Origin of the sequence: Aquitalea magnusonii, from assembly GCF_002217795.2 — a bacterium.
GTDB lineage: Bacteria > Pseudomonadota > Gammaproteobacteria > Burkholderiales > Chromobacteriaceae > Aquitalea > Aquitalea magnusonii_B.
In genome coordinates this window covers 3,437,927-3,668,612 of record NZ_AP018823.1, presented here as the reverse complement: position 1 = coordinate 3,668,612, position 230,686 = coordinate 3,437,927, and the positions used below count along the sequence as shown (strand labels likewise).

Genomic DNA, 230,686 nt, shown 5'->3' with positions numbered 1-230,686 from the left:
GCCATCGGGGTGCTGCATCCCAAGTGGGATGAACGGCCACTGATGGTGGTGGTGCTTAAACCCGGTGCCACGGCCAGCCGTGAAGAGCTGCTCGGTTTTTACGAAGGCAAGATTGCCAAGTGGTGGACGCCGGACGATGTGGTGTTCCTGGATGAACTGCCGCATACCGCCACCGGCAAATTGCAAAAGATGAAACTGCGTGAAATGTTCAAGGATTACCAGTGGGCATGAGCGTTAAGCCGCTGAATTGAATGGACAGAATAGAGCATTTGCGCTAAATTGTGCATCGCACTGAAGGTCGCAAGACCTTTTGTGGTGTTAGCCCCTCGAAGCATCGAGCTGGTAACCCCGGCCAGATGTTTCTTCCTCGTGTTGGCCCCTGAGAACCCTCAGGGGATTTTTTTTGCCTGTCCGTCCAGCCCTCCTTGCCGAGCTGCCGCGCCTTGTCTGCTGCTGTGTCATTTGTGCGCTCTTGCAACAGGCAGCCTGTGACATTAGCGGCGGTAAACCGTCTTTGCTGTTCTGGATCAAAATGTAAATAAGTATTTCATAATTTAATGCGAAAATAGATGAAGGCCGGTTATTTCGCACAGCAAGCCTGTCCCGGCCATGATGGTCAAAACAAGCCCGGCACCCGTCCGGTAAGGGGGAAACATGAAATCCTTGCGCAGCAAACTGATTGCTTTCAATGCCTTGCTGATGGCCTTGTTCGGCCTGGTGCTGGTGTTGATCGTGTTCATCCAGATGCGGGGCGAGATCCTGAGCGGCCTGAACTACGAGTTTGACTCGGCACTGAAGGGGCAGGGCAGCGTGGTCAAAACCTGGCTGGATGACAAGAAGCAGCAGATCAGCGCCCAGGCCAGCGCGGCGGGCGAGGCCGATGCTCTGCGCTTTCTCAAGGTGGGGGCGCGCGCCGGCTTCAATGTCAATTACGCCGGTTTTGCCGACGGACGTTCGGTGTTTTCCGATGACTGGGTTGCGCCTGCCGACTACAAGGTGAAGGAGCGCGACTGGTATAAGCAAGCCATCGCAGCCGGCAAGGCCGTGGTAACCGAGCCCTATGTGGATGAAGCCAGCAAGAAACTCACCATCACCGTGGCGGCTCCCATCCGCCAGGGGGATCGCATACTGGGAGTAGCCGGTGGCGATGTGTTTGTCGACAGCCTGGTGAAGTCGGTGTTGTCACTGCAGGTGCGCGGCAATGGCTATGCCTTCATCACCGATGGCAAGGGGACCATCCTGGCCCATCCGCAGGCCGGGCTGACGCTCAAGCCGATCAGCCAACTGGCTCCGGAACTGACGGCGGCACGGCTGACGGAACTGGCCAACAGCGATGGCCTGCAAAGAGTGGCACTGGATGGCCAGGACATGCTGTTGTCGGTGCAGCGCATCCCCGACAGTGACTGGCTGATCGGTCTGGCGACCCACCGCGATGCCATCCTGGCACCGCTCAATACCCTGTTGCTCAGCGTGGCGGGCCTGAGCGTGCTGGTGTTCGCCCTGCTCATCCCGCTGGCCAGCGTGCTGCTGGGGCGCATGCTGGGTGGGCTGGTGGCGCTGAAAAATGCCATGCAGGACATTGCCCATGGCGAGGGCGACCTTACCCGGCGTCTGCAATTGAAGGGCCGGGATGAAATTGCCGCCACGGCGGAGGCATTCAACCAGTTTGTCAGCCAACTGGCCAGCCTGTTCCGCGGCCTGCGCGATGATGCCGGCGGGGTTGTGCAGGGGGTCGGCCAGGTTTCCAGCCAGGTACTGGATGTGGCTGAGCGCGCCCGCAGCATCTCCGACATGTCTTCTTCCAATGCCGCCACGCTGGAGCAAATTACCGTCAGCATTGCCCATATTGCCGATAACGCACGCGAGGCCGACCAGTTGGCCACGGCCACCGGTCAGGGGCTGGAGTCCGGTGCCCAGGGCATGCACCAGTTGGCAGAAGGCATGGAAAGCACGGTGCAGTCGGTGCGTTCGCTGGAAACCATGCTGGCGGCACTGGAGCAGCGGTCGCTGCAGATTTCCGGCATTACCGATGTGATCCGTGATATTGCCGACCAGACCAATCTGCTGGCGCTCAATGCCGCCATCGAGGCCGCCCGTGCCGGCGAGCAGGGGCGCGGCTTTGCCGTGGTGGCGGATGAGGTACGCAAGCTGGCCGAGCGTACTGCGCAGGCAACGGTGCAGATTGCCGGCATGGTGACGGCAATCCGCAGCGAAACCGGCAAGGCGGTGGGCGATGTGCAACAAACGGTGACCGTGGTGCATGACGGGGTGGTGTTGACCCAGCAGGCGGTGGCCACCATCCAGTCCATCCGTCATTCCATGCTGGAGGTGGTCGGCAAGATGTCGGAAATTTCCCATTCCACTCAGGAACAGCATAATGCCAGTACGCTGATCGCCCAGAGCTCGGAGCAGATCAACAGCCGGGTGCTGGAAAACGATGCCATGCTGCAGCAGGCCAGTAACACCCTGCAGGGATTGGCAGGCAAGGCCGGGCAGATGAATGGTGAATTTGCCAAGTTCCGCCTGTAGCCGTAGCGCCAGGCCGCAGCCGGCAAAGGCAATGTCCTGACTGGCCAATCAGCTTGATGCGTCGTAATGCTCAGTCAGCAAGGGGAGGAAAGCATGTTGTTGTCACCGCTGGCGCTGCGCGCGGCCACCTTGCTGGCGGAGCAGAAGCTGCCGGCTGCCTTGCAGGCGGCGCAGCGCTGTCTGGAGTCCGAGCCGGGCAATGCGCCGGTCTGGACCCTGCTGGGTGTATGTGCTGCGCAGCTGGGGCAAAAGCCCGTGGCCGAGCAGTGCTGGCTGCATGCATTGCAACTGGACCCGGCGGTGGCCGATGCCCATTACAACCTGGGTTGCCTGTATGGCGAACGGGGAGAGCGGGAACTGGCGGCGCAACACTACCGGGCGGAATTGCGCTTGCAAGCCGCGCATGCCGACAGTCTGGCCAATCTGGGGGTATTGCTGGCGCAGGGTGGACAATGGCCTGAGGCCGAAGCCTGTTATCGCCAGGCGCTGCAGTTTGCGACCGCTGCGCGCAGCCTGCAGGATGTGCGCTACAACCTGGCCCTGCTGCTGGTGCAGACCGACCGGCAGGCGGAGGCGGAAACACTGTTGCACGCCCTGCTGCTGCAGGATCCGGACGATGAGTCGGGCAATGCGCTGCTGGGCAGCCTGTGTCAGCAGCAAGGCCGGGACGTAGAGGCCCGTGTTTGCTGGGAGCGGATCTTGCAGCGCACGCCCCTGCATACCGAGGCACTTAATAACCTGGCCCTGCTATACCAGCAACAGCGACGCTGGGACGAAGCCAGCCGCCTGTTGCAGCGTGCGCTGCTGCAGGCGGCTCCGCCGCCCGACTTGCTGCTTAATCAGGCCAATGGCCTGTTGCAGCAGGGTGATGCCGCCGCCGCGCTGCCGTTGTTGCAGCAAGCCATCGCTCAGCATCCCCGGCATGCGCCGCTGCATGATGCACTGGGCGTGGTCTGCAGTGAGCTGCGTGAAGCGGAGCAAGCGGAAGCCGCCTTGCGCAGGGCGGTGGAGCTGGCACCCGGCCAAGCCCGCTTCCGGCAGAACCTGGCCTATCTGCAACTGGCGCGTGGACACTGGCGTGCTGGCTGGGAGAACCTGGAGGCGCGGCTGCAGCGCCCGCCCGCGGCTGGCGGCCTGCCTGTCTTGTCCTCGCCCCGCTGGCAGGGCGAGTCCCTCAGCGGGCGGCACCTGCTGGTGTGGTTGGAACAGGGCTTGGGCGATGCCCTGCAATTTTGCCGCTATCTGCCCTTGTTGCAGGCGGCGCGCCTGAGTGTGGTATGCCGCCCGGAGCTGCTCCGCCTGCTGCAATGCCTGCCGCTGGATTGCCCGGTCAGCTTCCTGCCTTTGCTGCGGCTGGATATGGCGCTACCGCCACATGACTACCATGTGTTTTCCATGAGCCTGCCGCGCTGGCTGGAGCCGGATCCAGCCGCCACGCCGCCCGCGCATTTCCCGCCGTTTGCCCGGCAGCCGCAGCCGGCACCGGCCGCGCCGCGCCGATTCGGGCTGGTCTGGCGCGGCCATCCGCGTCATCCCTGCGATCATCACCGCTCATTGCCGGACGTGCGTCTGCTGGCCCCCTTGCTGGCCTTGCCCGGTATCCGCTGGCGCAGCCTGCAATTGCCGGTGATTGAAGAAGAGTCGGCCTGGCTGGCGTCCTGGCCTGCGCTGGAAGCGGGGGAGCAGGGGCTGGATGATCTGGCGGCAACCGCCGCTGTTCTGGCCGGGCTGGATGGTCTGGTGACGGTGGACACCGCGCTGGCCCATCTGGCCGGTTGTCTTGGACTACCCTGCAGCGTACTGCTGTCGGCCTGTCATACCGACTGGCGCTGGGGCTGGGATGCCGAGCGCACGCCCTGGTATCCGACGCTGCGCCTGTACCGCCAGCCGCAGGCCGGCGACTGGCCGCGGCTGATCGCCCGGCTGGCTGTCGATCTGACTGTGCCGACTTAATCGCCGCCGCCGGACAACCACTTGCCGGGGTTCATCAGGCCGTGCGGGTCCAGCACCTGCTTGATATTGCGCATCAGTTGCAGCGCCAGCGGGTCCTTGTAACGCTGCAGCCAGTGGCCCTTGAGCTGGCCCACGCCATGCTCCGCCGCCAGCGTGCCCTGATGGCGATACACCAGGTCGTAGACGATGGCGTTGACGCTGTCCTCGTCTTCAAACAAATGGGCATTGTCCGGCCGGGTATAGCTGATGTTGTAGTGCAGATTGCCATCGCCGGCATGGCCGAAGGCAATGATGCGTACCGTGGGAAAGACCCGGCGCAGGGCGCTTTCACACTGTTGCAGAAAGTCGGGAATCGCCGAGCTGGGGACGCCGATATCGTGCTTGATGCTGGCACCGTCGCGCTTCTGGGTTTCCGACATGGCCTCGCGCAGTTGCCATAGCTGCTGTCTGTCGGCCTCACTATGGGCCAGCACGCCGTCGGCAATCTGCTGTGTTGCCAGCCAATCCACTAGCTGTTGTTGCAGCAGATGGCTGTCGCCGCTATCGGACAGCTCGGCCAGCACCGCCCAGGGCTGGATGAAGGGCAACTGGCCCGGATGGTATTTTTCCAATAGATGCTGGCAGGCGTCCGACATGATTTCAAAGGTGGTCAGCCGGTCGCCAAACGCCTGGCGCAAGGCCGACAGCAAGTCGATGGCGGCCTGGCTGCTGTCCACGCCCAGCCAGGCGGTGGCATGGGCGGTGGGCAGCGGGAACAGCTTGAGCGTGGCGGCGGTAATCAGCCCCAATTGGCCTTCCGCGCCGATGAACAGTTGCTTCACATCCAGCCCGCTGGTGTCTTTGCGCAGAGCGGAGAGCTGGTGCAGCACCTGGCCGTCCGGCAACACTACTTCCAGCCCCAGTGTCAGTTCACGCATGGTGCCGTAGCGCAGCACGGCCAGCCCGCCGGCATTGGTGGACAGGTTGCCGCCAATCTGGCAACTGCCCTCGCTGGCCAGCGACAGCGGAAACAGTCGGCCCGCTGCCGTGGCCAGTTGTTGTACCTGGGCCAGGGTCATGCCGGCTTCCACCGTGATGCTGTTGTTGGCGGTGTCGATGGCGCGCAGGCGGTTGAGCCGACGCAGGCCGATCACCAACTGGCGGCCCGAGGTGTCCGGTGTGGCGGCACCGCAGGTGGAGGTATTGCCACCCTGTGGTACCACGGCAACCTGATGTAGCTGGCACAGTTGCAGCAGCGCCGCTACTTCCGCCGTGGTGCCGGGCAGGGCCACCGCCAGTGGCAGGCCCTGATAGCGGCGGCGGTAGTCCAGTGTGTAGGGGGCGGTATCCTGCGGCTGGGTCAGCACATGGGGCGCACCGACAATGGCGGCCACGGCGGCAAGGAAGTGGGACATCTCAGTCATGCTCCTGTTGGGCGCGCAAGGCATCCGGCAGGCCGTCGTGTTCGCCCTGCAAGCGGCCTGGGCAATCTTGCCAATGGCGCGGGCCAAGTGCGCTGTTGCGCGCCGGGTGTAGCGGGTAGTGCAACTGGTTGTCAGCGCGGTCGCGGTCCCCTACACACAGCAGCCGCACATCGTGCGCCGTGTTGTTGAGGAAGCTGTGGGCAATGCCACTGCCGGCGGGAAAGCCCACGGCATCGCCGGGCCGCAGCCGGTGCAGCACGCCATCGAGCCAGACATCCGGTTCGCCTTCCAGCACGTAGACAAATTCGTCTTCCGTCTTTTCCGCATGCGGCCAGGAGGTGCGACGGCCCGGCGGCAGCAGTTCGTGATGAATGCCGATGCGTTGCAGACCAAAAAACCGTCCCAGAGGTGAGCCGATGGACAGCAATTCGCTGCTATCCGGGTAACTGGCGTTGTCCGGCTCTTGCAGTTCTTGCCAGTGTTTGATGCAGGATGGCCGTTCCATCATCTGTCCCCTTGCCGGTATCAGTCCGGAATTTCCGCGGCCATCAGCTCGTCCGGATGTTGCCAGCCGGGCAACTGGCTGATGCGTTGCAGCCAGGCGGCCACATGCGGCCAGTCCTGGATGTCCAGCCCGGCATCGCCCAGCCACCACAGATAGGCGCTGGCCGACAGGTCGGCAATGGTCAGGGTGCTGCCGATCAGATAGCCATGCTGGCTCAGGGTGTCATCCAGTACCGCCAGGTCGGCGCGTACCCGCTGTTCCAGCCAGTTATTGACCTCGGCAGGCTGCGCAAAGAACTTGCGTGCCAGGCGCAGGTTGGGCAGAGAGAAGCCGATGCGGTTGCTCTCCCAGCACAGCCATTCACGCACCAGTTGGCGCTCACCCGGCGCACCGTCCAGCCTGCCATAGCTGTCGGCCAGCCATTGCAGGATGGCATTGGACTGGCACATGGCAGTACCGTCGGCCACCAGTACCGGGACTTCGCCAAAACGGCTGACGGCGCGGAAGTCCTCGGCGCGTTCGGCGCGGGGCAGCGCCAGGTCGACATGCACGTAGTCATGCGATACGTCCGCCAGCATCAGCGCCAGGCGGACCTTGTAGCTATGGCCGGAAAAACAGTTGCCATACAGGGTGAGTGTGGTCATGTCGTTGTATCTTGTTGCGATGTTGATCGGGCGGTCGGGCCAGTGTCTGCGCCGGAGGCCGGCACGTCAATGGAATTGGCCCCCGGCCGGTTTTGCGAGCCCAGCCAGGCAGCGGCAAAGGCCAGAGGAACACAGAACAGTGCCGGGTTAGCATAGGGAAACAGTGGTGCGGGATGGCCCAGCATGCCCACCCAGACCGTGGGCCCGGCAATGATGCACAGCAGGGAGGCCAGCATGCCGCCATAGCCACCGGCCAGCGCACCGCGCGCGCTCAGGCCACGCCAGTGCAGTGCCAGCAGCAATACCGGGAAATTGCTGGAGGCGGCAATGGCAAACGCCAGCCCCACCAGCAAGGCAATGTTCAGGTTCTGGAACAGGGTGGACAGCAGTACCGCCAGCAAGCCCAGCAGCAGTACCGACAGCCGGGACAACTGCCATTCCCGGCGTGGATCGGCCCGACCTTGGCATAGCCAGAGTGCATACAGGTCGTGGCTGACGGCACTGGCCCCGGCCATGGCCAGACCGGCCACCACGGCCAGAATGGTGGCAAAGGCCACGCTGGCAATCAGCGCCTGCAACCATGGCCCACCCAGCAGGCTGGCCAGATGCAGCGCGGCCATATTGCCGCCGCCCAGCAGCTTGCCGGCGGCATCGTGGAAACTGCCGTTCGGTGCCACCAGCAGCAGCGCCCCGTAGCCGATGATGATGTTCAAGATGAAGAACAGCGCGATCACGCCGGTGGCCCAGCCCACCGAGCGGCGGGCGGTGCGGGCATCGGCCACGGTGAAAAAACGCATCAGGATGTGCGGCAGTCCCAGCAGCCCCAGGCTTAGTCCCAGGCCCAGCGAGACGGAATCCACGGGATCGGACAGCACCGCGCTAGGGAGCAAAGCCCTGCCATGCTCCAATCCGCTTACGGCGGCAAATAGCTGTGCCGGGCTGCCATCAAAGCGTTGCAGCACACCGGCTGCCAGCAGCAAGGCGCACAACAGCATCAAGCCCGCCTTGATCATTTGCACCCAACTGGTGGCCAGCATGCCGCCCAGTGCCACTTGCAGCACCATCAGCCCAACCACCAGCAGTACAGCGGCCAGATAGGGCAGGCCAAACAGCAATTGCAGCAGCTTGCCGGCCCCCACCAGTTGCACGATCAGGTAAAACACCGTGACGGTGAGCGAGCTGATGATGCTCATCAGGCGGACGCGTCGGTCATCAAAGCGGCTGGCAAGGACATCGGCCACGCTGTAACGGCCCAGGGTGCGCAGCTTGTCAGCCAGCAACAGCATCAGCAGCGGCCAGCCGGCCAGCGTACCGACAGCGTAAACCAGCGAGTCGTAACCCTGGCCCAGATACATGCCGATGGCACCGAGAAAGGCCGCCGCGGACAGATAGTCGCCAGCCAGTGCCAACCCGTTCTGCCAGGCCGGTAACTGCCCGCCGGCAGTATAGAAATCCGCTGCCGAACGGGTTCTGCGCGCAGCCAGCAGGGTCAGCAACAGGCTGCTGGCGACAAACAGCAGGAAAAAGATGTGGGCTGCCGTCATGGTTGTCTATCTGCCGCACGGATATACAGCAGGGTAATGGCAAAAAACAGGACAAACAGCAGCAGGGCCAACAGGATGGAGCGTGGCCAGCCCGCCACTGTGCCTGCCAGCCAGCCAGGCACAATGGCGATCAGGGCGAAGTAGGCAAGGCAGGCAAAGAGCACCAGCAGGGCCAGCCAGCCCGCGTGTGAGAGCAAGGAGAAAGGCTTCATCGCAAGGGACATCCGGTGCCGTCGGCGAGGGGCGCTGCTGGCCGCCCGTCCTCTTCGGCGTGACAGCTATTTCTGCCAGTAGGTTTTGACATTGACGAATTCATACAGCCCGAACTCGGACAGCTCTCGGCCATAGCCCGAAGCCTTTACCCCGCCAAATGGCAGCCGCAAATCGGAGCTGGTATGCCTGTTGATGAACACGCTGCCCACTTCCAGTTGGCGTGCCAGCTCCCAGCCGTGGGCGGTATCCGCCGTATAGATGGACGCCCCCAGACCAAACGGCGTGTCATTGGCCAGCCGGATGGCATCGGCCTCATCACGGGCACGCAGAATGCTGGCCACCGGCCCGAAGACTTCCTCGTGATAGACACGGCAGCGGGCCGTGACGTGATCCAGTACCGTAGCCGGGTAGAAAAAACCCGGTGCCGGTGGCAACTGGCCGCCCAACAGTAACTGCGCACCCTGATGACAGGCATCCATAACTTGGGCATGCAGTGCCTCGCGCAGATCGGCACGGGTGAGTGGTGACAGGGTGGTGGCCGGGTCGCGCGGATCCCCCGGCTGCAGCTTGCTGGCAGCCGCCACAAAGGCCGCGACAAAGGCATCAGCAATCTCTGGCACCACAATCATGCGTTTGGCGGCATTACAGCTTTGGCCGGCATCCCGGAAACGCGAGTTCACCGCGTCCTGGGCGGCCGCTGCTACATCGGCATCGGCCAGCACGATGAAGGGATTGCTGCCACCCAGTTCCAGCACGGTCTTTTTCAGATGCTTGCCGGCCAGGCTGGCAATGATGCGGCCGGTATGGGTAGAACCGGTGAAGGCCACCGCGTCGCAACGGCGGATGGCCTCTTCCACCAGCTCATGATCGATCCAGGCAATGTCCAGACAATCCAGCCCGGCAGCATGCACCAGCTCAAGCAGCATCTGGGTGCATTGCGGCACCGATGGTGCCGGTTTGACCAGGCAGGTATTACCCGCCATCAAGGCCGGCACGGCAAATCGCAGCAGTTGCCAGATGGGGTAGTTCCACGGCATTACCGCCAGTACACAGCCCAGTGCTTCGAAAGCCACCCCGCTTTGGCTGGCCTGGGTGGCAATGGATTGCGGTGCCAGCAGGCTGGGTGCCAGTTCGGCGTAATAACGGATCAGTTGCGCCGACTTGTCGATCTCGGCCAGGCATTCGGCGGTACGCTTGCCAACTTCCAGGGTGACCAGGGACGCCAGTTCTTCACGCCTGGCTTCCAGTTGTGCAGCCAGTTGCAGCAGGCACTGCGCCCGGTGCGAAACGGATAGCGCGGCCCAGCGGGTCTGTGCGGTTTTCAGCTGTGAGAGGGCAAGCTCCAGACGGTCCTGGCTCCAGCCCGGACGGGTAAAGACCACCTCGGCGGTGGCGGGATTACAACTGGTAAAGGCGTTCATGGCCGGCAGGCAGGGAAATCAGCAAGAGCAGCGACTGTAACAAATCGCCCAGGCTTGTGACAGGGTCTTGTCCGGAGATTTGCGGTTTCGTGGCGGATTACGGACAGGCGGGGCTGGCTGGGCAAAAAAAAACCCCGTATTCACGGGGCCGAATATTTCAGGTGAGTGCATAGGTCAATCAAGAAGAGACTTGCAGATTGAAACCCCGCATGCGCCTATGTCGGTTTGGTACCGCAGCGACGCAATTGGTGAGGCGATTCTAGCGGCAAGCAGTTTCAGTGGTTACTGGCTGTAAGGCTGGCTTTGCCGTCTTGTCAGTGGCTCATGTTACGCCTGCAACTGTTGTCAGCCCCAGTTGCAGGCCAATCACGATGGCGTGCGTACGGTTGTTGGCATTGAGCTTGCGGATAATGTTGGCAACATGGAATTTCACCGTCCGCTCACTGATGCCCAGGATGGTGGCGATTTCCCAGTTGGTCTTGCCATGGCTCATCCAGTGAAAAATGTCGAATTCACGCTGGGACAGGGGCATGGTGGCCGGTGCCGCCGGGGCCAGGTTTGCCACGCGTCCGGCAGCCTGACGCAAGTGCAGCAGCAGGCTGTTGAGCATTTCGGTCAACTGGCTGTCCTTGCCGATTTCACTGCCGGAGACGGACAGCACACAGACCAGGTTCTGCCGTTCTGACAGCGCGCTGAAACTGACACCGGTCCCCATGCCGATGGAACTGAGTTCCTGGATGAATTGTTTCTCCTGCATGCCCTTGGCGCGGGCAAACTTGTCAGCCCAGTGAATGGGGCCTTGTCCCATCACCGAGCGTAGTACCGGATCACAACTGATGTAATTGTGGCTCATGTAGTGTTCCACCCAGTCGGGCGGGAAGCTCACGTTCACCACTTTTTCCACCCGCTGCAATTGCTGGTGTTGATTGATGCGGCCAAGGGTGATGACCATGTGCTTGGTTGGCAACTGGGTTTGCAGATGGTCCAGATAGAGTTTGAATTCGCTCTCGGTTTCTATCTGACCGGCGCTGTGTATCCATTCCAGCAGGGTTTTCTGGCTGGCAGGAGTCAGGTTGCCCGGTAAGGGACGGGCAAAAGGTAGCTTGCTATGCATGATGAGGACCTTGATTGTCGGGTGGCCAGGACGGTGATCCACTTGCAACGTGCCAGCGTGATTCATGAAGCAGCGGCATGATGACCGTGCCTGACTCCATCGCGGTGCTGGTTGGTCTGGAGTTTATTAAGCACTTGGCAAGTGAAACCAGAGGTCAGCACAGCAAGTAGAGCGATCGGCATGATGAATAAGTAATTTCTTCGTGGTCGATAAGATTTGTTGGAAATTTCTGCCAAGTTAGATTGGCTTTTCTGGTGCCATATAAGAATTTATGTGCATCAGCTATTCCGTTTTCCTGCTGCTTGCTCCTGATCAGGGGGGCAGGGATGTGATCAGACCGGCGTGCTCTGTTGTGCATGGCATGTAAGATGCGCAGTCTTGATAAAGGACATGGTCATGGCTGTGTCGGCGATGCAAGATGGCAGGAAATGAGGTGGAATGCCGGGGTGCTGGTCTTGGCAGGAAGGCAGGGGCAGGCGGGATGATTTTAAGTGAAGCTTTCTTTTATGCCGTGTTTGCACAATATTGATCCATGGGCATCAATATGCTGCTGCAGAAGCGGGGGGAAGTGCGTTGGTGTCACGGCATCTGTTGCCGGTTTGCCGGCTGTCCACAAGGCGTGGGGCATGCGCAGGGCGGTGTTGGTGGCTAGCGCGAGATTTGATTTACTTAGTATAAAATGACATTGGCAAACAAGAGCATGCCTTTTAAAGTGATGTGGTTTTTTGTCTTGAACAGCTAGCAGCGACGCCAGTTTGTGAAATTTGAAACAGATTACTGGCATTTACGCCCAGAAACATAAGTCAAACTTCATTATTCGCTGGAACTGGTGTACGCTTTTTAAAGAAGAACTACTTAATAATGAAGCTGGCAATACATGCTGCTGGGGCGGGGGTGTCCTTCATCAAATCAGCTGCATGGCTTTAATGCCGCTCAGGGAACGTTTCAGCTATGGATACTTTAAAAGCTTTGATGGTCTTCATGACCACCGCCGAGAACGGCAGTTTCTCGGATGCTGCAAGAAAACTGGGGGTGTCGCCGGCGGCCATCAGTCAAAGCATTGCCCGACTGGAGCAGGAGCTGGAGGTGCGTCTGTTCAACCGGAAGACCCGTCAGCTGACGCTTACCGAGGATGGGCGGCGCTTTTATGCACAGTGTCGGGGGCCGGTGAACAATCTGGATTCGGCCATCAATCAGCTCAAGGCCAGCCGTGACGAACCGGCAGGGCATTTGCGCGTGAGCATGCCCAATTCCTTTGGACGGCGTTTCATCTTGCCCATCATGGGTGAATTCTGTGAGCGCTATCCCAAGGTAAGGGTGTTTTTTGGCCTGGACGATCATTTCAGCGATTTGATCGAAGATGGTTACGATGTCGGTGTGCGGATCGGCATGATGCCGGATAGCCGTATGGTGGCGCGCAACCTGGCACAGATTCCGCAGTATGTGGTGGCTTCGCCCGAGTATTGGGACAAGCATGGCCGCCCGGAAACCACCGAAGAACTGAGCAATCATGATTGCATCAACTTCCAGTTTCCCACCTCCGGCCGTCTGTACAAATGGGAATTCGACCGTCGTGGTGAGCGTATCCCGCTGGAGGTGACTGGCACTTATACCCTGAACGAGATGGAAGCTGTGTGCGAACTGGCCCGTCTGGGCATGGGTGTGGCGCAGCTGCCGGGGCATGAGGTGGTACACCTGATTCGCAGTGGGGAACTGGAGCCGGTGCTGACCGACGTGGTCTCGCTGGAGCGCTCGATCTACATCTGCTTCCCGCATCGCGACCATATTGCGCCGCGTACCCGTGTATTCGTGGATTTCGTGGTGGAAAAACTGGCTGATCATCCGGATATCATGGCGGATCTGCCGGGGCTGGACTTGTCTGCCAAGCGCAAGGCTGCGGCACAGCTGATGAGCTGATGACGTCTGCCTGCCTGCACAAAAAAGCCCGGCGAATGCCGGGCTTTTGCATGTCTTGCTGCCAAACCGGGTGAGCGGCTTACACGGCCATGAAGCGCTGCAGTGCTGTGGAACTCCAGTCCACGCTATCGAGCAGGTTTTTCACGATCAGGCCCAACTCGGTATCGCCTTCGATGATCAGCTTGCGGTTGAAGAACAGGGTGTCCGGGTCTTCTTCGCGCAGCATCATGCGGGCAAAGTCGGCCAGGTTGGCCGCCAGGCGCAGGTCGGCTTCATCTGCGGCGCTAGCGACGCTGAAGCGTTCATCATCCGCCATGAAGTGCAGGCGCATGTCGGCGTCCAGAATGTGGACTTCAAAGCGGTGTCCGGACAGCAAACTCATGTCCACCGGCAGGATGTCGCGTTTTTTCAGCTGATTGAGCGTAGTGACCAGCGCCCAGCAAGGTGGTGTGCTGGGCAGCTTGCCCAGCACGCTGGCAAGGGAGGCGGGCAGGGTCAGGTCAGGAATGCGCATGGCGGGTTTCTCCTATGGCGGCAATGCCGGCGGTACCGCGCCAGTAGCCGTCAACCAGCAGGCTGTCGGAATACGGGCTCAGGTCTACTTCGGCTGCGTTTCGGGATGCAATGGCATCAATGGCTTGGCGGTAGCCCAGGACAATCTGGGCGGTATGCTGCCATTGCGGGCTGATGCGCAGGGCGTTGATGCCCATGGCGCAGATGTCCGGCAGGTGCGGCAGCAGGGAGTGGCAGCCATCGGACATGGTCTGGATGCCGTTGATGGTGAGGAAGGCCTGTTGTTCGCGTGTGTTCAGGCGCAGGCCGTCCGGATGCTCCATGCAGCGGAACTGGCAGTCGTCCTTGGACAGGTTGTAGTGCCGCGCGGTAAAGCAGCGGGCGGACAGTGCCAGCGGTAGCCGTCCCCAGGCAAACAGTTCGGTTTCGATGTGTACGCCATTGGCGCTGGCCTGTGCCAGTACCGCAGACAGGGTGTCGCGGTCCATTTCCACTGGCGGAATCCAGCGTCGCGCTCCCAGCGACTGTAGCAGGGCCAGGGTGTCGGCGTTGTAGATGTTGAGGTGGTGGCCGGCGACAAAGGCCTGACCTTGCTGGCGGGCCAGCCGGGCGGCACCCAGATCGTTGGCTTCCAGTTGCAGTGTGCCGTTTTCCACCAGTTTGCGCAGGCGGCGCAGATCGGATTCGCTTTCGATCAGCGCCTGGCTGGACAGCACCACCTGGCGTCCGCTCTGGGCCAGTTCCTGGCCCAGGCTGATCCAGTCCTGGCCACGCAGTTGCTGGCGGCGCGAACAGACTGCCTCGCCCAGATAGATGGTTTCCAGCGGCCAGTCGGCCGCTTCGCTGTAAAAGCGCAGGATATCGTCACGGGACCAGTAGAACAGCACCGGGCCCAGCGTCAGTTGCAATGTTTTCATATCAGACCTGCTTGTGGGGCCGGCATGGCAGGTCTGCCTGCCGGCGCACGGTGTGTCATTTCCAGGGCCGGTTATAGGCACCCAGGGTCTGCTGCTGGCCTTCGGCCAGCTTGGACAGGGCCTGGGTCCACGCCGGTTTCACGGCAAAGCGCTGGCTTTCCTGGGCGGCGGCATCCAGTGCCGCGCGCAGGGTGCGGGTGACCTGGGCAACGTAAGCCGGGCTGCGTTGGCGGCCTTCCACCTTGATGGCTGCCACGCCGATGTCGATGATCTGCGGCAGCATGCTCATTACGTTCAGGCTGGTGGGTTCTTCCAGCGCGTAGTAGGTATCGCCTTCCACTTCAAAGCGCCCCTTGCACAGCGTGGGGTAGCCCGCCGGTTCGCCCTGCTGGTATTCGTCGATCAGGATGCCGTTCAGTCGTGCGCCCAAGGCTTGCTGGCCATGTTCCCAGCGCACGAATTTGGCTGGCGAGCACACGCCGTGGCTGTTGGGCGATTCGCCGGTGGCATAGCTGGACAGCAGGCAACGGCCTTCCACCATCACGCACAGGCTGCCAAAGCCGAACACCTCGATTTCCACATCGGTGTGGTCGATTACCTGCTTGACCTGGTCCAGCGTCAGCACGCGCGGCAGCACGGCGCGGCGGATGTCGAACATTTCCTGGGCCAGCTTGATGGCTTCGTAATTGGTGGCGGAGCTTTGCACCGACATGTGCAGGCGCAGGTCCGGGTAGCGGTCGCGTGCGTATTTCATCAGGCCGATATCGGCCAGGATGATGGCATCCACGCCCAGTGCCGCGCCTTCATCGATGGCGCGATGCCAGCGGCTGATGTCACCGCCCTGGGCATAGGTGTTGATGGCCAGCAGCACCTTGCGGCCATGCTGGTGCGCGTAGTGGATGCCTTCGCGGGCGGTGCGGTCGTCAAAATTCAGCCCGGCAAAGTTACGGGCATTGGTATCGTTTTTCAGGCCGAGGTAGACGGTGTCGGCACCGTTATCCACGGCTGCCTTGAGGGCAGGCAGGCTGCCAGCCGGACAAACCAGCTCCGGCAGAGGGCGTGTGGCAGGCATGATGGCATGATGTCAGCAATTGAAACCGCCAGACATTAGCAGAGCGGGGCGGCGCTGGACTTGTTCTGGGTCAAGCGGCTGGATGGGGGGAGTGGGGAGTGGGGAGTGGGGAGTGGGGAGTCGCCGGGACGGTGCAGGCCGTCCCTCATCCGGGAGTCCGGCTCAGAACGGCAGCGCCAGCTTGGTTTTGGCCACCAGCACGATATACGCCACCACCAGCAGCGCGGCCAGCAGGGCGATGCTGCGTATCTGCTTGGTGCGGCCGCGTTTCAGCGCGATGGTGCCCAGTGCCACATAGGCCAGCAGGCCGGCTATCTTGGCCAGCAGCCACGGTGTTTGCAACAGCGGCCAGCCACCCACCACCACCAGGGTGATGCCCAGCGCCAGCAGTGCGGTATCGATCACATGCGGCAGGATGCGCAGCAGCTTGCTGGCCAGTACGTGCTGCTTGTCTGCCAGCATCAGCCCGCCACGCAGGGCAAACAGGGTGATGGTGAGATAGGCCATGCCCATGTGGGCGTGTTTGAGAATCTGATAAGTGCTCATGCAATTTCCTGGCGGTTATGCCTTCGGCATCGGGTGATGGCGGCCAAAGGCTGATGGTACACTGAAGCCTTCGTTTCATCAGCGTTCCTGCCATGCTTTTTCTCTATCAGTCCAATCGTCTGGAGCAATTGGGCCAGCTATATGCCGCCATGCTGCAGGCGCAGCCGCTGTCCGACCCTTTTGCCGCCGAAACGGTCATCGTGCAGAGCCGGGGCATGGGGCGCTGGATGACGCTGGATCTGGCACAGCAATGCGGTATCGCTGCCAATATCGACTATGTGTTGCCCGCTGCCTTTGCCTGGCGGCTGATGCAGAAGGTGATGCCTGGGCTGCCGCGCAAATCGTCATTCAGCCCGGAAGTGCTGAGCTGGCGCCTGATGGAACTGCTGCCCACCCTGCAAGGCGAGGTGTTTGCCCCCTTGCAGCGCTATGCCGCCGGTGGCGAGGCCGCAGCCTTCGAACTGGCCGGCAAGGTGGCGGATATCTTCGACCAGTACCTGGTGTTCCGCCCGGACTGGATTCGCGCCTGGGAGGCGGGAGAACGGCTGGAACTGGGTGAGGACGAAGCCTGGCAGGCCGCGTTGTGGCAGCAACTGGCCGCGCAGGACCCTGGCCGCCACCGTGTGCGCATGCTGGACGAGTTCTTTGCCGAGCTGCGCACAGAGCACCTGCCGGAGCGCATCACCCTGTTCGGCATTGCCAGCCTGGCACCGATGTATCTGGCGCTGATCAAGCGGCTGGCCGAACTCACCGATGTCTGCCTGTTCACCCTCAACCCCTGCGCAGCTTACTGGGGCGATATCGTCGACACCCGGCGCAAGCTCAAGCTGCGGGAAAAGGGCGATCTGTTCGCCACCGAAGGCCACCCGCTGCTGGCCTCGCTAGGCAAGCAGGGGCGCGACTTTTTCGAGCTGATTGCTGCCGATGCCGAGCTGGACGCCCGGCCCCTGTTTGCCGAACCGGCCGGTGACAGCCTGCTGGCGCGCTTGCAGCGCGACATCCTGCAATTGCAGATGCCGGGCGAGGATGGCCAGAGGCTGGCACCAGATGATTGTTCGGTGGAACTGCATGCCACCCACGGCCCGATGCGCGAGCTGGAGGTGCTCAAAGACCGGCTGCTGGCCATGCTGGCCGACGATCCCACGCTTAGCAGCGCCGACATCGCGGTATTGACGCCGGACATCAACAGTTACGCCCCTTATATCGATGCCGTGTTCGGCAAGCGCGACGACGCGCCCAGCCTGCCCTATGCCATCGCCGACCGGCAGGTGGAGCGGGAAGAGCCCTTGCTGGCCGCCATCGGTACGCTGTTGCAATTGCTGGATTCGCGCTTTGCCGCCGACCAGGTGCTGGCCTTGCTGGATAGTCCGGCCCTGTTGCAACGCTTTGGCCTGCAGGCGCAAGACCTGCCCTTCATTCAGGACTGGGTAAGGCAGAGCGGCATCCGCTGGGGACGCGATGCTGCACACAAGGCCGCGCTGGGGCTGCCGGCAGACCCGCTATACACCTGGCGCTGGGGTCTGGACCGGCTGTTGTTGGGCAGCATCCTGCCTCCGGCGATGGCCGGGGACGATAGCGGCCTGTTTGCCGGCTTGCTGCCGCAGGGCGGGGCCGGCGGACAACTGGGCGAGGTGCTGGCGCGCTTTGCCAGTTGCTATGCGGTGCTGGACGCACTGGCCACTGGCTGGGCCATCCCCACCGATGCCGCTGGCTGGGCGGCACGCTTGCTGGAGGGCATCGACCAGCTATTTGCGGTGGATGACGAGGCGGAACTGGCGCTGGATGTGGTGCGCGACGCCCTGCAGGAGCTGGTGGACGATGCCGCCATGGCCGGTTTCACCCAGCCCTTCAGCCTGCAGGTACTGCGCGACTGGCTGCAGCGCAAGCTCACCATGGCCTCGCCGCTGGGCTTTTTGTCCGGTGGCATCACCTTCTGCGCCATGGTGCCGATGCGTTCCATCCCCTTCAAGGTGCTGTGCCTGATCGGCATGAATGACGGTGCCTATCCGCGTGACGAACGCCCGGTCAGCTTCGACCTGGTGGCGCGCCATCCGCGCCGGGGCGACCGCTCGCGCCGCTTTGACGACCGCTACCTGTTCCTGGAAGCCATCCTGTCGGCGCGTCAGCGCTTGTACCTGTCCTATGTCGGCCTGTCCGCCCGCAATAACGAGCCACTGCCGCCATCGGCACTGATTGCCGAATTGCTGGATTGCTTCCAGGCCATGTGCGGCGAAACCGCCGCGGCACAACTGCTGGTACGTCATCCCTTGCAACCGTTCTCGCCACGTTGTTATGACGGCAGGGATGCACGCCTGGCCAGCTTTGATCCGGCATTTGCCGCGGCACTGGCGGCGCCACCGGCCCAGCCGCAGCCATTTGCCACCCTCCTGCCGCCCCCGCAGAGCAGCAGTGTGGTGCATGTGAATGACTTCATCCGCTTCTGGAAGAATCCGCCACGCGCCTGGCTGGCCGAGCGTCTGGCCATCCGCCTGCACGGCCAGGAGGAGGAGTTGCCGGTGCGCGAACCCTTCAGCGTGGAGCGCGACGCCAGCCGCATCATGCGCACCCAACTGGTAACACGCATATTGGCGGGCAAGCCGCTGGCCCCGCTCAAGCAGCGGCTGCTGGCGGCCGGCTTGTTGCCAGCGGCCGAACTGGGACAGGCCTGGCTGGGCAGCGAAACCGCCAGCTCGGCCAGACTGGCACACCGCCTGCCGGCGGTACTCACCACCGCCACGCTGCCGCCCATGCCGGTCAACCTCTGCTTGCACGGCACCACGCTGGCCGGTGAGTTGAGCGGATTGCGCCCGGAGGGGCAGATCCGGCTGGTAATCGGCAAAATGAATGCCGCCGAGCGGCTGGAGTGGTGGCTGAGCCATTTGTTGCTGTGTGCCATGCGACCGGCCGGCATTGCCTGCCAGTCGCTGCTGTACGACGACAGCGGCCACTACCGGCTGGATGACGAGCCAGAGGCCATCGGCTTGCTGGAGGCCTGGGTGGTGCGCTGGCAGCAGGGCCAGCAGCAGCCCTTGCCATTTTTTGGCCGCACCAGTTGGGCTTATGCCGAACAGTTGTACAAGCAGGAGGATGCCCCCGCACTGGCGCTGGAAAAGGCACTGGACAAGTGGGATCCCAGCTTTGTCGGTGAATTTGCCGCACCGCAGTGTGAAGAACCGGTCAACCGGCTGGTGTTCCGACATCTCGACCCGCTGGCCGATCCGCTGTTCGCCCAGTTGGCACAAACCCTGTTGCTGCCGCTGGTGGCCAGGCTGGAGGGGCAGGCATGAGTCTGCAAGCACTGGACGCACTCAACTGCCCGCTGGCCGGCGTCAATCTGATTGAAGCCTCGGCCGGTACCGGCAAAACCTGGACCATTGCCGCGCTTTACCTGCGCCTGCTGCTCGAAGAGGTCAATGGCGAAGCGCCACCCAGCATCGACAGCCTGCTGGTGGTGACCTATACCAAGGCGGCCACCGCCGAGCTGCGCGAACGGCTGCGCCAGCAACTGAGCGAGTTTGTCGAGGTACTGCAAGGCAAGCAGGCGGGCAATGCCTTTCTGCAGGCGCTGGCAGCGCGCTTTGCGCCGGGGCGTGTGCGGGACCTGGCGCTGCAGCGGCTGCAGGGTGCCATCAGCGGCTTTGATGCCGCCGCCATCTATACCATCCACGGCTTTTGCCAGCGGGTGTTGACCGATGCGGCTTTCGAAAGCGGGCAAACCTTTGCCGCCGAACTGGTCAGCGACGACGACCGCCTGCTGGTGGAGGTGGTGGACGATTTCTGGCGGCAACGGGTGGTGAGCAGCCCCTTGCTGTCCCAGGTGCTGGCCGAAGCCGGGGAAACCCCGGACGGCTGGCTGGCGGAAATCCGCCCCTGGCTGGCCAAACCCTATCTGCAGGTGGTACAGCCCGCTGCCCGTGATTTGCAACAAGCCTTGCAGCAGGTGGAACAGCACTGGCAGGCACTGGCCGCCGACCCGGCCACCATCCAGGCCGGGTTTGATCTCTTGCTGGCCACCGAAGGTTTCAAGGCCACCAGCCACAGCCCGGCCCAGTTGCAGCGCAGTCTGGACGAGTTGCAGCAATGGCTGGCCGAGCCGGACAGCCTGCCGGTTCCGGGCAAGGATGCAATCAAGCAATTGGCCCGACTGACGCCAACGGCCATCGCCAAGGGGATGAAAAAGGGTTTTGCTGCGCCAGAACACCTGCTGTTCCAGCGCATCGGTGCCTGGCTGGAAGCCTGGGATGGCTATCTGGCGCAACTGCAACTGTCGCTGGCCGGACTCAAACTGGAACTGATTGCCTGGGTGAATGCAGAACTGGCCCGTCGTCGCAGCCAGCAAAGGGTGCGCAGCTTTGACGACCTGCTCACCGAACTGGGCGACGCGCTGGCCGATGCCCGCAGTGGCCCGCAACTGGCTGCCGCGGTGGCGCGCAGTTTCCGCGTGGCGCTGATTGACGAATTTCAGGATACCGACCCCATCCAGTACAGCATTTTTCGCCACTGCTTTGCCTTGCAGCAGCGGCCATTGTTTCTGGTGGGCGACCCCAAGCAGGCCATTTACAGCTTCCGTGGCGCAGACATTTTTGCCTATCTGGATGCCCGCGACGATGCGCCGGCCACGCAGCATTACTCGCTGGATACCAACCGTCGTTCCGACGCGCCCTTGGTACACACCGTCAACCAGTTGTTCAGTCGCAGCCAGCCTTTCCTGCTGGACGAAATCGACTACCAGCCGGTGCATGCCGCACCCAGCTCCGGCGCGGTACTGGAGGTGGACGATGCCGATGCAGCCTTCACCATACTGTGGCAAGCGCCTGAGAGTGAAAAACCGCTGAACAAGGACAGTGCCGCCCGTGCCAGCGCCCAGGGCTGCGCTCATGAAATTGCCCGCCTGCTGACCCTGGCCGCACAGGACCGTGCCGCCATTATCAAGGGCGGGCAGCGCCGCCCGTTGCGGGGCGGCGATATTGCCGTGCTGGTGTCCACCCACCGTCAGGGCGACCAGATGCGCCAGGCGCTGGCCGAGCGCGGCGTAGCCAGCGTGGCACTTACCCAGGAAAGCGTGTTTGCCAGCCGCGAGGCTGCCGACCTGCTGACCTTGCTGCGCGCCTGGGCCGAACCAGCCAGCGAAAGCCGTTTACGTGCGGCACTGGTGACCGAGCTGTACGGCCTGGATGCCAGCGCGCTGCTGGCCGATGTGGAAGACGAGGCCCGCTGGGAGGCCAGGCTGCTGGCCAATGCCGCCGACCACCAGTCCTGGCTGGAACACGGCTTCATGCGTGCCTGGCGCAACTTCATGGCGCGCGAGCAACTGGCCCTGCGCCTGCTGCCCTTGCCCGATGGCGAACGGCGGCTGACCAATCTGTCCCACCTGGCCGAGCTGCTGCAAAGCGAGAGCGACAGCCGCCACGGCATGGCACCCTTGCTGGCCTGGCTGGAGGCGCGGGTGGCTCATCCACCCGGTGGTGAGGAAGCCATGCTGCGGCTGGAAAGCGATGCCGCGCTGGTGAAAATCGTTACCATCCACACCTCCAAGGGCCTGCAATACCCGGTGGTGTTCTGCCCTTACCTGTGGGATGGCGCACTGGAGCGGCGCAATACCAGCTTCTGGCGTTACCGTGCCCAAGATCGCGCCATGCTGGCCCCGGACGTACTGGCCGATGCCGCCGTGCGTCAGCAAGCTGCCAGCGAGATGCTGGCGGAAAAACTGCGTCTGCTCTACGTGGCACTCACCCGTGCCCAGCATCGGCAGTACCTGGCCTGGGGCTGGGTGAAGGACATGCACACCGCGGCCTTGTCCTGGCTGCTGCATGCGCAGCAATGTCCCGATCTGGCCGCGCTGCGTGAGCTGGAATTGAGCGCCGCCCAGTTGGAAAGCCAATTGGCGGCTTGGCAGCAGTCCTTGCCAACGGCCATGACACTGCGCGCGCTGGAGCAGGGGCTCAACCCCTTGCCTCTGGCGCAAGACAGCCGGCAGGACTATAGTGCGCGCCTGTTCGAGCGGACGGTTTACAGCCCGTGGCGGGTGGCCAGCTTTACCTCCCTCACCCATGGGCAGAGCGGCAAGGCCACGGAACAGCCAGACCATGACCGCAGCCCGATGCCGGTCACGCCAGCGCCTGAAGAAGTGTTGCCGCCCGACAGCCCGTTTGCCTTTCCGCGTGGTGCGCGTGCCGGTACCTGCCTGCATGCCATGTTTGAAAACATCGATTTCGGCATGTCGGACGCCGAACTGCAGGCCCCGGTGGCCGAGCAATTGCGCCGCCATGGCTTTGCCGAGGCATGGCAGCCGGCGGCCATGCAGTTGCTGCGCCAGACGCTGGATGCCGAGCTGGACCCCGGCATCCGCCTGCGCGGGGTAGGGGCGGGGCAGCGGCTGGTGGAAATGGAATTCACCCTGCCGGTACGGCAACTGGATGTAGCGCGCTTGCGCAGCGTGCTGGCCGATCCGGTCCACGGTCTGGCCCAGCCCTTGCGCCAAGCCGCAGCAGAGCTGGATTTCCACACGGTGCGCGGTTATCTCAAAGGCTTTATCGACCTGGTGTTCGAGGCGGATGGCCGCCTTTATCTGGCCGACTACAAGTCCAACCACCTGGGCAACCGGGCCGAGGATTACGCCCCGGCGCAACTGCTGCAGTCGGTGGCGCGTGAACACTATTATTTGCAGTACCTGATTTACTGCGTGGCACTGCAGCGTTATTTCACCGCGCGTGGCCAGGATTTTGCCAACCGCTTTGCCGGTGTGCGCTATTTGTATCTGCGTGGCATGGGGCAGCCAGGCATGGGGGTGTGGCATGATCGCCCGGCCGCCAGCCTGCTGGCCGCGCTGGATGGTTTGCTGCGCTGAGGGCGGCGGGGATTGCCTTGCCATTGGCATGGAGTAGACTGCTAAACATCAGACCTGCCCAAGATGGCAGGCAAGCACAATGGCTGCGCGGCAGCCCAGGAGACAGGAATGTTTGAATCAGCAGAAATCGGCCACGCCATCGACAAGGACAGTTACCGCCAACAGGTACCGGTATTGCGCGAGGCCCTGCTGGATGTGCAGTACGACCTGAAGGAAAAGGCCGATTTCCCGGTACTGATCCTGATTCATGGCTTTGACGGCGCAGGCCGTGGCGAAACCATGAACCTGATCAACGAGTGGCTGGATCCACGGCTGATCGATACCGTGGCCTTCTCCAGCGCCAACGATGAAGAGCGCGCCCGGCCCTGGATGTGGCGCTACTGGCAGAAACTGCCGGCCAAGGGGCGTATCGGCATGTTTTTTGGTTCGTATTATTCCGATGCCCTGTTTGACCGGGTATACGACAAGAGCGACCACGACGCCTTCGATCGCGAAATCTTCGACATCATGCGGCTGGAGCGCATGATCAGCCAGGATGGCGCGCTGATCCTGAAGTTCTGGTTTCATCTGACCAAGGACAAGCAGCGCAAGCGCCTGAAAGAGCTGGAAAAAGACCCGGCCACCCGCTGGCGCGTGACGGCGGACGACAAGGCCAATATGGAGCGCTACGACACCATCCGCAAATACGGCGAGCACATGATCCGCCTGACCAACACCGCCTATGCGCCGTGGATTGTGGTGGATGGCGAGGATGCCAACTTCCGCAGCCTGACCGTGGGGCAGACCATTCTCAAGGCCATCCGCAACCGCATGAGCCAGAACGGCCATGTGACTGATGCCTCAGAAGCGCCGCCGTTGCTGGCCCCGATTGATGACAAGGTGATTCTGGACACCCTGCAGTTGGACCAGAAAATGGACAAGGCCGAGTACAAGAAGCGGCTGGCCGAACTGCAGGGCCGGCTTAACAGCCTTACCCGCGACGAGCGCTTTCATAACCATTCCCTGGTGCTGGCCTTCGAGGGCAATGATGCGGCCGGCAAGGGCGGTACCATCCGCCGCATTACCCAGGCACTGGATGCCCGCAGCTATCGGGTGATTCCGGTGGCCGCCCCCACCGAGGAGGAGCGTGCCAAACCCTGGCTGTGGCGCTTCTGGCGCCAGGTACCGGGCAAGGGCGGGATTACCATTTTCGACCGCACCTGGTATGGCCGGGTGCTGGTGGAGCGGGTGGAGGGTTTTGCCCGTGAGTCGGACTGGATGCGTGCCTACTATGAAATCAACGACTTCGAGCACCAGCTATGTGAAAACGGTGCCATCGTGCTCAAGTTCTGGCTGGCCATCAGCAATGAAGAACAGATGGCGCGCTTCAAACTGCGCGAACAAACCGGTTTCAAGCGTTTCAAGATTACCGAGGAAGACTGGCGTAACCGGGAAAAATGGGATGCCTACAAGCTGGCGGTCAGCGATATGGTTGACCGCACCAGCACCAGCAAGGTGCCATGGACGCTGGTGGAAGCCAATAACAAATACTACGCCCGCATCAAGGTGCTCAGCACCATTTGCGCTGCGCTGGAGGCCAGGCTTGGTGCGTAGCGTCCTGTTGTTGTTGTGCTGCCTGCTGCTGCCTGCGGCGCAAGCGGCTGAAATCAATCTGCGCGCAGGCGTGGTGGTGGATAATGCCGGTCCCTACAACTTCACGCCGGACAGCCCGATGGCGGGCATTTATCGCGAGGCGCTGGAGCAGATCGGCAAGCTCAGCGGGGTACGCTTCGAGATCGAATACTATCCGTCCCAGCGTATCCAGCAGCTATTCGAAGTGGCCCGGCTTGATGTGGAAGTAGGGGTCAATCCCGCCTGGCGCAGCCTGTCGCCGGTAGGGGGCTTTTATACCCAGTCCATCGGAACGCTGGATTACCAGCTATGCACCCGCAGCAGCCGTGGGGCGCGCACGCTGGAGGACTTGCACGGCCAGACGATAGGCTTGCTGCAAGGACAGCCACTGATCGCATTCGAGCCTGATCTGCAGCGTAATGGCGTGCGCTATGAACTGTCGCAGGGCGAAAACGAAGCCCTGGGCAAGCTGCGCCTTGGCCGCCTGCAGGCGGTGGTGCTGGAACGACGCCAAATCGAAAGACTGGGCATGGTGCCTGAAGAATTGCGCTGCGAACCCGGTGGCATGATCAGCGTGCAGCCGGTCATGCTGCGGGTGCATCCGCAATTCCGTCACTGGGTACCGGCCTTGAACCGGGCGATTGGCCAATTGCAGGCCAACGGTAGGCTGCGTGCCATTTTTCAGAAGCCGCGCGGATGAACAGCCTGGCCACCGAATCACTGCTGCCCGCCCAACTGGCGCAGCTATTCCTGCGGCTGGACCCTGCTTTGGACGACAGCACATTGGCGCTGCTAAGCGAGCTGACCGCAGCCAACCAGTCCGGTCATGTCTGTCTGCCCATCGGTCATCGTCCGGAGCGCCGCCGCTTGCAGGCCTCTCCCTTGCTGGGCGAACCGGGCAGTTATGCCCCGCTGATTCTGGATGAAGCTGGCCGCCTGTACTTTGCCCATCTCTGGTTTGACGAACAGAATCTGGCCCGGCAACTGAGCCAACTGGCCTCTGCCAGCTTGCCACAGGATGCGGACAAGGTGGGGCAGGTGCTGGCAGTCTTGTTCCCCGCCAGTCAGGGACAAGCACCAGACCGGCAAAAACAGGCGGCGGCACTGGCGGCGCGGCAACGGCTGCTGGTGGTATCCGGCGGCCCCGGCACCGGCAAGACCACCACCGTGGTGCGCTTGCTGGCCATGCTGGCCATGCTGGCCGAGCGCCCGCTGGTGATGGCCATGGCCGCGCCCACCGGCAAGGCGGCTGCGCGCATGAGCGAGTCGGTGCGCAATGCCCGTGACACCCTGCCGGTGGCCGATGCCATTCGCCAGCAGCTACCGCAACAGGCACAAACCCTGCATCGCCTGCTGGGCCTGCGGCCCGGCATGGAGCAGGCCCGCTACCATGCCGGCCACCCTCTGCCGCTGGATGTGCTGGTGGTGGACGAAGCGTCGATGATAGACCTGGCCATGATGGCACGCCTGGTGGCCGCCCTGCCGTCCCAGGCCAGGCTGATCCTGCTGGGAGATCGCGACCAGCTCGCTTCGGTGGATGCCGGTGCGGTTCTCGGCGATTTGTGCAGCCAGGTGACTTATCTGCCGGCAACGCGGGCCTGGCTTGCGCAGGCCGGGGCCGGTGCGTTGCCACCGGACGAAGGCCAGGTGGCAGCGCTGGCCGACAGCGTGGTGCTGCTGACGCACAGTCATCGCTTCCGTGCCGACTCCGGCATCGGCGCGCTGGCCGCACTGGTCAACCGCGGGGCAGCCCTGCCTGCCCTGCAATTGCTGCAGGACGGCCAGCATGCCGATATTGCGCAGTTGCCTGCGCTGGATGACCAGGCGCTATGGCAGCAGCATCAACCTTATCTGGATGCCGTCGCCGCGGACCGTCCGCTGGAGGAAATCCAGGCTGCGTTTTCCCGCTTCATGTTGCTGGCGGCCGAGCGCAGCCAGGTGGCGCAGGTGAACCTGCGCATGGAAAGCCTGCTGGAGCAGCAAGGGCGCAAGCAGGCCGGGCGCGACTGGTATGCCGGCAGGCCGGTGATGATTACCGCCAATGATTACGGTGTCGGCCTGTTCAACGGCGATATCGGGTTTGCCGTGGAACGCACCCAGGGCCTGCGGGTGGCATTCCCGGCCGCAGACGGTAGCTGGCGCGAGTTTGCTCCCGGTCGTCTGCCCGAGCATGAAACCGTGTTTGCCATGACCGTACACAAGAGTCAGGGCTCGGAATTCGACACCGTCTGGCTGCAGTTGCCAGCCAGCCCCGGCCCGGTGCTCAACCGGGCACTGGTGTATACCGCCATTACCCGTGCCCGTCGCTGCTTTGCCGTGGCCGGCAGCGCCGCCGTCTGGACCCATGCCGTCCAGTTGGCACCGGTACGCCATTCTGGCCTGGCGGATTTGTTGAGCACGATTCAGCGGTGATTTTCTGCAACACTTCCAAATGGAATATCGACTTTCTGCACGCAAGGCGCTGAAAAAGTTGGGCAAAATACGCTTTGCATCCTATGATGGCGCCTTCCCGCAATAGGCAGTCTGTTCGGAGTCATCATGCAAGTGGATGGAGTCCTGGGGTATCTGGCCAAGATCACCCGTTTCGATCGCAGTGCATTCACCCCGCTGTTTATCGCAGGCCAGCACATGGGCTGTGTCAACCAGACATGGCTGGCACGACTGCTGGAAACCGAAGCTGATTTGTTCGGTTTGCAGCCTGCCGGTCTGGTCTGTACGGTGGCTGGCGACTACGCCACCATCAGCCACCAGTTGCAGCAAGCTGCGCGCCGCTGGCAGGACGCTGGCTGGCTCAATGGCTGGCGCAATGAAAACTTCACCGCCTTTCTGCCCGATGCCACCCCCTTGTTTGAACTGGAGCGTGCCGCTTTCCGTCCGTTGGGGCTTACCAGCCGGGCGGTACATCTGAATGGCCTCACCCGCACGGCTGCCGGCGAGGTGAAAATGTGGGTAGGCCGCCGCAGCCCGGACAAGGCGGTCGACCCCAATCGCATGGACAATCTGATGGGGGGAGGCATTGCCGCCGGTGAGTCCATCGAACTGGCCCTGGAGCGCGAAGGCTGGGAAGAGGCGGGCATTCCGGCAGACCGGCTGGAGTTGCTGCCACAAACCGGCCTGTTGCTGGCGGAGCGGCCAGTACAGCGCGGCCTGCATCGTGAATGGTTGCATGTATATGACTTATGGCTTGCCGCCAGCGAACAGCCCTGTAATCAGGATGGCGAAGTGGCCGAACATCTTTGCCTGTCGCTGGCAGAAGTCGAGGACTTGCTGGTGGCCGAGCGTTTCATGATCGATGCGGCCCTGGTGGCCATCGACTGCCTGTTGCGACTGGGATACTGGGCAGCGCGCAGCCAGGATATCGCGGCTGCCATGGCGGCTGTCCGCTACCCGCTGGACCATGCCATTCATGCTAAAGCGTGATGGATATCACCGAGAAGATATGAACAAAAAGCCGGCATTGCCGGCTTTTTGTTTTGCTATTTTCCCGTTTTGAGGTATGTTCTGGCATCAGGCATTCAAATGTACGTTTTAAAGCGTAAAATACCAGTAACGGAGATGAAATGTACCGATTGCGCCTTATTTCACCCGAATTCGGCGTTGATGACAGCGGCCCCTGGCATAGCACGCATGAACAGGCCCGCAAGGCGGCCAAGCTGATGTATCACCTGTACAAGAAAGAAATCCGGGTAGAAATTCATCGGGTTGTGGATATCCAGACCCGCAAAATGGAAAAAGTGGAAGAACTGCAGTAAAGGTGCGGCAGCATGCTGTCCCGTCCCGTCCCGTCCCGTCCCGTCCCGTCCCGTCCCGTCCCGTCCCCGTCGGCTTGTCTCGTTGCTGTTTCCCCGCCTGTACCCCCCTTATCCAGACTAAATACAACTGTCCAAAAGTTGGACTACGCGTGTTTCTGAATTTTCACCAATACTGTCCAGAAGATGTTTGCTAGAAAAATACTAGCGCCCACGTATCTTCTGCAGAGAACTTGGGCAGAGGAAATCTGGCATTTCCGGGTGCGCCTCCCCTGGCTTGCGGGCATGGCATACCGGATGAATAACAACAGACAGGGGAGTCGTCCTCCCCAGGCAGCGGGATATTCATGCACTTATTGTTACGCTGGTTCATCGTATGGTGTTGTCTGCTCTCTATTCCTGCCATGGCTGCCACCCCGGCAGCACCACAGGTGTTGATACTGCGGGCCCAGCCGCTGAATGTGCCGGGTAGTCCGGGGCTGACGCAGGAGGAGATGCAATGGCTCAAGTCGCGCCCCAGCCTGCGGCTGGGGGTGGCCAGGGATTTGCCCCCGCTGGATATCAGTACCCATGGCGGGACTTTTCAGGGCGTCAGTGCCGATGTTTTTGCTTATCTTGCACATGCGCTGGGGATGAAGCCACAGGTCCTGCGTTATGCAAGCCGCCAGCAGGCCATCGAGGCGCTGGGCAGGGGAGAGCTTGATCTGGTCAGTGCCGTTACCCCCTTCGAATTGCAATTGAAGACATTGCGTCTGAGCAAGCCCTTCTTGCGCGACATGCCGGTCATGGTGGGTTATGACGAGCCCAATCCGCACAAGGTCCGTATTGGCATGCGTCCGCTATACCATTCTCCCAGTCTGGTACGCGAAATCTTTCCCGAAGCGGATCTGGCCTACTTCGACTCTGTTGCCAAGGGACTGGCGGCTCTGCAGGCCCGCCAGATTGATCTGTTCATGGGTGATGCCACCGGAATCAACTACGAAGCCAACCAGAATCTGGTGGATGACGTGCGTATCATCCGGCGTGCGCGCTGGGACAGCCATTGGTCTTTTGCCATGCCAGCAGGGGAGGGCAAACTGCAAAGCGCGGTGGACAAGGTACTGGGGCAATTGCGCCAACCACAGCAATTGCAGCTCATGCAGCGCTGGAGCGGCGGGGCCATGTTCCTGCAACCGTATGCCTTTCCCATCGAATTTACCCCCAAAGAGCGGGAGTGGCTGAAACAGCATCCGGTATTGCGTGTGGCGGCCAGCCATACCCTGGCACCGATTTCCTTTTTTGACGATCAGGGCGTCTGGCGGGGCGCAACGGCCGAATTGCTGGAGTTGATTGCCCCGCGCATCGGGGTGCGGCTGGAAGTGAGGAAATCCCACTCGCTGGAAAACACCCTGGAGCTGATGCAGCGCAATCAGGCGGATCTGGCCGTCATTCCGGTGTCGGGCAACGACCATGGCAACACCCTGCTCTTGTCCGAACCGGTCACTCCGCTGTCGTATAACCTAGTGGTGCGGGTGAACGCCGATGCCCCCAGGGATGTATCCGACCTGCGCAACAAGGTGATTGCGGTAAGCCGCGGGCTGGTTTCCAGCATGGGCTGGGAGAAAATGCTGCCCGGTGCCATTTTCAAAGAGGTGAACAACCCGGTTTCGGCATTCGACATGGTGGAAAACGGCAGGGCCGACATGGCGCTGGTGGCCACCATGAACAGCCGCTATTACCTGCCCTTGCTGTTTAACGGCAAATTGCGTGAAGTCAATATCACCGGCCTGCCCAGCAATACCCTGGCGCTGGCCATGCAGTCTGATGATGTCATACTGCATTCCATCATCAACAAGGCGCTGTACAGCATTGGCCCGGAAAGCCTGGACAATCTGTTCAACGAACGCTGGCGTACCAATGTGGGGGCCAGCAACCAGAGCTGGTACGACTACAGCCTGGGGCTGATTTATCTGGTCATTGCCGTGGCCAGCATCCTGCTGCTGGTGTCGCTGGTGTGGAACAGCCGTCTGCGCAAGCAGATTGCCAAGCGGCAAACCGCCGAAAAAGCCCTGAACGACCAGCTGAATTTCATGACTACGCTGATCGATGTCACGCCCTATCCCGTCTATGTGCTGGACCGCAAGGGCCTGCTGCTCAGTTGCAACGAGCACTATCTGCAGGCGCTGGCCATGACGCGCGAGGAAGCCATGAGCCATCGTGATGATATCGGCGGCATGATTGATATCGACGACAAGACCCGCACCACCCTGGCACAGGATTACCAGTTGGCCATCGAATATGGCGTTCCCATTCAGCGCGACCGCGAGGTGATGCTCAACAAGCAGCACGTGTCAGCCTTTCACTGGATACAGCCATTCCGTGATAGCGAAGGGGTGATACGCGGCGTGATTTGCGGCTGGATAGACATCAGCGAACGGCGCCAACTGATCGAGGAACTGCAGGCGGCCAAGGAACAGGCCGACAAGGCCAGCCAGGCCAAGACGACTTTCCTGGCCACGATGAGCCATGAAATCCGCACCCCGATGAGTGCGGTGATCGGCATGCTGGAGCTGGCGCTGCGCCAGGCCGAGCATGGAGTGGTGGATCAGCCGTCGCTGCAGGTGGCCTACGATTCGGCACAGGGCCTGCTGGGGCTGATCGGAGACATTCTGGACATCGTCCGTATCGAATCCGGCCATCTCAGCCTCAACCCCGAACCGTGTAACCTGCTGGAGCAGGCCAATTCGGTGGTACGCATCTTTGACGGACTGGCGCGGCAGAAACAACTGGGCCTGTTTCTGGATGTCGATCCTGCCACTGCGGCGCAGTGGCAGGTAATGCTTGATCCGCTGCGCTTCAAGCAGATTCTGTCCAATCTGCTGAGCAATGCCATCAAGTTCACCTCCCAAGGCAGCGTCACCGTGCGCGTGCGCCAGAGCCTGCTGCCGGATCAGCAAATGCTGGTGCAGATCCGGGTTACCGACACCGGTATCGGCATTTCCGAAGAAGACCAGCAGCGGCTGTTCCTGCCCTTCGGTCAGGCGCGCGGCGTGGCACGCAATGTCCATAGCGGAACCGGATTAGGGCTGGTGATCAGCCGTACCCTCTGCGAAATGATGCAAGGTTCGCTCACACTGAGCAGTCGCCCCAATGATGGCACCCGGCTGGACATCGAATTACGCCTGCCGCTATCGGATCAGCCTTATGTCGAACCGCGCTCCCAGTCAGCCGGAATGACACATGAGCAGTCCGACAAGCTGCGGCTGCGCATCCTGGTGGTGGACGACAATGCGGCCAACCGCCTGTTGCTTTCCCAGCAGCTACGCTATCTGGGCCACCAGACCGCGGTGGCACAGCATGGCAGGGAAGGGCTGATGCTGTGGCAGCAGGGTAATTTCGACGTGGTATTCACCGACTGCAATATGCCGGAAATGAACGGCTACCAGCTCGCCCAGGCCATTCGCCAACAAGAGGAGCTAGAGCAGCGCAGCCCGGTTCTGCTGCTGGGCTTCACTGCCAATGCCCTGCCGGACGAAAAGGGCCGCTGTCGTGCCGCCGGCATGGATGACTGCCTGTTCAAGCCCATTAACCTCTCCGGTCTGCGTGCCTGTTTGCAACAGCATATGCACGGCAGGATAGACCCCCAGGAGACTGCCGATCGCATCAGTTACAACCTGGATGAGCTGTCGTTCATGGAGGAGGAGCAGTTGCAGCAATTACTGGAGCATCTGCTGCAGGGCCTGCGTGATGACATGGAGACATTACAGTCGCTGTTGTTGCTGGGAAATGCTGCCGGTGTGGCGCGCGTAGCCCACCAGATCAAGGGCGCGGCGCGTATCATCAGCGCCAACCAGGTCATCGATTGCTGCCAGGCACTGGAAGACTATTGCCGTCAGCAAGAAGACATCAGCCCGCAGCATCCGCTGATACAGCCCCTTAATGCGGCAGTGGCAGATTTGCAGTCTGTGCTGATCCGTCAGCTTGGCAGCCCGCGCCCTTCTTGAGCCATTGGCCATGGCCTCAGTAAATTCTTGCGGGATCAGCTTACTTTTCCTCCTTTTACGGCTAGTCTGACAGGATCAGATCACCACATACTCACCTCCATGCAATGTAAATAGTGCTGCAACAGATACACCGTAATGTCATCACCGCTACAATGCACGCTGACCATGGCCGCAGGTAAGGCACCTGTCATTCGGCTTGCCAAACCGGGTGTAGCCCTACACCATGTGGCCATACATAACCGTAGGAAGGATTGTCCACATGCAAGGCAAACAAGAAATCATTGATCTGCTCAATACTCTGCTGGCAGGGGAGTTGACTGCTGTCGACCAGTACCTGCTGCATGGCGAAATGTATGCCGACATGGGCTTGCAGAAGCTGGCCGAGAAGGCATTGCACGAATCGGCCCACGAGCGGGAACATGCCCAGGCCATCATCCAGCGCATCCTCTTTCTGGAAGGCAAGCCGGACCTGAGCACGCGCGAAGCACTGCAGATTGGCAGCACCGTTCCCGAAATGCTCAAGTCAGACCTGGCGGTGGAGTACAAGGTCACCCGAGAGCTGAAAAAAGCCATCACCCAGTGCGAGGCGGCCGAAGACTACGTCAGCCGTGAAATGCTGGTGCTGCAACTGGATGATACCGAGATGGATCATGCCTATTTCCTGGAAAAACAGTTGCGCCTGATCGAGCTGACCGGCCTGTCCAACTACCTGCAAAGCCAGATGGCGTAAGGAGTGTTCATGAAAGCAGACAAAACCGTTATCAAGCTGCTCAACCATGTACTGCGTAATGAACTGACCGCCATCAACCAGTATTTCCTGCATGCGCGCATGTTCCGCAACTGGGGCCTGGAGCGGCTCAACGACTATCAGTACAAGCAATCCATCCGGGTGATGAAAGAGGCCGACGCGCTGATCGAACGCATCCTCTTCCTGGAAGGACTGCCCAATCTGCAGGATCTGGGCAAGCTGCACATTGGTGAAACAGTGGAAGAATGCCTGCGCAGCGATTTGCGTTACGAAGTGGAAATACAGCGCCCGCAACTGGTGGACGGTATTGCCCACTGCGAACAGAAGCAGGATTACGTCAGCCGTGAACTGCTGCAGGAATTGCTGGAGCATTGCGAAGAAACCATAGACTGGCTGGAAACCCAGCTAAGCCTGATCAAGGATGTCAGCCTGGCCAACTACCTGCAAAGCCAGATCCAGTCCTGATTCACGGCGTTGGCCCAGCGTAGATACAGCCGGCTTGTCATATGACAGCCCGGCTGTTTTCATGTGCAAGCCCGCTGCATTTGATGCCACAGTTGAATCGTCAGTCCCCAGGAATGGCTTGCGACAACAACCGTTTATTGCATCTTGCCGCCGAGCGATCTTCAGCCCCGTCCGATACCAGCGGCAGTCCTGCCAATCAGTCAGCGCGATCCTGGCGTTGGAGTACGCCAGTAGCAGATCAGCGCAGCAAGACGCATTGCCTTGTGACAGTTGTGCCACGCTTTTCCATATTGGCGATGTCGCGGAACGAGTACTGCGAGCGTGGCGTGCGTTGAAAAAATACGCTTGCCTGTTCAAATAGGCCGATAAATGAAGGTATGCAGGGAGAAGGGCTGGATGCTGAAAAACCGCCGCCAAGTTGTCCCGCAAGAGGGGACGTGGGCGATTTTCAGAAAGTACTTACGCTGAATATACTATAAGTACTTGATATTATTGGCGCACCCGACAGGGATCGAACCTGTGACCTTCAGCTTCGGAAACTGACACTCTATCCAACTGAGCTACGGGTGCGCTGTGATGTTGCTGCAAAGCAGGGCGGATCATAGCGCAAAGGGCATGTCCGAGTCCAGTGTATGGTTTTTGCCTTGCTTCGCGGCTTACCGTATAATCCCATCCCATCTTAATTGTCATTTTTTTCAGGCGAGGCTCGAATGAGTAATGAGAACGGAATGGCTCCCGGTCAGATCATCAAGGTCCTGGTTGGCGTCGTTGTTGGTCTGGTAGTGGCGATCTGGTTGCTGGCCAAGCTGGCCACCGGTGGTTACAACGTTGATGCCGAAGTCATGACCAAGGAGGCTGTTGCCGCTCGTCTGAAACCGGTAGGCGAAGCCAAGGTCAGCGATGCGCCTCCGGGCATGCGCACGGGTGAACAGGTATTCAAGGCCATTTGTATTTCCTGTCACGGTCAGGGCCTGGCCGGTTCGCCCAAGTTTGGCGATGCAGCAGCCTGGGGTGCGCGGATTGCCAAGGGGTGGGATGTGCTGACCCAGCATGCGCTGCAAGGCTTTAATGCCATGCCGGCCAAGGGTGGTGCTGCAGACTTGACCGATGACGAAGTAAAACGCGCGGTGGCCTATATGGGCAATGCCGGTGGCGGTAAGTTCACCGAGCCGCCGGTGGGTGGCGCTGCTGCTGGTGCCGCGGCTGATCCGGCTGTGGTCGGCAAGAAGATTTACGAAAGCGTCTGCGTGGCCTGCCACGGTAGTGGTGCTGCCGGTGCGCCGAAGTTTGGCGACAAGGCTGCCTGGGCCGAGCGTACCAAGGTTGGTCTGGATGAAGTGGTGAAGATTGCCACCAAGGGCCTGAATGCCATGCCGCCCAAGGGTGGTTTCGGTGGTAGCGATGCGGAATTCCGTGCTGCAGTCGAATACATGGTGAATAACGCCAAATAAGCAGAACATGCTGCCAATGAAAAACGCGCTGTTTGCAGCGCGTTTTTTTATGTCTGGATCGCCGGAACCGCTCAGTTATCTGCCGGCTTGGTCTTTTCCGCCAGCATGGCCGTCAGGCTGGCCAGCCGCGATTTGCCCTCGCTCTTGCTGACTACCGGTTCGGCACCGGGCCGACCGAAATGGCGCAGATCGCTGCCGTCGATTTCGGCAATGAAACGTGATGGTTCGACAAATTGCCACTCGCCCGCACGGCGGCGTTTTACACAGTAGGAGAGGGTGAGCATGCGCTGGGCGCGGGTGATGCCCACATACATCAGCCGCCGTTCTTCTTCCACCATGCCGTTATCCACCGATTCGCTGTGCGGCAGAATGCCTTCCTCGGTGCCCACCAGGAAGACATAGGGATATTCCAGCCCCTTGGATGCGTGCAGGGTGGACATTTTCACCGCATCCACTTCGCCTTCGTCGCGGCCTTCCAGCATGGTGATCAGGGCGATGGTCTGTGACAGCTCGATCAGGTTCTTGCCATCGGCCTCGCCCTTTTTGGCCAGCCAGGCTACCAGTTCCAGCACGTTTTTCCATTTGGTTTCGGCAATGCGCGGGCTGTCCTCGCTGTCATACAGCCAGGCTTCATAGCCGATGGCCTTGACCAGTTCCATCGCCAGTTCGCCAGCCGGTTCACGGATGACACGGTATTGCAGGCGGTTGATGAAGTCGCAGAACTGGCTGAGCGGTTCCAGTTGGGTATTTTGCACCTGCACCCGGAAACCCGGTTCGAAGGCGCTGGCAAACAGGCTTTTGCCGCACTGACCGGCCCAGCCGCCCAGTTTTTCCAGTGTCCCGGCTCCTACGCCGCGTTTGGGCGTGGTGACGGCGCGGATGAAGGCCGGGTCGTCATCCGGGTTGGTCAGCAGGCGCAGATAGGCCAGCACGTCCTTGATTTCCGGCTTGTCGAAGAAGCTCTGTCCGCCCGCCATCTGGTAGGGAATGCGCTGGTTGCGCAGTGCCTGTTCGAAAATGCGGGCCTGATAGTTGCCACGGTACAGGATGGCGTAGTCCTTGAACTCGGTACGGTATTCAAACTTGTGTGCCAGCAAGCGTTGCACCACCAGTTCGGCCTCGTGCTCTTCGTCCTTGCATTGCACCACGTGGATGGGCTCGCCCAGGCCCAGCTCACTCCATAGCTGTTTCTCGAACAGCTTGGGGTTATTAGAAATCACCGCGTTGGCGGCGCGCAGGATGCGCGCGGTGGAGCGGTAGTTCTGTTCCAGCTTGATGATGCGCAACTGCGGGTAGTCCTGCTGCAGCAGGCGCAGGTTTTCCATATTGGCACCGCGCCAAGCGTAGATGGACTGGTCGTCATCGCCCACGGCGGTGAACTGGCCGCGCACCCCGGCCAGCAGCTTCACCATCTGGTACTGGCAGGTGTTGGTATCCTGATATTCGTCGATCAGCAGGTAATGCAGCTTGCCCTGCCATTTGAGCAGCACTTCCGGGTGGGTCTTGAACAGTTGTACCGGCAGGCGGATCAGATCATCAAAATCCACCGCCTGGTACGCCGTCAGCGTGTCCTGATAGGCCAGATAGGTGCGCGCGCAGATGCTTTCCCATTCGCCCTGCGCTTCCACCAGCATCTGGTCCGGGCCTTTGAGGTCGTTTTTCCACAGCGAAATCTGGCTTTGTACCTTGCGCACTTCATCCTTGTGCGTGCTTTTCAGGATGTCGGCAATGATCTTGCCGGCATCGAAGGCATCCAGAATGGAAAACTGTGGCTTGTAGCCCAGATGGGTGGCTTCCTGGCGCAGTATCTGCATGCCAAGCGAGTGGAAGGTGGACACGGTAATGCCGCGGATTTCCTGGGCGGTGAGCAGCTTGCCCACCCGTTCCAGCATTTCGCGCGCGGCCTTGTTGGTAAAGGTGATGGCGGCGATATGCCGTGCCGGGATATTGCCGTGGCGGATCAGGTGGGTAATCTTGTAGGTAATGACGCGGGTTTTGCCGGAGCCGGCCCCGGCCAGTACCAGCAAGGGGCCGTCAAGGTGATGGATTGCTTCGCGCTGCGGTGGGTTGAGCTGTGGTGCGGCCATGGGTGAAGTTCCGGCGGTGAGGCTGGTCCGTCGTGGCACTCAGGGCGGTGTCCGGCGGCGTAGCATCGTGGTAACCAAGGCCGTGCATTGTAGCATGCGGTATCATGAGACTATCCGCGGCCGGATGAAACATGGCCTGCCGCATTGTCAGAGGTGAAGATGGCAACATACGCAATCGGCGATATCCAGGGCTGTTTCGGCCCATTTCAGCAACTGTTACGACAGATCGATTTCAATCCGGGTAAAGACACACTGTGGCTGACTGGCGACCTGGTCAACCGCGGACCGGAATCCTTGCAGGTGTTGCGCTGGGTGTTTCAGCAGCAGGACCGGGTGCAGATTGTGCTGGGTAATCACGACCTGCACCTGCTGGCGGTGTCGGAAGGTTTTGGCAAGCTGCATCGCAGTGACACCGTAGATGACATTCTCAATGCGGCGGATGGCAAGGTGTTGCTGGACTGGCTACGCTGCCAGCCCCTGATGATTGCCGAACAGGGCCATGCCATGGTGCATGCCGGCCTGTTGCCGGAGTGGAGCCTAGACAAGGCACTGCGTCTGGCCGAAGAGGTGGAGGATGGCTTGTCCGGGCCTTATTACCGCGATTTCCTGTCACGGCTGTATGGCAACAAGCCCACGCGTTGGTCTGATGAGCTCAAGGGAGCTGAGCGCCTGCGCGTCATCGTCAATGCCATGACCCGCATGCGCTTCATCACCCGTGATGGTGAAATCGACCTGGCCTACAAGGGCGAGCGCGATGGCGCACCGGACAATCTGATTCCCTGGTTTGAAGCCAAGGGCCGGCGCAGCAGCCACACGCCCGTCATCTGTGGCCACTGGTCGGCACTGGGTTTGTATCTGACCGAGGATGTACTCGCGCTCGACAGCGGCTGCCTGTGGGGCGGCAGCCTCACTGCACTTCGACTGGAGGACAGGCAGACGTTTTCGCTGCCGTGTCCGGCGTATCGGGAAGTGGCAGCCTGAGCCCCAGGCAGACTTCCCGGAATGCACGTTCCGACAGGGCGAAGCGCGTGGTCAGCTCGCCTTCGCCCGCCTTCAGCGGCTGACCGTAAGTGAGGGCAACTTCCATGGCCGGTTGCGCCAGAATCAGCTTGATGCTTTGCCAGAACGTGGTGTCGCCGGCATAGGCCGGTGCCGTGGTCAGGCTGCCATCCGGCAACTGATAGCGCATGGACACCGGCTGCACCGTGCTGCGTGAGGGCAGGGCGGCTTCAAACAGCGATGCCTTGAATGGCAGGATGCCGCTACCATCCGAGGTGGTGGCCTCTGGAAACACCGCCATGCAACTGCCCTTGCCCAAGGCATCGGCCAGTAGCTGATTGACCCGGCTGGCATCGCGGCGATTGCTGCGGTCGATGAACAAGGTACCGCCGGCATTCACCACCCAGCCTATCAGCGGCCAGGAGCGAATCTCTCGTTTGGCAACAAAGCGCGACACCGTGCAGCTGCTGAGTACGAAAATGTCCAGCCAGGACACATGATTGGCCACCAGAAGGGTATTGGGCGGGTAAAAACCGGGATTCACGCCTTCCACCCGCACCGTGATGCCGAGAATCTTCAGCAGATGACCAGACCAGCGGCGCGTCACCACCGCACGCTCGGCCTGGGCCAGGCGCGGGTAGCGGGTAGCAACGATGAAAATGCCCAAAGCAATGTGGCACACCAGGCGCAGCAAACGGCTGGCGCGGGTAAGGAAAGACGTAGTGGCGGATGACTTCAAGGTACGCGGTGCTTCATGTGCGGGTTGAATGATCTGCCACTCTAGCATGGCTGGCATAGCGGGCAATAGTAGGAACTTCGCTGTCCCTGCCGTATCTGTCGTATCGGGCTGCTGCAGATACGACAGGCTTGCTCCTGCCGGTCGTAGACATAGTAGTCCTGCTGGAAGTAGCCGGACTTGCCCTCGGTGTTGACGAAGTCGCGCAGTGTGCTGCCGCCAGCCTCGATCGCCAGGCTCAGTACCCGTTTGATTTCGCTGGCCAGCCGTTTGCAGTCAGCCAGGCTCAGATCACGCGCGGCACGGCTGGGGTTGATGCCTGCATGAAACAGCGATTCATTGGCGTAGATGTTGCCAACGCCCACCACAACGTGATTGTCCATGATGGCCAGTTTGATGGCTGTGCCGCGTTTGGCAATGGCCGCATGCAGGACTTCACCGTCAAAGGCGTCCGACAAGGGCTCGGGCCCCAGGTCTTTCAGCAGCGAGTGGAATTCCACTGGCCCCACATGCCATAGCATGGCACCGAAGCGACGCGGGTCGCGGTAGCGCAGCACATGGCTGCCCAGTTTCAGGTCGATGTGATCATGTTTTTGTGGTGGCGTATCGGCAGGGACATAACGCAAGCTGCCGGACATGCCCAGGTGGATTAGCAGGGTTCCGCTATCAAAATGAACCAGCAGGTACTTGGCACGGCGCGTGACTGCGCGTACTGTCAGTCCGGCAAGGGTGGCATCCAGTTGTGGCGGCACCGGCCAGCGCAGGCGGCCTTCGCGCACGATGGCACCTTGCAGGGTGGCACAATCCAGATAAGGCGCAACACCGCGCCGGGTTGTTTCCACTTCGGGCAGTTCGGGCATGCTGCTTTCGCTTTCAGGATAAGATTGACTAGATCAAATAACCGAGCGTGCTATTCTACGCGTTCAACCGGCACAGACTCCATGCGAATGAAACCGCTGAATCGATCCTTTTCCCTGTTGCTGGTGCTGCTGCTGTCAGCCTGCACCAGCATGAAGTCCCCCTTGCTTGCCAAGCAGCCGGCCTCCAGTACCGAGCAAACCGCTGATGATGAAACCGCCGCCGTGGCCGAGAGCAATGCCAATCTGCCCCGGCTGGAGCTGACGCCGCAAATCGTCTACGGCGTGCTGGCCAGCGAAATTGCCGCCCAGCGCGGTGCAGCCGGTTCGTCTGCTGCCACTTATCTGGATCTGGCCAAGCAAACGCGCGACCCGCGTCTGGCACAGCGCGCCGCCGAGTTTGCCCTGTTCTCCGGCCAGCTCAAGGATGCGGCTGATGCGCTGTCGCTGTGGATGGAACTCGACCCTAGCTCGCAGATCCCGCGCGAACAGCTATTCATCACCATGCTGCGCTCTGGCAAGTTGGCAGAAAGCCAGCCGCTGGTGGAGGATTTGCTCAAGCGTGAGCCGCAACGCGCGCCGGATATTTTTGTCCAGTTGGCACGTCTTACCGCGCGCCAGAATGACAAGCAGGCCGCCTATGCGCTGGTGAACCGTCTGGCCAGCCAGTATCCGGATTTGCCAGAAGCCCGCTTTGCCGTGATCGCGGTGGCGGCCGAGGTGAATGACGACGCCACCATCCAGCGCGAATTCGACCGGCTGGCCCAGATCGCACCCAAGTGGGACCTGCCGGTAGCCTGGCAAACCGACCGCTTGCGTCGTATCCGGCTGGGGCAGGCCATCGACTTTTTGCAGCAGGAACTGGCGCGGCGGCCTGATGCCGGACTGGAACTGCGCATGGCCTATCCGCGCTTGCTGGTGGGGGCCAAACGCTTCCCGGAAGCGCGCGTAGCCTTTGAGGCGCTGCTGCGGCAGAATCCGGACAATGCCGAGCTGCTCTACGCCTCCGGCTTGCTGGCCTATCAGCTACGCGATCTGCCCGCTGCCGATCAGCGCCTGACGGCAGCCTTGCAGCAGAAACACCCGGAAACCGACTTCATCCGTTTTACGCTGGGTCAGGTAGCCGAAGACCGGCAGGACAAGGCCATGGCGCGGCAATGGTATGACAGCGTGGGTGCCGGCCAGCAGTTCCTGCCGGCACAAGCACGCCTGGCCGCACTGGATGCCGAGGCAGGCAAGCTGGACGAAGCCCTGCGCCGCCTGGCACCGCTGGGGCAGGGCGAGCAGGAAAAGGTGCAACTGGCAATGCAGCAGGCCGAACTGGCACGTCACGCCAAGCGCTACGATCTTTCCTTCCGCATCCTGACACAGGCGCTGGAAAGCTGGCCGCGCTCGCCCGAACTGTTGTACGACCGCGCGCTGGTATCGGATCAACTGGGCAATTTGGGCGATGCCGAACGCGATCTGAAAACCCTGCTCAAGGAAAAACCGGATGATCCGCAGGCGCTCAATGCCTTGGGCTATACCCTGGCCAATCGCAGCAATCGCCATCAGGAAGCACTCGGCTATATCGAGAAAGCGCTCAAGGCTGATCCGGACAATCCGATGATCCTGGACAGCATGGGCTGGGTACTGTTCAAGCTGGGACGCAGCGAGGCCGCCCTCAAATACCTGGAACGCGCCTATGCCGCCATGCAGGACAGCGAGGTAGCCGCGCATCTGGGCGAAGTGCTGTGGAAGCTGGGGCGCAAGCAGGACGCGCTCACGCTATTGCGCCAGTCCCTGGCCAAAGACCCGGACAATGAAGCATTGCAGGATGCGCTCAAGCGCTTTCATCTGCCATGAGACAGCGTTTGGCCATGGCCTGGCTGGCCGGCAGCCTGTTGCTGACCGGCTGTGCCAGCGAAAGTGTATTCCGGCCCTCCGCCGCCAGCACTGCCAACCGGCAGGACATCCCCTTCAATGTCAGTGGCCGGATTTCGGTCAATATGGACGGCAAGGGCTCGGTCGGGCAGTTCGACTGGGCGCACCGCGCCACGGATGACCTGCTATCGGTCAACAGCCCGCTGGGCAGCACCGTGGCCCGCCTGCAGCGGGATGCCTCCGGCGTCAGTCTGCAGGCCGATGGCAAAACCTGGCAGGCGGCCGATGTCGAGTCCCTCACCCAGGAAGTGCTGGGCTGGACATTGCCGCTGGGCAATCTGGTGTGGTGGATACGCGGCCTGCCAGCCCCCGATGAGCCATATCGCTTTGCCGACGACGGCAGCTTGACCCAACAAGGCTGGACCATCCGCTTCGTCAGTGATGCCGATGTACCCTCTCCTTATCCCAAGCGGGTGGACATGCAACGCGACAGGTTGACCCTGCGCCTGTTGCCGCAAAACTGGCATTAGCCTCCAGGCCCCGCTGTTTTCCAGATACTTATCCGGATTGATTGCTGCATGACCCATTATTTCCATTCCTATCCGGCTCCGGCCAAACTCAATCTCCTGCTGCATATCGTTGGCAAACGTGCTGACGGTTATCACCTGCTGGAGACGGTATTCCGCTTCATCGACTTCAGCGACACGGTGGAGCTGTCGGTGCGCGACGATGGCCAGATCGTACTGCTCAACCCTATAGACGGCGTTGAGCCCGAGCAGGACCTCACCGTTCGCGCTGCGCGCCTGCTGCAACAGCGCAGTGCTTGCCCGCTGGGAGCCAGCATTCGCCTGAGCAAACGCATCCCGATGGGCGGCGGATTAGGCGGCGGCAGCTCCGATGCCGCCACTGTTTTGCTGGCGCTGAATCATTTGTGGCAGACACATTATTCGCGCGAGCAATTGATGGAAATGGGTTTGCAGCTGGGAGCAGACGTTCCGGTGTTTATTTTCGGCAAGAATGCGCTGGCCACCGGAATTGGTGAAAAACTGAATGAAATCAATCTGAAACCGGCGTGGTATGTTGTAATTCACCCCGGGGTTCATGTACCAACGGCAGAAATATTTAAGAAATTTGCAGGAAGGGTGTTGACAGAGGAAGGCGGCATCAGCATAATGCGAATCCTCGAAACAACGCAGCAACGACGAAACGCGCTGCAGCCGGTTGTTTCAGAGCTGTACCCGGCGGTGAATGAAGTACTGAGCGAGTTAAAAAAATATGGTTCGCCGCTGATGACTGGTTCCGGAGCATGTGTGTTCCTTGAGTGCCAGTCAAAGGAAGAAGCCGATAAAGTTTATCAGGCAATGTCCGCAAAATATAAGGGATTTGTTGCAGAAGGGCTGAATAGCCACCCCTTGTTGGACATTGTTTAAAAGTTTATTGGGGAGTCGCCAAGTGGTAAGGCACCGGATTTTGATTCCGGCATTCGTAGGTTCGATCCCTACCTCCCCAGCCAAGACTTTCTCTCAATAAGAGAGAGCATGAAAAAAGCGTGTAAGAATCCCTTACACGCTTTTTCTTTATCCTGCTAAGGCAAATGGAATCATGGCGTCATACGACAGTTTGATGGTATTTACCGGGACCGCTAACCCGGAACTCGCTCAAAACGTAGTCAAGCATCTGGATATCTCCCTGGGCCGTGCCGATGTCGGCAAGTTCAGCGATGGCGAAGTTGCTGTCGAACTGCTGGAGAATGTCCGCGGACGCGACGTGTTCATCCTGCAGTCCACCTGTGCTCCCACCAACGATAACCTGATGGAAATCCTGACCATGGCCGACGCGCTCAAGCGTGCTTCCGCCGGCCGGATTACCGCAGCCATTCCGTACTTTGGCTACGCCCGTCAGGACCGTCGTCCGCGTTCTGCCCGTGTGCCGATTTCCGCCAAGCTGGTGGCCAATATGCTGACCAGCGCCGGTATCGATCGTGTATTGACCGTCGATCTGCACGCCGACCAGATTCAGGGCTTCTTTGATATCCCGGTGGATAACGTTTATGCCACCCCGGTATTGCTCAAGGACATCCGCTCCCAGCGCATTGACGATCTGATCGTGGTGAGCCCGGACGTGGGCGGTGTGGTACGTGCCCGCGCCATGGCCAAGGCGCTGAATACCGATCTGGCCATCATCGACAAGCGTCGCCCCAAGGCCAATGTGGCCGAGGTGATGAACATCATCGGTGATGTATCCGGTCGCACCTGTCTGATCGTGGATGACATGATCGACACCGCCAATACCTTGTGCAAGGCCGCTTCCGCGCTGAAAGAACGCGGTGCCCAGCGGGTACTGGCTTATGCCACCCATGCGATTTTCTCCGGCCAGGCCGTGGATCGCATCAAGAATTCCGACATCGACATGGTCGTTGTCACCGACACCATTCCGTTGACTGCACAGGCCCTGGCCTGCCCGAACATCCGGGTTGCCAGCATTGCCGGCCTGCTGGCCGAGACGCTGCGCCGCATCAACAACGAGGAATCGGTGTCCTACCTCTTCAATGAGGAACTGGTTTCGTCGGGCGCTTGCCTGCCGTAACATCAGGCCCGCTGGTCGCGGCGGGGCTGGTGCCTTTAACTTGAAATACTGGAGCTTTACATGGCTTATGAACTGATCGCCGCCAAGCGCGAAGAGATGGGTACTGGTGCGAGCCGCCGCCTGCGTCACGCTGGCAAACTGCCGGCCGTGGTATACGGCAACGGCGCTGCTGAGTCCATCGTTCTGGACCACAACACCATTTTCTACGCACTGAAGGAAGAAGCTTTCCACTCTGCGATCCTGGACCTGGTTATCGACGGCCAGAAGCAAGCCGTCATCCTGCGTGACTTCCAGAACCACCCGTACAAGCAGCAAGTCCTGCACATTGACTTCCAGCGTGTTGACCTGAACCAGAAGGTAAACGTGAAGATTCAACTGCACTTCGTTAACGCCGACCAATCGGAAGCCGTTAAGCTGCAAGGCGCCAAGATCAGCCACATCATCAATGAAGTGGAAGTTCGCGCTCTGCCGGGCGACCTGCCGAAGTTCATCGAAGTTGACCTGTCTGCCATCAAGGCTGGCGAAGCTGTACACCTGTCCGACCTGAAACTGCCGGCTGGTGTTGAAATCGCTGCCCTGGTACGTGGCGAAGACGCAGCCATTGCTCTGGCCAGCGCCTAAGCATTAGTGCTTGTTTGACAAGGGCTCGTTGTAAGGCATCTGCCTGCAGCGAGCTTTTTTATTGCAAGCCCATTTACTGGAAGTGTCGATCATGTCCTCCATTCGCATGATTGTCGGTCTGGGCAACCCCGGGCCGGAGTATGAAAAAACCCGCCACAATGCCGGTTTCTGGCTGCTGGACGAGCTGTGCTGGAAATACAAGGGCAACTGGCGGACAGAAGGCAAGTTTCACGGTGACATTGCCCGTGTTGCGATAGAAGGTCAGGATATCTGGCTGCTCAAGCCGATGACCTTCATGAACCTGTCCGGGCAGGCGGTACTGGCGCTGGCGCATTTCTACAAGATTCTGCCTGATGAAATCCTGGTGGTGCATGACGAGCTGGACCTGCCGCCGGGTACGGCCCGCCTGAAACAGGGCGGTGGTCATGGCGGACATAACGGCCTGAAAGACATCGCGGCGCGCTTGAGTTCGCCTGCCTTCTGGCGTTTGCGTCTGGGTATCGGCCATCCGGGCGACCGCAACGAAGTGGCGAATTTTGTGCTGAAAAAGCCGCGTGCCGAAGAACAGAGCGCCATCGACGACGCCGTGCTCAAGGCACAGACCTACCTGCCGCTGGCCATTGCCGGCAACATGGCGATGGCGATGAAAGAGCTGCATACTGCAGCCAAGTGATTTCACGGGCCGGACCACATGCCGGCCTGCATCTTAGTGAACCTAATCAAGGAATGCTGACATGAGTCTGAAGTGCGGTATTGTTGGCCTGCCCAATGTTGGCAAGTCCACCCTGTTCAATGCGCTGACCAAGGCCGGTATCGAGGCCGCCAACTATCCTTTCTGCACCATCGAGCCCAATGTGGGCATCGTGGAAGTGCCGGACCCGCGTCTGGCCGAGCTGGCCAAGATCATCAACCCGCAAAAAATCCAGCCGGCCATCGTCGAGTTTGTCGACATTGCCGGTCTGGTAGCCGGTGCTTCCAAGGGTGAAGGCCTGGGTAACCAGTTCCTGGCCAACATTCGCGAAACCGACGCCATCGTCAACGTGGTGCGCTGCTTTGACGACGACAACATCGTGCACGTGGCCGGCAAGGTAGACCCGATTGCCGACATCGAAACCATCGGCACCGAACTGGCGCTGGCCGACCTCTCCTCGGTAGAAAAAGCCATGCAGCGCGAGGGCAAGAAAGCCAAGTCCGGTGACAAGGACGCCCGCGCACTGATCGCCGTACTGGAAAAGCTGGTGCCGCATCTGGACCAGGGCCAGCCGGTGCGCTCGCTGGACCTGTCCGACGAAGAAAAGGCCATCCTCAAGCCGCTGTGCCTGCTCACCATCAAGCCGGCCATGTACGTGGCCAATGTGTCGGAAGACGGCTTCAGCAACAACCCCTACCTGGACAAGCTGCAGGCACTGGGCGAGCGTGAAGGCGCGCCGGTGGTTGCCCTGTGTGCGGCCATCGAAAGCGAAATTGCCGACCTGGACGATGCCGACAAGGCTGAGTTCCTGGCCGAAATGGGCCTGGAAGAGCCGGGTCTGGACCGCCTGATCCGTGCCGGTTACAAGCTGCTGGGCCTGCAAACCTACTTCACCGCCGGGGTGAAGGAAGTACGCGCCTGGACCATCCACGTGGGCGACACCGCTCCGCAGGCTGCCGGTGTGATCCACACCGACTTCGAACGCGGCTTCATCCGTGCGCAAACCATTGCCTACAACGACTTCATCACCCTGGGTGGCGAAGCCAAGGCCAAGGAAGCCGGCAAGATGCGTTCCGAAGGCAAGGAATACGTGGTGCAGGATGGTGACGTGATGAACTTCCTGTTCAACGTCTAGTGGGTGGACGGTCTTTCCAGAAACGCCGGGAAAGGCCATCCAATCCAAGAAACACGACAAAGCCGCGACTTTACGCGGCTTTGTCGTTTCTGGGTGTTGCCTGAAATTACATGAATGGCCCCCGCTGAATTGTGTGCAATGGTGTGTATGCCTTTCTGTCGGCGTCAGCGCGCCATGCTCCAATGACGCTACGTTATTTTGTTGCGGTTCTTATCCGGGCGTGGTCCATAGTGCAGGCGCATATCAACTCAACGCATCTAGTGGGAATGGGGTAATGGCAATTCTATTGGGGTAATAGCTATTGAAAATACCCTTATTTACTGTAGCATTACCCCATTCTTTCCAGCCCGGATGCATGCTGCATGCAATCACTCTCACCAGACTACCTCGCCAAGTTGCGTTTCGACGCGCGGCAGTTGGCGACCTTGCGTGCCCTGGGTGAATACAGAGGCAAGCAGCAGCTCTTCGTGGCGCAGTCGCCCGAGATCCTGAGCGACCTGCGGCAGGTGGCAGTGGTTGAGTCCACCGAGTCGTCGAACCGGTTGGAAGGCGTCGTTGTTGCCGCGCACCGCCTCAAATCGCTGGTGCTCAAGAATGCCACGCCACAAAGTCGGTCTGAGCAGGAAGTAGCGGGCTACCGCGATGCCCTAGGTCTGATTCACGAAAGCGGTGAGCAGATGCCGTTTTCTGACAGCACAGTCCTGCAACTACACAGCATGCTGTACCGCTACATGCCGCAACCAGGCGGGCAATGGAAGGCCACCAACAACGACATCGTCGAGCGTCACCCCGATGGCAGCGCACGTATTCGCTTTCGTCCGGTCGCCGCTCACCTCACCCCCATGGTGATGGCAGACCTGATTGCGCGCTATCGCTTGGCCTTGGATCAGCACTTGGCAGACCCCTTGGTGCTGGTGCCATTGGCCATTCTCGACTTCCTGTGCATCCACCCTTTCCCGGATGGCAACGGCCGCATGGCACGGCTGCTCACCTTGCAGCTGCTCTATCACTTCGACTATGCGGTGGGCCGCTTCATCAGCCTGGAGCGCATCTTCGAAGAATCGAAGGAAAGCTACTACGAAACGTTGGAGGCCAGCTCCCTGGGCTGGCACGATGCCGCACACGACATCGCCCCATGGCTTGACTACTTCTGGGGTGCCCTGCTGCGCGCCTACAAGGAATTCGAAGAGCGCGTGGGCACCATCGAGCGCGGCCGGGGTGCCAAGGGCGACCGCGTTCGCTCTGAAATTCTCAAACGCCAATTGCCCTTCTCCATCTCGGAGATTGAGGAGGCCTGCCCCGGCATCAGCCGCGACATGGTGCGCGTGATCCTGCGCGCCATGAAGGCCGAGGGATTGATTGCCCCCAATGGCAAGGGGCGCGCGGCGAAGTGGATCAAGTTAGAGCCAGGGACCCCAAGCCCCGAGATAACGGGATACCAGCCTGAGGAGCCATGAAAAGTAGGCTGACCAAAACGACTTAGATACCAAGCTGGCTGGACAACAGCAAGCACCAGGGCAATCAGGCTGCCCAAACACGAACAAGCGAACAGCAGAGAAAAGCAATCAAATATGCAGAGCACACAACACCAAAACCTCGTCGACTTCATCTGGAACATCGCCAACAAGCTTCGCGGCCCCTATCGTCCGCCACAGTACCGTCGCGTGATGCTGCCGCTGATTGTGCTGCGCCGTTTCGATCTGGTACTGGCCGAAAACAAGCAGAAGGTGCTGGACGAAAAAAAACGCCTGGAAGACAAAGGCATCACGGGCCCGGCACTGGAAAAGGCACTGTCACGTATCGCCGCTGCCGACAGCAAGCAGGAGTTGTTCAACACCAGCGGCTTCACCTTTGAGAAGCTGCTGGGCGACGCACCCAACATCGCTGGCAATTTGATTGCCTACATTCAGGGTTTCTCGCCGCGCGCCCGAGATATCTTCGACAAGTTCGAGTTTGAAACCGAGATCGCCAAGCTGGACGAGGCCAACCGGCTCTACCTGATCATCAAGGAGTTCTGTGCGTCGTCGATTGACCTCTCGCCCAAGTCCATCAGCAACCTGCAGATGGGCTACCTCTTCGAAGAACTGGTGCGAAAGTTCAACGAACAGGCCAATGAGGAGGCTGGCGATCACTTCACCCCGCGCGAGGTCATCCGCCTGATGGTGCAACTGCTGTTCACCGGCGAAGACGGCATCTACGAGAAGGGTATCTACCGCAGCGTGTACGACCCTACCGCCGGCACCGGCGGCATGCTGTCTGAATCAGAAAAGTTCATCTGTGGTGATGGCGTCACCACCGGGCTGAACCCCGATGCGAACATCGAATTGTTTGGCCAGGAATACAATCCCGAGTCTTACGCCATCTGCTGTTCCGACCTGCTGATCAAGGATGAGCCGATCAATAACCTGATTTATGGTGACACTCTGGGCATTAAGGACGCAAAAAACAAAATAAGCGGCTTTATGCCTTTTGATGGACACCCAGGTAAGCGATTTCATTACATGCTGGCCAATCCGCCCTTTGGTGTGGAATGGAAACCGGAAGAAGATTTTGTGCGAGAGGAGTACAAACAACTGGGCTTCGCTGGTCGTTTTGGTGCAGGGTTACCGCGTATCAACGATGGCTCGCTGCTCTTCCTGCAGCACATGATCTCCAAGATGCACCAGCCGCCCAAGCTGGTCGATGGCAAGAACGTCGGTGGCGACGGCTCCAAGATCGCCATCGTCTTCAATGGATCGCCCCTGTTCACCGGTGACGCCGGATCGGGCGAATCCAATATCCGTCGCTGGATCATCGAGCGCGACATGCTGGATGCCATCGTCGCCCTGCCAGACCAGATGTTCTACAACACCGGCATCTACACCTACGTCTGGATCGTCACCAACAAGAAGCCCGCCCATCGCCAAGGTCTGGTGCAGCTGATCGACGGCACTCGCCACTACAAGAAGATGGAGCCCAAGAGTTTGGGCAACAAGCGCAACGAACTCTCGGATCAGCACATCAAGGAACTGGTGCGCCTGTACGCCGAGCACGAGCACGATGCGGAAAGTGAAGTCCTGGTAGATGGCAAGCCGGAGCGCCGGATTTGCAGCAAGCTCTTCAAGAACCACGAGTTTGGTTTTCTGAAAATTACCGTTGAGCGCCCGCTGCGGCTGAATTTCCAAGCCAGCGCAGAGCGCATTACCAAGCTGGATGAGCAAAGCGCCTTCGTCAATCTGGCAAGCAGCAAGAAACGCAAGGACGATGCCGCCTATCGCGCGGAAGTCGCGGCAGGCCAAGAAACACAGGTAGCCATCAAGGCTGCCCTGCAAGGTATGGATAGTGAAACGCTGTACCGCAATCGTCCCGCTTTCGAGGCAGTGCTTGATGCAGCCCTGAAGAAGGCAGGCATCAAAGTGGGCGCGCCGGTGAAGAAGGCCATCCTGGCGGCGCTGTCGGAGCGCGACCCCAAGGCAGACATCTGTCTGGACTCCAAGGGCAAGCCGGAAGCTGATGCCGACCTGCGCGATACCGAGATCGTGGCGCTACCAGATGACATCGCCTTGCCGCTGCCGCTGGGCTACGACAACGAAACCGGCCACGACAAGCTGCTGGCGCTGGTAAAAGACCACTGCGAGGCCTACCTGAAGGACGAAGTCCTGCCGCACGTGCCCGATGCCTGGATAGACCACAGCAAGACCAAGGTGGGCTACGAAATTCCGCTGACCCGGCACTTCTATGTCTATCAGCCCCCGCGCCCGCTGGATGTGATTGCGGCTGAAATCAGCCAGCTGGAAAAAGACATCATGGCCATGCTGAGTGAGGTGGTGTGATGGCTAGCTATCTCGCATATCCAGAGTATTCACTTGATGGCTTTCCTGCCCTTTGGAAGCAGAAGCGCCTCCGATTCGCACTGAAGATGAATCCCAGTAAGAACGAAATTAATCTCGAGGATTCCGACTTGGTTTCCTTTGTACCGATGGATGCCATCGGTGAATACGGTGGGATTCGTCTGAACGAAGAGAAGGAACTAAGCGAAATCGGCAGTGGCTATACCTATTTTTGCGATGACGATGTAGTGGTGGCAAAAATTACTCCTTGCTTTGAAAACGGGAAGGGAGCACTAGCCAAGGGATTAAAGAATAAAACAGCATTTGGCACCACTGAACTTTACGTAATGCGTGCTGTCCGGGAGCAATTTGAGCCGCAGTTTCTTTTCTACCTGACAATTTCAGATCTATTCCGAAAGATTGGTGAGTCCGAGATGTACGGTGCTGGTGGGCAAAAACGGGTGCCAGAGAACTTTATCAAGGACTTCAGAGCAGCTCTCCCCTCTATGGAGGAGCAAAAAACCATCAGCCGTTTCCTCGATTTCAAAACCGCGCAAATCGATACCCTGATCGCGAAGAAAAAAGTGCTGCTCGACAAGCTCGCCGAAAAGCGCACTGCACTGATCAGTCATGCCGTCACCAAGGGACTTGATCCGTCCGTGGCGATGAAGGATTCAGGGGTGGCGTGGTTGGGCGAGGTGCCAACTCACTGGACCATCATGCGGGCGAGATACGCTTCGACGTTTGTCACAAGCGGTTCACGAGGCTGGGCGGAGTACTACTCTGACTCAGGTAGCATTTTTCTTCGCATTACCAATGTTTCAAGAGACTCGGTTGATTTACTCCTTCATGACATCCAGCGGGTTTTGCCGCCGGAAAGCTCCGAAGGAGAGAGAACTGCGACTCAATCCGGCGATGTGCTTGTTTCTATCACTGCGGATCTTGGTTCAGTAGCTGTCATTCCTGATGGATTTGAAAACGCTTATGTAAGTCAACATCTGGCATTGGTCAGACCGAATGGAGATCGGATATTCGGGCGCTGGATGGCATACCAATTTTTCTCGGCTTCCGGGCAAGCGCAATTGACTGGATCTGGATATGGCGGGACAAAAATTCAGCTTGGACTTGGCGATGTTAAGGACGTCTGGTTGGCACTTCCGCCTACTGATGAGCAAGAGGAAATTTGCACTTGGATTGGTGCTGAGGTTGACAAGTTAAAACGCCAATCCGATGCGATTCACGATGTGATTTTACGCTTGCGCGAATACCGCTCGGCACTCATCACCAACGCCGTGACCGGAAAAATCGACGTGCGTGGTTTTGAGATTCCACCGACTGTCAAAGAGGTGGCCTAATGAATAGAGGCTGCTCTAAATGGCGTTGAACACACAGGGCTATTTCAACTGCCTGAAGTCCTATCTGAATACTAATCACTACGGTGAGCCACAGGCGAGTAGCAGCGAGGTGGTATTGAAGGAAAAGGTATTCGGTCAAAGCGGCAGCAAGCCCATTGAGTACAAGGTGAGCTTGCAGACCACGGGCGAGACCTTGGTAATCAAGCTGGATGCCAAGAAGAACGGCTCATCGCTGCCACTGTTTCACTTTCTGGACGATACCGCCAAGCCTTGGTCAAAACGCTGCGACTTTGTAGTGTTCAACCTGCGCAAGAACAAGCTGCATGTTTACTGTCTCGAGTTCAAGTCAGAGAGCATCCCGCACGACCTACCTGATCAGTTGAAAGCCAGCGTGGATTGGCTCAAGGCGCTGCATGCCACCATTAATGCGTACACAAGCAAGCGCAGCACAATTCACGCCACCAAGTATGTGCTGAGCAATCATCCAGACCCGACGCCATATCTGGATGCGGATGGTAAGTACCTGCAGCGTGATCACACAATAGGCCACTACCGCTATGCCGAGTTCAACGGCCTGGCATTGGCGGATCTGGATAACAGCAATATTGAGGTGATTCGCTAACAGGCCGAATCCGCCGCGTTTAAGGGGTGAGAAAGATGCACAAAGAAGTCGACTTTGAAAACGACATCGAGCACGCGCTGGTCACCCATGGTGGCTATGAAAAGGGCGACCCGAACGCCTATGACGCCGAAACGGCGCTGTTTCCGGCAGATGTCCTTGCCTTTGTGCAGAAGACGCAACCCAAGATCTGGACGCGATTGACGCAGCTTGACGCCACCAAGGCCCCCGGCATGCTGCTGGACAGCCTGGTGAAGGAACTGGCCGCAAAAGGGATGTTGGCCATCCTGCGCGAGGGCTTCAAGTGCGTGGGCAAGACGGTGCGGCTGGCCTACTTTGCGCCCAACACAGGGCTGGACCCGGCGAGTACCGAGCGCTACGACGACAACCGGCTCACCGTCATCCGTCAGGTCAATACCAAGAGCGGGGCCATTCCGGATGTAGTGCTGGCAGTGAACGGCCTGCCTGTGGCGACACTGGAACTTAAAAACCCCATGTCAGCCACGTGCTGGAATGTGGAGCATGCCAAGCACCAGTACCGGTTTGAGCGCGACCCGAAGGAGTTGCTGTTCGCCTTCAAGCAGCGCTGTCTGGTGCACTTTGCGGTGGATACCGAGCTGGTGTTCATGACGACCAAGCTGGAGGGCAAGGACACGTTCTTCCTTCCCTTCAACCTGGGCCACAATCATGCAGCCGGCAACCCGCCCGTGATGGACGGCGACGGTGGCGATGTCCGCACCGCCTACCTGTGGCGCCAGGTGCTGGTGCGGGACAGCCTGATGGACATCCTGGCGCGGTTCATCCATCTCGATGTCGAGGAGAAGACCGTCGTCACTGAGAAGGGCATCAAGCGCCACCGCAAGGAGACGATGATCTTCCCGCGCTACCATCAGTTGGACGCGGTGCGGGCATTGACCAGCCATGCACAGGCGCATGGTTCGGGGCACAACTACCTGATCCAGCATTCGGCGGGGTCGGGCAAGTCGAACTCCATTGCCTGGCTGGCGCACCGCCTTTCCAGCCTGCACGACGCGGCCAACGAGAAGATCTTCCACTCGGTGGTGGTGATTACGGACCGACGTGTGCTGGATCAGCAATTGCAGAACACCATCTTCCAGTTCGAGCACAAGCTGGGCGTGGTGCAGAAGATCGACGAGAACACACAGCAATTGGCCAAGGCCTTGGCCGATGGCGTGCCCATCATCATTTCCACCATCCAGAAGTTCCCGTTCATCACGCAGGCCATCCGAACGTTGGAGGCCAATGGCAAGGGTGTGGCGATCTCCACTGCGGGCAAGCGCTTTGCGGTGATCGTGGATGAGGCGCATAGCTCGCAGAGCGGTGAAACCGCGATGGAGTTGCGCAAGATCCTGAACAAGGATGGCATTGAGGCGGCCATCGCGGAGCAGTTGCTGGACCTGGACGATGAGGCCTTGAGTGAGGATGCGAAAAAGGAGCTGTTGCGTGAGCAGCTCAAACGCGTCAAGCAGCCCAACCTCAGCTTCTTCGCTTTTACCGCTACGCCTAAGTTCAAGACGCTGGCGGTCTTCAATGAGCCAGGTCCCAACGGCAAGGCACCGTTCCACCACTACAGCATGCGGCAAGCCATCGAGGAAGGCTTCATCCATGATGTGCTGAAGTACTACACGCACTACAAGCGGTACTACAAGCTGATCCAGAAGGTTGAGGAAGACCCGGCGGTGCCGCGCCGCAAGGCCGCCAAGGCCTTGGCCCGCTTCGTCCAGTTCCATGACTATGAGATTGCGCAGAAGGTGGAGGTGATCGTAGAACACTTCCGCACCCACTCGCGGCACAAGATCGGTGGCCGGGCCAAGGCGATGGTGGTGACCAACTCGCGTGAGCATGCCGTGCGCTACAAGCTGGGGTTCGACAAGTACATCAAGGACCAGGAGTACACCGATGTGAAGTCGCTGGTGGCCTTCTCAGGTGAAATCATGCTCAAGGAGTTCGCCGACAAGAAGTTTACCGAGGTGGGCATGAACAACGGCCTCAAGGAATCCGAGCTGCCAGAGAAGTTCAACACCGAGGAGTACCAGGTGTTACTGGTGGCCGAGAAGTACCAGACGGGCTTTGACCAACCGCTGCTGCACAGCATGTATGTGGACAAGCGCTTGTCGGGCATCCAGGCGGTGCAGACGCTGTCGCGCTTGAACCGCACGACTCGGGGCAAGACGGACACCTTCGTGCTCGACTTCGTCAACGAGCCGGAGGAGATCTACGCGGCCTTCAAGCCCTACTATGAGGCGACTGAGAAGGGCGAGGACACCGATCCTCAGCAGCTGAACACACTGGCCTACACCCTGGCTGGTTGGAAGGTTTACACCGCGGAGGAAGTGAGCGCTTGGTGTGAGATCTGGTTCCGCAACCGCATGAATCCGACTGGTGGGGAGCACAAGAAGCTGAACGCGCTGCTCGATCTGGCTGTTGAGCGGTTCAAGGACCTTGGCGAGGAAGACCAGAACCTGTTCAAGGGGCAGCTGGTCAGCTTTCGCAACCTGTACGCGTTCGTGTCCCAGGTCATTCCCTACCAGGACTCAGACCACGAGAAGCTGTTCTCCTATGCTCGCTTCCTGCTGACCAAGCTACCGCGTACGGTGGACAGCCGCACGGTGCAGGTGGATGACGAGGTGGAGCTCAAATACTACCGTCTGCAGAAGATTAGCGAAGGTGCAATTGATCTGAAGGCGGGTGAGCCTGACGCACTGTACGGACCAACCGAGGTGGGTACCGGCCAAGCGGATGAAGACGTGCAGCTGTCAACCCTGGTGGGCAAGCTCAACGAGCGATTCGGCACCGAGTTCACGCCGGCCGACCAGCTGTTCTTTGATCAGGTTCGGGAGACCGCCGTTGCCAACGAGCAGCTGCGCCAAGCGGTGATGGCCAACAGCATCGAGAACTTCGAACCTGTGTTCAACAAGCAACTCGAAAACCTGTTCATCGAGCGCATGGACGGTAATGAAGACATCTTCGTTCGCCTGATGAATGACGAGGCGTTCCGCAGTGTGGCTGCCAGCCACCTGATGCGCGCCGTGTACCAACAGGTCAAGGCTTCGGGCAAGTGACATGGCTCTGAATACTGCGATTATCACTCCGGAGCACTTGAAGTGGCTGCCCCGAGACATACTCGGCGACACAGAATGTCGATGGACCAATGATGAGAATCGAAATGATGAATGCAGGATCAAGCCAAACTGCCGCTACAACCTGGTTCGTCGGGGCCAGCTTTGGTCACACCGATGATCAGAGCGCCCGCTTCATTGCTGAAGGTATTTGGGAGGTCAGCGCCCCCAGCCAGAAGGAGCAGGCCCTGGTCCGCTCCATGCGGCCTGGTGAGCGCATTGCCATCAAAGCCGCTTATGTGCGCAAGCACGGCCTGCCCTTCGACAATCGCCGGCAGCCGGTGTCCGTCATGGGTATCAAGGCCATCGGTGTCATCACCGAAAACCCGCAGGACGGTGAGCGCGTCAACGTGCAGTGGCAGTCCGCCGATGGCGTGCGCGAGTGGTACTTCTATACCTACCGTCCCACCATCTGGCGCGTTGTGCCTGGCGAGTGGAATGCGGATGCGCTGATCGCGTTTGCGTTTGAAGGCAAGCCGCAAGACATTGAGCGATTCCGCAACGCGCCGTACTGGAAGGACCGCTTCGGCACCCTGTTCCAGTGGGCAGACTTCTACGAGGCCGTCGCCGAGAAACTGCTGGCCTACGCCAGCAACCGAGCGCCGCTCATTCAGGGCATCCATCAGATGGCCCAGCGCGTGCAGGGCCTGGGTTACTTACAGGACAAATTCCCAGACGGAAGCAGCGGCCCGCTGCAGGACATCTGCCCGTTCACAGTCATGGGCACGTTCAACCGAGGTATGACGGACGCCAACCGCAAGCTGATTGCGGCAGAGCTGGCGAAGCTGCTGGGCGTCAGCGTGCCTGTGCCCGCGACGTTCGAAGGCATCCCGGTGCTCAACAACCAGCGCTCCTGGTTCTTCCGCTATGCGGACAAGCGAGGGGCCGGAGACATTGATGCCCTGTGGTGCGTCTTTGCTGCGGCACAGGCGCTGGTGGAAGACGACGGGCCGGCCAGCCGCGACGAGTTCATCGAGGCCTATGATGCCGCGACCCAGGTTTGGGGTGTGGCGTGGAACCTGTCCACGGGCTTGTACTGGGCTGCTCCATGGGAGTTTCCGACGCTGGACAGCCAGTCGCGGCACTATATCCAGAAGCGCCTTGGTGTTCCGATCACCACGCCAGCACCGCAAGCGCCCTGTGATGCGGCCACCTACTTGCAACTGGCCGATGACTTGCGCACACGGTTCGCTGAGGACGACTACCCGGTGCACAGCTTCCCGGAATTGTCGCTGGCATCGTGGCAGTTCAAGGATGCGACGCCGGTGCCTCAGGTGGATGAGGCCACACCGGACCTGCCCCAGGAAGACGGAGGCGAAGAGCTTGCAGCCGAGGTCGTTCAGTCTCAGGCGCCCATCGTTCCCTACTCGCTCGCTGATATCACGCGCGACGGCTGCTTTCTGCCGGAGCCAGAGCTTGAGTTGATGCTGGACCGACTGCGCACCAAGAAGAACCTGATCCTGCAGGGGCCTCCCGGCACCGGCAAAACCTGGCTGGCCAAGCGATTGGCCTTTGCTTTGATGGGGCAAAAGGACGATAGCAAGCTCAGAGCCGTTCAGTTCCACCCGAATCTTTCGTACGAGGACTTCGTGCGTGGCTGGCGTCCCACTGGTGAAGGCAAGCTGACGCTGGCCGATGGTGTCTTCATGGAAGCCATCAAGGCCGCAAAGAAGGAGCCCGCCGCCAAGTTCGTTGTTGTCATCGAGGAGATCAACCGAGGCAATCCCGCGCAGGTGTTCGGTGAACTACTGACGCTGCTGGAGGCGGGCAAGCGCACCCCCAGCGAGGCGTTGGAGCTGTGCTACCCCGACGCTGACGGCGTACGGCGGCCGGTCCACATCCCCGAGAACCTTCATGTGATCGGCACCATGAACATCGCGGACCGGTCGCTGGCGCTGGTCGATTTGGCGCTGCGGCGCCGCTTTGCGTTTGTGGGGCTTGAGCCTCGGCTTGGGCCCGCATGGCGGAACTGGGTGGTGTCTACCTGCGGAGTCGATGAAGCGCTCGCCTCAGACATCGAGCGACGCATGGCCGAGCTGAATGAGCAGATTGCAGCGGATGCACGCTTGGGCAAGCAGTTCCGAATCGGTCACAGCTATGTCACACCTGTGCATCGGCTGGAGGCGGGTAGCACGCGGCGATGGTTCCAGCAAGTCGTGGAGACAGAAATCGGCCCCCTGTTGGAAGAGGTTTGGTTTGACTCCCCCGAGGAGGCGCATCAGGCCACCGCAAGGTTGCTGCAGGGCTGGTGATGGGTCTGATCGCGCCACCGATTTCCGCCGAATCAGGATTCACGCCCGGATTCGTGGGGCGCATTCCTGTCCGGAACCTCTGGCTCTTGATGCTGTATGCATCGGACCTGTTTCGGTCTGGCGGCACCGCCCATGTGGCGGTCGAAGAAAGCCCCGATGAATTACCCGATCTGGTGGCAGAAATCTTGGCCCATGCCGTTGAGACTCGGTTGCACCGTCAGCTGAGCCTGGGCTACCGATCTCGGGAAGAGTGGCTCAGCCGCGTCCGTGGGCGCATTGATGCGCTGACCACGGAGCGGCGGCGCTTGTTGGATCGCGGCTTGGTGGCCTGCCGCTTTGCCGAACTCACCATCGACACGCCACGGAATCGTTTTGTCCGCGCAGCCTTGGCGTCCGTTGCCAGGCTGGTCAAGAAGGCCTCCGTCGCCCACCGGTGCCGGTCTCTCGCAGCCGCGATGCGGGCCCGAGGCGTCGCAGGGCAGCCGCCGACCCGCGCCCAAATGAGCACTGATCGATTCGGTCGCCATGATGCGGATGATCAGTTGATGGTGGCAGCCGCCCAGCTGGCCTATGACCTGTCGCTGCCCACGGAATCCGCCGGCAGTAACGTGCTGGCCATGCCTGGCCGGGAGGAAGCTTGGGCTCGTCGTCTGTTTGAGCGCGCCGTGGGTGGCCTGTATGCCGTGGCGCTCAGTCCACTCGGGTGGCATGTTCGTTGCGGCACCACCCTGCAGTGGCAAATCTTGTCCAAGACCGACGGTATAGATGACATCTTGCCCGCCATGCGGACCGACGTGGTGCTCGATCATGGTGGCTTGGGGCGACGTATCGTCATCGACACCAAGTTCACCTCCATCGTGACGGCAGGGTGGTATCGGGAGCAAAGCCTGCGCAGCGGCTACCTCTACCAGATGTACACCTATCTGAGGTCGCAGGTGGGCTGCGGTGATGCGCTGGCAGACTCAGCCAGTGGCTTGCTGTTGCACCCCACCGTTGGAGCGATGATCGATGAGACAGTCGTCATCCAGGGCCATCCGCTCCGCTTTGCGACCGTGGACTTGGCAGCAAAGCCAGCCGAGATTCGTGCGCAGTTGCTAAGGTGTATCGAACAGTCATAAGCATGTGCTTGTAGCCGTATCCTGTCTTTAGTAGCAATCTCACTCACGCCCCATGCAAAACGCCCCCGGATGAAGTTTCCGGGGGCGTTTTGTTTGGCTGGCGTCTAACGGCTGTGGTTGGCGCAGCGCATGATGGCCAGGTCGCTGTGCTGGCGCAGGCAGTAGCGCAGGTCAAGCCGGGGGCCGGGCAGTTGCGTGTGGCGTGAGCCTGTTTTGGTTTCCGGAGCGGTTGCGGTTGCCAGCGTGGTGGCTGCGGCGGCAGGGGCCGCTGCCGGGGCGGGGGCTGTGTTGGCCGGAGGCATGCTGGCGGCCGGGCTTGTCGTTTTGCTGGCCGCTGCGGGTGCTGTGCTGCTCTGCCCGGCTGCTGGCGGCATGGCCGGCGCTGCCTCCGGCGCTGGCGCACTTGGCGCGGGCCTGCTGTTCATCCCCGACATGAGGCCCGGCAGGTTCAGTGGCTGACCATTGGCTTTTACCCCAGTGCGATCAAACAGCAGCTTGGTGCTGATAACCTTGCCATCGTTCTTGATCAGGCCCTGTGTTTGCCATTGGGTCAGCATCATCTCGGCTTGTGCCTTGGCCTGTGCTGAGGGAGCCAGGGCGTCAAGCAAGGTGCGTTCGACGGCCAGGCTGGCTTGCAGCGTGCTGCGCTGCTGGCCTTGCGTGGCCAGCCAGGGCAGGGTGATGTCGGCGGGCTTGACGCCGCTGCCATCGAAGCCAATGGAGAAACTGCCCTGGATGCTGCCCTTGGGCATGTGCATGGACAGGCGTTGCAGATTGAAGGAGGGTGATTGTGCCAGCAAGGCCCCCATGTGCTTGGTAAGCAAGGCCATGGATTCCTGTTGCATGGCGGCCGGATTGTTGCGCAGGTCGGCACGGCTGGCCAGTGCCACGCTGTCGGCTTGCCAGGCAATCAGCGCCCGCTTGTTCAGATTGCCGTAGCTGTAGTCCATGTCGATATTGTCCAGCTCCAGCGGCTGCTGACCGGGCAGTGACATTTTCAGTGTGTTCAGATGCGTCAGGTAGCTCAGGTCGAAGTTACCGCCCTTGTCATCCAGCTTGATCGTCATGTGGCTGGGTCCAAACTGGAACAGCGGGGTGCTGCCTGCCAGCACGGTGACTTCGCCCATCTGCTGCTCAAGTTGCGAGGTCCAGGGGACATCGGGCGTATTGAAGGTGCTCAGTTTGCCATTGAGCTTGAGATCGTTCAGGCGCACGGCCAGGCCGTTACTGCCGGTGCTGGCCGCCTGAAAGCTGAACTTGGGCAGGGTCAGATCGAAGCTGACCGGCTCTCCCTTCCGGGTATGGGCGCTACCTTCGATGCTGAAGGTAAAGGTGCCGGCTGCATTGTTGACGATGACGTCGTGGCCGGTCAGATGGCTGTCATTGCTGCCATTGGTATTGCGGATGCTTTGGAGCGTGAGCGGCAGGGGAATACCGGGCTTGCCCTGTTCATCCAGTGGCGTGAAGCTGATGTCGGTACGGGACCAGCGCATGAAGGGGAGCGGCAGTTGCTTGATCTTGTAGTCCAGTTGCAGCACTTGCATCTGGCCGCCGATGGGCAGTTTCAGGTGTACCTTGGCGGTGGAGCTGAACCAGCCGCGGTCAAACTGTTGCAGGCTGAGCATGGAGCCGCCAGCCTTGTCTGACATGGTGGCAAAGTCGCCGCGCATTTTTTCTTCGTAGCGCATGCCGACAATGCCGGGGGCGATACCACACCATCCCACCACCGCCAGGCCCAGTAGTGCCGCGCTTATCTTGATTGCCTTCATTGCTTCTCCCTGTGGCGCTACATGACATACGCCTAGTGCTGACATGCTGCCAGACTAGCAGGGGAAACAGGGCTGCACCAGCCCGCTTTTGCGCTGCTGGCAGGCGCTGGCAGGGGAAAACCCGAGTGTTTTTCTGCGGCATTCCGGGCAAAATGGAGCGCTTGTTTCTACCCGACCCCTAGCCCGATCCATGATGGAGCCGTTCATGTCTTATTTTTCGCAGCCTTTACCGCTGCCCCTGCTGGCACTGATTGCCGCAGCCGGCCTGTACGCCGGCATTCAGAATGCACTGGCGGGCGGCGGCTCCTTCATTACCTTTCCCGCCTTGTTGCTGGCCGGGCTTAATCCCTTGGCCGCCAATATGAGCAGCACTATTGCGCTGTTTCCCAGCCAGATCACCTCGGCGCTGGCCGGGCGCAAGCTGGTGGGCGGGGTGGGGCCGGTGCCGTTTCGTCATCTGTTTGCCGTCAGCCTGATCGGCGGGGTGCTGGGAGCCTTGTTGCTGCTCTCCACCCCGGTCAGCATCTTTACCCGGCTGGTGCCGTGGCTGGTGTTGTTTGCCACCAGCGTGTTTGCCTGGGGCAGTTTCCGCCGCAAGCCGGTGGTGGACCCGGATGCGCCGCCACGGCATTTGCCCACCCCGCTATTGCTGCTGATTCAGGGCGTGATTGCGGTGTATGGCGGTTATTTTGGTGGTGGCATCGGTTTTCTGATGCTGGCGGCGCTCACCATTGCCGGTCAGCAGGTGCGCATGGCCACAGCCACCAAGAACGCACTGGCCATGACCATGAATGCGTCAGCGGTGGCGATTTTTGCCTTTTCCCCCCAGATCAACTGGGCGGCGGTGCTGGCGCTGGGTCTGGGCGGCATTGCCGGTGGCGTGGTGGGCGGCTGGCTGATGCACCGTCTGCCGGAGCGCCATTTGCGTGGCTTTGTGGTGGTGGTGGGAACCGCACTGACGATATGGCTGTTTATCCGCTGAGGCTGGAGTATGCTGGCGCATCGTGCTGCGATGTCAGCCGCTGCTGACACAGCAATGCCTGTATTCCCGTGGTGGAATGTCTTTGTTTTCAAAATAACGATGGATGATCTGCGATGAAAAAAATCCTGCTCGCCTCTCTGATGGCCGCTTTTGCCGGCCATGCCCTTGCCGCTGACCTGCTGGATACCGTCAAGCAGCGCGGTACGCTGAAAATTGCCGTGGAAGGTACTTATCCGCCCTTTACCTTCAAGGATGCCAATCAAAAGCTCACCGGCTTTGATGTGGAAGTGGCCACCGAAGTGGCCAAGCGCCTGAAAGTGAAGCCGGAATTCACCACCGGCGAGTGGAGCGGTCTGCTGGCTGGCCTGCAGGCAGGCAAGTTTGACGTGGTGGTCAATCAGGTGGGCATTACCGACAAGCGCAAGGAAACCTTCGACTTTTCCCAGCCCTATACCTTCTCCAGCGCCCAACTGATTGTGCGCAAGAACGAGACGCGCGTGTTCAAGTCGCTGGACGACCTGAAAGGCAAGAAGGTAGGGGTGGGCCAGGGCAGCAACTATGCCGACATGGTCAAGGCGGTGAATGGTATCGAGGTGAAGGTGTACCCGTCGGCACCGGAGAACCTGCAAGACCTGGCCTCCGGCCGGATTGATGCGGCACTGAACGACAGCCTGCTGATTCCGTTTGCCATCAAGCAAGCCAAGCTGCCCTTGAAGGCTGGTCATCCGGTAGGCGATGTCACCACCATGGGCATTCCGTTTGCCAAGAACAACCCCAAGTTCAAGCAGGCGGTGGACAAGGCACTGAATGACATGAAGGCTGATGGCAGCTTCAAGAAAATTTCGCTGAAGTGGTTCGGTATCGACGTGTCCAAGGCACCGACCGCCGCCAAGTAAGCCGCCCCGGCCCTTTGCGGGCATCGTGTTTTATCTTCAGTGCCATTAGAATGCACTGATTGCTGCGCCCCTGCCGGTCAGGGGCGCAAGTGTTTCTGAATGGGGATGAAAACATGGAGTGGGCAGATCTGATTGCGGCGGCCCTGCCGGTGATGCTGAAAGGGGCGCTGTATACGCTGATGTTTGCCGTGGTGGCCATGGTGCTGGGCTTGTTGCTGGGCTTCGTGGTGGCCTTGCTGCGGGTGGGCAAGGTGCCGGTGTTGTCGCAGTTGGTGGCCTTTTACGTCAGCGCCATGCGCGGTACGCCCTTGCTGGTGCAGATTTTTGTCATCTACTACGGCTTGCCTGGCATCGGCATCGAACTGGACCCGGTGCCGGCCGGCATTATTGCACTGACGCTGAACGTGGCGGCTTATCTGTCGGAAAGCCTGCGTGGCGGCATTGCCGGGGTGGAGCGCGGCCAGTGGGATGCCGGGCTGTCGCTGGGCTTTAGCTGGTGGCAGACCATGCGTCATATCGTGGCACCGCAGGCGCTGCGGCTGTCGGTACCCAGCCTGTCCAATTCGCTGATCAGCCTGATCAAGGACACCTCGCTGGTGTCGGTCATTACCGTCACCGAGTTGATGCTGGCTACCAAGGAAGTGATTGCCCAGACCTTCCAGCCGCTGCCGCTGTACCTAGGTGCTGCGGCCTTGTATTGGATAATGAGTGCCAGCTTCGAGCGCCTGCAAAAGCGGGTGGAGCGCAAGCTGGAGATGGCGCATCAGCGCTGAGCTGGTTTCGCCTGTGAACATCCCCGCGCAAGGCGGGGATGTTCATCTGCAGCCTGTGCTCAGGCGTGGTGGTACATGCTTTCTATCAAGGCCTGGCAGCGCTGACTGATCACCTTGCGCCGCAGCTTGAGCGTGGGGGCCAGTTCACCGGCGTCGACGCACCAGGGCTTGTCCAGCAGGGCGAATTTCTTGATGTGTTCCCAACTGCCAAAGTGGCGGTTGAAGCGTTTGATCTCGCGTTCTATCAGTTCGACAATGCGTGGATGCAGCCGCATCTCGCTATGGCTGGTATAGGCGATGCCCTGCTCCTGGCACCATTCCTGCAGCCGCTCGTAAAGCGGCACAATCAGCGCGGCGGCAAATTTCTGTCCGTCTCCCACCACCATGATCTGGTCGATATAGGCCGATTCCTTCAGCTTGTTTTCCAGCATCTGTGGCGCGATGTATTTGCCGTTGCTGGTTTTGAACATTTCCTTCTTGCGGTCGGTAATGCGCAGATAGCCCTGTTGCAGCACGCCGATGTCACCGGTATGCAGCCAGCCCTGTTGCAGGGTTTCGGCGGTGAGTTCCGGCTCTTTGTAATAGCCCACCATCACATTGGGGCCACGCACCAGGATTTCGCCATCCCCGGCCAGTTTCAGCTCTACACCGGGCAGGGCAATGCCGACACTGCCAATCTGTACTGCATCGGCCTGGAAAGGATTGGCCGTAATCACCGGTGCCGTTTCACTCATGCCATAGCCTTCGGCCACGGCAATACCGCTGGCCCACAGCAAGCGCGCCAGACGCGGTTGCAAGGCGGCAGAGCCCACATTCACCCAGCGCAGTTCGCCGCCCATGGCGGCACGCCATTTGCGATACACCAGGCGGTCGGCAATCGCATGCTGGATAGCGGCCAGGCCGCGTGGTGGCTGTCGCGGCTCATAGGCTTCTGCCCGTGCCATGGCCCACAGGTACAGCCGACGTTGCCAGCCACTCAGGGTTTTGGCCCTGGCCAGCAGCTTTTCGTGGACTTTTTCCAGCACCCGCGGTACGGCACTAAAGGTATGTGGACGGACTTCAGCCATGCTGGCCGACAAGGCATCGACACTGGAGAAATAGATAGCCGTGCCGGTGAACAGGTAGTACAACACCCCGGCACGCTCAAAAATGTGCGACAGCGGCAAAAAGCTGAGCGCCCGGCATGTACCGGCAGGCAGGCGGGTATGTTGGGCGGTGGCAATCACGGTGCTGACCACATTGCGATGCGACAGCATCACCCCCTTGGCACGGCCCGTGGTGCCGGAGGTATAGATGATGGTAAAGACATCGTCCGCCTGTATGCTGTTACGCAGCAAGGCCAACTGGCGCAGGCTGCCGCTTTGGCCGGCATCGCGCAAGCTGGTCCATGATGGCAGGCTGTCCAGCGGATTGAGTGCGTAGCAGGGACAAGGGCGGCCATCCAGTGCCTGCTCCAGTTTGCGTTGCAATGCACTGCTGCCGACAAAAGCCAGCTTGACCTCGGCATGCGCCAGGATATAGCGTGCATCTTCCAGGGTGCAGGTAGGATAGAGCGGCACACTGATGGCACCGATCTGTTGCAAGGCCAGATCGACAATCACCCAGGCGGGACTGTTGTCGGCGGCAATGGCAACCTTGTCGCCACGCAGGATGCCTTGTTGCAGCAAGCCCAGGCTAACCGCATTGACGGCCTCCATCACCTCGGTGCTGCTCAGGGATTGCCATTGGCCACCCGTTTTGACAGACAGGCAGTCCGCCCGCGGCAGGGTTTCCAGTTGGTGAAAGAGGATGTCAAAAGCGCGTTCTAGCTTCATTCGTACAATTGTTTGATTCAGAAACGGCGCAAATTAGCCCCATTCCCTTTTGATGTAAAGAAAATTGCGGCTGAATTTTGGGAATGATCAATAAATTGCCGGCAAAATACCGGTTTTTGTATTGATCATGCGTTTATTCATGCCATCGGAATGGCCGGCAGCGTGAGGGGATACCGCCGCTGCCTTGCTGGACCGTGGCTTAGGGACAATCAGGAAACATCATGAAATTTGCCACCAAGACCATCCATTCCGGCTACGACAGCAGTCAGCACAGCAAGTCGGTGATGCCGCCCATCTATCAAACCTCGGTGTTTGAATTTGCCGAAGTGGGCGAGCAACTGCCGTTTTCCTATGCCCGCACCGGCACCCCCACCCGTGCCGCGCTGGAAAGCTGCCTGGCCAGCCTGGAAAATGCCAAGCACGGCCTGGCTTTTGCCAGCGGCATGGCCGCCATTGATGCGGTGCTGCGCGCCACGCTGAAGCCGGGTGACGAAGTGATTGCCGTGGCCGACCTGTACGGCGGTGCTTACCGCCTGCTCACCAAGGTGATGGCACCGACCGGCATCTCGGTGACCTTTGTCGACCTGACCGACCCGGCCAATCTGAGTGCAGCCATCAGTGCGCGCACCAAGCTGGTGTGGCTGGAATCGCCCACCAATCCATTGCTCAACCTGGTGGACATCACCGCCTTGTCCGCCATTGCCCACCAGCATGGCGCGGTGGTGGCGGTGGACAGCACCTTTGCCACGCCCTATCTGCAGAACCCCATCGATCTGGGCGCGGACATCGTGGTGCATTCCGCCACCAAATACCTGGGCGGCCATTCCGACGTGCTGCTGGGCCTGGTGGCGGTCAGCGACGACAAGCTGTTTGCCGACATCAAGTTCATCCAGAATTCCGCCGGTGGCGTGCCGGGACCGCAGGATTGCTTCCTCACCCTGCGCGGCATCAAGACCCTGCACCTGCGCATGGAACGCCATTGCGACAATGCCGAACAGGTGGCCGCCTTCCTGCGCGACCATCCCAAGGTGGAAAAAGTGTTCTTCCCCGGTTTTGTCGACCATCCCGGCCACGCCATCGCCCGGCAGCAGATGCGTCGCTTTGGCGGCGTCGTCACCATCTGGCTAAAGCAGGACACCCGCGCCGAAGCCAGCCGCGTGGCCAGCAAGCTGCAGCTATTTGCCTTGGCCGAATCGCTGGGCGGGGTGGAATCGCTGGTCAACCACAGCTACACCATGTCGCACGGCGGCATGCCGCCAGAGCAGAAAGCCGCACTCGGCATCCGTGAAGGTGGCTTGCGCCTGTCCATCGGCGTGGAAGATATCGAAGACATTCTGGCGGATCTGGCCCAGGCACTGGCGGATTAAGTCCTCATGGCCTGAAGCGGGCTGCGCAGCAAGCCGGGTCAGGCTTGTTGCCGCGGCCCTGATGCGGTAAATTACCTGAGTAAATTACTAAGGTATTGCACATGGCAGCCCCCGCAGCAGAAAAATACACCGCCCAAACCATTCTTTCCCTGCAGCACTGGAGTGACAAGCTGTTCAGCTTTCGGCTGAGCCGCCCCGAATCCTGGCGCTTTGTTCCCGGCCAGTTTGCCCGGCTGGGCCTGCCGCTGGAAAACGGCGGCATGGTGTGGCGGGCTTATTCCATGACCTCGGCCAGTTGGGACGAGCATCTGGAGTTTTTCTCCATCGTGGTGCCGGACGGGCTGTTTACCTCGCGCCTGGCGCGTTTGCAGGTGGGCGACACCGTCCTGCTGGACAACAAGGCCAATGGCTTTTTTACCGTGGACCGCCTGCCCGATGGCGAGGAGCTGTGGCTGCTGGCCACCGGCACCGGCCTGGCACCGTATCTGTCCATCCTGCAGCAGCCCGAGGTGTGGCAGCGCTTTGCCCATATCGTGCTGGTGCATTGCGTGCGCGAGGTCAGCGAACTGGCCTACCGCAGCGAGATTGACGCGCTGCGCCAGCACCCCCTGTGGGCGGAATGGGGTGATCGGCTGCACTATGTGCCGGTGGTGACACGGCAGGCCGAACCCGGCATGTTGCAACAGCGCATTCCGGCCTTGCTGGCCAGTGGCGCACTGGCCGAGGCCGCCGGACTGCCGCTGACGGTGGAGCGCTCGCGTTTCATGATCTGTGGTAATCCGGCCATGGTGGAAGACACCCACCGTCAACTGATGAAAATGGGCTTCCGTCTGAGCCGGCTGAGCGCACCGGGCCATCTGGTGCTGGAGAACGGCTGGTAAGCCAGGTGCCGGCGCGTGGCCGGCCTTGACTTTAATTAATATATTAATAATATGAGGCAATGCCCGGTGCGGGATACTCCCGCGTCTGGCAAGGCCGAGTGGTGATGACACCACCGGCTGTACGGCCCCGTGCAAGAGGGCCATCTGGAGGAGACAGCATGAACGCGATTCCCCACCGTGCCGGTGTGCCTGTAGGGCTGCCGGCCATCTGCAGCCCTGTTCCATATCCACCGTCTGCCTGGAGCGGCCAATGACGGTCCGCATGCTGGCGGATGTCAGCATTTCCACCGGTGCAGTCAGTCGCAGCGAACGGTTGCGTTTCTGGCGCGAACAAGTAGGCCAGCTATTGATTGATGTGGAGTGTCAGCGCCAGCCAGGACAGGAGCTGGACGCCAGTTTGCGTTACCAGGACTTCGGCCTGTTCCGCATGGCCACCATAGAGGCCAATGCCCATGCGGTGGTACGCAGCGGCCACAGCATCCGTCATGATGGCCGCGACAGCATCTTTGCCTGCCTGATGCTGCAGGGGCGAGGCTTCAGTCACCAGGGGGTGGACTGTGCGCTGCATGTGCCGGGGGATGTGGTGCTGTATGACACGGCCCAGCCTTATGGTCATGGTTTTCCCGAGCAGATGGCGATGGCGGTGCTGGACATCCCGCGCCAATTGTTCAAGCAGCAAGTGGGCGACTGGCAGGAGCAAGGGCTGGTCAAGATCGACCACAGCATGGGCATTGCCGGCTGGGGCGCGCAGGCGGTGCGACAGTTGCTGGCCGACGGAGGGCAGGCTCTGGCGGCGCGCGAGCATCAGGCCAGCCAGTTGCTGGAATGGCTGCATTCCTTGTGGAGTGTGCATAGCGGCCAGATGCAGGCCGGCAAATCCACCCTGTGCAGCCTGTGGCGTGCCAAAGCTTATATCGAGCAACATCTGGCCGAAGATGAGCTGGATGGCGAACACATCAGCCGCGCGCTGAGGCTGTCCGCCCGCCAACTGGCACGCATTTTTGCGCAGGAAGGCCTGTCAGTCAGCCGCTATCTGTGGGGGCGGCGACTGGAGCGTTGCCGCATCGACCTGCAAGACCCGGCATTGCGCCACCTGTCGGTGAGCGAGCTGGGTTTCCGCTGGGGCTTCAATCACAGCGCCCATTTTTGCCGCAGCTATAAACAGCGCTTTGGCGAAACGCCCAGCCAGACCCGCCAGCGTGGCATGTTGTCAACGCAAGGTGACGGGGTGTGACCGGTGTGTCGGTGGCCAGCTCCCGCCGGCAGGGGGCTGGCCCGACTCAATGGCTGTGGCTCAGCTGCGCAAGATGAAGTCGGCGCAGCGCTCGGCAATCATGATGACCGGCGCATTGGTATTGCCGGAAATGATGCTGGGCATGATGGACGCATCGCAGATGCGCACGCCTTCCACGCCATTGAGCTGTAGCTGCGGGTTGACCACCGCCGCCGCATCGCCACCCATGCGGCAGGTGCCAACCGGATGGTAGACCGTCTTGGCATGGCTGCGGATGTGCGCGATCAGCACTTCATCGCTGGCATGCTCCGCTGCCGACGGGAGCAGCTCCTCACTGATCACCCGCTGTAGCGAGGGCGCCCGCAAGATGCGCCGTGCCAGCCTGACTCCGCGCAGCAGGCCGGCCACATCGTCCTCATGGCTCAGTGCGCCACTGACAAAGCGCAGCGGAGCGCGCGCATCGGGGCTACTCAGGCTGACTGAGCCGCGTGATTTGGGACGCAACAGGCAGGGGTTGATGGACATGCCGTGGCCGGGCAGTGGTTCTCGATCCACATCGCCCACCAGCACCGGCAGTACGTGAAACTGAATGTCCGGACGGCTGCCGCCATCGGTGCAGGCAAAGCCGCCGCTTTCCACCACATTGGAAGTGAGCAGCCCACTGCGCAGTAGCTGCCACTGCAAGCCATTGCGCAAGGCATTGAAGCCGCGCTCCTGCCCCAGCAGGCTGATCGGTTCGCGGCAGCGGCCATACACCGATACCTCCAGGTGATCCTGATAATTCTGGCCGACTTCCGCTGCGTCATGCACAACCGGTATGCCTTGTTCGCGTAGTTGCGCTGCGGGGCCAATGCCGGAGAGCAGCAGAATCTTGGGGGTGGACAATGCACCTGCGCACAGGATGACTTCGGCCCTGGCATCGGCCTCGTGTTGCTGACCATCCGCGGTACGCCACTGCACACCGACGGCGCGGCGGCCCTGCCAGCGCAGTCTTTCCACATAGCAACCGGTACGCAACTGCAGATTGTCGCGCTGGCGTACTGCTGCCAGATAGGTGGCTGCCGTGCTGCCGCGTTGGCCATTGAAGGTGGTGGTGTGAAAAAATCCGCTGCCTTGCTGCAGTGGCCCGTTGAAATCGTCGTTATAGGGCAGGCCGCACTCTTGCGCCGCCTTGACGAAGGCCAGGCTCAGCGGATGGCGATAGCGGGTATCGCTTACGCGCAGTGGTCCTTCGGTTCCATGGTAGGGGCCGGAGAGCCGCATATGGTTTTCCGCCTTTTTGAACGCCGGCAGCACCTGCTCCCATCCCCAGCCGCTGCAGCCCTGTGCGGCCCAGTCATCATAATCGGCGGCCGTCCCCCGGATATACACCATGGCATTGATGGAGCTGCCGCCCCCCAGCGTGCGGCCTTGTGGCACATGCATGCGGCGACCGGCGGCACTGGCCTGCGGCTCGCTCTGGTAAATCACGCTGCGTTCACTGCCGATGACCTTGATGAAGGTGGCCGGCATGTGGATGAAGGGGCTGTTGTCGGGCGGACCATCCTCCAGCAACAGAACCCGCTTGCCGGCCTCGGCCAGTCGGCAGGTGATGGTGCAGCCCGCGGAGCCGCCTCCCACCACGATATAGTCAAATTGTGGCATTGCCTTCTCCTTGTTCTCCTGCGCCCGTTGCGGGCGGGACTTCAGCTTAAGGGACGGTGAAAAGCCACATTGACTGCCATGGCCGTCGGCTTTGACTGGGCTGGCCAGTGCTCGGCCAAATGTCGCTGCCCTGAGGGGAGGCATGAGCTGGATGAATAGCGGCCAACAACAGCACACTGCTTCTGGCGCAAGGCGGCGTAACGCAGTCGCAGGCTGTTGCTCAGTGCCAGCAGGTGTTGGTCTGTATGGTGAAAACCAGGTGGGGCGGTCAGTCTGTGCGCGCTTGCCTTGCGCAGCAGGCAGGCGGTGGTGGAGGCGTCGCGGCTGACCATGTGGCGACCGGGCGACGCTCTGCTGCAGGTGTATGCAGCGGCCGCTATTGCGCGGTATCAGGCCAAGGCTGCCGGGCGCAATACCTTGTGCCGTCATTGAGCGTGCTGACGCCAGCGCAAAGAAAAAGCCGCAGGACAGTGCCTGCGGCTTTTGGCATGCTGCGCTGTTTGCGGCTTACTTGACGCAGTCCACGCAGTACACCTTGCGGCCTTCCACATCGGTGGCCACCAGGCCATGCACGTCGGTCTCGAAGCCCGGCAGCTCGCGGTTGAAGGCCTGGGCAAAGCGCAGGTAGTCAACAATGGTCTTGTTGAAACGCTCGCCCGGAATCAGCAGCGGAATGCCCGGCGGGTACGGGGTCAGCAGCACGGCGGTGACGCGGCCTTCCAGTTGGTCTACCGGCACGCGTTCGATCTCGCGGTGGGCCATCTTGGCAAAGGCATCGGCCGGACGCATGGCCGGTTCCATCTCGGACAGATAGATCTCGGTGGTCAGGCGGGCGATGTCATGCTTGGTGTACAGCGCGTGAATGCGCTGGCACAGGTCGCGCAGGCCCACGCGCTCGTACTGCGGGTAGCGCGCGACAAAGTCCGGCATGGCGCGCCACAGCGGCTGGTTCTTGTCGAAGTCGTCCTTGAACTGCTGCAGCAGCGAAATCAGCGTGTTCCAGCGGCCCTTGGTAATGCCGATGGTGAACATGATGAAGAAGCTGTACAGGCCGGTTTTTTCCACCACCACACCGTGTTCGGTCAGGTACTTGGTGACGATGGCGGCCGGAATGCCCATTTCTTCGAAGCTGCCGTCCACGTCCAGGCCCGGGGTCAGCACGGTGGCCTTGATCGGGTCCAGCAGGTTGAAGCCTTCTTCGATACCGGCAAAACCGTGCCAGTGCGCGCCGGGTTTCAGTTCCCAGTCCACCGGGTCGCAGATGCCGTCGTCGGACAGCTCGTCCGGGCCCCATACGCTGAACCACCAGTCGTTGCCGTATTCCTCGTCCACCTTGCGCATGGCGCGGCGGAAGTCCAGAGCTTCCACCAGCGATTCTTCCACCAGCGCCTGGCCACCCGGCTGTTCCATCATGGCGGCAGCCACGTCGCAGCTGGCAATAATGGAATATTGCGGGCTGGTGGAGGTGTGCATCAGATAGGCCTCGTTGAACCAGGCGGTATCCAGCTGACGGTTTTGCGGGTCCTGCACCAGAATCTGCGAAGCCTGGCTGATGCCGGCCAGCAGCTTGTGGGTGGACTGGGTGGAGAAGATCAGGCTGTCCTTGCAACGCGGACGGCCTTCGCCAATGGCGTGGAAGTCGCCATAGAAGTCGTGGAAGCTGGCGTGCGGCAGCCAGGCTTCGTCAAAGTGCAGGGTGTCCACTTCGCCATCCAGCAGGCCCTTGATCTCTTCCACGTTGTACAGGATGCCATCGTAGGTGGACTGGGTGATGGTGAGGATGCGCGGCTTGAGCTTGGGGTTCTTTTCCAGCGCTTCGCGGGCAAAGGGGTTGGCCAGAATCTTCTTCTTGATGCTTTCCAGCTGGAATTCCGACTTGGGAATCGGGCCGATGATGCCGTAGTGATTGCGCGTGGGCATCAGGAATACCGGAATGGCACCGGTCATCATGATGGCGTGCAGATTGGACTTGTGGCAGTTGCGGTCCACCAGCACGATGTCACCGGCTGCCACGCAGCTATGCCATACGATCTTGTTGGAAGTCGAAGTGCCGTTGGTGACGAAGAACAGGTGGTCGGCATTGAAAATGCGCGCCGCATTGCGTTCCGAGGCAGCAATCGGGCCGGTGTGGTCCAGCAACTGGCCCAGTTCGTCCACCGCATTGCACACGTCGGCGCGCAGCATGTTTTCGCCAAAAAACTGGTGGAACATCTGGCCTACCGGGCTCTTCAGGAAGGCCACGCCACCGGAGTGACCGGGGCAGTGCCAGGAGTAGGAGCCATCGTGGGCGTAGTCCACCAGCGCGCGGAAGAACGGCGGGGCCAGGCTGTCCAGATAGCTCTTGGATTCACGGATGATATGGCGTGCCACGAATTCCGGCGTGTCTTCGTGCATGTGGATGAAACCATGCAGCTCGCGCAGGATGTCGTTGGGGATATGGCGCGCGGTACGGGTTTCGCCATACAAGTACACCGGAATGTCCGGGTTACGGCGGCGGATTTCCGCCACAAAGCTGTATAGCTGGCCCAGAGCGTTTTCCGAGGCGTCGTCGGTCTGGAATTCTTCGTCGTCGATGGACAGGATAAAACCGGCTGCCCGGCTTTGCTGCTGGGCAAAGGAGGTGAGGTCACCATAGCTGGTGTAACCAATCACACTCATGCCTTCGGCTTCCATGGCTGCTGCCAGTTCGCGGATGCCGGAGCCGCTGGTGTTTTCCGAGCGGAAGTCCTCGTCGATGATGACGATGGGAAAGTGAAAACGCATACCTGAGTCCTTGTCAGTCAAAACTCGGACACCACAGCCGGGGATGGCCATTCAGGAAGGCAGCCCTTGCCATCGGCAAGGACAATACCGTGCACCTGTAACGCCTGTCGGCCCGCAGCTTGCTGCAGTGTCACTCGGTGCGCGTTGGGGCGCAGTCGCTGGTCCCTGCCGGATGGCAGTGGGCGGGGCTGGCCTTGAGGCGCGTAAATATTACTGGGTGCGCACGAAAACCGGGGTGCGTCCTGCAGGCTGACGTGGAGTGGCCGCAGATCCCCGGCGTTCTTAGGGAGCACGTTTTGCGTGCGTCCTTCACGTCGGCCGGCTTGGAGAACATCCCAAGAAAGCGCGCATTGTAGACCTTTTACCGTGCTTGTGTTGCACGGCAATATCAGTAGCTGAAAATAATCTGGAGGTTTGATCAAATAAACCGGGCAAAGCCTTGTGGCATAAGGCTTTTAGCGAGGAAAACCTGTGTTAACGGTTTGTTTTAAGACAGTTTAGCCTTCAGGCCCGACTGGGGGTTTGAGATTATTTTTTGTCTCGGCCAACTGTTGTTTTTTTTCATTGCGCCGCCGATACAGGCCCAGTGCCTTCAATACGATGGCACCACCGCTGAGGGTGAGCAGGAAAACCAGCGGGCCGGCCACCAGCCAGGGAAACAGGGCGGCCACTACGGCAAAGCCCAGCAGGCTCAGGCCGATGGTGAGAAAAGCCGTGGCTTCGCTGCTGTCTATGCTGCGGGTACCGCGCACCACGGCACCCAGTGCATCGCCAATGCGTGCGGCCTGCCTGGCGGCGGCGCTGGCCCCGCTGCGCGCCGCATGTCCGGCAGCCGGAAACAGGAAGGAGGCTTGCTGGCGCTGGCGCGGGTGAGTCAACACCGGGGTGCGCTTGTGGCCGCTGAGCACCACTTCGGTGGATTGTTCCAGATCCTGCAAGAAGCGGGCGGCCAGTTCGCCGGCCACGCTTTCGTCCTCGATGGCGACATCGATTTCGCGATTGGCCAGCCAACTGGAAATGTTCAGATTGGTCGAACCGATACGCGCCCAGCGGCCATCGGCCACGGCGGTCTTGGCATGAATCATCGGGCCGTTCCACTCGAATACCCGCACGCCGGATTCCAGCAGTGGCCGGTACATGGTGCGCGACACCGTGGCAATCCAGCGGATATCACTGGAGCGGGGCACCAGCAGCCGCACATCCACGCCATCGCGCGCAGCCTGTTTCAGTGCCGACAGATAGGTGCTGGTGCCCATGAAATAGGCATCGGTCAGCCACAGGGTGCGGCGGGCAAAGCTGGCAATCAGCATGTCCAGCCGCATCATGTGGGCGGTGGACGGGGTGGTGGCAATCAGCCGGGCGGCAATGGTGCCGCATTCCGCGATGGGGGTGGAAAAATCCAGCCATTGCGCGTCCAGTGCCGGGCCGCAACTGGCCCAGCTATCGGCAAAGGCGGCCAGCGCTTCACGCACCAGCGGTCCACGCAAGGACAGACCGGTGTCGCGCCACGGCGCGATGCCGGCATCCGGCCTGCCTTCCCAACTGGCGCTGATGCACAAGCCGGAAATGAAGGTTAGCTGTCTGTCCACCACGATCAGCTTGCGATGATTGCGCCCCAACAGGCTCAGGCCGCCGGTCAGCGTGGGCGGATTATAGGCCCTGACCTCGGCACCGGCCGCCAGCAGCGGGCGGAAAAATCCGCTCAGCCAGGGTTTCCAGCAGCCCAGCCAGTCATACAGCAGGCATACCTTGACCCCTGCTGCAGCCTTGTCCGCCAGCAACTGGCGGATGTCGCGGCCAAACGTGTCGTTGGCCACGATATACATCTCGATGAACACCGACTCTTCTGCTGCGGCAATCGCCTGTTTCCAGGCCGGAAAGTTATCCGTACTGTCGTATAGCAGCGTAACCTGATTGCCCGTGATCAGCGGTGCGCCGGCCGAGCGTGAAAACGCCTGGTCGGCCAGTTGCCGAACGAAATCCTGGGTGAGGGCTGTGGTGGTATCGCTACGCATGATGATTGTTTGTATGTTGTCGGACAATATTCCGGAAGCGGTGATTTAAGCCGTTTTGGATTGGCCAGCCGTGCACCACAATGGGTCGTAAATTTGAATGTGGGTGTCACAAAACTGGAAGAAAAATGTACTTTTTTTGCGGGTTTTCCCTGATTTTTTTGGCGAAAAATTAAGTTAAGTTTTTGAAAAATAAAGATTATTGCGTTGCGAGAAAATTGGCAATAACTGGTTGCAAGGTCAAGCAAGTTGCCCTTAGAATCGATTCATTCGATTCACAATTATAAGCAGGACAAAGCAATGGACAGACAGCGCTGGTTGCAGGGTACCCTGTACCACCCGGATTTCGAGCAGGACAGCTGCGGATTCGGCCTCATCACCCAACTGGACGACAAACCCAGCCACTGGCTGGTAGAAACCGCCATCTCCTCGTTGGCCAAACTGACCCACCGTGGAGCGGTGGCGGCAGACGGCAAGTCGGGCGACGGCTGTGGCTTGCTGTTTCGCAAGCCGGACGGTTTCCTGCGTGAAGTGGCCGCCGAGGCCGACATTGCGCTGAAGGCAGTGTACGCCGCCGGTCTGGTATTCCACCACCCCGACAGTGAAATCGGCGCGCGCAGCTTGCGTCGCCTCAAGGAGTTTCTGGAAGCCCAGCAACTGGAAGTCGCCGGTTTCCGCGTGGTGCCTACCGATGTCAGCGCCTGTGGCGAAGCCGCACTGGCCAGCCTGCCTGCCATTTCCCAGGTGTTCGTAAACTGTCCTTTCGGTATGGATGAGCTGACTTTCCAGCGTCGTCTGTACATGGGCCGTCGTCAGGCAGAAAAAGCCAACAAGGTGGACGATCCGTCCTTCTACCTGCCCACGCTGTCGCCGCACACCCTGTCCTACAAAGGTCTGGTGACGCCGGAAAACCTGCCCAAGTTCTTCCTGGACCTGAACGACCCGCGTTTTGAATCCAGCCTGGCGGTATTCCACCAGCGCTTCTCCACCAATACCTGGCCGCAATGGAAGCTGGCACAGCCCTTCCGCTTCCTGGCGCACAACGGTGAAATCAACACCGTGCAGGGCAACCGTTACTGGGCGCGTGCCCGCGAGCGCATCATGGCCTCGCCGCACCTCGATATGGACGCGGTGCGTCCTATCGTGCAGACCGACGGTTCGGACTCGATGAGCCTGGACAATATGCTGGAAGGCCTGCTGATGGGCGGCATTCCGCTGTTCCGTGCGCTGCGCCTGCTGGTGCCGCCGGCCTGGCAGAACGTGGACTCCACCGACAAGGACCTGCGCGCCTTCTACGAGTACAACTCCATGCACATGGAGCCGTGGGACGGCCCGGCCGGCATCGTGCTGACCGATGGCCGCTACGCCGCCTGTATGCTGGACCGCAACGGCCTGCGTCCGGCACGCTGGGTGCTGACCCGCGACAATATCCTTACCATCGCCTCCGAAGTGGGCGTGTGGGACTACAAGCCGGAAGACGTGCTGCGCAAGGGCCGCGTGAAACCCGGCCAACTGTTTGCTGCTGACCTGGCTACCGGCGAGCTGCTGATGCCGGAAGACATCGACGCCATGCTCAAGAGCGCCAAGCCGTATCGCCAGTGGATCAAGGACAGCGCCAAGTATCTGGAACTGTCGATCGAGGACGATGCCGGCATCGAGGCGGTGAGCAAGGAAGAACTGTCCCGTCTGCAAAAACTGTACAACTTCAGCTTTGAAGAGCGCGACCAGATCCTGCGTGTATTGGCCGAAGACGGTCAGGAAGCTGTGGGCTCCATGGGCGATGACACCCCGATGGCGGTGCTCAGCCAGAAAGTGCGCTCGCCGTTTGACTACCTGCGCCAGCAGTTTGCCCAGGTGACCAACCCGCCGATCGACCCCATCCGCGAAGCCGTGGTGATGTCGCTCAACAGCGTGTTTGGCCCGGAACGCAATATGTTTGAAGAGAGCGCCGAACACGCCAAGCGTCTGGAAGTGCGCTCGCCGGTGCTGTCGCACGAAAAATTCGTCCGCGTCACCACCCGTCCGGAACCGTATCTGAAGGCCACCACCTTCGACCTGTGCTACGACCCGAACGAAAGCTCGCTCAAGCAGGCCATCGAAAAGCTGTGCCAGCACGTGATCGAAGCCGTACAGGAAGGCACGGTGATCGTGGTGCTGTCCGACCGCATCATCACCCAGGGCCGTCTGCCTATCCATGCGCTGTTTGCCACCGGTGCGGTACACCATGCGCTGATCGAAAGCGGCCTGCGCTGCAAGACCAACATCCTGCTGGAAACCGGCACCGTGCGCGACGCGCACCAGATGGCCTGTGTCATCGGTTATGGCGCCACCGCGGTTTATCCCTACCTGGCTTACCAGAGCATCATCGACCTGGTGAACAGCGGCGTGGTCAACTGCAAGATCAACGAAGCACTGCAGCACTACCGCAAGGGCATCAACAAGGGCCTGCTCAAAGTGCTGTCCAAGATGGGTATTTCCACCATCGCCTCCTATCGCGGCGCCCAGTTGTTTGAAGCCGTGGGTATCCATAAGGATGTGGTGGACCTGTGCCTGAAGGGCACCGTGTCGCGCGTATCCGGTGCCAGCTTCGAGGACTTTGAAGACGACCAGCAACAACTGCTGCGTTTCGCCTTCAACCCGATGCGCCCGATTTCGCAAGGCGGCCTGCTCAAGTACGTCCACGGCGAGGAATACCACGCCTACAACCCGGATGTGGTGCAACTGCTGCAAAAAGCGGTACAGAACGACGACTACCAGGCCTACCAGCAATACGCCGACACGGTGAACACCCGTCCGGTATCCATGCTGCGTGACCTGATGAAGGTGAAGCTGGCCGAACAGCCGATTTCCGTCGACGAAGTCGAGCCGATCGAAGCCATTCTCAAGCGCTTTGACTCCGCCGGCATGTCGCTGGGCGCGCTGTCGCCGGAAGCCCACGAGGCACTGGCAACCGCCATGAACCGTCTGGGTGGCCGTTCCAACTCCGGTGAAGGCGGTGAAGACGCCGCCCGCTACGGCACCGAGAAGATGTCCAAGATCAAGCAGGTGGCCTCTGGCCGCTTTGGCGTCACCCCGCATTACCTGGTGAATGCCGAAGTGCTGCAGATCAAGGTGGCCCAGGGTGCCAAGCCGGGTGAGGGTGGCCAGCTGCCGGGTGACAAGGTCACCGGCCTGATTGCCCGCCTGCGTCACGCCAAGGAAGGCATCAGCCTGATTTCGCCGCCGCCGCACCACGATATTTACTCCATCGAAGACCTGGCCCAGCTGATCTTCGACCTGAAGCAGGTCAACCCGACCGCGCTGGTGTCGGTAAAACTGGTAGCCGAACCGGGCGTGGGTACCATTGCCGCCGGTGTGGCCAAGGCCTATGCCGACCTGATCACCATCTCCGGTTACGACGGTGGTACCGGTGCCTCGCCGCTGACTTCGGTGAAATACGCCGGCTCTCCATGGGAACTGGGTCTGTCTGAAGCCCAGCAAGTGCTGCGTGCCAACGGCCTGCGTGGCCGGGTACGGGTTCAGACCGACGGTGGTCTGAAAACCGGTCTGGACGTCATCAAGGCAGCCATCCTTGGTGCGGAAAGCTTCGGCTTCGGTACCGGCCCGATGGTGGCGCTGGGCTGTAAATACCTGCGTATCTGCCACCTGAACAACTGCGCCACCGGCGTGGCCACCCAGGAAATCAAGCTGCGCTCCAAGTACTTCCTCGGCCTGCCGGAAATGGTGATGAACTACTTCCTGTTCATCGCCCGCGAAACCCGCGAATGGATGGCCAAGCTGGGCGTACGCAGCATGGAAGAGCTGATCGGCCGCATGGATTTGCTGGAACTGCTGGAAGGCGAAACCGCCAAGCAAGCCAAGCTGGACCTGTCGCCGCTGCTGTCGCAAGGCACGGTGCCGGACGATGTGCCGCGCTTCTGCATCAGCGACAGCAACCCGTCCTTCGACAAGGGCGAGCTGGCCGAGCAGATCCTGGCCGATGCACTGCCTGCCATCCACAACAAGCAGATGCTGGAACTGTCCTACCCGATCGAGAACATCCACCGTTCCATCGGTGCCCGCCTGTCCGGCGAAATCGCCCGTGTACACGGCGCGGCTGGCCTGCCGTTTGGCTGTCTCAAGGTCAAGTTCACCGGCAGCGCCGGTCAGAGCTTTGGCGTATGGAACGCGCCTGGCCTGCACCTGGAACTGGAAGGCGATGCCAACGACTACGTGGGCAAGGGCATGGCCGGTGGCCGCGTCACCATCTACCCGCCGAAGAATGCGGTATATGAAAGCGGCGAAGCCATCATCATCGGTAACACCTGCCTGTACGGTGCCACCGGTGGCCAGTTGTTTGCCGCCGGTGTGGCCGGCGAGCGTTTCGGCGTGCGTAACTCCGGCGCGCTGGCAGTCATCGAAGGCGCAGGCGACCACTGCTGCGAATACATGACCGGCGGTACCGTCATCGTGCTGGGCGAAACCGGCTACAACTTCGGTGCCGGCATGACCGGTGGCTTCGCCTTCGTCTACGATCCGGGCGAACGCTTTGCCTACCGCTACAACAATGAACTGGTCGACATTCACCTGATCAACGGCGAAGCAATGGGCATGTACCGTGCCTTCCTGCTGGAGAAGATTGCCAAGCATGTCGAGCTGACCGGCTCTGAAACCGGCCGCGCCATGCTGCAAAACTTCGACGACTACGTGGATTACTTCTGGCTGGTGAAGCCGAAGGCCGCCACGTTGGACAGCCTGCTCAAGGATTGAGGTGAACCGGGAGTAGTGAATAGGGAGTAGGGAGTGGACAAGCCGCACAAGCAGCTACACGCCTGGCAGGAAAGCATGAATTTGGCACAGTTGATTTATCAATTAACCGCCAGCTTTCCTGCCGAAGAAAAGTTCGGTCTGACAGCCCAGCTTAGGCGCGCAGCAGTGTCCATTCCCTCCAATATTGCTGAAGGGGCCGCACGCAGTACCACCAGAGACTATGTCCATTTTCTGGTTGTGGCGCGTGGCTCACTCAGTGAGATGGATACACAGCTGGAATTGGCAGTCCGCCTTGGCTATCTCCCACCGCATCATTCAGGAATCCCGGCACTCAACAAAACCGGAAAGCTGCTTTCTGCATTGATCAGCAGTTTGCGAAACAAATTGAAAGATTAAGTGGGTTGGTCGGTACGTGGTTACTCTCCACTCCCGACTCCCCACTCCCAAACAGGGAGAAAACGATGTCAGGTGATGTTTTTCAGTTCATGAAGCTCTCCCGCAACCCCGGCGAAAAAGTCGAAGCCGCGGTGCGCAAGATTGAGTTCAAGGAAATCTATCAACCGCTGCACAAGGTGGACGCCGCCGACCAGGCCGGGCGCTGCCTGTCCTGTGGCAACCCCTATTGCGAATGGGAATGCCCGGTACACAACTACATTCCCAACTGGCTGAAGCTGGTGACCGAAGGCAAGCTGTTCGAAGCGGCCGAAATGTCGCACAAGACCAACAGCCTGCCGGAAATCTGTGGCCGCGTCTGCCCGCAAGACCGCCTGTGTGAAGGCTCCTGCACGCTGAACCAGGGTGGTTTCGGTGCCGTTACCATCGGCAGCATCGAAAAATACATCACCGACGAAGCCTACAAAGCTGGCTGGCGTCCGGACATGTCCAAGGTGATCTGGAGCAACAAGAAGGTTGCCGTCATCGGTGCCGGCCCGGCAGGCCTTGCCTGTGCCGACGTGCTGGTGCGTAACGGCGTGAAGCCGGTGGTGTACGACCGCTACGAAGAAATCGGCGGCCTGCTCACCTTCGGCATCCCGGAATTCAAGCTGGAAAAGGCAGTCGTGCAGCGCCGCCGCGAAATCATGCAAGGCATGGGCGTGGAATTCGTGCTGAATACCGAAATCGGCAAGGACATCGAAATCGAAGCCCTGCTGGAACAGTACGACGCCGTATTCATGGGCATGGGTGCTTACAAGTACATGAAGGGTGGCTTTGCCGGTGAAGACCTGCCAGGCGTGCTGGAAGCACTGCCGTATCTGGTCAACAACGTGCGCCAGTGCATGGAAACCCTGCCCGCAGACGAGCCTGCCATCTCCATGGCCGGCAAGCGCGTGGTGGTGCTGGGTGGTGGCGACACCGCCATGGACTGCAACCGCACCGCCATCCGTCAGGGTGCCAAGCGCGTCACCTGCGCCTACCGCCGTGACGAGGCAAACATGCCGGGCTCCAAGCGCGAAGTGGCCAATGCCAGGGAAGAGGGCGTGGAATTCCGCTGGAACAGCCAGCCGGTGGGCATCGAGCAACTGCCCAATGGCGCGCTGGCGGTAATCCTGGCCGAAACCCGCCTGGGTGAGCCGGATGCCAAAGGCCGTCGTAACGCCGAAATCGTACCGGGCAGCGAAGAGCGCATCGAGTGCGATCACGTCATCATCGCCTTCGGCTTCCAGGTGGAAGCAGCCAGCTGGTTCGACCGCGCCGGCATCAGCAGCCAGCCCAATGGCCGCACCATCGCCTCGGAAAAGTCCAAGTTCAAGTACCAGACCAGTCACGCCAAGATCTTCGCCGGTGGCGACCAGGTACGCGGTGCCGATCTGGTGGTGCGTGCCGTGTTCGAAGGCCGCCAGGCAGCAGAAGGCATCCTGAGCTATCTGCAGGTGTGGTAAAAATAAGTAACTGTTTAAAAGGGTGGCAAAATGCCACCCTTTTTGTGCCAGTAGGAGATCAGCGTCCTATCGCCTGATAGTCGAAGCCCAGCTCACGCAGCCAGGCGGGGTCGTACATATTGCGGCCATCAATAATCACCGGCTGCTTGAGGCTGGCCTTGATGGCGTCGAAGTCCGGCGCGCGGAACATCTTCCATTCGGTGACGATCAGCAAAGCATCCGCCCCCTGCAGCGCAGCCATCATGTCATCGGCAAAACCCAGGCCGGGCGTATCGCCCATCACACGTCTGGCTTCCTCTGCGGCAACCGGGTCATAGGCGGCCACGGTTGCGCCACGGCGGGCCAGTTCGGCAACAATCACTCGGCTGGAAGCCTCACGCATATCATCGGTATTCGGCTTGAATGCCAAACCCCAGATGGCAAAATGCCGGCCCTGCAAATCCTCGCCAAAGCGCTTGACCAGCTTGTCCACCAAGCGGCGCTTTTGTGCCTCGTTGGCCTCTTCCACTGCCGTTAGCACGCGCATGGCGTGGCCCTGTTCGCGGCCACTGGCCACCAGTGCCTTGACGTCCTTGGGGAAGCAGGAGCCGCCATAGCCGGCACCGGGGTAGAGGAAGTGGTAGCCAATGCGTGGATCGGAACCGATGCCACGGCGTACCAGTTCGATATCGGCCCCCAGGTCTTCGGCCAGGTTAGCCAGCTCGTTCATGAAGGAAATCCGCGTGGCCAGCATGGCGTTGGCAGCATATTTGGTCAGCTCGGCAGAGCGCACGTCCATGAACAGGATACGGTCGTGATTACGCTGGAACGGCGCATACAAGCGGCGCATCAGCTCGATGGCACGTTCGTCTTCAGCGCCCACCACGATGCGGTCGGGCTTCATGAAGTCCTCGATGGCCGCACCTTCCTTGAGGAATTCGGGATTGGAGACCACGCTGAAAGCAATGTCGGCACCGCGCTCGGCCAGGGTGGCGGCAATCTGCGCCTTGACCTTGTCTGCTGTTCCCACCGGTACGGTGGATTTATCCACCACCACCTTGGGCTCAGTCATATGCAGGCCGATATTGCGGGCAGCGGCCAGCACGTATTGCAGATCGGCGGAACCATCTTCATCCGGCGGCGTGCCGACGGCAATGAACTGGATTTCGCCAAACGCCACGGCGGCGGCAATATCGGTGGAGAAGGACAGACGGCCAGCGGCAACATTGCGCCGTACCATGTCTTCCAGGCCGGGTTCATAAATGGGGATGCCACCTTGTTGCAGCGTGGCGATCTTGGCAGGATCCACATCCAGACACAGCACATGGTTGCCCACTTCGGCAAGGCAGGTACCGGTCACCAGGCCAACGTAGCCGGAACCAATAATTGTTATATTCATAACGTAAAATTTTAAAAAACGATATTAAATGGTAGGTAGAATTTTCTTAAAGTAGGAAATTGTTTCTTTAAGACCATCTTCCAAACTTACTTTAGGTATCCAATCTAGCTTTTGCTGAGCCAGACTAATGTCTGGCTTACGTTGTTTAGGATCATCGGAAGGTAACGGATTGAAAATCAACTTGGACTTGCTTTGAGTGTGTTTTAATACAAGTTCGGCAAGTTGTAGCATCGAAAACTCACATGGATTGCCGATATTAACAGGGCCAGTAAATCCATGCTCAGTTTCCATCATCTTCAAAAATGCTTCAATCAAGTCATCAACATAGCAGAAACTACGTGTTTGGCTTCCATCTCCATAAATTGTAATGTCTCGCCCTTGTAATGCTTGGACAATAAAGTTACTAACTACGCGACCATCATTGGGGTGCATTCTTGGGCCGTAAGTGTTGAATATACGGACAACTTTTATATCCAAATTGTGCTGGCGGTGATAGTCAAAAAACAGTGTTTCTGCACATCTCTTACCTTCATCATAGCAACTGCGAATTCCGATAGGATTGACTTTACCCCAGTAGGACTCTGGTTGCGGATGAACCTCGGGGTCTCCATAGACCTCACTGGTAGATGCTTGCAAGATACGAGCTCCTACGCGTTTGGCCAAACCAAGCATGTTGATGGCACCATGTACACTTGTTTTAGTAGTTTGTACTGGATCGTGTTGATAATGAACTGGACTAGCAGGGCAGGCCAGATTAAAAATCTGATTTACTTCTACATATAACGGGAAAGTAACATCATGGCGCATCAGTTCAAAATTGGGATGGGTAAGCAAATGCTTTACATTCTGTTTACTTCCGGTAAAGAAGTTATCCACACAAAGGACATCATCACCACGAGAAATTAAGCGATCGCAGAGATGAGAGCCAAGGAAGCCAGAGCCTCCAGTAACAAGAATTTTTTTCATATTAATTACCTAAAATAGTGGTTAGTGTATGGCGTGTGATGTAGTGCTTTGTAATTGTATTCGGTGCTGGTTGTAATAAATTTGACCGAGCAGGAATATGAATATAAAGCTGATTGGATAGTATTCAAGTATTCTATTGCTTCCACAGTATGTAATGAATATTAATCCACACGCCTGAGAAAAGTATTTGCTATTATAAAGGATGCCGGTAAAGAATGGAAATATCAAGCTACATAGTATGATGCATGAGAGTAAAATGCCAAAACTATTGGAGAATGTAACAAATTGGCTATCTGCGCTATTGTAAAATGAGGTAACTGATCCTAATAAAAGCATTTTCAATGGATTGTCAGTAAAGTTGACGATTATCTGATGGTAAAGTAAAGATCTATTTCCAATTGATGTAGAAATGGAATTCGTTGGTGTTGTTAGCTCACGCTCCGAGATTGGAGAATATTGCTGAATATTGAGATATCGAATCAGCGATTCTAACTTGTATGCCAAATGTCCTTCTAGATTGTAGAGAATTATTCCTGTTGCAAAAAACGCAATAGCAATAGAGAAGGCTACATCAAATTTGTTTTTTTGATGCAGTATGTTAAGTAAATATAACGAAAGTAAGACAGCTATTGTGGCAAGCGACTTAGTTTGGCAGGCACCATATGTAACGATAAATAGAGGAATTAAGTGGTAGTTTTTATGGCGGCGCGTAATTATGTATGCCGTAGCCAAGTTACATATTATGCCAAATGTTGATGGGTTGCCAAATCCGCCAATGAACGCCTTATTTTCCCAAATAGACTTAGAATGCTGAACTAAAATATAGTCAATTATGATTTGCATGCATAATATCAATATTAGTGTCGGGAAAAAAATATTAACAACTTCAGTATGTAATCTTGGGCGGAAAAATACATACGGAATTGATAGAGCAAAGAAGTTCAAAAATAGGAAGTCATTGACCGAAAAGTAGACAGATTTATATACTAGAATAACTATAGCCAGTGATACCGATATGGACAGCATGTCTATACTACATTTTGCCCTTCTGAAATCAAAGAAAGTTAAGTAAAACAATACAGATGCAAAGATTTTAACAATCTGCATTGCTAAAGGTGTATGAGTGACTCCTTCGTGAAAGGTAATAAAGTACAAGTAGTAATAATGAGAGGAAATGATAAAAACAAGCAAAGATATAAGAATCTTGTGCTCTTTAACATATTTTAGTGATTTGTCAATATGCATGGTTTGCGTCAAAGTGCTTTCATTATTAAACGATAATAAATTGAAAGTAGTATGTACGTAAGTAAAAAATATGGGTAAAGAGGTAGTAGATAACGGCGTTTGGTTGCAAGTGTGTGATAGATAAGCCAGAAAACTTTCTTGACATGAGTTTTTTTATTTCTTGAAATGGAGTTGGTAAGTATTCGATAATAGACAAGCGTTGTACAGCATTTGCCAATTCTATAATTATCAGCAGCTATTTTCAGCCACAAGTCATAGTCTTCAATCGCCCTAAAAATAGGGGACTCTTTAAATCCATTGAATTTTATGGCTACATTTTTTTTGATGATAACAGAGGATGTTGGAATACGATTTTTTGTTAATTGGTCAAAAAATGTGATTTTTTTACAGGAAATATTTTCTTGTTGAATTAATGTTGGAGTTGGAGGCTCACCAGTGAAATCAGTCATTTGACTACAGATCAAGTCGTATTGATTTTTTTTAGCAAAGTCAAGTTGAATGGCAAGTTTTTGTGGATGCCAGATATCATCGGCATCCAGAAATGCAACCCATGGAGTTTTCGCATGCGACAATCCAATATTTCGTGGCCCTGCCGGTCTGCCAAAGTTTTCTTTTAATTGGATCGCTTTTATTCGACTGTCGGTATGGCAAAATTGATTAATAATTTCCCAAGTATCATCTGTTGAGTGATCATCAATAATAATCATCGACCACTCTTTAAAGGTTTGGTCAATTACCGATTGTATTGTGTCTTTAATGTAATGTGCAGCATTGAAAGTAGGAATTATCACAGTAATCATTATCTGATGGTCCAAAAGTTGATTTTTATAGCGGCAGATATTACCGATCACCAAGTGGCATCAGCATTCTGACACGATCAACCCAGCGCATGGATGCACGCCGCTGGATGGGCAGCAACTCTGAGAAAGTATCTTGCTCTGGATGTAGTACCAAAGATTTCCAATCACGTCCCATCAATTTGTCAATGAGACTATTTTCATGTTCATCTGTATTGGAAAATGTAGAATCATCGGCCTCTAATCGACCGGATTTGATAATGTTAAACAACCTGTTGTGATCTAATCCGTCATAGTACTTGTAGTGTGTGGTTGAAATAGCTCGCACATAATTGGTGAATTGTGGGTATCGTGCTGCATGAGTATAGATGTAACGTAAGTTGCTACGATGACGATTTTTAACTGTTAATAGTTTAGAGTTTAATATTGCATTATTGAAATCAGAATAAGATGTCATGGTATGGCAAAAGGTCGCAGCCTCATATGTCATATGGCCTAGGTTAAATACGGTTTTTCCACAGGCTGCGGCTTCAATCGCTGAACTACCTCCATTCAGAACGACGGTATCCGCTTCCTGTATCAGGTCATAAGTATCGACTTTTTGGTCAGAAGCAATGCAATAAATACCACGCTTTTTAGCCCAGTCTTGGTAGTGTTTTGATATCTTTTTCCCGTCAATACGTCCAATATTCTCAGCCCAATTCGGATGGCAACGAAGAACAATTTGATTTGCAGAAACTTGGTATGTATCGAAGAAGGCATCTAATCCATCTAGTGGATCTTGCCATTCAGTTTTCCATTCCGGATGCATCGCAAATTCATTCCAACTACTCGGTAGAAGTAAAATTCTTTCCCCAGAATGCACAACAGGCCAAACCGCTTTTTCAGCAGCACGATTGTAGACTCGCCATTCTAGATCATTAGATTTTAAAAAGCGACGGGCTAGAAGATCCCCTGCAAGATCTGCCTGATGTTTTAACAAAGGCTTATCTTCATAAGAGGAAGTTAGCTGGTTAATTGGTATTAATGAGAGGCAATTACCATTAGGTATTAATTGGATACCATGGCCGAACCAAGTGCGCTCATGCGTAATGTATGGCACCCCAAGCCGCTCACATGCCAATGTTATCATGCGAGTCATATCTATACGGCCATTGAAACATATTACAGCATCAATTTTATTATCTTCAATCCATCTGACGGTCGAATGGAATGTGGAAAAGGCATTTGCTTTCAGCTGTTCACGGATATTTTTCAGTTGAAAATCATTCAAATCCTTCTCACAGGCAATACGTGTCAGTGTTGCCGCACTAGAAGTCAAGTTTTGTTCTAATTCATCCACTGAAAGAATCTGTGATGAAACAGTTTTCTTGATGGAAGAAATATTTTGAAATGGAAAGGAGCGGACACCGCCGACAATACATTTACTGCATTCCGTCAGGGCTCCTTTATCTTTTAATATTTTTGAATAACATGAGTTGATTGAGCCATCGCAAGTGAGAGCAAAAATATTTGCACCACCCTGTTGCATGGTATGAGCCAAGAAGTAGAGATGCTCGACATGCGGTCGATACGAGTAAATGTTAACAAATCCGATATTCATCTCACGCTCCTGAAACTTGGCGTAGGCCAATTACTTTGGCAGGTACACCTGCTACAATTTTTCCTGATTCTACATCTTTAGTTACAACAGCATTGGCACCAATAATACAATGATCTCCGATGGTTACACCAGGCAAGATAACGGCGTTTACTCCAATCCAGACATCGTTGCCTATGGCAATCGGCCTGTCATATTCTTTTTCGGTATGATTATTTTCTGCATACTTCTCCTGTTCACGAATACTTAGTTCTGGCTTTAAATCATATATATGAGTACCAGATGAAATAAATACATTTGGAGCAATAATGCATTCCTCACCAATTTGGACATTTCCGTTAATAGTACTTCTTTTTTGAATTGTAGTCTTATTCCCGATTTTTATTAATTTACTAGGGCAAATTTCTACATCATAATTAATCCAACAATTATCTGCTATGCTGATAACTCCTGAGGTGGCCACTAGTCTGCAAGATTGAATTGAATTACATTTCCCGATGCGTATATTACGTGGATTTTTAATTGTACAGTATGGATGTATTTTATTTCTTGAAGTGATTTCCTTGATAATAAATGCTTTTGACATAATAAGGTAAGCAATAAAATTTATTATCCGTTGCAACATGTTTCCTGTTTCCTGTTTTTAAGCCATATTATTAATGTGCTTATTGTTAAACATATGAATTGCCAAGTTGCAATGAACTTTAAAAAATACATTAAGTCGGTTATTTTTTGGTGATATATATATATCATGCCTAGTATAAAGGTGGTAGTGGCAGTGAGTTGTAATATCAGAGCAAGCTTTTTCATGTGGCGACAAATCAAATAACTCTGAGTTAAATCAGCACCTTTGAAAGTTGCGATGCAAATGATGAGACATAGTGATTCAAGGTCAAGATTCAACCAGTGCGGAGCCATATTTATTGAACTAATTGTGATCAGCACAAATGATGTTGTAAAAACGATTATTCCTGTAAGAGAAATACTTCCCAGTCTGAATTTGCGAAATGCTGAAGTGACTTCTTCTGTGGAAAAACTAACAATTAATTTTGTATTTATAAATTGCTGAAGTGTTATTCCAATGTTGATGATAATGAAAAAATATGAAAATCGAGAAAATTCCATTTTGGAGAGAATGAAACTAGCAGCTAGTCTATCTTGATATTGGGAGAGTGCTCCAAATAATTCAAGTGGTATGTATTTTAATGTTTTTTTAATGTAGTTAAGGTTGGGGAGGGAAGTGTTTTTACAATATGTTATTAAAAGGTTTCCGGTCAGAATTGTATTGATCGCAACCTCTGCTAAGGCAGTTTTAATAGCGTTTTTTGTTACATATGCAGTTGCTGCCGCAACTAAAAAAATTACTAAGTTGCGGATAAGTAATTTTTGAGCATACTTTGTAAAGTATTCTCCGCTTTTAAGTTTTATCAGTTCTAGTGTGAAAGTTAGCAACAAGATAGCCTGCCAAGCTCCGAGTGCTGCTAATAAAACCTCGCCATTGCTGAAAAAGCTAAATAGGGATAGTGCGATACAAGAAATGAGTGAGTTTGCAATTAAAATACTATGTGATTGGCTTGTAAATGCATATAATTTTCCTGAATTATTTTCCTTCAATAATGAAGGGAGTTCGACGTGGTGGCGTAAGATGATCCCAGCACCTATAAATATGCAGCCAAATCCAGAGATGATCTGAAAATAATTGTAACTGGCATATTCTATGTGATTTAAAAGCTTTCCAAGGAGAATGCCTTTGAGTGTAACGAAAGCAGCCGAGGAGCATAGAAATATTATATATTCCCATGCTCTAATTTTAGATAATAAATTTTTGTAGCTCTTTTGCGCATTCACAGGATACTTCCGGGTATTGATTAATTCCAAATTCGAATTGTAACAGTAACCTAGGTTTAGATATCGGTGTGCTGCCTTTATGAATTGTGATCGTATCTTCAATCAGTGTTGATCCCGCAGGCCCAGTTACTGTTATGATATTTTCACTTCCATACCAGTCTAAAATATCTTTGTCTGAGAATCTTATTGATTTTACTATGCTGTTTTTGTAACGTATATTTCTATTAGAGCCTTTTACAAATATATGCGGACCGGATTGTATGTCGACATCTGTTATGTAAATAAAAAATTTAATAAATTTAATGTCATCTAGGTCGTAGTGGTAAACATGAGCATGTCTGTCTCTATCTTCATTGGATGGTGTCGATGGGAACGTCCACCATAAATTAGCCCCCATCAGTTTTGGTTCTGTTTTTAAATATTCAGCAGCAGTAAGTTGCAAGTAGGGGTCTTCTGCAATACTCCGGATGGTGTCATCTTCAAGGATGTTAAAATATTGAGCTAGTAAAATGTCTTTTTTGAGAACTTCTTTTGCTTTTGAAAGTTGATGAATATAAAATCCTTTATCAGCTTCTCGATCTGCAAATACAGGATTTTTTAATGCGTAAGAATAAACGTAGTCTACGATGTGCTTAGGAAGTTGAAGTCCAAGTGTTGCACCGTGTTGATTCACTTCATTAACAGCATTTTCTATAGCGTTTTGATTCGTAGCAAAAAGGCTAGTGCGAATCTCGTTGTTTTTTTTGCTTATAAATTTCCTGTATTGTTTGCTGTTAATTTTTTTGCAAAAAGAAAAAGCTATATCACGTGCAAATTTGCGCTTCAACATTCCGCGCATTATTTTGTATTTGCTGATCATATTTAAGCCTCGGTTAATCAAGTAAGTTCCAAGATAGCGGAGTACCCGCTGGAATGTCCTGCTTAGCCCTCATTCCGATAGCCTTACTATAGTGCTTTGGCGGAAGACCATCGCCGGGCCTAACAGATTTAATATTTTCAGACGTAATGAGTTCGCCTTTTTTAATATTTTCACAAACAAATAATGAGCGAGAAAATTTACGGCTATTTTGAATTTTTTCAGTTAACTCGTAACTGATTTTTCCCATGGCAGCTTCAACAATGCGAATATTTTCTACCATTGTTTTAAATTCATCAGGGGTCATTGAAAAAGATGCATCAGGACCACCAATGCTACGGTCAATGATGAAGTGCTTTTCAATTACTTCTGCACCGAGTGCTACTGCAGCCAGAGCCACCGCATGACCCATGGTGTGGTCCGACAAGCCTACCTTCACTCCAAATGTCTGTGCCAGGTTTGGGATCGTAAGCAGGTTGGCTTCTTCCACTGGTGCAGGGTAGGAAGATGTACATTTCAGTAAGGTAATATCATGGTTACCCATGCGCTTGCAGGCATTTATTGCTTCGTCAATATCTGAGATTGATGCAATGCCCGTTGAAATGATCATCGGCTTACCTTTGCTAGCCGTGTATTCTATGAGAGGAATATCGGTAATTTCAAAGGATGCAATCTTATAAAGTGGAACGTTGAGAGTTTCCAGAAAATCGACGGCAGTGAAGTCGAATGGTGTCGAGAAAAACATCAGCCCCTGCTTCTCTGCTTCCGCCTGGATTGCAGCATGCCATTCCCATGGGGTATAGGCTTCTTGATATAATTTATAAAGCGTGGTGCCATCCCATATGGTGCCTTGTTTTATCTGGAAGTATTTATTATCACAATTCAGTGTGATTGTATCCGCGGTGTAGGTTTGTATTTTTATAGCATCTGCACCGCATTCTTTTGCAGCACGGACTGTCTCCAATGCATTTTCAATATTATGTCCATGGTTTGCTGATAGTTCAGCAATGATAAGTGTTTTCTTCGTGCTATTCCAGTTCATATTTTTTCCATTCTCGGTCAATAATTCCCATTTGTATCATGTCAAGAAATTGATTGCCACGTTTCAGAATTTCTCTACTCAAACCTTCTTCTTGAAAACCTACTTTATGGTAAAGTTTTATTGCTCGGATGTTGCTTGCAATAACTTCCAGCTTTAATGTGTGAAGCTGCGCATGATTAAATGCTATATCGCATAGTCCATCCAGTAGATCCGCTCCTGTTATGTGGGTCAAATTTTCTGGGTTCTTATATATGCCTACCCGTGCTGATTGATTAATAAAGTCTACATCGTGAAGTGAAATAACACCTACTGGAAATTTATTGAATTGTGCAAGAAAGTTAAAGTTTTTTGTTTGATTTTGCTGGTTTTTAATAAAGAGAAGATGCTGTGCAAGAGGAATTGGTTCAGAGTTGACCATCCAGCAAGTAATATCTGGGTGATTGCGCATTCTCCACACAGCTTCAGCCTCTGCATCATTCAGCAAAGAGAATGGCCTGAAGGTGAAGTCTCTGTAATTGATTTCATCATGCATTATATTTATGAGTTCATCCATTCCAACCATCTCTTTGTACCAAGTCCATCTACTATATTTTGCAACTTAGAGCAGTCACTTCTTCGGAGGGAAATATCTTTTAACCGTTCAAGCTTAGTGCTGATGTTTTTAAGAATATCTTTATCACTCCATTTTCCTGCATAGTGAAAACATGAAAATTCATTCCAACCATTGATCTGTATTTTCTGGTTTTCGGCTGTACATATCAATATGGCAGGGGTACCAGTAGCTGCGAGCTCATAAATTGTTTGGCCAGCAGCACTCACCGCTAGGTCGCACTTAGTCATCAATTCAGCAATATTTTCTGCACTCAAAAAACTGTACTGAGTACATTTGTTATCTATCGAGACTTGTGTAATTGTAATAATATGTATATGAGCTAATGGATAGTGTTTCCTGGTCAGCTCTAATATGCAAGAGGTCATATTGTGAATATCTGTCCCTCCAAGCATAACTAAAATGTTTTTTACTTCTTCATTAATAATTGTACGTTTGGAAATGTCCCAGAATGCGGGTCTTAGTGGTTGCCACTTGGGGCCATAAACCCATGTGGCACAACCTTGCATATTTTTTATTACACCAGGGGCTGCATGAATGACTAAACCGGCCGGATATTCGAGACGGTAGGTGTCATCCAGAAAAACAGCTTTGCAATATTTATTTGAAACATGTTGATATAGTTCAAGCGGTGCGCTATAACTGTCAACTAATGCTATTGCGTTTTGCTTTGGGGTTGCTGTAAAACTAGTTTGCCATTTCGCAAAAATGACATGTTGCGTATTTAGCTGTTTCTCCGCTAAATGATCCCCATCTACGTACCATATGACTTTTCCTCCTGCATCTTCCCATGTCTTTGCATAGGCAGAACAGCGCGTCAGGTGTCCCAGGCCGCGCTGTTGATCCCCTTCCGTATAAATATGCAGTGGATGCATTAACGAACCTTGAACAAGGGTTGCAATGGTTCGCAGCGCAATTGCTCAAGAAGGTTATTGTGCCGGACAGCGGTAACGATAAGTGGCAGTACTTGATCATAGGCGCTAAAGAGCTGTGCCAAGGCCGTGTCATCGTGGGCATAGCCCATGTTGTGGGTGCCGAAGGTCAGTACTCCACGTGCCAGCATTTCCTGCATGAATAAGGTTTTGATCTGCCAACTGCTGTATTGGGAAGTGTCCTTGATCAGCAGGAAGCTCCAGCTTGGATGCCCTGCGGTAGCAAAAATATCTTCAGCTCCAAGCTCTGTGATCTTGCTGTTCAGATAATCAAGGATTTTTTTGCCTTGGGCATTGAGTGTTTCAATGACAGGGTGCTCTTCTAGTTTCTGCATGGTAGCCAATGCGGCTGCCAGAGAGAGCGTTTCACCGCCAAAAGTGAAGGAGAAGAAAATTTCCTCCATCAATTGCATGATGTCAGCGCGCCCTGCGACGGCCGATACGGGGTAACCATTGGCCAGCCCTTTGCCAAAAGTGGCCAGATCTGGTGTTACACCAAACAGTTCTTGTGCACCACCTTTGGCATAGCGAAATCCGGTAATGGTTTCATCAAAAATGAGCACCGCACCGTGTTGATGTGTCAGTTCTTTCACTTTTGCCAGAAAATCATTTGCCGGTGCCGTGACATTCATTGGCTCCAGAATAACCGCTGCGATCTGCTCCGGATAATCAGTAAATAGCTTTTTCAGACTGTCCAGATCGTTATACATAAAAGTATGGGTCAGGTCGCGGGTCGCTTGCGGGACGCCTAGGTTACGGGCGGTAGATCCAATGTACCAATCTTGCCAGCCATGATATCCGCATACTGCAACATGGTCTCTGTTGGTAAATGCACGGGAAACACGGATAGCACCTGCAGTTGCATCTGAGCCATTCTTCCCAAAACGGACTTTTTCTGCACAAGGAACCAGCGAAATGATTTTTTCTGCGACCTGAAATTCCAAAGGATGTGGCAGAGAAAAAATAATACCATCTTGTAGTTGGCGACTCACCGCCTTGGTGACATCTGGGTCGTTGTGTCCCAATGTTAAAGCAGCCAGACTGCCAATCATGTCTAGATATTTGTTTCCATCCACATCCCATACATAGCAGCCTTCACCTCTTTCAATAAAATAGGGGGAAACGCCAAGAGGATACTGCGTACGGCTTTTACTAAAAGTTTGTGAGCCAAGCGGTATGCTTTGTAGTGCCCGGCTAAGATACTGTTCAGATAAGTTGTAGCGTTCACTCATGATTGAATTCCTTTTAGGCTATTTGTATCTTGCTTGATGGACTTGAGATAGCCTTCGTTGCGAGTAATTTTTTGATTCAATTCCAGCCATTCTGGATGGCGTGCAAGCAGCTCCAGTATGTCTGGCAGTAAAAAGTCTGGCTCTACTGGCATCAGCGCCTGGTAAATTTTTTCTACCAGTTCAAAATCGCATGCTTCATCAACTGTGAGTCGTAAATCTGACAGATTGGTCGCATGCGTGAGATTAGCGAGATGGAATCGCTCGGGGTTCTTGTAGATATAAGGTGTTACATGTTCACGTTCCGATGAAAGCTTGGCATGGTTCCATGCTGTCTCCAGTGCACTGAACCGGAATACCTCCACATCCATTCCATCGGGGTAACTCGGCGGTAAGCCATTCCCCAGATAATCTACTTTCTCTTTATGGAAACTCTGAATAGCCTGATCGATGATTTCAGGGTCTGCCAGTGGGCAGTCACCGGTCAGTCTGACGATAGTATCCGCTTTGTATGGCAGAGCCGCCATGTAGAAACGATCCAGTACATCATCCAGACTTCCACGATATACGGGAATGCCTGCCGAGCCGACGATGCTTGCCAGCTCATCGTCGCTTGTATCTGTACTGGTGACCAAGCATAGCGTACCGATGTGTTGCGCTTTCTTAATCCGTTCGATTTGCTGCAGGATCATGGGCTTGCCCATGAGTGTTTTGAGCACTTTACCCGGTAGGCGCGTAGAACTGCTGCGTGCTTGCAACAGAGTTAACGTGTTCATTGCGATACTTTCAAAAGCGACCATTTGGCAGGATTGAGCAGGTGTTCTGTGTCAATGGCCAAGTCATCTGCACAATGCAGAGGCAGGCTTGCTGCCTCTGTCCAGGCAACAATGATTTCGGTGAGCTGCTGAGGGTTTACTACGCCGACTAACACGCGATCAATGGCAGTTTGCTGGCGCAGGTAGCCCAAGGCCAGGGCCAGTGTTGAGCAACCCAGTTCCCCTGCCCGTTGCTGAAAACGTGCTAGTGCTGGTTTCAGTTCTTGCAGATGTACAGGTAAGGCTGCTATGTCCTGTAGTAGTAGCAAACCTTGTAGAAATGCTGACCGAACATGAATTTCGATGCAATTGTCTTGTAATGTTTGTAAATGACCAGAAATCCTTAATCGCTGATCCAAAACGTTATGGGGTAATTGGACCAAATCGATTGCATAGCGTTGGCAGATCAGGTCAAGTTCTTGTGCGGAGTAAACTGAAACACCAATTTTACAAATACGCCCCTGCTGTTTTTTTTCTTGCAGCAGTTTCCAGATATCATCCCCTTGTGGACCGAGTAAATCATCGGCATGATGAATCAGCATTCCGTAAAGTGGACGATGAAGGGCGAGTCGGTCGAGGCTCTGATTTAGTGCTTTCTCAACTTGATCCAATTTGCCCTTCATGCTGGATAAAGGCCGGGTTTTACTGACCAATTCAAATTGATTGGTGGCTATCTGCTTGCTCAGTACCACTTCTGACTCGCCATAGGCGGCTGCGGTGTCCAGCATGTCAATACCATGCTGGCTTGCCTCTTGCAGAATTTCCTGCACGCTCACTTCGCTGACTTGGCCTTCGGTGTTGGTTACGCCATAGGAAAGACCAAATTGAACAGTTCCCAATGCCAACCGGTTCATTTTATTATCTCCTGGATGGCGAAAATTACCCGCTGTACATCTTCTTCACTCATAGCCGAATATAGCGGAATTGACAGGCAATGATGGTAGTAGCGCTCTGCTACAGGGTAGTCACCCTCACGATAGCCGTAGCTTGCCTGGTACCACGGTTGTGTATGCACCGGGATGTAGTGAACTTGGCTGCCAATTCCATATGTAGCGAGTTGTGCGATGACTTCGCTACGACTTTTTCCTAACTGTTCAAAGTCAATTTGAATGACATACAAGTGGAAGCATGCGCTGGTACCTGTCTTCTCTTTGGGTATCGTTATGTAGGGGTGATTATTAAACGCTTCATTATATTTTGCGACAATTGCACGCCGCTTAGCTTTGAATTTTTCAATGCGTGCTAATTGACTGATACCCAGGGTGGCTTGAATATCGGTTAGTCGATAATGCCAGCCTAGTGCTTGCATTTCGTAATACCATGGACCAGGATTTTGGCTCAGCAGCGCAGGCTCTTTGGTTATTCCATGGGAGCGAAGCAGTAGCATCTTGCGATACAGTGCTTCATCGTTTGTCATGATCGCGCCGCCTTCTCCCGTTGTCATCGTTTTGACTGGGTGAAACGAGAAGATGGTCAGATCCGAATATCGGCAATTGCCAACTCTGCTACCATCTTCATAGCATGAGCCGATTGCGTGCGCAGCATCTTCAATGACTTTCAGCTTGTTCTGATTGGCAATTCTTGCAATCGCGGGCATGTCCGCAGCTTGCCCAGCAAAATGAACTGCAGTAATCAGCCGGGTGCGAGAGTTGATTTTTTTAGAGATAGCCGCAGGAGAAATATTGTAGCTATCAGCGTCAATGTCAGCAAATACAGGCGTGATACCGCAATAGACCATACTATTGGCAGAAGCGGTAAAAGTGTTGGGGGTTGTTATCCCTTCACTACCTTCAGGCAAATCCAGTGCAGCCACTGCTAAATGTAGTGCTGCAGTTCCACTAGCCACTGCTAGGCAATAACGTGCGCCAGTGTATGAACATAGCGCCTGTTCGAATTCAGCAACCTTTGGCCCTTGTGTTAAAAATGGCGAGCGCAGGACCTCAAGTACAGCCTGTTCATCTTCTGCTTCAATGGTTTGTCGCCCGTACGGAATAAATTCCATTTAAATCTGTCCTACTTTTTGTTTATTGGTTTCAACCCATTGCTGCAGTTCTGAAATGCTCATCCATTCAGGGTTGTTATCACTCGCATATATAAAACCCTCTTCGACTTTTTGGCCATTTTTTATCCGGGAAGGGTCATTTTCCCAACCATTTATGTTCGGCAATATTTTAAAGTGTTCATCATATTCATAGGTATAGTAGGCATCTTCAATGCCAATCATCTGTTCATGTAATTTTTCACCAGGCCGTATGCCTACAATTTTATGTTTGGCAGCTGGAGCAACTGCTTGTGCTATATCAGTAATGCTCATGGATGGAATTTTTTTGACGTATATTTCACCACCAATCATGTCATCGAATGCGTGCCATACGAGTTCAACACCTTGTTCAAGTGTGATCATGAAGCGAGTCATCCGTGGGTCGGTGATCGGTAATTCTCCGCTTTCTCTAATTGACAAGAAAAACGGAATAACTGATCCGCGCGATCCCATTACATTCCCATATCGAACTACAGCGAAACGCGTATCATGACCGCCGGAGTAAGAATTGCCAGCGACAAATAATTTGTCTGATGCCAGCTTGGTAGCTCCGTAAAGATTTGCTGGGCTGCTGGCCTTGTCGGTAGAAAGAGCTACAACGCGTTTTACTCCCTTGTCAATGCATGCATCAATAAGATTCATGGCACCATTGATATTTGTCTTGATGCACTCAAAGGGATTGTATTCAGCAGTAGGTACAATTTTAGTTGCTGCTGCGTGTACTACATAGTCAACACCATCCAGTGCGCGGTATAGGCGATCTTTGTCGCGGACATCGCCAATAAAGAAACGAATTCGTGAGTCTCCCTGAAACTTTTTTGCCATTTCCCATTGCTTCATCTCGTCGCGCGAGAAGATGATTATCTTTTTGGGATTATATTTTTCTAGGGTCATCGGAATGAAGGTGTTTCCGAAAGATCCAGTGCCGCCAGTAATTAGTATGGTAGAATTTTTAAGCATTGTTTTCTCGTTGATTGGCAGTTGAATGTGTTTTTAGTCGAACATTTCGGCATCGCGAAAATTTAGGGAGTTTGAATCCTTTTCCGATAGCTTGGGTAAAATTTTTGGCCAAGGTATTCTTAAATCGGGATCATCCCATTTTATACATCTCTCGGATTTTTTGTGGTATGTGTTGTCTGTTTTGTAAACAAATTCGGCACTGTCGCTGATGGTTATGAATCCGTGTGCAAATCCTCTCGGGATCCATAGCATTAATTTGTTCGTCTCATTTAACTCTATACTGAAGTGTTTTCCAAAGCTGGGGGATGATTTTCTTAAATCAACAGCGACATCTAATACGCGTCCTGTTATGCATCGAACTAGCTTGGCTTGTGCGTATGGTGCAAGTTGATAATGAAGGCCTCTTAAAACTCCAAAGCTTGATTTGCTGTGATTGTCTTGAATGAAGTTAACAGTCTGCCCAATTAATTTTTCGAATTGATATTTGTTGTAGCTTTCATAAAAGAAGCCACGGTCGTCACCAAATACTGTCGGTTCGATGATTTTTACATCCGGGATGGTGCTCTCGATTATTTTCATAATTTTTTCTGTGCTTATTTTAATAGCCGCAACAGATACTGACCATAAGCATTTTTTTTCATAGGTTGTGCTAGGCGTTCCAAGTCTGTAGTACCAATCCACCTCTGAACATAGGCAATTTCTTCTAAGCAGGCTACTTTTAGGCCCTGACGGTTTTCCACGGTGGCAATGAACTGGCTCGCTTCCAGCATCGATTCATGGGTGCCGGTGTCCAGCCAAGCGTAGCCGCGGCCCATCGTTTGCACATCCAGCTGGCCTTGTCGCAGGTAGTGGTTATTGATGTCGGTAATTTCTAGTTCGCCACGGGCTGAGGGGCGGATTGACTTGGCAATGTCGACGACCTGATTGTCGTAGAAGTACAGACCGGTGACGGCATAGTTGGATTTGGGTACGGCCGGTTTTTCTTCGATGGACAAGGCCTTGCCCTGGGAATCGAATGCCACCACGCCATAGCGCTCCGGGTCCTGTACGTGGTAGGCAAACACACTGGCACCGTGCTGCTTGGCGTTGGCCGCTTTCAGCAGTTTGGGGAAGTCATGGCCGTGGAAGATGTTGTCACCCAGCACCAGTGCCGAAGGCGCGCCAGCCAGGAAGTCTTCACCAATGATGAAAGCCTGTGCCAGGCCATCCGGACTGGGTTGTACCGCGTATTGCAGGTTGATGCCCCATTGGCTGCCATCGCCCAGCAACTGCTCAAAGCGCGGAGTGTCTTGCGGGGTGGAGATGATCAGGATGTCGCGAATTCCCGCCAGCATCAGGGTGCTGAGTGGGTAGTAGATCATCGGCTTGTCGTAGATGGGCAGCAATTGTTTGCTGACTGCCAGCGTGGCAGGGTACAGACGGGTGCCGCTGCCACCCGCCAAGACGATGCCTTTGCGTTTCATGATGATGCACCCCGATCAGGAATTGAAGATTTGCTGGAACACTTGTTCCACACCGTCCTGCCATGCCGGCATGGTAAGACTAAAATTGCATTCGATTTTACTGCAATTTAACCTTGAGTTGCCGGGACGTTTTGCAGGGGTCGGGTAGGCGCTGCTGGGAATTGCGTGCAGGTTTTCCGGCTTCAGCTGTAGTGCGACACCGTAACGTTCTGCCAGTGCAAGCAGGTATGCGGTATAGCCATGCCAGCTGGTGCTGCCGCTGCTGGTCAGGTGATAGGTACCGAGCAGCTGCTTGTCCTGGCTGGTTTGCCATTGTTTGATGATGTGGGCGGTCACATCGGCAATCAGCGCAGCGGGTGTGGGTGCGCCAATCTGGTCGGCTACCACATTCAGGCTGTCGCGTTCGCGCGCCAGGCGCATGATGGTCTTGAGGAAGTTGCTGCCATGTGCGCCCACCACCCAGCTGGTGCGCAGGATGATGTGGTTGGCACCGCTGGCGCGGATGGCCTGTTCACCCTGGTATTTGCTTAAGCCATATATAGACTGTGGGTTGGCGGCATCGTCTTCCGTATAAGGTGTGGCTTTGTCACCATCAAACACATAGTCGGTGGAGTAGTGCAGCAGCAGTGCATTTTTTGCTGCGGCCCAGTAGGCCATCGCGGAAGGTGCGGCAGCATTCACGGCATGGGCCAGCGCGGCGTCACTCTCGGCCTTGTCCACGGCGGTGTAGGCTGCCGGGTTGACGATGATGTCCGGCTGGTATTGCTCCAGCACCGCGGCAATGTCAGCCGAACGGGACAGGTCCAGTTGCTGGCGATCCAGGCAGATGCACTCGCCCAGCATGGCCAGCGAGCGGCGCAGCTCGAAGCCCAACTGGCCGTTGATGCCGGTAATCAGGATGCGGCTCATGCCTTGTTCCCGTAGTGTTGTTCCAGCCATTGGCGATAATTGCCGCTGGTGACGTTGCTGACCCAGTCCTGATTGTCCAGATACCACTCTACGGTTTTGCGAATGCCGCTTTCAAAGGTTTCTGCCGGTTTCCAACCCAGCTCGCGTTCCAGCTTGCGTGCATCAATGGCATAGCGGCGGTCATGGCCGGGACGGTCCTGCACGTAGGTGATCTGCTCGGCATAGCCTGTGCCATCGGCTTTGGGGCGCAGGGTGTCCAGAATGTGGCAAATGGTGTGTACTACATCCAGATTGGCTTTTTCGTTCCAGCCGCCAACATTATATGTTTCACCCAGGCGACCTTGCGCCAGCACGGTGCGGATGGCGCTGCAATGGTCTTTCACATACAGCCAGTCGCGGATTTGCTGGCCATCACCGTAAATGGGCAAGGGCTTGCCGGCCAGTGCATTCAGGATGACCAGTGGAATCAGCTTTTCCGGGAAATGATAAGGGCCGTAGTTGTTGCTGCAGTTGGTGGTGAGGACGGGCAGGCCGTAAGTGTGGTGCCAGGCACGTACCAGGTGGTCAGACGCGGCCTTGCTGGCCGAGTACGGGCTGTTGGGTTCGTAGCGGTTGCTTTCGCTGAACGGCGCGTCAGTGGCGGACAGTGTGCCGTACACTTCATCAGTGGACACGTGCAGGAAGCGGAAAGCCGCTTTGGCTTCACCTTCCAGTTCACTCCAGTAGGCCCGGACAGCTTCCAGCAAGTTGAAGGTGCCGACCACATTGGTCTGGATGAATTCACCCGGGCCGTGGATGGAACGATCGACATGGCTTTCTGCCGCGAAGTTGATGACAGCGCGCACCTGATGCTCTTGCAGCAGGCGGCCGACCAGTTCCCGATCCCCGATATCGCCTTGTACGAACAGGTGGCGCGGGTCGTTTTCCAGGCTGGAGAGGGTTTGCAGATTGCCGGCGTAGGTCAGCTTGTCCAGGTTAATGACAGCTTCGTCATTGCCATTCAGCCAGTCCAGGACAAAGTTGGCTCCAATGAAGCCGGCACCGCCAGTCACCAATATCATTCAATGATTCCAATGGGTTATGTCAATTTTGTTTTTCATGAAAATATTGTAGTAGTCATCCGGTGGGATGACTGATTTGCATCAGTCGTTTTATTCGGCACAAATTATAGGGCAAAATGAACAAAATATACTGACATGCAGCTCACCTGCTTACGATCTGTCGTGCGTCAGTTTAATGCTTATCCAGGTAATTACATCCTATGTTGCAGATTCTTCTACTTGCACTGGCGGCTTCTTTATTTTCGGGGCAATTCCTGATTCGCTATGCGCACTTGCATGCACGTTTTTCGACCGATGGTGACGTCACTGGCGTGCAGAAATTCCATGCCACGCCGGTACCGCGCATTGGCGGCCTGCCCATCATGCTGGGCCTGATTGCAGGCTGTGCTCTCTCTGGCTATCTCAACACATCGGTATGGGTGCTGTTGCTGTTGCTGTCAGCTTTCCCGGCATTCGCAGCTGGTTTTATCGAAGACCTCACCAAGAAAATCGGCCCCTTGCCTCGCTTGCTTGCCACCTTTGTAGCCGCCGGGCTGGGTTATTTCCTGCTGGGTGCCGGGCTGGCACGGCTGTCCATTCCAGGTGTTGATCACCTTCTGGCTTCGTACTGGTGGCTGTCATTGCTATTGACCGTGGTGGCGGTGGGCGGCGTTGCGCACGCAGTGAATATCATTGATGGCTATAACGGCCTATCCGGTATGGTGGCAGTGTTCATTTTCTTGGCCATCATTTATGTCTGTTTCAAGGTGCAGGATATTGTGCTGATGAGCGTGTGTTTTGCCATGGTTGGGGCTGTGTTGGGTTTTCTGTTCTGGAATTTCCCACGCGGCCTGATTTTTGCCGGCGATGGTGGGGCCTATTTGATTGGCTTTATGATTGCGGAAATATCGGTTTTGCTGGTGGCCCGCAACCCGGCAGTGTCGCCGTGGTTTCCCTTGTTGTGTGTGATCTATCCCGTATTTGAAACGGTTTTTTCCATTTACCGCCGCAAGTTTCTGCAAGGCCGGGCAGTAGGCTATCCCGATGCCTTGCATCTGCACCAGATGATTTACAAGCGCATGGTGTTGTGGATGGTGGGTTCCAAGGATGCTCGTCACCTGACCCAGCGCAACAGCATGACCTCCCCCTATTTGTGGTTGCTGACCTCCTTTTCTGTGGTTCCCGCGATGTTGTTCTGGAACCGCACCTGGGTACTGATGTTGTTCTGCCTGCTATTTGTATTGGGCTACCTGTATCTGTACCGCATGATCGTACGTTTCAAAGTGCCCAACTGGCTGGTGTTGCGCCGCGACGATTCCTGAGCCCTTCCTGCCCATGCGGGCAGGAAAGTTTTTGCAGCTCCCCCACTTGAAACCTGCCTGGGCCGTCCCTATTATTAGCACTCGTCAGGGGCGAGTGCTAATGCCCGCCCCGCACTGCCATCCTGGCAGATCATTTGCTTTCAACAGCCAATTGTATTTAGGAGAGATCAATGGCAATTCGTCCGCTGCACGATCGTGTTGTTATCAAGCGCCTTGAGGCTGAAGAAAAAACCGCATCCGGCATCGTTCTGCCGGGTGCTGCAGCTGAAAAGCCCGACATGGGCGAGGTGCTGGCTGTCGGTAACGGCAAGGTCCTGGACAATGGCGAGCGCCGTCCGCTGGAGCTGAAGGTTGGCGACAAGGTCATCTTCGGCAAGTACTCCGGCCAGTCCGTTAAGGTTGACGGCGAAGAAGTCCTCGTAATGCGCGAGGAAGATGTCATGGGCATCGTCGAGTAATTCCGACCCATACACCCTTCTACGACCCTTTCATAGAATTTTGGAGATTTGAGCATGGCTGCAAAAGACGTAAAGTTCGGTGATTCCGCACGCGCCAAGATGGTGGTTGGTGTCAACATTCTGGCTGACGCCGTCAAGGTTACCCTGGGTCCGAAAGGCCGCAATGTCGTGCTGGACCGCTCCTTTGGCGCGCCGACCATCACCAAGGATGGTGTTTCCGTTGCCAAGGAAATCGAACTGAAAGACAAGTTCGAAAACATGGGCGCGCAAATGGTGAAGGAAGTGGCCTCCAAGACTTCCGATGTAGCCGGCGACGGTACCACTACGGCTACTGTTCTGGCCCAGGCCATCGTGCAGGAAGGCATGAAGTTTGTTGCCGCCGGCATGAACCCGATGGACCTGAAGCGCGGTATCGACAAGGCTGTGATTTCCCTGGTAGGTGAAATCGCCAAGATCGCCAAGCCATGTGCCACCACCAAGGAAATCGCCCAGGTTGGTTCCATTTCCGCCAACTCCGATTCCGACATCGGTGAAATCATCGCCACCGCCATGGAAAAAGTGGGCAAGGAAGGCGTGATTACCGTTGAAGACGGCAAGAGCCTGAGCAACGAACTGGACGTGGTTGAAGGTATGCAGTTCGACCGCGGCTACCTGTCCCCGTACTTCATCAACAATCAGGAAAAACAGATTGCCGCTCTGGATAATCCTTTTGTCCTGCTGTTCGACAAGAAGATCTCCAACATCCGCGATCTGCTGCCGGTACTGGAGCAAGTGGCCAAGTCTGGTCGTCCGCTGCTGATCATTGCCGAAGATGTTGAAGGCGAAGCGCTGGCTACTCTGGTGGTCAACACCATCCGCGGCATCCTGAAGGTGGTTGCTGTCAAGGCTCCGGGCTTTGGCGACCGTCGCAAGGCCATGTTGCAGGATATCGCCATCCTGACCGGCGGTACCGTGATTGCCGAAGAACTGGGCCTGACCCTGGAAAAAGCCACTCTGGACATGCTGGGCCAAGCCAAGCGTATCGAAGTGGGCAAGGAAAACACCATTATCATCGATGGCGCTGGTCAGGCTGATGCCATCCAGGCGCGCGTGGGTGAAATCCGTCGCCAGATCGAGGAAGCCACTTCCGACTACGACCGCGAAAAACTGCAAGAGCGCGTGGCCAAGCTGGCCGGCGGTGTTGCCGTGATCAAGGTTGGCGCTGCCACCGAAGTGGAAATGAAAGAGAAGAAGGCGCGCGTTGAAGACGCGCTGCACGCAACCCGCGCCGCTGTGGAAGAAGGCGTGGTAGCGGGTGGTGGCGTGGCTCTGCTGCGTGCCCGTTCCACTCTGGACAGCCTGAAGACCGACAACGTTGATCAAGACGCCGGTGTGAAGATCGTACTGAAGGCCATCGAAGCGCCGCTGCGTCAGATCGTCAAGAACGCTGGCGACGAGCCGTCCGTTGTGGTGAACAAGGTGCTGGAAGGCAAGGGTAACTTCGGTTACAACGCTGCCACCGGCGAATACGGCGACATGCTGGAAATGGGCGTGCTGGATCCGGCCAAGGTAACCCGCTCCGCGCTGCAACACGCTGCTTCTGTTGCCGGCCTGATGCTGACCACCGACTGCATGATCGCAGAACTGCCGGAAGACAAGCCGGCTGCTGGCGGCATGCCGGATATGGGCGGCATGGGTGGCATGGGCGGCATGATGTAAGCTGACCAGCCTTCCGCTGAATGCAAAAAACCCCGCGTCATTGCGGGGTTTTTTGTTTTTGCGCTATCTCGGGTGGCATGCGCCATCTCTGGCACAATAGTCTGACATCGATTTCGCTTAGCAAGGATGCAAGATGCAATTACAGCAAGTGCTCGCCAACCTGGATGAATGGCTGGAACCATGGCGTTACAAGGACTATGCCCCTAATGGATTGCAGGTGGAGGGCAGGGCGCAAGTCAAGCGCATTGTCTGCGGCGTCACTGCGTCTCAGGCGCTGATCGATGCGGCGATTGAGCGCCAGGCGGATGCCATCCTGGTGCATCATGGCTACTTCTGGAAGGGTGAAGATGTCCGGCTGGTGGGCATGAAGCGTCAGCGTGTGGCCAAATTGTTGCAGCATGACATCAGCCTGATTGCTTACCACTTGCCGCTGGATGCCCATCCGGAGCTTGGCAACAATGCCCGGTTGGCCGCCGTGCTGGGGCTGGAGGTGGCCGGGCAGTCGGGTGATCAGGGCTTGCTATGGCATGGCAGTTGGCCGCCAGCAGGCTCGGCCCGCGAGTTTGCCGATCATCTCAGTCAGGTGCTGGGGCGCAATGCCTTGCTGTTGGGTGATGAAAATCAACAGGTAAGCCGGGTGGCCTGGTGTACGGGAGGGGCGCAGGGATTTTTTGAAGAAGCCATCCGCCTGGGGGTAACTGCCTTTGTGACCGGTGAAGTATCCGAGCAGTGTTTCCATCTGGCCGCCGAGTATGGCGTGGCCTTTATTGCCGCCGGTCATCATGCCACTGAACGTTATGGCATTGCCGCACTGGGCGAGAAGCTTTCTCATTTGCACGGCATCAGTGTTGAATTTGTCGATCTTTTCAACCCGGTTTAGGCAAAACGACCCGACCTGGCTCAATTTATTTGCATAGACGCTTCATGTCCCTACTGCTAATCAGGTAAAATCGTCTGGTTTGAAGTTTGAGCTCGGTTTCCACGTTTGAGGATGACTGTAATGAGTGAACAACAAGTCGATACGGGGCGCCGTCGGTTTCTGACGGTAGCAACCAGCGCTGTTGGGGGTGTGGCCGTTGCCGGGGTGGCAACGCCGTTTCTGATGAGTTTCTTCCCGTCTGAACGGGCAAAGGCTGCGGGTGCACCGGTTGAGGTGGATATCAGCAAGCTGGAGCCGGGCCAGAAAATCAACGTTGAATGGCGCGGCAAGCCGGTATGGCTGCTGTCCCGCACCAAACAGCAGATTGCGGACTTGCCGAAGAATGACCCCAAGCTGGTTGACCCCAAGTCTGAAGTAGAACAGCAACCCAAGTACTGCCAGAACGAAGGCCGTTCCATCAAGCCGGAATTGCTGGTTGCCGTGGGCATCTGTACCCACCTGGGCTGTTCGCCGACCTTCCGTCCCGATCTGGCACCTGCCGATCTGGGTCCGGATTGGCTGGGTGGTTTCTACTGCCCATGCCACGGTTCCAAGTTCGACCTGGCTGCCCGTGTGTTCAAGGGTGTGCCGGCTCCGAAGAACCTGGAGATTCCGCCGCATAAGTATCTGTCCGATACCCGCCTGCTGATTGGCGACGACAAATAAGCTGAGGGGGAAAAATGAGCAAAGGACAAAAGCTGCTGAACTGGATTGACGACCGTTTCCCGCTGTCGTCGATGCTGAAAGAGCACGTTACCGAGTATTACGCACCGAAGAACTTCAACTTCTGGTATTTCTTCGGCTCGCTGGCCATGCTGGTGCTGGTTATCCAGATCGTCACCGGTATCTTCCTCACCATGAACTACAAGCCGGATGGCAATCTCAATGCAGCCGGTATCCCGGTAGCGTTTGCCTCGGTGGAATACATCATGCGTGATGTGGCAGGTGGCTGGATCATCCGCTACATGCACTCCACCGGTGCTTCCATGTTCTTCGTGGTGGTTTACCTGCACATGTTCCGTGGTCTGATCTACGGCTCTTACAAGCAGCCGCGCGAACTGGTATGGGTGTTTGGTTGCCTGATCTTCCTGTGCCTGATGGCAGAAGCCTTCATGGGCTACCTGCTGCCCTGGGGCCAGATGTCCTTCTGGGGTGCCCAGGTGATCGTGAACCTGTTCGGTTCCATCCCGGTGATCGGCCCGGACCTGTCGGTGTGGATCCGTGGTGACTTCGTGGTGTCCGATGCCACGCTGAACCGCTTCTTCGCCCTGCACGTGATTGCCGTACCGCTGGTACTGCTGGCACTGGTGGTCGCTCACCTGATCGCACTGCACGAAGTGGGTTCCAACAACCCGGATGGCGTGGAAATCAAGAAACTGAAGGACGAAAAGGGCATCCCGCTGGATGGCATTCCTTTCCATCCTTACTACACCGTGAAGGATATCTTCGGTGTGGCCGTGTTCCTGATCGTGTTCTCCATCATCGTGTTCTTCCTGCCGGAAATGGGTGGCTACTTCCTGGAGCACCCGAACTTCGACCAGGCTGACCCGCTGAAGACGCCGCCGCACATCGCGCCGGTATGGTACTTCACCCCGTTCTACGCCATTCTGCGTGCCATTCCGTCCTTCCTGGGTACTCAGGTTTGGGGTGTGATCGGCATGGGTGCTGCCGTGGTGGTGATTGCCTTCCTGCCGTGGCTGGATCGTTCCCCGATCAAGTCCATCCGTTATCGTGGTCCCAAGTTCAAGTTCATGCTGGTGCTGTTCATCATCGCCTTCATCGGCCTGGGCATCCTGGGAGCCATGCCGCCGACCGCCGGCCGTACCTTGATCTCGCAGATCCTGTCGTTCGTCTACTTCGCCTTCTTCCTGGGCATGCCGTTCTACACCAAGAACGATGTCGGCACCGTACCGGTACCGACCCGCGTGACGGACACCAATGGCAAGCGTCAGTTGCAGTTCCTGGTGCTGGTGGCAGTGACCGTGATTGCGGCCTATCTGTTCGCCACCAACGTGTAAGCAAGGGGAAAGGACATATGAAAAGCAAAATCCGCCACCTGATCGCTGCCATGGCGCTGGTGTTGCCGGTAAGCGGCACGGTTCTGGCCAATGAAGGGCCTGCGCTGGAAAAGGCACCGATTGACATTCAGGACACTGAAAGCCTGCAACGCGGTGCGCAACTGTTCAGCAACTACTGCCTGTCCTGCCACTCGGCCAGCGCCATGCGCTACAACCGTCTGGAAGACATCGGCTTGTCCGAAGAGCAGATCAAGGCCAACCTGATGCCCGAAGGCGCCAAGATTGGTGATCAGATGAATGTCTCCATGGACAAGAAGGACGCCAAGCTGTGGCTGGGTGCGGCTCCGCCGGATCTGTCGCTGATCGCGCGTTCCCGTGGCGCAGACTATCTGTACGCCTACCTGCGTGGCTTCTACCGCGATCCGACCCGTCCTACCGGTTGGAACAACCTGGTGTTCGACAAGGTTGGCATGCCGCACGTGCTGTGGGAAATGCAGGGTGAGCAGGTGCTGAAAACCGAAAAGAATGCCGCAGGCCACGAAGAGCGTAAGCTTGAGCTGGTCAAGGCAGGTTCGTTGACCAAGCTGGAAAACGGCAAGGCCAATACGGTGGAGTTTGACAAGCGTATGGCTGACCTGACCAACTATCTGGTCTTCATCGGTGAGCCGGCACAGGTCAAGCGTCATCAGATCGGCTATGTCGTGCTGATGTTCCTGGGCTTGCTGCTGCTGCCGCTGACCTACTTCCTGAAGAAGGAATACTGGAAAGATGTTCACTGATCAGTGAGCAAGGCAGTAAGAAAAAAGGCGGAGATTTCCGCCTTTTTTCTTTTGTAATCATTGACTTGTGATGTTGTGGTGGAAATTGCCATCCCGAAAATGGTAAAATCCCCGCTTCGATTGAAAACGATTGCCTCTGTCAAGGATATCCGCTAGCCATGATGACTCTTTATTCTGGAATTACCTGCCCCTTCAGCCAACGTTGCCGTATCGTGTTGTATGAAAAGGGAATGGATTTCGAGATCATCGATGTGGACATTCACAACAAGCCGGAAGATCTGGCTGTGATGAATCCCTACAACGAAGTGCCGGTACTGGTAGAGCGCGACCTGATCCTGCACGAATCCAACATCATCAACGAATACATTGATGAGCGTTTCCCGCACCCGCAACTGATGCCTGCCGATCCGGTGATGCGCGCCCGTGCCCGCCTGTTCCTGCACCGTTTTGAAAACGAGCTGTTCTGCAATGTCAAAGTGCTGGAAGCCAGCGCAACTGGCAAGGAAGCCAGCAAGGCACGCGAAGCCATTCGCGATGGCCTGACCACCATTGCGCCGGTGTTTGCCAAACAGAAGTTCATGCTGGGCGATGATTTCTCCATGATTGATGTTGCCATTGCACCGCTGATGTGGCGTCTGGAGCACTACAACATTGATCTGGGCAAGCATGCTGCGCCCATCCTGAAATACGCAGAACGCATCTTCCAGCGTCAGTCCTTCATCGACTCGCTGACTCCGTCTGAAAAGGCCATGCGCAAGTAAGGATGACCATGAGCACCAGCACCAAGCCCTATATGCTCCGTGCCCTCTATGAGTGGTGTACGGACAATGGCCATACCCCCTTCCTGGTGGTGTGGGTGGACGAACATGCCGATGTTCCGCGTGAGTACGTGAAGAACAACGAGATCGTGCTCAATATCGCGGCATCTGCCACACACAATCTGCGTATCGATAACGAATGGGTATCGTTCTCTGCCCGTTTTGCCGGGGTGTCCCGTGATATCTGGGTCCCCATCGGTAATGTGATGTCCATTTTCGCCCGCGAAACAGGCGAGGGCATGGGGTTCGAGGTGGAGCTGAACAGCGCGGCACCGGCAGCACCTGCTTTGCAGCCGGTGGCAGAGTCTGAGCCTGAGACGGACCTTGCCAGCGTGAAGGAAGAAGCACCGGCACGTCCTTCGGGCCGCCCCAGCTTGCGTATCGTCAAATAAACAAGGTGCTCACACTGAAAAAAGCCGGGATTTCCCGGCTTTTTTCATGACTCTGGGCTTTCCTGCGCACGCTGCGAAGCTTGCTTGTGGCTCGCGGCACTGCTTGCCTGCTGTGGCATTGGCATGTCGGCACCGTGGAGTAGAACCTGGTTCTTGCCTTTGGCCTTTGCCTGATACAGCGCCAGGTCTGCCAACTGATATAAGCTGGAAAAGCTGCTGCCATCATCCGGATAGCAGGCAATGCCGCAGGAAAAACTGCTCTGGAAGGTGTGTTCATCGGCCTGGAAACGCAGGTCGGAGAAACGGCGGCGCAGGAGTTCCAGCCGCATCCAGCCATTGCGCTGATCGGCAGAAGGCAGCACAACGATAAACTCCTCCCCGCCAAGACGGCACACGATGTCGGACTGGCGGCAATAGGTGCGCAGCAGATCGGCCAGCGCGCACAATACGGTATCGCCGATGATGTGCCCAAAGCGGTCATTGATGCTTTTGAAATTATCCAGATCAATCAAGGCAAAGGTCAGCGAGCGCTGTTCGCGCTCGGCCCGGCTGATTTCACGACCCAGGGTTTCTTCAAGATAGCGGCGGTTGTACAGGCCGGTGAGTGGATCGTGCAAGGCCTGTTCGCGCAAAGTCTCCTGCAGGGTTTCGATTTCATCGATGCGGGTTTTCAGTTGCAGATAGGCCTGATGCAGGGCCTCTTCAGCCAGGCGTTGGCGCGAGATATCACGCAGTACCAGCATGCGCCCCCCCAGCGTCACCCCGCTTTCGCGGATGGGGAAGGCACGTACTTCCAGGATGGAGCGGGAGCCAGGTCCATTCAGCTCTACCTGATGAGAACCATCGTGATCGGCCACCGCTACCAGCGAGGCAATGTGCAGCTGCTGGCCGCACAGCACTGCAGCAGGCTTGCCAAACAGATTGGCCGCGGCCGGATTGATATCCAGGATGGTTTTATCGCGGTCAATCACCACAATGCCATCGCCCATCGCATTAAAGGCGTTGCCGCGGGCAATGGGTACCACGTACAGCATGCGCAGGTAGAGCAGATCAAAGGCGAAAATGGCACCGGTGATGGCAAAGCATAGCGGGGTGGGGTCCAGTCCCTGCAGGGCAATATGGCCGGACAGATAAAGCAGGTTGCCAAGCCAGGGAACAATGGCGCCCAGCATCAGGATCAGCGACTGGCCACGGTAATGCGGCGGGTAATAGTGCAGGGTACGCAGTAGCAGCAAGGAGCCCAGCAGCATCATCAGATAGGAATAGCCAGCCACCAGCAGCCAGAACAGCGGGCCATGGTTGAAAATCAGCAGATTATAGCCGGATGGTGAGGCCTGGAAGCTGCTCCAGATCAGCCCGTGCTTTTCATTGCTCATGGCCAGCCCCATGCTGAGCAGTGGGACGAGCAGCAGCAACAGGACGGCACGTGGCCGCAGGGCGCGCTCAAGCTGGTTGTAATCTGCCGCCAGCAGAAAAAACAGCACCGGTGCGGTTAAGGTTCCCAGATATTCCACCTTGGACCAGAAAATCTTGTCGCGCAGCAAGGTGGAAGACAGTTCCAGCATGGCGGTGCCAGACCATAGCGTCACCGCCAGCATCAACCAGGCCAGATAGCGTGCTCCTGTTACCTTGCGCCGTTCCCATGCCAGGATGCCGATGGTTGCCGCGCTAAGGGCGGCAAGCCCCGAAATGGCTGAAATGGTAGTAAAAACAAGAGACATGAGGCCCGCTATGCAAAGTGACTATGCTATGTGCAATGTTTTAGTTTAACGCCTGCCGCGCAAGTTTCATTCACATTTTTGTGTCTCTAGGTATAATTACGGCATTCCCGAGGAGCGCTGCGAGGTCAATCCCCAGGCTCGGGCTTCTTGCAAACGGCGCTCACCTGACTAAACTCCGTGCCGATGCCGGAATAGCGGGTGAGCCGCGTTCCGGCCGGCGTGTGAAAGGACTTTGCACGATGGCTGAATTCACCGATTTTCACGTAGCTGATATCAATCTTGCTGCCTGGGGGCGCAAGGAACTGGCAATCGCCGAAACCGAAATGCCCGGCCTGATGGCGCTGCGTGAAGAATACGCCCACCAGAAGCCGCTGCGTGGCGCGCGCATTGCCGGTTCGCTGCACATGACCATCCAGACCGGCGTGCTGATCGAAACCCTGGTGGAACTGGGTGCCGATGTACGCTGGGCTTCCTGCAATATCTTCTCCACCCAGGACCACGCTGCTGCAGCCATTGCCGCGGCCAATATCCCGGTGTTTGCCTTCAAGGGTGAAAGCCTGGATGAATACTGGGAGTTCTCCCACAAAATCTTCGAATGGCCGGAAGGTCAGGAAGCCAATATGATTCTGGATGACGGTGGCGATGCCACCTTGCTGCTGATGCTGGGCAGCAAGGCCGAGCAAGACCGCAGCGTCATCAGCCATCCGTCCAACGAAGAAGAAACCGCGCTGTTTGCAGCCATTGCCCGTTACCTGGAAGTGGACCCGCACTGGTATTCCAAGCGTCTGCCGCATATCAAGGGCGTCACCGAAGAAACCACCACCGGCGTGCATCGTCTGTACCAGATGCAAAAAGAAGGCCGTCTGCCGTTCCCGGCCTTCAACGTCAACGACTCGGTGACCAAGTCCAAGTTCGACAACCTGTACGGCTGCCGCGAATCGCTGGTGGATGGCATCAAGCGTGCTACCGACGTGATGATTGCCGGCAAGGTAGCCGTGGTATTGGGCTACGGTGATGTGGGCAAGGGTTGCGCCCAGAGCCTGCGTGGCCTGGGTGCCACCGTATGGGTGACCGAAGTGGACCCGATCTGCGCGCTGCAAGCGGCGATGGAAGGCTACCGCGTGGTACGCATGGATGATGTGGCCGATCAGGGCGACATCTTTGTCACCACCACCGGTAATGTGTCGGTGATTACCCACGAGCACATGGTCAAAATGCGCAATAACGCCATCGTGTGCAATATCGGCCACTTCGACAGCGAAATCGAAGTCGCCAGCCTGCGTCAGTACCAGTGGGACAACATCAAGCCGCAGGTTGACCACATCATCTTCCCGGATGGCAAGCGCATCATCCTGCTGGCCGAAGGCCGTCTGGTGAACCTGGGCTGCGCCACCGGTCACCCCAGCTTTGTGATGTCCAACTCCTTCACCAACCAGGTGCTGGCGCAGATGGAAATCTTCCAGCATGGTGAAAAGTACGGCAAGGAAGTGTATGTGCTGCCCAAGCATCTGGACGAGAAGGTGGCCCGCCTGCACCTGAAGCGTATCGGTGCCAATCTGACCGAACTGTCCGACGAGCAGGCCGCCTACATCAGCGTGCCGAAGCAGGGTCCTTATAAGCCGGCGCACTATCGTTATTGATAGCGGGCTGTAAGGCAAACGGACAGGGCAGGGTATGATGCACCTGTCCGTTTTTCTATCCGCGGGCTACTACCGCTGCGACACGCTGCAGTATAAAAACAAAGCCTGCCGCCCCGAGCAGGGACAGAGACGATCATGAACGAACAGAAAAAAACCTTCAGCTTCGAGTTTTTCCCGCCCAAGACCCCCGAAGGCGTGGCCAAGCTGCGTACTACCCGCCAGCAACTGGCCCAGTTCAAGCCGCAGTTTTTCTCGGTGACCTTCGGTGCTGGCGGCACCACCCGCGATGGCACCTTGTCCACCGTGCTGGAGATCCGCAGCGAAGGGCATGCCGCGGCACCGCACCTGTCGTGTATCGGCTCGACACGGGAAAACATCAGCGCCATCCTCAACGAATACCGCAATCACGGCATCCGTCACATTGTGGCGCTGCGTGGTGACATGCCGTCCGGCATGGTGGCTGCCGGTGAATTCCGCTATGCCAATGAGCTGGTCGAGTTCATCCGCAGCGAGCATGGCGAACATTTTCATATTGAAGTGGCTGCCTATCCGGAATTCCACCCGCAGGCCAAGTCGGCCGAGGACGACCTGAACAATTTCGTGCGCAAGGTGAAAGCCGGTGCCAATTCGGCCATGACCCAGTACTTCTTCAATGCGGATGCCTACTTCCGCTTTGTCGATGAAGCACAAGCGCGTGGCGTGGACATTCCCATCGTGCCGGGCATCATGCCGATTGCCAACTTTGGCCAGCTTTGCCGCTTCTCCGATATGTGCGGGGCCGAAGTGCCGCGCTGGCTGCGCCAACGCATGCAATCCTATTACGATGACGCGGCTTCCATTCGCGCGCTGGGGCTGGATGTAGTCACCGAGCTGTGTGACCGCCTGCTGGCAGGGGGTGCGCCGGGCCTGCACTTCTATACCTTGAACCAGGCTGGCCTGGTGTCCACGGTATGGCAACGGCTGGGCTTGTAAGCGCCAGCGCCCAAGCATGAGGCAGCCCGGCATGGCCGGGCTTTTTCATGGGAAGGTGCGATTGGACTGATTGCTGATGGGGGAGGGCGCATCGGCACAGCTCACCTGATTGCGCCCCAGGTGCTTGGCCCGATACAGGGCCCGGTCGGCATCGCGCATCAGCAAATGAGCGCTATCGTGCTGTGCATGGCGGGTGGCCACGCCGATACTGACGCTTACCCGGTCGCCGGCACTGCTCTGCCGATGGGCAATGGCCAGTTGCCAGATGGCAAGCCGGATCTGCTCGGCCAGTTGGCAGGCGTGTTCGCTGTTGCTGCCGGGCAGCAGCACGCTGAATTCTTCACCCCCCACCCGTGCCGCCAGGTCTTGTGGCTCTGGTAGCCGGGCCTGGATGCACTGGGCAACCTGGCGCAGGCATTGATCACCTGCCAGATGGCCATAGCTATCGTTGAATTGCTTGAAATAGTCGATGTCGATCTGCAGCACGCTCAGCGGGCTGGCTTCCTGTCTGGCCTGCTGGAAATACTGGCTGAGCTGCTCATCGAAATAACGTCGGTTGGCAATCCCGGTGAGGCCGTCGCTGAACGCCATGCGCGCCAGATCGGCATTGGCGCTGCGCAGTTGCTGCTGGGCACTGCTTAGCGCCTGCAATTGCTGTCGGCGGATGATGGTATTGGCCAGTGTTTCCCCCACCAGCCGGGCTTGCTGCTGTTCCTTGCCTTGCCAGCGACGCTGCCGGCTGATCATGTCGCAACCAAACATGCCAACCGGCCGGCCCATGTGGTCGATGCGCAGCATGAACAGGCTCTGCACTTGATGGGCTTGCAGCTCCGCTCGTTCGGTGCTGGCGCTCTCCGGCAGGTCGGTCAGTGCATCCAGCGATAGCAAACCGAAGTTCTGCAGTTGCTGACAGGCCCACTGACGTTGCAGCATGCTTTGTCCCCGCAGGGTATGGGTGGTGGGCTGGATGCCGGATGCACACCATTCATGCACCGTCTCAACCAGCCAGTTGTCAGCAAAGCTGATCAGGTAACAGCGCTCCACTTGCATGAAGCGGCCGATCTCGCCCAGTGCCATGTCGGTGGCCTGGTCGATGTCGTGCAGTGGAATATTGATGAAGCGCGTGGAGATGCCGGCGATCAATTGCTGGAAACTCAGTAGCTGATCCAGCTCCCGCGTGCGCTCTGTCACCAGGTCGGCCAACTGGTCGCGGTGACTGGCCAACTCGGTTTCGATGACCTGCCGTTCCGCCAGATGGCGGTTGATGTTACTGCTCATGCTGCGAAAGGCCCGCGCCAGCTCACTGAGCTCATTATCCACCACCTGCTCGGGCGTACCGGGCAGCAAGGGCGGCAGTGGCTGGCCTGGCTGATAATTGCGTACCGTATGCGCCATGTCTTGCAGAGGCTTGACCAACTGGCGGTTAAACAGCCACCACAGCAGCAATGCCAGGCCGAAAAACTCCAGCAGGAACTGCAAGGCCGAGCTGATGACCTCTTGCCACATGGCGTGGTAGATGTGCTGGTGTGACACGGTGACCAGCAGGCTGCCTATGCTTTCCATGCTATGTGTTGCCCGCAGCGGCAAGCGGTATTCCTCACTATTGAGGCGGTCGGCTGCTTCCGGGTTTTCATAGCGCAGCGACTGGCCCAGCTCGGTGCGCAGCTCGACACTCTGCACGCCTGGCAACTGGGCGATCAGGCGCAATTGCAGCTGAATGGCCGGGATGTCCACGTCCCAGGCACTCTGTCCCAGCAAGGGCAGATAGAGGCGTGACACCGTGGCCGGAATGGCATCCATTTGCTGTTGGCCATTGTGTAGAACCTGTACCGCCTTAAGCGTGGTGACTGCCACACCGAACAGCAGGGTGTACAGCAGCAGTTGCCAGATCAGTTGGCGGGTGAGTCGGCGCGTCGGCATGGACAAGCTCCTAGTTCAGCAATGCGCTAAAGCCGAAGGCATAGCGCTGCAAGGCCGGATTGGCAAATTTGCTGAACTGCTTGAAGTGAATGCCGCTGAAGTCATTATCGGCAAATAATTGCAAAAAGCGCCGGGCTTGCGCCGTAGACACCGTACCAAACACCACAGGCTGCAGTTGCAGCCCTTCGCTGGCAAAGTCCTGCCCGTGCTGATAGTCGTACAGCAGCACCAGACTCCAGGCACCCATCATGAAATGGCCCGCCGCCAGTGCGCTCAGACGTCCGTCGCGCCGCTCACGCATGGCCTGGCGTGAATTGTTGATGGCACTGACCAGCACCTGCTTGCCTGGCTGTTTGCCACTGCGGGTAATGGCATCTTCCAGACCGAATGCCATTTCATCGTTGGCTGCCCAGACAATATTGATCTGCGGATAGCGCTGCAGCAGCCACAAGCCTTGCTGCTGAGCACGCTGCCGTTCCCATTCTCCATAAACCAGCTGGGTCAGCCGGGCCGATGGGTGGGCGGCCAGTACCTGCCTGGCACCTTCCACCCGTTCGGTGGATGCCGGTGTGGAGCGGTCACCGGCCATCATCAGTACATGGAGCGGCGTACCCCGAGGGAAGCGCTGGCGGGCTTCATCCAGCAGGGCCTGCATGGTGAGGCTGCCAGCCATGGTGTTATCTGGTGCCAGCGAACCAAGCCAGCGCCGCAGCCGCTGACGCGGCAGGCCACTGGCTTGCAATTGCGCCGGCGTCAGTTGATTGAAGCTGATGAAGCTGGGAATACCCGCCTGATCGGCGATGGATAACATGGCTGGGCCGGTCAGTTTTTCGTTGACCAGCAGCAGGTAGTCCGGCTTGCGCGGGCGCTGTGCCACCATCCGGGTCAGCTTTACCATCTGCAATGGATCGCGCTGGGCATACAGCACCTCCAGCTGGATACCCAACTGGCTGGCAGCCGCCTGCATTGCCCGGCTGGCACTCAGCCAGAAGGCCTCATCAGGGCGCCCCGGTGAGATGAAAGTGACCGAAAACGCCCATGCCTGGCTGTGCAACATTATTGCAACAACCAGCACAAGAAAACGGAGCTGTCGGATCACCTGCATGCCGGGGGCCTTTATTCATTCCTCCTGCATATTTCGGGCGGCACAGGGACTGAGCGACATGTCAGCCAGTTCAAAGACTTCTGAGCTGGCTGAGCGGCAAGGAGGTTGTGCGCTTGATTTCTTTCAGGACGAAACTGGATTTTACATCTTCCACGCCTTGCTGCTGTAGCAGTTCATCCATCACAAAACGTGAAAAGTGTTCCAGATCTTCAAAATATACTTGCAACAGGTAGTCCATTTCCCCTGTCATTGCAAAGCAATTGATGACTTCCGGCCAGCGCTGGACGGCATCAATAAAGCTTTGTACATGCGTGTTGCCACGCTTTTCCAACACCACGCGCACATAAGCCTGCAGGCCCAGGCCGATTTTTGCCGGGTCCAGCAATGCCACGTACTGGCGAATGACACCAGACTCCTCCAGTTGCTTGAGGCGTCTGAGACAGGGGGAAGGAGAGAGGGCTACTCTTTCCGCAAGCTCCACATTGGTCAACCTGCCATTGAGCTGTAGCTCGGACAGGATGCGCAAGTCTGTCTTATCTAGCGTAAGACTTGGCATGTAAACTCCTCTGGTTTTAATTTGTTGAAATTATATTTCTAGTTATTGTGTATCTTGGGAATATTAGCAAGAAAATTGCCAAGCATTTTCCCTAGAATAAAAAGCCTAACCCGGACATTTTACACGGTGGCAACAGATCACTGGATAATGTCGGCAAAGATAGAGGAGATGCCTGGTGAGACACACAAAACCGTGCCGCCGGCAAACTGAAGCAGTTGCTGCCCCTGCGTGAGGGTGGGGCTGCGTCTGGCTGTTTCGCCGTGGGCAGCAGCGTGTTGCTGCCTCTGCCACCCGCAAGCTTGCTTGCTCTCCTCGCTTTCCGTCTTATCCTGCATGGTGCTGTCTACTGTCTGTCCGGACACTTGCCTGCCATCACACACATCAGGCATGGCGGTGGTGATCATAAAGAGGAGAGATGATGAAAATGGAAGCACTGCTGCACAACCCACTGGCCACCGACGGCTTTGAGTTTGTCGAATACACCGCCCCCACCGCGCAAGGCATTGCCGATCTGCGCCAGCTATTCCTGTCGCTGGGTTTTATCGAGGTCGCCCGCCACCGCAGCAAGAATGTCAGCCTGTACCGGCAGGGTGATATCAACTTCATCCTGAATGGCGAGCCCACCCAGCCGGCCAACGAATTCGGCAAGGTACATGGCCCGTCCGCTTGTGCCATGGCCTGGCGGGTGCAGGATGCGGCCAAGGCCTATGAATATGCGCTGGCCCACGGTGCCAAACCCTATGTGCGCCCCATCGGCATGATGGAGCTGAACATCCCGGCGGTGGAGGGCATTGGCGGTTCGGCACTGTACTTTGTCGACCGTTACGGCCCGGCGCACAATATCTACGATGTGGATTTCCTGCCGCTGGACGGCGTGGACCAGCAGCCGGCTGGTGTTGGTCTGGTTGAGATCGACCACCTGACCCACAATGTTTTCCGCGGCAATATGGCCAAGTGGGCCGGTTTCTACGAAAGCATCGGCAATTTCCGCGAAATCCGCTATTTCGACATCGAAGGCAAGCTCACCGGCCTGGTGTCCAAGGCCATGACCAGCCCTTGCGGCAAGATCCGCATCCCCATCAACGAATCCTCCGACGACAAGAGCCAGATCGAGGAATTCCTGCGCGAATATCACGGCGAAGGCATCCAGCACATTGCGCTGACCACCCGCGACATCTACCAGACGGTGGAAACACTGAAGGCCGCCGGCACCCGCTTCCTGGATACGCCGGACACCTATTACGACAAGGTGGACAGCCGCGTGGCCGGTCATGGCGAAGACCTGGCCCGCTTGCGCAAGAACAGCATCCTGATTGACGGCGCACCGGTGGAAGGTGCCGGCATTCTGCTGCAGATCTTCACCGAAACCGTCATCGGGCCGATTTTCTTCGAAATCATCCAGCGCAAGGGCAACGAGGGCTTTGGCGAGGGCAACTTCCGTGCCTTGTTTGAATCCATCGAAGAAGACCAGATCCGCCGCGGCGTGCTGAAGGCGGACTGAGGCGATATCGGCGCGAGTGGCAGGCTGGTCTGTCCGGTCTGCCCGTCTGCAATGCATCGGTCGCAGGGCAGTCTGACTGCGCGGCGACCAAGGAATGCCCATGCGTAAATGGATAGGATTCCCGCACCGGGAAGGGACAATTTCCCGTCAGGCCCACGCCGATTTGCCGGCGGAGGGCATTTATGAACGTGAAGTGGGGCGTAGCGGCTTTTTTGGCCCGGCCACCCATCTGCATCACAAGCACCCGCCCACCGGCTGGTCGGCCTGGGAAGGGCCGCTCAAGCCGCGCGCCTTCGACCTGAACGCGCTGCCCAAGGACGTGGCCGCCCCCTGGTCCGCACCGCTGGTGTTGCACAACAGCCAGTGCCAGTTGCGCATCTGGACCTGCTCCCAGGCCATGACCCAGCTATACCGCAATGGTGATGGCGATGACATGCTGTTCATCCATGCCGGCAGTGGCGAGCTGTTTTGCGACTACGGCCATCTGAGCTATCGCGATGGCGATTACATCCTGATTCCGCGTTCCACCAACTGGCGCATCGAACCGGCTGACACCACCACCATGTTGCTGATTGAAGCCAGCAACGGGGCTTACCAGTTACCGGACAAGGGCATTGTCGGCCCGCATGCGATTTTTGACGAAGCCATGCTGGATGTGCCGGCCATCGACGATGCCTTCAAGGCGCAGCAGACCGAAGATGAATGGCAGGTGGTGATCAAGCGCCACAATGTGCTGTCCACCGTCACCTACCCGTTCAATCCGCTGGATGCCATCGGCTGGCATGGCACGGTGGCGGTGGCGCGCATCAACTGGCGTGATATCCGCCCGCTGATGAGCCATCGTTATCACCTGCCACCCTCGGCACACAGCACCTTTGTGGCCGACGGCTTTGTCATCTGCACCTTTGTGCCGCGTCCGATCGAATCCGACCCCGGTGCGCTCAAGGTGCCGTTCTATCACAACAACGACGACTACGACGAAGTCATCTTCTACCACGCAGGCGACTTCTTCAGCCGCGACAACATCAAGCCCGGCATGCTCACCTTCCACCCGGCCGGCTTCACCCATGGTCCGCATCCCAAAGCCTTTGCCAAGGCCATGAGCGAGCCGAAGAAATTCACCGACGAAGTGGCGGTGATGATTGATAGCCGCAGCGCGCTGGAGCAAGGCCCCGGCCTGCCTGCCGTCGAGTGGACCGGCTATGTGGACAGCTGGAAGCCCAAGACCTGAACCAGACACCGGGCGGCTGGCGTGACGCGTCATACCGCCCGTCAAGGAAAACACACCGATGAAACTTGCCACCTACCGCAATCACACCCGCGATGGCCAGCTGATGGTTGTCAGCCGCGATCTCAGCCAAGCCCTTGCCGTACCGCATATCGCCACCAGCCTGCAGGCTGCGCTGGATGACTGGAGCCGCTGTGAGCCGGCCTTGCAGGAAGTCTATGCCGCCCTGAACCAGGGGACGGTCAACGCTGCCGTCAGCTTTGACCAGTCCGCCTGTCACAGCCCTCTGCCGCGGGCCTACCAGTGGGCGGACGGCAGTGCCTATCTCAATCATGTGGAGCTGGTGCGCAAGGCACGTGGTGCCGAAGTACCGGCCAGTTTTTATCAGGACCCGCTGATGTATCAGGGCGGCTCGGATACCTTTTTGCCGCCGCATGCCGACATTCCGCTGGCCGATGTCAGCTGGGGGCTGGATTTTGAAGGCGAAGTGGCGGTGATTACCGACGATGTCCCGCTGGGCAGCCAGGCTGGCGATTGCGCCACGCATATCCGCCTGCTGATGCTGGTGAATGATGTCACGCTGCGCAACCTGATTCCGGCCGAGCTGGCCAAGGGTTTCGGCTTCTTCCAGAGCAAGCCGGCCACCGCTTTCTCGCCGGTGGCGGTAACGCCGGACGAGCTGGGCCAGGCCTGGCAGGACAGCAAGGTACACCTGCCGCTGCGGGTGGAATACAACGGCAAACTGTATGGCCAGCCGCAGTGCGGCGTGGAAATGCAGTTCAACTTTGCCCAACTGGTGGCGCATGTGGCCAAGACCCGCGCGTTGGCAGCAGGCTCCATTGTCGGCTCCGGCACCATTTCCAATCATGACCGTGCCACCGGCTCCTGCTGCCTGGCCGAGCAACGCATGATCGAGATCATCGAGCAAGGCGCACCCGTCACACCCTTCATGCAGCCGGGTGATCAGGTGCGTATAGAAATGCTGGATGCCGCTGGCCATTCCATTTTTGGTCGCATCGATCAGAAGGTGATCGCCCATGACTGAGCGCCTGCTCTATGGTTATTACCGCTCCAGTGCCGCCTACCGGGTGCGCATTGCGCTTAACCTGAAAGGCCTGGAATACCGGCAGCAGGCGGTCAACCTGCTCAAGGGTGAGCAGCGCGATCCGGCCTATCTGGCGCTCAACCCGCAAGGGCTGGTGCCGGCCTTGCTGGATGGCGGCCAGTTGCTGACCCAGTCGCTGGCCATCTGCGAGTATCTGGACGAGGCCTATCCGGATACGCCAGCACTGCTGCCGCGCGACTTGCACGAACGGGCAAGGGTGCGTGCGCTGGCGCTGAGCATTTGCGCCGACATCCACCCGCTGCACAATGCCCGTGTCCTGAAATATCTGGAAGGCGAACTGGCGCAACCGGAAGCCACCAGACTGCAATGGATACGTCACTGGATTGCCAGCGGCTTTGCCGCACTGGAACAACAATTGGCGGCCAAGCCGCAGCCCTTCGCCTGCGGTGATGCCCCCGGCCTGCTGGATGCCTGCCTGGTGCCGCAGGTGTTTGCCGCACGGCGCTTCGGGCTGGACCTGACACCGTATCCGCACATCGTGCGCGTGGATGCCGCCTTGGCCGACCTGCCTGCCTTTGTCGCTGCCCATCCGGCACGGCAGGCGGATGCGCCGCCGGCCTGATGTTGAAAACCGGGCGGCTTGCCTGAATCCGGCGTCTTTTTCAGCCTTTTTGAAAAATGTCTTGACGCAGCAAGCCTGCTCTGATTTAATGCGTGGCTCTGATGACGCGAAAGCGTAGCAGTGATGGCCAGTTAGCTCAGTTGGTAGAGCAGCGGATTGAAAATCCGCGTGTCCGTGGTTCGATTCCGCGACTGGCCACCAATATCACCGCAGCTATCAGACGGCCAGTTAGCTCAGTTGGTAGAGCAGCGGATTGAAAATCCGCGTGTCCGTGGTTCGATTCCGCGACTGGCCACCAGAATTCACGCAAAAGCCAAGCTCAATGCTTGGCTTTTTGCATTTTGGCATGCGCTGCCGTGTAGTCCTGCAGCTACATGGCAGGGGGTGTAAAATCGCTTGCTCCCACACTCATGCGGAGTCCTGCCGTGTACCGTTTCATTGCCTCCGATCTGGACGGCACCTTGCTGGATGAACACCACTGCGTCAACGCGCTGACTGCGCAAACCCTGCAACTGCTGGAAGCACGCGGCCTGCGTTTTGCGCTGGCTACCGGCCGTCACTATCTGGATGTCAAAGGCATCCGGGATGCGCTGGGGATATCCGCCTATCTGATCAGTTCCAATGGCGCGCGGGTGCATGACCCGGACAACCGCCTGATCCACAGCAGCAATCTGGACCCCGCCATCGTGCGCCAGATTGCCCAGCCGGAATTTGCTGCCGGGACGGTGCTGAATTTCTATCTGGATGATGCCTGGCTGATAGACCAACCTTACCAGTACCTGCTGGATCTGCATGCCGACTCCGGCCTGCACTACCAGGTTGCCCCCTTGCATCAGCATGATGGGGCAGGGGTGGCCAAGGTGCTGTATATCGCCGACCACACCCATTTGCTGACGGTTGAGGCCAAGCTGCATCAGGCCCTGGGCGACCGTGCCTATATCACTTTCTCGGCGGACAATTGCCTGGAGGTGATGGCACCCGGTGTTTCCAAAGGCCATGCGCTGCAACTGGTGCTGGACGAGCTGGCTATCGATACCGCCGATTGCCTGGCCTTTGGCGATGGCCAGAATGATATCGAACTGCTGCAAACCGTGGGCCACCCGCGGGTGATGGCCAATGCCCACCCCCGCTTGGCATCGCAGCTGCCACAGGCGCAAACCGTGGCCAGCAATGTTGAATCCGGCGTGGCGCTGCATCTGCGCCAGTTGTTTGCCTTGTAGCTGCCGGGCGTTGTTCCGCACGCAATGAAAAATGGCTGCCATCGGCAGCCATTTTGATTGTTGATACGTGGCATCTCGCTTTCTTGCGAGAAAGCGAGGCTCCCTTTCAAGGAAAGGGCGGGGGGATTGGGAATCGATGGGAGGGCTGCGGAATCAAGCAGTGAATCGAAAGGCCCGGCTTTGCCGGGTCCCGTACCATCGCACCAAATTACTGTAGCAGCAGCCTGGGGCTGCCAAGGCAGCCCTTTTTGTTGCTAGCAAAGCTAATCAGCCCTGCAAGGCTTGCGCCAGCGCGCCGGCCTTGTCGCCAACGATCAGATGCCAGGTGCCCGGCTGAGTTTGCACGCAGGCCATCACCCCGGCTTCACGAGCCGCAGCTTCATTCAGGCTGGCCGCCTGCTTCAGTTGCACGCGCAGACGGGTGTGGGCGATGGCTTGCACCTGTTGCACATTGTCGCGGCCACCCAGTGCAGCCAGGATGGCGGCGGCAGTGGCAGCCAGTTGCGGGTCGGCAGTCACGGCAACCGGTGCGGCTGCGGTGTCGACAGCGGCCGCGGTACTGGCACTGGCAGACGCAGCCGGCAGTTCGGCATCGTCACCGGCGGTTTTCAGGTAGATCTCCATATCGGTTTTCAGGTTTTCCGATTGCGGCCCGAAAATGGCCTGAATACCGCTGCCCACTTGTACCACGCCGGATGCACCCATGGCCTTGAGTTTGGCCTGGTCCACCTGGGCCGGGTTTTTCACCGCAATGCGCAGACGGGTGATGCAGGCATCCAGATTGGTGATGTTGCTGCGACCGCCAAAGGCCAGTACCAGGGCGCGGGCGCGCTGGTCTTCACTTACCGCACCTTCGCTGCTGCTGTCTTCGTCTTCACGACCCGGTGTTTTCAGGTTGAATTTCAGGATGACGAAGCGGAACACGCTGTAGTAGATGACGGCGTAGATCGGCCCCAGGATGAACACATACCAGGCGTTGTGCGATTTGTTGCCGATCAGGTTGAACATCAGGAAGTCAATGCCACCTTGCGAGAAGGTGAAACCCATGTGCATGTCCAGCGAGTTGGCCACAAACTGGGCGGACGCTGCCAGGCAGGCATGGATGAAGTACAGCACCGGAGCCACGAACAGGAAGGCGAATTCGATGGGTTCGGTAATGCCGGTCAGGAAGGAAGTCAGTGCGGCGGAAATCATGATGCCGCCCACTTTCACCCGGTTTTCCGGCTTGGCGGTGTGCCAGATGGCGATGGCAGCCGCCGGCAGGCCGAACATCTTGAACAGGAAGGCACCGGACAGCACGCCGGCAGTGGCATCGCCGGCAAAGAAGCGGTTGATGTCGCCGTGGATGTGTTTGCCGCTGGCATCGACAAAATCGCCCATTTCAAAGAAGAAGGGCACGTTCCAGATGTGGTGCAGGCCAAACGGAATCAGCAGACGCTCGACGAAACCATATACGGTGGCGGCAGTGCGCGGGTCGCTCACGGCAGCCCATTGCGAGAAGGTCTTGATGGCACCACCGATGGGCGGCCAGACGAAGGACAGCACCGCGCCCAGCACGATGGCGGCAATGGCGGTGACAATGGGCACAAAGCGCTTGCCGGCAAAGAAGCCCAGGTACTGTGGCAGGCTGATGCGGTAGTACTTATTGAACATGTAAGCCGCCAGACCACCGGCCAGAATGCCGCCGAACACACCGGTCTGGATGGATGGCATGCCCATGATGGTGTCGGGTTTCACGCCCAGCAGCCCGGCCATCACGCCCAGCGTGGTGGTCATCACCAGAAAGCCGATGGTGGCGGCAATGGCGGCCACTCCGTCGTTTTCGGTAAAGCCCAGCGCCACGCCCACGGCAAAGATCAGCGGCAGATTGCCGAAAATCACGTCACCGGCGTTTTTCATCAGCGACAGGATGGCCAGCAGCACGGTGCTCTGGGTGTGGAAGTCGGTTGCACCAATACCCAGCAACAGGCCGGCAACCGGCAGTACGGCCACAGGCAGCATCAGTGCCTTGCCGATTTTCTGCAGAAAAGCGAAGGATTGATCAAACATGATAGTGATTCCTGCGTAATGCTCCCGCCTGGGTCAGCAGGCGAGGAGCCAGCACCGTCCAGGCTTGCCGGACGGCAGGTTGGTCGCGCTTAGCGCGCCTGTTGTGCCAGATGGGCGCGCACCTCGGCCACCGTGCCCAGTGCCAGCACCTGTTGGGCCAGCGTACGGCATTCGTCCATGCTCCAGCGCGCCAGTGTGGCCTTGACGCTGGCCACTGCCGGGGTGCTGACCGACAGCTCGGTCACGCCCAGGCCAACCAGCACCGGTGCGGCACGTTCGTCCGAGGCCAGACCGCCACACACACCCACCCACTTGCCGTGGGCACGGGCGCCGTCGCAAGTCATGGCAATCATCGCCAGCACGCCCGGATGCAGGGCATCGGCCTGCTTGGCCAGTTGCGGATGGCCACGGTCCATCGCCAGCACGTACTGGGTGAGGTCGTTGGTACCGATGGAGAAGAAATCCACTTCCGGTGCAAAGCGTGCAGCCAGAATGGCGGCAGACGGTACTTCCACCATGATGCCTACCTTGACGTCGGCATGGCCGCTGGCGGCTTGCTCTTCGGCCAGAATGGCCTTGGCGGCGCGCAGCTCGTTCAGGGACGCCACCATGGGGAACATGATGTGCAGGCGGGTGAGTGGGGCGGCTTGCAGAATGGCACGCAACTGGGTGCGCAGCAGGTCGGGGCGATCCAGGCTGACGCGGATGCCGCGCAGGCCGAGGAAGGGGTTGTCTTCCTTGGGCAGCGGCAGGTAGGACAGCGGCTTGTCGCCACCCACGTCCAGCGTGCGCACCACCAGCGGGCGCTCGCTGCCCAGCTCGCGGGCCACCGCGCAGTATTCGGCAGCCTGTTCGGCTTCGGACGGTGCGGTGTCGCGGTTATCAAACAGGAATTCCGAACGCAACAGGCCCACGCCTTCGGCACCGGCTTTCATGGCGTCACGGGCATCGGCGGCATTGCGGATATTGGCCACCACTTCGATACGGCTGCCATCGCTGGTCTGGCCCGGCTGTTGCGACATGGCCTGTTCGGCGGCGCGACGTTCAGCCAGACGGGCGATGGCGGCTTCAGCCTCGGCCTTCTCGGCGGCGGTGGGGGCAATGTTCAGGGTGCCGGCCGTGCCGTCCAGAATCACTTCACGGCCATCTTGCAGAGCCAGCGCAGCTTGCGAGATGCCGCAAATGGCCGGAATGCCCAGCGAGCGGGCCAGAATGGCCACATGGCTGGTGGCTCCGCCGGTGCGGGTGCAGAACCCTAGTACCTTGCTCGGGTCCAGCGCAGCAGTGTCGGACGGTGCCAGGTCTTCGGCAATCAGGATGGAACCGGCCGGTACGTCCAGCTCGGCTTGCTTGACGCCAGCCAGCAAGGCCAGCACGCGGCGGCCTACATCGCGGATGTCGTTGGCGCGTTCACGCAGCAGGGCGTTGTCCTGCGCTTCCAGACGGGCAGAGTAGGCGCTGAAGGCGGCACGCCAGGCCCAGGCGGCGGATTTGCCATCGGCCAGGCCCGCATAGGTCAGGGCCAGCAGGTCCGGGTCCTGCAGCAGTTCCTGATGCATGGACAGGATGGCGCGCTTGGCTTGGTCTTGCAGTTGGGCCTTGATGGTTTCAATCTGCTCGGCGGCTTCTTCGGTGGCGCGGGTGAAGTTTTGCTGTTCCACCACGCCGGCGGCACCGGCTTCCACCACGTCGAACTCTTGCAACTGGTGGTGGAAGATGCGGCCAATGGCGATGCCGGGCGAAGCACCCACGCCAGCCAGCACGCCAGCGCTGTCCTGTTGCACGGGCTGGGCCGCTGCCGGGGCAGCTGCGGCCGGCGCTTCGTCCAGGCTCTCACCGCAGCGGTCCAGCAGCAGTTGGGACAGTTCGGCAATCGCAGCGGCGGCATCCGGGCCGGTGGCCAGTACCCGCACTTGATCGCCATTGACCGTAGCCAGGCCCATGATGCCGACCACGGATTTGGCATTGGCTGCCTTGTCGCCCAGTTGCAGCTGGATATCCGCCGCAAAGCGCTTGGCGGCGCTGGCAAACACGGCGGCCGGACGGGCATGCAGGCCGGCCGGGTTGGTGAGGGTGATGCTGTCGGAAGTCAGGGTTTCGCCTTCGGCCTGGCTGCTGGCCGTCGCGCTGCCTTGCAGTTCCAGCGTCATGATGATGCTCTTGCCCGCTTCCACCATGCCGCTGGCGCAGGTGAGCTTCTGTACCACTTCACCATTGGTGATGATGATCTGGGTGAGCAGGCTGGGGGCGGTGCAGGCCACCAGGTCGAGGTCGAAGTCGATCAAGGCTTGGCCCGCCTTGACTTGCTGGCCTTGTTCCACCAGCGGCACAAAGCCTTCACCCTTGAGCATGACGGTGTCGATGCCGATATGTACCAGCACTTCGACACCGTTGTCCGAGGTAATGGTCAGCGCATGGTGTGCGGTGTGGATATTGCTGACGATGCCGCTGACTGGGGCCAGCAGCGAGCAGGAAGTTGGGTCCAGGGAAATGCCGTCACCTACCATTTTGCCGGCGAAAACCGGATCGGGGACGGTATCCAGAGCGACCAGCCACCCGGAGAGGGGAGCCAGAATGTCCAGTCGTGGCGCGGGAGAGCCCATGTGAAACTCCTCAGGAGTTGATTGCAACAGTTATTTTATTACGAGCGATTGTTGGGGCAGGATTAAGCCGCAACTCGGCGCGTAAGGCAAGTGCCTAATCAGCCTGTAAAACGCAAGAATATTGTTATTTCAGGATTAAACCTGATTTTGCCACGGGATGTGTAGGCAGATTGCAACGTCTGTATGATGCCAATATTGTAATTTAGCTACAGCTTTGATGTGAAACTGGCTTGATGGCCGTCAATAAAATGCACTCTTGCTTGCTGCACCCATGCCACAGTATTGGCGTGGCGGCCGCAAGCATTCAGCATAGCGGGATGCTGCGGTGGAGCAAGCGCGCAACGTAGGGGGAAATGAAAACGCGACCCGTCTGGCTGGACGGATCGCGTTTTGAGGGGGATGGCGTGGCGGATTAGTGCTGCGCTGTGCGGCCTGGCTGCTCACCCAGGAAGAACAGGGCCAGCGAGCTGGTGATCAGGAAGGCCGAGTATTCCCAGCCACCGCCCTGGTTGGTAAACATCCAGCCATTGGCACCATGCACCAGTACGATGGTGCCGGCCAGCAGCGGTACCAGTGCCAGCGCAACCCAGCGTGCTTTCAGTCCCAGGATCAGCAGCAGGCCGCCGCCGATTTCAGCGGCCATCGACAGGTAGCCGACAAAGCCGGGCAGGCCGAGGCTGGAAAAGAACTGGGCGGTGCCGGCGGGGCCGAACACGAACAGCTTGGTGGCTCCGTGTGCCAGATACATCAGGCCCAGCGATACGCGCAGAATCAGGGCGGAAAGAGCGGGAGAGGTGGTTTGCATGGTGAAGGCTCCTGTAGCGGTTAAAGCCCTTGTGCGATTGGGCTGTGGCAATGCGTGCATTTGACCATGCGGGTTTGTTTGAATAAATATGCTATAAATGAAAAAATTATTTACTAATTGGAAATAATATGGACCGATTCTCCGAAATCCGCGCCTTTGTCACCGTGGCGGAGCAAGGCAGTTTTGCCGCTGCCGCCGACAGGCTGGACCTGTCGCGCGCCATGGTGACCAAGCTGGTGTCGGCACTGGAGGCCCGACTGGGCGTGCGCCTGATGCATCGTACCACCCGGCGTCTGTCACTGACCGAGGCCGGTGAAACCTATCTGGCGCAGGGCGGGGCGCTGCTGGCCGAACTGGAGGACCTGGACGCGCTGCTGTCGCAAGGTGCCAGCAAGGCCAGTGGCCGCTTGCGGGTGACGGCACCGGTGTCGTTTGGCATGCGCTTTCTGGGGCGGGCTGTTGCCGGTTTTCAGCGTGAGCACCCGCAGGTGGAAGTGGAGCTGTCGCTCAATGACCGTAAAGTGGATCTGGTAGAGGAAGGCTTCGACCTGGCGATCCGCGTGTCCAATCTGGCCGACTCCAGCCTGATTGCGCGCCATCTGGCCAAGGTGCGCGACCGCCTGTGTGCCTCGCCGGACTATCTGCTACGCCAGGGCATGCCACAGCACCCGGATGAGCTGGCCCAGCATGACTGCCTGATCTACACCCTCACCAGCCAGCCTGGCGTATGGGAATACCAGGGGCCGGATGACAGCACTGGCCGGGTACGGGTCAAGAGCAGTCTGCGTGCCAATAATGGCGATATTCTCACCGATGCGGCCATCCATGGCATGGGTATTACCCGCCAGCCGGAATTCCTGCTGCAGCAGGCGTTGGCCGATGGCCGGCTGCAACTGGTCCTGCCCGACTATCACTGGAGCTGCCTGGATGTTTCGGCAGTGTATCCGGTGCGCCGCCATGTGCCAGGCAAGGTACGGGTGTTTGTCGATTACCTGGCCGACTTTTTTGGCAAGCAAAAAAACAGCCCGTCGTATGACGGGCTGTAAACTGACTGAAAGGTCGAATTTTTACTGCTTGGCAGCAACAGCAACCGCAACCGCATCCGGTTCCGGCAGCACTTCGCCGTTCAGCACGCGCTGCATGCGGTCTTGATCCAGTGCCTTTTCCCATTTGGCCACCACCACGGTGGCTACGCCGTTGCCGATCAGGTTGGTGATGGCGCGCGCTTCAGACATGAAGCGGTCCACACCAATCAACAGCGCCAGGCCTTCCACCGGCAGCTTGCCGCCCAGGGTGGCCAGGGTGGCGGCCAGAGTGATGAAGCCACCGCCGGTCACTGCCGCCGCACCCTTGGAGGTCAGCAGCAGTACGCCGATGATGCCCAGCTCTTCACCCAGGCTTAGCTGCACATTGGTGGCCTGGGCAATGAAGATGGCCGCCATGGTCAGGTAGATGGAAGTGCCATCCAGATTAAAGGAGTAACCCGTCGGAATCACCATGCCCACCACCGGCTTGGCGCAGCCCAGGTGTTCCATCTTCTTTATCATGCCCGGCAGGGCGGATTCGGACGAAGAGGTACCCAGCACCAGCACGATTTCTTCCTTGATGAAGGCCAGGAACTTGAAAATGCTAAAGCCATTGAAGCGGGCGATCGCACCCAGCACGATGAAGACGAAGGCAAAGCAGGTCAGGTAGACGCAGGCCATCAAAAAGCCTAGCTGCTTGAGCGAACCCACGCCGTATTTGCCGATGGTGAAGGCCATGGCACCAAACGCACCAATCGGTGCCAGCTTCATCAGCATGTTGATCACGCCAAACAGCGCATGCGAGAACTCGTCCAGCATGGAAATGACGGTCTTGCCGCTGCTGCCCATGCGGGTGAGCGCCAGGCCCAGCAGCACCGAGAACAGCAATACCTGCAGGATTTCACCGGTGGCAAATGCGCCCACCACGGTATCCGGGATGATATGCAGCAGGAAGTCGACGGTGTTCATGTCCTTGGCACCGGCGGCAAACTTGGCCACCGATTTGGCATCCAGCGTGTGCGGGTCCACATTCAGGCCGGCACCCGGCTGCAGCAGGTTCACCACCACCAGGCCGATTACCAGCGCCAGCGTAGTCACCACTTCAAAGTAGAACAGTGCCTTCACGCCAACACGGCCCACTTCCTTCATATCGCCCATCTTGGCAATCCCCACCACCACGGTGGAGAAGATGATGGGGGCAATCATCATCTTGATCAGCTTGATGAAGGCATCGCCCAGCGGTTTCATCTTGGCGGCGGCTTCCGGATAGAAGGCACCCATCAGTACGCCGATGGAAATGGCAACCAGCACCTGGAAGTACAGGCGCGAGTAAAGCGGTGTTCTGGCTTGCATGTCTGGTCTCTTGTTCTCGGATGTTCGGAGGTTGAGCGTTGTTCCGGACCCTGTCTGGATCCTGTTGTTGGGCACATCCTAGCAAGCGATCGGTTTTTGGCTAATTGCTGATATCCCTAAGCGTCACGGGAAAATGCATGGTCATGATGCGGGTGTTTGAAGTTTCAGAATTTTCCTGAATGTAATCCGTGGTTTGCCGTCATTTTTAACGGCTTTTTCTGGTTGTGCATTTACTGTGAGCAGGAAAAAATCCTCTCTTTATCAGTATTCCGCCTTACCCGTGCATGGGTAGTGCCGGCAGTCATGCATGTGCTGCGCTGTACCGCATGCTGGCCTGGCGAGTGAATGCTGATGTTATCGGTGGACTGATGTCCGCAGACCGTTAAAGGATAATTTCATGGTGAAGGCCGACCCGATTCCTGCCGAAGTGCGCGAACGCATCCACCGCGTTGCCTCCGAGCTATACGCCAAGTCAGCTTACCAGTCATTGCCTGCGCTGGACGAAGTCCGCAAATGTGCCAATGTCGATATGAATGTGGCCAGTCTGGTACTTAAGGAATGGCGCAAGATTCAGCCGGTCAGCCCTGAGCCACTGGCAAGCAAGCTGCCCGCTCCGGTGGAAGAAGCCGGTCTGGCGGCAGTGGTGGCCATCTGGCAGCATGCTCAGCAGTTTGCCAATCAGCACTTGCGTACAGCCCAGGCGGGCTGGCAAACCGAGCGTGAAGAGCTGGATGCGCTGCGTGCCGAGCTGGCAGAAGCCTTCGAGCGCCAGGCTGCCGAACTGGAAGCCACCAGTCAGCAACTGAGCATGGTGCTGGCACTGAACACCCGCCAGCAGCAAGAACTGGAGCGTGCCGCGCCACGTCTGGATGAGTCTGCCAGCCGACTGGGAGAGACAGAAACGCGGCTGGTGATGGTGGAGCGAGAGCTGGGTGAAACCCACGAAAAGCTGGCGCAATCCTATGACGATGTCCGTGCGCTGCGCCAGCAGTGCGATGAGCTGCGCAAGGAGTGTGATAGCTTGCGCAAGCAACAGGCAGAGCTGCAAGAAGAGCTGCGGGTGCAGCGCTCGGACAAGGAAAGTGCCCATCGTGCCGTAGCCAGCCTGCGTCAGCAGTTACAAGCGGCGAGCGGTGGCAAAGCGGCTGACCCGGTTAGTGCGCCGGAGGCTGTGCAGGATCAAAAGGAAAGCAATGAGTCCGAGGCTGTGGCCTATGGCCAGTCGGTGAGCGGCCGCTTGGCCACTTCCTCGCGTGCAGCCGACCTGATTGTCCGCTCACGCTGATGACAAGACCTGGTGCCCGTTTGCGGTGCCAGTGTTTCTTGCCACTCAATGAAACTGGCGAATATAAGACGCTACCCCACCCAATAGCATTTCAATCGAAATCGCGGTCAGCACCAGTCCCATCAGGCGTTCCAGTGCAGTAATGGCCTGTTCGCCCAGCAGCTTTTGCAAGCGTCCGGAAAACAGGAACACCACGGTAGTCACCAGCATGCAGATGGTGAGCGCCCCTATCCATTCCAGCATGCGCGACGGTTCGCGGGTGGACATCAGCAATACCGTGGCCATGGCAGAAGGCCCGGCAATCAGCGGAATGGCAATCGGCACGATAAAGGGTTCGCCATGCATCTTGTCGCTGCCGAACACGCTGCCACCCTCGCTGGGGAAAATCATCTTCAGTGCAATCAGAAACAGAATCACCCCGCCTGCCACCTGCATCGACTGATCGGTCAGGTGCATCACGTCCAGAAAATTGCGACCGAAGAACATGAAGGTCAGCAACACCAGAAAAGCAATCAGGCACTCGCGGTACACCACTTTCTTGCGGCGCTCCGGTTTTACCTGCTTGAGCGCGGAGATGAACAGCGGAATATTGCCCAGCGGATCGGTAATCAGGATCAGCAAGACCGTGGCGGAAATGAAAGAAGTTTGCATGGTGGTGTCGACGTGTTGGTGGCGGTGATGTTCTGTCTATAGTGACAGCAATTTTATTGATAGTTAGTTTTTGGGAAAAATGCTATTGCAATTAAGTGGTTGTTGGAGTGGTTGAAATGGGTTGTTGATTATCATTTTTCAAAATTGCATTCTCGTTAATTTTGAAATACGTGCTCAACTATTTCATTACAGGAGTTTGGTGCCATGGCCCGTGATGTGCATGCAAATTTCTATGTGGCACTAGGAGTTGGTGCGAATGCTTTGTGGGGTGCGGCCTTTATTGTTCCGTATGTCTTGCATGACTTTCCTTCGGAGTTGATCACCATTTTTCGTTATTTGGTATATGGTGTTACTTCAATTGCTGTTTTGCTGTTGTTCGGCTTGGGTAATGCCAGAATTTCATTGCCTATTTTCATGGTGGCAAATGTAATCTCATTTTGTGGTAATGTGGGTTATTATCTTTTCTTGACCTTGGGTGTCAAATATAGTGGTTTTGTCTATCCAGCGCTGATTATTGGCTTGTTGCCTGTTTCTGTTATCCTGTTTGGTGCATGTCAAGACAAGGGCAAGTCAGTGCTTGGCTTGCTGCCAGGTATTGGTTTGATTATTTTTGGGATTGTATTGATTAATCTTTTGAATGTGAATGATGCATCAGGCCTGGCGCTTAATGCTGATCATGTTCACGGCATTGTTTTTTCATTGCTGGCTTTGTTGTTGCTTACAATCTATTGCATTGCTAATGCCCGCTTTCTTAAGTCGAATATCGGTATTTCTTCATTGCGCTGGGCGGGTTTGTTGGGCGTTTGCGCCTTATTGCAAAGCCTCCTGCTTGGGCTCTTTGCCTATGTATTCGTCGGCCATGATATGTCGGTGTTCACAGCTTATTCTGCCGACAGCTTAGTTGCCTTCATGCTTGGCGTGGTGTTCTTGGGTGTCTTTGTTTCTTATGTGGCAATGTGGTTGTGGAATGTGGCGTCACGCCATATTTCCAGCATCGTGGCAGGGCGAGTGCTGTGTCTTGAGACCATTTTTGCGCTTGCCTACGGTTATATGCTGGATGCGCGCATGCCCCACTCATTCGAGTTGCTTGCTATCTGCCTTATTGTGTCGGGTGGCTATCTTGTCCAGTGGTGCGCAGAGAGGGCCGCCCTGGAGGTGTAATGCATGACGGCAAGACGGCTAGCCTGTTGTGGTGTAAACGAAGATGAAGATGGACAAGGCCCGGCAATGCCGGGCCTTGTCCATTGTGGCTAATGCGTCTTATTCGGCAATGCTGTCATCCGCGTTGGCATCATCTGCCGCCGGTTTCTCGCGGCGGGCGCTGCCGGCCACCATGGGGATGGCAAACAGGCGGCAGGGCAGGGAGCCGTTGAACAGCGGGGTGCGGCGCTTGACCGACAGGTGGATCAGGTCGGACAGGCGCAAGTCGCCGGTAAAGAAGTGGGCAGTCCAGCCGGCAAAGTGGGCCTTCAGCCAGTCACCCAACTGCGGGTACAGCTCGGCCAGCGCGTCCTGCTCGTCCATGCGCACGCCATAAGGCGGGTTGGTGACAATGAAGCCGCTATCGGCAAACGGCCGTGCTTGCAGCACGTCTTGTGCCTGCAGCTCGATGGCATCGGCCAGGCCTGCGCGTTGCAGGTTGGCACGGGCCACCGGCAGCATGTTGCGGGCGCGATCGCTGCCCTTGATGGCCAGATTGCGCACCGGCAGTTCGGCAGCGCGGGCTTCGCTCAGCAGCGCTTCCCAGGACAGGGCGTCAAATTCGCGCAGGCGCTGGAAACCAAAGCGGCGGTTGCGACCCGGCGCGCGTTTGAGTGCGATGTCGGCCGCTTCCACCAGGAAGGTGCCGCTGCCGCACATCGGGTCCAGCAAGGGCTGGCTGCCATCGTAACCGGCAATCAGCAGAATGCCGGCCGCCAGGTTTTCCCGCAGCGGGGCTTCCCCGGTTTCTTCACGCCAGCCGCGCTTGAACAGCGGTTCGCCGCTGGTATCCAGATAAATGGTGGCATGGTCGCGGGTGAGGAAGGTGTGGATGCGCATGTCCGGTGTGCGGGTGTCCACATTGGGACGACCGGCATTGGCCTGACGGAAGCGGTCGCACACGGCGTCCTTTACCTTGAGCGACACAAAATCCAGGCTGCGCAGCTGTGCGCCGATGGCATCGGTTTTTACCTTGATGCTGCGCGATACATCGAACCAGCGCGGCCAGTCGATCTGCATCGCCAACTGGTAGATGTCGCTTTCCTGCTGGTAAGCGCCTTCGGCCAGCTTCAGCAGCACGCGGCTGGCAGTGCGGCTGTGCAGGTTGGCCTTCATCATGATGTCGGCGTCGCCACGGAAGGCTACCCCGCCGTCCACCTTGCTGACATCGTTGGCACCCAGTGCGTTCAGTTCGGCCACCAGCGTCATTTCCAGGCCGCGCGGGCAGGGAGCGAACAAGGCCAGTTGCTTGTCGCGCAGGCCGGTCAGCGCATACACCGCTTGCGCGGCCAGCTTGTCGTTCCATGCCGGTTTGTCCGCACTTCTGGCCTGGCGGCTATCGTGCTGGCGCGGGTCGCGCTCCATGCGGTGTTTGTTGTCGAAGGGCTTGAGGCTGGCCGGGGAGTTGCCGCGCTCGCGCGGTTCCCAACTGCGTTCATGACGGGCATCGCGACGCGGGCTCTCCTCGCGCTGGATGCGCTCACGCGGTGCGCTGTCTTCCCGGCGATCTGCCGGTTTGGAGAACAGCTTGCGTGGTGCGTTTTCCTGCGCGGGTTCGTCGCGGCGGAAGCGGTTTTCCCGTTCGGCAGCCGGTGCAGGCAGGATTTCCGGGTCGTAATAGCTGGCCGCATCATTGCGTTCCACGCGGCGCGGGGCCTCTTCCCGTGGCTGCTCGTCACGGCGGAAGCGGTTATCACGTGGCGCGCTGTCTTCCCGGCGTTCGGCTGGTTTGGAGAACAGCTTGCGCGGTGCGTTTTCCTGCGCCGGTTCGTCGCGGCGGAAGCGGTTTTCCCGTTCGGCAGCCGGTGCCGGCAGGATTTCCGGATCGTAGTGACGGGCGGCATCATTGCGCTCGAAGCGGCGCGGCGACTGCTCACGCGGCTGCTCGTCACGGCGGAAGCGGTTGTCACGCGGTGCGCTGTCTTCACGACGCTCGGCCGGCTTGGCAAACAGCTTGCGCGGGCCTTGCTCGGCTGCCGGAATGGTCGGCGTGGCGGCCGGAGTGTCGCGTTCCACATGACGCGGCACATGAGGTTTGTGCTCGATCTGGCGATCCGGCTGGCTGTTCAGCGGTTTGCGGCCGGACGGGCCGCGGTCACGCTGATAGCTGCGCTCGCCATCCGGGCGGCGCGATTCATGCAGATCGCCACGGTTGTCGGCCGGATGCAGGCTGCGCGGTGCCGAGGCATCGCGTTCGCGTGGCGGATAGGGCTTGCGCTCGCGGTCGTCGCGGTTGAACGGTTTGCGTTCGCCGTCACGGGCATCGAAACGGCGCGGCTCGCCGTCGCGTGGCGGATAGGGCTTGCGTTCGCGGTCGTCACGGTTGAACGGTTTGCGCTCGCCATCACGCGGCTCGAAACGGCGCGGCTCGCCTTCGCGTGGCGGGTAGGGCTTGCGTTCACGATCGTCACGGTTGAACGGTTTGCGCTCGCCATCACGGGCATCGAAACGGCGCGGCTCGCCATCACGCGGCGGGTAAGGCTTGCGCTCGCGGTCGTCGCGGTTGAACGGTTTGCGTTCGCCGTCACGTGCATCGAAACGGCGCGGCTCGCCATCACGTGGCGGATAGGGCTTGCGTTCGCGGTCGTCACGGTTGAACGGTTTGCGCTCGCGGTCGTCACGGTTGAATGGCTTGCGTTCGCCGTCACGCGCATCGAAACGGCGCGGCTCGCCATCACGTGGCGGGTAGGGCTTGCGTTCACGATCGTCACGGTTGAACGGCTTGCGTTCGCCGTCACGCGCATCAAAGCGGCGCTGTTCACCCTGGCGTGGCGGCTGGCCTGCTGCCGGACGGCGCGAGGAGTAAGGATCGCGCGGGCCATCGGCAGACGGGGCCTTTTTCTGGATGATGGGTCCCTTGGCCGTGCCATCGGCGGGTGCGGCGGCACTACCAGCGGCAGGCTGAGCGGAGGAGGTGTCGCTGCTGCTGACATCGCGGCGCAGATTGGCGCGCTGGCGTGAACGGAAAGTGGCCATGGGTACATCCTTCAGATAAGCAAGCTTTAAGCAATCTTCCATTTTACCTTATTTGCAGGCGCACTGCTTGGTGCTGCTCCGTCTTTCAGGTAGCATGTCCGGTTCCCTTTTGTTTTGGCGCGGCTTTGCCATGTTGCAGGATTCATTTGCCACCCGTCTGGTGGCCTGGCAGGAACAGCACGGCCGGCACGATCTGCCCTGGCAGGTGAGTGACCCGTACCGGGTATGGCTGTCCGAGATCATGTTGCAGCAAACGCAGGTGACTGCGGTGCTGGGCTATTACGCCCGCTTCTTGCAGCATTTTCCTGACGTGGCCAGCCTGGCGGCAGCGTCTGCCGATGAGGTGCTGGCCTTGTGGAGCGGCCTTGGCTATTACAGCCGGGCGCGCAATCTGCACAAGGCGGCGCGCATGGTGATGGATGAGTTTGGCGGTCGCTTTCCTGATCTGCGCGAGGATATTCAGCGTCTGCCCGGTGTCGGGCGCTCTACCGCCGCCGCAATTGCCGCCTTCGCTTTTGGCCGGCGCGAAACCATTCTGGATGGCAATGTCAAACGCGTGTTGACGCGCTGCTTCGGCATCAGCGGTTTTCCGGGTGAGAAGGCAGTGGAAAACCGGCTGTGGACGCTGGCAGAATCCTTGCTGCCGGCTGACGCTGCGCAGATGACTGCCTACACCCAGGGCCTGATGGATCTGGGAGCTACCGTGTGTGGTCGCAAGCCGGCCTGCACGGTGTGTCCGATGGTGGATGGCTGCGTGGCGGCCCGTCAGGGGCTGACCCATGTGCTGCCCACGCCGCGCCCCAAGAAGGCCGTGCCCACCCGTCACACCGTCATGTTGCTGGCGCAGCATGGCGATAAGGTGTGGCTGGAGCGCAGGCCGCCCACCGGCATCTGGGGCGGCTTGTTATCCTTGCCGGAATTGGCTGATAGCGCGGCGGTGGAAAGTTGGCTGGCCGCGCAGGGCCGTGGCGATGTGCTGCCCTCCTGGCCGGAGCTGGAACATGTGTTTACCCATTTTCGCTTGATCATTACCCCGGTGCCGGTGCGGCTGGATACGCTGCATGCCAACCGGGTGCAAGAGACCGCCGGGCAGTGGCTGCCCGTGTCCCAGGCACTGGATGCCGGTTTGCCGGCCCCCGTGAAGCGCCTGCTGCAGCGTTTGTCTGCCTGAGTGACGGTCTGTCGGTTTTCATTTTTTGCGCAGCGTGGCTGCCCAGGTGTGAAATATGGTTTCCGTAGTGCGTTCGATGGCCGATACCCTGGCCGATGCAGCCGACCCGAAACGGTGGCTGGAACAGATGTCTGCAACCCTGCCCGAGGCCGAAGCCAGCTTGCTGGCACGCGCCTTCGATGCCGCGCGCGAGCTGTATCGCGGCAAGGGGCTGGTGAGCACCGGCGAGGACCTGTTCAGCCATGCGGTTTCTGCCGCGGCCATTGTGGCCGACCTTAACCTGCTGACTGACGCCATTGTCGCCACCCTGCTGTTTGCCGTGCCGGATCACAAGCCCGACTGGCAAGGATGGATGACCGAGAATTTCGGTCAGACCGTCACCGTGCTGGTGGATGGGGTGGGCGGGGTGCGCCGCATTACCGAGCTGGCGCGCATCGACAAGCTGGAAACCCCGGAAGAGCGCGCCCGCCAGGCGGAAACCATGCGCAAGATGCTGCTGGCCATGGTGGCGGATATCCGCGTGGTGCTGATCAAGCTGGCCTGGCGTACCCAGACCATGCATTACCTGCCCCATGTGCATGACGAAGCGGTGCGGCGCGCCATCGCCACCGAAACGCTGGACCTGTTTGCCCCGCTGGCCAACCGCCTGGGTGTGTGGCAGATCAAGTGGGAGCTGGAGGACCTGGGCTTCCGCCACACCGAACCGGACAGCTACAAGAAAATTGCCAGGCTGCTGGACGAGCGCCGGCTGGAGCGCATCGACTATATCGACCGGGTGCTGGATACCCTGCGCTCCGAACTCAAGGCCGCCGGGGTCAAGGCCGAAGTTGCCGGGCGGCCCAAGCACATCTTCTCCATCTGGAAGAAGATGAAAAAGAAAAAGCTCGACTTTACCGAGCTGTACGACATCCGCGCCGTGCGCATCCTGGTGGAAAAACTGCCGGACTGCTACACCGCGCTGGGCATCATCCACGGCATGTGGCAGCCGATTCCGGGCGAGTTCGACGACTACATTTCCCACCCCAAGGCCAATAATTACCGCAGCCTGCACACCGCGGTGATCGGCCCGGAGGACAAGGCGCTGGAGGTGCAGATCCGCACTTTCGAAATGCACGAACATGCCGAATTCGGCGTGGCCGCGCACTGGCGCTACAAGGAAGGCGGCAAGGGCGATGCACAGTACGAGGAAAAGATTTCCTGGCTGCGCCAACTGCTGGACTGGCGCGAGGAAATGTCCGACCGCGAAGGCCTGGCCGAAGCCTTCAAGACCGAGTTGTTCTCCGACACCATCTACGTGCTGACGCCGCAAGGCCGGGTGCTGGCGCTGCCGCATGGCGCCACCCCCATCGACTTTGCCTATGCCATTCACACCGGCCTGGGCAACCGCTGCCGGGGTGCCAAGGTGGAAGGGCAGATCGTGCCCCTGTCCACGCCGCTGCAAAACGGCCAGCGGGTGGAAGTGCTGACCGCCAAGGAAGGCGGGCCTTCGGTCAACTGGCTGCACGATGGCTGGGTGAAAAGTCACCGCGCCATCTCCAAGATCCGCCAGTACATCCGCATGCAGAATGCGGACACGGTGCGCGAAACCGGCAAGCAATTGTTTGAGCGCGAGCTGGCCCGCCACCCGCATCAGCAACCCAATCTCACCCTGCTGGCGGAAAAGCTGGGTTACGCCAAGCTGGAAGAGGTATACGGCGCCATGGGGCATGGCGAACTGAGCACCCGTTCGGTCGCCAATGCCCTTGCCAGCTTTGCTCCGCCCCCGCCGGCGGATGTGGAACCGGAAAGCATCATCCGCGCCAGCAAGGGCGGTCATGACGCGGGTGGCATCCTGATCGAAGGGGTGGACAACCTGATGACGGTACTGGCCAAGTGCTGCAAGCCGGCACCGCCGGATGCCGTGGTCGGCTTCGTCACCAAGGGGCGTGGCATTTCCATTCACCGTACCAATTGCCTCACCCTCAAGCGCCTGTCAGCCGATGTGCCGGAGCGCCTGATTGCCGCTGGCTGGGGCGATCAGAAAAGCAGCGTTTTCCCGATTGATATCGAAGTGGTGTCGCTGGACCGTGGTGGTCTGCTGCGCGATATTTCCGACGTGCTGTCCCGCGAAAAGCTCAACCTGATTGCCGTCCACACCCTGTCGCGCGATATGCGCGCCAAGATGCGCTTCACCGTGGAAGTGCGCCAGGTGCAGGACATCAGCCGCGTGCTGGCGCGCATGATGGAACTGCCTGGCGTCACCGATGCGCGCCGGGTGTAAGCACTGGTCATGAGCGAAGCGTTTTGCGGTGCCAAGGCGGCGCTGTTTTATCAGGACCGCCTGCTGGTGTATCTGCGCGATGACAAAGCCGGGCTGCCTTTTGCCGCCTGCTGGGATTTTCCCGGCGGCGGACGCGAAGGGCAGGAAAGCCCGTTTGCCTGCCTGCAACGCGAAACGCGGGAAGAGTTCGGCATCTTGCTGCAGCCAGCGCAAATCATCTGGCAGCGCAGCTATCCTAGCTGGCACCAGCCCGGCAGGCTCAGCTTTTTCATGGTGGGCCAACTGAATGCCAAGCAGGCACAAGCTATCCGTTTTGGCGAGGAAGGTCAGTGCTGGGACTGGATGAGTGCGGCAGACTATCTGGCCCAGCCTGCTGCTGTACCCTATCTGCAGCAACGCTTGCAGGACTACCTGCAGTCCCCCGCAGCGGCAAGGGCATCAGCAGTCCTGGGTCGCTGATGGCAGTGGTGGCCTGTTGCCGATTGCTTTCAGTTGAAGATATTTCCATAATCAGCTCCTTATCTTAGCTGCGGGTCGCGCGCCGGATCATGGCTTGCGCCACAGCACCACATCAAGCCGGAATGCCATGTCAGAACTCATTACTGCCGCGCGTCGCGCCCTGTCCATGATGGACCTTACCTCTCTGAACGATGACGATACTGATGCCAAGATCGTCGCACTGTGCCAGCAAGCCAGCAGCAGCGCCGGCACGGTGGCGGCAGTCTGCGTCTACCCCCGCTTTGTCGCACTGGCGCGCCGCACGCTGGATCAGTTGGGCCTCGCGCAGGTCAAGGTGGCCACGGTCAGCAACTTCCCGGCTGGTGGCGATGACATCGCGCTGGCCGTCGCCGAAACCGCAGCGGCCATCGCAGACGGTGCTGACGAGGTGGATGTGGTGTTGCCGTACCGGGCCTTGCTGGCAGGCAATGCCGAAGTCGGCGCCGAGCTAGTGGCGGCCTGCAAGGAAGCCTGCGGCGACAAGCTGCTCAAGGTCATCATCGAAAGCGGCGAGCTGAAAGAAGCGGCACTGATCCGCCAGGCCAGCCTGATCGCAATCGAGGCCGGGGCCGACTTTATCAAGACCTCCACCGGCAAGGTGGCGGTGAATGCCACGCTGGATGCCGCCGGCATCATGCTGGCCGCCATCCGCTCCACCGGGGCGCAGTGCGGCTTCAAGGCCGCGGGGGGCGTGCGCACGGCGGCTGAAGCAGCCGAATACATCGACCTGGCCGAACACCTGCTGGGCGAGCACTGGGTGAGCCCGGAACATTTCCGCTTTGGTGCCTCCAGCCTGCTGGCCAATCTGCAGGCAGAAATCAGCGGTGGGGCGGCCACCGCCGGTGGCGCTTACTGAGCGGCTGCTCGCTGCACTAGCGCATGCAGGCCGAAGCCCGTCTTCGGCCTGGTCTATCAGGAGGGCTGCCAGCCTTGCCAGCCCAGCAGGAGAAACCCATGTTTTTACCTCAGGAAGTGATCCGCAAGAAGCGCGATGGTCAGACGCTATCCGCCGCGGAAATCCGCCAGTTCGTGGCTGGCATTACCGATGACAGTGTGGCCGACAGCCAGATTGCCGCCCTGGCCATGGCGGTGTATTTCCAGGGCATGGAACTGACCGAGAACGTGGAGCTGGCCATGGCCATGCGTGACTCGGGGCGCTGTCTGCGCTGGGACGATCTGCACCTGCCCGGCCCCGTGCTGGACAAGCACTCCACCGGCGGGGTGGGCGATGTGGTGTCGCTGATGCTGGGGCCGCTGATTGCCGCCTGTGGCGGCTTTGTGCCGATGATTTCCGGCCGCGGTCTGGGGCATACCGGCGGCACGCTGGACAAGCTGTCGGCCATCCCAGGCTACAACCCGTTTCCCACGCCGGAACGCCTGCGTCAGGTGGTGCGCGAAGTCGGCGTGGCCATCATCGGCCAGACCAGCGATCTGGCCCCGGCTGACCGGCGCTTTTACGCCACGCGTGACATCACCGCCACGGTGGAATCCATCGCCCTGATCACCGCGTCCATTCTGTCCAAGAAACTGGCTGCCGGGCTGGATGTGCTGGTGATGGACGTGAAGGCCGGCAGCGGAGCCTTCATGCCCACCATGGCGCAGTCCATTGCGCTGGCGGAACGCATTGTCCATGTCGGTAATGGCGCCGGGGTGCGTACCCGCGCGCTGATCACCGACATGAGCCAGCCGCTGGCCAGCACGGCCGGCAATAGTCTGGAAACTCTGGAAGCCGTGCGCTACCTGCGTGGCGAGGCCGCCAACCCGCGCCTGCATGCCGTCACCATGGCCTTGTGCAGTGAAATGCTGCTGGCCAGCGGCCTGGCCAAGGATATGGTGGATGCCGGGCAGCGGCTACAGAGCGCACTGGACTCCGGCCGCGCCGCCGAAATCTTCGGTCGCATGGTATCGGCGCTGGGCGGCCCGGCCGACCTGATGGAACAGCCGGAACGCCATCTGGCAGCAGCACCTGTGGTGCGCGCGGTCTATGCTGAGCATGGCGGCTTTGTCAGCGCCATGGATACCCGCGCACTGGGCATGGCCGTGTGCGCCTTGGGCGGTGGTCGTCGTCAGGCCAGCGACCAGCTGGACTACCGTGTCGGACTGAGCGGCTTTGCCGAACTGGGTGCCGAACTGATGCCGGATACCCCCTTGCTGTTCATCCATGCCGCCGACGCCGCCAGTGCCGACGAAGCCGAACGCCGGGTGCGCGAGGCCATTCAACTCGCGCCGCAAGCGCCCGCAGCACTGCCGCTGGTGTATCAGACCATCCGCCAGTCGGAACAGGAGCCATCGCAATGAAACGCGCCATCATTCTGATACTGGATTCGCTGGGCATCGGGGCGGCTGCCGATGCGCCATTGTTCGGCGATGCAGGCAGCAACACCCTGGGCCATATCGCCATGGAAGCCGCTGCCGGCCGTGCCGACAAGGGGCGCAGCGGCCGCTTGCAACTGCCCAATCTGTCCCGCATGGGCCTGGGCCATGCCTGTCAGTTGTCGTCCGGCTATTTTCCGGAAGGCATGGACCAGGCCGCCCCCATCGCCGCCTACGGCTATGCCCGCGAGCTGTCCAGCGGCAAGGATACGCCTTCCGGCCATTGGGAAATCGCTGGTGTGCCAGTGTTGTTTGACTGGGGTTATTTCACCGATAAGGACAACAGTTTTCCGCCTGCCTTGCTGGATGAGATTGTCAGCAAGGCCGGTTTGCCAGGCTTCCTGGGCAATTGCCATGCGTCGGGTACGGAAATTCTCGACCGGCTGGGTGAAGAGCACATGCGCACCGGCAAGCCCATTTTCTATACCTCGGCCGATTCGGTATTCCAGATTGCCTGCCATGAGGAAACCTTCGGCTTGGAGCGCCTGTACCAGCTATGCCAGATCACCCGCGATGCGCTGGAGCCCTACAATATCGGTCGGGTGATTGCCCGGCCGTTTCTGGGTGAAGGCAAGGGCGGCTTTGTGCGCACCGGCAACCGCAAGGACCTGGCGTTGCCGCCGCCCGCCGCCACCGTGCTGCAAAAGCTGGCCGACGCCGGCGGACAGGTGGTGTCCATCGGCAAGATTGCCGATATCTACGCCCATGTCGGCATTACCGAACAGCACAAGGCCACCGGTTTCGACCAGATCTGGGATGCCACGCTGGCGGCCATGCGCAACACGCAACAGCGCGCCATCATCATGGCCAACTTCGTCGATTTCGATTCCAGCTACGGCCATCGGCGTGATATTGCCGGCTATGCCAGGGCGCTGGAAACGTTTGACCAGCGCCTGCCGGAGGTGATGGCCGCCTTGCAGCCGGACGATATCCTGATCCTGTCGGCCGACCATGGCTGTGACCCCACCTGGCCCGGCACCGATCATACGCGTGAGCATATTCCGGTGCTGTGTTATGGCCATGCCGTGCCTGCCGGCTCGATTGGCGCGCGCGCCACCTTTGCCGACATCGGCCAGAGCGTGGCCAGCCATCTGGGCCTGCCTGCGATGGATTACGGGTCTTCCTTTCTGAACTGAGCACGCCACACAAGGAGAAGCACAATGGCTACCCCGCACATCAATGCCCACAAGGGCGATTTTGCCGAAACCGTGCTGATGCCCGGCGATCCGCTGCGCGCCAGAATGATTGCCGAAACCTTTCTGGATGATGCCAAGGAGGTGACCAGCGTGCGCAATATGCTGGGTTACACCGGCAGCTACAAAGGCAAACGGCTCTCAGTGATGGCACACGGCATGGGCATTCCGTCCGCCAGCATCTACACCACCGAGCTGATCCAGCACTACGGGGTAAAAAACATCATCCGCGTCGGTTCCTGCGGTGCCGTTACCGCCAAAACCCAGTTGCGTGAGCTGTATATCGCCATGGGGGCCTGCACCGACAGCAAGGTCAACCGCATGCGCTTTAACAATCATGATTTTGCCGCCATTGCCGATTACACCTTGCTGCGCACGGCAATGGACACCGCAGCCCAACTGGGGCGCACCGTCTCGGTGGGAAATGTGTTTTCCGCCGACCTGTTCTATGGCGTGGAACCCACCATGCTGGAGGTGCTGGAGCGGATGAATGTGCAGGTGATCGAAATGGAACTGGCCGGCATCTACAGTGTGGCTGCGCAGTACGGAGCACGGGCGCTGGGCATTCTGACCGTATCGGACATCATCCCCACCGGCGAGGCCGCCAGCGCGCAGGAGCGGCAAACCACTTTTCACGACATGATGGAACTGGCGCTGGAAACCGCCTGCAAGCTGTAAGCAAACCCGCATGCTGCACTGCGGAACCGTAAGGGCGTTTTGCTGCCGATTCCGGCTGCCAAGCGCAGCGGAAAGCAACTTTTCTGCCTGCTGCCTGCTTTGGAAAGCAGGTTTGCATTGTAAAATTCATTGATTATCAATGTGTTGCCGCAGTGTTGTATCTGGGGTGAGTTTTTTAGTGCAGTGCACAAAAAATACTTGCCAAACCCTGGGTCGGTACTGATAATGAAACCTGCATCAGGACGTGGCATGCAATGTGTGCGTTTTGGTGTTGTCTCCTCCATCCTCCTTCTTTTAGGTGGAACTTGGCGCAATCAACATGGATTGCGCTTTTTTTTTGCACTGTCGCGGGCTGCGTTTTTGTCTAAGCAAGCCACACATTCCTCCGTCCGGCGTTTTTTGCCCTGTTGTGGCAAAAAAGACCGCATTCCAGCCCCGTTTCACTGTTGTCATTTGCTTTGTTACACAATGGTTTGACAGTGGGAAGGGCGCTGCATTAGAATCCGTAACTTTCAAGAATTACGATGGAAGAGTTCCATGAAGACCTTTTCTGCCAAGCCGCATGAGGTTAAGCGCGAGTGGTTCGTGGTCGACGCCGAAGACAAGGTGCTGGGTCGCCTCGCCGCCGAAATCGCTCACCGCCTGCGTGGCAAGCACAAGCCGGAATACACTCCGCACGTTGATACCGGTGACTACATTGTCGTAGTCAACGTTGACAAACTGCGTGTTACTGGTACCAAAGCGCTGGACAAGAAGTACTACCGTCACTCCGGCTACCCGGGTGGTATCTACGAACGCAACTTCACCGAACTGCAAAACCAGTTCCCGGAGCGCGTTCTGGAAAAAGCCGTAAAAGGCATGCTGCCGAAGGGTCCGCTGGGCTACGCCATGATCAAGAAGCTCAAGGTGTACGCTGGTACCGAACATCCGCACACTGCCCAGCAGCCCAAAGTGCTGGAATTTCGTTTTTAAGGCATAGAGAATGAACGGTAAATACTACTACGGCACCGGCCGTCGCAAGAGCTCCGTAGCTCGCGTGTTCATGCAAAAGGGTAGCGGTCAGATCATCGTTAACGGCAAGCCGGTTGACGAATACTTCTCCCGCGAAACCGGTCGCATGGTTATCCGCCAGCCGCTGGTTCTGACCGAAAACCTCGAATCCTTCGACATTAAGGTTAATGTTGTTGGTGGTGGTGAAACTGGCCAGGCAGGTGCTATCCGTCACGGTATCACCCGCGCTCTGATCGACTTCGACGCAGTTCTGAAGCCGGCTCTGTCCGCTGCAGGCTACGTAACCCGCGATGCACGTGAAGTTGAACGTAAAAAAGTCGGCCTGCGCAAAGCTCGCCGCGCCAAGCAGTTCTCCAAGCGTTAAGCGCCGGATTCCTGTTTATGCAAAAGCCGCCTCCGGGCGGCTTTTTCTATTCCTGCTGCTTTCATACCCGCCGAGCCTCCGCCAGTCATCCGCTTCGCGGCGTTGTCCTGTGCTGTGCCCCTGATGGGTATTACCCTATTCATAGAAATGTCTTTAAGCTGTCATTTTAATTAATTAGTTTACAAAGAAAATGCAGGAAGGTTTAACGGGTTTACCCCTGTGCGCGCACGGTGTATGGTGGCCTCCTTTTGTGTTACCGGCCAACCGTTACCGGTGGCCTGGCCATAGCGTGCAAACGCCTGGCCATATGCTGATCAACAGGAAATTCCGATGTCTTTGAAGCAACGTTTGCTGGCTTTTGTTGCCGTTTTGCTGGTGGTGGTCGTTACTGTGCTGGCGGTTTTGTCCTATCAGCGCATGCGCACGGAAATCATCGAAGGCGTCCGGCACGAGCTGGATGCCGCCGTGCTGGGCAATCGCAGCGCACTGGGCAACTGGCTGGCCCAGCGCAAGGATGCGGTGGAGTCAACAGCAACTGCACTGGTGAGTAATGGCGATATTCTGCCCCAGTTGCAGGAGGGCAAAACGGCAGGCCGGTTTGACCAGCTATTTGTCGGTTATGCCGACAAGCGCATGGTTTATCATCTGGCGGAAAAACATGCGCCGGATGGCTACGATCCAAGCTCGCGTCCCTGGTATAAGCAGGCGGCCAGTGCCGGCAATGCCGTTGTAACCGAGCCCTATGTGTTTGCCAGTACCAAGAAGCTGGGCGTGACCGTGGCTTATCCCTTGCTGCGTAATCAGCAGTTGCAGGGGGTGGTGGGCGGGGATATCTCGCTGGAGGGCATTATCGGTCTGGTGCAGGGCATCAAGCTGCGCGGCGACGGCTATGCTTTTCTGGCCACCCGCAGTGGCAAGATCGTGGCGCACCCGGCCGCCGACAGTACACTCAAACCGGTGGCCGAGGTGATGCCGGGCCTGGATGCGGGCTTGCTGCAGCAAGCGGATGAACACAGCCAGTTGGCGGAGCTGGAAATTGCTGGCCGCCCCGTTTTCGTACAACTGATACCGGTGCCCGGTTCAGACTGGGTGCTAGGTTGCGTGGTGGACAAAGCCTCCATTCTGGCACCGCTGCAGGGTTTGTTGATTACACTGGTGCTGGCTGGCCTTGTGTGTAGCATTGTGGCCATTCTGCTGGCGCAATTGGCACTTACCCGTCTGCTGCGTGGCCTGGTGCGCTTGCGTGATGCCTTGCTGGAGATTTCCAGCGGCCATGCCGACCTGACACACCAGTTGCAGGTGGAGCATCAGGACGAAATCGGCCAGACCGCGGCGGCGTTCAATCGTTTTGTCGCCAGTTTGCGCCGCATGTTCATCGATGTGCGCGAGCATGCCATTGCGCTCAATAGCGAGCTAGATAGCCTGAAACAGGTTACTGATACCGTGGCCAGCCAGTCCCAGCGCCAGTCCGAAGTATCCAGTGCTGCCGCGGCTACTATCGAGCAGATCACCGTCAGCATCAATCATATTGCCGACAATGCAACGATGGCCGAGCAAGCTGCCAGTGAAACCGGAACAACTTCAGCCCATTCGGCACAGGCGGTTGGCCGGCTGGCTGACGATATTGCCAATATCGCCCGCGAAGTAGGACATCTGGGCGGCGCGCTCAATGCCTTGGGTGAACGTTCGGGGCAAATGAACACCATTATCGGCGTGATCCGCGACATTGCCGACCAAACCAATCTGCTGGCACTGAATGCCGCCATCGAAGCGGCCCGGGCCGGTGAGGCTGGCCGTGGTTTTGCCGTGGTGGCGGATGAAGTACGCAAGCTGGCCGAGCGCACTGCCAAGGCCACGGTGGAAATTGGCCAACTGATTGATGCTACCCATGGCGATATCAACACTGCGCTGGATGATATGGCTGGCACGCAGCGCTCGGTGGCCAGTGGTGTGGAAGCCTCGCGCAGCGTAGCGCAGGACATGTCAGGCATCCAGGGACGCATCGCGCAGGTGGTGGGGGCGATTCATGACATTGCCGATTCAACCCGCGAACAGTCGGTGGCAACCAATGAAATGGCCCGCGCCTCCGAACAGGCCAACCGTGCCACTATCGAGACCGACCAGGCGGTGCAGGCAGCAACGCAAACTGTTGCCGAACTGCACCGCTTGTCGACCGATCTGCAAACCATGGTGGCCCAGTTCCGCCTGTAAGCCTCCGGCCTGTGTGACGCAGGCCAGATCGCGGTTGCATCACGCCGACCTAGTCCTTAGACTGTCACTTTTGCGACGTTTATTTACACAAGGAAGTACAGCATGATCAAGGTGGGCATCGTCGGCGGTACCGGTTATACCGGTGTCGAACTGTTGCGTCTTCTGGCCGGGCATCCCGGTGCCGAGGTGGTGGCCGTTACCTCGCGCAAGGAAGCAGGCATGAAAGTGGCCGAGATGTTCCCCAGCCTGCGCGGTCGCGTGGATGTGGCCTTCTCCACCCCGGATGAAACCCCGCTGGAGCAGTGCGACGTGGTGTTTTTTGCCACCCCGCACGGCGTGGCCATGGCGCAGGCGCGTGAACTGCTGGCTGCCGGCGTCAAGGTCATCGACCTGGCGGCGGATTTCCGCCTGAAAGACCCGGCAGTGTTCCAGCAATGGTATGCGATGGAGCATAGCTGCACCGACCTGCTGGCCGAAGCGGTATACGGCTTGCCGGAGGTGAACCGCGATGCCATCCGCGCAGCGCGTCTGGTGGGCATGGCCGGTTGCTATCCCACTTCGGTACAACTGGGTCTGCTGCCGCTGTTGGAAGGCGGCAAACAGCTGATCGACACCCAGACGCTGATTGCCGACTGCAAGTCCGGCGTGTCCGGTGCCGGTCGCAAGGCCGAGGTCGGCGCGCTGCTGGCCGAAGCCGGTGACAACTTCAAGGCCTATGCCGTGAAGGGTCATCGTCATTCGCCGGAAATCGAGCAGGGCTTGTCGGCCATTCATGGCGGCCCGGTCAAGCTGACCTTTGTGCCGCACCTGACGCCGATGATTCGCGGCATCCATTCCACCATCTACGCCCGCATCAAGCCGGAGGCGCTGGACACCGACTTCCAGAGCCTGTTTGAACAGCGCTATGCCGGTGAGCATTTTGTCGATGTGCTGCCGGCTGGCAGCCACCCGGAAACCCGCAGCGTGCGTGGTTCCAACACCGTGCGCATCGCCGTGCATCGTCCGGGCAACGGCGATCTGCTGATCATCCTAGTGGTGGAAGACAATCTGGTGAAAGGCGCATCCGGTCAGGCCGTGCAGACCATGAACCTGATGTTCGGCCAGCCGGAAAACGCCGGTCTGGACATCGTTCCGCTGCTGCCTTGATGCAGGGATGATTGAATATTGGCCATTCGCCCTGATATCCGACTAAAATAGTAGGTGAATGGCTGCGAGGCCGAAATCGATTTGCGAGGTGAACCATGTCCGAGACTACCGAAATGCTGTCCCCGATCAACTTTACCGACAGCGCCTGCAACAAGGTGCTGGACCTGATCGCGGAAGAGGGCAATCCTGATCTGAAACTGCGCGTGTTCGTGACTGGCGGTGGCTGCTCCGGCTTCCAGTACGGTTTTACATTTGACGAAATCGCCAATGAGGACGATACCGCTATAGAGAGAGACGGCGTGACTTTCCTGGTTGACCCGATGAGCTACCAGTATCTGGTGGGTGCCGAGATCGACTATCAGGAAAGCCTGGAAGGCTCCCAGTTTGTCATTCGCAACCCGAATGCCACCACCACCTGCGGTTGTGGTTCTTCCTTCTCGGTGTAAACCGGCGGGGCGACAAACAGGAGTAGAATGAAAACCCGGACTCAGTCCGGGTTTTTTTGTATCGGGGGAAACAAGATGAATAAACTGCCACCACTGGTATTGCCCAAGGTTGAATTCAATCGCGAATTCAGTTTCAGTGATGCCGACTTCGAGCGCATCCGTAAGCTGATCTATAAGGAGGCCGGTATCTCGCTGAACCCGTCCAAGAAGGACATGGTGTACGGCCGCCTGGTCAGACGCATCCGCGAGCTGAAGCTGGCCACCTTTGCCGCCTATGTGGATTATCTGGAGTCGGTAGCCGGCAAGCGTGAGTTCGAGCAGTTTGTGAATGCACTCACCACCAACCTCACCTTCTTTTTCCGCGAGGAACATCATTTCCCGATTCTGGCGGATCACCTGAAGCAAAGGGCGGCGGCAGGTGCCAGTGAGCTGTCCATCTGGTGCGCAGCATCCTCCACCGGTGAGGAGCCTTACTCGCTGGCCATTACCGCGCTGGAAGCCTTTCCACATGGCAGCAAGCCGGCCATCAGCATCATCGCCACCGATCTGGATACCAGCGTGCTGGAAACCGGCCGCAAGGGCATTTATCCGGAAGACAAGATTGCCCGCCTGCCGCCCGGCCATGCGCACAAGTATTTCGACAAATTGCCGGATGGCAATTATCAGGCCAAGGCGGTGTTACGCAATATGATCACCTTCCAGCGGCTGAACCTGATCGAAAACAACTGGGCGCTGCGCAAGCAGTTCGATGCCATTTTCTGCCGCAACGTGATGATTTATTTCGACCGTGACACCCAGTTTGCCGTGCTGAAAAAATTCGCCCCGCTGCTCAAGCCCGATGGCTTGTTGTTTGTCGGCCACTCGGAAAACTTCTATTTTGCCTCGGACTACTTCCAGCTGCGTGGCAAGACGGTGTATCAGCACGCGCCGAAAAAGTAGCGTTTCCCCCATTGAGCCCTGCTGCGCTGCGGCGTAGTATCCGGGGTCTCAATCGGCTGAGCCGGACGGGCAAGCATGACTTGCCCGTTGTCACGTCTGCTGGAGTCAACATGAAGGTAGCTGTGCTGGGATCAGGCGTGGTGGGGGTGTCCACCGCCTGGTTTCTGGCCCGTGCAGGGCATGAGGTAGTGGTGCTGGACCGCGCCAGCGGGCCGGCGCGCGAAACCAGTTTCGCCAATGGCGGGCAAATTTCCGTCAGCCAGTCCGAGCCCTGGGCCAACCCGGCCGCCCCCTGGCAAATCCTGCAATGGCTGCTGCGCGACGATGCCCCGCTATTGTTCCGCCTGCGGCTGGACCCGGCCCAGTGGCGCTGGTGCTGGCAGTTCCTGCTGGAATGCCGCGCCAGCCGTGCCGAACGCAATATGCGCCAGATGCTGGCGCTGGGCCGCTACAGCCGCGATACCCTGCAGCTGCTGCGCGCCGAACTCAATCTGGATTACCAGCAGCAGACCCGTGGCATTGTGTCCTTGTTTCATACCCAGCGCCAGTTGGACGAGGCCGCCCATGTGGCCGCGCAAATGCGCGAGCTGGGCATGGACAAGCACATCATCAGCCGGGAAGAACTGGCACGCATCGAGCCGGCACTGGCCGGCATTGCTCCCACGCTGGCCGGTGCCAGCTACTGCCCGTCGGACGAATCCGGCGATGTCCACCTGTATACCTGCGCCATGGCTGAGCATGCGGCGCGTGCCGGGGTGGAGTTCCGTTTCAATACCCGCATCAATGCGCTGGAAACTGACAATGGTCGCATCAGCGGCGTGTCGGTCAATCTGCCGGAAGGCAATTACCGCCGCGTGACAGCCGACGCCTACGTGCTGGCGCTGGGCAGTTATTCGCCCTTGCTGGCGGCACCGTTGGGGCTGCGCCTGCCCATCTATCCGTGGAAGGGCTATTCCGCCACCTTGCCCTTGCGCGACCCGGCCACGGCCCCGCTGGCCAGCATTACCGATGAAGCCTACAAGGTGGTTATCTCGCGTCTGGGCTCGCGGCTGCGCATTGCCGGTACAGCGGAGCTGGCTGGTTACTCCAGCAGCCTGAATGCGGTGCGCTGTCAGTCCTTGATCAAGCGTGGCCAGGCCTTGATGCCGGAGGTGGCCGACTGGGATGCCGCCGAGTTCTGGAGCGGCTTGCGTCCGGCCACGCCCGGCAATGTGCCGCTGATTGGCCGCAGCCCGTATCCCAATCTTTACTTCAATACCGGTCACGGCACGCTGGGCTGGACGGAAGGCGCGGGCAGCGGCAGGGCGCTGGCGGAAATCATCAGCGGCCGCGCTCCGCCGATTGATTTTGCCTTTCAGGGTGTTTGATCCGGCGCAGCGGCTAGCACGGCAGCAATGCTAAAATGCCGGCCTGGATTCTTTCATTTTCTAACTGGAGTCGGACCATGCGTATCGGAACCCCGCACAGCGCCACTGCGCTGCGTGTCATGCTGCTGGGCAGCGGCGAGCTGGGCAAGGAAGTTGTCATCGCATTGCAGCGCCTGGGGGTGGAAACCATTGCGGTAGACCGCTACGCCGGTGCCCCGGCCATGCAGGTGGCTCACAGCAGCCATGTCATCAATATGTCGGATGCCGCCGCGCTGCGCGCGCTGGTGGAGCAGGTGCGCCCGCATCTGATCGTGCCGGAAATCGAAGCCATTGCCACCGAAGAGCTGTTGCGCATCGAGGCTGATGGTCTGGCCGAGGTGATCCCCACCGCCCGTGCCACCAACCTCACCATGAACCGCGAAGGCATCCGCTGTCTGGCGGCGGACGAGCTGGGCCTGCCCACTTCGCCGTTTGCCTTTGCTTCCTCGCTGGACGAATTGCAGCAGGCCATCGACGCCGGCATCGGCTACCCCTGCCTGGTGAAGCCGGTAATGTCCTCCAGCGGCAAGGGCCAGTCGCTGCTGCGTGGGCCGGATGAGGTGGCCAAAGCCTGGGAATATGCCGTCAGTGCCGGCCGTGTGGACAAGGGCCGGGTGATTGTCGAAGGTTTCATCGACTTCGATTACGAAATCACCCAGCTCACCGTACGTGCCAGCGATGGTCAGGGCGGTATTGCCACCCACTTCTGCGACCCCATCGGCCATCTGCAAAAGAACGGCGACTACGTGGAAAGCTGGCAGCCGCAGCCGATGAGCGAACTGGCACTGCTGCGCGCCCGTGAAATGGCCAAGGCAGTGACCGATGCGCTGGGCGGACGTGGTCTGTTCGGGGTGGAGCTGTTCGTCAAGGGCGATCAGGTATGGTTCTCCGAAGTCAGCCCGCGCCCGCACGATACCGGGCTGGTGACGTTGGCCACCCAGCGCTTCTCCGAATTCGAACTGCATGCCCGTGCCATTCTGGGCTTGCCGGTGGATGCCAGCCTGCGCAGCGCCGGTGCCTCGGCGGTGATTTACGGTGGCATGGAAGAGCAGGGCATTGCCTTTGAAGGCGTGGCCGAAGCACTGGCGGTGCCGGGTGCCGACCTGCGCCTGTTCGGCAAGCCGGAAAGCTTTGTCCGCCGTCGCATGGGCGTGGCGGTGGCCCAGGCGGATGATGTGGCCACTGCGCGTGAGCGTGCCTTGCTGGCCGCTTCGCTGGTCAAGCCGGTAAAGGACTGAGCCATGCAGGAAATGACGCCATACGAGCTGATGGGTGGTGAAGGCGTGGTGCGCTGGCTCACCAACCGCTTCTACGACATCATGGACAGCGACCCTTCGGTCAAGGTGCTGCGCGACATGCACCCGGCTGATCTGGCCGGTTCGCGGGAAAAGCTGTTCATGTTCCTGTCCGGCTGGCTGGGCGGGCCGGGCTTGTACATGGAAAAGTTTGGTCATCCGCGCCTGCGCATGCGCCACATGCCGTTTGCCGTGGACGGGGAAATGCGCGACCAGTGGATGCAGTGCATGACCCAGGCGGTGAACGAACTGCTGGTGGAGGACTGGCTCAAGGCCAAGCTGCTGGAAGCCTTCTATAACACCGCGGACTTCATGCGCAATCAGGAAGAGTAAGCGCCGGTCTGATTCAGCGTAACCGGAGAACTCTCTGCACGGTCATTGCCGGCAGAGGGTTTTTGTTTATCTGTTATCGGGCAACGGCGGAATGGAATAAGTACCGGTGACATGGGCCACCGGCTCGTCACTGCCCGCGGAATACAGCAGCACCTCGCCCACGGCCAGGCGCTTGCCCAGCTTGAGGATGCGGCCTTCGGCAATCACATCTTCCTGCGGTGGCTTACGCAGGAAATTGATATTCAGGCTGGTGGTGACGGCCAGTTCCACCTTGCCTATCATGCCCAGCACCACGGCATACAGGGTGGCATCGGCCAGCGCCATCAGGGCCGGGCCGGCAATGGTGCCACCGGGGCGGATCAGGTCGGGGTTGAAGTGCATGCGCAAGCGGGCCGTGCCGTTGGCAATGTCCTCGGTGTGCATGCCGAACAGTTTGACCAGCGGCAGTTCGCTGTCGATCAAGGCCTGGAACTCTGCAACGCTGATCTGGCTCATGGGGTGGTTTCGCTCAGAATAATGGCCCATGGTGCATGACCATTACGTCAACGTCAATTTGCCAGCGCCATGCACGGAGCAAGGGTACAGCGACAATCTGGCGTGAAAAAATCAGCGCGGCCGGTGACCACGCTCGATTAGCACGCCAACGCGGCGCACGCCGGGCAGAATGCCCAGCTTGGTGACGGAAACCTGTACCCAGGGTGCGCCAAAGTCTTCGCGAATCACCTTGGCGATATATTCCGCCAGTGCTTCGAGCAGCAGGAAGTGCTGTTCCGACAGTGCCTTGCGCAAGCGTTCCACCACCACACCGTAGTGAATGGTGTCGCCGATATTGTCGCTGTGGCAGGGCACTTCACTGGGAATGCCGATTTCCAGGTCGATTTCGATGGTTTGCGGATTTTTCCGCTCCCACTCATAAACACCGATAATGGTGTCGGCGCGTACTTCGCGCAGGAAAATGATGTCCATTGCTATGTCGGGAGTTGGGCTTTGTCGCCCGATACCGTAAAATCCGAAGCCTTCTATTCTAATGGATACACCATGACCACGACAGCATTTGCCTTCATTGTTGCGGCCTACTTGCTGGGCTCGCTGTCTTTTGCCGTGATCGTGAGCAAGGCCATGGGCATGGCCGACCCGCGCAGCTACGGCTCGGGCAACCCCGGTGCCACCAATGTGTTGCGTACCGGCAAGAAACTGGCCGCCGTACTCACCTTGCTGGGCGATGGTGCCAAGGGCTGGGTGGCGGTGGCGCTGACGGCCTGGTTCGGCCCGCAATACGGACTGGGTGAGCAGGCCATTGCCATGTCGGCACTGGCGGTGCTGATCGGCCACATGTGGCCGGTATTCTTCGGCTTCAAGGGCGGCAAGGGTGTGGCCACCGCAGTGGGCGTGCTGTTCGGTTTCAATATCTGGCTGGCACTGGCGGCCATTGCCACCTGGCTGTTCATGGCTTTTGTGGTGAAGATTTCCTCGCTGTCCGCCATCGTTGCCTGCGTGATGGTGCCGGTGTATGCCTATTTCATCGTACAGCCGTCCTCGCCGTATTTTGGCACCTGCATCATCATTGCCATCCTGGTGATTCACCGCCACAAATCCAATCTGATCAAGCTGCTGACCGGGCAGGAAGGCAAGATTGGCGAGAAGGCCGAGAAAAAGGGCAATTAGTCGCTTGCCGACCAACTAAAAAGCCACCGCATGCGGTGGCTTTTTTTGCAGCCTTTGGCCATCAGCCGTCGGACAGCACCTTGACGTGGGCGGTTACGCTGCGTGCCAGCGAGGACAAGTCATAGCCGCCCTCCAGTACCGAGACGATGCGGCCATCGGCATACTGGTCGGCAATCTGCATCAGGTGGCGGGTTACCCACTCATAATCCGCTTCCACCAGCCCCAGTGAACCCATGTCATCCTCGCGGTGGGCATCAAAACCGGCAGAGATAAAGATCATCTGCGGCTGGAAGTCGTGCAGGCTGGGCAGCCACACGTTTTCCACCACTTCGCGGAATTCCCGCCCGGTGCTGCCGGCCTTGAGCGGCACATTCACCATGTTTGGCCCTGCCGGGTTGTCGCCGCAGTAAGGGTAGAAGGGGTGCTGGAAGATGGACACCATCATCACGCGCGGGTCGTCACGGAAGATGTCTTCGGTGCCATTGCCGTGATGCACGTCGAAGTCGATCACCGCAATCCGCTCAAACTTGTAGGTGGACAGCGCATGGGCAATGCCGACGGCGATATTGTTGAAGAAGCAGAAGCCCATCGCCTTGTCGTGTTCGGCATGATGGCCCGGCGGACGAATGGCACAGAAGGCATTGGGTGCCTTATCCTCGCACACCAGTTCCACCGCCTTGATCACCGCACCGGCGGCGCGACGTGCGGCAGGCAGGGTGCCCGGTGCCATGGCGGTATCCGGGTCCATGCGGAAGGTGCCAACCGTGGGCGCACAGGCCTCGATGTATTCCACATAGCGTGGCGGGTGGACTCTTGCCAGTTGCTGCTCGGTGACTTCCGGTGCCTCCACCTCATGCAGGCTGTCGTAAATCTGTGCTGCCATCAGTTGGTCCTTGATGGCAACCAGGCGTTCCGGGCATTCCGGGTGGCCTACCCCCATATTGTGCTGCAGGCAGACAGGGTGGGTGATGTAGGCAGTGAGTCCATTTCTCTGTAGACGGTTTTTTAGCCAAGTTAACACGAGCGTTTCCTTGTTGCGTACGATTGTTTGCGTACAATGGACGCGAGTTTTATCTTTTATGTATTTTCGATAAATACTGCGCGCAACCGGGTCCAAATGCAATCACTCAGCCTTGCCTATCGTCAACTGAACACGCTTATCCTGGGCAAGCCCCGTGCCATCCGGCTGGCGCTCGCCTGCTTGATTGCCCGTGGCCACCTGCTGATCGAGGATGTGCCCGGCGTGGGGAAAACCACGCTCGCCCATGGCCTGGCTGCGGTATTGGGCCTGCATTACCAGCGCGTGCAATTCACCAGCGACCTGCTGCCTGCCGACATCCTGGGCGTCAATATCTACCTGCGGGATAGCGGCAGCTTCCGCTTTCATCAGGGGCCGGTGTTCAGCCAGCTATTATTGGCCGATGAAATCAACCGTGCTTCGCCCAAGGTGCAATCCGCCTTGCTGGAGGCCATGGAAGAGCGCCAGGTTTCGATTGATGGTGAAAGCCACCCGCTGCCGGTGCCGTTTTTTGTGATTGCCACCCAGAACCCGTCCGAGCAACTGGGAACATTCCCCCTGCCAGAGTCGCAACTGGACCGTTTCCTGATGCGCATCTCGCTGGGTTATCCGGCGGCAGAGGCGGAGCGTGCGTTGCTGCTGGGGCAGGATCGTCGTAGCTTGCTGGAGGACATTACCCCCTGCCTGAGTGGCGATGGCCTGCTGCAGTTGCAGCAAAAGGCCGCCGCGCTGACGGTATCGCCCGATCTGGCCGATTATGTACTCGCGCTGTTGCAGGCAACGCGGCAGGATCGCGGCTATCTGACCGGCCTTAGCCCGCGAGCGGGGCTTGCCTTGCTGGCAGCCGCACGTGCATGGGCCTTGCTGGAGGGGCGCGATCATGTGCTGCCTGAGGATGTGAAGGCAATTTTCCCTGCCGTGGCAGGGCATCGGCTTGGTTTGAGCGGAGATGCCACTGCCAGCCTGAATACATTGCTGGAACATGTTGCCATTCCGTAAGCAACTGCGCGGCTGGTGGCTGCGTCGTTTGCCGCTGGAGGCCATCTGTCAGCTGGGGCAACGACGCATCTATCTGTTGCCAACCCGCTTTGGGCTGTCGCTCTTGCTGGTGGCCGCTGCGGTGTGGGTGGGCGCACTGAATTATGCGGTCAGCCTGGCTTATGTTTTGGCGTTCTGGGTACTTGGCTTGTTGCTGGTGGCCGTGCTGATGGCATACCGGCAACTGGCCGGTTTGCAATTGCAGGTGGTGCCGGCGGAAGGCGTGTTTGTCGGGCAGAGTGCCGAGTGCCGTTTGCAATTGCGTAATCCTTCAGACTTGATTCGTCAGTTACAGCTCCAGTCAGAACATGGTGGCGAGCTGGTGTCATGCACACTGGCAGCCATGCAGGAGCAGCCGCTTGCCATTGCACTGCTGTTGCAGAAGCGTGGTTGGCATGCTTATCCCGCCATCAGGCTGTGGAGTACTGCACCTTTCGGGCTGATCCGTGCCTTTGCATGGTGGCGACCGGATGCGTCCTTGTTGGCCTACCCGCTTCCCTTGCCTGATCGCGAACATCAGGACTGCCATCATGAAAATGGGCGGGGCCGGAATCACGGTGATGACGAGGAGGATTTTTCTCATCTGGGAGAATACCGTCAGGGGGATACTCCGCGGCAAATCGCCTGGAGCGTACTGGCCCGACGGGATGTGCTGGCCAGCAAGCGTTTTGCCAGCCAGCCGCGTGGTCAGGCCTTGCATCAGTTGGCATGGCAGGACTATCCCGCACTACTGGACCTGGAAAGCCGGCTTTCGCGTTTGTGCTGGCGGGTATTGCAGTGTGAAAAGGCCGGTCAGCATTACCGTTTGCAGCTGCCTGGCCGCGTGGTGGAGCCACAGCCGGGCCAGCGTGAACTTGCTTTGGCCGCCTTGGCCGAATTCAGGCTGCCGACATGAGCTTCTCTTTGTTCCGGCAAGGTGAAATGGCGGTATTGCTGGCACTTGGGCTGGTGATGCTGCCCTTGTTCCTTCATCTGCCCGTATGGTTGCCGGGGCTGGTGCTGGCCATGTTATTGCTGCGTGGCATCTTGCAGCAGCGCCAGCATGGTTTGCCCTCACTTTGGCTGTTATTGCCGCTGCTGGGTTTATCAGTATGTGGCCTGTGGCTTAACCTGAATACCCTGATCGGGCGAGAAGGCGGTGCTGCCCTGTTGATCCTGCTGCTGGGTTTCAAAAGTTTTGAAGCGCGGCAGTTGCGGGATTGGCAGGTGCTGCTGGCACTCGGTTTCTTCCTCACGGCCATCCCCTTGTTGTTTGACCAGTCGCCATTGTCCGCACTGTGGCTGGTGGTCAGCCTGCTGGTGTTGACCTGGGCGATGCTGCGCCTGTCTGGCTGTGCGGTGCAGACCCCGGCCAAGGTGGCAGTACAGGCGCTGGCGCTGTCCCTGCCGCTGATGCTGGTGTTATTTGTGGTCATGCCACGCCTGCCCGGACCATTGTGGAGCATGCCGCATGAGCAACATCAGGCTGCTACCGGCCTGTCTGACAGTATGGAGCCAGGCAGTATCAGCCAACTGGTTCAGCATAATGAGCCGGCGTTTTCCGTGGTGTTTGACGGGCCGGCTCCCGCACCGGAGCAGCTTTACTGGCGCATCATGATTTTTGATGATTTTGATGGCCGCCGCTGGCAGAACGTAGGGGGGCTGTCGCGGGAAACAGTACGGCTGCAGGGTGGGGAGAGGATACGGTATCGCCTTACCGGCAAACCAACAAGATCACGCTTGCCCTTGCTGGATTATCCCTTGGCAGCGCCACCCGGCGGCGGCTTGGAGCCGGGGCATTTGCTCAAGCTTGCCAATGATCAGGAAGACGTATTGCGCATTTCGGCAGAAAGCCTGGTCGGCAGCCATTACCAGAGTGAACTGAGCCGCAGTGATCAGGACTTCTACCGCCGCCTCCCTCCCGGCAATCCTGCCAGTCGCCAGTTGGCCTTGCAGTGGCGCAGTCAAGGTGGTGACGGTATCGGTTTTGTACGTGAAGCCCTGTTGCATTTCCGCCTTGGTGGCTTTGCCTACACCTTGAGTCCACCCTTGCTGGAAGGTGATAACAGTATTGATGCTTTCATGTTTTCAACGCGTCAGGGCTTTTGTGAACACTACGCATCGGCCTTTGCGTTCATGGCACGCGCAGCGGGCATTCCCTCCCGGGTTGTCTCCGGCTATCAGGGCGGACAATTCAATCCACTAGGTCACTTCTGGCAAGTGCGCTCCACCGATGCGCATGCCTGGGTAGAAGTCTGGCTGGCCGAACGTGGCGAATGGCTGCGTGTAGATCCAACTGCGGCAGTTGCTCCAGAGCGCGTCCGTCAGGACCCGGTACGGAGTATTCCAGCGCTGCAGACGCAGCTGCCCGTGTTAGGCCGACAGGTGCCGGCATGGGTGTTACAGGTGCAGCAGGGTTGGCAGGCTGCCGGTTTTGCCTGGCAGCAGTGGGTTGTCGGTTATGACGCAACCAGACAATTAAGTCTGTACCGATGGCTGGGGCTGGGGGATGTTGTTGACACGGCCGCCGTGATGCGTGCGCTATTGTGTGGAGCTGTATTGGTTTGTCTACCACTGCTGTGGTGGTGGCGCCGACATCCGGAGCGTTTGCCCTTGCAACAGGGGCGCATGCTATTGGAGCGTGCATTGCTGCGGCAGGGTATGGTCATCTTGCCCAGTGATGGGCCCTTGGACATGCTGAATAAGGCAAGAAAACTGCCAACACCGGCATATGCTCAGCTCAAGCAATTGCTCAAGGAGTATGCCGCCATGCGCTACCAGCAGGCCGCATGTTCACCGCAGCAAACACGCTTGTGGTTGCGCAGGGTCAGGCATTTCTGTGCCGATCTGACCAGAAGGAAGTGAAGTTTCGTGGACTGGGGCGTGAGCCGGGCGGCGACCGTATTGTCTGTATCTGGTGGTACGGACGATTCTAAACAGAAACCCCGCCATGGCGGCGGGGTTGTCGACTGGCGCTGGAGTGCGCAGGTTTTACAGCAGGAAGTCGCGGGAAATGCCTTTGCGGCGCAGAATCCGGCGCAGTTGCTCCAGACCCTCAATCTGTATCTGGCGCACCCGTTCCCTTGTCAGGTTCAGCGCGGCGGCCAATTCTTCCAGAGTGCAGATTTCATGACCATTCAAGCCATAGCGACGCTCGATCACCATGCACTGTTTGTCATTTAACTGAGCCAGCCAGTCTTTGACAAACAGTTCCAGTTGATTGTTGTGCAACTGGATTTCCGGCTCTTCATGTTGCTCATCAGGAATCGATTCGCCAATCGATAACATGGGGTCGATATCCAGCGGTGCATCCAACGACGCCATGCGTTCGTTCAGGTTCATCACCTTGCGTACATCTTCCACTGGTTTGCCAACCTGATGGGCAATTTCGTCCAGTGTCGGTTCACGTCCCATCTGGCTTTCCAGATGGCGTGATGCGCGCAGATAAACGTTCAGTTCCTTGATGACATGAACCGGCAGTCGGATGGTTCGTGACTGGTTCATGATTGCCCGCTCGATGCTCTGGCGAATCCACCAAGTGGCGTAGGTGGAGAAACGGAAGCCACGCTCTGGATCGAACTTCTCCAGCGCATGCATCAGTCCGATATTGCCTTCTTCAATCAGATCAAGCAGGGCAAGGCCACGATTGATGTAATGCTTGGCAATATTCACTACCAGGCGCAAGTTGTGCTCGATCATCTTTTGTCGGGCATCGAAGTCGCCTGCCACAACACGGCGAGCCAGTTCCAGCTCCTGTGCCGGTGTCAGCAAGGCATTGTTTCCGATATCGTTCAGATAAATCTGAGTCACATCGGCAACTTCTTCAGTCACACTCTGGCGCTCGGATGCCTCTTCGGTTTCCGCCTCGGCAGAAACTTCTTCGGCAACTTCTTCTTCAAGAACTTCCTCTTCTTCGAGGATATCGCTGTCTTGGTTCATAACTCCCCCCGCTACGGTGGTTCCTGGCAGGGGGAGATACCCCTGGTCAGGACTTGTTGTCTAGGTACTGCATCGGATCAACCGGTTTCCCGAAGCGGCGGATCTCGAAGTGCAGTTTTACCTGATCGGCATCAGTATTGCCCATTTCGGCAATCTTCTGCCCTTTCTTGACAGTTTGTCCCTCCTTTACAAGCAACTGACTGTTGTGGGCATACGCAGAAAGGAATGTTTTGTTGTGCTTGATGATGATGAGCTTGCCATATCCTCTCAAGCCATTCCCGCTGTAAACAACCTTGCCATCTCCGGCGGCAATGACGCTTTGGCCGGCGCGGCCACTGATATCAACCCCCTTGTTGCTATCGGAGTAGCCGCGGATCACCTTGCCTTCTGTTGGCCAAGCCCATGCGACAGCATCTTCACTGTTTGCCGGTTGGGATTTTTCTTCAATTTTGTTCTTATTTTCCGATATTACTGCAGGTGTACTACTGTCCTTTTTATCGGACTGAGCTGCAGGTGCGGAAGCACTGCCTATTTTTACTGGGGCAGTTTTCTTTATCACACTGCCTTCACTTTGTTGTGCCAGCGTCTTGGCTGCTTCTTCCGAATAAGGCAGTTTCAGTGCTTTCGGATAATTCTTGCCGTTGGTGGTCTGCGTGCCACTTTCAACCGCGGCTTTCTGTGGCGGCGGTGCTGCTGGAGCCGTTTCCTGAGCCTTCACCGCCTGATTATCCTGTGTGCCTGGTGGTGTCAGGCGTAAAACCTGGCCCACCTTGATATTGGTGTCCTGCAAGTTGTTCCAGGCTGCCACATCCTTGTATTTCAGCCCGTTATTCAGTGAAATGCGGAACAAGTTTTCGCCGGGCTGCACCACATGGGTTTTCTCCCCTGTGCTGACTGCTGCAGGTTTGGCAATAATGCTGCCGCTACTTTTGTACGGACTGGCTACCGCGACATCAGCTACAGGCGCTGGGCTGGTCTTGTTGGCCGTGGCAACTGCAGCGACAGGTGCCGGTCGGGCGGACTCAACCGGTGCGGCTTGCTGCGCCATGCTGCTGCAGCCTGCCAGGAAAGCGGTTGTCAATGATGCCGCAAGCCAGTGTTTTGAATGCTGTTTATGCATGCCTATGGATTTTATATGTCAGTTAGTTGGGTTTTGTAAATTGTCAGACAAGGTATGTGTTGTGTTTTTGCAAGATTTAGTTACGACCGGGCAAAAGTGGTACGAATTTCACTGGGTCAAGTCGTGTCTTTTGTAGTCCCTGGGCGGTTTTCTCCAGTAACCACAAATACTGTTCTGTTTCTCCGACCGGCATGATCAGCCTGCCACCTTCTGCGAGTTGTTCAACCAGTGCTTCCGGGATATTACGCGCTGCGGCAGTCATGATGATGCCTTCGAATGGGGCTGCTTCTGCCAGACCGAAGTGGCCATCTCCATGAACCAGCCGGGCGTGGACAAGTTTGGCGGCACGCAAATTGCGTCTTGCTTTGTCCAGCAGGGCGCCAAGTCGTTCAATGGAATAAACCTCGGCCCCGGTCTTGAGTAGAACCGCAGTTTGGTAGCCGCAACCGGTACCGATTTCCAGAACCTTGCCTGGTTTGCGTCCTGCCAACAGGATTTCTGTCATTTTGGCGACAGTCAGCGGCTGGGAAATGGTCTGTGCGTGGCCAATGGGTAGTGACACGTCGTCATAGGCACGCGTGGCCAATGCCTGGTCGACAAACAGGTGGCGGGGCACCTCAGACATGGCGGACAGGACCCGTTCATCCTGTACGCCTGCCTGGCGCAAACGCTCTACCATGCGCTTACGGGTCCGGTCGGATAGCATGCCGTAAGCTTGGTTGTCTTGTGTCACGGATGAAGCCATGTAGTGATTCCGTCCAGTTGGCCGTATGCGGTTAAGTCCAGCATCAGCGGGGTGACCGAGACATGTTTGCCTGCAATGGCGGCAAAGTCGGTGCCGGGGCCTGCATCCTGTGCACTGCCGACCGGGCCTACCCAGTATATCGTTTCCCCGCGCGGATTCTTGGCTTTGATGACGGGTTCTGCATGATGTCTGCGTCCCAGCCGGGTGACTTGCATTGATTGCAGTTCATTGATTGGGATGTCGGGGACGTTGACATTGAGCAGTACAGGGCGGGTTAATGGCTGTTGCCGGTAGCGTTTTAGCAATTGTTCAACCACGTGTGCCGCAGTAGTGAAGTGCTGGCCACTGTAGCCGGCCAGTGAGAGTGCGATGGAAGGAATGCCGAGCAGGAAGCCTTCTGTGGCAGCGGCTACGGTGCCTGAGTAGATGGTGTCATCTCCCATGTTGGGTCCATGGTTGATGCCGCTGAAGATCATGTCCGGTCGGAAATCCAGCAGACCTGTCACCGCCAGGTGGACGCAGTCGGTTGGCGTGCCGTTGACATAATGAAAGCCGTTGGCGGCCTGACGTACGGTCAATGGTCGATCCAGGGTCAGCGAGTTGCTGGCACCGCTGCGATCTCGTTCTGGTGCCACGACAAAGACTTCACCATGACGTGCCAGCGTTTCCGCCAGGGTGCGGATGCCGGGAGAGAAATAGCCGTCGTCATTGCTGATCAGGAACTTCATGCTGTGCTTCCAGGTTGGACGCATGATTGTATCGCTGCCATGGCATGCTGGAAAACCTTCATGGCATGACAGACAAAGAAAAACCCGCCGTGGCGGGTTGGTTTGATCAGGCGTAATAGCGCTTGCTGAATTCCAGCATCCGTTCAATGGGAACGCGGGCTGCATCCATCTGTTCCTGGCTCAGGTAGTCGATGCGCAGGCCCTGGCCTTGCTGGGCTCGTTTGACGGCATCGATGGTGTTCATCTTCATGTAGGGACAGGAGTTGCACTGGCAGCCGGCGTAGATCGGTGCCTGGCGCAGGTCCAGGTCGGGGCGGGCCAGTCCCATGTTGTACAGGATGCCGTCTTCGGTGGCGACAAAGATGACTGCCTTGCTGTCGCCCTTGAAGGCCTTGACCCAATTGAGCATGCCGGAGGTGGAGCCAACGTAGTCGGCTTTTTTCAGTACCGGCAAGGGGCTTTCCGGGTGGGCAATCAGGTATTTTTCGCCACTGGCGGCGGCGAAGGCTTCTTCCAGTGCCGCTTCGTTGAATTTGTCGTGTACTTCACAGACGGCAGACCACAATGGCATGTCGTAGCCGTATTGGTCGTTCAGGTAGCCGCCCATATTGCGGTCGGGCGAGAAGATGACTTTTTTGCCTTCCGCATACAGGTGGGCAATGATGTCGTCCACATTGCGGCTGGTGACAATCCAGTCGGCCAAGGCCTTATGCTCGGCGCTGGAGTTGATGTAGGACACATGGACGTGGTCCGGGTGGCTTTCGCGCCATGCCTTGAGTGCCGTGACGTCGGTCTGGGTGACCAGCGAACAGGTTGATCCGGCATCCGGCAGGATGACTTCTGCCTGTGGATTGAGGATTTTGGCGGTTTCGGCCATGAAACGCACACCGGCAAATACGATGATGTCGGCATTGGCCTCTTTGGCAAACAGCGACAATTCAAGGCTGTCACCCACTTTGTCTGCCATTTGCTGGATTTCAGGCTGGGTGTAGTAGTGGGCAAGGGTGACGACACGCTTCGTCATGATGAGCTGACTCCTGCTCGCCTTGCATCAGGTTGCAGGCGGCTGAATGAATATATTGCAATGCAACGCAATAGGGTTGCCAAGCAGGCAAGGTTAGCAATATTGCAGTGCGATTACCACCTGCAAACGGCGTAGGCTGCAGCGGTGGGTTGTTTGCTTTGCTATAAAATCCATTTGGTACAGGCTTGCCCGAGGTCAACATGACGGGCAGATGCCTGCGGCAGCATGGTGTGGCGGGCAGGGCTGTGGCAGCTGGACTGCCTGTTTCTGCTGGCGTGAAAGCTGCGCGTTTCACCTTGTTGTGCAATGCACAATACTGTCGCAACATGCAGCAATGAAAATGAATTTTGTGTGGCTGGCGTGTGCCTGCCATGCCGAATGTGTCCGACAGAATGCGGCGCGTAGCGGCTGCTTGCCACCTGTCGTGGTCTTGTCGCTTGAATTACTGAAACGGGAACTGCTTCCATGAGGCCTCACTACCTTACTTCGCTCTTTTCGCCGCGCACGGTTGCGGTTGTCGGTGCCAGCGATACCCCGGGGTCGATCGGCCAGGCCGTGTTTGCCAATCTGCTGGCGGGCAATTTCCAGGGCAAGCTGTTTCCGGTCAATCTGAACCACAAGGTGGTGGGGGGGATTCCGGCGGTTCCCTCGGTGCGCCTGATCGAACCGGCGGTTGACATGGCGGTGGTTTGTACAGCCATTCGCACATTGCCGGCCATCATCAAGGATTGTGGCAAGAAGGGCATCAAGGCCGTGCTGCTGGCCAAGGAGTTTTCCGATAGCGAACAGTTGGAGCGGGAAATCCTGAATGAGTCGGTATCCATCGCCCGCCACTATGGCATCCGTGTGCTGGGGCCGAATGTATTGGGCCTGATGCGACCGGTGGCTGGCTTCAATGCCACCAATTACACCAGTAAGGTCCGTCCGGGAAACATGGCGCTGGTGTCGCAGTCATCGGCCTTGTGTACGGCCATGCTGGACTGGGCCGACAGCAAGGGCATCGGTTTTTCCAGTGTGATTTCGGTGGGCGAGGCGCTGGATGTCGATTTCGGCGAGATTCTGGATTACCTGGTGGCGGATAACTTCACCCAGGGCATTTTGTTGCATGTTCACCACATCCATCATGCGCGCCGCTTCATGAGCGCCTTGCGGGCCGCTGCCCGGACCAAGCCGGTGGTGGTGATCAAGTCCGGCCGGTATCAGGATGATGTGACTGGCGTCACGCATTCGAGCAACCTGATTGAAAGTGGCGATGTATTTGACGCAGCATTATCCCGTGCCGGTGTGCTGCGCGTGTCTTCTATTGCCCAGTTGTTTACCGCGGCCAAGGTGCTGGCGGCCAATTTCCGTGTCGGCGGCAAACGGCTGGCGATTGTCACCAACGGTATTGGCCCCGGTGTGCTGGCGGCCGATAGCGCTTACACCAATGGGGTGGAGCTGGCCAAGCTCAGCGACGCCACCATGGACTTGCTCAATAACGCCTTGCCGCGCAACTGGTCGCATGGCAACCCGATCGACCTGATCGGTGATGCCAGCCCGGTGCGTTTCCGTACCGCGGTAAAAGCCTGTATCGATGATCCGAATGTGGATGGTGTGCTGGTGATCTTCACACCCCAGGCCGGGACCGATCACCTGACCACGGCCCAATTGATGATTGGCCTGCAGCGCGAGTCCAGCAAGCCGATGTTCCTGTCCTGGTTGGGGGATGCCAAGGTATCGGAAAGCCGCGATCTGTTCTCCAAGGCCAAGTGTGCCCACTTCCGCGCGCCAGAATATGGCATCGAGGTATTCCGCAACCTGGCGTCCTATCACTACAACCAGCAGCTATTGCTGCAGACCCCCGGCCCGCTGGAGGGCAAGCGCGAGGCACCGGACCTGCTGCGTGCTCGTGCGGTGATTGCCGGTGCCATGGCCGAAGGGCGCACCATTCTTTCCGAGCGGGAGTCCAAAGAGGTGCTGGCTGCCTTCCGTATCCCGGTTAATCCTACCTTGCTGGCACGTACTGAAGACGAAGCGGTGGTGCTGGCTGAGCAGATCCACTATCCGGTGGTGCTGAAGATCGACTCCGCAGACATCATTTACAAGTCCGATGTGGGCGGGGTGGAACTGAACATCAGTAATGAGGCCACATTGCGGGCCGCCTTCCGCGGCATTCTGGAGCGTGCGCGCCAAGCCATGCCGGAAGCGCGGATTGACGGCATTTCGGTACAGCCGATGCGCAAACGCCGCTTTGCGCGCGAGGTGATGGTGGGCGTAACGCATGACAGCTCTTTCGGCCCGGTGATTACCTTTGGTGCCGGCGGCATTGCGGTGGAAGTGATGCATGACCGCGCGCTGTCCTTGCCTCCACTGAACCAGTACCTGGTGGGCAGCATGATACGCAAGACCCGTATCGGCCAGTTGCTGGGTGCCTTCAAAAACCTGCCTGCCGTGGATATGGACGAGCTGGTGGATGTGCTGCTGCATGTGTCGGAGATGGTCTGCGAGCTGCCAGAGTTGCGCGAGATGGACATCAACCCCTTGGTGGCGGACGAAAAAGGCGTCATTGCGCTGGATGCACGCATCATCGTCGAGCCGCTCAAGCCTGATGTGAAGCGCTACGGCCACATGGCCATCATGCCTTACCCCACGCATATGGTACGCAGCGCCACGCTGAACGATGGCATGAAGGTCACCATCCGCCCGGTGCGACCGGAAGATGCCGAGATGCAGCAGGAGTTTGTCCGCACGCTGTCGGATGAAAGCCGCTACAACCGCTACATGTCCAGCATCAAGCAGCTGTCGCAAACCATGCTGGTGCGCTTCACCCAGTTGGACTACGACCGCGAAATGGCACTGGCGATGACGTGCGAAACAGAAAAAGGGGAAGAACAGCAAGCCGTGGCCCGTTTCATTACCGATCCGGACAACGAAGGCTGCGAGTTCGCGCTGGAAGTGGCGGACAAATGGCAGGGCAAGGGCATTGGCTACATCCTGATGAATGCCTTGTTCGATGCCGCCCGTGAGCAAGGGCTCACCGTGATGCGCGGTGAAGTGCTGGCCGGCAACAAGGGTATGCTCAAGCTAATGCACAAGCTGGGCTTTACCGTGGAAACCCATCCGGAAGACCGGGCGCTGACCATCGTCACCAAGATTCTGTAATGCGCCGCGACGCTTGTCGTTGGCAGATTGCAGAGCAGCGGTGTGGTTTTTTTCGTCAAAGCAGGGCTGATCTGCTGACCGATAACGGGTGGCAGGACTGGCAGGCGTATTAAGCGCTTGCAAGATAAGGGAAAAGTGCCATAGAATCGTGGGCTTTTCTACGATACCGTTTTTATCTAAGGACAATCGACAATGGTAGTGATTCGTCTGGCACGTGGCGGCGCCAAGAACCGTCCGTTCTACAACATCGTGGTGACCGATTCCCGTAACCGTCGTGACGGTCGCTTCATCGAGCGCGTTGGCTTCTACAACCCGGTAGCTAACGAGAAGGAAGAGCGCGTGCGCCTGACTTCCGATCGTCTGAACTACTGGATCGGCGTTGGTGCCCAGGTTACCGACGCTGTAGCCAAGCTGCTGAAAGAGCAGAAGGTTGCTGCCTAATCGTTCGTTGACTCAACTCGCGGACTAAGGCGCATGCGCAAGGAAGATCTCGTCTTGATGGGGTTTGTGCGTGGCGCCTTCGGTATCAAGGGCTGGATCAAGGTCCAGGCCGATACCGAATACGCTGACGGTCTGTTTGACTACCCGGTCTGGTGGCTGGGCAAGGATGACAGCTGGAAGCCGTACACATTTGAAAACGGGGCAGTGCAGCCCAAGGGCTTGTCCGTCAAGCTGCAAGGTATTGAAGATCGCGACGCGGCGGAAGCTCTGCGCGGCCTGCAAATTGCTGTTCCCCGTAGTGAATTGCCGGAAGCTGGTACTGATGAATATTACTGGTCCGATCTGATCGGCCTGTCTGTCGTCAACCAGCAAGGTGTGGTGCTTGGCAAGGTGACCGAATTGATGGAAACCGGTGCCAACGACGTATTGGTGGTAGAAGGCGAACACGGCCAGCGGCTGATTCCCTTCGTTGGCCAGTTCGTACTGGATGTCAGTCTGGCTGAGGCCCGCATTTCAGTCGACTGGGGCCTGGATTACTGATGCATATCGATGCCATCACGCTGTTTCCGGAAATGTTCGATGCCATCGCCCGCTTTGGTGTAAGCCAGCGGGCGCTTGATCTGGGCATTTGGGATTTCCAGAAATGGAATCCACGCGATTTCACCCATGACAACTACCGCCGTGTGGACGACCGTCCTTATGGTGGTGGGCCTGGCATGCTGATGCTGATAGAACCGCTGGAGGCCGCCATTACGGCAGCCAAGGCGCGTCAGCAGGCAGCAGGTGTCGAAGAGAGCCATGTTATCTACCTGTCCCCGCAAGGGCGTGCATTGACGCACGAAAAAGCGGTTGAGCTGTCCCGTCGTCCCGGTCTGATTGTGCTGTGCGGACGTTACGAAGGGGTGGACGAGCGTTTGATCGAGCGGCAGGTGGACGAGGAAGTTTCCATTGGCGACTACGTGTTGTCCGGTGGCGAGCTACCGGCCATGGTGCTGATGGATGCGGTCATCCGGCTGCTTCCCGGTGTTCTCAACGACGCCCAGTCTGCTTATGAAGACTCATTTGTGAACGGACTCCTTGATTGTCCGCACTATACCCGACCCGAAGACTATCAGGGCATGCGGGTGCCGGATGTACTCATGTCCGGAAATCATGCACTGATTGCTAAATGGCGGCTCAAGCAGGCGCTGGGAAGAACGTGGCAACGTCGACCAGAGCTGTTGCAGGGCCGCACTTTGACAAAACAGGAATCTCGGCTGCTGGCAGAGTACCAGCAGGAACAAGATATCCGTAAAAAACCGGAGTAACACATGGATCTGATCCAGAAACTCGAGCAAGAAGAAATCGCCCGCCTGGGCAAAACCATCCCGGAATTCGCTCCTGGCGATACCGTTGTGGTGAATGTCAAGGTAAAGGAAGGTAACCGCGAACGTCTGCAGGCTTACGAAGGCGTTGTTATCGCCAAGCGTAACCGCGGCCTGAACAGCTCTTTCATCGTGCGCAAGATGTCCGCCGGTGAAGGTGTTGAGCGTACTTTCCAGACCTACTCCCCGCTGGTGGCTTCCGTTGAAGTGAAGCGCCGTGGTGACGTACGTCGCGCCAAGCTGTACTACCTGCGTGGTCGTACCGGCAAGTCCGCACGTATCAAGGAAAAACTGCCGGCTCGCAAGCAAGGCTGATCCTGATACCGTCAGGTATGATGAAAGCGCAAGGTTTACACCTTGCGCTTTTTTTATGTCTTCTGCCAGGAAACCCTGCATGACTACGGAAAGCATAGACCGGTTTCTGGATCATCTGTGGCTGACCGATGGCTTGTCCGCCAATACCCTGGCGGCTTATCGCCGCGATCTGGCCAAAATGCAAAAGCAGCTGCAAAGCCAGGACAGCACGCTGGAGTCAGCCAGCCACGCCCAGCTACAGCAGGCGCTGCTGGCAGGTGTGGAGCGGGAGAAACCTGCGACGCGAGCCAGGCTGCTGTCCTGTCTGCGGCGCTATTACCAGTATCTGCTAGGGACAAAACAGCGCAATGACGACCCCAGCCTGCATCTGGATAACCCCAGGCTGGGGCAGCGGCTGCCCAAAACCCTGTCTGAAGCGCAGGTCGAGCTGTTGTTGCAGGCACCCGACGTGGAAACGCCGCTGGGACTGCGCGACCGGGCCATGTTTGAAGTGCTGTATGCAACCGGCTTGCGCGTGTCCGAACTGGTGGGGCTGACGCTGCAGCAACTGGACATGGTGACGGGCCTGATCATCACCCGCGGCAAGGGTAACAAGGAGCGTATGGTGCCCTTGGGAGAGATTGCACTGGACTGGCTGGAGCGCTACTTCAGGGAAGCCCGTGTGCTGCTGTTGGGCGGGGCGCAGTGCGATGCCGTATTTGTCACCCAGCGCAAGGCTGGCATGAGCCGGCAGATGGCCTGGCATCTGATTGCCAGCTATGCCAGTGCGCAGGGTTTGCCACCCGTTGGGCCGCATATGTTGCGGCATGCCTTTGCCACCCATCTGGTGAACCATGGGGCCGACCTGCGCGTTGTACAGTTGTTGCTGGGGCATTCGGATATATCCACCACGCAGATCTACACCCATGTCGCTCGCGAACGGCTCAAACAGTTGCATGCCCAGCACCATCCGCGCGGCTGAGGCCCTGTCGGTAAAAGAAAACGCCCGCTGTTGCGGGCGTTGTGCGTCGTGCAGTCGCTGGGTTTATGCTGGTTCCGCAGCCAGGGATTCAGTGTCAAATTGCAACTCGACGACATCTTGGTCATTGATGTCGACGGTTACTTCGCCACCATTAGCCAGGCGACCGAACAGCAACTCATCTGCCAGTGCCTTGCGGATAGTGTCCTGAATCAGCCTTGCCATTGGACGTGCGCCCATCAGCGGGTCGAAGCCGCGCTTGGCCAGGAAGGCGCGCAAGGCATCCGTAAAGTGGATTTCCACCTTCTTGTCGCCAAGCTGATGCTCAAGCTGCATCAGGAACTTGTCCACCACCTGCATGATGATCTGCTCATCCAGCATCTTGAAGGAAATGGTGGCATCCAGCCGGTTGCGGAATTCCGGGCTGAACAAGCGTTTGATGTCCGCCATTTCATCACCGGCTTCCTTGGACTGGGTAAAGCCCAGCGTCGGCTTGGACATGGCTTCGGCCCCGGCATTGGTGGTCATGATGATCACCACGTTACGGAAGTCGGCCTTGCGCCCGTTGTTGTCCGTCAGGGTGCCGTGATCCATTACCTGCAACAGTACGTTGTAGATGTCCGGATGCGCCTTCTCGATTTCGTCCAGCAGCAACACCGCGTAAGGGTGCTTGTTGATGGCTTCGGTCATCTGGCCGCCCTGTTCAAAACCGACATAGCCCGGAGGTGCGCCAATCAGCCGGCTTACCGCATGACGTTCCATGTATTCGGACATGTCAAAGCGAATCAGCTCCACACCCAGCACATAGGCCAGTTGCTTGGCCACTTCGGTCTTGCCTACCCCGGTGGGACCGGAGAACAGGAAAGAGCCGATCGGCTTGTGCGGATTGCCCAGCCCAGAGCGTGTCATCTTGATGGCGGTGGCCAGGCTTTCAATGGCTTTGTCCTGACCGAATACCACGTTCTTGAGGTCACGCTCCAGGTTCTTCAGCACGTTCTTGTCGTCGCTGGAGACGGTCTTGGGCGGAATACGGGCAATCTTGGCAACGATCTCTTCGATCTCCGACTTGTTGATCACCTTCTTCTGCTTGGACTTGGGCAGAATCTTCTGCGCAGCGCCAGCTTCGTCAATCACGTCGATTGCCTTGTCCGGCAGGTGACGGTCATTGATATAGCGGGCCGACAGTTCAGCGGCGGTAGACAGGGCCGACTGTGTGTACTTCACGCCATGGTGCGCCTCGAAGCGCGATTTCAGTCCCTTGAGAATCTCGATGGTCTGTTCCACTGTGGGTTCGGCCACGTCGATCTTCTGGAAGCGCCGTGACAGGGCGTTGTCCTTCTCAAAAATGCCACGGTATTCGTTATAGGTGGTGGCACCAATGCAACGCAGGCTGCCATTGGACAGGGCCGGTTTGAGCAGGTTGGAGGCATCCAGCGTACCGCCAGAGGCCGCACCGGCACCAATCAGCGTGTGGATTTCGTCGATGAACAAAATGGCGTGTTCATCTTCGGTCAGTTGCTTGATCACAGCCTTCAGGCGCTGTTCGAAATCCCCGCGATACTTGGTGCCTGCCAGCAGCGCACCCATGTCCAGCGCGTAGACGGTGGCCTTGGACAGTACCTCGGGCACTTCGTTGTTGACGATGCGACGTGCCAGCCCTTCTGCAATTGCAGTCTTGCCTACGCCAGCCTCACCCACCAGCAGCGGGTTGTTCTTGCGGCGGCGGCACAGGATTTGCACGGTGCGTTCAAGCTCTTGCTCACGACCGATCAGCGGGTCGATCTTGCCATCGCGGGCTTGCTGGTTAAGGTTCTGGGTATAGTTTTCCAGCGCACCGCCTGGCCCGGTGGCTTGTTCCTCGCCATCGGACTCGTTGTGCTGGTCACGCGGTTCCGGCGGATGTTGCGGCGAACGCTGCTTGGTGATGCCATGCGAGATGAAATTGACCACATCCAGCCGGGAAATGCCCTGCTGATGCAGGTAGTACACCGCATGGGAGTCTTTTTCGCCGAAGATGGCTACCAGAATGTTGGCTCCGGTCACTTCCTTCTTGCCGGAAGACTGGACATGCAGAATGGCACGCTGAATCACCCGCTGGAATCCCAGCGTGGGCTGGGTTTCAACCTCGGTTTCCCCCGGGACGGTTGGTGTGTGTTCGTCAATGAAATCGCCCAACTGTTTTTTTAGCTGGTCGAGATTGGCCCCGCAGGCGCGTAGTACATCGGCGGCGGAGGGATTGTCGATCATGGCAAGCAGCAGATGCTCCACGCTGATGAATTCGTGGCGCTTGCGCCTGGCGTCCATGAACGCCATATGCAGGCTTACTTCAAGCTCCTGGGCAATCATCAGTTTTCCTCCATAACGCACTGAAGCGGATGCTGGTGTGCTTTGGCAAATTGCGACACCTGTTCAACCTTGGTGGCAGCCACGTCTTTGGTATAAACGCCACACACGCCGTGGCCTTGCGTATGGACTTGCAGCATGACCTGGGTAGCCTTTTCCCGGTTCATGTGGAACAACTGTTGCAACACTTCCACCACAAATTCCATCGGGGTGAAATCATCGTTCAATAACAATACCTTATACATGGGGGGAGGGGTGGTCCTCACCCGTGACACCTCTTTTACGGTGTCGTCGCTGAACTGCGTGGACATGTCGACTTTCAGTTAAACCGCGGTTTACTTCAATTTTGGCTCCCCCCGACTTTTTTTCAAGGGGCAGGTGCGAATTCCTTTTGCACTTGACGCTATCTCGATGGTTGCGTAGAAATGCAGTCAGGTGCTTGGCTTAGCTGTTTGGCATTGGCGGATGCTCCGCAATCGGCAGCAAGCTTTAAGTTGGTCGGCCTCACCAGCCATCGTCAATCAAGGAAGTAACATGTCAATTGGTACCGTTAAGTGGTTCAACGACGCTAAAGGCTTTGGCTTTATTACCCCGGACGAGGGTGGTGAAGACCTGTTTGCCCATTTCTCTGCCATCAATATGCAAGGCTTCAAGACCCTGAAAGAAGGTCAACGTGTAAGCTTTGACATCGTTAGCGGCCCGAAAGGCAAGCAAGCGTCGAACATCCAGGCTGCCTGATCAGGTAGAGGATGTGCCAGGATTGCCAGGTACGCTGACCTGACCGGTCAACGTCCCGACAGCTTCAAACAGAATCCCGCCAACAGGCGGGTTTTGTTTTTTCAGATGCTACTATTGACGCAGCTGCGATTGGCAACGGGGCGCAGCAGTTGCAGCCAGAGTGCCAGCAAGGTGATGCAGCCCACCATTGCCAGGCACAGCCAGGGCAATTCCGGCAGCCGCCACTGGTGTGCCGTGTCCAGCAACCAGCCACCGCCCACATAGCCTAGCGCACCGCCCACGGCCAGCCCCAGCCGACTGCAGCCCAGGTAGCTGGCACGGGCGTGGGGACGTGCCAGGCCGGCCACATAGGTTTCCCGTGCCGGTTCCATGATGATGGAGCCAAGAAAGAATAGGCCCAGTACGGTAAATGCGGCCAGCGGGTGGGCAATCTGGCTCATGATGGCCAGGCTCAGGCTCATCAGTCCCAGTCCGATCAACATGCGCTGCTCTCGCCGCAGATGGCGTTCCCCCCAACGTGCCAGCGGGTAGAGCAGACTGAGCGATAAACAAGTTTCCAGCGTGTACATCCAGCCTACGGCCTGATAGCTGCCGGTGAGTTGCTTGATGGTGACCGGGACTAGCAGCATGACTTGCACGGCCAGCATGTAATAGCCGCTTAATGTCAGCACAAAGCGCATATAGCTGCGATCTTGCAGCACCACACGCATGGATTGCCAGGGCGATGCCGTACCGGTGGCAACCCGGTAGGGCGGTAGCAGCAGGGCATTCACCAAGGCTGCCAGAACGAAGATGGCGGTGCCGGCCAGTCCAACCCAGCGGAAGTCGAATTGCAACAGCCAGGAACCCAGCAAGGCTGCTGCAACCGCCCCTGCGCTATCCTGCATCATCAGGATGGCATAGAAATGTGGCCGCTCGGCGGGGCGGACCAGTTTGGCCACCAGGGCGGTGCGTGGTGGATCAAACAGGGTGCCGCCCAGTCCTGACAGCAAGCAGGACAGATAGAGCAGCCAGGGCGTGTGGGCGACAGCCATGCAGGCAAAGCCGGCCGCCCGCAGCAGCATGCCGCAAACAATCAGTGGTTTGGCACCAAAGCGGTCTGCCAGTGAACCGCCGCATAGCCCGAGTCCCTGTTGCAGGAATTGGCGCATCGCCAGTGCCAGGCCGACGATGCTGGCACTCCAGCCCAGTTGGTCGACAAAGTGCAGGCTGATCAGTGGGAACACCATGAAGAAACCAAATATCACCAGCAGGTTGTCCAGCAGGATGAAAGCCTTGCCCAGTCGGCGTGCACGCTGTGCGGATGCCATGTCATCTCCTCATTCGAACAGCATTCTAGGTAGGCATTCAGCTATTATGTAAGTCTATTTCTCCTAATATTTCATATGTGATTTCATTATGTCTGTTGCGATCTCCGATCTTGAGTTGCTGCTGGATGTGGCGGAGCTGGGCAGTTTCAGTCAGGCCGCTGCCAAGCGGGGCTGGTCGCAGCCACAGGTCAGCCAGCGCATCGGTTTGCTGGAGCAGCACTGGGGTGTGAGCCTGTTTACCCGCCATCGGCGTGGCGCGGTGGCAAGCAATGCCTGTCAGGCATTTCTGGATGCTGCGCGCCAGTCCATTGCCATTTACCGGCAAGGGTTGGAAACCATGCAGGGTACGCCTGCGGTGCCACGGATCCGCTTGTCTTGTCTGCCATCGCTGACTTCACCGGTGTTTGGCCCCTTGCTGATGAAGCTGGCGGATGCGCCGATGGAAATCCGCTGTGGCACCGACCATTCCCAGCAAATCATGCAGGATTTGCTGACTGGCCAGGTGGAGGTGGGCTTTGTGCTGAAATGCCCGGCGATGGCAGGCATCCAGATGGAGCTGCTGTGGCGCTCTCCCATTGTCCCGGTGGTGGCTGCCAATCATCCCCTGGCAGGCGCAGACGGGGCGCTGGCGCTGGCCGACATTGCCCGGCACCGTATTGCGCCGCAGTTTTGGGGGGATGAGTGCGAGAGCCTGATCCAGCAGATTCGCATGCTGCGGCAACTGCCCAGCCCGATTCACGCGGTGCAGCCCGCATCTGCCGCACGTGAGCTGGTGTTACGGCATGGCTTTGTGTCCTTCATGCCAGAGTTGTCGATCAAGGCTGATTTGCAAGACGGCACCTTGGTCCGCTTGTGTGTAGCAGAACTGCCAGCCTGGCATTGGGAGGTGATGATGGCCTGGCGTGCCGGCAAGCGGGTGGATGCGGCCAAGGCGCAGGTGCTGGATGCGGCGCGGGCGCTGGTGGCAGGCTGAAACACCCAAGGCCCGCAGCGGCGGGCCTTGGGCTGGCGTGGCCAGGATTTACATGCGGGCAATCATGGCATCGCCAAATGCCGAGCAGGACACTTCGGTGGCACCGTCCATCAGGCGGGCAAAGTCGTAAGTGACCTGCTTGTCGGCAATGGCCGCTTCCATGGACTTGATCACCAGGTCTGCCGCTTCCACCCAGCCCAGATGGCGCAGCATCATTTCCGCCGACAGAATCAGCGAGCCGGGGTTGACCTTGTCCAGCCCGGCATACTTGGGTGCCGTGCCGTGGGTGGCTTCAAAGCAGGCATAGTGGTCGGAAATGTTGGCTCCCGGAGCAATGCCGATGCCGCCAACCTGGGCGGCCAGTGCATCCGAGATGTAGTCGCCGTTGAGGTTGGTGGTGGCAATCACATCGTATTCGGCCGGACGCAGCAGGATTTGTTGCAGGAAGGCGTCGGCAATGGCGTCCTTGACGATGATTTCCCGGCCGGTATTGGGGTTGGTGAATTTGCACCATGGGCCGCCATCAATCGGCTCGGCCCCGAATTCCTTGCGGGCCAGCGCATAGGCCGTATCACGGAAGTTGCCTTCGGTGAATTTCATGATATTGCCCTTGTGGACAATGGTGAGGCTCTTGCGGTCATTGGCGATGGTGTAGTTGAGCGCAGCGCGGACCAGGCGCTCGGTTCCTTCCACCGAGATGGGCTTGATGCCGATGCCAGAGCTGTCCGGGAAGCGGATTTTCTTCACGCCCATTTCCTGTTGCAGGAAGCTGATGACTTTTTTGACGGCTTCCGAACCGGCCTGCCATTCGATTCCGGCGTAAATGTCTTCGGTGTTCTCGCGGAAGATCACCATATTGACCAGTTCCGGGTGCTTGAGCGGGGAGGGGACACCCTGAAAATACTGCACCGGGCGCACGCATTGGTATAAATCCAGCTCCTGGCGCAGGGCAACGTTGAGCGAGCGGATGCCGCCACCGACCGGGGTGGTCATCGGCCCTTTGATGGATACCGAATATTCTTTCAGCGCATCGAAGGTTTCCTTGGGCAGCCATTCGTCCGGGCCATACAGACGGGTGGATTTTTCGCCGGCATATACTTCCATCCAGTGGATTTTCTTGCGCCCCCCATAGGCTTTTGCCACAGCAGCATCAATAACCTTGATCATCACCGGGGTGATGTCTATGCCGATACCATCACCTTCGATAAACGGAATGATGGGCTTGTCCGGAATGGCCTGTCCCGGAATGATTTTCTGTCCTGCCGGCGGAATCTTGATATGGGACTCACTCATTGTTGTTTCCTCCTTGTCACTGGTAAGGGGCTGCGACGGTGCGCAGTGTTTCTCCACTCACTCAGCCTAGACCGTGGCGCGGCTGTTGCAGAGGATTATCAGACAAATTTTTTGGAAAAGCCCAGGCGGGGGCGGGACAGACAAAAAAAGCGCCAGGACGAGTCCTGACGCTTTGGGGATGGCATGCGCACGATAGTGCGCCAAGGTGGGCTTAGGCCAAGGCTGCTTTCAAGGCTGCGTTGAAGGTGGTGCTCGGGCACATCACGGCCTGGCACTTGGCGGCATCCGGCAGGTAGTAGCCGCCGATATCCGCAGGTTTGCCTTGCACGGCTTTCAGCTCGGCCACGATTTGGGCTTCCTGCTCGGCCAGTTGCTTGGCCAGCGGAGCAAACTGCGCTTGCAGTTCGGCATCTTCGCTTTGTGCTGCCAGTGCTTCGGCCCAGTAGCTGGCCAGGTAGAACTGGCTGCCACGGTTGTCCAGCTCACCGGTGCGGCGCGACGGTGACTTGTCGTTGTCCAGCAGCTTGCCGGTGGCGGCATCCAGCGTCTTGGCCAGGATCTTGGCCTTGTTGTTGCCGGTCTTGATGCCCAGTTCTTCCAGCGAAACGGCCAGGGCGAGGAACTCACCCAGCGAATCCCAGCGCAGGTGGTTTTCTTCCAGCAGCTGCTGTACGTGTTTCGGAGCCGAACCACCGGCACCGGTTTCGTACATGCCGCCGCCAGCCATCAGCGGTACGATGGACAGCATCTTGGCCGAGGTACCCAGTTCCATGATGGGGAACAGGTCGGTCAGGTAGTCGCGCAGGATGTTGCCGGTGACCGAGATGGTGTCCAGACCACGGGCCACGCGTTCCAGGGTGAAACGCATGGCGCGCACTTGCGACATGATGTGGATTTCCAGACCGCTGGTGTCGTGATCCTTCAGGTAGGTTTCCACTTTCTTGATCAGTTCTTTCTCGTGCGGACGGTACGGGTCCAGCCAGAACACTGCCGGCATGCCGGAGTTGCGGGCGCGGGTCACGGCCAGCTTCACCCAGTCGCGGATCGGTGCGTCCTTCACCTGGCACATGCGCCAGATGTCGCCGGCTTCCACGTTCTGGCTCAGCAGCACTTCGCCGGTAGCCAGGTCAACGATGTTGGCCACGCCGTCTTCGGCGATTTCAAAGGTCTTGTCGTGCGAACCGTATTCTTCTGCCTTTTGCGCCATCAGGCCCACATTGGGCACGGTGCCCATGGTGCGCGGGTCGAAGTTGCCGTGCCATTTGCAGAAGTTGATCATCTCCTGATAGATACGGGCAAAAGTGGATTCCGGCATTACGGCCTTGCAGTCGGCCGGCTTGCCATCGGCACCCCACATCTTGCCGCCGTTACGGATCATGGCCGGCATGGAGGCATCCACAATCACGTCGTTGGGCGAGTGGAAGTTGGTGATGCCCTTGGCGGAATCCACCATGGCCAGACGCGGACGGTGTTCCTGGCAGGCGTGCAGGTCGCGGATGATTTCTTCGCGCTTGGTGGCCGGCAGGGTCTCGATCTTTTCATACAGATTGGCCATGCCGTTGTTCACGTTCACGCCCAGCTCTTCAAACAGCTTGCCGTGCTTCTCGAAGGCGTCCTTGTAGTAAATCTTCACGCAGTGGCCAAATACGATGGGGTGGGACACCTTCATCATGGTGGCTTTCACGTGCAGCGAGAACAGGATGCCCGATTCGCGGCAGTCTTCCATTTCACGCTCGTAGAACTCGCACAGCGCCTTCTTGCTCATGAACATGGAGTCGATGATCTCACCAGCCTGCAGCGCCAGCTTGGGCTTGAGCACGATGGTCTGGCCGCTCTTGGTGGTCAGTTCCATCTTCACGTCACGGGCCTTGTCCAGGGTCATGGACTTTTCGCCGTGGTAGAAGTCGCCGTGGTGCATGTGAGAAACATGGGTTTGCGACCATTGTTTCCATTCACCCATGGAGTGCGGGTGCTTCTTGGCGTAGTTCTTTACTGCCAGCGGGGCGCGGCGGTCGGAGTTGCCTTCACGCAGTACCGGGTTTACCGCCGAGCCCAGACATTTGGCGTAGCGGGCTTTCAGCGCGTGGTCGGCGTCGGTGGTGGGCAGTTCCGGGTAGTCCGGCAGGGCATAGCCCTTGGATTGCAGTTCCTTGATGCAGGCAATCAGCTGCGAAACCGAAGCACTGATGTTCGGCAACTTGATGATGTTGGTGTCCGGGTTCTGGGTCAGCTTGCCCAGCTCACTCAGGGTGTCCGGTACTTTCTGTTCATCTGTCAGGTATTCGGGGAATTCGGCCAGTACGCGGGCAGCAACCGAGATATCTGCCGTTTCGACGTTGATGCCGGCGGCGCCGGTAAAGGTACGAATGACCGGCAGGAATGCGCTGGTAGCCAGCGCCGGTGCTTCATCGGTCAGGGTGTAGATGATGGTCGGCTGCTTTGTGGGCATACTCTATCTCCAATGATTATTTTGACGTCAGAACGACTGCGCAAGGCGGCTTTGGCATTCCGGGGGATGTTCCGCTAGGCGCGTGTAAAGGCACAGCATGAGGCGGGCGCTTTGCCGGACTGCGCGTGGCAGCATGGCCCGTGGACTTGCGGGTGACTTTTCGAAAGTGAATTATACCCCTCAAATGTTCGCACTGTTTGTAAGTATCCGAACTTTGCCATTGCTGGAAGATAAACGCGTGTTCGAATGTGAATTTTTCGCACCGGTACTGTGAGTTGCAGTCCATAGCATAGTTCCAGCCAGGGCATTTTGCCGTCTGCCTTTGTTGCAGGAGCAAGGCTGCAGCAATACCGCCTATCCCTAGCCGCAGACCGGCATGACCGCCAGCGCCACTCCTTGTTATCATCCGGGCATTACATTTTCCTGCATGGTTTGTCTGCAATGCCCGAACTTATCCTGTTCAACAAGCCTTACGGGGTGATTTGCCAGTTTTCTCAACATGAGCTGCACCCCACGCTGAAGGATCATATCGCCATTCCCGGCGTTTACCCGGCCGGACGGCTGGATACCGATAGTGAAGGCTTGCTGTTGCTGACCGGTGAAGGTGCTTTGCAGCATCGTATCAGCGACCCGCGCTGGAAACTGCCCAAGACCTACTGGGTGCAGGTAGAGGGGAGGGTGAGCGAGGCGCAACTGGATGCGCTGCGCGCCGGGGTGGATCTGGGCGACTTTGTCACCCGTCCGGCGCAGGTGCGCCAGATCGATCCGCCCGCCCTGTGGGAGCGCAAGCCGCCGGTACGTTTTCGCAAGACCGTGCCGGACTGCTGGTTGGAAATCATCATCAGCGAGGGCAAGAATCGCCAGGTGCGGCGCATGACGGCCAAGGTGGGTTTGCCCACCCTGCGGCTGGTGCGTGCCGCCATCGGCCCTTGGCAATTGGGCGATCTGCAGCCGGGTGAGTTGCGCCGCCTTGCCGTGAATCTTGAAGATTTGCCGACGCTGTCCCATGCTGAGCGACAGGACCGGCCCACACCGCTTGCGCTGGCAAAAAGCACACCGGCAGCAGGCAAGCCCCGCCCACAGCCTTCTTTCCGGTTTGCGCGCAAGAACAAACCATGAAGCATGCCGGTCTCTTGTTCCGCACAGGTGGGCGGGTGAAACCGATACGGGCAAACACGAGGCCGCAGCATGCAGATTCCCGAGTATTACAACCCGGTGGCACGGGAGATGGCGCAGGCTCTGGTCGAGGGCTTTGACAAGCACTACCGCCTGTTTCGTGCCTGCAGTCAGCAAGCCAAGGCGCTGTTTGAGCAGGCTGACTGGCTGGGCGTGCAACAGGCCATTCGGGACCGGATCCAGTTTTACGATGAGCGAGTGGCAGAAACCGTTGGCCGCCTGCACCACGAATTTCATGCCGATCTGCTGGATGATGAAATCTGGCAGCAGGCCAAGCTCTATTTCATCGGCCTGCTGACCAATCACAAGCAGCCGGAGTTGGCGGAAACCTTCTTCAACTCGGTGTTCACCCGCATGTTGCACCGGGATTACTTCAACAACGATTTCATCTTTATCCGTCCGGCCATTTCCACCGAGTACATCGAGTCCGACCCGCCTTGCTATCGCAGTTACTATCCGGGCAGTCGCAATATGCGGGTGGTGCTGCGCGACATCATGCTGGATTTTGGCTGGCAGCGGCCGTTTGCCAGCTTGCGGCGCGACCTGGCGCTGGTACTGCGGGCCAGCGCAACTTTTTTTGCCGGCCAATGGCCCGCGGCGGAAGCCAATTTGCAGATCCAGGTACTGTCGTCTGCCTTCTACCGCAACAAGACTGCCTATGTGTTTGGCAAGGTGATCAATGGCGGCGTCAGCTATCCGTTTGCCATCCCGGTGTTACATGATGAGGCTGGGTGCTTGTATCTGGATACCGTGCTGCTGGAGCCATGGCGCATTGGGGTGCTGTTTTCTTTCAGCCGGGCTTACTTTCTGGTGGACATGGAGGTTCCCTCGGCCTATGTGCAGTTTCTGCGCAGCATGTTGCCCAGCAAGACCAAGGCCGAGCTTTACACCATGCTGGGCCTGCAGAAGCAGGGTAAAAACACTTTTTACCGAGATTTCATGCAGCATCTGCAGCATTCGAACGACCAGTTCGTCATCGCGCCTGGCATCCGTGGCCTGGTGATGCTGGTGTTCACGCTGCCCTCCTATCCCTATGTATTCAAGCTGATCAAGGACGTCTTTGGCGGTCCGAAGGAGATTGATCGGGAAACGGTAAAGCGTAAATACCGGCTGGTGAAGCAGCATGACCGTGTCGGCCGCATGTCGGATACGCTGGAGTTTTCCAATGTGGCTTTCCCGCGCAGCCGTTTTACCGCAGACCTGATCGATGAGTTGCGTACGCTGGCACCATCCATGATTGAGGAGGGCGAGGACAGTATTGTCATTCGTCACCTGTACATCGAACGGCGCATGAAGCCGCTTAACCTCTATCTGATGCAGTGTGACGAGGCGGAAAAGGAAAGGGTGATCCGCGACTACGGCTTGGCCATCAAGGAATTGGCTTGTGCAAATATTTTCCCTGGCGACATGCTGTTCAAGAACTTTGGCGTGACGCGCTATGGCCGGGTGATTTTCTATGATTACGATGAAATCGAATACCTGACCGACTGCAATTTCCGCCAGATCCCGCCGGCGCCCAACCCGGAAATGGAGATGTCAGGTGAGGTGTGGTATCCGGTGGCACGCAACGACGTGTTTCCCGAAGAGTTCGGCTCCTTCCTGTTGGGCGATCCGCTGATACGTAAGACATTCCTCAACTATCACCGCGACTTGTTGATGCCGCATTTTTGGCAACAGCGTCAGCAGCGTATCCGCGAGGGTGTGGTTGAGGATTTCTACCCTTACCCGGAAGAAATGCGTTTTGCCGCCACGCGCGGTGCTGCCGCGAAAAAAGGTAAGCACGGGTGATCTTGCCGCTTGCGCGGCGGATGTCCAGAAACAGCAAAGGGAAGCCAGGGCTTCCCTTTGCGGCAACAGCTTGGTACATCGTCAGTGTGTGACAGCGCCACCCAGGGTGGGGAGTTGTGATTCGAAATAAGCCACCGGACCGGCTGAGGTAATGCCGATGCAGAAGCAGTCGTCATCCCGTCTTCTGGCGTTTGTGCTGCAGGCATGCAGCAGCTCGAACAGGATTTGCGTTTCGTTGAACAGGCCCTGCAGTGCATGGCTGTTGCTCAACCAGAGGTGAATCTGCTTGGCTTGTGGGTGTTGGCCGCGCAGTTCCAGCTGCCCCCTGGCATTGAGCGCCAGGCAAATGGCGGGTGGAATGCGGATGCCGCGCGCCTGGATACCCTCTTTGGCAAGCTGTCCGAACTGCCCCAGCAGGGTGCGCGCCTGGAGCGAGAGATTGTCGCCAAGGGTGGGGTTGTGCTGCGCCGGCTGGGCATAGGATGGCAGGCTGGGTGATTCGGTCAGAGGCATGGTTTTCTCCCGGAAAGTGATTACCTTGATGGTAGAAGGCCATGCGGGAATGGGAGTCTGATGATGGGCTGGGAATTTTCATTTTGATGAATGGCAAATTCCCTGGCTTGGGCCATGGGCGCGCGGCTGGCGCGGATGACAGACAGGGAGAACAATGTCTCCCTGTCTGGTATTGCAATGGCGTACTGCTGGATCAGGAAAGGCGCGGACTGCAGGCGTGGTCTTCAAAATAGGCAATGGGACCCGCACTGGTCAGGCCGATATGGAAGCAGGATGATTCGGGGAAGGTTTCACCTGCGGATTCCGTGGCACGAATGATTTCAAACAACACTTCAACTTCTTTGAACAAGCTGGAAATCTTGGCATTGCTGGCAAGCCAGGTGAGGATGTCATCGGCCTGGGGATGATTGTTTTCCAGTGTCAGGCTGCAGCCGGGACAGCTAACCAGACTGATGGCCGGGGGCATGCTGATCTGACGCGCTGCCAGTTCCTCCTCCGCCTGGGTGGCGAAGCGGGACAGTTGCTTTGAAGCTCTTTCACGTATGGCTTGAAGGGAAATGCTGCCATCTTCTCCAGTATGACCAAACAGACGAATCAAGCCCGGATTGCTGGCAGTGCTCGGCGACGACATGATTATTACTCCTGTTCTCTGGTTGTCATGATTTTTTCATCATAGAAGATGACTGCAAATTTGCTGAATCATTTCAGCACTTTTTTCACTTGATAGAGAAAGTCGAGTGCCTGACGTGGTGTCAGTGCATCCGGATCGATTTCTTCCAGCATTTCCAGTGCCGGATCCGGCGCTCGTTCCACGGTATTGTCCATGGCCGGCGGGGCGCTGAACAGGTCGGGCTGGACGCGGGCGGCGGACTGGTTTTCCAGCTCTACCAGGTAGCGTCTGGCTTCGCGAATCACCTTGGGTGGAACGCCTGCCAATTGAGCCACCGCCAGGCCGTAACTCTGGCTGGCCGGGCCTTCGTCCACATGGTGCATGAACACGATGCGGTCCTTGTGTTCGACCGCAGACAGGTGAACATTGGCCACGGCCGGGTATTGCTCGGCCAGGGTGGTCAGCTCGAAATAGTGGGTGGCAAACAGGGTGTAGGCCCGGCTTTTTTCGATCAGTGCCTTGGCAATGGCCCAGGCCAGCGCCAGGCCGTCGAAGGTGGAAGTGCCACGGCCTACTTCGTCCATCAGCACCAGTGACTGGGCGGTGGCGTTGTTTAAGATATTCGCCGTTTCGGTCATTTCCACCATGAAGGTGGAGCGCCCGCCTGCCAGATCATCCGAGGCACCGATACGGGTGAAGATGCGGTCGATCTGGCCGATGATGGCACGCTCTGCCGGTACGAAGCTGCCGATGTGTGCCAGCAGGGTGATCAGTGCATTCTGCCGCATATAGGTGGATTTACCGCCCATATTGGGGCCGGTGATCAGCAGCAGCTTGCGGCTGTCACTCAGCCGGGTGTCGTTGGCAATGAAGCGTTCCACCTCGGCTTCCACCACCGGGTGACGGCCTGCGATGATTTCCAGCCGGGTGTCGCTGACGAATTCCGGTTCGACATAATGATTGCTGCTGGCACGTTCGGCAAAGGCGGCCAGCACGTCCAGCCCGGCCACGGCCTGGGCAATCAGCTTGAGATCGGGAATGTACGGTGCCAACTGGTCCAGCAGTTGTTCGTACAACTGCTTTTCCAGTGCCAGTGAGCGGTCTTGCGCCGACAGCGCCTTGTCTTCGAATTCCTTCAGTTCCGGCGTGATGTAGCGTTCGGCGTTTTTCAGGGTCTGGCGGCGACGGTAATCGTCCGGCACCTTGTCGCCCTGGGCGCGGGAAACTTCGATATAGAAGCCGTGTACGCGGTTGAATTCCACCTTGAGGGTGGTGATGCCGGTGCGCTCTTTTTCGCGCGCTTCCAGCGCCAGCAGGAAGTCGCCGCAATCGGTCTGGATGGCGCGCAGTTCGTCCAGGTCGGCATTCAGGCCGTGATTGATCACCCCGCCGTCACGCAGGAAGGTGGCTGGTTCGGGCAGGATGGCTGCGCTCAGCAGTTGTTCGACCGGAGACTCGTCCGGCAGCAGACGTGCCAGTTCACCCAGCAGCGGGGCGTCCAGGCTGGCGGCCAGTTGCTTGGCACCCACCAGGGCCTTGAGCGAGTCGCGCAGGGCGGCCAGGTCGCGCGGGCGGGCGCTGCGCAGTGCAATGCGGGCGGTGATGCGTTCGATGTCGGCCACTTCGCGCAACTGCTCGTGGACATCCTGATGCACCGGCAGCAGCGCGCGTACCGATTCCAGCCGGCGTTGCAGCTTGCCGTGCTGGCGGATGGGGTGGTGCAGCCAGTGGCGCAGCAGGCGGCTGCCCATGCTGGTGGCGCAGGTGTCCAGCAAGGACGCCAGTGTGGGCGAGGGTTCGCCGCGTATGGTTTCGGTCAGTTCCAGATTGCGCCGGGTAGTGGCGTCCATGCGGATCAGCTCGCCGGCGTCTTCCACCGCCAGTTGGGCGATGTGGGCCGGGTTCACGCTCTGGGTGGATTTGACGTATTCCAGCAGCGCACCGGCCGCCCCCATCGCCACCGGCAGGGTATCCGCGCCGAAGCCGGCCAGATCGTGGGTGCCAAAGTGGCGGGTGAGTGCCAGTTGGGCGGATTCGGTATCGAATTGCCAGGGCGGCAGTTTTTTGCGCGGGCAACTGACTTGTTCAAAGATATTCAAGCCAGCATCGTCCGGCAGCACCAGTTCTGCCGGTTTCAGCCGTTCCATTTCGCTGGCGAATTCTTCCACGCTGGTTTGCATGATCTTGAATTCGCCGCTGGCCATGGACAGCCAGGCCAGGCCCAGCGTGCCCTTGAGCATATTGACCGCCAGCACCAGGTTGTCGCGCTTGTCGTCCAGCAGTGCGGCATCGGTGAGGGTGCCGGGGGTGACGATGCGCACCACCTTGCGTTCCACCGGCCCCTTGGCCAATGCCGGGTCGCCAATCTGCTCGGCAATGGCCACCGATTCACCCATTTTCACCAGCCGTGCCAGATAGCCTTCGGCGGCGTGGTAAGGCACGCCGGCCATCTTGATGGGGTTGCCGCCGCTGGCACCGCGCGTGGTGAGGGTGATGTCCAGCAGGCGCGCCGCCTTTTCCGCATCCTCGTAGAACAGCTCGTAAAAGTCGCCCATGCGGTAGAACAGCAGCTTGTCGGCATGCTGGCTTTTCAGGGCGAAGTACTGCTGCATCATAGGGGTGTGCTGGGGCGTGCTCATGCGCGTGGTGCTCTTGTTGATATCGGGTGCAGATGACAACGCCCCACCGGGGCGGGGCGCTGACGCAAAGCGCCGATTTTACCGTAGCGGGCTCTGGGTGTCAGGGCGGCATCGTGCGGTCGGCGCTAAATTTGGCTGTTGCATTCATGGCCTGTGCTGATTGGCAAGCTGTTTGATCAAGCAATCTGTGCATTGACTGGAGTAAAGTGATGAAAGTATGATCTTTATCAAACTTTCAGAAATTCCTGAAAATTGAGGAAGTCATGAATACCACCCCCCTCGTCCAGTCCTTTGTGGCGCATTTCGGTGAAATGGGCAGCCGCTGGGGCATCAACCGCACCGTCGGTCAGATTTATGCCCTGCTGTTTGTGTCCGAAAAGCCGCTCAATGCCGATGAAATTGCCGAAAGCCTGAGTTTCTCCCGTTCCAATGTCAGCATGGGGCTGAAGGAACTGGAGTCCTGGCGGCTGGTGAAGCTGCAGCATTACCCCGGCGACCGGCGCGAATACTTTTCCACCCCGGACGATGTCTGGGCCATCTTCAAGACCCTGGCCGAGGAGCGCAAAAAGCGCGAGGTGGAACCCACCCTCACCATGCTGCGCGGGGCGATGATGGAGAAACCGGCCAGCGATGCCGAGCGTCATGCCCAACAGCGCATGAGCGAGATGTATCAGTTGATCGAGCTGGTGACCACCTGGTTCTCCGACATCCAGCACATGGATGTGGAAACCCTGCAGCGGCTGATGAAGCTGGGCTCGCAGGTGCAGAAAGTACTGCAATTCACCCAGTCGCTGAGCAAGCTGACCGGGCGAGATAGCGATAGGGAGTAGCCGTCATGGAACTGGATGCCCTGGCACTGGCACGTGCCCAGTTTGCCGCCAATATCAGCTTTCATATCCTGTTTCCCAGCATCAATATCGCGCTGGCCTGGGTGCTGTTGTTCTTCAAGCTGCGTTACCTGCGCACCGGCCGGCAGGCGTGGATGGATGCCTACGGTTTCTGGGTGAAGATTTTTGCACTGTCCTTTGCCCTGGGCGTGGTGAGCGGCGTCACCATGAGCTTCCAGTTCGGCACCAACTGGCCGGGCTATATGCAGACGGTGGGCAATATCGCCGGGCCTTTGCTGGCTTATGAAATCCTGACCGCGTTTTTCCTGGAGGCGGGCTTTCTCGGCATCATGCTGTTTGGTCGCAGCCGGGTATCCGAGCGGGTGCATACGCTGGCTACGCTGCTGGTGGCCTTTGGCAACAGCCTGTCGGCGTTCTGGATCATCGCGCTGAATTCCTGGATGCAAACCCCGGCCGGTTTTGTGATGAAGGATGGCCGCGCCCATGTCACCAGCTGGCTGGAGGTGATTTTCAATCCGTCCATGCCTTACCGGTTGACGCACATGTTGTTGGCCTCCGGCCTGACCGTGGCCTTTCTGGTGGCCGGGCTGTCGGCATACCGCCAGTTGAAGGCCGACCGCAGCGCGGGCAATGCCGTGGCACTGAAAACCGGTGTCTGGCTGGCAGCGCTATTGATTCCGCTGCAAATCCTGGCGGGGGACGCGCATGGCCTGAATACCATGGCACACCAGCCGGCCAAGCTGGCCGCCATCGAAGGGGTGTGGCACACCGAGCGCGGCGCGCCCTTGCTGCTGTTTGCCCTGCCCAATGCCGATACCCAAAGCAATGACTACGCGCTGGGCATTCCGCGCCTCGCCAGCCTGATCATCAAGCACGACCCTGACGGCGAAATCCGCGGCCTGAACGAATTTGCCCAGCATCCGCCGGTGGCCAAGGTGTTCTGGAGCTTCCGCGTGATGGTGGGGGTAGGGGTGCTGATGCTGCTGGCGTCCTGGCTCACCGCCTGGCAGTTGCGTCGCCGGAGTGGTGCCGGGCTGGACCGGCGCTTGCTGTGCCTGCTGGTGGGCATGACCTTTGCCGGCTGGGTGGCTACGCTGGCCGGTTGGTATGTCACCGAGATCGGTCGTCAGCCCTGGCTGGTGACGGGTGTGCTCACCACCGCACAGGCTGCCGGGACGGCGACCACCAGCATGGTGGCCGGTTCGCTGCTGACTTATCTCGCCTTGTATGCCGGCCTGCTGCTGGCCTACATCTCGGTGCTGTTTCATCTGGCTGGCAAAGCCGCAGGGCAGGCTGATGCTGCCGTGGAGCTTAAGGAGGTGCAAGCATGAACGCTGCATACTGGTTGCCGGTCATCTTCGCCGGGCTGATGGGGCTGGCCATGCTGGTGTATGTGGTGCTGGATGGCTTTGATCTGGGCGTTGGCCTGTTGTTGCCACTGGCGGACGATGCCGGCAAGGACCGCATGGTGGCCAGCATCGGCCCGTTCTGGGATGCCAACGAGACCTGGCTGGTACTGGGTGCGGGCCTGTTGCTGGTGGCTTTCCCCATGGCGCACGGTGTGGTGTTTGGTGCGCTGTATATTCCGGTACTGCTGATGCTGGTGGGGCTGATCCTGCGCGGGGTGGCCTTCGATTTTCGCGTCAAGGCGCGTGACCCGCACCGCCCATGGTGGAATGCCATCTTTGCCTTTGGCTCCTTGCTGGCCTCGCTGGCACAGGGGGTGATGCTGGGCCGCTATCTGACCGGTTTTGCCGACGGGCTGCTGCCCTGGTTGTTTGCCTTGCTGGTAGGGGCCGGGCTGAGTGCTGCCTACGCCTTGCTGGGGGCCTGCTGGCTGATCATGAAGACGGAAGGCAGCTTGCAAAGGCAGGCGCTTGGCTGGGCGCGGCGCAGTGTGCCGGGCGCGGGCCTGGCCGTGCTGCTGGTGTCCATCGTGACGCCGCTGGCCAATCCGGCCATCGCCGGCAAATGGTTTGCCCTGCCGCAGCTGTTCTTGCTGCTGCCCTTGCCGCTGGGGACGCTGGCGCTGTTCGTGGTGCAATGGCTGGCCCTGCCACGGCTGGCCCGGCGTCAGGCAGCCGGCAACGACAGCTACTGCTGGCTGCCGTTTGCCACTACCGTGGGCATGGTGCTGCTGGCTTTCTGGGGGCTGGCCTATAGTGTGTTCCCGCAGGTGATACCGAGCCGCATGGATATCTGGCAGGCCGCCAGCGACCCCGAAGCCTTGTGGATCATGCTGTGGGGCGCGCTGCTGGTACTGCCCTGCATCATCGGCTACACCGCCTTTGCCTACCGGGTGTTCTGGGGCAAGACCGGCACATTGCGTTACCAGTAGCCGCTAACAGAAACCTGTCGCGGCGTTGTGCCTCCTTGACCCAGGAACGCTGCGCTATGTTGTGCGCCGCTCCTGGCATGGATGACGCCGGCCCGGCCTGCTGCATGCAGGTCGGGTTTTGTCATGTCCGGGTCACATACAGGACAGATAATCCCTGGCTTTTGCCTGTGTAATGGATAATGCGGCCCGCTTTGGCCGACGCTGGCGCAATAGCCGCAAATCAGCACTGGCACAGCGCCCGCCTGGCGTTACGATAGGCATGATCTGCCTTGTTCCTGCACACCCTTCCGGATGGAGAACCACATGACGCAGCAGCACACCTCACCCTGGCCCTATCCCCGGCTGGTCGCCCATCGTGGGGGCGGCATCATGGCCCCGGAAAACACGCTGGCCGGTTTTCGTGCCGGCGTAGCATATGGCTATCGGGCCGCCGAGTGTGATGTAAAGCTGTCCGCCGACAATGTGTGCTTCCTGCTGCATGACGACACCGTGGACCGCACCACGAATGGCCACGGCCTGGCCGCCGGGCTGAGCATGGCGCAGCTCTCGCAGCTGGATGCCGGTGGCTGGAAAGGCGCGCAGTTTGCCGGCGAGGCGCTGCCCGGCTTTGCCAATGTGGCGGTCTATTGCCGTGCGCAGGGCATGTTGCTGAACGTGGAAATCAAACCCTGTCCGGGGCGTGATGCCGAAACCGGCCGACTGGTGGCGCAGGAGGCTGCGCGGCTGTGGGCGGGTGCGGTAGTGCCACCGCTATTGTCATCGTTCAGTGTGGAAGCCCTGCACGCCGCGCAACTGGCCGAGCCGGACCTGCCACGCGCCTGGCTGGTGGAGGAGATTCCGGCTGATTGGCAGGCCACCTTGCAGTCACTGGCTTGCATTGCCTTGCATTGCGACCACGCCACGCTGACGCCGCAGCTGGCCGCCGCCATCAAGGCCGCCGGTTACCAGTTGCTGTGCTACACGGTGAATGATGTGGCGCGGGCGCGGGAAATCATGGCCTGGGGCGTGGACAGCGTGTGTACCGACCGGCTGGATGTGCTGCAGCCTGCGCAATGGCTGGCGGAGTAGGCCGCATGATGCCGGATCTGGCTGAGTGGCTGGGCCTGCTGGCCGGTTGCCTGACAACCCTGTCCTTCTTGCCGCAGGTGTGGCTGGTATGGCGCAAGAAATCTGCTGGGGATATCTCGCTGGGCATGTATCTGCTGATGTGCAGCGGGGTGGCCTTGTGGCTGAGCTACGGCCTGCTGATTCATTCACGTCCGGTGGTGCTGGCCAATGGCCTGACCCTGCTGCTGAGCATGGCGGTGCTGCTGATGAAGCTGGTGTTTGATGCACGCCGCCAGCCGCAAGCGGACAGGCCGGGCGGCTAGAAGCTGGTCATCTGCTGCGCTTCTTCGCGGCTGAAATACTTGCGGAAGATCTTCAGCAGCGTGCCATCGCGCCGCATATCGTTGATCAGCTCACGCCAGCGTTCCTGCTGTTCCGGCGAGATGGTTTTTTTCGACATGATCAGGCCGTGGGGCGTGGGCTGGTCATTGGTTTCCACCATGCGTACCAGCTTGGCCACCTGGTATTTTTCCAGGTCGGAATAATCAAACGGCTCGATGATGATGGCCTGGGTGCGGCCCTGACGCAGGTTCTGATACAGCGTTTCGTAATCGTAACTGCCCACCAGCCGCCCTTGTTGGTCCAGCTTGTCCACCAGTTGGTTGATGGTGTCGCTGTAGCGGAAGCTCAGGATGCCACCCAGCTTCACCTCATTGCGGGCGGCAAAATCCGCCAGTGACTGCACCCCGCTGTCCTTGCGCACGATCAGGCTGTATTTGTCGGCAAAATACCAGGCAAAAGCCGCGTAGCGTTCGCGTTGTTCATTGGTAATGCCTGACAGGCTGAAATCCAGGCTGCCGACTTCCAGCAGTTTCCAGATGCGCGAGCGCGGCAGCAGGCTGACTTCCACCTTGCAGCCGCTACGGCGGATCAGCTCGTCGGCCACGTCCTTGTCTATCCCGCTGCGCGTGCTGGCGTTATACAGCAAACCATGTTCATGCAGGGCCAGGGTATAGCTGCGCTTGCAGTCCGGTCCGGCGGCCAGCGCCAGCAGCGGCAGGCAGCACAGGACGGCAAGGTACAGGCGTGTAAGCAACTGGGGCATGGTGGTTCTCCTGTTCAAGGATAAAAGCATAGCAGATGAGGTGGGCGGGATTGGGCTTGCCGCCAGCGCGTTGCCTGCCATCAGCCAGCAGGGAAGAACTTGGTGATCAAGATTTGTAGAAATACAATTAGTGAACTAATTAAATTCAGGAAGCCGCATGCCACAGTCCCACCATGAACTTACCGAGTTGCTGGTTGCCGTTCCCAAAGCGTGGCGCGCCTTGCTGGACCAGCGCCTGCGGCCCTACGGCTTTTCCCAGGCCACCTGGCAGGTGTTGCTCAAGCTGGGGCGTGCCGGTGAGCCCTTGCTGCAAAACGAACTGGCGGCGCGGGTGGGTATAGAACCGGCCTCGCTGGTCCGGCTGCTGGATGTGTTGCAGGCCGATGGCTGGGTCACCCGTCAGCAAGATGAACAGGACCGCCGTGCCAAACGGGTGTTGCTGACGGCCAAGGCCAGCCAGGTGTCCGGCGAGTTGCTGCAAGTGGCCGATGCCTTGAAGGCCGAGCTGCTGGGCGGGCTGGATCAGGCCGAGCTGCAAACCTGCATCAAGGTATTGGCACAAATCCGCCATGCTGCCGAACAGGCACAGCAATAGGGTGCTTGAGCCGGCGCTGCGGCAAGGCTAGGCACTGCTGCTGTCGATTGTCGCTGTGTACTGGCTGAGCGCCTGCCACTTTCAGGCCGTGCCGCCTTACTAAAACCGTCCCGCAGAAACCCAAATCAACCATCTGCAGCCATACTTGAGCAGGAGTAATCCGGCAATATAAATCAGCGCATAGATATTCAGCGCAATGAATGAGCTGAATATTTATTGTGTAGTTTAAAATGAAGTTGTTGGGAAATTTCGCATACATAAACAGGAAAGTTCCATGCCCAAAAGGATGGGGGATCAACAAGAATGCAGTCAGCAGTTCTCTTGTTGTTTTAACTCCTGCCCTTATAGGATGCTTGCCATGAAATCACTGTTTGCTGCTGTAACTTCTATCGCCTTGTTTGGTGTTGTTCCTTTTGCTCAGGCGGCCCAGCCCGGCCTGGATATTCAGGTTTATAACCCTGGAGAAAAAGGCATATTTGCGGTTTCCTCTGAAATCATTGCCGGTGAAAAAGAAGTTGTGCTGATTGACGCGCAATTCTCCATTGCCGATGCCAATAAGCTGGTAGATAAAATCAAGGCAACAGGCAAGAAGCTGACCACGGTTTATATCAGTCATAGTGATCCGGATTATTATTTTGGTCTGGAGGCTATTAAAAAAGCCTTCCCGGATGTGCGTGTGCTTGCCACGCCTGAAACGGTGGCCGCTATCCATGCCAGCAAAGATGGCAAACTGGCTTTCTGGGGGCCTATTCTGAAAGAAAATGCACCCAAGCAAGTGTTTACACCAGACGTACTGCAAGGCAATACCTTGACTGTGGATGGTAATAAACTGGAAGTGATGGGCTTGAAAGGCCCAACTCCGGATCGCAGTTATGTGTGGATTCCGTCTATCAAGGCAGTAGTAGGTGGTGTGGTGGTGATGGCCAATCAGCATGTCTGGATTGCGGATACCCAGACTGAAAAATCGCGGCAGAACTGGTTGCAAACCCTGGCGGATATCGAGGCGCTCAAGCCGACCATGGTAGTGCCGGGGCATTACATGCTGAATAAAGATGGCAGCCAGCCGTTTACCATCAAGTCCGTGCAGTTTACCCGTGATTATCTCAAAGCCTTTGATAAGGAAGCGAAAGAAAGCAAGAATTCTGCAGAATTGATTGCAGCCATGAAAAAACTATATCCGGGTTTGGCTGGTGACAATCTGCTGGATATGAGTGCAAAAGTAATCAAAGGTGAAATGCAATGGCCGGCGGCAGAAGCAAAGCCTGCTTATCCGGCAGCCGGTAAAAAGGTGGCAGTCAGTTTTGGCGAAACCACCTTCGAACTGAATTTCCATGATGACAAGTCGATGAGCTATATCGGCACTGCCGGCATGTTCAAGGGCATGGGGGATGATGTGCAATACACCGCGGTGCCGATTCGTCCGCAGGTTTTCATGGTGTACTGGCATGAACCCAAGACCGGTTCCAATGTGGTCCATGTGCAAGATTTCGAGAACGGCATTGTCTACACCAATATTGCGCAGACCGATGGCCAGTTCCTGCACATGCAGGGCAAATTGGCAGTACAGAACGGATAAGCTTTAACACGTAAAAAAACGGCAACCCTGGGGTTGCCGTTTTTGCTGCCTGCACCGAGGCAATGATTACTTGTTCAGGTGCGGCGCGATGGTGGCCAGCAGTTGGGCCAGCACCTTGGGGTTGGCGGCCACGATGTCGCCGGATTCCATCCACTCCTGTTCGCCGGTCAGGTCGGTGACGATGCCACCGGCTTCCTGCACGATCAGGCTGCCCGCAGCGATGTCCCACGGTTTCAGGTTCAGTTCCCAGAAGCCGTCCACGCGGCCGCAAGCCACATTGCACAAGTCGAGCGAGGCAGCGCCTTCGCGACGTACGCCGGCAGTCTTGCCCAGCACGTCTTTGAGCATGCCCAGGTATTGGTCGATATAGCTTTGGTCGGTCACCGGGAAACCGGTGGCGATCACGCATTCATTCATCATGAAGCGCTTGGAAACACGGATGCGGCGGTCGTTGAGGAAGGCACCAACACCGCGCGAGGCGGTAAACAGATCGTTACGGCTAGGGTCGTACACCACGGCCTGCTGTACCTGGCCCTTGTGCGCCAGCGCGATGGAAATGGCGTATTGCTGGTGGCCATGCAGGAAGTTGGTGGTGCCGTCGATGGGGTCGATGATCCATTCGTATTCGGAGGAGCCCACGCCTTTGGCGCCGGACTCTTCTGCTAGAATGGCGTGCTTGGGATACGCCTCCAGAATCATGTCCACGATGGCCTGTTCGGCAGCGCGGTCCACGTCGGTCACAAAGTCATTGTGCTTTTTCTTCTCTACACGAATGGTATCGAGGTTAAGCGACGCACGCTGGATTACACTGCCAGCACGGCGGGCGGCTTTAACCGCGATATTGAGCATCGGATGCATTGACGGCCTCTAGAACGGATAGCAGATGTCAGCCAACATGGCTCGACATCTGACAGTAACAATCTGGGTTAAGGAACAAAAAAAGCCGGCGCGAGCGCGCGGGCTTTTTGATATGCCCGCCATTTTAATGTGAAACTGCTGATGAATAAACCCCAAGTACCTGATTTTCTGAAAAACATTCGCATCGTGTTGGCTCGGCCCAACCATCCGGGCAATATCGGTTCGGCCGCACGGGCGATGAAAACCATGGGGCTGACCCGCCTGTATCTGGTTGAACCCAAAGTGTTTCCCAGCGATGAAGCCAATGCGCTGGCCTCCGGCGCGGTGGATGTGCTGGAGAGTGCCACCGTGGTGGCCAGCCTCAGCGAAGCGCTCAGCGACGTCACCGTGGCCTGCGCGCTCACCAGCCGCCGCCGCGAGCTGACCACCCCGCTGTCCACCCCGCGCGAAACCACGCCGGAACTGGTGGCCCGCGCCCGCGATGGCGAGCAGGTGGCGCTGGTGTTCGGCAATGAAACCTTCGGTCTGTCGATTGAAGAAGTGGAGCAGTGCAACCGGCTGGTGACCATTCCGGGCAACCCGGACTACTTTTCGCTCAACCTGGCGATGGCGGTACAGGTGATGACTTACGAGCTGTTCAGCCATACCGGCGTTGATGTGGAATACCTGCGCCCAGAAAGTGAAACCGCCAGCCTGGGCGAGGTGGAAGGCTTCTGCCAGCATCTGGACCAGACCATGGATGCCATCGGCTACTACCGCCGCCGTAACAGCGAGCGACTGATGCGCCGTATGCGCGCGCTGTTCAACCGTTCCGGCATGCTGCGCGACGAGGTGGACATCCTGCGCGGCCTGATGAAGCAGATCCAGCGCGTGGCAGACGGCCATGAGCATGGCGGCGAATCCTGATTGCGGTTTTTATCTGCCCTACACGCAGCCTGCGCTGCGTGATCTGGCTTTTTTGCTGACCGCCCCCGCTCCCTGGGATAGTGGCTGCAATCTTTCACCACAACGCCTGCTGGGCCCCGACGGCCCGGCCTTGCTGGCCGCGCTGGAGCAAGACCCAGGCCCGCTGGTCCACTGGCTGGCGAAGCAGCCTTGCCTGCGGCTTGGGCGCTATGCCGAACGGCTGCTGGCTTTCTGGTTTCACCTTGCGCCCCATATCGAACTGGTGGCCGCCAATCTGCCGCTGCAAGACGCCAGCGGCCGCACCATCGGCGAGTTTGATTTCCTGATCCGGCTGGATGGCGAACCGCTGCACGTGGAAACCGCCAGCAAATTCTATCTGCAACTGGGCGAGGGGCCGGACAGTCTGGTAGGCCCCAGTCTGCGCGATGCCTGGCTGCTGAAGGCGGGTAAATTGCAGGCGCAGTTGCAGCTGTCCCGCCACCCCCTGGCCCGGCGCGTCCTGCCGCCCGACTTTATTGGCTGTGCCAGCCAGGCCCGGCTGGCCGGCTGGTTTTTCTATTCCCGACCGACACGCCTCGTCCCGCCATTGGCAGCGGATCAGCTGCAAGGCTGGATCAGCCCGCTTTTGCAGCCTTGGCCCGCAACCAGCCCGGCATCGCGCTGGTTGTGGCTGTCACGCTTGAGCTGGCTGGCACCGGCCCGTGTGGCCGAAGCCGAAGTGCGCGAACAGCACAGCCTGCGCCAGGAATTGCATCAGGCCGTAGTGCCGCAACTGGTGGCCGAACTGCTGCCGCTGGGCGATGGCTACTGGGAGGAAGTGGCGCGCGGCTTCGTGGTGCCGCCCGGCTGGCCCGAAGCAACGCGCCTGCAAGCATTGATGGCCAGCTTGCAAGGGAGTCCGGCCACATGAAGCGCTTGCTTCTGTTGTATGCCAGCCAGACCGGTCGCACCTTGCAACTGGTGGCGGCGGTGCGTGCCAGCGTAGCGGGGCTGGCCGATGACCTGCAGTTCAACTGCCTGCCCGCCGAGCAGGCCACGCTGGATGATTTGCTGGCAACAGACGGCATCGTGCTGGCAACGCCGGAGAATTTTGGCTATATGGCGGGCAAGCTGAAAGATTTCTTTGACCGCACCTTCTACCCGGCGCAGGGCCGCACCGAGGGGCTGGCCTGCCTGCTGCTGGTGTCGGCGGGAAACGATGGTCTGGGCGCATTGCAATCCATGCGGCGCATCATCGCTGGCTATGGCTGGCACGAAGTGCTGCCCGCCGTGGTGGTACGCGGCGAGCCCGCGGCCGCGCAGCTGGCCGAAGTGGCCGAACGGGCCGAGCAACTGGTGGCCGGCATGCTGATCGGGCGCTGGTAATACCCTGCCCGGAAGAGTTAGTGCTTGCGGAGAATGGCGCGCCTGCCCGGATGGGCAGAAGATGCAAGAAGGGCGGTAAGGCGCCTTGGCGCCCACCGCCCGGATGGTTTGCTAGCGTGCTGCCGGCTTATACGCCGTTGGCGTGGGTGCAACCGGAGATCAGGTCTTTCAGTGCATCGGCCTTGATCAGCTGGATGTGCTTGTGGTCCACGCTCAGCCAGCCTTGCTGCTGGAACTTGGACAGCGTGCGGCTGACGGTTTCCAGTTTCAGGCCGAGGAAGCTGCCGATTTCCTCACGGCTCATGCGCAGGATGAAATCGTTGGCGGCAAAGCCGCGGGTGGACAGGCGCTGCGACAGATTCAGCAGGAAGGCGGCCAGACGTTCTTCCGCTTTCATATTGCCCAACAGCAGCATGACGTTTTGGTCACGCACGATCTCGCGGCTCATCAGCCGGAAAAAGTGATGCTGCAGGCTGGGAATGTCGCGCCCCAGGCTTTCCATGCGGTTGAAGGGCAGTTCGCACACTTCGCTGTCTTCCAGTGCGATGGCATCGCAACCGTGGACATTGGAAGAAATGCCGTCCAGGCCCATCAGTTCGCCGGACATCAGGAAGCCCGTGACCTGCTCGCGACCATCCTGGCTGGCGACGCTGGTCTTGAAGAAACCGGTACGCACGGCAAACAGGGACTTGAAGGTCTCGCCGCTGCGGAACAGGTACTCACCGCGCTTGAGGCGGCGGCTCTGACGGATCACTGCGTCCAGTTGGGTCATCTCGTCGCGGTTCAGCCCGATGGGCAGGCAGAGTTCGCGCAAGCTGCAGTTGGAGCAGGACACCTTCAGTGCATGCAGAGTGTGTTGGTTTTGGTCTGACATCGAGTGTTTTGTACAACCCTGTAAAGAAGCTTGACCCTTGTCAAAGCGGAATTCGCACGTTTTCCGCAAATTTACCAGTCCACCTGACGTTTGACTATCAATACCCGACGACATGCACACCACCCATCCGTTTTCGCCTACCCACTGTGAGTTCGACCGAGCATTGATCGAACGTCTTGATGGCTCTGGCCCAAGATACACTTCTTACCCGACCGCAGACCGGTTTACCCCGGTGTTTGGCGAGAAGGACTATAAAAGCTGGCTGATGCAGCGCCATCTGGGCATGCATCAGAACGCAATATCATTGTACGTTCACATACCGTTCTGCAACACGGTATGTTACTACTGCGGCTGTAACAAAATCATCACCAAGGACAAAAGCCGCGCCGACCGTTATCTCGACTATCTGGAAAAAGAGATCAAGCTGGTTGCCGCTGCACTTGGTTGCCGGGAAAAAATCATCCAGCTGCACTTTGGCGGCGGCACGCCGACCTTCCTGTCCGATGCGCAGCTTGACCGGCTGATGAGCATGCTGCGAACGCACTTCGATTTTTTGCCGGAGGGAGAATATTCCATCGAGATCGACCCGCGCAAGGTGGGTCGTGAAACCGTGCATCATCTGGCGCGTTTGGGCTTCAACCGCATGAGCGTGGGTATTCAGGACTTCGATCCGCAGGTGCAGCAGGCAGTCAACCGCGTGCAAAGCGAGGCGGAAACGCTGGAGGTGATTGAGGCTGCACGCGAAGCCGGCTTCAAGTCGGTCAGCGTGGATCTGATCTACGGCCTGCCTCTGCAAACGCGCGAGTCGCTCAAACGCACGCTGGACAAGGTGATTGCCATCGCTCCGGACCGTCTGGCGCTGTACAACTATGCCCATTTGCCCACGGTGTTCATGCCGCAACGGCGCATCAACGAGGCTGACCTGCCTGCTGCCAGCACCAAGCTGGACATCCTGCAGGATGCAGTAAAGAGCCTGGCGGATGCCGGTTATGTATTCATTGGCATGGACCACTTTGCCAAGCCGGAGGACGACCTGGCCATTGCCTTGCGCCAGGCCCGCTTGCAGCGCAATTTCCAGGGTTATTCCACTCATGCCGACTGCGACATGATCGGCCTTGGCGTGTCCTCCATCGGAAAGGTTGGCCCCTGTTACAGCCAGAACGAGAAAGACCTGGACAGCTATTACGCCGCACTGGACGAAGGCCGCCTGCCAGTGATGCGCGGCATGGTGCTGGATCAGGACGACATCCTGCGTCGTGGCATCATCCAGGCTTTGATGTGCCGCTTCTCGCTGTCGGTGGAGGCCATCGAACAGGTACACGGCATCAATTTCGCCGAGTATTTTGCTGCCGAGCTGCCCGCCATCCGCGAGTATCACAAGCTGGGCCTGCTGACTTTTGACGGCGACTTCCTGATGGTGGAGCCCAAGGGGCGTTTCCTGATTCGCAATATCGCCATGTTGTTTGACCGCCACTTGCGTGAGCGTGAAACCAAGGCACGTTATTCGAAGACAATTTGATGAAATGATGACTGTTTTCCAAGGGAAAGCCCTCGGAAAAACAGGGAAAAAAAGCCCGCTTTTAGCGGGCTTTCTGTTTGAAAAGTGATGGTTTTTTACAACACATTACGGTTTGTGACGCTATCCGTCGCTGCTGGTGTCATCCGGTGGCAGGGAAGTGGACTGCCGATGCAGACGAATAATGGCCTCGCCGGTTGGGCTGGCAATGATGTCGCGCAGGGTATAGCCATCCAGGGTGCTGAAAAAAGCCTGCGTTGCAAGGTCCAATACCGCCTTTAACTGGCAATCCTGCCGCAGAGCACAAGGTGGCTCGGCACAGTCTATCAGCGGGGCATTGCCTTCCAGTACGCGGATAATCTGACCCAGGCGGTAGTGTTCCGCGGCTTGGGCCAGCGCCAGACCGCCACCCTTGCCACGGCTATTGTTCAGCCAACCTTGCAGCCCCATGAAATGCACCACTTTCACCAGGTGATTGCGCGATACGGCAAAGCGTTCGGCAATTTCGCTGATGGTGACCGGCTGGGCGCGGTCGCGGTGTGTCAGATACATCAGCACGCGCAGGCCAAGATCGGTGAAGCGGTTCAGTTGCATGGGCGGAAAGCGGGGGGTGAACAGTGCCGCGCAGGATACTCTGCACCGCGCTGCCTCACAATGCGCGAAGACAAACAAACTGCAGTGCGCTCAGCATGCTAAGCGGTGGCCATCCGGGTGGATGGCCTGGCATGCAGCCTCGCCGCGGCTGGGCGGCTAGTCTGCGGCGATGGCGTGGGAGCCGAACACTTCCATATGGATGCGGTCTGGCTGTACGCCGGCATCGCGCAGTTGCCGACGCTGCTGCAGCATGAAGGCAAGCGGTCCGCACAGGTAGTAGTCGGCATCCTGCTGCAGGGCGTGAGCATGAATCGCGGCTGCGTCGATACGGCCTGCATGGTCAAAATCCCTGCCGGCGCGCTCTGTGGCTGAGGGGGTTTCGTAGAACACGGCCTGATGTAGCTGCGTATGACCTTGTGCCAGTTGTTGGACTTCCTGCTTCATCGCATGCACCTGGCCGTCCCGTGCGGCATGCAGGTAGCGGATGGCGCGCGGGCTGCCGCTTTCCACCAGGTGCTTGAGCATGGACAGCAGCGGGGTCTGGCCCACGCCCGCGCTGATCAGCACCACCGGGGTGTCCCGCTCCTGATGCAGCACGAAATCACCAAACGGCGGCGATACCTGCAGGATGTCACCTTCGGCCAGTTCGGCATGCAAGATGACGGACACCTTGCCGGCGGGAGCCTCATCGCGCGCGTCTTCCCGCTTCACCGAAATGCGCAGCCAGTCCTTGCCGGGTGCATCGGACAGGCTGTATTGACGCGGCTGGCTCAGGCCCCATTCCGGAATGAAGCGTTGCACCGAAATGTATTGGCCGGGCTGGAAGTGCGGCAGGCTGCCACCATCGGCTGCCTGCAGATAGAAGGAGGTGATTTCGCTGCTTTCCACCTGCTTCTTCAGCACACGGAAGGGTCGCCAGCCGCTCCAGCCACCTGGCTGGGTTGCTGCACGTTGGTACAGGCTGTTTTCCAGATTGATCAGTAGATCCGCCAGTTGTTGATAGGCGGCAGCCCAGGCATCCAGCAGGCTGTCCGGGGCTGCTTCTTCGCCCAGCACCTCGCGAATGGATGCCAGCAAATGCTTGCCCACAATCGGGTAGTGTTCGGCACGTATGCCCAGGCTGGTGTGTTTGTGTGCCACGCGCTCCAGCACGGGCAGCAGAACTTCGGGCGCATCGATGTGCTCGGCATAGGCGGCTACCGCCATGGCCAGGGCTTGTTGTTGCTGGCCGGCATGCTGGTGGCCCTGATTGAAGATGTTTTTCAGCTCCGGGTTGTGCTGGAACATGCGCTGGTAAAAATGGCTGGTCAGCACAACACCATGCTGTTTGAGGATGGACGCGGTGGCTTTGACTTGCTGGCGGATATCGGCACTGAGCATATTGCTTCCTTTAATGTGTGTATGAAATACATTTTATCGGACCTGACTGGAGGCTGGTCAGCAGGGGTAAGGCAATTAAAGTGTATTTATAATACATCTTAAAGGGCTATGTGTCATATCGGATGGGAAAGGTCAGTACCCCTTCCAGGGGAAAGGATTTTTCTTTTGTGGTGCGACAGGGGGACTCTATAAACAAACAGTGTGGCGTGCCGCATGAAGCCCGTTTGATTTGCTGCCAAGGAGTTGTGCATGTTTCGCTACTGTTCTCGCTGGATGCAGCGTTTGTCCTATCCGACCCGCTTTGCCGTAATCGGAGCTGTTTTTGCCATCGCACTGTTTTATCTCACTTATGGTCTGTATCGCAGCAATCAGGACAATGTCGATTTCTCCAGCAAGGAAGTAATCGGTGTGCAGTACCTCAAGCCGGTGATGAACTTTTTGCTGGCGTTACAACAGGAACAGGTGCAGCGGACTGCTGCACCCGACAAGGGCGCTTTGTCCTCAGATCTTGAGGCGCAATGGAGCAGGCTGCAGCAGACGCATCATGCGCTTAATGGCCAACTGGGGCTGGAGCAGGGCTGGACTGCGTTGAAGGGGGGCTGGCAAAAACTGAAAGGTACACCTACGCTGGCCAATTACCAGGCGGTGGCGGACAGCTTGCTTGATCTGATCAGCATGGCCAGCGATCAGTCAAACCTGACGCTGGACCCGGATATCGATACTTTCTATCTGATGGATGCCGTGACCGTACAGTGGCCCAACTGGCTGAACCGCAGCACCCAAGCCAATGCTTTGCTGCTGGTGGCCAGCGGGCAGCCACTGACCGCTACGGCGCGTGATCAGGCAGTCGGCCTGTCACCGCTGATCAGTGACAGCCTGCAAAACCTGCAACACGATCTATCCAAGGCCGTGGCTTATAACGCCACGCTCAAGGCCGGCTTTGCCGGTGCGGAAGAAAAGTTGGCGGCGCAGTCTGCTCTGAATGCCAGCGCTCTGGGCAAAGCCATCGCTGGTCAGGCCGTGGCAGGCAGTGGTTTGCCGGCGGCTACGCTGGATGTAGCCACCCACTTTCAGCAGGCTGCCTTACAGCAACTGGGCGACCTGCTGGATGCCCGTATCCACCGGATTCAGTGGCAGCGCAATGTTTATCTGGCTTGCGCCGCATTTGCTTTCTTGCTGTCTACGTATCTGTTTATTGCGCTGTATCTGTCGATTACCGCCCAACTGGGTGGAGAACCGTTCTATGTACAGGAAGTGGTGGCGCAGATTGCGGCCGGGCGGCTGGATACCCGTATTGCCCTGCAGGAGGAGGATGACTCCAGTCTGCTGGCCGCTATTCGCCAGATGCGCAATCAGCTGCGCGAGACGGTAAGCCAGTTGGTGCAGACTTCGCAGCAACTGGATGGCGCTGCGCATGATGTGGCGGAAGGGGCCAGCCAGGTGGCCCATAGCAGCGACCGCCAGTCCGAAGCGGCTTCCAGCATGGCCGCAGCCGTGGAGCAACTCAGCACCAGCCTGTCGGTGAGTGCCGAGCGCTCGGTAGAGGCGCATCAACTGTCATGTACCGCGGTGGATGAGTCCAGTACCGGTACGGTGGTGATACAAAGTGCCGGCAGCAGCATGCAAAGCATTGTGCGCGAGATTTCCACGGTGTCTGACACCATTCATGCCTTGAGCCGGCAGTCGGAGTCCATTGTCAGCATTGTGGATGTGATCCGTGATGTGGCCGACCAGACCAATCTGCTGGCGCTCAACGCGGCGATTGAGGCGGCCCGCGCCGGAGAGCAGGGACGCGGCTTTGCCGTGGTGGCCGATGAGGTGCGCAAGCTGGCGGAGCGCACCGCGCAGTCCACCACTGAAATCGGCGGCATCGTGCAGCAAATCCAGCACACCGCGCGGCAGGCTGTGGGCACCATGCACACCGGCATGCAAACCGTGGAGGCCGGACAGCAGCATGCCCAGCAGGCGGGGACTGCCATTTTGTCCATCCAGCAGCAGATTGATCAGGTGCAGCGGGCGGTGGCCGAAATTCAGTCGGCACTGACCGAGCAGAGCCATACCAGTTTGCAATTGGCGAAGAATGTGGAGCAGGTGGCGCAAATGTCGGAAGAAAACAGCAGGGCGATGAAGGGAACGGCAGAAACGGTGGGGCAGTTGAAGGGCTTGTCCGAGCAGCTTAGTGCGCTGGCGGCGCGCTTTACCGTGTAGTCAGGCAGCCAGACGGGCATAGCAAGGCAAAGGCCGCTGGGAAGCGGCCTTTGTCATGGTGGGCTGGCAGGAAAAACTGCCTGGTGTGTCGTCCTCGCTGCGGGACTCGACAGCCTGGGCTGCCGGGGAGGGATCGATCCAGTCCAGCTCATCCAGATCATCCAGCTCATCCAGTTCGGCCAGCATGGCCTGACGGGCATTCTGGCGCTGGCCGGAGCGGCTGTTGCGGTGGGCGCCGCCCTTTTTCAGCAAGGGCGAGCAGGCGTAGGGATTACGCGGTTTCAGGGTATGCATTTTCAATCTCCATCAAGATGGCGGCGTTGCTGCCACCAGATTATTGACAAACCCCTCTCGGTTTCTGCAAAGAAAGCGAGGCCCCCCTTCTTCAATTGTCCGGGTAAGGGCGGGGGATAGGGAATAGATGGAAAGGCTGCGGAATCAGTCACTTCATCGAAAGGCCCGGCTTTGCCGGGTCCGGTGAAATCGTACCAAATTACTTGGTCAGCAGCCCGAACGACTGCAGTGCAGCCGTTGCATGGCATTGTAGAAACTGCGGCGGCGCAGTCAAGCGCCGCATCTCCCGTCCACACACATCAGTGTGCGGCAGGTACGCTGGCCGTCGGCCAGGGAAAGTCTGCCGTACCCATCAGCCGTACCGGCTGTTTGCCAGCGGTAAAGTAAGCAGCCTGTGAGCGCGGCAGTTGCTTGCGGCCGCGAATCGCATCGGCCAGCTTTTCCGCCATCATGATGACCGGCGCATTGAGGTTGCCGGTGGTGACGCGCGGCATGATGGAGGCATCCACCACGCGCAAGCCCTCCACGCCGTGTACCAGGCCGTCCTTGTCCACCACCGCCATGTCGTCGTAACCCATCTTGCAGGTACAGGAGGGGTGCAGCGCGGTTTCGGCATGTTCGCGCACGAAGGCATCGATTTCGGCATCGCTCTGAATCTTCATGCCCGGCTTGATTTCCTCACCCCGGAATTCATCAAACGCCTGCTGGGCGATGATTTCCCGCGTCAGCCGCACCCCTGCGCGGAACTCCTGCCAGTCCACTGCATGTGCCATGTAATTGAACTGCAGCAAGGGTTTGACGCGCGGGTCGCGGCTGGCCAGCCGCACAAAGCCGGTACTGGGCGAGCGCATGGAGCCGACATGGCACTGGAAGCCGTGCGCCTTTACCGGATTGCTGCCGTCGTAATTCATTGCCAGCGGAATGAAGTGGTATTGCAGGTTGGGCCAGGCAAAGTCGGTGCTGCTGCGGATGAAACCACCGGCTTCAAAATGATTGGTGGCTCCCAGGCCGGTGCCGTTCAGATACCACTCCACGCCGATGGGCGGCTTGTTCCACCACTGCAGCGCCGGGTAGATGGAAACCGGCTTGGTGCAGTGGTATTGCAGATACATTTCCAGATGGTCTTGCAGGTTCTCGCCCACACCGGGCAGGTGTACCACGCTGCTGATGCCGTGCTGCTTGAGCTGGTCGGCATTGCCCACGCCGGAGCGCTGCAATAGCTGTGGGCTGGCAATCGCGCCGTTGCAGACAATGACTTCGCGCCGCGCTTCGGCCTGATGCAGGCTGCCGCCTTGCAGATAGCTCACGCCCACCGCACGGTTGCCGGCAAAGCGGATCTGGTCGGCCAGTGCGCGGGTTTTTACCGTCAGGTTGGCGCGGGTGCGGGCCTGGTCCAGATAGGCCAGCGAGGTACTGCAGCGGCGGCCGGATGGCGTGGTGGTGCGGTCCATCGGCCCGAAGCCTTCCTGGCGGTAGCCGTTGAGGTCGTCGGTGCGCGGGTAACCGGCCTGCTCGCCTGCTGCAATAAAGGCCTGATACAGCGGGTTGTTGTCTGGCCGTGGCGTGGTGACATGCAGCGGGCCAGTTGCACCGTGGAAGTCATTGGCACCCTTGTCGTAGCTTTCCGCCTTGCGGAAATAGGGCAGACAGTCCAGATAGCTCCAGTTTTCCAGCCCCTTGTTTTCCGCCCAGCCGTCAAAATCCAGCGCATTGCCACGGATGTACACCATGCCGTTGATCAGCGACGAGCCACCCAGCCCCATGCCCCGGCCCTGGGTCATGATGCGATTGCCCATGTGCGGCTCCGGCAGCGTGGTGTAGGCCCAGTTATAGGTGGTGCCTTGCAGCGGGTAGGCCAGCGCCGCCGGCATCTGGGTGCGCCAGTCCAGCCGCCAGTCCGGCCCGCCGGCTTCCAGCAGCAGCACGCTGACATCGGCATCTTCGGTGAGGCGGGCAGCCAGCACACAACCGGCAGAACCGGCCCCGACGATGATGTAATCGAACTGTTGCGACATGGGTGCTCCTTGCTACGGATGGTTCAGACAAGACAAGGGCAGGCCGTGAGGTCTGCCGTTATCGTGTGGATGACAGGGCGAGCCGCCTGGCGCGGCTGACAAAATAAGGCAGAGCCCCCGGTGCAAGGCGCGCCGACGCAGACAGTACAAGCAGTACGGCAAGACGGCGCAACGCTGCAACAGGGCTTCTGCTGGCAGCACTCAGGCGTAAGGACTGGCCACCCCGGTCAACTCCACATACACGCTCTTGCGCTGGGTGTAGCAGTCGATGGCGCTAAGGCTGTTTTCATAGCCCAGGCCGGATTCCTTGTAGCCACCAAACGGCATTTCAATCGGCGTGATGTTGTAGTTGTTGATCCAGCACACCCCGGCTTGCAGCTTGGCCACCACGCGGTGGGCGCGCGCCAGGTCGCGGGTGAACACCCCCGCCGCCAGCCCCAGCCGGGTGGCATTGGCCCGCTGAATCACTTCCGCCTCGTCGTCGAACACCAGTACCGACATCACCGGGCCAAAGATTTCCTCGCTGACAATGCGCATGTCGTCGCGGCACTGGTCGAAAATGGTGGGGGCAATGAACCAGCCTGCTTCGCAACCAGGCACGATCACGCGCTGGCCACCAGCGGCCAGTACCGCGCCTTCGCTCTGGCCGATATCGATGTACTTGAGCACGCTTTGCGCATGGCTGGGCGAAACCTGTGCGCCCACCTGGGTGTCCGGGTGCATCGGGTCGCCAATCTTCAACAGCGTGGTGCGTTCTTTCAGCCGCTGCATGAAGGCGGCGTGAATGCTGCGCGCCACGAACACGCGCGTGCCGTTGGTGCAGATTTCACCCTGGGTGTAGAAGTTGGCCAGCATGGCGGCGGACACCGCCTGTTCGATGTCGGCATCGTCAAAGATGATCAGCGGCGACTTGCCGCCCAGCTCCATGGTGACGCGCTTGAGCGTGCCAGCGGCGTCTTTCATGATGGCCTTGCCGGTATCCACCGAGCCGGTAATCGACACCTTGGCCACGCGTTCGTCGGCAATCAGCTGGCGCGCCACGGACGAGCTGCCCTGAATCACGTTGAACACGCCGTCCGGCACCCCGGCTTCGCTGTAGATTTCTGCCAGCAGCGCCGCGCTCATCGGCGTCATGCCCGAGGGTTTGTAGATCATGGCATTGCCACAGGCCAGTGCCGGGGCGGATTTCCAGCAAGCAATCTGGATGGGGTAGTTCCACGCGCCAATGCCCAGGCACACGCCCAGCGGCTCGCGCCGGGTATAGGCAAACGCCCCTTTCAGCGGGAAATGTTCGCCGTGAATCCCGGCGGCCATGCCGGCAAAGTATTCGATGCAGTCCGCGCCGGACAGCACATCCACCACCTCGGCTTCCTGAATCGGCTTGCCGTTGTCGCGCACTTCCAGTTCGGCCAGTTCGCGGTTGCGGGCACGCAGAATGCTCACCGCCTTGTTCATGATGCGGCCGCGCTCGGCACCGGTCATCTCGCTCCACACCGCAAAACCGGCCTCGGCGCTCTTGACCGCCAGTTCGGCCTCGGCCGCGCCAGCCTGCTGCACCTTGCACAGCAGTTCGCCATTGGCCGGGTTGAAGTTGTCGGCCAGCGGCAGGGCCGGATTATCGATATAACGACCGCCGATATAGCTTTTCAGGATGCCATCTTGCACGTTGTCTTCCTTGTATTCTGGGTGGGGCATTGCCCGTGATGCCGCTCATTGAGCCACGACGGCAGACGCCTTGCGTGTCAAAAGCCGACATGGGGGCCAATTGTGGCGACATGCCATCGCCGGTACTCGGGTGCTTTGATGATGGATGGATAGGGCGAGCGCGGTCAATGCACGCTGCCTGCCCCGTGATGAGCGCTGGTTGTCGGGAACATCAGGCCGCCGGGTTTGCGCGTGGCTGTTCCGCCGCCTCTGCGCGCCACGCCTGTTTCTCCGTGCGCTTTGCCAGTTGCTGGTGGCAGGCCATCGCCAGGCGTAGCAGCTCGCCATTGCGGCTGGCACTGCCGTCCGGCCCGGCAATGTGTTGCGCCAGTGCCTGCAAGGACGTTGCGCTGCTGTTGAGTGCCACCAGACGGCCATGGGCATGGCGGCGCGGGTGGCTGGCGGTGTAGTTGAGTGTCAGCAGCCAGTGGCTGTGCTGCCAGTCGCTGCCGTGTTCCAGCACTGCTTTGAGTACGGCATGGCTGATTTGCTGCCCGGCCTCGGCGGCCATGGCCAGCGCCTGTTCCCAGCGCGGGGCATCGGGTGGCAGTTGCTGCAGGGCGGGTAGTACCTGTTGTTGCAGCCAGTGCTGCAGTTGGCGGGCGGCAGGGCGTTTGCTTTGTTGCAGTGCGCGTTGCAAGGCAGTTTCTGGCCAGCCGCATTGCGGGCTGTCGTGTTGCGGCAGGGTAAGGGCGCAGCCGGGGTATTCGGCCAGTTGCCGTTGCAGCTGGTGGCGCAGGCGGGGTGGGGAGAGGGCGAGGATGTCGTCCGCCAGCAGGCAGCAGTGGCCGTGGTGGAGCAGCACCCGGACGGGTTTGCCTTGGTAGTACAGCGTCAGGGGCGGGGCCTGGGGGATGTTGGGGTCGGGATGCGTCATGGTTCTGCCCTCCGTTGAAGGATGAAGGCTGCCACGCACGCAAGAAAACGCGGGTGGCAGGCCAAAGCGGGGTTGGCGAACCGGAAGCACTACCATGACCGGCAGACCGTATAGGTCTCCCCGCCTGGCCTGCCATTGGAGGGGGCAGGCGCAAGCAGAAAAAGCCGCTTTGACACGGCTTTCCCGGTAGAACTTACAGGTCGCCAAACCTGGCTGCGTTTGAAAACGCAACGGGACAAGGCTAATCAGCACCATCGGGGACAGCAAGACTAGAGGGGAGTGGAAACACTGGCAAGAGGTGCAGGTAAGTGTCTGGCATCCGCTCACGCGGATGATGATTTGCATGCCGCTTCCGCGCGGCGGACGGGAAAGAGGGCTTGCCTGGCCAAGCCCTCCTTCACCTCCAAGGCCACCCCACAAGCATGGCCTGCGGCTGCCCTCCGGGACCTGACACTGCTGCGGCACGGCTGGAACTCGCGATTGGCTTACGTCCAATCGCTCAAACAGCCAGCCGCTTAAAACCGCAGCAGTGTCACCCGTCGGCATGCTTGACGGGGCCCGTGGGCGAGTTGGTGCGGTGGTTCTCTGATCAGGAACACTTGTCGGAGCTGCCCCAGTCCCGTCAGCGCGAGCCGACACAGACGTGCCGCTCAGGGTCTTAAGCGGTCGGCTGTCCGCAGCGGCGCGACGCTAGCGCGCCGCAAGTTCCGGCCGCGCCCTGAGTGGCATGGCTGGGGCGGGAATTCGACGCGCTGCGGGTCGCCTTTTCTTTGGGTACTTTCTTTTGGCGAAGCAAAAGTAAAGTACCTCGACGGCGGGGCGAGACCCGCGAAGTTGATTTTGCTGTTGGTTTTGTTGGTTTTAAGGTGGTGAGTACCGAACCAAGTCTCCGCTACGCGGATGATGTTTTGTCTTGCCGCTTCCGCGCGGCGGACGGGAAAGAGGGCTTGCCTGGCCAAGCCCTCCTTCACCTCCAAGGCCACCCCAGCAAGCATGGCCTGCGGCTGCCCTCCGGGACCTGACACTACTGCGGCACGGCTGGAACTCGCGATTGGCTTACGTCCAATCGCTCAAACAGCCAGCCGCTTAAAACCGCAGCAGTGTCACCCGTCGGCATGCTTGACGGGGCCCAAGGGGCGCGTTGGTGCGGTGGATCGCCCCTTTGGGGCATCCACCCTACGGGGTAGATGCGTAGGGCGGAAGCCCCAGCCTTACCGGGGCGTTCCGCCGCCATGCTGGAACCCGCGATTGGCTAAGGTCCAATCGCTCAAACAGCCAGCCGCTTAAAACCGCTGCAGCGCCACCCGTCGGCATGCTTGACGGGGCCTAGGGTGGTGTCGGTACGGTGGTTTTCTCGCTGGGAAAATGCGTTTATTCGGGAGGGTTTCGCGGTGGATCGCCCCTGCGGGGCATCCACCCTACGGGGTCGATGCGTAGGGCGGAAGCCCCAGCCTTACCGGGGCGTTCCGCCGTCATGCGAACCTTCCCAGCACACAACAAAAAACCAATTGTTCGGACTGAAGAAATCCGCTGCGCGGATAATGATTTGCATGCCGCTTCCGCGCGGCGGACGGGAAGGAGGGCTTGCCTGGCCAAGCCCTCCTTCACCTCCCAGGCCACCCCAGCAAGCATGGCCTACGGCTATCCCGGCCAATTCTATTTGCTGCTCGGCAACCAGCGCATCCAAGTCTCGTTACTGAGATAGACCGGCACAATCAGAAAAACAACTCCACCGGAGGAGCCTGTCTCCCGCATCACCAGCGAATCGTCTGTCGTGCGAGAAAAATAGCGACGTAGTGCATTCTGTCGTCCGAATGCCCCATCGCCAGCCATGAATCGACCCGGGGTTTCAAAAACCAACAGGCCTTTTTCACACTGAAAATCCGTACCACGCTGCAACGAGATGGTGGCCCCAGGTCCGCCATCTTTCGCAGGATATGAAATCTGCAATCGTCCTTCACGTACGCCCTGTAACTCAATTTCGCGCAAATCGGGAAGCAATGACCGGTCCGGTATTGAAGATGATGGAAATTTGCTATAGAGGGACTCACACTGATGGGCCTGACAATCAGAATTGTCGACCTGGTAGCGGCCAGATAGGTCAGGGCACTCCTTTTGATTCAAGACCATCGGCGACCAGTAACGTGGATAGGGTTGCGACTGGGTGGAGCAAGCCGTCAGCAGCAGAGCTGCCGCTATCATGCAAAGAGGTATTTTGAAAAGGTAACGTATGTTCACGGGCATCTCGAAGCCTTTGTGTAGTCTCGCAGCGGTTGCAGGGTTGCAGGAGAACTTGTCCCCATGAGTCTGGATGCGATCAGCTCACACAAACCGTTCTGCTCAGTCATTTCGAATTCGTAGTCCTTGTTTGCTTCTGGTTTGAAGGTGAGAGCCTGGGTGCTACACCCTCCCCACCTTGCTGCCACGGTCAAAGGTTCATCGGCTGTAAATTCATATTCGCGGTAAAACGCCTTGCTCCCGATAAGATCTTTGTCATGCAGATGCATCGAACTATTGGTTTCAGGCATGCCGATGCCGATACTTCCGACGGTGCCAAGCAAAGAGGCAAGCCCGGATCCGAAGCCACCAGAAACAGAATCACCCCCCTTCAGACCAAACAAGCCATCCTGATAGCAGGTACGGTTTCGATAAAAACTCAGGTCTATGCCGTTTTGACCCAAAAATCGTATCCGTGCCTTGCCTTCAGGCAATGTAGATGGATTGCCATCAGCTACCGCGGCAATGATGGTCGCAGAGTCAGGTGCAGCAGCAAATGCCGGCACATCATTAACAAGCAGATAGAAAGCCAGACCTGCGAGAAATATCTTGATACCACATAACATCATTACACACTTCCCCAAAAGACATTTTCAGTTACTGCAATTCAAAGCAACCTGACCATCTTTCACATACCCAGCATATTCAAGCCCCCAAGGGCCTGGCTTGTTCGACAATTTCACATAATTAAAGCTTTCCGGGTACTTTATGTAAAGATTGAAATCTGGGAATTTTTTACTTTCAAATATCCGGCCTCGCACTGCGCTTTTTGTCTACCAATAGCCACTGCCATATTTTTTGCATGATTTTCCAATTAAATAAAATCAGTGTATTTGCGCATAAGCAATGTATTTCGTTTCTCCTCATTTCGGCGGATCGCCCCTGCGGGGCATCCACCCTACGGGGTCGGCGCGTAGGGCAGAAGCCCCGGTCTTACCGGGGCGTTCCGCCGTCATGCGGACCATCCCAGCACACAACAAAAAACCAATTGTTCGGACTGCAGAAATCCGCTGCGCGGATGATGTTTTGCATTGCCGCTTCCGCGCGGCAGACGGGAAAGAGGGCTTGTCTGGCCAAGCCCTCCTTCACCTCCAAGGCCACCCCGGCAAGCATGGCCTGCGGCGTCCCTCCGGGGCCTGACACTGCTGCGGCACGGCTGAAACTCGCGATTGGCTAAGGTCCAATCGCTCAAACAGCCAGCCGCTTAAAACCGCAGCAGCGCCACCCGTCGGCATGCTTGACGGGGCCCGTGGGCGAGTTGGTGCGGTGGTTTTCCTGCTGAGAAAATGGATTTATTCGGGAGCGTTTCACGGTGGATCGCCCCTGCGGGGCATCCACCCTACCGGGTCGTCGCGTAGGGCGGAAGCCCCAGCCTTACCGGGGCGTTCCGCCGCAGTTCCGACTATTGCCAAAGAAATTTCCCGAAAACAGCACGGCCTTTTTCTTCTCTGAAGCACTTGCATCTGTGCTGATGACGCATGTCGGTGGGGTGTCATATCACATTGCCACGCAGTATTTGCTGCTGTAATAACAAAGTTATAACATTGGCGGATGATCTGCCTGCACACACACGGAGTAAGTGATGAAAGCCATGCTAAGGAAAATGGGCAACTCCCAGGGAATCATCATCCCCAAGGCGCTGATTACCCAGTTCGGCTTTGACGGCGAAGTCGAAATGACGGTAACGCCAGAAGGGATCATGCTTGCCAAACCCAAAGAACAAGTCCGGGCAGGCTGGGCTGCAGCCAGTCAGGCATTGGCAGAGGCCGGAGACGATGGGCTGGTTTGCCCGGAATTTGGCAATGAGGGTGATGAGGCGCTGACATGGTGAGGCGCGGTGAAGTCTGGCTGATCAATCTTGACCCGACCGTGGGTAGCGAAATACGAAAAACCCGCCCCTGCGTAGTGGTGTCACCTGCGGAGATGCATGACTATCTGCGCACTGTCATCGTTACCCCCATGGCTACCGGCAGCAAACCAGCACCATACCGGATACCGCTTACCTTTCAGGGTAAACAAGGTTTGATTCTGCTGGATCAGATCCGGGTGCTGGACAAGACACGGCTGGTCAAGAAACTGGGTGAGGTGGAGGACGAAACGCTGGAGGCAACACTGGAAACCTTGCAGGAAGTGTTTGCCATGTGAGTGTTGTGCTAGCCGTCATCTCTTGGCTAGCAGGGCAGGAAAGCCGGTTTGCATGCCCAGCGCGGATGATGTTTTGTGTTCCCGCTTCCGCCCCCCTTAGGTCCTGAGGCAAGTATGGCCTGCGGCTGCCCAACAGGTCCTGCCCGGTGCGAGGCGCGCCTGAACACGCGATTTGCCAAGGTCAAATCGCTCAAGCAGAACCGGCGCTTGCTTACCTCGCCCCGGCTATTGCCTGGCAAGCCGGTGTCAGGTTTCAGAATGACTGGGTGGTGATATGCACATCCGGAAACCACAGCGCGCTCCAGCGGGCTGTTTTCTCGCCGCTCGCCAATAACCTGGGCGACACCGATACCGGCGTGCCAAGCGCTGCGGCCTCATGCAGGGCCGCGCAATTCACCGTGCCATACAGGCGGCTGCCATCCTGATACAACACGCCAATCAGCACGCCGCAACGGGTGCAGAACAGGAAGTCGGCCGTCTGGCTGCCGTGCCGGTATTTGCCCAAGCCGCCCGCATCGCTCACCGTTATTTGCAAACTGCCATGCGGGTCGGACAGGTAGGACGCCCCGTGCTTGCGGCAGAAGTCGCAATCACAAGCCTGGGGACTGTAGTCGGCCAGTGGCTGGCTTAATTCAAGCTGGAGGTGGATGTTGCCGCAATGGCAGGCTCCGCTCACTTTGTGCATGGTGTGCTCCTGCATGCATGGCGTCTGGTCATGTTTCCTTGCCCATGCGGCAAACAGCTTTGATTGCTTGTCAGCCATCAGGCACGGAGCTTCCCATCTTACTCAAAGTGAATGTCGCGTGGACGCCAGAGTAGCGGACTATGCACCAGGGCTGCTGTGTGGCCTGGCTGCCAGATATTGGCAAGCAGGGTGGAGGACCTTGCCTGCCTATACCCGTGGAAGATATGACTAGCGCAGCACCACCGTGCGGTTGTCATTGAGGAACACCCGGCGCTCCAGGTGGTAGCGCACCGCGCGGGCCAGCGCCTGGCATTCCATGTCGCGGCCGGTGGCTTGCAGGTCTTCCGGGGTGTAGGCGTGGTCTACCCGGTCCACCACCTGTTCGATGATGGGGCCTTCGTCCAGATCGTCGGTAATGTAGTGGGCAGTGGCGCCAATCAGCTTTACCCCGCGCTCATGCGCTTGCAGATAGGGGCGGGCACCCTTGAAGCCGGGCAGGAAGGAGTGGTGGATGTTGATGGCGCGGCCGGACAGGCGGGCACAGGTGGCGCTGGTGAGCACCTGCATGTAGCGCGCCAGAATCACCAGTTCCGAGCCGGTTTCCTCGATCAGCGCCAGCAGGGCGGATTCCTGCTCGGCCTTGTTGGCCGGGTCCAGCGGCAGGTGGTGGAAGGGCAGGCCATAGGCTTCGGCAATCGGGGCCAGGTCGCGGTGGTTGGACACCACGGCGGTGACGGTCATGTCCAGATCGCCCATTTTCTGCCGGTACAGCAAGTCATTCAGACAGTGGTCCAGCTTGGACACCATGATCATCACCCGCGCCTGTTCGCGCCGGTCCTGCAATTGCCAGCGCAGGTCCTGGTAGTGGCTGCCCATGTCGCGCATGCCCTGGTTCAGCCGCGCCGGGTCGAACACCTCGGTTTGCGGGTGGAATACGCAACGCACGAAAAAGCGCTGGCTGACGGCATCGTCAAACACGGCCAGTTCGTCGATATAACAGCCCTGGGATTCCAGCAGGGCGGAGAAACGGGCCACCTGACCGGAGGCACTGTGGCAGGTGAAGCTGAGGATGTAGGACGGTGCAGTGGCTTTCATGAGCGGGTCTTTCCTTGTCGTGTGGCAGGCGTGCTGCCTGTCCTGTGTGCGCTAACCCTAAGGCCTGGCTGCCGTGCGGGCTGGCTTCAATGCGTCCGCTTTGCGTCCATTTCGGACATGTGACGCAGTGTCGTGTCTGGGCAAGTGCTTGTCCTTTTCAGCCAAACGGCTTGGGGCTCAGGTCTGGAGAATGGGCCTTGTCCGAATACATCCACCCCGCTGGAGCCGCAGATGGCAAACCGATACTCCCTGTGGAGCCTGATCAAGAACGGGCTCAAGCATCATGAAAGCTGGCAGCCGGCCTGGAAGAGCCCGCAGCCGAAGAAAAACTACGACGTCATCATCGTCGGCGGTGGCGGCCACGGCCTGGCCACGGCTTACTACCTGGCCAAGGAGCATGGCATCAAGAATGTGGCCGTGCTGGAGAAGGGCTATCTGGGCGGCGGCAATACCGCACGCAACACCACCATCATCCGTTCCAATTATCTGTGGGATGAAGCGGCGCACTTGTACGAACACGGCCTGAAATTGTGGGAAGGCCTGTCGCAGGACCTCAACTTCAACGTGATGTTCAGCCAGCGCGGCGTGATGAACGTGGGCCACACCCTGCAGGACATGCGCGACATCGAACGCCGCGCCAATGCCAACCTGCTCAACGGCGTGGACGCGGTGGTGATGACCCCGCAGGAAATCAAGGACATGGTGCCGCTGATCGACATCAGCAACCGCACCCGCTACCCCATCATGGGTGCCAGCTTCCAGCCGCGTGGCGGCGTGGCGCGGCACGATGCGGTGGCCTGGGGCTTTGCCCGTGGCGCGTCCGAACTGGGCGTGGACATCATCGAGCAGTGCGAAGTCACCGGCCTGATCATCGAAGGCGGGCGCATCAAGGGCGTGAATACCAGCCGTGGCGACATCATGGCCGACCGCGTGGGCTGTGTGGCGGCGGGTAATTCTTCGGTACTGGCCAAGATGGCCGGGCTGCGCCTGCCGCTGGAAAGCCACCCCTTGCAGGCTTTTGTGTCCGAATCCATGAAGCCCTGTATCGACACCGTGGTGATGTCCAACGCCGTTCACGGCTATGTCAGCCAGTCCGACAAGGGCGAGCTGGTGATCGGTGCCGGTATCGACAGCTATCTGGGCTATGGCCAGCGCGGCAGCCCGCATGTGATCGAACACACCGCCGCCGCCATCATCGAGATGTTCCCGTCCTTCTCCCGCGTGCGGATGAACCGCCAGTGGGGCGGCATTGTGGATGTCTCGCCGGATGCCTGCCCCATCATCAGCAAAACCCGCATCAAGGGCCTGTATTTCAACTGCGGCTGGGGCACCGGCGGCTTCAAGGCCACGCCGGGCTCGGGCAATGTGTTTGCCCACACCATCGCCCATGACGATCCGCACCCGCTGAACCGCGCGTTCTCGCTGGACCGTTTTGCCACCGGACATCTGATCGACGAGCACGGCGCAGCCGCCGTGGCTCACTAGGGAGAGGCTTATGTTGGTGATTACCTGCCCGTACTGCCAAGAGGCAAGGGAAGAAGAAGAGTTCAGCTACGCCGGTGAAGCCTATATCGCCCGCCCGGCGGTGCCGGAAGAAGTGGACGACGCCACCTGGGGCGACTACGTGTTCCACCGCAAGAACCCGCGTGGCTGGCACTGGGAGCAATGGCAGCACGTGGCCGGCTGTCGCAAGGTGTTTGCGGTAAAGCGCCACACCGTCAGCTATGAAATTGCCGGCTCCTGGACGCTGGCCGACGGCAAGGCACTGTATCTGGAGGAACAAGCATGAGCGGCTATCGCATCCATCGCCCCGGCGAGCGAATCAATCGCCAGAAGCCGCTGAGCTTCATCTTCGACAATGTGCAGTACAAGGCCTTCTCCGGCGACACCCTGGCCTCGGCCTTGCTGGCCAACGGCGTGCGCCTGATCGGCCGCAGCTTCAAGTATGGCCGTCCGCGCGGCATCGTCGGCTTTGGTGCCGAAGAGCCGAATGCGCTGATCCAGCTGGAAACCGGCGCGCATACCGTGCCCGACCTCAAGGCCACGCAAGTGGAGCTGTACCAGGGCCTGCTGGCCGGCAGCACCACCGGCTACCCCTCGCTGGATTTCGACCTCAAGGGCTTGCTGGGCAAGTTTGGCCGCTTCATGCCGCCGGGCTTTTACTACAAGACCTTCATGGAGCCGGTGAAGGCCTGGCCCATTTACGAAAAATACATCCGCAAGGCCGCCGGTTATGGCCGCGCCCCGGTTGAAGCCGACCCGGAAAGCTACGACCACCTGCATCACCATATCGATGTGCTGGTGGTAGGTGGTGGCGCTGCCGGCCTGTGGGCCGCCACGCTGGCGGGCCGTGCCGGGCTGAAAACCCTGCTGGTGGACGAGCAGGCTGAAATGGGCGGCTGGCTGCTGACCGAACGTCGCAGCCGCATCGACGGCCTGTCCGGCATGGACTGGGTGGGCCAGCGTCTGGCCGAACTGGCCAGCCTGCCCAATGTCACCGTGCTGCCACGCACGACTGCCTTTGCCCTGCACGACCTCAACCTGGTACAGGCGGTGGAGCTGCTGCAAGACCACCTGCCGCTGACCGAGCGCAATGCCGCGCTGCCGCGCCAGCGTCTGCACAAGATTCGCGCTCATCAGGTGATTCTGGCCAGCGGTGCCATCGAACGCCCGCTGGTGTTCGGTTACAACGACGTGCCCGGCGTGATGACTGCCGCCGCCGGTCACAGCTACCTCAACCGCTACGGCGTGGCCGTGGGCCGCGAAGTGCTGGTGCAAACCCAGAACGATGCCGCTTACGAAGCCGCGCTGGACCTGGCGCTGTCCGGCGTCAAGGTGACGCTGGCCGATGCCCGTCTGGGCGGGGCTGCCGCATGGCGTCAGCAAGCGCTGAAGAATGCCGGTGCCGAATTGCTGCTGGGCCATGGCATTGCCAAGGTGCTGGGCGACAAGAGCGTCAGCGGCGCACAACTGGTGAAGCTGGATGCCCGCAGCAATCAGGTGGTTGGCTCCGGCCCGCGCCTGAGCGTGGACACCGTGCTGTCCTCCGGCGGCCTGACTTCCACCGTGCACCTGTTCTGCCACAACGGTGGCCGCCCGGTGTGGAATCAGCAGCAGCTGTCCTTTGTCTGCCCGGATGAAGGCCGCGAAAACATTGCCTGCGTCGGTGCCATCACCGGCCGCTGGGAGTTGTCCGACGCGCTGAGCCAGACCCACGCCGCTGTGGCCGCGCTGTTGCTGGGCCATGGTCGTGGCAGCACCGGCAAGGCCCCGGCAGTCGCCAGCGAAGAAGTGGCCGCGCCGCGTGCCATCTTCCGCCTGCCGGACGGCAAGCCGGAAGGCCACGGTGCCAAGGCCTTTGTCGACTACCAGAACGATGTGGCCGCCGCCGACATCCACACGGCAGTGCGCGAAAACTACCGCTCCATCGAACACGTCAAGCGCTATACCGCGCTGGGTTTCGGTACCGATCAGGGCAAGCTGTCCAATATCAACGGCTTTGCCATTGCCGCCGAAGCGCTGGGCAAACCCATTGCCGAAGTGGGCACCACTACTTACCGGCCGTCCTACACCCCGGTGACTTTTGGTGCGCTGGCCGGCCCGCACGTGGGCGAAACCTTCGACCCACGCCGCTACACCGCCATGCATGCCAGCCATGATGCACGCAAGGCCGAGTACGAAGTGGTGGGCCAGTGGCTGCGCCCCTGGTACTTCCCCAAGCCGGGCGAGGACCTGCACGCCGCGGTAAACCGCGAATGCCTGGCCACCCGTAACAGCGTGGGTGTGATGGATGCCTCCACCCTGGGCAAGATCGACGTCAAGGGCCCGGATGCGCGTGAATTCCTCAACCGCATCTACAGCAATGCCTGGAGCAAGCTGGACCCCGGCAAGTGCCGCTACGGCCTGATGCTGGACGAAAACGGCATGGTGATGGACGACGGTGTGACTGCCTGCCTGGCAGACGACCACTTCCACATGACCACCACCACCGGCGGTGCGGCGCGGGTTTACAGCTGGCTGGAGCGCTGGCACCAGACCGAATGGCCGGAGCTGAAAGTCCGCTTCACCACCACCACCGACCACTGGGCCACCGTGGCCGTGGTGGGGCCGAACAGCCGCAAGGTGCTGCAAAAGCTGTGTACGGACATCGACTTCGACAAGGATGCCTTCAAGTTCATGGATGGCCGCAGCGGCACCGTGGCCGGGCTGCCGGCGCGGGTGTTCCGCATCAGCTTCTCCGGTGAGCTGGCCTACGAAATCAATGTGGATGCCAACTACGGCCGCTACATGTGGGAAGAAGTGATGAAGGCGGGTGCCGAGTTCGACATCACCCCCTACGGCACCGAAACCATGCACGTGCTGCGGGCCGAGAAGGGCTTCATCATCGTCGGTCAGGACACTGACGGCTCGATGAGCCCGAACGATCTGGCCATGAGCTGGGCAGTGGGCATGAAAAAGCCGTTCAGCTTCCTCGGCAAGCGTTCGCTGCTGCGCTCGCACACCGCAGGCGAAGGCCGCAAGCAGTTGGTGGGCCTGCTGCCGCTGGACCCGAAAGTGGTGCTGGCCGAAGGCGCGCAGATTCTCAGCAATACCGATGACACGGTGCCGGCTGCCATGCAGGGCCATGTCACCTCCAGTTATCACAGTGCCTTCCTTGGCCGCTCCATTGCCATGGCCGTGCTGAAGGATGGCAGCAAGCGTGAGGGCGACACGGTGTTCGTCTGGGCGCATGGCAAGAGTGTGCCGGCGCAGGTGGTGTCGTCAGTGTTCGTGGACAAGGAAGGGGTGCGTCAACATGCCTAAGCAAGGTTTCCAACCATTCATGGAGTCGCCGCTCCATCACTTCAAGCTGGATGCCGAGGCGCAACCGCGCCGTGCCGATGGCCGCATCTGGTGTAATGAACTGCCGCATCTGGGCTATGCCGTGCTGCGTGGGGATACCGCCGAAGCCGGTTTTGCCCAGTTGGTGCAGCAAGTCACCGGCCTCGCCCTGCCGTTGAAGGCCGGGGCGGTCAGCCAGGGCCCGCAAGGCGTGCTGATGTGGACTTCGCCGGATGAATGGCTGCTGGTGAGCCATCGCCAGCGCCTGGCTGACTGGACTGCGCAGCTGGATGCCGGCTTTGCTGAGCAAAAGCTGTTTGCCCAGACGGTGGACTCCAGTGGCGGCCTCACCCTGGCCTGGCTGGGCGGGGCCGAGCACATCACCGTGCTGCGTCATCTGGGGGTGTATGACTTCGAATCCATCCCGCTGGGCCATATGGTCAGCACCGTGCTGGGCAAGGCCACGGTGCAAGTCATCCGCCTGGAAACCGATGGCGTGTTCGTGCTGTTCCGCCGCAGCTTTGCCGACTATGTGTGGCGTTTGCTGCGCCGCGCCGCGCAGCCCTACGGCTTTGCCGTGTGCCAACTGGAAGCGCGCAGCGATCACCCGCTGTTTGCCCAGTTGGCTGCGCCCAGGCCCAGCCTGATTCTGGCTTGAAACCCTGCCGGTCTCTGCCCGCGGGCAGGGCCGGCTTGTCTGGTGTGGAGAGAACATGGCTGATCGCGCCGAGCAGCAAGTGTTGTTCAAGGTGATTCTGGCCGCCTCGGTCGGCAATTTCGTCGAATGGTTCGACTTTGCCGTCTATGGTTTCCTGGCCACGGTGATTGCCCAGCATTTCTTTCCGGGCAGCAGCGCCGACATCAGCTTGCTGAAGACCTTTGCCGTATTCGCGGTGGCGTTTGCCTTCCGCCCGCTCGGTGGCGTGGTGTTCGGCATGCTGGGGGACCGCATCGGCCGCAAGCGCACGCTGGCCATCACCATCTTGCTGATGGCCGGGGCCACCACGCTGATCGGCCTGTTGCCGGACTACGCCAGCATCGGTCTGGCCGCTCCCGTGCTGCTGACGCTGGCGCGCTGTGTGCAGGGTTTTTCCGCCGGTGGCGAGTATGCCGGGGCCTGCGCCTATGTGATGGAACATGCGCCCAGCCATCACCGGGCGCGCTATGGCAGTTTTCTGCCGGTGTCCACTTTTTCCGCCTTTGCCTGTGCGGCGGTGCTGGTGTTTGCCCTCAACCAGTGGCTCAGCCCGCAAGCGCTGGCCGACTGGGGCTGGCGCCTGCCTTTCCTGATTGCCGCACCGCTGGGGCTGGTGGGCTGGTATCTGCGTAACCGGCTGGCGGAAACCCCGGCCTTTCGCGCGCTGGAGCAGCGCCAGCAAACCGAGCACGCGCCGCTGCGCCAGGCTTTTACCAGCCATGGCCGGCCCATTGCCTGGCTGTCGGCCTTCATCTCGGTGACGGCGCTGTCGTTTTATACCTTCACCACCTATCTGAGCACTTACTTGCAGCAGGTGGCGGGCATGAGCCGCGGCAATGCCCTGCTGGTGTCGGTGCTGTCGCTGCTGTTTGCTGCGCTGCTGTGTCCGCTGGCCGGGCGTTATTCCGACCGGGTAGGGCGGCGGCGCAGCATGGCCACGGTGTGCGGGCTGATTGTGCTCACCATCTTTCCTTCCTTCTGGCTGGCGCAAAGCGGTCAGCTGTGGCTGGCGGTGCTGGGCGGCATGTTGCAGGCCTTGCCCGCGGTGCTGTCCGGCGTGGTGACTGCGCCCTTGCTGTCGGAAAGCTTTCCCACCCGCATCCGCTATACCGCGGGGGCCATCAGCTACAACCTGGCCTACACCATCTTTGGCGGCACCGCCCCCTTGATGGCGACCTGGCTGATTGATGTGTCCGGCAGTCATCTGGCCCCGGCTGTTTATCTGATGCTGGTGGCGCTGTTTGCCCTGGCAGGCGGCTTGCGCCTGCCGGAAACCGTTCATGTGCGGCTGGCCGAGGTGTCCTGAGCCGCTTGTTGTTCCACTTTTTTCTGTTGGGGAGTACGTGTATGACGACGCTGCATCAGGACGCACTGGTGATTGACGGGCTGATCATTGCCAAATGGAGCCGCGAGGTATTCGACGACATGCGCCGTGGCGGCCTGTCGGCGGCCAACTGTACCGTGTCGGTGTGGGAAGGTTTTCAGGACACCGTGGCCAATATCGCGGAGATGAAAAAGCAGATTCGCGATTACAGCGACATCCTCACCCTGGTGCGCACCACGGAAGACGTGCGCCGTGCCAAGGCCGAGGGCAAGACCGGCATCATCCTGGGTTTCCAGAACGCCCACGCCTTTGAAGACAATCTGGGTTATATCGAAGCCTTTGCCGACATGGGCGTGCGCGTGGTGCAACTGTGCTACAACACGCAAAACCTGGTGGGCACCGGCTGCTACGAGCGCGACGGCGGCCTGTCCGGCTTTGGCCGCGAAGTGATCAACGAGATGAACCGCGTGGGCATCATGGTGGATTTGTCCCATGTGGGCGGCAACACCTCGCGCGAGGCCATTCTGGAATCCAAAAAACCGGTGTGCTACTCGCACTGCCTGCCGTCCGGCCTGAAAGAACACCCGCGTAACAAGAGCGATGAAGAACTGCGCTTCATTGCCGACCATGGCGGCTTCATCGGCGTCACCATGTTCCCGCCCTTCCTCAAGCGCGGCATAGAGGCCACGGTGGACGACTATGTCGAAGCCATGGACTACATCATCAACCTGGTGGGTGAGGACTGCGTGGGCTACGGCACCGATTTCACCCAGGGCTATGACAAGGGCTTCTTTGACTGGATCACCCACGACAAGGGCCGTCATCGCCGCCTGACCAACTTTGGCACCATCCTGAATCCGGAAGGCATCCGCACCATCGGCGAAACGCCGAATCTGACCGCCGCCATGGAAAAGGCTGGCTGGTCCGAGAGCAAGATCCGCAAGGTGCTGGGTGAAAACTGGCTCCGTGTATTTGCAGACGTCTGGGGGTGTTGAGCCTTGAGCGGGGTCGCAAGACCCCGCTTTTTTATTCGCTTGCCACTGTGCCCGTCACCAGCGGGCTGCCGTTTACAACAAGAACGCCGGGCTGCCTTAGGCAGACCCGGTTTCCGTGCAGTAACAGCTACGGTGCTGTAACGGAAGCGGGCTGACCACACGGCACTTGCATGATGCCGCAGCCGCGCTGTGATGTTCATCCTTGATTCAACCTGTCTATCTTTGGAGAACGCAATGCTGAAACGCCAATTTCTTGCCCTGCTGCTGGCCGGTGTGGCCCTGCCATTCTGTAGCCAGGCGGCTGACAAGCCCACCATCAAGATCGGCTATGTAGAAGGCTGGTCGGACAGTGTGGCCACCACCAATGTGGCGGCCAACATCATCCGCAACAAGCTGGGTTATCCGGTGGAAATGGTGCCGGTGGCCGCCGGCATCATGTGGCAGGGGGTGGCGCGGGGTGATCTGGATGCCACGCTGTCGGCCTGGCTGCCCACCACCCACGAAGCGTATTACAGCCAGTTCAAGGACAAGGTGGTGGATGTGGCGGTGAACTATCCCGGTGCCAAGATCGGCCTGATCGTGCCTGATTACGTGGCCGCGCATTCCATTGCCGACCTCAACGCCAACAAGGCCGCCTTCCAGGGCCGCATTGTCGGTATCGATGCCGGTGCCGGCGTGATGAAGAAAACCGAAGAAGCCATCAAGAAATACCAGTTGGACTACACCCTGCTGCCCAGCTCCGGTACCGGCATGGCGGCTGAACTGGCCCGCTCCATCAACAGCAAGAAAGCCATTGCCGTCACCGGCTGGATTCCGCACTGGATGTTTGCCAAGTGGAAACTGCGCTTCCTGGAAGACCCGCAGAAGGTGTATGGCGATGCCGAGCATGTGGATAGCGTGATCAACCCCGGCCTCACCGCCAAGGCGCCGGAAGTGGTGGCCTTCTTCAAGAAATTCCGCTGGAAGCCGGAGGAAATCGGCAAGGTGATGCTGGATGTGGAAAACGGTGCCAAACCGGCAGCCGCGGCGGATAGCTGGGTGAAGGCCAACGCCGCCAAGGTCAACGAGTGGACGCACTGAGCGCGGCCTGAGTGGCTGCAGCCCGCCACCTTTTGCTGGCGGCGGGCGCTGCCGGGCTGCTGGCCGGCACATAGTCCTTGCCGTGTGCGCTTGCACTGCCTAGTGCTGCAGCGTGCTGTCGCCGCTGCCTGCCCGCACCGAGATTCTGCTGGGCTGGCTCAGCAGCAGGTTGGTTTGGGCTGGCGGGCTGTCGGGGGAGGACTGGTCAATATGCTGGTGCAGCCAGTTTTCCAGCAAGGGCCAGATTTCGTTCTTGGCATTTTTCGACAATAACAGCCGCTCGTGGCTGTAGTCCTCCAGAAAGCCTTGTGCCTGACTGCACAGCACATAGCGCTTGCTGGCGCTGCCAAAGCTTTCCAGCAAACGGCGGCAGCCATCCGGCGGGGAAATGAAGTCATCCCCGCCGCCGGCCAGCGCCAGCACCGGCAGTTGCTGCCGGCCCAGCGCCGACAGGTAGTCAAAGCCATCCTTGGTCTGCATGTGGTCGTGCAGATTCCACTGACACCATTGCCGTAGCAGGCGGCTGCTTTCCGGCTCGGTGGCCAGCGGCATCCAGCGGCTGTCTATCTGCTGGCGCAGCGGCAGCAGCCAACTGATCAGCCGGATCTTCCACTGCAACTGCCAGTGGCGCTGCTGGCTGCCTGCCTGAGCCGCCAGCATCAGCAAGCCTGCCAGGCGGGTGCAGGCCGGGGCTTGTCTGGCCAGCCACAGCGCCGCGATGATTGCCCCGGCCGAATGGCCCAGCCAGAAGGGCCGCAGCGGCCCGCAGTTTTCTTCCACCACCCGCAGCATGGCCGCTACGTCCTGCGTGGCCAGTGTTTCAAAGTCGTAGGGCCGCGCCGGCTTGTCGCTATGGCCATGCCCGCGCCAGTCAAACAGCCAGCATTGCCAGCCGCGCGCCGCCAGATGGCTGGCCAGCGGCGCGCAACTGCGCTGATTGGTAAAAGTGCCATGGGCCAGGATCAGGGGAGGACAGCCCCGATCGCCCACACGGCTGAGAAACAGGCGGGTGCCGTCGTCGGTAAGGGTATGCATGGTGAAGGACCGGTTCGGTGGCAGGGAAGGGCGCTGCAATCGCGCCCCGCTTTTGATGACCGATGAATATGCCCGCAACTGCAGGGGCTTTGGACTGACCGAAAGTTGGACTGCAACAGTTTAAAGGCCAAATGCGCACTGTATCGCGCTGCGCAGCTACAGGCGCAATGCCCTGCCGGCCTGACCGCAGCAGCACATCTGCCGGTGTTCGCCCTTGCTCGCTGCCTGGTGCCGCCTCTTGGCAGGCAGGACCGATCTGGCGATGTGCGCCGCTTGCCTGCCATTTGGGAGGGCTGCGCTATGCGTGCTGGCGACTGCGCTGGTCAACGCATGTCCGGCAGCGACCTGCTGGTCGGTATGGGGCAAATACCTGTCGCAAGCGCTGAACAGCAGCAGCATGCCCTCCGGCACCATGCAAGGCAATGGCGGACAGACTCGCCCATCTTGCTCAGGAGAGTGGCATGCAACCTCAACTTCCCATCGACGTGGATGCCGACACCGGCGTCTGGAGTACCAACGGCCTGCCCATGCTGTATGTGCCGCGGCATTTCTTCATCAACAACCATCTGGCCATCGAGGCGGCACTGGGCCGTCGCGTGTATGCCGATTCGCTGTACGAAGCCGGTTACCGTTCCGCCCACTTCTGGTGCGGCAGCGAAGCGCAAACCCATGGCCTGAAGGGCATGGCGGTGTTCGAACACTATCTGTCCCGCCTGTCGCAGCGCGGCTGGGGCCAGTTCAGCTTCATCGAGGCCGACGAAGTGACCGGCAATGCCAGCATCCGCCTGGACAATTCCTGTTTCGTGCTGGCCCAGGGCGTGGCCGGTGCGCCGCAGAGCGAACACATGGCCTGCTATCTGTTTGCCGGCTGGTTTGCCGGTGCCATGGACTGGGTGGGCGAAAACCTGGGCCATGACTACCGCACCGTCAGCCGCGAAAGCCAGTGTGCCGGCCTGGGTGCCGACTACTGCATTTTCACCGTTCATCCCTTGTAAGCCGGGAGTCGTCCCATGCGCTATCCGCACCTGTTTGCGCCCATTACCCTGAACAAGCTGACGCTGCGCAACCGCGTGGTGAGCACCGCGCATGCCGAGGTTTATGCCGAGCCGGGCGGCCTGCCCGGCGACCGTTACATCCGCTATTACGAAGAAAAGGCCAAGGGCGGCCTGGGCCTGGCCATTTGTGGCGGCTCCAGCCCGGTGTCCATCGACAGCCCGCAAAGCTGGTGGAAGTCGGTGAACCTGGCCACCGACGCCATCATCGACCCGCTGGCGCGGCTGGCCGAGGCCATGCACCGCCACGGCGCCAAGATCATGATCCAGGCCACCCACATGGGCCGCCGCTCCAGCTATTACGGCGAGCACTGGCCGCATCTGGTCAGCCCGTCCGGCATTCGCGAACCGGTACACCGTGGCAATGCCAAGGTGATCGAGCAGCATGAAATCCGCCGCATCATTGCCGACTTTGCCCAGGCGGCGCGCCGGGTGAAGGCTGCCGGCATGGACGGCATCGAGATTTCCGCCGCCCACCAGCATCTGATCGACCAGTTCTGGAGTCCGCGCACCAACTTCCGCAGCGACGAATGGGGCGGCAGCTTTGAAAACCGCCTGCGCTTTGGCGTGGAAGTGCTCAATGCGGTACGGGCCGAAGTAGGCCCGGATTTCTGCGTCGGCCTGCGCATGTGCGGTGACGAATTCCATGAAGACGGCCTCAGCCACGACATGCTGAAGGACATTGCCGCCGCCATGTCGGAAACCGGCCTGATCGACTACCTGTCGGTGGTGGGTTCCGGTGCCGACACCCACAACACCCTGGCCAACTGCATGCCGCCGATGGCCTTGCCGCCAGAGCCGTTTGTGCATCTGGCTGCCGGCATCAAGTCGGTGTCCAAGGTGCCGGTGATGCACGCGCAAAGCATTCGCGACCCGGTACAGGCCGAACGCATTCTGGCCAGCGGCATGGTGGACATGGTGGGCATGACCCGCGCCCATATTGCCGACCCGCATCTGGTGATCAAGATCCGCGATGGCAAGGAGGACCAGATCCGTCAGTGCGTGGGCGCCAACTACTGCATCGACCGCCAGTATCACGGTCAGGACGTGTTGTGCATCCAGAATGCCGCCACCAGCCGTGAAGCCACCATGCCGCACGACATTGCCAAGGCCGACAAGCTGCGCAAGGTGGTGGTGGTAGGTGCCGGCCCGGCCGGGCTGGAAGCCGCCCGCGTGGCGCGCGAGCGTGGCCATGAAGTGGTGCTGTTCGAGAAACAGCCGCAGGTAGGCGGGCAGATCGTACTGGCCGCCAAGGCCCCGCAGCGCGAACAGATGGCGGGCATCGTGCGCTGGCTGGACATGGAAACCCAGCGTCTGGGGGTGGATCGCCGTCTGGGCGTGGCCGCCGACAAGGCGATGATCCTGGCGGAAAAACCGGACATCGTGGTGCTGGCCACCGGTGGTGTGCCATATACCAGCCAGGTGCCGGACTGGGGCGTGGATGAAGGCATTGCCGTCAGCAGCTGGGACATCCTGTCCGGCAAGGTGGAACCGGGCAAGAACGTGCTGGTGTATGACGCCGTCAGCACCCAGGCCGGTTTCGGCGTGGCCGACTTCCTGTCCAGCCGTGGCAGCACGGTGGAAATCGTCACCCCCGACGTAAAAGTGGGCGACGACACCGGCGGGACGACTTTCCCCATTTTCTACCGCCGCCTGTACGCACAGGGCATCATCCCTACCCCCAATTTCTGGCTGGACAAGGTGTATGCCGAGGGCGACAAGAAAATTGCCGTGCTGCGCAATGAATACACCGAGGCGCTGGAAGAGCGGGCGGTGGATCAGGTGGTGATCGAAAACGGCATCCTGCCCAATGACAGCCTGTACTGGGAGATGAAGGAGCTATCGAAGAACCAGGGCCAGACCGACGTCCACACCCTGTTTGCCTCGCAGCCGCAACCTTCCCTGTCGCAGCCGCTGGCGGCGGGCGAGTTTTTGCTGTTCCGCGTGGGTGACTGCATTTCCATGCACAACATCCACGGTGCCATCTACGACGCCCTGCGTCTGGTGAAGGATTTCTGACATGAGCTTCTCCCTTGCCCATGCCCTGACCGGACTGTTCTGGCTGGGTGCTCTCCTGCTGCTGGGTGGCCTGGCCAGACGTGCCAGCCTGTGGCAGCAGGGGCGCAGCGCCAGTGTGTCCTGGCTTGGCCTTCTGGCCATGCCCAAGCGCTATTTTGTCGATATCCACCACGTGGTGGCGCGCGAGCCCGCCGTGGCCCGCGCCCACGTAGCCGCTGCCGGTGGCGGCGTGGCCATCCTGCTGCTGTCGGCGCTCAACTACGGCCTGATGCTGTACCAGGGCTGGCTGGACGTGCTGCTGGTGCTGATGGCCGCGGTGATGCTGCTGGGCGCACGCATGATGCAGGCCCGTCGCCTGCAAGCCCCGCCGCGTCTGTCGCAGGGCCGCTGGCAAGTATTGCCCGCCCGCCTGCGCCTGTTTGCGCTGGGCAGCCTGCTGGCCGCCGGCCTGCTGTTTGCCGGGCCGCAGCTGGGCATGGCCGGGCAACTGATTGCCGTGGTGGCGCTGCTGATGCTGGCCTTGGGCGGTGCCGAACTGGCGCTGGGCATTGGCCTGGGCTGGCCGATGAAACATGCGGTGGCCGGTTTGCTGCATCTGGCCTTTCACCCGCGTGCCGAACGCTTTGCCGGTAAATCCTCCGACCTCAAGCCGCTGAATCTTGCCGCAGGCGAGCTGGGTGTGGCCAAGGTGGAGGACTTCGCCTGGAACCGCCTGCTGTCCTTTGATGCCTGTGTGCAGTGTGGCAAGTGCGAAGCCGCCTGTCCGGCCTATGCTGCCGGGCAGCCGCTCAACCCGAAAAAGCTGATCCAGGACATGGTGGCAGCACAAAGCCGTGGCAGCGACCCGGCCTATGCCGGCAACCCGCATCCGGGCCGCGAGGCCGCCGTGGTGGTGAAGCCGGGCGAGGACATCGTCGGCAGCGTGCTGGCGGCGGAAACGCTGTGGTCCTGCACCACTTGCCGCGCCTGCGTGGAAAACTGCCCGATGCTGATCGAGCATGTGGACACCGTAGTCAACCTGCGTCGTCACCTCACCCTCAGCCGGGGTGAAGTGCCGGGCAAGGGCAGCGAGGCGCTGGCCAATCTGCGCAATACCGACACCGTGGGCGGCTACCCGCTGGCGGTGCGTTACCACTGGGCGATTGACCTGGACCTGCCGGTGTTGCAGCCGGGTGAGCAAACCGAATGGCTGTTGCTGGCCGGTGAGGGCGCTTTCGACATGCGTTATCAGCGTGCATTGCGCGCGCTGGTGAAAGTACTGAAAGCCGCCGGGGTGAAGGTGGCCGTACTGGGCGAAGCCGAACGCGACTGCGGCGACGT

189 protein-coding genes, 4 tRNA genes, 2 pseudogenes and 1 riboswitch (2 of these 196 cut by a window edge) are annotated in these 230,686 nt (G+C 58.6%); of the genes and pseudogenes, 115 read left to right on the top strand and 80 right to left on the bottom strand.

All coding sequences use genetic code 11. The features are described from left to right. The 3 genes from DLM_RS17350 to DLM_RS17340 form a co-directional block, all read left to right on the top strand. On the top strand, positions 1–231 hold the 3' portion of the coding sequence (locus DLM_RS17350; RefSeq protein WP_089085158.1) for a 3-(methylthio)propionyl-CoA ligase. The gene continues 1,392 nt to the left of window position 1, outside the view; 231 of the gene's 1,623 nt are visible here — the last part of the coding sequence; the start codon falls outside the window, past its left edge; its stop codon occupies positions 229–231. 423 nt (positions 232–654) lie between these two features. Then, positions 655–2,529, top strand: a complete 1,875-nt coding sequence (locus DLM_RS17345; protein WP_089085157.1) for a methyl-accepting chemotaxis protein — start codon at positions 655–657, stop codon at positions 2,527–2,529. Between the two features lie 93 nt (positions 2,530–2,622). Next, on the top strand, positions 2,623–4,482 hold the full coding sequence (locus tag DLM_RS17340; protein ID WP_167467149.1) for a tetratricopeptide repeat protein: 1,860 nt from the start codon (positions 2,623–2,625) through the stop codon (positions 4,480–4,482). On the opposite strand, the gene DLM_RS17335 is transcribed toward DLM_RS17340, so the two are convergent. From DLM_RS17335 to DLM_RS17305, 7 genes are all read right to left on the bottom strand, one after another. Continuing rightward, on the bottom strand, positions 4,479–5,876 hold the full coding sequence (locus tag DLM_RS17335) for an FAD-binding oxidoreductase (protein WP_089085155.1): 1,398 nt from the start codon (positions 5,874–5,876) through the stop codon (positions 4,479–4,481). The genes DLM_RS17340 and DLM_RS17335 overlap by 4 nt on opposite strands. Before the next feature lies 1 nt (position 5,877). Then, positions 5,878–6,393, bottom strand: a complete 516-nt coding sequence (locus DLM_RS17330; protein ID WP_231959886.1) for a cupin domain-containing protein — start codon at positions 6,391–6,393, stop codon at positions 5,878–5,880. 17 nt (positions 6,394–6,410) lie between these two features. After that, positions 6,411–7,034 carry a glutathione S-transferase family protein gene (locus DLM_RS17325; RefSeq protein ID WP_089085154.1) on the bottom strand — a complete coding sequence of 208 codons (624 nt, stop codon included), beginning with the start codon at positions 7,032–7,034 and terminating at the stop codon, positions 6,411–6,413. Next, the gene (locus DLM_RS17320; protein WP_089085153.1) at positions 7,031–8,578 is read right to left on the bottom strand and encodes a sodium:solute symporter family transporter; all 1,548 of its coding nucleotides are present in this window, start codon (positions 8,576–8,578) and stop codon (positions 7,031–7,033) included. The genes DLM_RS17325 and DLM_RS17320 overlap by 4 nt, the downstream gene beginning before the upstream one ends. Further along, positions 8,575–8,790, bottom strand: coding sequence for a DUF485 domain-containing protein (locus DLM_RS17315; RefSeq protein WP_167467148.1), 216 nt, complete (start codon positions 8,788–8,790; stop codon positions 8,575–8,577). Before DLM_RS17315 ends, DLM_RS17320 begins: the two co-directional genes overlap by 4 nt. Before the next feature lie 66 nt (positions 8,791–8,856). Next, entirely contained in the window at positions 8,857–10,212 is a 1,356-nt protein-coding gene (locus tag DLM_RS17310; protein ID WP_089085151.1) for an aldehyde dehydrogenase family protein, read from the bottom strand. 322 nt (positions 10,213–10,534) lie between these two features. Continuing rightward, positions 10,535–11,326: a LuxR C-terminal-related transcriptional regulator gene (locus DLM_RS17305; RefSeq protein WP_167467147.1), complete on the bottom strand. Its 792-nt coding sequence runs from the start codon at positions 11,324–11,326 to the stop codon at positions 10,535–10,537. A gap of 981 nt (positions 11,327–12,307) precedes the next feature. On the opposite strand from DLM_RS17305, the gene DLM_RS17300 reads away from it, so the two are divergent. Continuing rightward, on the top strand, positions 12,308–13,243 hold the full coding sequence (locus tag DLM_RS17300) for a LysR family transcriptional regulator (RefSeq protein ID WP_231959885.1): 936 nt from the start codon (positions 12,308–12,310) through the stop codon (positions 13,241–13,243). 79 nt (positions 13,244–13,322) lie between these two features. Here DLM_RS17300 and ubiT read toward each other — a convergent pair whose 3' ends face one another. The 4 genes from ubiT to DLM_RS17280 form a co-directional block, all read right to left on the bottom strand. Beyond that, entirely contained in the window at positions 13,323–13,757 is a 435-nt protein-coding gene (ubiT, locus tag DLM_RS17295; protein WP_089085148.1) for a ubiquinone anaerobic biosynthesis accessory factor UbiT, read from the bottom strand. After that, positions 13,744–14,673 carry a U32 family peptidase gene (locus DLM_RS17290; protein ID WP_089085147.1) on the bottom strand — a complete coding sequence of 310 codons (930 nt, stop codon included), beginning with the start codon at positions 14,671–14,673 and terminating at the stop codon, positions 13,744–13,746. The genes ubiT and DLM_RS17290 overlap by 14 nt, the downstream gene beginning before the upstream one ends. A 55-nt stretch (positions 14,674–14,728) precedes the next feature. Beyond that, positions 14,729–15,745 carry a ubiquinone anaerobic biosynthesis protein UbiU gene (ubiU, locus tag DLM_RS17285; RefSeq protein ID WP_089085146.1) on the bottom strand — a complete coding sequence of 339 codons (1,017 nt, stop codon included), beginning with the start codon at positions 15,743–15,745 and terminating at the stop codon, positions 14,729–14,731. 162 nt (positions 15,746–15,907) lie between these two features. Beyond that, positions 15,908–16,291 (bottom strand): SirB2 family protein, encoded by a 384-nt coding sequence (locus DLM_RS17280; protein WP_089085145.1) that lies wholly within the window; start codon positions 16,289–16,291, stop codon positions 15,908–15,910. 92 nt (positions 16,292–16,383) lie between these two features. Between DLM_RS17280 and recC the strand changes: the two genes are divergently transcribed. The 10 genes from recC (at position 16,384) to bfr (DLM_RS17225) (ending at position 33,694) form a co-directional block, all read left to right on the top strand. Next, a complete protein-coding gene (gene recC / locus DLM_RS17275) occupies positions 16,384–19,578 on the top strand; it encodes an exodeoxyribonuclease V subunit gamma (RefSeq protein WP_089085144.1) in 3,195 nt (1,064 codons plus the stop codon). Further along, entirely contained in the window at positions 19,575–23,138 is a 3,564-nt protein-coding gene (recB, locus tag DLM_RS17270; RefSeq protein ID WP_089085143.1) for an exodeoxyribonuclease V subunit beta, read from the top strand. The genes recC and recB overlap by 4 nt, the downstream gene beginning before the upstream one ends. Before the next feature lie 108 nt (positions 23,139–23,246). After that, positions 23,247–24,731 carry a polyphosphate:AMP phosphotransferase gene (gene pap, locus DLM_RS17265; protein WP_089085142.1) on the top strand — a complete coding sequence of 495 codons (1,485 nt, stop codon included), beginning with the start codon at positions 23,247–23,249 and terminating at the stop codon, positions 24,729–24,731. After that, positions 24,721–25,449, top strand: a complete 729-nt coding sequence (locus tag DLM_RS17260; RefSeq protein WP_089085141.1) for a substrate-binding periplasmic protein — start codon at positions 24,721–24,723, stop codon at positions 25,447–25,449. Before pap ends, DLM_RS17260 begins: the two co-directional genes overlap by 11 nt. After that, complete coding sequence (gene recD / locus DLM_RS17255; RefSeq protein ID WP_089085140.1) at positions 25,446–27,161, top strand: exodeoxyribonuclease V subunit alpha; 1,716 nt, start codon at positions 25,446–25,448, stop codon at positions 27,159–27,161. The genes DLM_RS17260 and recD overlap by 4 nt, the downstream gene beginning before the upstream one ends. 126 nt (positions 27,162–27,287) lie before the next feature. Beyond that, complete coding sequence (locus DLM_RS17250; protein ID WP_089085139.1) at positions 27,288–28,169, top strand: NUDIX hydrolase; 882 nt, start codon at positions 27,288–27,290, stop codon at positions 28,167–28,169. 140 nt (positions 28,170–28,309) lie between these two features. Further along, positions 28,310–28,501: a hypothetical protein gene (locus DLM_RS17245; protein ID WP_145985877.1), complete on the top strand. Its 192-nt coding sequence runs from the start codon at positions 28,310–28,312 to the stop codon at positions 28,499–28,501. A 344-nt stretch (positions 28,502–28,845) separates the two neighbouring features. Beyond that, positions 28,846–32,481: an ATP-binding protein gene (locus tag DLM_RS17235; protein ID WP_089085137.1), complete on the top strand. Its 3,636-nt coding sequence runs from the start codon at positions 28,846–28,848 to the stop codon at positions 32,479–32,481. 259 nt (positions 32,482–32,740) lie between these two features. Further along, positions 32,741–33,211: a bacterioferritin gene (gene bfr / locus DLM_RS17230; RefSeq protein WP_089085136.1), complete on the top strand. Its 471-nt coding sequence runs from the start codon at positions 32,741–32,743 to the stop codon at positions 33,209–33,211. A 9-nt stretch (positions 33,212–33,220) separates the two neighbouring features. Continuing rightward, positions 33,221–33,694, top strand: coding sequence for a bacterioferritin (gene bfr / locus DLM_RS17225; RefSeq protein WP_089085135.1), 474 nt, complete (start codon positions 33,221–33,223; stop codon positions 33,692–33,694). A gap of 493 nt (positions 33,695–34,187) precedes the next feature. Here the strand turns inward: bfr (DLM_RS17225) and DLM_RS17220 are convergent. After that, positions 34,188–34,264, bottom strand: a tRNA-Arg gene (locus tag DLM_RS17220). Between the two features lie 158 nt (positions 34,265–34,422). Here DLM_RS17220 and DLM_RS17215 point away from each other — a divergent pair. Then, the gene (locus tag DLM_RS17215; RefSeq protein ID WP_231959884.1) at positions 34,423–35,145 is read left to right on the top strand and encodes a c-type cytochrome; all 723 of its coding nucleotides are present in this window, start codon (positions 34,423–34,425) and stop codon (positions 35,143–35,145) included. A gap of 71 nt (positions 35,146–35,216) precedes the next feature. On the opposite strand, the gene DLM_RS17210 is transcribed toward DLM_RS17215, so the two are convergent. Beyond that, on the bottom strand, positions 35,217–37,232 hold the full coding sequence (locus DLM_RS17210) for a UvrD-helicase domain-containing protein (protein ID WP_089085133.1): 2,016 nt from the start codon (positions 37,230–37,232) through the stop codon (positions 35,217–35,219). 159 nt (positions 37,233–37,391) lie between these two features. Here DLM_RS17210 and DLM_RS17205 point away from each other — a divergent pair, with 159 nt between their 5' ends. Beyond that, positions 37,392–38,213 carry a symmetrical bis(5'-nucleosyl)-tetraphosphatase gene (locus tag DLM_RS17205; protein WP_089085132.1) on the top strand — a complete coding sequence of 274 codons (822 nt, stop codon included), beginning with the start codon at positions 37,392–37,394 and terminating at the stop codon, positions 38,211–38,213. Here the strand turns inward: DLM_RS17205 and DLM_RS17200 are convergent. After that, positions 38,140–39,018 (bottom strand): lysophospholipid acyltransferase family protein, encoded by an 879-nt coding sequence (locus tag DLM_RS17200; RefSeq protein WP_231959883.1) that lies wholly within the window; start codon positions 39,016–39,018, stop codon positions 38,140–38,142. The genes DLM_RS17205 and DLM_RS17200 overlap by 74 nt on opposite strands. Continuing rightward, the gene (gene mutM, locus DLM_RS17195) at positions 39,012–39,827 is read right to left on the bottom strand and encodes a bifunctional DNA-formamidopyrimidine glycosylase/DNA-(apurinic or apyrimidinic site) lyase (RefSeq protein ID WP_089085131.1); all 816 of its coding nucleotides are present in this window, start codon (positions 39,825–39,827) and stop codon (positions 39,012–39,014) included. The genes DLM_RS17200 and mutM overlap by 7 nt, the downstream gene beginning before the upstream one ends. A gap of 87 nt (positions 39,828–39,914) precedes the next feature. On the opposite strand from mutM, the gene DLM_RS17190 reads away from it, so the two are divergent. The 15 genes from DLM_RS17190 (at position 39,915) to mcrC (ending at position 59,013) form a co-directional block, all read left to right on the top strand. Further along, positions 39,915–41,669, top strand: coding sequence for a tetratricopeptide repeat protein (locus tag DLM_RS17190; RefSeq protein ID WP_231959882.1), 1,755 nt, complete (start codon positions 39,915–39,917; stop codon positions 41,667–41,669). Beyond that, complete coding sequence (lolB, locus tag DLM_RS17185) at positions 41,666–42,217, top strand: lipoprotein insertase outer membrane protein LolB (protein ID WP_089085129.1); 552 nt, start codon at positions 41,666–41,668, stop codon at positions 42,215–42,217. The genes DLM_RS17190 and lolB overlap by 4 nt, the downstream gene beginning before the upstream one ends. A 48-nt stretch (positions 42,218–42,265) precedes the next feature. Next, the gene (ispE, locus tag DLM_RS17180) at positions 42,266–43,117 is read left to right on the top strand and encodes a 4-(cytidine 5'-diphospho)-2-C-methyl-D-erythritol kinase (protein ID WP_089085128.1); all 852 of its coding nucleotides are present in this window, start codon (positions 42,266–42,268) and stop codon (positions 43,115–43,117) included. Positions 43,118–43,125: 8 nt separating this feature from the next. Beyond that, a tRNA-Gln gene (locus DLM_RS17175) sits at positions 43,126–43,200 on the top strand. Between the two features lie 89 nt (positions 43,201–43,289). Continuing rightward, positions 43,290–44,273: a ribose-phosphate pyrophosphokinase gene (locus DLM_RS17170; RefSeq protein WP_045846690.1), complete on the top strand. Its 984-nt coding sequence runs from the start codon at positions 43,290–43,292 to the stop codon at positions 44,271–44,273. Positions 44,274–44,333: 60 nt separating this feature from the next. Continuing rightward, entirely contained in the window at positions 44,334–44,894 is a 561-nt protein-coding gene (locus DLM_RS17165) for a 50S ribosomal protein L25/general stress protein Ctc (protein ID WP_089085127.1), read from the top strand. 88 nt (positions 44,895–44,982) lie between these two features. Continuing rightward, the gene (gene pth, locus DLM_RS17160) at positions 44,983–45,567 is read left to right on the top strand and encodes an aminoacyl-tRNA hydrolase (protein ID WP_197715605.1); all 585 of its coding nucleotides are present in this window, start codon (positions 44,983–44,985) and stop codon (positions 45,565–45,567) included. A gap of 61 nt (positions 45,568–45,628) precedes the next feature. Continuing rightward, positions 45,629–46,720, top strand: coding sequence for a redox-regulated ATPase YchF (gene ychF, locus DLM_RS17155; protein WP_062788843.1), 1,092 nt, complete (start codon positions 45,629–45,631; stop codon positions 46,718–46,720). Between the two features lie 362 nt (positions 46,721–47,082). Beyond that, positions 47,083–48,177, top strand: a complete 1,095-nt coding sequence (locus DLM_RS17150; protein ID WP_089085125.1) for a Fic family protein — start codon at positions 47,083–47,085, stop codon at positions 48,175–48,177. A 114-nt stretch (positions 48,178–48,291) separates the two neighbouring features. Further along, the gene (locus DLM_RS17145; RefSeq protein WP_089085124.1) at positions 48,292–50,532 is read left to right on the top strand and encodes a type I restriction-modification system subunit M; all 2,241 of its coding nucleotides are present in this window, start codon (positions 48,292–48,294) and stop codon (positions 50,530–50,532) included. Further along, positions 50,532–51,884: a restriction endonuclease subunit S gene (locus DLM_RS17140; RefSeq protein ID WP_089085123.1), complete on the top strand. Its 1,353-nt coding sequence runs from the start codon at positions 50,532–50,534 to the stop codon at positions 51,882–51,884. The genes DLM_RS17145 and DLM_RS17140 overlap by 1 nt, the downstream gene beginning before the upstream one ends. 19 nt (positions 51,885–51,903) lie before the next feature. Further along, positions 51,904–52,506: a hypothetical protein gene (locus DLM_RS17135; protein WP_089085122.1), complete on the top strand. Its 603-nt coding sequence runs from the start codon at positions 51,904–51,906 to the stop codon at positions 52,504–52,506. Between the two features lie 35 nt (positions 52,507–52,541). Beyond that, entirely contained in the window at positions 52,542–55,586 is a 3,045-nt protein-coding gene (locus DLM_RS17130) for a type I restriction endonuclease subunit R (protein ID WP_089085121.1), read from the top strand. Between the two features lie 89 nt (positions 55,587–55,675). Then, positions 55,676–57,895 (top strand): McrB family protein, encoded by a 2,220-nt coding sequence (locus DLM_RS17125; protein ID WP_197715440.1) that lies wholly within the window; start codon positions 55,676–55,678, stop codon positions 57,893–57,895. Beyond that, on the top strand, positions 57,895–59,013 hold the full coding sequence (gene mcrC, locus DLM_RS17120) for a 5-methylcytosine-specific restriction endonuclease system specificity protein McrC (RefSeq protein ID WP_089085119.1): 1,119 nt from the start codon (positions 57,895–57,897) through the stop codon (positions 59,011–59,013). The genes DLM_RS17125 and mcrC overlap by 1 nt, the downstream gene beginning before the upstream one ends. 104 nt (positions 59,014–59,117) lie before the next feature. Here mcrC and DLM_RS17115 read toward each other — a convergent pair whose 3' ends face one another. Then, entirely contained in the window at positions 59,118–60,782 is a 1,665-nt protein-coding gene (locus tag DLM_RS17115; protein ID WP_167467146.1) for a DUF945 family protein, read from the bottom strand. A gap of 205 nt (positions 60,783–60,987) precedes the next feature. Here DLM_RS17115 and DLM_RS17110 point away from each other — a divergent pair, with 205 nt between their 5' ends. From DLM_RS17110 to DLM_RS17100, 3 genes are all read left to right on the top strand, one after another. Next, the gene (locus DLM_RS17110) at positions 60,988–61,764 is read left to right on the top strand and encodes a sulfite exporter TauE/SafE family protein (protein ID WP_089085207.1); all 777 of its coding nucleotides are present in this window, start codon (positions 60,988–60,990) and stop codon (positions 61,762–61,764) included. 113 nt (positions 61,765–61,877) lie between these two features. Continuing rightward, positions 61,878–62,660, top strand: a complete 783-nt coding sequence (locus DLM_RS17105; protein WP_089085117.1) for a transporter substrate-binding domain-containing protein — start codon at positions 61,878–61,880, stop codon at positions 62,658–62,660. Between the two features lie 113 nt (positions 62,661–62,773). Continuing rightward, the gene (locus DLM_RS17100) at positions 62,774–63,433 is read left to right on the top strand and encodes an amino acid ABC transporter permease (RefSeq protein ID WP_089085116.1); all 660 of its coding nucleotides are present in this window, start codon (positions 62,774–62,776) and stop codon (positions 63,431–63,433) included. Positions 63,434–63,492: 59 nt separating this feature from the next. Here DLM_RS17100 and DLM_RS17095 read toward each other — a convergent pair whose 3' ends face one another. Continuing rightward, the gene (locus DLM_RS17095; RefSeq protein WP_089085115.1) at positions 63,493–65,247 is read right to left on the bottom strand and encodes an AMP-dependent synthetase/ligase; all 1,755 of its coding nucleotides are present in this window, start codon (positions 65,245–65,247) and stop codon (positions 63,493–63,495) included. A 221-nt stretch (positions 65,248–65,468) separates the two neighbouring features. Here DLM_RS17095 and DLM_RS17090 point away from each other — a divergent pair, with 221 nt between their 5' ends. The 3 genes from DLM_RS17090 to DLM_RS17080 all read left to right on the top strand — a co-directional run bounded on the left by DLM_RS17090 (position 65,469) and on the right by DLM_RS17080 (position 68,729). After that, positions 65,469–66,614 carry a trans-sulfuration enzyme family protein gene (locus tag DLM_RS17090; RefSeq protein ID WP_089085114.1) on the top strand — a complete coding sequence of 382 codons (1,146 nt, stop codon included), beginning with the start codon at positions 65,469–65,471 and terminating at the stop codon, positions 66,612–66,614. 101 nt (positions 66,615–66,715) lie between these two features. Then, positions 66,716–67,495: a ferredoxin--NADP reductase gene (locus DLM_RS17085; protein WP_089085113.1), complete on the top strand. Its 780-nt coding sequence runs from the start codon at positions 66,716–66,718 to the stop codon at positions 67,493–67,495. Positions 67,496–67,745: 250 nt separating this feature from the next. Further along, entirely contained in the window at positions 67,746–68,729 is a 984-nt protein-coding gene (locus tag DLM_RS17080) for a helix-turn-helix domain-containing protein (protein ID WP_089085112.1), read from the top strand. A gap of 60 nt (positions 68,730–68,789) precedes the next feature. Here the strand turns inward: DLM_RS17080 and DLM_RS17075 are convergent, their stop codons facing one another. The 3 genes from DLM_RS17075 to DLM_RS17060 all read right to left on the bottom strand — a co-directional run bounded on the left by DLM_RS17075 (position 68,790) and on the right by DLM_RS17060 (position 75,151). Continuing rightward, positions 68,790–70,373: a GMC family oxidoreductase gene (locus DLM_RS17075; RefSeq protein WP_089085111.1), complete on the bottom strand. Its 1,584-nt coding sequence runs from the start codon at positions 70,371–70,373 to the stop codon at positions 68,790–68,792. A 507-nt stretch (positions 70,374–70,880) separates the two neighbouring features. Continuing rightward, positions 70,881–73,136 carry an arginine/lysine/ornithine decarboxylase gene (locus DLM_RS17065; RefSeq protein ID WP_089085109.1) on the bottom strand — a complete coding sequence of 752 codons (2,256 nt, stop codon included), beginning with the start codon at positions 73,134–73,136 and terminating at the stop codon, positions 70,881–70,883. A gap of 497 nt (positions 73,137–73,633) precedes the next feature. Then, complete coding sequence (locus DLM_RS17060) at positions 73,634–75,151, bottom strand: phospholipase D-like domain-containing protein (RefSeq protein ID WP_089085108.1); 1,518 nt, start codon at positions 75,149–75,151, stop codon at positions 73,634–73,636. 297 nt (positions 75,152–75,448) lie between these two features. Between DLM_RS17060 and gltB the strand changes: the two genes are divergently transcribed. The 3 genes from gltB to DLM_RS17045 all read left to right on the top strand — a co-directional run bounded on the left by gltB (position 75,449) and on the right by DLM_RS17045 (position 81,777). Further along, positions 75,449–79,897 carry a glutamate synthase large subunit gene (gltB, locus tag DLM_RS17055; protein WP_089085107.1) on the top strand — a complete coding sequence of 1,483 codons (4,449 nt, stop codon included), beginning with the start codon at positions 75,449–75,451 and terminating at the stop codon, positions 79,895–79,897. Between the two features lie 33 nt (positions 79,898–79,930). Next, on the top strand, positions 79,931–80,293 hold the full coding sequence (locus DLM_RS17050; protein ID WP_089085106.1) for a four helix bundle protein: 363 nt from the start codon (positions 79,931–79,933) through the stop codon (positions 80,291–80,293). Positions 80,294–80,358: 65 nt separating this feature from the next. Next, positions 80,359–81,777 (top strand): FAD-dependent oxidoreductase, encoded by a 1,419-nt coding sequence (locus tag DLM_RS17045; protein WP_089085105.1) that lies wholly within the window; start codon positions 80,359–80,361, stop codon positions 81,775–81,777. Between the two features lie 58 nt (positions 81,778–81,835). Here DLM_RS17045 and DLM_RS17040 read toward each other — a convergent pair whose 3' ends face one another. From DLM_RS17040 to rfbB, 20 genes and pseudogenes are all read right to left on the bottom strand, one after another. Beyond that, positions 81,836–83,155, bottom strand: coding sequence for a UDP-glucose dehydrogenase family protein (locus tag DLM_RS17040; RefSeq protein WP_119313264.1), 1,320 nt, complete (start codon positions 83,153–83,155; stop codon positions 81,836–81,838). Between the two features lie 24 nt (positions 83,156–83,179). Next, positions 83,180–84,121: a UDP-glucuronic acid decarboxylase family protein gene (locus DLM_RS17035; protein ID WP_089085914.1), complete on the bottom strand. Its 942-nt coding sequence runs from the start codon at positions 84,119–84,121 to the stop codon at positions 83,180–83,182. A 1,253-nt stretch (positions 84,122–85,374) separates the two neighbouring features. Further along, on the bottom strand, positions 85,375–86,166 hold the full coding sequence (locus tag DLM_RS17030) for a glycosyltransferase family 2 protein (protein WP_089085913.1): 792 nt from the start codon (positions 86,164–86,166) through the stop codon (positions 85,375–85,377). 40 nt (positions 86,167–86,206) lie between these two features. After that, positions 86,207–87,766, bottom strand: coding sequence for a precorrin-6A/cobalt-precorrin-6A reductase (locus DLM_RS23145; protein WP_145985876.1), 1,560 nt, complete (start codon positions 87,764–87,766; stop codon positions 86,207–86,209). A 19-nt stretch (positions 87,767–87,785) separates the two neighbouring features. Beyond that, positions 87,786–87,941, bottom strand: a pseudogene (locus tag DLM_RS23965) (DapH/DapD/GlmU-related protein); the annotation flags it as partial. Positions 87,942–88,091: 150 nt separating this feature from the next. Continuing rightward, positions 88,092–88,349: pseudogene (locus DLM_RS23960) on the bottom strand (hypothetical protein); the annotation flags it as partial. Positions 88,350–88,372: 23 nt separating this feature from the next. Then, positions 88,373–89,611, bottom strand: coding sequence for a hypothetical protein (locus tag DLM_RS23140; protein WP_145985875.1), 1,239 nt, complete (start codon positions 89,609–89,611; stop codon positions 88,373–88,375). Further along, the gene (locus DLM_RS17015; protein ID WP_089085910.1) at positions 89,574–90,470 is read right to left on the bottom strand and encodes a phytanoyl-CoA dioxygenase family protein; all 897 of its coding nucleotides are present in this window, start codon (positions 90,468–90,470) and stop codon (positions 89,574–89,576) included. Before DLM_RS17015 ends, DLM_RS23140 begins: the two co-directional genes overlap by 38 nt. A 13-nt stretch (positions 90,471–90,483) precedes the next feature. Continuing rightward, positions 90,484–91,509, bottom strand: coding sequence for a pseudaminic acid synthase (gene pseI, locus DLM_RS17010; protein WP_089085909.1), 1,026 nt, complete (start codon positions 91,507–91,509; stop codon positions 90,484–90,486). After that, positions 91,496–92,062, bottom strand: coding sequence for a UDP-4-amino-4,6-dideoxy-N-acetyl-beta-L-altrosamine N-acetyltransferase (pseH, locus tag DLM_RS17005; protein WP_167467145.1), 567 nt, complete (start codon positions 92,060–92,062; stop codon positions 91,496–91,498). The genes pseI and pseH overlap by 14 nt, the downstream gene beginning before the upstream one ends. Next, on the bottom strand, positions 92,047–92,994 hold the full coding sequence (locus DLM_RS17000; protein ID WP_119313263.1) for a glycosyltransferase: 948 nt from the start codon (positions 92,992–92,994) through the stop codon (positions 92,047–92,049). The genes pseH and DLM_RS17000 overlap by 16 nt, the downstream gene beginning before the upstream one ends. Continuing rightward, positions 92,994–94,283 carry an aminotransferase class III-fold pyridoxal phosphate-dependent enzyme gene (locus DLM_RS16995; RefSeq protein WP_089085907.1) on the bottom strand — a complete coding sequence of 430 codons (1,290 nt, stop codon included), beginning with the start codon at positions 94,281–94,283 and terminating at the stop codon, positions 92,994–92,996. Before DLM_RS16995 ends, DLM_RS17000 begins: the two co-directional genes overlap by 1 nt. After that, a complete protein-coding gene (locus DLM_RS16990; protein ID WP_089085906.1) occupies positions 94,280–95,056 on the bottom strand; it encodes a cytidylyltransferase domain-containing protein in 777 nt (258 codons plus the stop codon). Before DLM_RS16990 ends, DLM_RS16995 begins: the two co-directional genes overlap by 4 nt. Beyond that, positions 95,053–95,949, bottom strand: coding sequence for an aldo/keto reductase (locus tag DLM_RS16985; RefSeq protein ID WP_089085905.1), 897 nt, complete (start codon positions 95,947–95,949; stop codon positions 95,053–95,055). Before DLM_RS16985 ends, DLM_RS16990 begins: the two co-directional genes overlap by 4 nt. Next, complete coding sequence (gene pseC / locus DLM_RS16980) at positions 95,946–97,097, bottom strand: UDP-4-amino-4,6-dideoxy-N-acetyl-beta-L-altrosamine transaminase (protein ID WP_089085904.1); 1,152 nt, start codon at positions 97,095–97,097, stop codon at positions 95,946–95,948. The genes DLM_RS16985 and pseC overlap by 4 nt, the downstream gene beginning before the upstream one ends. After that, a complete protein-coding gene (gene pseB / locus DLM_RS16975; RefSeq protein ID WP_089085903.1) occupies positions 97,098–98,096 on the bottom strand; it encodes a UDP-N-acetylglucosamine 4,6-dehydratase (inverting) in 999 nt (332 codons plus the stop codon). It abuts the gene before it with no gap. Positions 98,097–98,129: 33 nt separating this feature from the next. Then, on the bottom strand, positions 98,130–98,675 hold the full coding sequence (rfbC, locus tag DLM_RS16970) for a dTDP-4-dehydrorhamnose 3,5-epimerase (protein ID WP_089085902.1): 546 nt from the start codon (positions 98,673–98,675) through the stop codon (positions 98,130–98,132). 14 nt (positions 98,676–98,689) lie between these two features. Continuing rightward, complete coding sequence (gene rfbA, locus DLM_RS16965) at positions 98,690–99,559, bottom strand: glucose-1-phosphate thymidylyltransferase RfbA (protein WP_089085901.1); 870 nt, start codon at positions 99,557–99,559, stop codon at positions 98,690–98,692. A gap of 15 nt (positions 99,560–99,574) precedes the next feature. Further along, positions 99,575–100,468: a dTDP-4-dehydrorhamnose reductase gene (gene rfbD, locus DLM_RS16960; protein WP_089085900.1), complete on the bottom strand. Its 894-nt coding sequence runs from the start codon at positions 100,466–100,468 to the stop codon at positions 99,575–99,577. Then, on the bottom strand, positions 100,465–101,529 hold the full coding sequence (gene rfbB / locus DLM_RS16955) for a dTDP-glucose 4,6-dehydratase (RefSeq protein ID WP_089085899.1): 1,065 nt from the start codon (positions 101,527–101,529) through the stop codon (positions 100,465–100,467). The genes rfbD and rfbB overlap by 4 nt, the downstream gene beginning before the upstream one ends. Positions 101,530–101,840: 311 nt before the next feature. Between rfbB and DLM_RS16950 the strand changes: the two genes are divergently transcribed. From DLM_RS16950 to DLM_RS16910, 9 genes are all read left to right on the top strand, one after another. After that, positions 101,841–102,830: an MraY family glycosyltransferase gene (locus DLM_RS16950; protein WP_231959881.1), complete on the top strand. Its 990-nt coding sequence runs from the start codon at positions 101,841–101,843 to the stop codon at positions 102,828–102,830. Between the two features lie 170 nt (positions 102,831–103,000). After that, complete coding sequence (gene groES, locus DLM_RS16945) at positions 103,001–103,288, top strand: co-chaperone GroES (protein WP_045846653.1); 288 nt, start codon at positions 103,001–103,003, stop codon at positions 103,286–103,288. A gap of 54 nt (positions 103,289–103,342) precedes the next feature. Then, the gene (groL, locus tag DLM_RS16940; protein WP_089085897.1) at positions 103,343–104,986 is read left to right on the top strand and encodes a chaperonin GroEL; all 1,644 of its coding nucleotides are present in this window, start codon (positions 103,343–103,345) and stop codon (positions 104,984–104,986) included. A gap of 133 nt (positions 104,987–105,119) precedes the next feature. Next, entirely contained in the window at positions 105,120–105,866 is a 747-nt protein-coding gene (locus DLM_RS16935; protein WP_089085896.1) for a Nif3-like dinuclear metal center hexameric protein, read from the top strand. Positions 105,867–105,986: 120 nt separating this feature from the next. Further along, positions 105,987–106,571, top strand: a complete 585-nt coding sequence (petA, locus tag DLM_RS16930; RefSeq protein ID WP_089085895.1) for a ubiquinol-cytochrome c reductase iron-sulfur subunit — start codon at positions 105,987–105,989, stop codon at positions 106,569–106,571. Between the two features lie 14 nt (positions 106,572–106,585). Next, the gene (locus tag DLM_RS16925; RefSeq protein WP_045846649.1) at positions 106,586–107,923 is read left to right on the top strand and encodes a cytochrome b; all 1,338 of its coding nucleotides are present in this window, start codon (positions 106,586–106,588) and stop codon (positions 107,921–107,923) included. 17 nt (positions 107,924–107,940) lie between these two features. Continuing rightward, positions 107,941–108,702, top strand: coding sequence for a cytochrome c1 (locus DLM_RS16920; RefSeq protein ID WP_089085894.1), 762 nt, complete (start codon positions 107,941–107,943; stop codon positions 108,700–108,702). A 158-nt stretch (positions 108,703–108,860) separates the two neighbouring features. Continuing rightward, complete coding sequence (locus DLM_RS16915; protein WP_089085893.1) at positions 108,861–109,463, top strand: glutathione S-transferase N-terminal domain-containing protein; 603 nt, start codon at positions 108,861–108,863, stop codon at positions 109,461–109,463. A gap of 8 nt (positions 109,464–109,471) precedes the next feature. Next, a complete protein-coding gene (locus DLM_RS16910; protein ID WP_089085932.1) occupies positions 109,472–109,912 on the top strand; it encodes a ClpXP protease specificity-enhancing factor in 441 nt (146 codons plus the stop codon). 44 nt (positions 109,913–109,956) lie between these two features. Here the strand turns inward: DLM_RS16910 and DLM_RS16905 are convergent, their stop codons facing one another. Continuing rightward, on the bottom strand, positions 109,957–111,633 hold the full coding sequence (locus DLM_RS16905; RefSeq protein WP_089085892.1) for a histidine kinase N-terminal 7TM domain-containing protein: 1,677 nt from the start codon (positions 111,631–111,633) through the stop codon (positions 109,957–109,959). 103 nt (positions 111,634–111,736) lie between these two features. Beyond that, positions 111,737–111,802: riboswitch (S-adenosyl-L-homocysteine riboswitch) on the top strand. Positions 111,803–111,872: 70 nt separating this feature from the next. Between DLM_RS16905 and ahcY the strand changes: the two genes are divergently transcribed. After that, positions 111,873–113,273, top strand: a complete 1,401-nt coding sequence (gene ahcY / locus DLM_RS16900; RefSeq protein ID WP_089085891.1) for an adenosylhomocysteinase — start codon at positions 111,873–111,875, stop codon at positions 113,271–113,273. A 135-nt stretch (positions 113,274–113,408) separates the two neighbouring features. Beyond that, positions 113,409–114,245 (top strand): methylenetetrahydrofolate reductase [NAD(P)H], encoded by an 837-nt coding sequence (gene metF, locus DLM_RS16895; RefSeq protein WP_089085890.1) that lies wholly within the window; start codon positions 113,409–113,411, stop codon positions 114,243–114,245. A gap of 45 nt (positions 114,246–114,290) precedes the next feature. Here metF and DLM_RS16890 read toward each other — a convergent pair whose 3' ends face one another. The 3 genes from DLM_RS16890 to DLM_RS16880 form a co-directional block, all read right to left on the bottom strand. Continuing rightward, positions 114,291–116,165 carry a GGDEF domain-containing protein gene (locus tag DLM_RS16890; RefSeq protein ID WP_089085889.1) on the bottom strand — a complete coding sequence of 625 codons (1,875 nt, stop codon included), beginning with the start codon at positions 116,163–116,165 and terminating at the stop codon, positions 114,291–114,293. 10 nt (positions 116,166–116,175) lie between these two features. Continuing rightward, a complete protein-coding gene (locus DLM_RS16885) occupies positions 116,176–117,222 on the bottom strand; it encodes an ABC transporter substrate-binding protein (RefSeq protein WP_167467144.1) in 1,047 nt (348 codons plus the stop codon). Between the two features lie 118 nt (positions 117,223–117,340). Next, positions 117,341–117,826 (bottom strand): Lrp/AsnC family transcriptional regulator, encoded by a 486-nt coding sequence (locus DLM_RS16880; protein ID WP_089085887.1) that lies wholly within the window; start codon positions 117,824–117,826, stop codon positions 117,341–117,343. A 418-nt stretch (positions 117,827–118,244) separates the two neighbouring features. Here DLM_RS16880 and hppD point away from each other — a divergent pair, with 418 nt between their 5' ends. From hppD to DLM_RS16840, 7 genes are all read left to right on the top strand, one after another. Further along, positions 118,245–119,327: a 4-hydroxyphenylpyruvate dioxygenase gene (hppD, locus tag DLM_RS16870; RefSeq protein ID WP_089085885.1), complete on the top strand. Its 1,083-nt coding sequence runs from the start codon at positions 118,245–118,247 to the stop codon at positions 119,325–119,327. Between the two features lie 100 nt (positions 119,328–119,427). Then, positions 119,428–120,558: a homogentisate 1,2-dioxygenase gene (locus DLM_RS16865; protein ID WP_089085884.1), complete on the top strand. Its 1,131-nt coding sequence runs from the start codon at positions 119,428–119,430 to the stop codon at positions 120,556–120,558. A gap of 58 nt (positions 120,559–120,616) precedes the next feature. After that, positions 120,617–121,600: a fumarylacetoacetate hydrolase family protein gene (locus DLM_RS16860; RefSeq protein WP_089085883.1), complete on the top strand. Its 984-nt coding sequence runs from the start codon at positions 120,617–120,619 to the stop codon at positions 121,598–121,600. Next, on the top strand, positions 121,593–122,243 hold the full coding sequence (gene maiA / locus DLM_RS16855; RefSeq protein ID WP_089085882.1) for a maleylacetoacetate isomerase: 651 nt from the start codon (positions 121,593–121,595) through the stop codon (positions 122,241–122,243). The genes DLM_RS16860 and maiA overlap by 8 nt, the downstream gene beginning before the upstream one ends. A gap of 125 nt (positions 122,244–122,368) precedes the next feature. Next, a tRNA-Phe gene (locus DLM_RS16850) sits at positions 122,369–122,444 on the top strand. A 21-nt stretch (positions 122,445–122,465) separates the two neighbouring features. After that, positions 122,466–122,541, top strand: a tRNA-Phe gene (locus DLM_RS16845). A 127-nt stretch (positions 122,542–122,668) separates the two neighbouring features. Further along, positions 122,669–123,463, top strand: coding sequence for a Cof-type HAD-IIB family hydrolase (locus tag DLM_RS16840; protein WP_089085931.1), 795 nt, complete (start codon positions 122,669–122,671; stop codon positions 123,461–123,463). A 267-nt stretch (positions 123,464–123,730) separates the two neighbouring features. Here DLM_RS16840 and ptsG read toward each other — a convergent pair whose 3' ends face one another. The 3 genes from ptsG to DLM_RS16825 all read right to left on the bottom strand — a co-directional run bounded on the left by ptsG (position 123,731) and on the right by DLM_RS16825 (position 128,920). Beyond that, positions 123,731–125,512 (bottom strand): PTS glucose transporter subunit IIBC, encoded by a 1,782-nt coding sequence (gene ptsG, locus DLM_RS16835; RefSeq protein WP_089085881.1) that lies wholly within the window; start codon positions 125,510–125,512, stop codon positions 123,731–123,733. An 89-nt stretch (positions 125,513–125,601) separates the two neighbouring features. Further along, positions 125,602–128,115, bottom strand: a complete 2,514-nt coding sequence (ptsP, locus tag DLM_RS16830) for a phosphoenolpyruvate--protein phosphotransferase (RefSeq protein ID WP_089085880.1) — start codon at positions 128,113–128,115, stop codon at positions 125,602–125,604. A 412-nt stretch (positions 128,116–128,527) separates the two neighbouring features. Beyond that, a complete protein-coding gene (locus DLM_RS16825; protein ID WP_089085879.1) occupies positions 128,528–128,920 on the bottom strand; it encodes a DoxX family protein in 393 nt (130 codons plus the stop codon). A 128-nt stretch (positions 128,921–129,048) separates the two neighbouring features. On the opposite strand from DLM_RS16825, the gene DLM_RS16820 reads away from it, so the two are divergent. Beyond that, a complete protein-coding gene (locus DLM_RS16820; protein ID WP_089085878.1) occupies positions 129,049–129,966 on the top strand; it encodes a LysR family transcriptional regulator in 918 nt (305 codons plus the stop codon). 21 nt (positions 129,967–129,987) lie between these two features. On the opposite strand, the gene DLM_RS16815 is transcribed toward DLM_RS16820, so the two are convergent. Continuing rightward, positions 129,988–131,298 carry a dicarboxylate/amino acid:cation symporter gene (locus tag DLM_RS16815; protein WP_089085877.1) on the bottom strand — a complete coding sequence of 437 codons (1,311 nt, stop codon included), beginning with the start codon at positions 131,296–131,298 and terminating at the stop codon, positions 129,988–129,990. Positions 131,299–131,695: 397 nt separating this feature from the next. Here DLM_RS16815 and DLM_RS16810 point away from each other — a divergent pair, with 397 nt between their 5' ends. Next, positions 131,696–132,583, top strand: a complete 888-nt coding sequence (locus DLM_RS16810) for a DNA-binding protein (protein ID WP_089085876.1) — start codon at positions 131,696–131,698, stop codon at positions 132,581–132,583. Between the two features lie 45 nt (positions 132,584–132,628). Here the strand turns inward: DLM_RS16810 and DLM_RS16805 are convergent, their stop codons facing one another. Next, positions 132,629–133,234, bottom strand: a complete 606-nt coding sequence (locus DLM_RS16805; protein ID WP_089085875.1) for a MarC family protein — start codon at positions 133,232–133,234, stop codon at positions 132,629–132,631. 204 nt (positions 133,235–133,438) lie between these two features. Here DLM_RS16805 and DLM_RS16800 point away from each other — a divergent pair, with 204 nt between their 5' ends. Continuing rightward, on the top strand, positions 133,439–134,395 hold the full coding sequence (locus DLM_RS16800) for a DMT family transporter (RefSeq protein WP_089085874.1): 957 nt from the start codon (positions 133,439–133,441) through the stop codon (positions 134,393–134,395). A 99-nt stretch (positions 134,396–134,494) separates the two neighbouring features. Here the strand turns inward: DLM_RS16800 and DLM_RS16795 are convergent, their stop codons facing one another. Then, on the bottom strand, positions 134,495–135,643 hold the full coding sequence (locus DLM_RS16795; RefSeq protein WP_231960265.1) for a THUMP domain-containing class I SAM-dependent RNA methyltransferase: 1,149 nt from the start codon (positions 135,641–135,643) through the stop codon (positions 134,495–134,497). A gap of 1,861 nt (positions 135,644–137,504) precedes the next feature. Between DLM_RS16795 and mutY the strand changes: the two genes are divergently transcribed. From mutY to DLM_RS16715, 16 genes are all read left to right on the top strand, one after another. Then, complete coding sequence (gene mutY / locus DLM_RS16790; RefSeq protein ID WP_231959880.1) at positions 137,505–138,581, top strand: A/G-specific adenine glycosylase; 1,077 nt, start codon at positions 137,505–137,507, stop codon at positions 138,579–138,581. A 55-nt stretch (positions 138,582–138,636) separates the two neighbouring features. Next, the gene (locus tag DLM_RS16785; RefSeq protein ID WP_089085873.1) at positions 138,637–140,841 is read left to right on the top strand and encodes a RelA/SpoT family protein; all 2,205 of its coding nucleotides are present in this window, start codon (positions 138,637–138,639) and stop codon (positions 140,839–140,841) included. A 9-nt stretch (positions 140,842–140,850) separates the two neighbouring features. Next, positions 140,851–141,300: an NUDIX hydrolase gene (locus tag DLM_RS16780; RefSeq protein ID WP_089085872.1), complete on the top strand. Its 450-nt coding sequence runs from the start codon at positions 140,851–140,853 to the stop codon at positions 141,298–141,300. A gap of 127 nt (positions 141,301–141,427) precedes the next feature. Beyond that, positions 141,428–142,195 carry a deoxyribose-phosphate aldolase gene (gene deoC, locus DLM_RS16775; protein WP_089085871.1) on the top strand — a complete coding sequence of 256 codons (768 nt, stop codon included), beginning with the start codon at positions 141,428–141,430 and terminating at the stop codon, positions 142,193–142,195. Between the two features lie 98 nt (positions 142,196–142,293). Continuing rightward, the gene (gene deoA, locus DLM_RS16770) at positions 142,294–143,637 is read left to right on the top strand and encodes a thymidine phosphorylase (protein WP_089085870.1); all 1,344 of its coding nucleotides are present in this window, start codon (positions 142,294–142,296) and stop codon (positions 143,635–143,637) included. Continuing rightward, the gene (locus tag DLM_RS16765) at positions 143,634–144,848 is read left to right on the top strand and encodes a phosphopentomutase (RefSeq protein WP_089085869.1); all 1,215 of its coding nucleotides are present in this window, start codon (positions 143,634–143,636) and stop codon (positions 144,846–144,848) included. Before deoA ends, DLM_RS16765 begins: the two co-directional genes overlap by 4 nt. Before the next feature lie 24 nt (positions 144,849–144,872). Next, the gene (gene deoD / locus DLM_RS16760) at positions 144,873–145,583 is read left to right on the top strand and encodes a purine-nucleoside phosphorylase (RefSeq protein WP_089085868.1); all 711 of its coding nucleotides are present in this window, start codon (positions 144,873–144,875) and stop codon (positions 145,581–145,583) included. Between the two features lie 537 nt (positions 145,584–146,120). Further along, positions 146,121–146,555 (top strand): 50S ribosomal protein L13, encoded by a 435-nt coding sequence (gene rplM, locus DLM_RS16755; RefSeq protein WP_045846621.1) that lies wholly within the window; start codon positions 146,121–146,123, stop codon positions 146,553–146,555. A 10-nt stretch (positions 146,556–146,565) separates the two neighbouring features. Then, positions 146,566–146,958, top strand: coding sequence for a 30S ribosomal protein S9 (gene rpsI / locus DLM_RS16750; protein ID WP_089085867.1), 393 nt, complete (start codon positions 146,566–146,568; stop codon positions 146,956–146,958). A gap of 330 nt (positions 146,959–147,288) precedes the next feature. Next, positions 147,289–149,169 (top strand): methyl-accepting chemotaxis protein, encoded by a 1,881-nt coding sequence (locus tag DLM_RS16745; RefSeq protein ID WP_145985874.1) that lies wholly within the window; start codon positions 147,289–147,291, stop codon positions 149,167–149,169. Positions 149,170–149,271: 102 nt separating this feature from the next. Then, positions 149,272–150,315 carry an N-acetyl-gamma-glutamyl-phosphate reductase gene (gene argC / locus DLM_RS16740; RefSeq protein WP_089085866.1) on the top strand — a complete coding sequence of 348 codons (1,044 nt, stop codon included), beginning with the start codon at positions 149,272–149,274 and terminating at the stop codon, positions 150,313–150,315. A 95-nt stretch (positions 150,316–150,410) separates the two neighbouring features. Next, the gene (gene erpA, locus DLM_RS16735) at positions 150,411–150,761 is read left to right on the top strand and encodes an iron-sulfur cluster insertion protein ErpA (protein ID WP_089085865.1); all 351 of its coding nucleotides are present in this window, start codon (positions 150,411–150,413) and stop codon (positions 150,759–150,761) included. A 75-nt stretch (positions 150,762–150,836) separates the two neighbouring features. Further along, positions 150,837–151,700: a CheR family methyltransferase gene (locus DLM_RS16730; RefSeq protein ID WP_089085864.1), complete on the top strand. Its 864-nt coding sequence runs from the start codon at positions 150,837–150,839 to the stop codon at positions 151,698–151,700. A gap of 110 nt (positions 151,701–151,810) precedes the next feature. Next, positions 151,811–153,067 (top strand): D-amino acid dehydrogenase, encoded by a 1,257-nt coding sequence (locus DLM_RS16725; protein ID WP_089085863.1) that lies wholly within the window; start codon positions 151,811–151,813, stop codon positions 153,065–153,067. A 77-nt stretch (positions 153,068–153,144) separates the two neighbouring features. Further along, positions 153,145–154,344, top strand: a complete 1,200-nt coding sequence (purT, locus tag DLM_RS16720) for a formate-dependent phosphoribosylglycinamide formyltransferase (RefSeq protein ID WP_089085862.1) — start codon at positions 153,145–153,147, stop codon at positions 154,342–154,344. A 3-nt stretch (positions 154,345–154,347) separates the two neighbouring features. Further along, positions 154,348–154,734 (top strand): group II truncated hemoglobin, encoded by a 387-nt coding sequence (locus DLM_RS16715; protein WP_045846613.1) that lies wholly within the window; start codon positions 154,348–154,350, stop codon positions 154,732–154,734. 66 nt (positions 154,735–154,800) lie between these two features. Here the strand turns inward: DLM_RS16715 and DLM_RS16710 are convergent, their stop codons facing one another. After that, positions 154,801–155,229 carry a PaaI family thioesterase gene (locus tag DLM_RS16710; protein ID WP_089085861.1) on the bottom strand — a complete coding sequence of 143 codons (429 nt, stop codon included), beginning with the start codon at positions 155,227–155,229 and terminating at the stop codon, positions 154,801–154,803. 111 nt (positions 155,230–155,340) lie between these two features. Then, positions 155,341–155,700: a dihydroneopterin aldolase gene (locus DLM_RS16705; protein WP_089085860.1), complete on the bottom strand. Its 360-nt coding sequence runs from the start codon at positions 155,698–155,700 to the stop codon at positions 155,341–155,343. Positions 155,701–155,772: 72 nt separating this feature from the next. Between DLM_RS16705 and plsY the strand changes: the two genes are divergently transcribed. Beyond that, positions 155,773–156,399, top strand: a complete 627-nt coding sequence (gene plsY / locus DLM_RS16700) for a glycerol-3-phosphate 1-O-acyltransferase PlsY (protein ID WP_062789095.1) — start codon at positions 155,773–155,775, stop codon at positions 156,397–156,399. 61 nt (positions 156,400–156,460) lie between these two features. Here plsY and DLM_RS16695 read toward each other — a convergent pair whose 3' ends face one another. Beyond that, entirely contained in the window at positions 156,461–157,420 is a 960-nt protein-coding gene (locus DLM_RS16695; RefSeq protein WP_089085859.1) for a histone deacetylase family protein, read from the bottom strand. Positions 157,421–157,516: 96 nt separating this feature from the next. Here DLM_RS16695 and DLM_RS16690 point away from each other — a divergent pair, with 96 nt between their 5' ends. The 3 genes from DLM_RS16690 to DLM_RS16680 are packed head-to-tail and all read left to right on the top strand — an operon-like array spanning position 157,517 to position 161,299. Beyond that, entirely contained in the window at positions 157,517–158,416 is a 900-nt protein-coding gene (locus DLM_RS16690) for an AAA family ATPase (protein WP_089085858.1), read from the top strand. Beyond that, positions 158,400–159,350 (top strand): DUF58 domain-containing protein, encoded by a 951-nt coding sequence (locus tag DLM_RS16685; protein ID WP_231959879.1) that lies wholly within the window; start codon positions 158,400–158,402, stop codon positions 159,348–159,350. Before DLM_RS16690 ends, DLM_RS16685 begins: the two co-directional genes overlap by 17 nt. Then, positions 159,347–161,299 (top strand): transglutaminaseTgpA domain-containing protein, encoded by a 1,953-nt coding sequence (locus DLM_RS16680; protein ID WP_089085857.1) that lies wholly within the window; start codon positions 159,347–159,349, stop codon positions 161,297–161,299. Before DLM_RS16685 ends, DLM_RS16680 begins: the two co-directional genes overlap by 4 nt. A 126-nt stretch (positions 161,300–161,425) precedes the next feature. Here DLM_RS16680 and rpoS read toward each other — a convergent pair whose 3' ends face one another. The 5 genes from rpoS to nadA form a co-directional block, all read right to left on the bottom strand. Next, complete coding sequence (gene rpoS / locus DLM_RS16675) at positions 161,426–162,373, bottom strand: RNA polymerase sigma factor RpoS (protein ID WP_089085856.1); 948 nt, start codon at positions 162,371–162,373, stop codon at positions 161,426–161,428. 46 nt (positions 162,374–162,419) lie between these two features. Then, positions 162,420–163,493: a peptidoglycan DD-metalloendopeptidase family protein gene (locus DLM_RS16670; protein WP_231959878.1), complete on the bottom strand. Its 1,074-nt coding sequence runs from the start codon at positions 163,491–163,493 to the stop codon at positions 162,420–162,422. A 76-nt stretch (positions 163,494–163,569) separates the two neighbouring features. Further along, positions 163,570–164,238, bottom strand: a complete 669-nt coding sequence (locus tag DLM_RS16665) for a protein-L-isoaspartate(D-aspartate) O-methyltransferase (RefSeq protein WP_089085854.1) — start codon at positions 164,236–164,238, stop codon at positions 163,570–163,572. Then, positions 164,223–164,966 carry a 5'/3'-nucleotidase SurE gene (gene surE / locus DLM_RS16660; protein WP_089085853.1) on the bottom strand — a complete coding sequence of 248 codons (744 nt, stop codon included), beginning with the start codon at positions 164,964–164,966 and terminating at the stop codon, positions 164,223–164,225. The genes DLM_RS16665 and surE overlap by 16 nt, the downstream gene beginning before the upstream one ends. 106 nt (positions 164,967–165,072) lie before the next feature. Beyond that, a complete protein-coding gene (gene nadA / locus DLM_RS16655; RefSeq protein ID WP_089085852.1) occupies positions 165,073–165,990 on the bottom strand; it encodes a quinolinate synthase NadA in 918 nt (305 codons plus the stop codon). 465 nt (positions 165,991–166,455) lie between these two features. Between nadA and DLM_RS16650 the strand changes: the two genes are divergently transcribed. The 6 genes from DLM_RS16650 (at position 166,456) to xerD (ending at position 172,212) form a co-directional block, all read left to right on the top strand. After that, entirely contained in the window at positions 166,456–169,131 is a 2,676-nt protein-coding gene (locus DLM_RS16650; protein WP_089085851.1) for a bifunctional acetate--CoA ligase family protein/GNAT family N-acetyltransferase, read from the top strand. 192 nt (positions 169,132–169,323) lie between these two features. Further along, positions 169,324–169,572 carry a 30S ribosomal protein S16 gene (gene rpsP / locus DLM_RS16645; protein WP_045846601.1) on the top strand — a complete coding sequence of 83 codons (249 nt, stop codon included), beginning with the start codon at positions 169,324–169,326 and terminating at the stop codon, positions 169,570–169,572. Between the two features lie 33 nt (positions 169,573–169,605). Then, positions 169,606–170,112, top strand: a complete 507-nt coding sequence (gene rimM, locus DLM_RS16640; protein WP_089085850.1) for a ribosome maturation factor RimM — start codon at positions 169,606–169,608, stop codon at positions 170,110–170,112. Then, positions 170,112–170,879 carry a tRNA (guanosine(37)-N1)-methyltransferase TrmD gene (trmD, locus tag DLM_RS16635; protein WP_062789100.1) on the top strand — a complete coding sequence of 256 codons (768 nt, stop codon included), beginning with the start codon at positions 170,112–170,114 and terminating at the stop codon, positions 170,877–170,879. Before rimM ends, trmD begins: the two co-directional genes overlap by 1 nt. Before the next feature lie 3 nt (positions 170,880–170,882). After that, a complete protein-coding gene (rplS, locus tag DLM_RS16630; protein ID WP_045846598.1) occupies positions 170,883–171,251 on the top strand; it encodes a 50S ribosomal protein L19 in 369 nt (122 codons plus the stop codon). Positions 171,252–171,306: 55 nt separating this feature from the next. Continuing rightward, complete coding sequence (xerD, locus tag DLM_RS16625) at positions 171,307–172,212, top strand: site-specific tyrosine recombinase XerD (protein ID WP_167467143.1); 906 nt, start codon at positions 171,307–171,309, stop codon at positions 172,210–172,212. Between the two features lie 63 nt (positions 172,213–172,275). Here xerD and clpA read toward each other — a convergent pair whose 3' ends face one another. Both clpA and clpS read right to left on the bottom strand, forming a co-directional pair. Next, positions 172,276–174,555 carry an ATP-dependent Clp protease ATP-binding subunit ClpA gene (gene clpA / locus DLM_RS16620; protein WP_089085848.1) on the bottom strand — a complete coding sequence of 760 codons (2,280 nt, stop codon included), beginning with the start codon at positions 174,553–174,555 and terminating at the stop codon, positions 172,276–172,278. Beyond that, positions 174,555–174,863, bottom strand: a complete 309-nt coding sequence (gene clpS / locus DLM_RS16615; RefSeq protein ID WP_089085847.1) for an ATP-dependent Clp protease adapter ClpS — start codon at positions 174,861–174,863, stop codon at positions 174,555–174,557. The genes clpA and clpS overlap by 1 nt, the downstream gene beginning before the upstream one ends. Before the next feature lie 223 nt (positions 174,864–175,086). Between clpS and DLM_RS16610 the strand changes: the two genes are divergently transcribed. Continuing rightward, a complete protein-coding gene (locus DLM_RS16610) occupies positions 175,087–175,290 on the top strand; it encodes a cold-shock protein (protein WP_045846595.1) in 204 nt (67 codons plus the stop codon). A 101-nt stretch (positions 175,291–175,391) separates the two neighbouring features. On the opposite strand, the gene mdtH is transcribed toward DLM_RS16610, so the two are convergent. Further along, positions 175,392–176,600, bottom strand: coding sequence for a multidrug efflux MFS transporter MdtH (gene mdtH / locus DLM_RS16605; protein WP_089085846.1), 1,209 nt, complete (start codon positions 176,598–176,600; stop codon positions 175,392–175,394). A gap of 88 nt (positions 176,601–176,688) precedes the next feature. Between mdtH and DLM_RS16600 the strand changes: the two genes are divergently transcribed. Further along, positions 176,689–177,573 carry a LysR family transcriptional regulator gene (locus DLM_RS16600; protein WP_089085845.1) on the top strand — a complete coding sequence of 295 codons (885 nt, stop codon included), beginning with the start codon at positions 176,689–176,691 and terminating at the stop codon, positions 177,571–177,573. 48 nt (positions 177,574–177,621) lie between these two features. Here DLM_RS16600 and icd read toward each other — a convergent pair whose 3' ends face one another. Both icd and DLM_RS16590 read right to left on the bottom strand, forming a co-directional pair. After that, a complete protein-coding gene (gene icd, locus DLM_RS16595) occupies positions 177,622–178,866 on the bottom strand; it encodes an NADP-dependent isocitrate dehydrogenase (protein WP_089085844.1) in 1,245 nt (414 codons plus the stop codon). 211 nt (positions 178,867–179,077) lie between these two features. Beyond that, positions 179,078–181,315, bottom strand: a complete 2,238-nt coding sequence (locus tag DLM_RS16590) for an NADP-dependent isocitrate dehydrogenase (protein ID WP_089085843.1) — start codon at positions 181,313–181,315, stop codon at positions 179,078–179,080. Positions 181,316–181,756: 441 nt separating this feature from the next. On the opposite strand from DLM_RS16590, the gene DLM_RS16585 reads away from it, so the two are divergent. Further along, the gene (locus tag DLM_RS16585; protein WP_089085842.1) at positions 181,757–182,434 is read left to right on the top strand and encodes a pseudouridine synthase; all 678 of its coding nucleotides are present in this window, start codon (positions 181,757–181,759) and stop codon (positions 182,432–182,434) included. A 69-nt stretch (positions 182,435–182,503) separates the two neighbouring features. After that, entirely contained in the window at positions 182,504–184,279 is a 1,776-nt protein-coding gene (gene aceK, locus DLM_RS16580) for a bifunctional isocitrate dehydrogenase kinase/phosphatase (protein ID WP_089085841.1), read from the top strand. A gap of 81 nt (positions 184,280–184,360) precedes the next feature. Here aceK and DLM_RS16575 read toward each other — a convergent pair whose 3' ends face one another. The 3 genes from DLM_RS16575 to mutS form a co-directional block, all read right to left on the bottom strand. Then, positions 184,361–184,792 carry a hypothetical protein gene (locus tag DLM_RS16575; RefSeq protein ID WP_089085840.1) on the bottom strand — a complete coding sequence of 144 codons (432 nt, stop codon included), beginning with the start codon at positions 184,790–184,792 and terminating at the stop codon, positions 184,361–184,363. A gap of 193 nt (positions 184,793–184,985) precedes the next feature. Continuing rightward, positions 184,986–185,423, bottom strand: coding sequence for a hypothetical protein (locus DLM_RS16570; RefSeq protein WP_089085839.1), 438 nt, complete (start codon positions 185,421–185,423; stop codon positions 184,986–184,988). A gap of 68 nt (positions 185,424–185,491) precedes the next feature. Beyond that, positions 185,492–188,041 carry a DNA mismatch repair protein MutS gene (gene mutS / locus DLM_RS16565; protein ID WP_089085838.1) on the bottom strand — a complete coding sequence of 850 codons (2,550 nt, stop codon included), beginning with the start codon at positions 188,039–188,041 and terminating at the stop codon, positions 185,492–185,494. Positions 188,042–188,304: 263 nt separating this feature from the next. Here mutS and DLM_RS16560 point away from each other — a divergent pair, with 263 nt between their 5' ends. The 5 genes from DLM_RS16560 (at position 188,305) to DLM_RS16540 (ending at position 192,597) form a co-directional block, all read left to right on the top strand. Continuing rightward, the gene (locus tag DLM_RS16560; RefSeq protein WP_089085837.1) at positions 188,305–188,871 is read left to right on the top strand and encodes a GbsR/MarR family transcriptional regulator; all 567 of its coding nucleotides are present in this window, start codon (positions 188,305–188,307) and stop codon (positions 188,869–188,871) included. Between the two features lie 5 nt (positions 188,872–188,876). Continuing rightward, positions 188,877–190,220 carry a cytochrome ubiquinol oxidase subunit I gene (locus tag DLM_RS16555; RefSeq protein WP_089085836.1) on the top strand — a complete coding sequence of 448 codons (1,344 nt, stop codon included), beginning with the start codon at positions 188,877–188,879 and terminating at the stop codon, positions 190,218–190,220. After that, a complete protein-coding gene (locus DLM_RS16550) occupies positions 190,217–191,227 on the top strand; it encodes a cytochrome d ubiquinol oxidase subunit II (protein ID WP_089085835.1) in 1,011 nt (336 codons plus the stop codon). The genes DLM_RS16555 and DLM_RS16550 overlap by 4 nt, the downstream gene beginning before the upstream one ends. Positions 191,228–191,530: 303 nt before the next feature. After that, on the top strand, positions 191,531–192,295 hold the full coding sequence (ugpQ, locus tag DLM_RS16545) for a glycerophosphodiester phosphodiesterase (protein WP_089085834.1): 765 nt from the start codon (positions 191,531–191,533) through the stop codon (positions 192,293–192,295). A 5-nt stretch (positions 192,296–192,300) separates the two neighbouring features. Beyond that, positions 192,301–192,597, top strand: coding sequence for a SemiSWEET family sugar transporter (locus DLM_RS16540; RefSeq protein WP_089085926.1), 297 nt, complete (start codon positions 192,301–192,303; stop codon positions 192,595–192,597). Here DLM_RS16540 and DLM_RS16535 read toward each other — a convergent pair. Then, positions 192,594–193,379, bottom strand: coding sequence for a substrate-binding periplasmic protein (locus tag DLM_RS16535; protein ID WP_089085833.1), 786 nt, complete (start codon positions 193,377–193,379; stop codon positions 192,594–192,596). The two genes, DLM_RS16540 and DLM_RS16535, sit on opposite strands and share 4 nt — an antisense overlap. 157 nt (positions 193,380–193,536) lie before the next feature. On the opposite strand from DLM_RS16535, the gene DLM_RS16530 reads away from it, so the two are divergent. Next, positions 193,537–193,974, top strand: a complete 438-nt coding sequence (locus DLM_RS16530) for a MarR family winged helix-turn-helix transcriptional regulator (RefSeq protein WP_089085832.1) — start codon at positions 193,537–193,539, stop codon at positions 193,972–193,974. Positions 193,975–194,332: 358 nt separating this feature from the next. Then, a complete protein-coding gene (locus DLM_RS16525) occupies positions 194,333–195,550 on the top strand; it encodes an MBL fold metallo-hydrolase (protein ID WP_197715438.1) in 1,218 nt (405 codons plus the stop codon). Between the two features lie 66 nt (positions 195,551–195,616). Here the strand turns inward: DLM_RS16525 and DLM_RS16520 are convergent, their stop codons facing one another. Further along, positions 195,617–196,408: an inositol monophosphatase family protein gene (locus DLM_RS16520; RefSeq protein WP_089085830.1), complete on the bottom strand. Its 792-nt coding sequence runs from the start codon at positions 196,406–196,408 to the stop codon at positions 195,617–195,619. 141 nt (positions 196,409–196,549) lie between these two features. Between DLM_RS16520 and DLM_RS16515 the strand changes: the two genes are divergently transcribed. From DLM_RS16515 to DLM_RS16505, 3 genes are read left to right on the top strand one after another with little or no spacing between them, the layout of a single operon-like run. Further along, positions 196,550–197,314 carry an RNA methyltransferase gene (locus DLM_RS16515; protein ID WP_045846730.1) on the top strand — a complete coding sequence of 255 codons (765 nt, stop codon included), beginning with the start codon at positions 196,550–196,552 and terminating at the stop codon, positions 197,312–197,314. Continuing rightward, positions 197,292–198,224 carry a DUF1853 family protein gene (locus tag DLM_RS16510; RefSeq protein WP_089085829.1) on the top strand — a complete coding sequence of 311 codons (933 nt, stop codon included), beginning with the start codon at positions 197,292–197,294 and terminating at the stop codon, positions 198,222–198,224. The genes DLM_RS16515 and DLM_RS16510 overlap by 23 nt, the downstream gene beginning before the upstream one ends. Then, on the top strand, positions 198,221–198,679 hold the full coding sequence (locus DLM_RS16505) for a flavodoxin family protein (RefSeq protein ID WP_089085828.1): 459 nt from the start codon (positions 198,221–198,223) through the stop codon (positions 198,677–198,679). The genes DLM_RS16510 and DLM_RS16505 overlap by 4 nt, the downstream gene beginning before the upstream one ends. Before the next feature lie 127 nt (positions 198,680–198,806). Here DLM_RS16505 and fnr read toward each other — a convergent pair whose 3' ends face one another. Continuing rightward, positions 198,807–199,553: a fumarate/nitrate reduction transcriptional regulator Fnr gene (fnr, locus tag DLM_RS16500; RefSeq protein WP_089085827.1), complete on the bottom strand. Its 747-nt coding sequence runs from the start codon at positions 199,551–199,553 to the stop codon at positions 198,807–198,809. A 112-nt stretch (positions 199,554–199,665) separates the two neighbouring features. Between fnr and hemN the strand changes: the two genes are divergently transcribed. Then, on the top strand, positions 199,666–201,072 hold the full coding sequence (gene hemN / locus DLM_RS16495; protein ID WP_089085826.1) for an oxygen-independent coproporphyrinogen III oxidase: 1,407 nt from the start codon (positions 199,666–199,668) through the stop codon (positions 201,070–201,072). Between the two features lie 120 nt (positions 201,073–201,192). On the opposite strand, the gene DLM_RS16490 is transcribed toward hemN, so the two are convergent. Together DLM_RS16490 and hmpA are read right to left on the bottom strand one after the other, a co-directional pair. Further along, positions 201,193–201,663, bottom strand: a complete 471-nt coding sequence (locus DLM_RS16490) for an RrF2 family transcriptional regulator (RefSeq protein ID WP_089085825.1) — start codon at positions 201,661–201,663, stop codon at positions 201,193–201,195. Positions 201,664–201,819: 156 nt separating this feature from the next. Continuing rightward, a complete protein-coding gene (gene hmpA, locus DLM_RS16485) occupies positions 201,820–203,043 on the bottom strand; it encodes an NO-inducible flavohemoprotein (protein WP_089085824.1) in 1,224 nt (407 codons plus the stop codon). A gap of 249 nt (positions 203,044–203,292) precedes the next feature. Here hmpA and DLM_RS16480 point away from each other — a divergent pair, with 249 nt between their 5' ends. Continuing rightward, the gene (locus DLM_RS16480) at positions 203,293–205,251 is read left to right on the top strand and encodes a methyl-accepting chemotaxis protein (RefSeq protein WP_089085823.1); all 1,959 of its coding nucleotides are present in this window, start codon (positions 203,293–203,295) and stop codon (positions 205,249–205,251) included. Here DLM_RS16480 and DLM_RS16475 read toward each other — a convergent pair whose 3' ends face one another. From DLM_RS16475 to DLM_RS16450, 6 genes are all read right to left on the bottom strand, one after another. Further along, complete coding sequence (locus tag DLM_RS16475) at positions 205,252–205,545, bottom strand: hypothetical protein (protein WP_089085822.1); 294 nt, start codon at positions 205,543–205,545, stop codon at positions 205,252–205,254. It abuts the gene before it with no gap. Positions 205,546–205,844: 299 nt separating this feature from the next. Next, a complete protein-coding gene (gene betA / locus DLM_RS16470; RefSeq protein ID WP_089085821.1) occupies positions 205,845–207,560 on the bottom strand; it encodes a choline dehydrogenase in 1,716 nt (571 codons plus the stop codon). A 201-nt stretch (positions 207,561–207,761) separates the two neighbouring features. Next, positions 207,762–209,255, bottom strand: a complete 1,494-nt coding sequence (gene betB, locus DLM_RS16465; RefSeq protein ID WP_231959877.1) for a betaine-aldehyde dehydrogenase — start codon at positions 209,253–209,255, stop codon at positions 207,762–207,764. Between the two features lie 181 nt (positions 209,256–209,436). Next, entirely contained in the window at positions 209,437–210,141 is a 705-nt protein-coding gene (locus DLM_RS16460; RefSeq protein ID WP_089085820.1) for a hypothetical protein, read from the bottom strand. Positions 210,142–211,797: 1,656 nt separating this feature from the next. Continuing rightward, positions 211,798–212,379 (bottom strand): hypothetical protein, encoded by a 582-nt coding sequence (locus tag DLM_RS23135; RefSeq protein WP_145985873.1) that lies wholly within the window; start codon positions 212,377–212,379, stop codon positions 211,798–211,800. Further along, positions 212,376–212,987: a hypothetical protein gene (locus tag DLM_RS16450; protein WP_089085818.1), complete on the bottom strand. Its 612-nt coding sequence runs from the start codon at positions 212,985–212,987 to the stop codon at positions 212,376–212,378. The genes DLM_RS23135 and DLM_RS16450 overlap by 4 nt, the downstream gene beginning before the upstream one ends. 1,013 nt (positions 212,988–214,000) lie before the next feature. Between DLM_RS16450 and DLM_RS16440 the strand changes: the two genes are divergently transcribed. Both DLM_RS16440 and DLM_RS16435 read left to right on the top strand, forming a co-directional pair. Next, the gene (locus DLM_RS16440; RefSeq protein WP_089085816.1) at positions 214,001–214,249 is read left to right on the top strand and encodes an AbrB/MazE/SpoVT family DNA-binding domain-containing protein; all 249 of its coding nucleotides are present in this window, start codon (positions 214,001–214,003) and stop codon (positions 214,247–214,249) included. Continuing rightward, positions 214,243–214,563 (top strand): type II toxin-antitoxin system PemK/MazF family toxin, encoded by a 321-nt coding sequence (locus DLM_RS16435; protein ID WP_089085815.1) that lies wholly within the window; start codon positions 214,243–214,245, stop codon positions 214,561–214,563. The genes DLM_RS16440 and DLM_RS16435 overlap by 7 nt, the downstream gene beginning before the upstream one ends. Before the next feature lie 253 nt (positions 214,564–214,816). On the opposite strand, the gene DLM_RS16430 is transcribed toward DLM_RS16435, so the two are convergent. Together DLM_RS16430 and purU are read right to left on the bottom strand one after the other, a co-directional pair. Next, a complete protein-coding gene (locus DLM_RS16430; protein WP_197715436.1) occupies positions 214,817–215,248 on the bottom strand; it encodes a GFA family protein in 432 nt (143 codons plus the stop codon). A 228-nt stretch (positions 215,249–215,476) separates the two neighbouring features. Beyond that, complete coding sequence (gene purU, locus DLM_RS16425) at positions 215,477–216,343, bottom strand: formyltetrahydrofolate deformylase (protein WP_045848397.1); 867 nt, start codon at positions 216,341–216,343, stop codon at positions 215,477–215,479. Between the two features lie 231 nt (positions 216,344–216,574). On the opposite strand from purU, the gene DLM_RS16420 reads away from it, so the two are divergent. From DLM_RS16420 to DLM_RS16390, 7 genes are all read left to right on the top strand, one after another. Then, complete coding sequence (locus DLM_RS16420) at positions 216,575–217,828, top strand: sarcosine oxidase subunit beta family protein (RefSeq protein WP_089085813.1); 1,254 nt, start codon at positions 216,575–216,577, stop codon at positions 217,826–217,828. Positions 217,829–217,838: 10 nt separating this feature from the next. Then, complete coding sequence (locus tag DLM_RS16415; RefSeq protein ID WP_045848399.1) at positions 217,839–218,132, top strand: sarcosine oxidase subunit delta; 294 nt, start codon at positions 217,839–217,841, stop codon at positions 218,130–218,132. Beyond that, positions 218,129–221,146, top strand: coding sequence for a sarcosine oxidase subunit alpha family protein (locus DLM_RS16410; RefSeq protein WP_089085812.1), 3,018 nt, complete (start codon positions 218,129–218,131; stop codon positions 221,144–221,146). The genes DLM_RS16415 and DLM_RS16410 overlap by 4 nt, the downstream gene beginning before the upstream one ends. A 19-nt stretch (positions 221,147–221,165) precedes the next feature. After that, positions 221,166–221,822 (top strand): sarcosine oxidase subunit gamma, encoded by a 657-nt coding sequence (locus DLM_RS16405; protein ID WP_167467142.1) that lies wholly within the window; start codon positions 221,166–221,168, stop codon positions 221,820–221,822. Between the two features lie 55 nt (positions 221,823–221,877). Next, entirely contained in the window at positions 221,878–223,167 is a 1,290-nt protein-coding gene (locus DLM_RS16400) for an MFS transporter (protein ID WP_089085810.1), read from the top strand. Between the two features lie 41 nt (positions 223,168–223,208). Next, positions 223,209–224,180, top strand: a complete 972-nt coding sequence (locus tag DLM_RS16395) for a dipeptidase (RefSeq protein WP_089085809.1) — start codon at positions 223,209–223,211, stop codon at positions 224,178–224,180. Positions 224,181–224,414: 234 nt separating this feature from the next. Further along, entirely contained in the window at positions 224,415–225,260 is an 846-nt protein-coding gene (locus DLM_RS16390; protein WP_089085808.1) for a glycine betaine ABC transporter substrate-binding protein, read from the top strand. 99 nt (positions 225,261–225,359) lie between these two features. Here DLM_RS16390 and DLM_RS16385 read toward each other — a convergent pair whose 3' ends face one another. Then, positions 225,360–226,295 carry an alpha/beta fold hydrolase gene (locus DLM_RS16385; protein ID WP_089085807.1) on the bottom strand — a complete coding sequence of 312 codons (936 nt, stop codon included), beginning with the start codon at positions 226,293–226,295 and terminating at the stop codon, positions 225,360–225,362. 461 nt (positions 226,296–226,756) lie between these two features. Here DLM_RS16385 and DLM_RS16375 point away from each other — a divergent pair, with 461 nt between their 5' ends. The 3 genes in view from DLM_RS16375 to DLM_RS16365 are tightly spaced (at most 15 nt apart) and all read left to right on the top strand, a layout consistent with a single transcriptional unit that may run on beyond the window. After that, positions 226,757–227,290, top strand: a complete 534-nt coding sequence (locus DLM_RS16375) for a DUF5943 domain-containing protein (protein ID WP_045847926.1) — start codon at positions 226,757–226,759, stop codon at positions 227,288–227,290. Positions 227,291–227,305: 15 nt separating this feature from the next. Then, positions 227,306–229,366 carry an NADH:flavin oxidoreductase gene (locus tag DLM_RS16370; RefSeq protein ID WP_089085805.1) on the top strand — a complete coding sequence of 687 codons (2,061 nt, stop codon included), beginning with the start codon at positions 227,306–227,308 and terminating at the stop codon, positions 229,364–229,366. 1 nt (position 229,367) lies between these two features. After that, positions 229,368–230,686 carry the 5' portion of a DUF3483 domain-containing protein gene (locus DLM_RS16365; RefSeq protein ID WP_089085804.1) on the top strand. 571 nt of this gene lie beyond the right edge of the window, so 1,319 of the gene's 1,890 nt are visible here — the first part of the coding sequence; the start codon lies at positions 229,368–229,370; its stop codon lies beyond the right edge, outside the window.

Excerpts from the sequence above, each read along its gene's own strand:
- DLM_RS16800 (WP_089085874.1), top strand. The coding sequence starts at position 133,439 with ATGGCCCGTGATGTGCATGCAAATTTCTATGTGGCACTAGGAGTTGGT.
- DLM_RS16765 (WP_089085869.1), top strand. The coding sequence starts at position 143,634 with ATGAAACGCGCCATCATTCTGATACTGGATTCGCTGGGCATCGGGGCG.
- DLM_RS16535 (WP_089085833.1), bottom strand. The coding sequence starts at position 193,379 with ATGCCCCAGTTGCTTACACGCCTGTACCTTGCCGTCCTGTGCTGCCTG.
- DLM_RS16600 (WP_089085845.1), top strand. The coding sequence starts at position 176,689 with ATGTCTGTTGCGATCTCCGATCTTGAGTTGCTGCTGGATGTGGCGGAG.
- DLM_RS16575 (WP_089085840.1), bottom strand. The coding sequence starts at position 184,792 with ATGCCTCTGACCGAATCACCCAGCCTGCCATCCTATGCCCAGCCGGCG.
- DLM_RS16505 (WP_089085828.1), top strand. The coding sequence starts at position 198,221 with ATGAAGCGCTTGCTTCTGTTGTATGCCAGCCAGACCGGTCGCACCTTG.
- DLM_RS16920 (WP_089085894.1), top strand. The coding sequence starts at position 107,941 with ATGAAAAGCAAAATCCGCCACCTGATCGCTGCCATGGCGCTGGTGTTG.
- DLM_RS17065 (WP_089085109.1), bottom strand. The coding sequence starts at position 73,136 with ATGCGTTTTCACTTTCCCATCGTCATCATCGACGAGGACTTCCGCTCG.
- mcrC (WP_089085119.1), top strand. The coding sequence starts at position 57,895 with ATGGGTCTGATCGCGCCACCGATTTCCGCCGAATCAGGATTCACGCCC.
- aceK (WP_089085841.1), top strand. The coding sequence starts at position 182,504 with ATGCAGATTCCCGAGTATTACAACCCGGTGGCACGGGAGATGGCGCAG.
- trmD (WP_062789100.1), top strand. The coding sequence starts at position 170,112 with ATGCATATCGATGCCATCACGCTGTTTCCGGAAATGTTCGATGCCATC.
- DLM_RS16745 (WP_145985874.1), top strand. The coding sequence starts at position 147,289 with ATGTCTTTGAAGCAACGTTTGCTGGCTTTTGTTGCCGTTTTGCTGGTG.
- DLM_RS16925 (WP_045846649.1), top strand. The coding sequence starts at position 106,586 with ATGAGCAAAGGACAAAAGCTGCTGAACTGGATTGACGACCGTTTCCCG.
- ychF (WP_062788843.1), top strand. The coding sequence starts at position 45,629 with ATGAGTCTGAAGTGCGGTATTGTTGGCCTGCCCAATGTTGGCAAGTCC.
- rplM (WP_045846621.1), top strand. The coding sequence starts at position 146,121 with ATGAAGACCTTTTCTGCCAAGCCGCATGAGGTTAAGCGCGAGTGGTTC.
- DLM_RS16450 (WP_089085818.1), bottom strand. The coding sequence starts at position 212,987 with ATGATGTTATGTGGTATCAAGATATTTCTCGCAGGTCTGGCTTTCTAT.
- DLM_RS16885 (WP_167467144.1), bottom strand. The coding sequence starts at position 117,222 with ATGTTGCACAGCCAGGCATGGGCGTTTTCGGTCACTTTCATCTCACCG.
- DLM_RS16520 (WP_089085830.1), bottom strand. The coding sequence starts at position 196,408 with ATGCATCCGATGCTCAATATCGCGGTTAAAGCCGCCCGCCGTGCTGGC.
- erpA (WP_089085865.1), top strand. The coding sequence starts at position 150,411 with ATGTCCGAGACTACCGAAATGCTGTCCCCGATCAACTTTACCGACAGC.
- bfr (WP_089085136.1), top strand. The coding sequence starts at position 32,741 with ATGCAAGGCAAACAAGAAATCATTGATCTGCTCAATACTCTGCTGGCA.
- DLM_RS16890 (WP_089085889.1), bottom strand. The coding sequence starts at position 116,165 with ATGCCGACGCGCCGACTCACCCGCCAACTGATCTGGCAACTGCTGCTG.
- DLM_RS16480 (WP_089085823.1), top strand. The coding sequence starts at position 203,293 with ATGTTTCGCTACTGTTCTCGCTGGATGCAGCGTTTGTCCTATCCGACC.
- DLM_RS17305 (WP_167467147.1), bottom strand. The coding sequence starts at position 11,326 with ATGCATAGCAAGCTACCTTTTGCCCGTCCCTTACCGGGCAACCTGACT.
- DLM_RS17200 (WP_231959883.1), bottom strand. The coding sequence starts at position 39,018 with ATGCTAGAGTGGCAGATCATTCAACCCGCACATGAAGCACCGCGTACC.
- DLM_RS16670 (WP_231959878.1), bottom strand. The coding sequence starts at position 163,493 with ATGCATAAACAGCATTCAAAACACTGGCTTGCGGCATCATTGACAACC.
- DLM_RS17150 (WP_089085125.1), top strand. The coding sequence starts at position 47,083 with ATGCAATCACTCTCACCAGACTACCTCGCCAAGTTGCGTTTCGACGCG.
- hmpA (WP_089085824.1), bottom strand. The coding sequence starts at position 203,043 with ATGCTCAGTGCCGATATCCGCCAGCAAGTCAAAGCCACCGCGTCCATC.
- DLM_RS17045 (WP_089085105.1), top strand. The coding sequence starts at position 80,359 with ATGTCAGGTGATGTTTTTCAGTTCATGAAGCTCTCCCGCAACCCCGGC.
- DLM_RS16935 (WP_089085896.1), top strand. The coding sequence starts at position 105,120 with ATGCAATTACAGCAAGTGCTCGCCAACCTGGATGAATGGCTGGAACCA.
- rplS (WP_045846598.1), top strand. The coding sequence starts at position 170,883 with ATGGATCTGATCCAGAAACTCGAGCAAGAAGAAATCGCCCGCCTGGGC.
- DLM_RS16810 (WP_089085876.1), top strand. The coding sequence starts at position 131,696 with ATGGTGAAGGCCGACCCGATTCCTGCCGAAGTGCGCGAACGCATCCAC.
- DLM_RS16525 (WP_197715438.1), top strand. The coding sequence starts at position 194,333 with ATGAAATCACTGTTTGCTGCTGTAACTTCTATCGCCTTGTTTGGTGTT.
- DLM_RS17300 (WP_231959885.1), top strand. The coding sequence starts at position 12,308 with ATGACCACCGCCGAGAACGGCAGTTTCTCGGATGCTGCAAGAAAACTG.
- ugpQ (WP_089085834.1), top strand. The coding sequence starts at position 191,531 with ATGACGCAGCAGCACACCTCACCCTGGCCCTATCCCCGGCTGGTCGCC.
- DLM_RS17315 (WP_167467148.1), bottom strand. The coding sequence starts at position 8,790 with ATGAAGCCTTTCTCCTTGCTCTCACACGCGGGCTGGCTGGCCCTGCTG.
- DLM_RS23145 (WP_145985876.1), bottom strand. The coding sequence starts at position 87,766 with ATGAATATCGGATTTGTTAACATTTACTCGTATCGACCGCATGTCGAG.
- DLM_RS16540 (WP_089085926.1), top strand. The coding sequence starts at position 192,301 with ATGATGCCGGATCTGGCTGAGTGGCTGGGCCTGCTGGCCGGTTGCCTG.
- ispE (WP_089085128.1), top strand. The coding sequence starts at position 42,266 with ATGACCCATTATTTCCATTCCTATCCGGCTCCGGCCAAACTCAATCTC.
- betB (WP_231959877.1), bottom strand. The coding sequence starts at position 209,255 with ATGCCCCACCCAGAATACAAGGAAGACAACGTGCAAGATGGCATCCTG.
- surE (WP_089085853.1), bottom strand. The coding sequence starts at position 164,966 with ATGAAGTTCCTGATCAGCAATGACGACGGCTATTTCTCTCCCGGCATC.
- DLM_RS16905 (WP_089085892.1), bottom strand. The coding sequence starts at position 111,633 with ATGTCTCTTGTTTTTACTACCATTTCAGCCATTTCGGGGCTTGCCGCC.
- DLM_RS17145 (WP_089085124.1), top strand. The coding sequence starts at position 48,292 with ATGCAGAGCACACAACACCAAAACCTCGTCGACTTCATCTGGAACATC.
- DLM_RS16685 (WP_231959879.1), top strand. The coding sequence starts at position 158,400 with ATGTTGCCATTCCGTAAGCAACTGCGCGGCTGGTGGCTGCGTCGTTTG.
- recC (WP_089085144.1), top strand. The coding sequence starts at position 16,384 with ATGCTTTTTCTCTATCAGTCCAATCGTCTGGAGCAATTGGGCCAGCTA.
- hemN (WP_089085826.1), top strand. The coding sequence starts at position 199,666 with ATGCACACCACCCATCCGTTTTCGCCTACCCACTGTGAGTTCGACCGA.
- ptsP (WP_089085880.1), bottom strand. The coding sequence starts at position 128,115 with ATGGGCTCTCCCGCGCCACGACTGGACATTCTGGCTCCCCTCTCCGGG.
- mutS (WP_089085838.1), bottom strand. The coding sequence starts at position 188,041 with ATGAGCACGCCCCAGCACACCCCTATGATGCAGCAGTACTTCGCCCTG.
- DLM_RS17035 (WP_089085914.1), bottom strand. The coding sequence starts at position 84,121 with ATGAAAAAAATTCTTGTTACTGGAGGCTCTGGCTTCCTTGGCTCTCAT.
- DLM_RS17105 (WP_089085117.1), top strand. The coding sequence starts at position 61,878 with ATGAAAAAAATCCTGCTCGCCTCTCTGATGGCCGCTTTTGCCGGCCAT.
- DLM_RS16865 (WP_089085884.1), top strand. The coding sequence starts at position 119,428 with ATGCGTAAATGGATAGGATTCCCGCACCGGGAAGGGACAATTTCCCGT.
- rfbD (WP_089085900.1), bottom strand. The coding sequence starts at position 100,468 with ATGAGCCGCATCCTGATTACCGGCATCAACGGCCAGTTGGGCTTCGAG.
- rfbB (WP_089085899.1), bottom strand. The coding sequence starts at position 101,529 with ATGATATTGGTGACTGGCGGTGCCGGCTTCATTGGAGCCAACTTTGTC.
- DLM_RS16390 (WP_089085808.1), top strand. The coding sequence starts at position 224,415 with ATGCTGAAACGCCAATTTCTTGCCCTGCTGCTGGCCGGTGTGGCCCTG.
- bfr (WP_089085135.1), top strand. The coding sequence starts at position 33,221 with ATGAAAGCAGACAAAACCGTTATCAAGCTGCTCAACCATGTACTGCGT.
- DLM_RS17100 (WP_089085116.1), top strand. The coding sequence starts at position 62,774 with ATGGAGTGGGCAGATCTGATTGCGGCGGCCCTGCCGGTGATGCTGAAA.
- DLM_RS16680 (WP_089085857.1), top strand. The coding sequence starts at position 159,347 with ATGAGCTTCTCTTTGTTCCGGCAAGGTGAAATGGCGGTATTGCTGGCA.
- DLM_RS16510 (WP_089085829.1), top strand. The coding sequence starts at position 197,292 with ATGAGCATGGCGGCGAATCCTGATTGCGGTTTTTATCTGCCCTACACG.
- recB (WP_089085143.1), top strand. The coding sequence starts at position 19,575 with ATGAGTCTGCAAGCACTGGACGCACTCAACTGCCCGCTGGCCGGCGTC.
- DLM_RS16420 (WP_089085813.1), top strand. The coding sequence starts at position 216,575 with ATGGCAAACCGATACTCCCTGTGGAGCCTGATCAAGAACGGGCTCAAG.
- DLM_RS16610 (WP_045846595.1), top strand. The coding sequence starts at position 175,087 with ATGTCAATTGGTACCGTTAAGTGGTTCAACGACGCTAAAGGCTTTGGC.
- DLM_RS17320 (WP_089085153.1), bottom strand. The coding sequence starts at position 8,578 with ATGACGGCAGCCCACATCTTTTTCCTGCTGTTTGTCGCCAGCAGCCTG.
- lolB (WP_089085129.1), top strand. The coding sequence starts at position 41,666 with ATGAGACAGCGTTTGGCCATGGCCTGGCTGGCCGGCAGCCTGTTGCTG.
- DLM_RS17190 (WP_231959882.1), top strand. The coding sequence starts at position 39,915 with ATGAAACCGCTGAATCGATCCTTTTCCCTGTTGCTGGTGCTGCTGCTG.
- DLM_RS17170 (WP_045846690.1), top strand. The coding sequence starts at position 43,290 with ATGGCGTCATACGACAGTTTGATGGTATTTACCGGGACCGCTAACCCG.
- DLM_RS16475 (WP_089085822.1), bottom strand. The coding sequence starts at position 205,545 with ATGCATACCCTGAAACCGCGTAATCCCTACGCCTGCTCGCCCTTGCTG.
- icd (WP_089085844.1), bottom strand. The coding sequence starts at position 178,866 with ATGAGTGAGTCCCATATCAAGATTCCGCCGGCAGGACAGAAAATCATT.
- DLM_RS16405 (WP_167467142.1), top strand. The coding sequence starts at position 221,166 with ATGGAGTCGCCGCTCCATCACTTCAAGCTGGATGCCGAGGCGCAACCG.
- rpoS (WP_089085856.1), bottom strand. The coding sequence starts at position 162,373 with ATGAACCAAGACAGCGATATCCTCGAAGAAGAGGAAGTTCTTGAAGAA.
- DLM_RS16585 (WP_089085842.1), top strand. The coding sequence starts at position 181,757 with ATGCCCGAACTTATCCTGTTCAACAAGCCTTACGGGGTGATTTGCCAG.
- DLM_RS16915 (WP_089085893.1), top strand. The coding sequence starts at position 108,861 with ATGATGACTCTTTATTCTGGAATTACCTGCCCCTTCAGCCAACGTTGC.
- groL (WP_089085897.1), top strand. The coding sequence starts at position 103,343 with ATGGCTGCAAAAGACGTAAAGTTCGGTGATTCCGCACGCGCCAAGATG.
- DLM_RS17280 (WP_089085145.1), bottom strand. The coding sequence starts at position 16,291 with ATGAGCACTTATCAGATTCTCAAACACGCCCACATGGGCATGGCCTAT.
- ubiU (WP_089085146.1), bottom strand. The coding sequence starts at position 15,745 with ATGCCTGCCACACGCCCTCTGCCGGAGCTGGTTTGTCCGGCTGGCAGC.
- nadA (WP_089085852.1), bottom strand. The coding sequence starts at position 165,990 with ATGACGAAGCGTGTCGTCACCCTTGCCCACTACTACACCCAGCCTGAA.
- DLM_RS17130 (WP_089085121.1), top strand. The coding sequence starts at position 52,542 with ATGCACAAAGAAGTCGACTTTGAAAACGACATCGAGCACGCGCTGGTC.
- metF (WP_089085890.1), top strand. The coding sequence starts at position 113,409 with ATGAACGAACAGAAAAAAACCTTCAGCTTCGAGTTTTTCCCGCCCAAG.
- DLM_RS16785 (WP_089085873.1), top strand. The coding sequence starts at position 138,637 with ATGGTTTCCGTAGTGCGTTCGATGGCCGATACCCTGGCCGATGCAGCC.
- DLM_RS17290 (WP_089085147.1), bottom strand. The coding sequence starts at position 14,673 with ATGAAAACATTGCAACTGACGCTGGGCCCGGTGCTGTTCTACTGGTCC.
- petA (WP_089085895.1), top strand. The coding sequence starts at position 105,987 with ATGAGTGAACAACAAGTCGATACGGGGCGCCGTCGGTTTCTGACGGTA.
- DLM_RS17250 (WP_089085139.1), top strand. The coding sequence starts at position 27,288 with ATGCAAGTGGATGGAGTCCTGGGGTATCTGGCCAAGATCACCCGTTTC.
- groES (WP_045846653.1), top strand. The coding sequence starts at position 103,001 with ATGGCAATTCGTCCGCTGCACGATCGTGTTGTTATCAAGCGCCTTGAG.
- DLM_RS16555 (WP_089085836.1), top strand. The coding sequence starts at position 188,877 with ATGGAACTGGATGCCCTGGCACTGGCACGTGCCCAGTTTGCCGCCAAT.
- DLM_RS16815 (WP_089085877.1), bottom strand. The coding sequence starts at position 131,298 with ATGCAAGCCAGAACACCGCTTTACTCGCGCCTGTACTTCCAGGTGCTG.
- DLM_RS17060 (WP_089085108.1), bottom strand. The coding sequence starts at position 75,151 with ATGCGTAGCGATACCACCACAGCCCTCACCCAGGATTTCGTTCGGCAA.
- pseB (WP_089085903.1), bottom strand. The coding sequence starts at position 98,096 with ATGCTTAAAAATTCTACCATACTAATTACTGGCGGCACTGGATCTTTC.
- DLM_RS16400 (WP_089085810.1), top strand. The coding sequence starts at position 221,878 with ATGGCTGATCGCGCCGAGCAGCAAGTGTTGTTCAAGGTGATTCTGGCC.
- purT (WP_089085862.1), top strand. The coding sequence starts at position 153,145 with ATGCGTATCGGAACCCCGCACAGCGCCACTGCGCTGCGTGTCATGCTG.
- DLM_RS17210 (WP_089085133.1), bottom strand. The coding sequence starts at position 37,232 with ATGGCCGCACCACAGCTCAACCCACCGCAGCGCGAAGCAATCCATCAC.
- DLM_RS17000 (WP_119313263.1), bottom strand. The coding sequence starts at position 92,994 with ATGCATCCACTGCATATTTATACGGAAGGGGATCAACAGCGCGGCCTG.
- betA (WP_089085821.1), bottom strand. The coding sequence starts at position 207,560 with ATGTCGCAACAGTTCGATTACATCATCGTCGGGGCCGGTTCTGCCGGT.
- DLM_RS17140 (WP_089085123.1), top strand. The coding sequence starts at position 50,532 with ATGGCTAGCTATCTCGCATATCCAGAGTATTCACTTGATGGCTTTCCT.
- DLM_RS16985 (WP_089085905.1), bottom strand. The coding sequence starts at position 95,949 with ATGAACCGGTTGGCATTGGGAACTGTTCAATTTGGTCTTTCCTATGGC.
- DLM_RS16995 (WP_089085907.1), bottom strand. The coding sequence starts at position 94,283 with ATGAGTGAACGCTACAACTTATCTGAACAGTATCTTAGCCGGGCACTA.
- DLM_RS17345 (WP_089085157.1), top strand. The coding sequence starts at position 655 with ATGAAATCCTTGCGCAGCAAACTGATTGCTTTCAATGCCTTGCTGATG.
- pseI (WP_089085909.1), bottom strand. The coding sequence starts at position 91,509 with ATGAACTGGAATAGCACGAAGAAAACACTTATCATTGCTGAACTATCA.
- DLM_RS16385 (WP_089085807.1), bottom strand. The coding sequence starts at position 226,295 with ATGCATACCCTTACCGACGACGGCACCCGCCTGTTTCTCAGCCGTGTG.
- DLM_RS17110 (WP_089085207.1), top strand. The coding sequence starts at position 60,988 with ATGTCTTATTTTTCGCAGCCTTTACCGCTGCCCCTGCTGGCACTGATT.
- DLM_RS17095 (WP_089085115.1), bottom strand. The coding sequence starts at position 65,247 with ATGAAGCTAGAACGCGCTTTTGACATCCTCTTTCACCAACTGGAAACC.
- purU (WP_045848397.1), bottom strand. The coding sequence starts at position 216,343 with ATGAAAGCCACTGCACCGTCCTACATCCTCAGCTTCACCTGCCACAGT.
- rfbA (WP_089085901.1), bottom strand. The coding sequence starts at position 99,559 with ATGAAACGCAAAGGCATCGTCTTGGCGGGTGGCAGCGGCACCCGTCTG.
- ubiT (WP_089085148.1), bottom strand. The coding sequence starts at position 13,757 with ATGCGCATTCCTGACCTGACCCTGCCCGCCTCCCTTGCCAGCGTGCTG.
- DLM_RS16825 (WP_089085879.1), bottom strand. The coding sequence starts at position 128,920 with ATGCAAACCACCTCTCCCGCTCTTTCCGCCCTGATTCTGCGCGTATCG.
- DLM_RS17115 (WP_167467146.1), bottom strand. The coding sequence starts at position 60,782 with ATGAAGGCAATCAAGATAAGCGCGGCACTACTGGGCCTGGCGGTGGTG.
- DLM_RS16805 (WP_089085875.1), bottom strand. The coding sequence starts at position 133,234 with ATGCAAACTTCTTTCATTTCCGCCACGGTCTTGCTGATCCTGATTACC.
- DLM_RS17085 (WP_089085113.1), top strand. The coding sequence starts at position 66,716 with ATGGCAGCCCCCGCAGCAGAAAAATACACCGCCCAAACCATTCTTTCC.
- DLM_RS17215 (WP_231959884.1), top strand. The coding sequence starts at position 34,423 with ATGGCTCCCGGTCAGATCATCAAGGTCCTGGTTGGCGTCGTTGTTGGT.
- pseC (WP_089085904.1), bottom strand. The coding sequence starts at position 97,097 with ATGGAATTTATTCCGTACGGGCGACAAACCATTGAAGCAGAAGATGAA.
- DLM_RS17325 (WP_089085154.1), bottom strand. The coding sequence starts at position 7,034 with ATGACCACACTCACCCTGTATGGCAACTGTTTTTCCGGCCATAGCTAC.
- mutM (WP_089085131.1), bottom strand. The coding sequence starts at position 39,827 with ATGCCCGAACTGCCCGAAGTGGAAACAACCCGGCGCGGTGTTGCGCCT.
- DLM_RS16570 (WP_089085839.1), bottom strand. The coding sequence starts at position 185,423 with ATGTCGTCGCCGAGCACTGCCAGCAATCCGGGCTTGATTCGTCTGTTT.
- DLM_RS16395 (WP_089085809.1), top strand. The coding sequence starts at position 223,209 with ATGACGACGCTGCATCAGGACGCACTGGTGATTGACGGGCTGATCATT.
- DLM_RS16715 (WP_045846613.1), top strand. The coding sequence starts at position 154,348 with ATGCAGGAAATGACGCCATACGAGCTGATGGGTGGTGAAGGCGTGGTG.
- DLM_RS16530 (WP_089085832.1), top strand. The coding sequence starts at position 193,537 with ATGCCACAGTCCCACCATGAACTTACCGAGTTGCTGGTTGCCGTTCCC.
- DLM_RS16690 (WP_089085858.1), top strand. The coding sequence starts at position 157,517 with ATGCAATCACTCAGCCTTGCCTATCGTCAACTGAACACGCTTATCCTG.
- DLM_RS16375 (WP_045847926.1), top strand. The coding sequence starts at position 226,757 with ATGCAACCTCAACTTCCCATCGACGTGGATGCCGACACCGGCGTCTGG.
- DLM_RS17310 (WP_089085151.1), bottom strand. The coding sequence starts at position 10,212 with ATGAACGCCTTTACCAGTTGTAATCCCGCCACCGCCGAGGTGGTCTTT.
- DLM_RS16910 (WP_089085932.1), top strand. The coding sequence starts at position 109,472 with ATGAGCACCAGCACCAAGCCCTATATGCTCCGTGCCCTCTATGAGTGG.
- rimM (WP_089085850.1), top strand. The coding sequence starts at position 169,606 with ATGCGCAAGGAAGATCTCGTCTTGATGGGGTTTGTGCGTGGCGCCTTC.
- plsY (WP_062789095.1), top strand. The coding sequence starts at position 155,773 with ATGACCACGACAGCATTTGCCTTCATTGTTGCGGCCTACTTGCTGGGC.
- DLM_RS16725 (WP_089085863.1), top strand. The coding sequence starts at position 151,811 with ATGAAGGTAGCTGTGCTGGGATCAGGCGTGGTGGGGGTGTCCACCGCC.
- DLM_RS16435 (WP_089085815.1), top strand. The coding sequence starts at position 214,243 with ATGGTGAGGCGCGGTGAAGTCTGGCTGATCAATCTTGACCCGACCGTG.
- DLM_RS16490 (WP_089085825.1), bottom strand. The coding sequence starts at position 201,663 with ATGCAACTGAACCGCTTCACCGATCTTGGCCTGCGCGTGCTGATGTAT.
- DLM_RS16990 (WP_089085906.1), bottom strand. The coding sequence starts at position 95,056 with ATGAACACGTTAACTCTGTTGCAAGCACGCAGCAGTTCTACGCGCCTA.
- xerD (WP_167467143.1), top strand. The coding sequence starts at position 171,307 with ATGTCTTCTGCCAGGAAACCCTGCATGACTACGGAAAGCATAGACCGG.
- pap (WP_089085142.1), top strand. The coding sequence starts at position 23,247 with ATGTTTGAATCAGCAGAAATCGGCCACGCCATCGACAAGGACAGTTAC.
- DLM_RS16430 (WP_197715436.1), bottom strand. The coding sequence starts at position 215,248 with ATGCACAAAGTGAGCGGAGCCTGCCATTGCGGCAACATCCACCTCCAG.
- DLM_RS16560 (WP_089085837.1), top strand. The coding sequence starts at position 188,305 with ATGAATACCACCCCCCTCGTCCAGTCCTTTGTGGCGCATTTCGGTGAA.
- DLM_RS16710 (WP_089085861.1), bottom strand. The coding sequence starts at position 155,229 with ATGAGCCAGATCAGCGTTGCAGAGTTCCAGGCCTTGATCGACAGCGAA.
- recD (WP_089085140.1), top strand. The coding sequence starts at position 25,446 with ATGAACAGCCTGGCCACCGAATCACTGCTGCCCGCCCAACTGGCGCAG.
- deoA (WP_089085870.1), top strand. The coding sequence starts at position 142,294 with ATGTTTTTACCTCAGGAAGTGATCCGCAAGAAGCGCGATGGTCAGACG.
- DLM_RS17335 (WP_089085155.1), bottom strand. The coding sequence starts at position 5,876 with ATGTCCCACTTCCTTGCCGCCGTGGCCGCCATTGTCGGTGCGCCCCAT.
- DLM_RS17235 (WP_089085137.1), top strand. The coding sequence starts at position 28,846 with ATGCACTTATTGTTACGCTGGTTCATCGTATGGTGTTGTCTGCTCTCT.
- DLM_RS17030 (WP_089085913.1), bottom strand. The coding sequence starts at position 86,166 with ATGATTACTGTGATAATTCCTACTTTCAATGCTGCACATTACATTAAA.
- DLM_RS17090 (WP_089085114.1), top strand. The coding sequence starts at position 65,469 with ATGAAATTTGCCACCAAGACCATCCATTCCGGCTACGACAGCAGTCAG.
- DLM_RS17015 (WP_089085910.1), bottom strand. The coding sequence starts at position 90,470 with ATGATCAGCAAATACAAAATAATGCGCGGAATGTTGAAGCGCAAATTT.
- DLM_RS16440 (WP_089085816.1), top strand. The coding sequence starts at position 214,001 with ATGAAAGCCATGCTAAGGAAAATGGGCAACTCCCAGGGAATCATCATC.
- ahcY (WP_089085891.1), top strand. The coding sequence starts at position 111,873 with ATGGCTGAATTCACCGATTTTCACGTAGCTGATATCAATCTTGCTGCC.
- fnr (WP_089085827.1), bottom strand. The coding sequence starts at position 199,553 with ATGTCAGACCAAAACCAACACACTCTGCATGCACTGAAGGTGTCCTGC.
- DLM_RS16880 (WP_089085887.1), bottom strand. The coding sequence starts at position 117,826 with ATGCCAAGTCTTACGCTAGATAAGACAGACTTGCGCATCCTGTCCGAG.
- DLM_RS17165 (WP_089085127.1), top strand. The coding sequence starts at position 44,334 with ATGGCTTATGAACTGATCGCCGCCAAGCGCGAAGAGATGGGTACTGGT.
- DLM_RS17330 (WP_231959886.1), bottom strand. The coding sequence starts at position 6,393 with ATGATGGAACGGCCATCCTGCATCAAACACTGGCAAGAACTGCAAGAG.
- clpS (WP_089085847.1), bottom strand. The coding sequence starts at position 174,863 with ATGTCCACGCAGTTCAGCGACGACACCGTAAAAGAGGTGTCACGGGTG.
- DLM_RS16460 (WP_089085820.1), bottom strand. The coding sequence starts at position 210,141 with ATGACGCATCCCGACCCCAACATCCCCCAGGCCCCGCCCCTGACGCTG.
- rfbC (WP_089085902.1), bottom strand. The coding sequence starts at position 98,675 with ATGAAAATAATCGAGAGCACCATCCCGGATGTAAAAATCATCGAACCG.
- argC (WP_089085866.1), top strand. The coding sequence starts at position 149,272 with ATGATCAAGGTGGGCATCGTCGGCGGTACCGGTTATACCGGTGTCGAA.
- maiA (WP_089085882.1), top strand. The coding sequence starts at position 121,593 with ATGACTGAGCGCCTGCTCTATGGTTATTACCGCTCCAGTGCCGCCTAC.
- DLM_RS16590 (WP_089085843.1), bottom strand. The coding sequence starts at position 181,315 with ATGCCCACAAAGCAGCCGACCATCATCTACACCCTGACCGATGAAGCA.
- DLM_RS17125 (WP_197715440.1), top strand. The coding sequence starts at position 55,676 with ATGATGAGAATCGAAATGATGAATGCAGGATCAAGCCAAACTGCCGCT.
- DLM_RS17135 (WP_089085122.1), top strand. The coding sequence starts at position 51,904 with ATGGCGTTGAACACACAGGGCTATTTCAACTGCCTGAAGTCCTATCTG.
- DLM_RS16410 (WP_089085812.1), top strand. The coding sequence starts at position 218,129 with ATGAGCGGCTATCGCATCCATCGCCCCGGCGAGCGAATCAATCGCCAG.
- DLM_RS16650 (WP_089085851.1), top strand. The coding sequence starts at position 166,456 with ATGAGGCCTCACTACCTTACTTCGCTCTTTTCGCCGCGCACGGTTGCG.
- DLM_RS17340 (WP_167467149.1), top strand. The coding sequence starts at position 2,623 with ATGTTGTTGTCACCGCTGGCGCTGCGCGCGGCCACCTTGCTGGCGGAG.
- gltB (WP_089085107.1), top strand. The coding sequence starts at position 75,449 with ATGGACAGACAGCGCTGGTTGCAGGGTACCCTGTACCACCCGGATTTC.
- DLM_RS16860 (WP_089085883.1), top strand. The coding sequence starts at position 120,617 with ATGAAACTTGCCACCTACCGCAATCACACCCGCGATGGCCAGCTGATG.
- rpsI (WP_089085867.1), top strand. The coding sequence starts at position 146,566 with ATGAACGGTAAATACTACTACGGCACCGGCCGTCGCAAGAGCTCCGTA.
- DLM_RS16820 (WP_089085878.1), top strand. The coding sequence starts at position 129,049 with ATGGACCGATTCTCCGAAATCCGCGCCTTTGTCACCGTGGCGGAGCAA.
- DLM_RS17080 (WP_089085112.1), top strand. The coding sequence starts at position 67,746 with ATGACGGTCCGCATGCTGGCGGATGTCAGCATTTCCACCGGTGCAGTC.
- deoD (WP_089085868.1), top strand. The coding sequence starts at position 144,873 with ATGGCTACCCCGCACATCAATGCCCACAAGGGCGATTTTGCCGAAACC.
- pseH (WP_167467145.1), bottom strand. The coding sequence starts at position 92,062 with ATGGATGAACTCATAAATATAATGCATGATGAAATCAATTACAGAGAC.
- deoC (WP_089085871.1), top strand. The coding sequence starts at position 141,428 with ATGTCAGAACTCATTACTGCCGCGCGTCGCGCCCTGTCCATGATGGAC.
- DLM_RS16665 (WP_089085854.1), bottom strand. The coding sequence starts at position 164,238 with ATGGCTTCATCCGTGACACAAGACAACCAAGCTTACGGCATGCTATCC.
- DLM_RS16550 (WP_089085835.1), top strand. The coding sequence starts at position 190,217 with ATGAACGCTGCATACTGGTTGCCGGTCATCTTCGCCGGGCTGATGGGG.
- DLM_RS17040 (WP_119313264.1), bottom strand. The coding sequence starts at position 83,155 with ATGAATATAACAATTATTGGTTCCGGCTACGTTGGCCTGGTGACCGGT.
- hppD (WP_089085885.1), top strand. The coding sequence starts at position 118,245 with ATGAAAATGGAAGCACTGCTGCACAACCCACTGGCCACCGACGGCTTT.
- rpsP (WP_045846601.1), top strand. The coding sequence starts at position 169,324 with ATGGTAGTGATTCGTCTGGCACGTGGCGGCGCCAAGAACCGTCCGTTC.
- DLM_RS16730 (WP_089085864.1), top strand. The coding sequence starts at position 150,837 with ATGAATAAACTGCCACCACTGGTATTGCCCAAGGTTGAATTCAATCGC.
- DLM_RS17075 (WP_089085111.1), bottom strand. The coding sequence starts at position 70,373 with ATGCCACAATTTGACTATATCGTGGTGGGAGGCGGCTCCGCGGGCTGC.
- DLM_RS17245 (WP_145985877.1), top strand. The coding sequence starts at position 28,310 with ATGTACCGATTGCGCCTTATTTCACCCGAATTCGGCGTTGATGACAGC.
- DLM_RS16705 (WP_089085860.1), bottom strand. The coding sequence starts at position 155,700 with ATGGACATCATTTTCCTGCGCGAAGTACGCGCCGACACCATTATCGGT.
- DLM_RS16370 (WP_089085805.1), top strand. The coding sequence starts at position 227,306 with ATGCGCTATCCGCACCTGTTTGCGCCCATTACCCTGAACAAGCTGACG.
- DLM_RS16415 (WP_045848399.1), top strand. The coding sequence starts at position 217,839 with ATGTTGGTGATTACCTGCCCGTACTGCCAAGAGGCAAGGGAAGAAGAA.
- DLM_RS16780 (WP_089085872.1), top strand. The coding sequence starts at position 140,851 with ATGAGCGAAGCGTTTTGCGGTGCCAAGGCGGCGCTGTTTTATCAGGAC.
- clpA (WP_089085848.1), bottom strand. The coding sequence starts at position 174,555 with ATGATTGCCCAGGAGCTTGAAGTAAGCCTGCATATGGCGTTCATGGAC.
- mdtH (WP_089085846.1), bottom strand. The coding sequence starts at position 176,600 with ATGGCATCCGCACAGCGTGCACGCCGACTGGGCAAGGCTTTCATCCTG.
- ptsG (WP_089085881.1), bottom strand. The coding sequence starts at position 125,512 with ATGTTTGATCAATCCTTCGCTTTTCTGCAGAAAATCGGCAAGGCACTG.
- DLM_RS16795 (WP_231960265.1), bottom strand. The coding sequence starts at position 135,643 with ATGACGCTGGTGGCCGAACTGAACGCACTGGGTGCCAACGATGTCAGC.
- DLM_RS17205 (WP_089085132.1), top strand. The coding sequence starts at position 37,392 with ATGGCAACATACGCAATCGGCGATATCCAGGGCTGTTTCGGCCCATTT.
- mutY (WP_231959880.1), top strand. The coding sequence starts at position 137,505 with ATGTCCGGTTCCCTTTTGTTTTGGCGCGGCTTTGCCATGTTGCAGGAT.
- DLM_RS16515 (WP_045846730.1), top strand. The coding sequence starts at position 196,550 with ATGAATAAACCCCAAGTACCTGATTTTCTGAAAAACATTCGCATCGTG.